This is a genomic window from Pelomonas lactea, from assembly GCF_043555885.1.
In the GTDB taxonomy this organism is placed as follows: domain Bacteria; phylum Pseudomonadota; class Gammaproteobacteria; order Burkholderiales; family Burkholderiaceae_C; genus Pelomonas; species Pelomonas lactea.
On sequence record NZ_JBIGHX010000001.1, the window covers coordinates 342,101 to 563,750 of the forward strand.

General features: G+C 71.5%; 208 protein-coding genes and 1 tRNA gene (2 of these 209 cut by a window edge). 97 read left to right on the plus strand and 112 right to left on the minus strand.

The window, feature by feature from the left end; translation table 11 throughout:
- The 18 genes from atpD to ACG04Q_RS01500 form a co-directional block, all read right to left on the minus strand.
- Positions 1-1,259, minus strand: the 5' portion of a protein-coding gene (gene atpD, locus ACG04Q_RS01415) for a F0F1 ATP synthase subunit beta (protein ID WP_394509021.1). Its footprint begins 154 nt before the window's first position; the window shows 1,259 of its 1,413 coding nt (coding positions 1-1,259); the start codon lies at positions 1,257-1,259; the stop codon falls past the left edge of the window.
- A 40-nt stretch (positions 1,260-1,299) separates the two neighbouring features.
- Positions 1,300-2,172, minus strand: coding sequence for a F0F1 ATP synthase subunit gamma (gene atpG / locus ACG04Q_RS01420; RefSeq protein WP_394509022.1), 873 nt, complete (start codon positions 2,170-2,172; stop codon positions 1,300-1,302).
- 56 nt (positions 2,173-2,228) lie between these two features.
- Positions 2,229-3,782, minus strand: coding sequence for a F0F1 ATP synthase subunit alpha (gene atpA, locus ACG04Q_RS01425; RefSeq protein WP_394509023.1), 1,554 nt, complete (start codon positions 3,780-3,782; stop codon positions 2,229-2,231).
- Positions 3,783-3,878: 96 nt separating this feature from the next.
- Positions 3,879-4,412, minus strand: coding sequence for a F0F1 ATP synthase subunit delta (locus ACG04Q_RS01430; RefSeq protein ID WP_394509024.1), 534 nt, complete (start codon positions 4,410-4,412; stop codon positions 3,879-3,881).
- Positions 4,413-4,883: a F0F1 ATP synthase subunit B gene (locus tag ACG04Q_RS01435; RefSeq protein WP_394509026.1), complete on the minus strand. Its 471-nt coding sequence runs from the start codon at positions 4,881-4,883 to the stop codon at positions 4,413-4,415.
- A 72-nt stretch (positions 4,884-4,955) separates the two neighbouring features.
- The gene (gene atpE / locus ACG04Q_RS01440) at positions 4,956-5,222 is read right to left on the minus strand and encodes a F0F1 ATP synthase subunit C (protein ID WP_056873235.1); all 267 of its coding nucleotides are present in this window, start codon (positions 5,220-5,222) and stop codon (positions 4,956-4,958) included.
- A 68-nt stretch (positions 5,223-5,290) separates the two neighbouring features.
- Positions 5,291-6,145 carry a F0F1 ATP synthase subunit A gene (gene atpB / locus ACG04Q_RS01445; RefSeq protein WP_394509027.1) on the minus strand — a complete coding sequence of 285 codons (855 nt, stop codon included), beginning with the start codon at positions 6,143-6,145 and terminating at the stop codon, positions 5,291-5,293.
- Positions 6,146-6,161: 16 nt separating this feature from the next.
- Complete coding sequence (locus tag ACG04Q_RS01450) at positions 6,162-6,659, minus strand: ATP synthase subunit I (RefSeq protein WP_394509028.1); 498 nt, start codon at positions 6,657-6,659, stop codon at positions 6,162-6,164.
- A 159-nt stretch (positions 6,660-6,818) separates the two neighbouring features.
- Positions 6,819-7,709 carry an SMP-30/gluconolactonase/LRE family protein gene (locus ACG04Q_RS01455; protein ID WP_394509029.1) on the minus strand — a complete coding sequence of 297 codons (891 nt, stop codon included), beginning with the start codon at positions 7,707-7,709 and terminating at the stop codon, positions 6,819-6,821.
- A gap of 17 nt (positions 7,710-7,726) precedes the next feature.
- The gene (locus ACG04Q_RS01460) at positions 7,727-8,242 is read right to left on the minus strand and encodes a GNAT family N-acetyltransferase (protein WP_394509031.1); all 516 of its coding nucleotides are present in this window, start codon (positions 8,240-8,242) and stop codon (positions 7,727-7,729) included.
- Between the two features lie 25 nt (positions 8,243-8,267).
- Entirely contained in the window at positions 8,268-8,972 is a 705-nt protein-coding gene (locus ACG04Q_RS01465; RefSeq protein ID WP_394509032.1) for an alanyl-tRNA editing protein, read from the minus strand.
- Entirely contained in the window at positions 8,972-9,550 is a 579-nt protein-coding gene (locus tag ACG04Q_RS01470) for a VOC family protein (RefSeq protein WP_394509033.1), read from the minus strand. The genes ACG04Q_RS01465 and ACG04Q_RS01470 overlap by 1 nt, the downstream gene beginning before the upstream one ends.
- Before the next feature lie 2 nt (positions 9,551-9,552).
- Entirely contained in the window at positions 9,553-10,392 is an 840-nt protein-coding gene (locus tag ACG04Q_RS01475) for a PhzF family phenazine biosynthesis protein (protein ID WP_394509034.1), read from the minus strand.
- On the minus strand, positions 10,389-10,838 hold the full coding sequence (locus ACG04Q_RS01480; protein ID WP_394509035.1) for a GNAT family N-acetyltransferase: 450 nt from the start codon (positions 10,836-10,838) through the stop codon (positions 10,389-10,391). Before ACG04Q_RS01480 ends, ACG04Q_RS01475 begins: the two co-directional genes overlap by 4 nt.
- Positions 10,838-12,046 (minus strand): aminotransferase-like domain-containing protein, encoded by a 1,209-nt coding sequence (locus tag ACG04Q_RS01485; RefSeq protein ID WP_394509036.1) that lies wholly within the window; start codon positions 12,044-12,046, stop codon positions 10,838-10,840. The genes ACG04Q_RS01480 and ACG04Q_RS01485 overlap by 1 nt, the downstream gene beginning before the upstream one ends.
- A gap of 28 nt (positions 12,047-12,074) precedes the next feature.
- Entirely contained in the window at positions 12,075-12,770 is a 696-nt protein-coding gene (locus tag ACG04Q_RS01490) for an aspartate/glutamate racemase family protein (protein WP_394509037.1), read from the minus strand.
- Positions 12,767-13,060 carry a DUF2917 domain-containing protein gene (locus ACG04Q_RS01495; protein WP_394509038.1) on the minus strand — a complete coding sequence of 98 codons (294 nt, stop codon included), beginning with the start codon at positions 13,058-13,060 and terminating at the stop codon, positions 12,767-12,769. Before ACG04Q_RS01495 ends, ACG04Q_RS01490 begins: the two co-directional genes overlap by 4 nt.
- Before the next feature lie 11 nt (positions 13,061-13,071).
- A complete protein-coding gene (locus tag ACG04Q_RS01500; RefSeq protein WP_394509039.1) occupies positions 13,072-13,977 on the minus strand; it encodes a DMT family transporter in 906 nt (301 codons plus the stop codon).
- Positions 13,978-14,050: 73 nt separating this feature from the next.
- Between ACG04Q_RS01500 and ACG04Q_RS01505 the strand changes: the two genes are divergently transcribed.
- From ACG04Q_RS01505 to ACG04Q_RS01545, 9 genes are all read left to right on the plus strand, one after another.
- Entirely contained in the window at positions 14,051-15,484 is a 1,434-nt protein-coding gene (locus ACG04Q_RS01505) for an aminotransferase-like domain-containing protein (protein ID WP_394509040.1), read from the plus strand.
- A gap of 100 nt (positions 15,485-15,584) precedes the next feature.
- Entirely contained in the window at positions 15,585-16,304 is a 720-nt protein-coding gene (locus tag ACG04Q_RS01510; RefSeq protein WP_394509041.1) for a PEP-CTERM sorting domain-containing protein, read from the plus strand.
- The gene (locus tag ACG04Q_RS01515) at positions 16,297-16,590 is read left to right on the plus strand and encodes a DUF6916 family protein (protein WP_394509042.1); all 294 of its coding nucleotides are present in this window, start codon (positions 16,297-16,299) and stop codon (positions 16,588-16,590) included. The genes ACG04Q_RS01510 and ACG04Q_RS01515 overlap by 8 nt, the downstream gene beginning before the upstream one ends.
- A 9-nt stretch (positions 16,591-16,599) precedes the next feature.
- Positions 16,600-17,106 carry a phage tail protein gene (locus ACG04Q_RS01520; RefSeq protein ID WP_394509043.1) on the plus strand — a complete coding sequence of 169 codons (507 nt, stop codon included), beginning with the start codon at positions 16,600-16,602 and terminating at the stop codon, positions 17,104-17,106.
- 15 nt (positions 17,107-17,121) lie between these two features.
- Positions 17,122-17,640: a phage tail protein gene (locus ACG04Q_RS01525; RefSeq protein ID WP_394509044.1), complete on the plus strand. Its 519-nt coding sequence runs from the start codon at positions 17,122-17,124 to the stop codon at positions 17,638-17,640.
- 10 nt (positions 17,641-17,650) lie between these two features.
- A complete protein-coding gene (locus ACG04Q_RS01530; protein ID WP_394509045.1) occupies positions 17,651-18,172 on the plus strand; it encodes a phage tail protein in 522 nt (173 codons plus the stop codon).
- Positions 18,173-18,190: 18 nt separating this feature from the next.
- Entirely contained in the window at positions 18,191-18,688 is a 498-nt protein-coding gene (locus ACG04Q_RS01535) for a GNAT family N-acetyltransferase (protein WP_394509046.1), read from the plus strand.
- Positions 18,688-19,047: a DUF6916 family protein gene (locus tag ACG04Q_RS01540; protein WP_394509047.1), complete on the plus strand. Its 360-nt coding sequence runs from the start codon at positions 18,688-18,690 to the stop codon at positions 19,045-19,047. The genes ACG04Q_RS01535 and ACG04Q_RS01540 overlap by 1 nt, the downstream gene beginning before the upstream one ends.
- A gap of 104 nt (positions 19,048-19,151) precedes the next feature.
- Positions 19,152-19,772, plus strand: a complete 621-nt coding sequence (locus ACG04Q_RS01545; protein ID WP_394509048.1) for a response regulator — start codon at positions 19,152-19,154, stop codon at positions 19,770-19,772.
- Between the two features lie 90 nt (positions 19,773-19,862).
- On the opposite strand, the gene ACG04Q_RS01550 is transcribed toward ACG04Q_RS01545, so the two are convergent.
- From ACG04Q_RS01550 to ACG04Q_RS01585, 8 genes are all read right to left on the minus strand, one after another.
- The gene (locus ACG04Q_RS01550) at positions 19,863-20,243 is read right to left on the minus strand and encodes a hypothetical protein (protein WP_394509049.1); all 381 of its coding nucleotides are present in this window, start codon (positions 20,241-20,243) and stop codon (positions 19,863-19,865) included.
- A complete protein-coding gene (locus ACG04Q_RS01555; RefSeq protein ID WP_394509050.1) occupies positions 20,240-22,111 on the minus strand; it encodes an ATP-binding cassette domain-containing protein in 1,872 nt (623 codons plus the stop codon). The genes ACG04Q_RS01550 and ACG04Q_RS01555 overlap by 4 nt, the downstream gene beginning before the upstream one ends.
- A gap of 22 nt (positions 22,112-22,133) precedes the next feature.
- The gene (fghA, locus tag ACG04Q_RS01560; protein WP_394509051.1) at positions 22,134-22,958 is read right to left on the minus strand and encodes an S-formylglutathione hydrolase; all 825 of its coding nucleotides are present in this window, start codon (positions 22,956-22,958) and stop codon (positions 22,134-22,136) included.
- A 13-nt stretch (positions 22,959-22,971) separates the two neighbouring features.
- The gene (locus ACG04Q_RS01565) at positions 22,972-24,078 is read right to left on the minus strand and encodes a lactonase family protein (protein ID WP_394509052.1); all 1,107 of its coding nucleotides are present in this window, start codon (positions 24,076-24,078) and stop codon (positions 22,972-22,974) included.
- Between the two features lie 101 nt (positions 24,079-24,179).
- Entirely contained in the window at positions 24,180-25,526 is a 1,347-nt protein-coding gene (locus tag ACG04Q_RS01570; RefSeq protein ID WP_394509053.1) for a dicarboxylate/amino acid:cation symporter, read from the minus strand.
- Positions 25,527-25,673: 147 nt separating this feature from the next.
- Positions 25,674-26,774, minus strand: a complete 1,101-nt coding sequence (locus tag ACG04Q_RS01575; protein WP_394509665.1) for an S-(hydroxymethyl)glutathione dehydrogenase/class III alcohol dehydrogenase — start codon at positions 26,772-26,774, stop codon at positions 25,674-25,676.
- 2 nt (positions 26,775-26,776) lie between these two features.
- On the minus strand, positions 26,777-28,906 hold the full coding sequence (locus ACG04Q_RS01580) for an FUSC family protein (protein WP_394509054.1): 2,130 nt from the start codon (positions 28,904-28,906) through the stop codon (positions 26,777-26,779).
- Positions 28,903-31,308 (minus strand): tetratricopeptide repeat protein, encoded by a 2,406-nt coding sequence (locus ACG04Q_RS01585; protein ID WP_394509055.1) that lies wholly within the window; start codon positions 31,306-31,308, stop codon positions 28,903-28,905. Before ACG04Q_RS01585 ends, ACG04Q_RS01580 begins: the two co-directional genes overlap by 4 nt.
- Positions 31,309-31,387: 79 nt before the next feature.
- Here ACG04Q_RS01585 and ACG04Q_RS01590 point away from each other — a divergent pair, with 79 nt between their 5' ends.
- A complete protein-coding gene (locus tag ACG04Q_RS01590; RefSeq protein WP_394509056.1) occupies positions 31,388-32,200 on the plus strand; it encodes a TIGR02285 family protein in 813 nt (270 codons plus the stop codon).
- Between the two features lie 6 nt (positions 32,201-32,206).
- Here the strand turns inward: ACG04Q_RS01590 and ACG04Q_RS01595 are convergent, their stop codons facing one another.
- Positions 32,207-33,169: a Bug family tripartite tricarboxylate transporter substrate binding protein gene (locus ACG04Q_RS01595; RefSeq protein WP_394509057.1), complete on the minus strand. Its 963-nt coding sequence runs from the start codon at positions 33,167-33,169 to the stop codon at positions 32,207-32,209.
- Entirely contained in the window at positions 33,166-33,702 is a 537-nt protein-coding gene (locus ACG04Q_RS01600; protein WP_394509058.1) for a MarR family winged helix-turn-helix transcriptional regulator, read from the minus strand. The genes ACG04Q_RS01595 and ACG04Q_RS01600 overlap by 4 nt, the downstream gene beginning before the upstream one ends.
- 54 nt (positions 33,703-33,756) lie before the next feature.
- On the opposite strand from ACG04Q_RS01600, the gene ACG04Q_RS01605 reads away from it, so the two are divergent.
- A complete protein-coding gene (locus ACG04Q_RS01605; protein WP_394509059.1) occupies positions 33,757-34,971 on the plus strand; it encodes a flavin-dependent oxidoreductase in 1,215 nt (404 codons plus the stop codon).
- A 9-nt stretch (positions 34,972-34,980) separates the two neighbouring features.
- Here ACG04Q_RS01605 and ACG04Q_RS01610 read toward each other — a convergent pair whose 3' ends face one another.
- On the minus strand, positions 34,981-35,268 hold the full coding sequence (locus ACG04Q_RS01610; RefSeq protein WP_394509060.1) for a hypothetical protein: 288 nt from the start codon (positions 35,266-35,268) through the stop codon (positions 34,981-34,983).
- 94 nt (positions 35,269-35,362) lie between these two features.
- Between ACG04Q_RS01610 and ACG04Q_RS01615 the strand changes: the two genes are divergently transcribed.
- Positions 35,363-37,288 carry a hypothetical protein gene (locus ACG04Q_RS01615; protein WP_394509061.1) on the plus strand — a complete coding sequence of 642 codons (1,926 nt, stop codon included), beginning with the start codon at positions 35,363-35,365 and terminating at the stop codon, positions 37,286-37,288.
- A gap of 2 nt (positions 37,289-37,290) precedes the next feature.
- Positions 37,291-37,992, plus strand: coding sequence for a hypothetical protein (locus ACG04Q_RS01620; protein WP_394509062.1), 702 nt, complete (start codon positions 37,291-37,293; stop codon positions 37,990-37,992).
- Positions 37,993-38,201: 209 nt separating this feature from the next.
- Here the strand turns inward: ACG04Q_RS01620 and ACG04Q_RS01625 are convergent, their stop codons facing one another.
- The 5 genes from ACG04Q_RS01625 to ACG04Q_RS01645 all read right to left on the minus strand — a co-directional run bounded on the left by ACG04Q_RS01625 (position 38,202) and on the right by ACG04Q_RS01645 (position 44,500).
- On the minus strand, positions 38,202-39,887 hold the full coding sequence (locus tag ACG04Q_RS01625; RefSeq protein ID WP_394509063.1) for a DUF885 domain-containing protein: 1,686 nt from the start codon (positions 39,885-39,887) through the stop codon (positions 38,202-38,204).
- A complete protein-coding gene (gene gshB / locus ACG04Q_RS01630) occupies positions 39,884-40,831 on the minus strand; it encodes a glutathione synthase (RefSeq protein ID WP_394509064.1) in 948 nt (315 codons plus the stop codon). Before gshB ends, ACG04Q_RS01625 begins: the two co-directional genes overlap by 4 nt.
- 51 nt (positions 40,832-40,882) lie before the next feature.
- Complete coding sequence (locus tag ACG04Q_RS01635; RefSeq protein WP_394509065.1) at positions 40,883-41,839, minus strand: DUF535 family protein; 957 nt, start codon at positions 41,837-41,839, stop codon at positions 40,883-40,885.
- Between the two features lie 119 nt (positions 41,840-41,958).
- Complete coding sequence (locus ACG04Q_RS01640; RefSeq protein ID WP_394509066.1) at positions 41,959-43,140, minus strand: benzoate/H(+) symporter BenE family transporter; 1,182 nt, start codon at positions 43,138-43,140, stop codon at positions 41,959-41,961.
- Positions 43,141-43,162: 22 nt separating this feature from the next.
- Positions 43,163-44,500, minus strand: coding sequence for an APC family permease (locus ACG04Q_RS01645; RefSeq protein WP_394509067.1), 1,338 nt, complete (start codon positions 44,498-44,500; stop codon positions 43,163-43,165).
- 133 nt (positions 44,501-44,633) lie between these two features.
- Between ACG04Q_RS01645 and ACG04Q_RS01650 the strand changes: the two genes are divergently transcribed.
- A complete protein-coding gene (locus tag ACG04Q_RS01650) occupies positions 44,634-47,015 on the plus strand; it encodes a TonB-dependent receptor plug domain-containing protein (protein WP_394509068.1) in 2,382 nt (793 codons plus the stop codon).
- Here the strand turns inward: ACG04Q_RS01650 and ACG04Q_RS01655 are convergent.
- Together ACG04Q_RS01655 and ACG04Q_RS01660 are read right to left on the minus strand one after the other, a co-directional pair.
- On the minus strand, positions 47,012-48,052 hold the full coding sequence (locus ACG04Q_RS01655; RefSeq protein ID WP_394509069.1) for a LacI family DNA-binding transcriptional regulator: 1,041 nt from the start codon (positions 48,050-48,052) through the stop codon (positions 47,012-47,014). The genes ACG04Q_RS01650 and ACG04Q_RS01655 overlap by 4 nt on opposite strands.
- A gap of 147 nt (positions 48,053-48,199) precedes the next feature.
- Entirely contained in the window at positions 48,200-48,553 is a 354-nt protein-coding gene (locus ACG04Q_RS01660; RefSeq protein ID WP_268168017.1) for an HU family DNA-binding protein, read from the minus strand.
- Positions 48,554-48,657: 104 nt separating this feature from the next.
- Here ACG04Q_RS01660 and ACG04Q_RS01665 point away from each other — a divergent pair, with 104 nt between their 5' ends.
- The gene (locus tag ACG04Q_RS01665) at positions 48,658-50,712 is read left to right on the plus strand and encodes a putative bifunctional diguanylate cyclase/phosphodiesterase (RefSeq protein WP_394509070.1); all 2,055 of its coding nucleotides are present in this window, start codon (positions 48,658-48,660) and stop codon (positions 50,710-50,712) included.
- Between the two features lie 211 nt (positions 50,713-50,923).
- Here ACG04Q_RS01665 and ACG04Q_RS01670 read toward each other — a convergent pair.
- From ACG04Q_RS01670 to ACG04Q_RS01680, 3 genes are all read right to left on the minus strand, one after another.
- Positions 50,924-51,008: transfer RNA gene (locus ACG04Q_RS01670), tRNA-Leu, on the minus strand.
- 52 nt (positions 51,009-51,060) lie between these two features.
- Complete coding sequence (amaB, locus tag ACG04Q_RS01675; protein ID WP_394509071.1) at positions 51,061-52,572, minus strand: L-piperidine-6-carboxylate dehydrogenase; 1,512 nt, start codon at positions 52,570-52,572, stop codon at positions 51,061-51,063.
- Positions 52,573-52,586: 14 nt separating this feature from the next.
- Positions 52,587-53,681, minus strand: a complete 1,095-nt coding sequence (locus tag ACG04Q_RS01680; RefSeq protein WP_394509072.1) for a saccharopine dehydrogenase family protein — start codon at positions 53,679-53,681, stop codon at positions 52,587-52,589.
- Positions 53,682-53,801: 120 nt separating this feature from the next.
- On the opposite strand from ACG04Q_RS01680, the gene ACG04Q_RS01685 reads away from it, so the two are divergent.
- The 5 genes from ACG04Q_RS01685 to ACG04Q_RS01705 all read left to right on the plus strand — a co-directional run bounded on the left by ACG04Q_RS01685 (position 53,802) and on the right by ACG04Q_RS01705 (position 58,063).
- Positions 53,802-54,266: an Lrp/AsnC family transcriptional regulator gene (locus ACG04Q_RS01685; RefSeq protein WP_394509073.1), complete on the plus strand. Its 465-nt coding sequence runs from the start codon at positions 53,802-53,804 to the stop codon at positions 54,264-54,266.
- Between the two features lie 19 nt (positions 54,267-54,285).
- Complete coding sequence (locus ACG04Q_RS01690; protein ID WP_394509074.1) at positions 54,286-54,855, plus strand: NnrU family protein; 570 nt, start codon at positions 54,286-54,288, stop codon at positions 54,853-54,855.
- An 88-nt stretch (positions 54,856-54,943) separates the two neighbouring features.
- Complete coding sequence (locus ACG04Q_RS01695; RefSeq protein WP_394509075.1) at positions 54,944-57,190, plus strand: C1 family peptidase; 2,247 nt, start codon at positions 54,944-54,946, stop codon at positions 57,188-57,190.
- A gap of 59 nt (positions 57,191-57,249) precedes the next feature.
- Positions 57,250-57,612: a DUF6970 domain-containing protein gene (locus tag ACG04Q_RS01700; RefSeq protein ID WP_394509076.1), complete on the plus strand. Its 363-nt coding sequence runs from the start codon at positions 57,250-57,252 to the stop codon at positions 57,610-57,612.
- Between the two features lie 16 nt (positions 57,613-57,628).
- Positions 57,629-58,063: a VOC family protein gene (locus tag ACG04Q_RS01705; protein WP_394509077.1), complete on the plus strand. Its 435-nt coding sequence runs from the start codon at positions 57,629-57,631 to the stop codon at positions 58,061-58,063.
- A 1-nt stretch (position 58,064) separates the two neighbouring features.
- On the opposite strand, the gene ACG04Q_RS01710 is transcribed toward ACG04Q_RS01705, so the two are convergent.
- From ACG04Q_RS01710 to ACG04Q_RS01745, 8 genes are read right to left on the minus strand one after another with little or no spacing between them, the layout of a single operon-like run.
- Positions 58,065-59,315, minus strand: coding sequence for an FCSD flavin-binding domain-containing protein (locus ACG04Q_RS01710; RefSeq protein ID WP_394509078.1), 1,251 nt, complete (start codon positions 59,313-59,315; stop codon positions 58,065-58,067).
- Positions 59,312-59,614, minus strand: a complete 303-nt coding sequence (locus ACG04Q_RS01715; protein ID WP_394509079.1) for a c-type cytochrome — start codon at positions 59,612-59,614, stop codon at positions 59,312-59,314. The genes ACG04Q_RS01710 and ACG04Q_RS01715 overlap by 4 nt, the downstream gene beginning before the upstream one ends.
- Before the next feature lie 12 nt (positions 59,615-59,626).
- Positions 59,627-60,739, minus strand: a complete 1,113-nt coding sequence (locus tag ACG04Q_RS01720) for a class I SAM-dependent methyltransferase (protein ID WP_394509080.1) — start codon at positions 60,737-60,739, stop codon at positions 59,627-59,629.
- Between the two features lie 21 nt (positions 60,740-60,760).
- A complete protein-coding gene (locus tag ACG04Q_RS01725; protein ID WP_394509081.1) occupies positions 60,761-62,836 on the minus strand; it encodes a putative bifunctional diguanylate cyclase/phosphodiesterase in 2,076 nt (691 codons plus the stop codon).
- Positions 62,833-63,639, minus strand: coding sequence for a uracil-DNA glycosylase (locus tag ACG04Q_RS01730; RefSeq protein WP_394509082.1), 807 nt, complete (start codon positions 63,637-63,639; stop codon positions 62,833-62,835). Before ACG04Q_RS01730 ends, ACG04Q_RS01725 begins: the two co-directional genes overlap by 4 nt.
- Positions 63,636-64,199: a ribosomal protein S18-alanine N-acetyltransferase gene (gene rimI / locus ACG04Q_RS01735; RefSeq protein WP_394509083.1), complete on the minus strand. Its 564-nt coding sequence runs from the start codon at positions 64,197-64,199 to the stop codon at positions 63,636-63,638. The genes ACG04Q_RS01730 and rimI overlap by 4 nt, the downstream gene beginning before the upstream one ends.
- Positions 64,196-64,897, minus strand: coding sequence for a tRNA (adenosine(37)-N6)-threonylcarbamoyltransferase complex dimerization subunit type 1 TsaB (gene tsaB / locus ACG04Q_RS01740; RefSeq protein ID WP_394509084.1), 702 nt, complete (start codon positions 64,895-64,897; stop codon positions 64,196-64,198). Before tsaB ends, rimI begins: the two co-directional genes overlap by 4 nt.
- A gap of 55 nt (positions 64,898-64,952) precedes the next feature.
- Positions 64,953-65,447, minus strand: coding sequence for a TspO/MBR family protein (locus ACG04Q_RS01745; protein WP_394509085.1), 495 nt, complete (start codon positions 65,445-65,447; stop codon positions 64,953-64,955).
- A gap of 180 nt (positions 65,448-65,627) precedes the next feature.
- Here ACG04Q_RS01745 and ACG04Q_RS01750 point away from each other — a divergent pair, with 180 nt between their 5' ends.
- Positions 65,628-65,801, plus strand: a complete 174-nt coding sequence (locus ACG04Q_RS01750) for a hypothetical protein (protein ID WP_394509086.1) — start codon at positions 65,628-65,630, stop codon at positions 65,799-65,801.
- A gap of 127 nt (positions 65,802-65,928) precedes the next feature.
- Positions 65,929-66,618, plus strand: a complete 690-nt coding sequence (gene lepB / locus ACG04Q_RS01755) for a signal peptidase I (RefSeq protein WP_394509087.1) — start codon at positions 65,929-65,931, stop codon at positions 66,616-66,618.
- Positions 66,619-66,757: 139 nt separating this feature from the next.
- On the opposite strand, the gene ACG04Q_RS01760 is transcribed toward lepB, so the two are convergent.
- Together ACG04Q_RS01760 and ACG04Q_RS01765 are read right to left on the minus strand one after the other, a co-directional pair.
- Positions 66,758-67,402, minus strand: a complete 645-nt coding sequence (locus ACG04Q_RS01760) for a general secretion pathway protein GspB (protein ID WP_394509088.1) — start codon at positions 67,400-67,402, stop codon at positions 66,758-66,760.
- Positions 67,403-67,417: 15 nt separating this feature from the next.
- Positions 67,418-69,079 carry an ExeA family protein gene (locus ACG04Q_RS01765; RefSeq protein WP_394509089.1) on the minus strand — a complete coding sequence of 554 codons (1,662 nt, stop codon included), beginning with the start codon at positions 69,077-69,079 and terminating at the stop codon, positions 67,418-67,420.
- 44 nt (positions 69,080-69,123) lie between these two features.
- Here ACG04Q_RS01765 and ACG04Q_RS01770 point away from each other — a divergent pair, with 44 nt between their 5' ends.
- The gene (locus ACG04Q_RS01770) at positions 69,124-70,029 is read left to right on the plus strand and encodes a lactate/malate family dehydrogenase (protein WP_394509090.1); all 906 of its coding nucleotides are present in this window, start codon (positions 69,124-69,126) and stop codon (positions 70,027-70,029) included.
- Here the strand turns inward: ACG04Q_RS01770 and ACG04Q_RS01775 are convergent.
- Positions 70,016-71,098, minus strand: a complete 1,083-nt coding sequence (locus ACG04Q_RS01775; RefSeq protein WP_394509091.1) for a methyl-accepting chemotaxis protein — start codon at positions 71,096-71,098, stop codon at positions 70,016-70,018. The genes ACG04Q_RS01770 and ACG04Q_RS01775 overlap by 14 nt on opposite strands.
- A gap of 17 nt (positions 71,099-71,115) precedes the next feature.
- Complete coding sequence (locus ACG04Q_RS01780; RefSeq protein WP_394509092.1) at positions 71,116-72,246, minus strand: acyl-CoA dehydrogenase family protein; 1,131 nt, start codon at positions 72,244-72,246, stop codon at positions 71,116-71,118.
- A 72-nt stretch (positions 72,247-72,318) separates the two neighbouring features.
- On the opposite strand from ACG04Q_RS01780, the gene ACG04Q_RS01785 reads away from it, so the two are divergent.
- Together ACG04Q_RS01785 and ACG04Q_RS01790 are read left to right on the plus strand one after the other, a co-directional pair.
- Positions 72,319-75,354, plus strand: a complete 3,036-nt coding sequence (locus ACG04Q_RS01785) for a VIT domain-containing protein (protein ID WP_394509093.1) — start codon at positions 72,319-72,321, stop codon at positions 75,352-75,354.
- 76 nt (positions 75,355-75,430) lie between these two features.
- Positions 75,431-77,242, plus strand: coding sequence for an ATP-binding protein (locus tag ACG04Q_RS01790; RefSeq protein ID WP_394509094.1), 1,812 nt, complete (start codon positions 75,431-75,433; stop codon positions 77,240-77,242).
- Between the two features lie 9 nt (positions 77,243-77,251).
- Here the strand turns inward: ACG04Q_RS01790 and ACG04Q_RS01795 are convergent, their stop codons facing one another.
- The 5 genes from ACG04Q_RS01795 to ACG04Q_RS01815 all read right to left on the minus strand — a co-directional run bounded on the left by ACG04Q_RS01795 (position 77,252) and on the right by ACG04Q_RS01815 (position 81,389).
- Positions 77,252-77,722, minus strand: a complete 471-nt coding sequence (locus tag ACG04Q_RS01795; protein WP_394509095.1) for a MaoC family dehydratase — start codon at positions 77,720-77,722, stop codon at positions 77,252-77,254.
- A 132-nt stretch (positions 77,723-77,854) separates the two neighbouring features.
- Positions 77,855-78,520: an SDR family oxidoreductase gene (locus tag ACG04Q_RS01800; RefSeq protein ID WP_394509096.1), complete on the minus strand. Its 666-nt coding sequence runs from the start codon at positions 78,518-78,520 to the stop codon at positions 77,855-77,857.
- Complete coding sequence (locus ACG04Q_RS01805) at positions 78,517-79,143, minus strand: LysE family translocator (RefSeq protein WP_394509097.1); 627 nt, start codon at positions 79,141-79,143, stop codon at positions 78,517-78,519. Before ACG04Q_RS01805 ends, ACG04Q_RS01800 begins: the two co-directional genes overlap by 4 nt.
- Before the next feature lie 84 nt (positions 79,144-79,227).
- Complete coding sequence (locus tag ACG04Q_RS01810) at positions 79,228-80,406, minus strand: acetyl-CoA C-acyltransferase (protein WP_394509098.1); 1,179 nt, start codon at positions 80,404-80,406, stop codon at positions 79,228-79,230.
- Positions 80,407-80,537: 131 nt separating this feature from the next.
- Complete coding sequence (locus tag ACG04Q_RS01815) at positions 80,538-81,389, minus strand: AraC family transcriptional regulator (protein ID WP_394509099.1); 852 nt, start codon at positions 81,387-81,389, stop codon at positions 80,538-80,540.
- Between the two features lie 58 nt (positions 81,390-81,447).
- Between ACG04Q_RS01815 and ACG04Q_RS01820 the strand changes: the two genes are divergently transcribed.
- Entirely contained in the window at positions 81,448-82,806 is a 1,359-nt protein-coding gene (locus ACG04Q_RS01820) for a cytochrome P450 (RefSeq protein ID WP_394509100.1), read from the plus strand.
- Positions 82,803-83,189, plus strand: a complete 387-nt coding sequence (locus tag ACG04Q_RS01825; RefSeq protein WP_394509101.1) for a hypothetical protein — start codon at positions 82,803-82,805, stop codon at positions 83,187-83,189. Before ACG04Q_RS01820 ends, ACG04Q_RS01825 begins: the two co-directional genes overlap by 4 nt.
- Here the strand turns inward: ACG04Q_RS01825 and ACG04Q_RS01830 are convergent.
- Entirely contained in the window at positions 83,180-83,425 is a 246-nt protein-coding gene (locus ACG04Q_RS01830) for a DUF3297 family protein (protein ID WP_394509102.1), read from the minus strand. The two genes, ACG04Q_RS01825 and ACG04Q_RS01830, sit on opposite strands and share 10 nt — an antisense overlap.
- Positions 83,426-83,464: 39 nt before the next feature.
- Positions 83,465-85,009: an SH3 domain-containing protein gene (locus tag ACG04Q_RS01835; RefSeq protein WP_394509103.1), complete on the minus strand. Its 1,545-nt coding sequence runs from the start codon at positions 85,007-85,009 to the stop codon at positions 83,465-83,467.
- A 77-nt stretch (positions 85,010-85,086) separates the two neighbouring features.
- Here ACG04Q_RS01835 and ACG04Q_RS01840 point away from each other — a divergent pair, with 77 nt between their 5' ends.
- The 7 genes from ACG04Q_RS01840 to ACG04Q_RS01870 all read left to right on the plus strand — a co-directional run bounded on the left by ACG04Q_RS01840 (position 85,087) and on the right by ACG04Q_RS01870 (position 92,462).
- Entirely contained in the window at positions 85,087-85,623 is a 537-nt protein-coding gene (locus ACG04Q_RS01840; protein WP_394509104.1) for an ECF-type sigma factor, read from the plus strand.
- Positions 85,624-85,777: 154 nt separating this feature from the next.
- Positions 85,778-88,339, plus strand: a complete 2,562-nt coding sequence (locus tag ACG04Q_RS01845) for a protein kinase domain-containing protein (protein ID WP_394509105.1) — start codon at positions 85,778-85,780, stop codon at positions 88,337-88,339.
- 10 nt (positions 88,340-88,349) lie between these two features.
- Positions 88,350-88,637, plus strand: a complete 288-nt coding sequence (locus ACG04Q_RS01850; RefSeq protein ID WP_394509106.1) for a hypothetical protein — start codon at positions 88,350-88,352, stop codon at positions 88,635-88,637.
- 104 nt (positions 88,638-88,741) lie between these two features.
- Complete coding sequence (locus tag ACG04Q_RS01855) at positions 88,742-90,151, plus strand: M16 family metallopeptidase (protein WP_394509107.1); 1,410 nt, start codon at positions 88,742-88,744, stop codon at positions 90,149-90,151.
- 17 nt (positions 90,152-90,168) lie between these two features.
- Positions 90,169-91,575, plus strand: a complete 1,407-nt coding sequence (locus ACG04Q_RS01860) for a M16 family metallopeptidase (protein WP_394509108.1) — start codon at positions 90,169-90,171, stop codon at positions 91,573-91,575.
- A 76-nt stretch (positions 91,576-91,651) separates the two neighbouring features.
- A complete protein-coding gene (locus tag ACG04Q_RS01865; RefSeq protein WP_394509109.1) occupies positions 91,652-92,020 on the plus strand; it encodes a VOC family protein in 369 nt (122 codons plus the stop codon).
- Between the two features lie 64 nt (positions 92,021-92,084).
- Positions 92,085-92,462 (plus strand): hypothetical protein, encoded by a 378-nt coding sequence (locus ACG04Q_RS01870; protein ID WP_394509110.1) that lies wholly within the window; start codon positions 92,085-92,087, stop codon positions 92,460-92,462.
- A 31-nt stretch (positions 92,463-92,493) separates the two neighbouring features.
- Here ACG04Q_RS01870 and ACG04Q_RS01875 read toward each other — a convergent pair whose 3' ends face one another.
- The 6 genes from ACG04Q_RS01875 to ACG04Q_RS01900 all read right to left on the minus strand — a co-directional run bounded on the left by ACG04Q_RS01875 (position 92,494) and on the right by ACG04Q_RS01900 (position 98,218).
- Positions 92,494-93,078, minus strand: a complete 585-nt coding sequence (locus ACG04Q_RS01875) for a hemerythrin domain-containing protein (protein WP_394509111.1) — start codon at positions 93,076-93,078, stop codon at positions 92,494-92,496.
- Between the two features lie 85 nt (positions 93,079-93,163).
- The gene (locus ACG04Q_RS01880; RefSeq protein ID WP_394509112.1) at positions 93,164-93,565 is read right to left on the minus strand and encodes a hypothetical protein; all 402 of its coding nucleotides are present in this window, start codon (positions 93,563-93,565) and stop codon (positions 93,164-93,166) included.
- Between the two features lie 26 nt (positions 93,566-93,591).
- A complete protein-coding gene (aceK, locus tag ACG04Q_RS01885; protein WP_394509113.1) occupies positions 93,592-95,346 on the minus strand; it encodes a bifunctional isocitrate dehydrogenase kinase/phosphatase in 1,755 nt (584 codons plus the stop codon).
- Between the two features lie 14 nt (positions 95,347-95,360).
- Complete coding sequence (can, locus tag ACG04Q_RS01890; protein WP_394509114.1) at positions 95,361-96,029, minus strand: carbonate dehydratase; 669 nt, start codon at positions 96,027-96,029, stop codon at positions 95,361-95,363.
- Between the two features lie 23 nt (positions 96,030-96,052).
- Positions 96,053-97,231, minus strand: coding sequence for an isovaleryl-CoA dehydrogenase (locus ACG04Q_RS01895; RefSeq protein WP_394509115.1), 1,179 nt, complete (start codon positions 97,229-97,231; stop codon positions 96,053-96,055).
- 90 nt (positions 97,232-97,321) lie between these two features.
- Positions 97,322-98,218 carry a LysR family transcriptional regulator gene (locus tag ACG04Q_RS01900; RefSeq protein WP_394509116.1) on the minus strand — a complete coding sequence of 299 codons (897 nt, stop codon included), beginning with the start codon at positions 98,216-98,218 and terminating at the stop codon, positions 97,322-97,324.
- Between the two features lie 110 nt (positions 98,219-98,328).
- On the opposite strand from ACG04Q_RS01900, the gene ACG04Q_RS01905 reads away from it, so the two are divergent.
- The 4 genes from ACG04Q_RS01905 to ACG04Q_RS01920 all read left to right on the plus strand — a co-directional run bounded on the left by ACG04Q_RS01905 (position 98,329) and on the right by ACG04Q_RS01920 (position 103,457).
- Positions 98,329-99,006, plus strand: coding sequence for a Bax inhibitor-1/YccA family protein (locus ACG04Q_RS01905; RefSeq protein ID WP_394509117.1), 678 nt, complete (start codon positions 98,329-98,331; stop codon positions 99,004-99,006).
- Between the two features lie 148 nt (positions 99,007-99,154).
- Complete coding sequence (locus tag ACG04Q_RS01910; protein WP_394509118.1) at positions 99,155-99,757, plus strand: exopolysaccharide biosynthesis protein; 603 nt, start codon at positions 99,155-99,157, stop codon at positions 99,755-99,757.
- 92 nt (positions 99,758-99,849) lie between these two features.
- On the plus strand, positions 99,850-101,568 hold the full coding sequence (locus ACG04Q_RS01915) for an Hsp70 family protein (protein ID WP_394509119.1): 1,719 nt from the start codon (positions 99,850-99,852) through the stop codon (positions 101,566-101,568).
- Positions 101,565-103,457: a hypothetical protein gene (locus tag ACG04Q_RS01920; protein WP_394509120.1), complete on the plus strand. Its 1,893-nt coding sequence runs from the start codon at positions 101,565-101,567 to the stop codon at positions 103,455-103,457. Before ACG04Q_RS01915 ends, ACG04Q_RS01920 begins: the two co-directional genes overlap by 4 nt.
- Here the strand turns inward: ACG04Q_RS01920 and ACG04Q_RS01925 are convergent.
- Entirely contained in the window at positions 103,454-105,421 is a 1,968-nt protein-coding gene (locus ACG04Q_RS01925) for an OPT family oligopeptide transporter (RefSeq protein WP_394509121.1), read from the minus strand. The genes ACG04Q_RS01920 and ACG04Q_RS01925 overlap by 4 nt on opposite strands.
- 123 nt (positions 105,422-105,544) lie before the next feature.
- On the opposite strand from ACG04Q_RS01925, the gene icmF reads away from it, so the two are divergent.
- The gene (gene icmF, locus ACG04Q_RS01930) at positions 105,545-108,835 is read left to right on the plus strand and encodes a fused isobutyryl-CoA mutase/GTPase IcmF (protein WP_394509122.1); all 3,291 of its coding nucleotides are present in this window, start codon (positions 105,545-105,547) and stop codon (positions 108,833-108,835) included.
- A 42-nt stretch (positions 108,836-108,877) separates the two neighbouring features.
- Here icmF and ACG04Q_RS01935 read toward each other — a convergent pair whose 3' ends face one another.
- The 8 genes from ACG04Q_RS01935 to ACG04Q_RS01970 all read right to left on the minus strand — a co-directional run bounded on the left by ACG04Q_RS01935 (position 108,878) and on the right by ACG04Q_RS01970 (position 119,262).
- The gene (locus ACG04Q_RS01935; protein WP_394509123.1) at positions 108,878-110,407 is read right to left on the minus strand and encodes a serine hydrolase domain-containing protein; all 1,530 of its coding nucleotides are present in this window, start codon (positions 110,405-110,407) and stop codon (positions 108,878-108,880) included.
- A gap of 34 nt (positions 110,408-110,441) precedes the next feature.
- Positions 110,442-111,833, minus strand: a complete 1,392-nt coding sequence (locus ACG04Q_RS01940) for a serine hydrolase domain-containing protein (protein WP_394509124.1) — start codon at positions 111,831-111,833, stop codon at positions 110,442-110,444.
- A gap of 40 nt (positions 111,834-111,873) precedes the next feature.
- Complete coding sequence (locus ACG04Q_RS01945) at positions 111,874-112,860, minus strand: lytic transglycosylase domain-containing protein (protein WP_394509125.1); 987 nt, start codon at positions 112,858-112,860, stop codon at positions 111,874-111,876.
- 124 nt (positions 112,861-112,984) lie between these two features.
- A complete protein-coding gene (locus tag ACG04Q_RS01950; RefSeq protein WP_394509126.1) occupies positions 112,985-114,085 on the minus strand; it encodes an ABC transporter ATP-binding protein in 1,101 nt (366 codons plus the stop codon).
- A 2-nt stretch (positions 114,086-114,087) separates the two neighbouring features.
- Positions 114,088-114,897, minus strand: coding sequence for a carbohydrate ABC transporter permease (locus ACG04Q_RS01955; RefSeq protein WP_394509127.1), 810 nt, complete (start codon positions 114,895-114,897; stop codon positions 114,088-114,090).
- Positions 114,894-115,760, minus strand: coding sequence for a carbohydrate ABC transporter permease (locus ACG04Q_RS01960; protein WP_394509128.1), 867 nt, complete (start codon positions 115,758-115,760; stop codon positions 114,894-114,896). Before ACG04Q_RS01960 ends, ACG04Q_RS01955 begins: the two co-directional genes overlap by 4 nt.
- Before the next feature lie 2 nt (positions 115,761-115,762).
- Entirely contained in the window at positions 115,763-117,121 is a 1,359-nt protein-coding gene (locus ACG04Q_RS01965) for an ABC transporter substrate-binding protein (RefSeq protein ID WP_394509129.1), read from the minus strand.
- Positions 117,118-119,262: a family 20 glycosylhydrolase gene (locus ACG04Q_RS01970; RefSeq protein ID WP_394509130.1), complete on the minus strand. Its 2,145-nt coding sequence runs from the start codon at positions 119,260-119,262 to the stop codon at positions 117,118-117,120. The genes ACG04Q_RS01965 and ACG04Q_RS01970 overlap by 4 nt, the downstream gene beginning before the upstream one ends.
- Before the next feature lie 103 nt (positions 119,263-119,365).
- Between ACG04Q_RS01970 and ACG04Q_RS01975 the strand changes: the two genes are divergently transcribed.
- Together ACG04Q_RS01975 and ACG04Q_RS01980 are read left to right on the plus strand one after the other, a co-directional pair.
- The gene (locus tag ACG04Q_RS01975) at positions 119,366-119,734 is read left to right on the plus strand and encodes a DUF1801 domain-containing protein (protein WP_394509131.1); all 369 of its coding nucleotides are present in this window, start codon (positions 119,366-119,368) and stop codon (positions 119,732-119,734) included.
- The gene (locus ACG04Q_RS01980) at positions 119,731-120,315 is read left to right on the plus strand and encodes a hypothetical protein (protein ID WP_394509132.1); all 585 of its coding nucleotides are present in this window, start codon (positions 119,731-119,733) and stop codon (positions 120,313-120,315) included. The genes ACG04Q_RS01975 and ACG04Q_RS01980 overlap by 4 nt, the downstream gene beginning before the upstream one ends.
- A 95-nt stretch (positions 120,316-120,410) precedes the next feature.
- Here ACG04Q_RS01980 and ACG04Q_RS01985 read toward each other — a convergent pair whose 3' ends face one another.
- A complete protein-coding gene (locus ACG04Q_RS01985; RefSeq protein WP_394509133.1) occupies positions 120,411-120,806 on the minus strand; it encodes a RidA family protein in 396 nt (131 codons plus the stop codon).
- Positions 120,807-120,889: 83 nt separating this feature from the next.
- Between ACG04Q_RS01985 and ACG04Q_RS01990 the strand changes: the two genes are divergently transcribed.
- Both ACG04Q_RS01990 and ACG04Q_RS01995 read left to right on the plus strand, forming a co-directional pair.
- A complete protein-coding gene (locus ACG04Q_RS01990) occupies positions 120,890-122,149 on the plus strand; it encodes an alanine racemase (RefSeq protein WP_394509134.1) in 1,260 nt (419 codons plus the stop codon).
- Positions 122,149-123,585: an N-acyl-D-amino-acid deacylase family protein gene (locus ACG04Q_RS01995; protein ID WP_394509135.1), complete on the plus strand. Its 1,437-nt coding sequence runs from the start codon at positions 122,149-122,151 to the stop codon at positions 123,583-123,585. The genes ACG04Q_RS01990 and ACG04Q_RS01995 overlap by 1 nt, the downstream gene beginning before the upstream one ends.
- A gap of 286 nt (positions 123,586-123,871) precedes the next feature.
- On the opposite strand, the gene ACG04Q_RS02000 is transcribed toward ACG04Q_RS01995, so the two are convergent.
- Entirely contained in the window at positions 123,872-124,300 is a 429-nt protein-coding gene (locus ACG04Q_RS02000; protein ID WP_394509136.1) for a hypothetical protein, read from the minus strand.
- A 478-nt stretch (positions 124,301-124,778) separates the two neighbouring features.
- Here ACG04Q_RS02000 and truD point away from each other — a divergent pair, with 478 nt between their 5' ends.
- A complete protein-coding gene (gene truD / locus ACG04Q_RS02005; RefSeq protein ID WP_394509137.1) occupies positions 124,779-125,792 on the plus strand; it encodes a tRNA pseudouridine(13) synthase TruD in 1,014 nt (337 codons plus the stop codon).
- A gap of 8 nt (positions 125,793-125,800) precedes the next feature.
- Here truD and ACG04Q_RS02010 read toward each other — a convergent pair whose 3' ends face one another.
- Together ACG04Q_RS02010 and ACG04Q_RS02015 are read right to left on the minus strand one after the other, a co-directional pair.
- Positions 125,801-127,186, minus strand: a complete 1,386-nt coding sequence (locus tag ACG04Q_RS02010) for a sensor histidine kinase (RefSeq protein WP_394509138.1) — start codon at positions 127,184-127,186, stop codon at positions 125,801-125,803.
- A 139-nt stretch (positions 127,187-127,325) separates the two neighbouring features.
- The gene (locus ACG04Q_RS02015; RefSeq protein WP_394509139.1) at positions 127,326-127,988 is read right to left on the minus strand and encodes a response regulator transcription factor; all 663 of its coding nucleotides are present in this window, start codon (positions 127,986-127,988) and stop codon (positions 127,326-127,328) included.
- Positions 127,989-128,094: 106 nt separating this feature from the next.
- Here ACG04Q_RS02015 and ACG04Q_RS02020 point away from each other — a divergent pair, with 106 nt between their 5' ends.
- The 8 genes from ACG04Q_RS02020 (at position 128,095) to ACG04Q_RS02055 (ending at position 136,513) form a co-directional block, all read left to right on the plus strand.
- Positions 128,095-128,784, plus strand: a complete 690-nt coding sequence (locus ACG04Q_RS02020; RefSeq protein WP_394509140.1) for a chitinase — start codon at positions 128,095-128,097, stop codon at positions 128,782-128,784.
- A 41-nt stretch (positions 128,785-128,825) separates the two neighbouring features.
- Complete coding sequence (locus ACG04Q_RS02025; protein ID WP_394509141.1) at positions 128,826-131,630, plus strand: TonB-dependent receptor; 2,805 nt, start codon at positions 128,826-128,828, stop codon at positions 131,628-131,630.
- Between the two features lie 203 nt (positions 131,631-131,833).
- A complete protein-coding gene (locus ACG04Q_RS02030) occupies positions 131,834-132,967 on the plus strand; it encodes a DUF5009 domain-containing protein (protein WP_394509142.1) in 1,134 nt (377 codons plus the stop codon).
- A gap of 16 nt (positions 132,968-132,983) precedes the next feature.
- Entirely contained in the window at positions 132,984-134,096 is a 1,113-nt protein-coding gene (locus ACG04Q_RS02035; RefSeq protein WP_394509143.1) for a lactonase family protein, read from the plus strand.
- A gap of 76 nt (positions 134,097-134,172) precedes the next feature.
- The gene (locus ACG04Q_RS02040; RefSeq protein ID WP_394509144.1) at positions 134,173-134,445 is read left to right on the plus strand and encodes a hypothetical protein; all 273 of its coding nucleotides are present in this window, start codon (positions 134,173-134,175) and stop codon (positions 134,443-134,445) included.
- Positions 134,446-134,482: 37 nt separating this feature from the next.
- Positions 134,483-134,947 (plus strand): CreA family protein, encoded by a 465-nt coding sequence (locus ACG04Q_RS02045; RefSeq protein WP_394509145.1) that lies wholly within the window; start codon positions 134,483-134,485, stop codon positions 134,945-134,947.
- A complete protein-coding gene (locus ACG04Q_RS02050; RefSeq protein WP_394509146.1) occupies positions 134,948-136,105 on the plus strand; it encodes a GGDEF domain-containing protein in 1,158 nt (385 codons plus the stop codon).
- A 213-nt stretch (positions 136,106-136,318) separates the two neighbouring features.
- Complete coding sequence (locus ACG04Q_RS02055) at positions 136,319-136,513, plus strand: hypothetical protein (RefSeq protein WP_394509147.1); 195 nt, start codon at positions 136,319-136,321, stop codon at positions 136,511-136,513.
- Between the two features lie 59 nt (positions 136,514-136,572).
- Here the strand turns inward: ACG04Q_RS02055 and ACG04Q_RS02060 are convergent, their stop codons facing one another.
- Positions 136,573-137,223: a response regulator gene (locus ACG04Q_RS02060; RefSeq protein WP_394509148.1), complete on the minus strand. Its 651-nt coding sequence runs from the start codon at positions 137,221-137,223 to the stop codon at positions 136,573-136,575.
- A gap of 194 nt (positions 137,224-137,417) precedes the next feature.
- On the opposite strand from ACG04Q_RS02060, the gene ACG04Q_RS02065 reads away from it, so the two are divergent.
- The 4 genes from ACG04Q_RS02065 to ACG04Q_RS02080 all read left to right on the plus strand — a co-directional run bounded on the left by ACG04Q_RS02065 (position 137,418) and on the right by ACG04Q_RS02080 (position 140,223).
- Positions 137,418-137,741, plus strand: a complete 324-nt coding sequence (locus ACG04Q_RS02065; RefSeq protein WP_394509149.1) for a BON domain-containing protein — start codon at positions 137,418-137,420, stop codon at positions 137,739-137,741.
- Positions 137,742-137,912: 171 nt separating this feature from the next.
- A complete protein-coding gene (locus tag ACG04Q_RS02070) occupies positions 137,913-138,326 on the plus strand; it encodes a response regulator transcription factor (protein ID WP_394509150.1) in 414 nt (137 codons plus the stop codon).
- Positions 138,289-139,737 carry a CHASE3 domain-containing protein gene (locus ACG04Q_RS02075; protein ID WP_394509151.1) on the plus strand — a complete coding sequence of 483 codons (1,449 nt, stop codon included), beginning with the start codon at positions 138,289-138,291 and terminating at the stop codon, positions 139,735-139,737. Before ACG04Q_RS02070 ends, ACG04Q_RS02075 begins: the two co-directional genes overlap by 38 nt.
- Before the next feature lie 114 nt (positions 139,738-139,851).
- The gene (locus tag ACG04Q_RS02080) at positions 139,852-140,223 is read left to right on the plus strand and encodes a hypothetical protein (protein ID WP_394509152.1); all 372 of its coding nucleotides are present in this window, start codon (positions 139,852-139,854) and stop codon (positions 140,221-140,223) included.
- Between the two features lie 20 nt (positions 140,224-140,243).
- Here ACG04Q_RS02080 and ACG04Q_RS02085 read toward each other — a convergent pair whose 3' ends face one another.
- Positions 140,244-142,745 (minus strand): EAL domain-containing protein, encoded by a 2,502-nt coding sequence (locus ACG04Q_RS02085; RefSeq protein WP_394509153.1) that lies wholly within the window; start codon positions 142,743-142,745, stop codon positions 140,244-140,246.
- A 160-nt stretch (positions 142,746-142,905) separates the two neighbouring features.
- Here ACG04Q_RS02085 and ACG04Q_RS02090 point away from each other — a divergent pair, with 160 nt between their 5' ends.
- The gene (locus ACG04Q_RS02090; protein ID WP_394509154.1) at positions 142,906-143,328 is read left to right on the plus strand and encodes a hypothetical protein; all 423 of its coding nucleotides are present in this window, start codon (positions 142,906-142,908) and stop codon (positions 143,326-143,328) included.
- 203 nt (positions 143,329-143,531) lie between these two features.
- Positions 143,532-145,718, plus strand: a complete 2,187-nt coding sequence (locus tag ACG04Q_RS02095) for a hypothetical protein (RefSeq protein WP_394509155.1) — start codon at positions 143,532-143,534, stop codon at positions 145,716-145,718.
- Positions 145,719-145,773: 55 nt separating this feature from the next.
- On the opposite strand, the gene ACG04Q_RS02100 is transcribed toward ACG04Q_RS02095, so the two are convergent.
- Positions 145,774-146,949 carry a PQQ-dependent sugar dehydrogenase gene (locus tag ACG04Q_RS02100; protein ID WP_394509156.1) on the minus strand — a complete coding sequence of 392 codons (1,176 nt, stop codon included), beginning with the start codon at positions 146,947-146,949 and terminating at the stop codon, positions 145,774-145,776.
- A 189-nt stretch (positions 146,950-147,138) separates the two neighbouring features.
- Here ACG04Q_RS02100 and ACG04Q_RS02105 point away from each other — a divergent pair, with 189 nt between their 5' ends.
- On the plus strand, positions 147,139-148,920 hold the full coding sequence (locus ACG04Q_RS02105; RefSeq protein ID WP_394509157.1) for a DUF1800 domain-containing protein: 1,782 nt from the start codon (positions 147,139-147,141) through the stop codon (positions 148,918-148,920).
- 180 nt (positions 148,921-149,100) lie between these two features.
- Complete coding sequence (locus ACG04Q_RS02110; protein WP_394509158.1) at positions 149,101-150,516, plus strand: DUF1501 domain-containing protein; 1,416 nt, start codon at positions 149,101-149,103, stop codon at positions 150,514-150,516.
- Here the strand turns inward: ACG04Q_RS02110 and ACG04Q_RS02115 are convergent.
- Positions 150,513-151,391: an SDR family oxidoreductase gene (locus tag ACG04Q_RS02115; protein ID WP_394509159.1), complete on the minus strand. Its 879-nt coding sequence runs from the start codon at positions 151,389-151,391 to the stop codon at positions 150,513-150,515. The genes ACG04Q_RS02110 and ACG04Q_RS02115 overlap by 4 nt on opposite strands.
- A gap of 115 nt (positions 151,392-151,506) precedes the next feature.
- On the opposite strand from ACG04Q_RS02115, the gene ACG04Q_RS02120 reads away from it, so the two are divergent.
- Positions 151,507-152,382: a LysR family transcriptional regulator gene (locus ACG04Q_RS02120; protein ID WP_394509160.1), complete on the plus strand. Its 876-nt coding sequence runs from the start codon at positions 151,507-151,509 to the stop codon at positions 152,380-152,382.
- Here the strand turns inward: ACG04Q_RS02120 and ACG04Q_RS02125 are convergent.
- On the minus strand, positions 152,379-153,785 hold the full coding sequence (locus tag ACG04Q_RS02125; protein WP_394509161.1) for a M28 family metallopeptidase: 1,407 nt from the start codon (positions 153,783-153,785) through the stop codon (positions 152,379-152,381). The two genes, ACG04Q_RS02120 and ACG04Q_RS02125, sit on opposite strands and share 4 nt — an antisense overlap.
- 70 nt (positions 153,786-153,855) lie before the next feature.
- Between ACG04Q_RS02125 and fusA the strand changes: the two genes are divergently transcribed.
- The 5 genes from fusA (at position 153,856) to ACG04Q_RS02150 (ending at position 158,227) form a co-directional block, all read left to right on the plus strand.
- Entirely contained in the window at positions 153,856-155,904 is a 2,049-nt protein-coding gene (gene fusA, locus ACG04Q_RS02130; protein ID WP_394509162.1) for an elongation factor G, read from the plus strand.
- Positions 155,905-155,955: 51 nt separating this feature from the next.
- Positions 155,956-156,543: a hypothetical protein gene (locus ACG04Q_RS02135; protein WP_394509163.1), complete on the plus strand. Its 588-nt coding sequence runs from the start codon at positions 155,956-155,958 to the stop codon at positions 156,541-156,543.
- A gap of 283 nt (positions 156,544-156,826) precedes the next feature.
- Complete coding sequence (locus ACG04Q_RS02140) at positions 156,827-157,018, plus strand: hypothetical protein (protein WP_394509164.1); 192 nt, start codon at positions 156,827-156,829, stop codon at positions 157,016-157,018.
- A 67-nt stretch (positions 157,019-157,085) separates the two neighbouring features.
- Complete coding sequence (locus ACG04Q_RS02145) at positions 157,086-157,325, plus strand: hypothetical protein (protein WP_394509165.1); 240 nt, start codon at positions 157,086-157,088, stop codon at positions 157,323-157,325.
- A gap of 68 nt (positions 157,326-157,393) precedes the next feature.
- Positions 157,394-158,227: an HDOD domain-containing protein gene (locus ACG04Q_RS02150; RefSeq protein ID WP_394509166.1), complete on the plus strand. Its 834-nt coding sequence runs from the start codon at positions 157,394-157,396 to the stop codon at positions 158,225-158,227.
- On the opposite strand, the gene ACG04Q_RS02155 is transcribed toward ACG04Q_RS02150, so the two are convergent.
- The 3 genes from ACG04Q_RS02155 to ACG04Q_RS02165 all read right to left on the minus strand — a co-directional run bounded on the left by ACG04Q_RS02155 (position 158,212) and on the right by ACG04Q_RS02165 (position 159,578).
- A complete protein-coding gene (locus ACG04Q_RS02155; RefSeq protein WP_394509167.1) occupies positions 158,212-158,856 on the minus strand; it encodes a PEP-CTERM sorting domain-containing protein in 645 nt (214 codons plus the stop codon). The genes ACG04Q_RS02150 and ACG04Q_RS02155 overlap by 16 nt on opposite strands.
- 118 nt (positions 158,857-158,974) lie before the next feature.
- Positions 158,975-159,457, minus strand: a complete 483-nt coding sequence (locus ACG04Q_RS02160; RefSeq protein WP_394509168.1) for an Lrp/AsnC family transcriptional regulator — start codon at positions 159,455-159,457, stop codon at positions 158,975-158,977.
- The gene (locus tag ACG04Q_RS02165; protein ID WP_394509169.1) at positions 159,441-159,578 is read right to left on the minus strand and encodes a hypothetical protein; all 138 of its coding nucleotides are present in this window, start codon (positions 159,576-159,578) and stop codon (positions 159,441-159,443) included. The genes ACG04Q_RS02160 and ACG04Q_RS02165 overlap by 17 nt, the downstream gene beginning before the upstream one ends.
- On the opposite strand from ACG04Q_RS02165, the gene hppD reads away from it, so the two are divergent.
- A complete protein-coding gene (gene hppD / locus ACG04Q_RS02170; RefSeq protein WP_394509170.1) occupies positions 159,577-160,713 on the plus strand; it encodes a 4-hydroxyphenylpyruvate dioxygenase in 1,137 nt (378 codons plus the stop codon). The genes ACG04Q_RS02165 and hppD overlap by 2 nt on opposite strands.
- Here the strand turns inward: hppD and ACG04Q_RS02175 are convergent.
- On the minus strand, positions 160,668-161,531 hold the full coding sequence (locus tag ACG04Q_RS02175; protein WP_394509171.1) for an esterase/lipase family protein: 864 nt from the start codon (positions 161,529-161,531) through the stop codon (positions 160,668-160,670). The two genes, hppD and ACG04Q_RS02175, sit on opposite strands and share 46 nt — an antisense overlap.
- 35 nt (positions 161,532-161,566) lie before the next feature.
- Between ACG04Q_RS02175 and ACG04Q_RS02180 the strand changes: the two genes are divergently transcribed.
- Together ACG04Q_RS02180 and ACG04Q_RS02185 are read left to right on the plus strand one after the other, a co-directional pair.
- Positions 161,567-162,268 (plus strand): DUF8198 family protein, encoded by a 702-nt coding sequence (locus tag ACG04Q_RS02180; protein ID WP_394509172.1) that lies wholly within the window; start codon positions 161,567-161,569, stop codon positions 162,266-162,268.
- A gap of 71 nt (positions 162,269-162,339) precedes the next feature.
- On the plus strand, positions 162,340-164,082 hold the full coding sequence (locus tag ACG04Q_RS02185) for a long-chain-fatty-acid--CoA ligase (protein WP_394509173.1): 1,743 nt from the start codon (positions 162,340-162,342) through the stop codon (positions 164,080-164,082).
- Between the two features lie 21 nt (positions 164,083-164,103).
- On the opposite strand, the gene ACG04Q_RS02190 is transcribed toward ACG04Q_RS02185, so the two are convergent.
- From ACG04Q_RS02190 to purE, 4 genes are read right to left on the minus strand one after another with little or no spacing between them, the layout of a single operon-like run.
- Positions 164,104-165,090, minus strand: coding sequence for an SGNH/GDSL hydrolase family protein (locus tag ACG04Q_RS02190; RefSeq protein WP_394509174.1), 987 nt, complete (start codon positions 165,088-165,090; stop codon positions 164,104-164,106).
- On the minus strand, positions 165,087-166,070 hold the full coding sequence (locus ACG04Q_RS02195) for an L-threonylcarbamoyladenylate synthase (RefSeq protein ID WP_394509175.1): 984 nt from the start codon (positions 166,068-166,070) through the stop codon (positions 165,087-165,089). Before ACG04Q_RS02195 ends, ACG04Q_RS02190 begins: the two co-directional genes overlap by 4 nt.
- Positions 166,070-167,233, minus strand: a complete 1,164-nt coding sequence (locus ACG04Q_RS02200) for a 5-(carboxyamino)imidazole ribonucleotide synthase (RefSeq protein WP_394509177.1) — start codon at positions 167,231-167,233, stop codon at positions 166,070-166,072. Before ACG04Q_RS02200 ends, ACG04Q_RS02195 begins: the two co-directional genes overlap by 1 nt.
- Complete coding sequence (gene purE, locus ACG04Q_RS02205; protein WP_394509667.1) at positions 167,233-167,697, minus strand: 5-(carboxyamino)imidazole ribonucleotide mutase; 465 nt, start codon at positions 167,695-167,697, stop codon at positions 167,233-167,235. Before purE ends, ACG04Q_RS02200 begins: the two co-directional genes overlap by 1 nt.
- Before the next feature lie 112 nt (positions 167,698-167,809).
- Between purE and ACG04Q_RS02210 the strand changes: the two genes are divergently transcribed.
- Positions 167,810-168,760, plus strand: coding sequence for a tetratricopeptide repeat protein (locus tag ACG04Q_RS02210; RefSeq protein WP_394509178.1), 951 nt, complete (start codon positions 167,810-167,812; stop codon positions 168,758-168,760).
- 70 nt (positions 168,761-168,830) lie between these two features.
- Here ACG04Q_RS02210 and ACG04Q_RS02215 read toward each other — a convergent pair whose 3' ends face one another.
- The 5 genes from ACG04Q_RS02215 to fba all read right to left on the minus strand — a co-directional run bounded on the left by ACG04Q_RS02215 (position 168,831) and on the right by fba (position 174,185).
- Complete coding sequence (locus ACG04Q_RS02215) at positions 168,831-170,465, minus strand: serine/threonine protein kinase (protein ID WP_394509179.1); 1,635 nt, start codon at positions 170,463-170,465, stop codon at positions 168,831-168,833.
- 73 nt (positions 170,466-170,538) lie between these two features.
- The gene (locus tag ACG04Q_RS02220) at positions 170,539-171,669 is read right to left on the minus strand and encodes a hypothetical protein (protein WP_394509180.1); all 1,131 of its coding nucleotides are present in this window, start codon (positions 171,667-171,669) and stop codon (positions 170,539-170,541) included.
- Between the two features lie 73 nt (positions 171,670-171,742).
- A complete protein-coding gene (locus tag ACG04Q_RS02225; RefSeq protein WP_394509181.1) occupies positions 171,743-172,639 on the minus strand; it encodes a phosphoribosylaminoimidazolesuccinocarboxamide synthase in 897 nt (298 codons plus the stop codon).
- 44 nt (positions 172,640-172,683) lie between these two features.
- Positions 172,684-173,112: a gamma-glutamylcyclotransferase family protein gene (locus tag ACG04Q_RS02230; protein ID WP_394509182.1), complete on the minus strand. Its 429-nt coding sequence runs from the start codon at positions 173,110-173,112 to the stop codon at positions 172,684-172,686.
- 8 nt (positions 173,113-173,120) lie between these two features.
- A complete protein-coding gene (gene fba / locus ACG04Q_RS02235) occupies positions 173,121-174,185 on the minus strand; it encodes a class II fructose-bisphosphate aldolase (RefSeq protein WP_394509183.1) in 1,065 nt (354 codons plus the stop codon).
- A 144-nt stretch (positions 174,186-174,329) separates the two neighbouring features.
- Here fba and ACG04Q_RS02240 point away from each other — a divergent pair, with 144 nt between their 5' ends.
- Together ACG04Q_RS02240 and ACG04Q_RS02245 are read left to right on the plus strand one after the other, a co-directional pair.
- Positions 174,330-175,349, plus strand: a complete 1,020-nt coding sequence (locus tag ACG04Q_RS02240) for an ATP-binding protein (RefSeq protein WP_394509184.1) — start codon at positions 174,330-174,332, stop codon at positions 175,347-175,349.
- Positions 175,346-176,137 carry a PA3715 family protein gene (locus ACG04Q_RS02245; RefSeq protein ID WP_394509185.1) on the plus strand — a complete coding sequence of 264 codons (792 nt, stop codon included), beginning with the start codon at positions 175,346-175,348 and terminating at the stop codon, positions 176,135-176,137. Before ACG04Q_RS02240 ends, ACG04Q_RS02245 begins: the two co-directional genes overlap by 4 nt.
- Positions 176,138-176,143: 6 nt before the next feature.
- Here ACG04Q_RS02245 and ACG04Q_RS02250 read toward each other — a convergent pair whose 3' ends face one another.
- The 3 genes from ACG04Q_RS02250 to ACG04Q_RS02260 all read right to left on the minus strand — a co-directional run bounded on the left by ACG04Q_RS02250 (position 176,144) and on the right by ACG04Q_RS02260 (position 179,777).
- Complete coding sequence (locus ACG04Q_RS02250) at positions 176,144-177,040, minus strand: pirin family protein (RefSeq protein WP_394509186.1); 897 nt, start codon at positions 177,038-177,040, stop codon at positions 176,144-176,146.
- A complete protein-coding gene (locus ACG04Q_RS02255; RefSeq protein WP_394509187.1) occupies positions 177,037-177,591 on the minus strand; it encodes an NADPH-dependent FMN reductase in 555 nt (184 codons plus the stop codon). Before ACG04Q_RS02255 ends, ACG04Q_RS02250 begins: the two co-directional genes overlap by 4 nt.
- A gap of 77 nt (positions 177,592-177,668) precedes the next feature.
- Positions 177,669-179,777, minus strand: coding sequence for a carboxypeptidase regulatory-like domain-containing protein (locus ACG04Q_RS02260; RefSeq protein WP_394509188.1), 2,109 nt, complete (start codon positions 179,775-179,777; stop codon positions 177,669-177,671).
- Positions 179,778-179,994: 217 nt separating this feature from the next.
- On the opposite strand from ACG04Q_RS02260, the gene ACG04Q_RS02265 reads away from it, so the two are divergent.
- Entirely contained in the window at positions 179,995-180,189 is a 195-nt protein-coding gene (locus tag ACG04Q_RS02265; protein WP_394509189.1) for a heavy-metal-associated domain-containing protein, read from the plus strand.
- Positions 180,190-180,447: 258 nt separating this feature from the next.
- Here ACG04Q_RS02265 and ACG04Q_RS02270 read toward each other — a convergent pair whose 3' ends face one another.
- The 4 genes from ACG04Q_RS02270 to ACG04Q_RS02285 form a co-directional block, all read right to left on the minus strand.
- Positions 180,448-182,670: a xanthine dehydrogenase family protein molybdopterin-binding subunit gene (locus ACG04Q_RS02270; RefSeq protein ID WP_394509191.1), complete on the minus strand. Its 2,223-nt coding sequence runs from the start codon at positions 182,668-182,670 to the stop codon at positions 180,448-180,450.
- 10 nt (positions 182,671-182,680) lie between these two features.
- The gene (locus ACG04Q_RS02275) at positions 182,681-183,136 is read right to left on the minus strand and encodes a (2Fe-2S)-binding protein (protein ID WP_394509192.1); all 456 of its coding nucleotides are present in this window, start codon (positions 183,134-183,136) and stop codon (positions 182,681-182,683) included.
- Positions 183,137-183,198: 62 nt separating this feature from the next.
- Positions 183,199-185,568 (minus strand): hybrid sensor histidine kinase/response regulator, encoded by a 2,370-nt coding sequence (locus ACG04Q_RS02280; protein ID WP_394509193.1) that lies wholly within the window; start codon positions 185,566-185,568, stop codon positions 183,199-183,201.
- Positions 185,565-187,190, minus strand: a complete 1,626-nt coding sequence (locus ACG04Q_RS02285) for a FecR domain-containing protein (RefSeq protein WP_394509194.1) — start codon at positions 187,188-187,190, stop codon at positions 185,565-185,567. The genes ACG04Q_RS02280 and ACG04Q_RS02285 overlap by 4 nt, the downstream gene beginning before the upstream one ends.
- A 77-nt stretch (positions 187,191-187,267) precedes the next feature.
- Between ACG04Q_RS02285 and ACG04Q_RS02290 the strand changes: the two genes are divergently transcribed.
- Positions 187,268-187,549, plus strand: a complete 282-nt coding sequence (locus tag ACG04Q_RS02290; RefSeq protein WP_394509195.1) for a hypothetical protein — start codon at positions 187,268-187,270, stop codon at positions 187,547-187,549.
- On the opposite strand, the gene ACG04Q_RS02295 is transcribed toward ACG04Q_RS02290, so the two are convergent.
- Positions 187,535-188,227, minus strand: coding sequence for a TetR/AcrR family transcriptional regulator (locus ACG04Q_RS02295; RefSeq protein ID WP_394509196.1), 693 nt, complete (start codon positions 188,225-188,227; stop codon positions 187,535-187,537). The two genes, ACG04Q_RS02290 and ACG04Q_RS02295, sit on opposite strands and share 15 nt — an antisense overlap.
- Positions 188,228-188,386: 159 nt before the next feature.
- Between ACG04Q_RS02295 and ACG04Q_RS02300 the strand changes: the two genes are divergently transcribed.
- The 14 genes from ACG04Q_RS02300 to ACG04Q_RS02365 all read left to right on the plus strand — a co-directional run bounded on the left by ACG04Q_RS02300 (position 188,387) and on the right by ACG04Q_RS02365 (position 201,581).
- Positions 188,387-189,994, plus strand: a complete 1,608-nt coding sequence (locus tag ACG04Q_RS02300; RefSeq protein WP_394509197.1) for a carboxyl transferase domain-containing protein — start codon at positions 188,387-188,389, stop codon at positions 189,992-189,994.
- Positions 189,995-190,006: 12 nt separating this feature from the next.
- Positions 190,007-190,813, plus strand: coding sequence for a M48 family metalloprotease (locus ACG04Q_RS02305; RefSeq protein ID WP_394509198.1), 807 nt, complete (start codon positions 190,007-190,009; stop codon positions 190,811-190,813).
- On the plus strand, positions 190,810-191,361 hold the full coding sequence (locus ACG04Q_RS02310; RefSeq protein ID WP_394509199.1) for a GNAT family N-acetyltransferase: 552 nt from the start codon (positions 190,810-190,812) through the stop codon (positions 191,359-191,361). Before ACG04Q_RS02305 ends, ACG04Q_RS02310 begins: the two co-directional genes overlap by 4 nt.
- Positions 191,358-192,239, plus strand: a complete 882-nt coding sequence (locus ACG04Q_RS02315) for an alpha/beta hydrolase family protein (protein WP_394509200.1) — start codon at positions 191,358-191,360, stop codon at positions 192,237-192,239. The genes ACG04Q_RS02310 and ACG04Q_RS02315 overlap by 4 nt, the downstream gene beginning before the upstream one ends.
- 3 nt (positions 192,240-192,242) lie before the next feature.
- Entirely contained in the window at positions 192,243-193,028 is a 786-nt protein-coding gene (locus tag ACG04Q_RS02320) for an enoyl-CoA hydratase/isomerase family protein (protein WP_394509201.1), read from the plus strand.
- 3 nt (positions 193,029-193,031) lie between these two features.
- Positions 193,032-193,514, plus strand: a complete 483-nt coding sequence (locus ACG04Q_RS02325; protein WP_394509202.1) for a hypothetical protein — start codon at positions 193,032-193,034, stop codon at positions 193,512-193,514.
- A gap of 10 nt (positions 193,515-193,524) precedes the next feature.
- Entirely contained in the window at positions 193,525-194,811 is a 1,287-nt protein-coding gene (bioA, locus tag ACG04Q_RS02330) for an adenosylmethionine--8-amino-7-oxononanoate transaminase (RefSeq protein WP_394509203.1), read from the plus strand.
- A complete protein-coding gene (locus ACG04Q_RS02335) occupies positions 194,798-196,009 on the plus strand; it encodes an 8-amino-7-oxononanoate synthase (protein ID WP_394509204.1) in 1,212 nt (403 codons plus the stop codon). Before bioA ends, ACG04Q_RS02335 begins: the two co-directional genes overlap by 14 nt.
- Positions 196,006-196,698 (plus strand): dethiobiotin synthase, encoded by a 693-nt coding sequence (bioD, locus tag ACG04Q_RS02340; protein ID WP_394509206.1) that lies wholly within the window; start codon positions 196,006-196,008, stop codon positions 196,696-196,698. Before ACG04Q_RS02335 ends, bioD begins: the two co-directional genes overlap by 4 nt.
- A gap of 8 nt (positions 196,699-196,706) precedes the next feature.
- Positions 196,707-197,747 carry a biotin synthase BioB gene (gene bioB / locus ACG04Q_RS02345; RefSeq protein ID WP_394509207.1) on the plus strand — a complete coding sequence of 347 codons (1,041 nt, stop codon included), beginning with the start codon at positions 196,707-196,709 and terminating at the stop codon, positions 197,745-197,747.
- A gap of 12 nt (positions 197,748-197,759) precedes the next feature.
- The gene (locus tag ACG04Q_RS02350; RefSeq protein ID WP_394509208.1) at positions 197,760-198,047 is read left to right on the plus strand and encodes a hypothetical protein; all 288 of its coding nucleotides are present in this window, start codon (positions 197,760-197,762) and stop codon (positions 198,045-198,047) included.
- Between the two features lie 83 nt (positions 198,048-198,130).
- Positions 198,131-200,194, plus strand: a complete 2,064-nt coding sequence (locus tag ACG04Q_RS02355; RefSeq protein WP_394509209.1) for an acetyl/propionyl/methylcrotonyl-CoA carboxylase subunit alpha — start codon at positions 198,131-198,133, stop codon at positions 200,192-200,194.
- Between the two features lie 8 nt (positions 200,195-200,202).
- Complete coding sequence (locus tag ACG04Q_RS02360; protein ID WP_394509210.1) at positions 200,203-200,676, plus strand: hypothetical protein; 474 nt, start codon at positions 200,203-200,205, stop codon at positions 200,674-200,676.
- Positions 200,673-201,581, plus strand: a complete 909-nt coding sequence (locus ACG04Q_RS02365) for a hydroxymethylglutaryl-CoA lyase (RefSeq protein WP_394509211.1) — start codon at positions 200,673-200,675, stop codon at positions 201,579-201,581. The genes ACG04Q_RS02360 and ACG04Q_RS02365 overlap by 4 nt, the downstream gene beginning before the upstream one ends.
- Before the next feature lie 7 nt (positions 201,582-201,588).
- On the opposite strand, the gene ACG04Q_RS02370 is transcribed toward ACG04Q_RS02365, so the two are convergent.
- Together ACG04Q_RS02370 and ACG04Q_RS02375 are read right to left on the minus strand one after the other, a co-directional pair.
- Complete coding sequence (locus ACG04Q_RS02370; RefSeq protein WP_394509212.1) at positions 201,589-203,838, minus strand: M56 family metallopeptidase; 2,250 nt, start codon at positions 203,836-203,838, stop codon at positions 201,589-201,591.
- Entirely contained in the window at positions 203,831-204,235 is a 405-nt protein-coding gene (locus ACG04Q_RS02375; protein ID WP_394509213.1) for a BlaI/MecI/CopY family transcriptional regulator, read from the minus strand. Before ACG04Q_RS02375 ends, ACG04Q_RS02370 begins: the two co-directional genes overlap by 8 nt.
- Positions 204,236-204,396: 161 nt before the next feature.
- Here ACG04Q_RS02375 and ACG04Q_RS02380 point away from each other — a divergent pair, with 161 nt between their 5' ends.
- Genes ACG04Q_RS02380 through ACG04Q_RS02390 form a run of 3 tightly spaced genes read left to right on the plus strand, consistent with a single transcriptional unit; the run spans position 204,397 to position 208,210 of the window.
- Positions 204,397-204,846, plus strand: a complete 450-nt coding sequence (locus ACG04Q_RS02380) for a YciI family protein (RefSeq protein WP_394509214.1) — start codon at positions 204,397-204,399, stop codon at positions 204,844-204,846.
- 56 nt (positions 204,847-204,902) lie between these two features.
- A complete protein-coding gene (locus ACG04Q_RS02385) occupies positions 204,903-206,615 on the plus strand; it encodes an Hsp70 family protein (protein WP_394509215.1) in 1,713 nt (570 codons plus the stop codon).
- Between the two features lie 5 nt (positions 206,616-206,620).
- Positions 206,621-208,210, plus strand: coding sequence for a J domain-containing protein (locus ACG04Q_RS02390; protein ID WP_394509216.1), 1,590 nt, complete (start codon positions 206,621-206,623; stop codon positions 208,208-208,210).
- On the opposite strand, the gene ACG04Q_RS02395 is transcribed toward ACG04Q_RS02390, so the two are convergent.
- Together ACG04Q_RS02395 and ACG04Q_RS02400 are read right to left on the minus strand one after the other, a co-directional pair.
- On the minus strand, positions 208,202-209,428 hold the full coding sequence (locus ACG04Q_RS02395; RefSeq protein ID WP_394509217.1) for a 6-phosphofructokinase: 1,227 nt from the start codon (positions 209,426-209,428) through the stop codon (positions 208,202-208,204). The genes ACG04Q_RS02390 and ACG04Q_RS02395 overlap by 9 nt on opposite strands.
- A gap of 73 nt (positions 209,429-209,501) precedes the next feature.
- A complete protein-coding gene (locus ACG04Q_RS02400; RefSeq protein WP_394509218.1) occupies positions 209,502-210,065 on the minus strand; it encodes a hypothetical protein in 564 nt (187 codons plus the stop codon).
- Between the two features lie 178 nt (positions 210,066-210,243).
- On the opposite strand from ACG04Q_RS02400, the gene ACG04Q_RS02405 reads away from it, so the two are divergent.
- Both ACG04Q_RS02405 and ACG04Q_RS02410 read left to right on the plus strand, forming a co-directional pair.
- Complete coding sequence (locus tag ACG04Q_RS02405) at positions 210,244-211,851, plus strand: sensor histidine kinase (RefSeq protein ID WP_394509219.1); 1,608 nt, start codon at positions 210,244-210,246, stop codon at positions 211,849-211,851.
- A complete protein-coding gene (locus tag ACG04Q_RS02410; RefSeq protein WP_394509220.1) occupies positions 211,848-212,555 on the plus strand; it encodes a response regulator transcription factor in 708 nt (235 codons plus the stop codon). Before ACG04Q_RS02405 ends, ACG04Q_RS02410 begins: the two co-directional genes overlap by 4 nt.
- Positions 212,556-212,727: 172 nt before the next feature.
- Here the strand turns inward: ACG04Q_RS02410 and ACG04Q_RS02415 are convergent, their stop codons facing one another.
- The 4 genes from ACG04Q_RS02415 to ACG04Q_RS02430 all read right to left on the minus strand — a co-directional run bounded on the left by ACG04Q_RS02415 (position 212,728) and on the right by ACG04Q_RS02430 (position 218,012).
- The gene (locus ACG04Q_RS02415; RefSeq protein ID WP_394509221.1) at positions 212,728-214,944 is read right to left on the minus strand and encodes a putative bifunctional diguanylate cyclase/phosphodiesterase; all 2,217 of its coding nucleotides are present in this window, start codon (positions 214,942-214,944) and stop codon (positions 212,728-212,730) included.
- A gap of 127 nt (positions 214,945-215,071) precedes the next feature.
- Positions 215,072-217,360: a YgiQ family radical SAM protein gene (locus ACG04Q_RS02420; protein WP_394509222.1), complete on the minus strand. Its 2,289-nt coding sequence runs from the start codon at positions 217,358-217,360 to the stop codon at positions 215,072-215,074.
- A gap of 82 nt (positions 217,361-217,442) precedes the next feature.
- Positions 217,443-217,658, minus strand: a complete 216-nt coding sequence (locus tag ACG04Q_RS02425; protein WP_268166916.1) for a cold-shock protein — start codon at positions 217,656-217,658, stop codon at positions 217,443-217,445.
- 129 nt (positions 217,659-217,787) lie between these two features.
- On the minus strand, positions 217,788-218,012 hold the full coding sequence (locus ACG04Q_RS02430; RefSeq protein ID WP_394509223.1) for a (2Fe-2S)-binding protein: 225 nt from the start codon (positions 218,010-218,012) through the stop codon (positions 217,788-217,790).
- Between the two features lie 107 nt (positions 218,013-218,119).
- Between ACG04Q_RS02430 and bfr the strand changes: the two genes are divergently transcribed.
- The 4 genes from bfr (at position 218,120) to ACG04Q_RS02450 (ending at position 221,063) form a co-directional block, all read left to right on the plus strand.
- Positions 218,120-218,596: a bacterioferritin gene (gene bfr / locus ACG04Q_RS02435; RefSeq protein ID WP_394509224.1), complete on the plus strand. Its 477-nt coding sequence runs from the start codon at positions 218,120-218,122 to the stop codon at positions 218,594-218,596.
- Positions 218,597-218,829: 233 nt separating this feature from the next.
- Positions 218,830-219,429 carry an RNA polymerase sigma factor gene (locus ACG04Q_RS02440; protein WP_394509225.1) on the plus strand — a complete coding sequence of 200 codons (600 nt, stop codon included), beginning with the start codon at positions 218,830-218,832 and terminating at the stop codon, positions 219,427-219,429.
- Positions 219,426-219,929, plus strand: coding sequence for a hypothetical protein (locus ACG04Q_RS02445; protein WP_394509226.1), 504 nt, complete (start codon positions 219,426-219,428; stop codon positions 219,927-219,929). The genes ACG04Q_RS02440 and ACG04Q_RS02445 overlap by 4 nt, the downstream gene beginning before the upstream one ends.
- A gap of 18 nt (positions 219,930-219,947) precedes the next feature.
- Positions 219,948-221,063, plus strand: a complete 1,116-nt coding sequence (locus tag ACG04Q_RS02450; RefSeq protein WP_394509227.1) for a hypothetical protein — start codon at positions 219,948-219,950, stop codon at positions 221,061-221,063.
- Positions 221,064-221,093: 30 nt separating this feature from the next.
- On the opposite strand, the gene ACG04Q_RS02455 is transcribed toward ACG04Q_RS02450, so the two are convergent.
- Positions 221,094-221,650, minus strand: partial view of a flotillin family protein gene (locus ACG04Q_RS02455; protein WP_394509228.1) — the 3' portion only. Its footprint extends 1,141 nt past the window's final position; only the last 557 of its 1,698 coding nucleotides appear in the window; its start codon lies off the right edge, out of view; it ends in the stop codon at positions 221,094-221,096.

Genomic DNA, 221,650 nt, shown 5'->3' on the forward strand with positions numbered 1-221,650 from the left:
AACACTTCGGCGACGTGGAAGGGCTGCGACAGGAAACGCTGGATCTTGCGGGCGCGAGCCACGGCCAGCTTGTCTTCCGGAGACAGTTCGTCCATGCCCAGAATCGCGATGATGTCGCGCAGTTCCTTGTAGCGCTGCAGCACGGCCTGGACCGAACGGGTCGTCGAGTAGTGCTCTTCGCCGACCACGTTCGGGTCGATCTGGCGCGACGTGGAGTCCAGCGGATCGACCGCGGGGTAGATACCCAGCGCGGCGATGTCACGCGACAGCACGACGGTGGCGTCCAGGTGGGCGAAGGTGGTGGCAGGCGACGGGTCGGTCAGGTCGTCCGCCGGCACGTACACGGCCTGGATGGACGTGATCGAGCCGACCTTGGTCGACGTGATGCGCTCCTGCAGACGGCCCATTTCTTCGGCCAGCGTCGGCTGGTAGCCCACGGCGGAAGGCATGCGGCCCAGCAGGGCGGACACTTCGGTACCGGCCAGCGTGTAGCGGTAGATGTTGTCCACGAAGAACAGCACGTCACGGCCTTCGTCGCGGAACGACTCGGCGATGGTCAGGCCGGTCAGGGCGACGCGCAGACGGTTGCCCGGGGGCTCGTTCATCTGGCCGTAGACCATGGCGACCTTCGAGTCTTCCAGCTTGTCCTGGACGACCACGTTGGAGTCCGACATCTCGTGATAGAAGTCGTTGCCCTCACGGGTGCGCTCACCCACGCCGGCGAACACGGACAGACCCGAGTGCGCCTTGGCGATGTTGTTGATGAGCTCCATCATGTTCACGGTCTTGCCGACGCCGGCGCCACCGAACAGACCCACCTTGCCGCCCTTGGCGAACGGGCAGATCAGGTCGATCACCTTGATGCCGGTTTCCAGCAGGTCCTGCGACGGGCTCAGCTCGTCGTAGGCCGGCGCAGCGCGGTGGATGGAGGCGGTCAGCTCGGAAGAGACCGGGCCGCGCTCGTCGATGGGGTTGCCCAGCACGTCCATGATGCGGCCCAGCGTGGCCTTGCCCACCGGCACCTTGATGGTGTCGCCGGTGTTGTAGACCTGGGTGCCACGGCGCAGGCCGTCGGACGAACCCAGCGCAATGGTGCGGACCACGCCGTCGCCCAGCTGCTGCTGGACTTCCAGCGTCAGCGCCGAGCCTTCCATCTTCAGGGCGTCGTAGACCTTGGGCATCTGGTCGCGGGGGAATTCCACGTCCACGACGGCGCCGATGCACTGAACGATCTTGCCTTGGGCTTGAGTGTTAGCCATTTGTGCGTTCCTTCAATTCAATTCTTTGCGTTCGGGCCGATCAGCCCACCGCGGCGGCGCCGCTGACGATCTCGGACAACTCTTTGGTGATCGCGGCCTGGCGGGTCTTGTTGTAGACCAGCTTGAGCTCACCGATCAGCGTGCCGGCGTTGTCGGTCGCGGCCTTCATGGCCACCATGCGGGCGGACTGCTCGCTGGCCATGTTCTCGGCGACGGCCTGGAAGACCAGCGCTTCCGAGTAGCGCACCAGCAACTCGTCGATGACGGTGGCGGCGTCGGGCTCGTACAGGTAGTCCCACGAGTGGCCTGCCTTGTCGGTCGCCAGATCCTCGGCCTTCAGCGGCAACAGCTGCTGCACCTGCACCTCTTGCTTCATCGTGTTGATGAACTGCGTGTAGCAGAGGTAGACGGCGGACAGCTCGCCCTTGGCGTACGCGTCGAGCAGCACCTTGACGGGGCCGATCAGCGCCTCAATGTGCGGCTGGTCGCCCAGCTGCGTGGCGTGAGCCACGACCTTGGCGCCGATGCGGTTCATGAAGCCCAGACCCTTGCCGCCGATGGCGACGACCTCGGCCGACTGCCCCGCGGCTTCCAGCTCCTTGAGCTTGCCGGTGGCCGCGCGCAGCAGGTTGGTGTTGAGGCCACCGCACAGGCCCTTGTCGGTCGTGACGACAACCATGCCAACCTTCTTCGCGCCGTCGTTCTTCACGAGGAAGGGATGGCGATATTCGGGGTTGGCCTTCGCCAGCGAGCCGGCGATGTTGCCGATCTTCTCGGCATAGGGACGGGCCGCGCGCATCCGGTCCTGCGCCTTGCGCATCTTGGACGCGGCGACCATCTCCATCGCCTTGGTGATCTTCTTGGTGTTCTCGACCGACTTGATCTTGCCGCGGATTTCTTTGCTTGAAGCCATTCGAACTCCTGGTCAGTGCGGGGCAGGTTTTGAGGCGAGCCCCGCGGTCCTTGGCTTTAGGCGAACGACTTCTTGAAGGAAGTGATCGCGGCGTTCAGTTCGGCTTCGGCATCCTTGTCCATCGCCTTGTCGCTCTCCAGCTTGGCGAGCAGCGCGGCATGGCTGGTCTTCAGGAACTGGTGCAGGCCGTGTTCGAAGGACAGGACCTTCTTCACGTCGATGCTGTCCATGAAGCCCTTGTTGGCGGCGTACAGCGAGGCGGCCATCAGCGAGATGGGCAGCGGCGAGTACTGGGCCTGCTTCAGCAGTTCCGTCACGCGGGCACCGCGGTCCAGCTGCTTGCGGGTGGCTTCGTCCAGGTCGGAGGCGAACTGCGCGAACGCGGCCAGCTCACGGTACTGGGCCAGGTCGGTACGGATACCGCCGGACAGCGACTTGATCAGCTTGGTCTGGGCAGCACCACCGACGCGCGACACCGAGATACCGGCGTTGATGGCGGGGCGGATACCGGCGTTGAACAGGTTGGTTTCCAGGAAGATCTGGCCGTCGGTGATCGAGATCACGTTGGTCGGCACGAACGCAGACACGTCACCGGCTTGCGTTTCGATGATCGGCAGGGCCGTCAGCGAACCGGTCTTGCCCTTGACTTCACCCTTGGTGAAGGCTTCGACGTAGTCGGCGTTCACGCGGGCGGCACGCTCCAGCAGGCGGCTGTGGAGATAGAACACGTCGCCAGGGAAGGCTTCGCGGCCCGGCGGGCGGCGCAGCAGCAGCGAGACCTGGCGGTAGGCCACGGCCTGCTTGGACAGGTCGTCGTAGACGATCAGGGCGTCCTGGCCGCGGTCGCGGAAGTACTCGCCCATCGTGCAGCCGGAGTAGGCCGACACGTACTGCATGGCAGCCGATTCCGAAGCGGACGCGGCGACGACGATCGTGTACTCCATCGCGCCGGCCTGCTCGAGAGCGCGCACGACGTTCTTGATGGACGACGCCTTCTGGCCGATGGCGACGTACACGCAGGTCATGTTCTGACCCTTCTGGTTGATGATCGCGTCGATGGCGACAGCGGTCTTACCAGTCTGGCGGTCACCAATGATCAGCTCGCGCTGACCACGGCCGACGGGCACCATGGAGTCGATGGACTTCAGGCCGGTCTGGACGGGTTGGTCCACCGACTTACGGGCGATCACGCCCGGAGCCACCTTCTCGATGACGTCCGTCATCTTGGCGTTGATCGGGCCCTTGCCGTCGATCGGCTGACCCAGCGCGTTCACGACGCGGCCGATCAGTTCGGGGCCGACCGGCACTTCCAGGATGCGGCCCGTGCACTTGACGGTGTCGCCTTCCGAGACGTGCTCGTAGGCACCCAGAATCACGGCGCCGACGGAGTCGCGCTCGAGGTTCAGGGCCAGACCGAAGGTCTGCGTGCCGTCGGCGGCCGGCGGGAATTCGAGCATTTCGCCCTGCATCACATCGGACAGGCCGTGGACGCGGACGATGCCGTCGGAAACGGACACGACGGTGCCCTGGTTGCGGATGTCCGTGCTGCCACCAAGACCCTCGATGCGGCTCTTGATCAGTTCGGAAATTTCAGCGGGATTCAGTTGCATGCTTGGTCTCCCAGTTGGCCGTTCCGTCGCCGGATCAAGGGCGGGGTCAGACGCGGGGTAAATCGGAATGTCTTGTGGCGTGGCTCAGGCTGCGGATCAGGCAGTCAGCGCGACCTTCATGCGCTCCAGCCGGGCCTTGACGGAGGTGTCCAGCACCTCATCGCCGACGACGACGCGAACGCCGCCGATCAGGCCGGGCTCCAACTGCACATGGGCGTCGAGCTTGCGGCCGAAGCGTTGCTCCAGCGTGGCCTTGAGCTCGGCGAGCTGCGCGTCGCTGATCTCGTAGGCGCTGTAGATCTGCGCATCGGACACGCCGGAAGCGGCGTTGGCCAGCACGTGGTACTGGGCGACGATCTCGGGCAGCGCGGCCAGGCGGCCGTTGTCGACGACGGTCTGCAGGAAGTTCTGCACGCCCGCGGCCAGCGTCTGCTTGGCGGCCGCGGTCATGACCGCGACGACCTGCTCGGCTTGTGCCTTGGGGTGATCGGCGAACTGGCGCAGATCGGCGTCCTGCGCCACCTGGGCCAGCGCGTCGAGCTGCTGGCCCCAAGCGGTCAGGTCTTGCGACTTGGCGACCTGGAACAGCGCTTCAGCGTAGGGGCGGGCGATGGTGGCGATCTCGGCCATTTACAGCTCCGTCTTCAGGCGAGCCAGCAACTCGGCGTGGACGCCGGCGTTGACTTCCTTCTGCAGGATCTGCTCGGCGCCCTTGACGGCCAGCGCAGCAACCTGCTCGCGCAGGGCTTCGCGAGCGCGGGAAACCTGCTGCTCGGCATCGGCCTTGGCGGCGGCCAGGATCTTGGCGCCTTCTTCTTCGGCGCGGCCCTTGGCGGCGTCGACGATGGCGGCGGCACGCTTTTCGGCGTCCGAGATCAGCTTGCCGGACTCAGCCTTGGTGGCGGCCAGTTCCTTGGCGATCTGCGCTTCGGCGCCGGCCAGTTCGGCCTTGGCCTTGTCGGCAGCGGACAGGCCAGCAGCGATCTTCGCGGCACGCTCGTCGAGCGCCTTGATGATCGGCGGCCACACATACTTCATCGTGAACCCGACCAGGATCAGGAACACGATCATCTGAACGATGAGCGACGCGTTAATAAACACGGTGGTGCCTCACAAAGTTTCGAGTGCTTGAAGCCGCCCCCAGGAGTCCGAGGGCGGGGCGGCAACGTCGAATTACTTGGCGGCGATTTGCGCCAGCTGGCCCAGGAACGGGTTGGCGGTGGCGAACCACAGGGCGATACCGGTGCCGATGATGAACGCGGCGTCGATCAGGCCGGCCAGCAGGAACATCTTGGTTTGCAGTTCGTTCATCAGCTCGGGCTGACGAGCGGCGGACTCGAGGTACTTGCTGCCCATGATGCCGATACCGATACAAGCACCGAAGGCGCCCAGACCAATGATCAGACCAGCGGCGAGAGCAACAAAGCTAATGACTTCCACGATGACTCCTTAGAGGGATAGAGAGAGAAACGGTTGAGAAAAGGAACTGCTTGGGTTGTTTGCGCCGCTCAGTGCGCGTCGTGGGCCTGACCGATGTAGACCAGCGTCAGCATCATGAAGACGAAGGCCTGCAACGTGATGATCAGGATGTGGAAGATGGCCCACACCGAACCCGCGATGATGTGGCCGATCGCCAGGCCGATGCCGGTCGCCGAGAGGCTCCAGGCACCGCCCATCAGGGCAATCAGCATGAAGATCAGTTCGCCCGCGTACATGTTGCCGAACAGCCGCATGCCGTGGGAGACGGTCTTGGCGACGAACTCGATGAGCTGCATCGCGAGGTTGACCGGGTACAGATAGACCTTGTCGCCGAACGGCGCCGCGACGAGTTCGTGAGCCCAGCCGCCCGCACCCTTGATCTTGACGTTGTAGATCAGGCAGGTGATCAGCACGCCGACGGACAGGCCCATGGTCATGGACAGGTCGGCGGTGGGCACGACGCGCAGGTAGGCGTGGTGGTCACCGGTGATGTGTTGCCAGGCCCAGGGCAGCAGGTCCACCGGCAGCAGGTCCATCGCGTTCATCAGGAAGATCCAGACGAACACCGTCAGCGCCAGCGGCGCGACCAGCTTGCGGCTGTTGGCGTTGTGGACGATGCCCTTGGCCTGGTCGGCAACGATCTCGACGAGGATTTCGACGGCGGCTTGAAAACGACCCGGGACGCCCGATGTAGCGGACTTGGCCGCGCGCCACAGGAAGAAGCAACCCAGCACCCCCAGCAGCACGCTGAAGAAGATGGAGTCGAGATTGACGACGGAGAAGTCGACGATGCCCGACATCTTGCCGTTCTGCGCATGCTGCAGGTGGTGAATGATGTATTCACCAGCGCTCGGGGCGGCTGTTTCGTGGCCTTCTGCTGCCATGTTTCGTTCTGCCTCGTCAGTTCAATCTGCGGCCACGCCACGCAAGCGCGAGCCAGTTCACCTTGATGCACACCGCGAGGGTGACCAGCAGGGCTGGCCAGCTCAGGCCCGGCACCACCTTTGGCGCCAGCACCAGCATCGCGATGGATGCACCGATTTTCAAAAATTCCCAACCCATGAAGACAGCAGCCGCACCGACTGCCGAATCCAATCGCTTCGTCATGCCCCGCGCCAGCAGCATGTTCGGCAGCACCACCGCCGCAACGCCGTAGAGCGCCGAGACCATGGCCACGCCGGATGCCGTCCACAGCCGGATCACGGCCACGCACAGCAAGCCTGCCACCAGCTGCATCCCCAGCACACGCCAGGGCGACAGCATCGGCAACGCGGACTTCAGCGCCGCCGCCTGCTCCGGGCTCAGCGCCTTGACGGGCGGCTCCTCGTTGTCGTCGTCCCAGCCACCGGCCGCAGATGCGACGGGGGGCCAGGTCTTTCGGGGGCCGTTCTCGGTCATGGCGCCAGATCCTGGGGTGGGCGGCTCGACCTCTGCTTCAAATGAAGACTGCCAGGGGCCGATTGCACCGGGATGACGCACGGGGCGTCACCAACAAAGCCCCTCATTATATGTGACGAGTTACACCGGGGTAAACGTGCCCCCAGGTTCGCGCGGGATTCAGGCCCGCGTCAGTGTTGCAGGCAGGCCCGGCACGTCCACGCGCAGCTGCAGCACGGCACCGGCCAGCGGCTCGCGCGCCAGCTCGTCGGCGGGGCGCTTCTCGCGGGCTGTCGTGATGAAGAGCGTGCGCAGGTCGGCGCCGCCGAAGGTGGGCATGGTAGGACAGGTCACCGGCAGTGCCAGCCGCTGCACGATCTCGCCGGTCGGCGCAATGCGCACGAGGGCAGCGCCCTCGAACATCGCGGCCCAGTAGCAGCCCTCGGCATCCATCGCGGCACCATCGGGGCGGCCGCCATAGACCTCCGCCGCCCTGCGCGGCGGGAACTCGGCGAACACGCGCGGGTTGGCGAGCGCACCGGTCGCCGCGTCGAAGTCGGCCATGTAGACGCGGTGCGCCTTGGTGTCCGACCAGTGCACGCGTCGGCCGTCGGGACTCCAGGCCAGGCCGTTGGATGTTGTCAGACCGGGCACCTGCGCGGCGAACGCGCCGCTGTCGAAGCGGTACAGCGCCGCCTCGGGCTCGCGCGCATCGGAGATGCTGCCCACCCACAGCCGGCCAGCCGGGTCGACCTTGCCGTCGTTGAAGCGCAGCCGCACGGCGTCGTAGGGAGGGCCGGCCAGCAGCGCCTGCGCGCCGGTCGTCGTGTCCAGCGTCCACAGGCCGTCGCGCCGCGCCACCAGCAGGCCGCCGCTCGCGCGGGCGGCGATGCAACCGGGCTCGGCGTCCTGCGGCCACACGTCCGGCGCATCGGCACCGGCGCGCCAGCGCAGCACTTGGCGGCCGGGAATGTCGACCGCGTAGAGGACTTGTTCGGTGGGGTGCCAGAGCGGCGATTCGCCGAGCAGGCAGCGGTGGGCGCCAAGGGCTTGGATGTCTTGTAAGGCCATCCCGCCACTCTAGGCGGTTATCCGAAGTAACTCGGCCGGAAGCCGCCCAGTTCGGCCTTCAGGTAGTGCGCGCCGGGGATGGGGTTGAAGTAGAACGGCGGCACTTCGACGAAGCCCAGGCTTTCGTAGAGGCCGCGCGCGGCTTCCATGTCATCCAGCGTGTCCAGCAGCATGGACGAGTAGCCGGCCTCGGTGGCGCGATCCATCAGGTTCTGGGCCAGCAGCCGGCCCAGGCCGAAGCGGCGGAAGGCGGGGCGGACGAACAGCCGCTTCATCTCGCAGGCGTTGGGGTAGTCGGCGTCGGGCAGCGGGCGGAAGGCACCGCTGCCGGCGACGGCACCGTCCACCAGCGCCAGCAGCATCAGCCCGCCGGGCGGCGCGTAGGCGCCGGGCAGGCCGGCCAGTTCCTCGTCGAAGCCCTGGAAGTCCAGATCCACGGCCAGGCTGGCGGCGTAGTCGCGCAGGATCAGGCGGGTCTCCTGCCAGTCTTCTGGCGACGCGGGTGTGATGAGCTGGATGTCGGGGCCGGACATAGGCCGCGCAGTTTAGCCAGCGGTCTCAGCCGGCAAATCCCAAGACCACGCGTCGGGTCTTGGCTGACTTCTTCTCGATCTTGGTCACGATCACCGCACCGATCTCTGCGGTATTGCTCACATGCGTCCCCCCACAAGGCTGCAGATCGACGCCTTGCACTTCAAGCACGCGCACCCGCCCCAGCCCTCGCGGAGGCTGCACGCTCATCGAGCGCACCAGGCCGGGATTGGCGTCGAGTTCATCTTCCGTGATCCAGCGGTGGCCCACCGGATGGGCCTCCGCCACCAGGCGCGTCAGGCCGGCCTGGATGGCCTCCTTGTCGAAGGGTTCGTCGGTGTGGAAGTCCAGCCGCGCATAGGTCTCGGTGATGGAGCAGCCGTCGACCGGATAGGGAAGCAGCGCGCACAGCAGATGCGTGGCCGTATGAAAGCGCCGATGGGCCATGCGCCGCGCCGCGTCGACCTCGACACGCACCGCCGCCCCGACCGCCGGCAACTCGCCCTCGACCAGATGGACGATGGCCAGCGGGTGCTCCTTGCTCTTGCGCGTGTCCGTGACGCGCCAGCGCTGCTCGCCGGCAACCAGCCAGCCGGTGTCGCCGGCCTGGCCGCCGCCGACGGGATAGCAGACGCTGCGGTCCAGTAGCACGCCGCCCTCGCCATGCGCGGTGACGATCGCTTCGCAGGTCAGGAGCGTCGCGTCCTCGCGAAAAAGGTCTTCGGTCTTCATCAGCCCACCACCTCCAGCGCGACCTCGCCGCGCGGCGTGGACAGCCGAGCCCTCAAGCCGTCACGCGCCTCGTAACCCAGCAATTGCACGCCGGAGGCGGCCATGCCGTCGGTCGGATGCACCTCACCCCATTCGATCAGCACCGGCAACGCCTCGCGGCGCAGACGGCGGCCGTCCTCGCGCAGCGCGATGCGCCAGCAAAGATTGCCGCGCGACGCCTCAGTAGCTTCGCCGGCGTAGACGCCCTCGCCTCGCCAGTTCGCCAGGGCCGCGTCCAGGTTGGGCACGCGGGACACCCAGTGGATCAGCCCCGGCCCTTGCGCCAAGCGATCGCGCAGGGCTGGCTGATCGAGGTCGAACCAGCGCGCACGACCGGGCGGCGGGGCTTGCGGGTCGATGGCGATGATTTCCAGGTAAGCGCGCGGGTGCTGCGGCCCGCTGATGTTGAGCAGGCGGTTGTGCGTGCCCATCAGCGCATGCCGGCCGCCCGGGCCCGGCGTCACGCCGAGCACGCGCTCGCACCAGGCCACGCCCTCTTCCAGCGTGGCCGCGCCGACGACGAGGTGGTCGAGTTCCATGCTCACAACCGTACCTGCCCATGGATCAACGGCGTCACGTCCCCGCCAATCCAGGTCCCTTCGGCATCGCGCTTCACATGCACACGGCCGGCACGCCCCAGCGCGGCGCCCTGCGCGGCGACATAGCAGTCGCCGGCCAGGCCCGCCTGCTGCAGCCACAGCGCCAGGCCGGCGTTCAGACTGCCGGTGACGGGGTCTTCCGGAATGCCGACGTCGGGCACGAAGGCGCGCACCTCGAACTGGCACTCGCTGCCTTCGGGGTAGGCACCGACGACGCCCACCTTCAGCGGCAGCATCGCCGTGAAGTCGGGCTGCAGCGCGAGCACGCTGGCGGCATCGGGCAGGCGGGCGGCCAGCCAGCCGGGGCCGTTGTCGCACCAGACGAGATCCAGCAGCGCCTCGGGCGCGACGCGCAGCGACGCCAGCACCTGCGCGCGCGTCGCGTCGTCCACCGGGCCGCTGCGCTTCAGTGGCGGCGCCGCAAACGCCAGGCGCGCACCGTCGCGCTTGACGCGCACCAAGCCGATGGCGCATTGCTGCACCACCTCGCCGGCTTTCTTCGCGTCGCCGCCGCTGGCCAAGAACGCATGCGCGCTGCCCAGCGTCGGGTGGCCGGCGAACGGCAGTTCGCCGCCGGGCGTGAAGATGCGCACGCGGTAGTCGGCCGTCGGGTCGGTCGGCGGCAGCAGGAAGGTGGTCTCGGACAGGTTGGTCCAGCGCGCGAACGCGGCCATCTCGTCGTCGGACAGGCCGGCGCCGTCGATGACGACGGCCAGCGCATTGCCCTTCAGCGGCGTGGCGGTGAAGACGTCGACCTGGGCAAAGCGGCGCAATTCAGTCATGGCGAGAGCGTGGGTTGAAGGTAGAGGCCGAGCCGCACGATCTCCATGCCGCGCTGCGGCGTGGCCAGCGGCGCGAAGCCGTGGCCGGCGTAGACCGCGTGGGCATCGCGGGTGAACAGCAGGAAGCGGCGCAGGCCCTGTAGGTCGGGGTGCGCCAGCAGCGTGTCGATCATCCACGTCGCGAGGCCGCGCCCGCGGTGCGCGTCCAGCACGTAGACATCGCACAGGTAGGCGAAGGTGGCGCGGTCGGTCACGACGCGCGCGAAGCCCACCTGCCCCTCGCCGTCAGCGTGCAGCGCGATGCACAACGAGTTCGCGATGGACCGCTCGACGACGGCCAGCGGAATGCCCTCGCACCAGTAGGCGCCGCACAGGAAGGCGTGGGCCGCCCGCGCGTCGATGTCCTGCGGCGCGAAGCCGAGCCGGTAGCCATCGCGCGTGCTCATCAGGGCGCGTGCTCCGCCACGGGCTCCAGCGCCTCATGCAGCACGCGGCCCAGCTTTTCCACGCCCTCGTGGATGAGCTCGGGCGTCAGCGTGACGAAGGACAGCCGCAGCGTGCGCGGGTCGGGCTGTTGCGCGTAGAACGCCGCGCCGGGCACGAAGGCGACGCCGGCATCCACCGCCTGCGGCAGCAGCGCCATCGCGTCCAGCCCCGCGGGCAGGCGGATCCAGAAGAACATGCCGCCCTGCGGGCTCTGCCACTCGCAGCCGGCCGGCAGGTGGGCGCGCAGCGCGGCGGCCATCGCGTCGCGGTTGGCCTTGTAGCGGGCGCGGATCACCGGGATATGCTGGTCCAGGAAACCGTCCTTGACGACCTCGTAGACGACCCGCTGGTTGAAGCCCGGTGTGTGCAGGTCGGCCGCCTGCTTGGCCTGCAGCAGCTTGGGGTAGAGCTCGGTCGGCGCGATGACGTAGCCGAGGCGGAAGCCTGGCGTCAGCACCTTGGAGAACGAGCCCATGTACAGCGAGCCCTCGGGCCACAGGCTGGACAGCGCGGCCGGCGGCGGCGCGTCGAACCACAGGTCGCCGTAGGGGTTGTCCTCGACGATGGGCACGCCGGCGCGCCGCGACGCCTCGACGACGTCCTGCCGGCGCTGGGCGCCCATCACGCGGCCGGTCGGGTTCTGGTAGTTGGGCAACAGATAGCTGAAGCGCGTGCCGGGAGCATCGTGCGGTAGCGCGGCAATGGCTTCCGGGCGCGGGCCTTCCTCGTCGCTGGCGAGGCTGGCGAACAGCGGCTCGAACGGCGTGAAGGCCTGCAGCGCGCCGAGGTAGGTGGGCGTCTCGACCGCCACCGGCGCGCCGGCGTCGCAGAGGATCTTGGCCGCAAGGTCCAGCCCCTGCTGCGAGCCGCTGGTGATCAGCACCTGATCGGGCTTGACGTTCATGCCCAGCGCGGCGACCCGCGCGGCCACCCACTCGCGCAGCGGCGCAAAGCCCTCGCTGGCCGCGTACTGCAGCGCCTCGCGCGGCGCCTGCGTCAGCACGCGGTCGCAGGCGGACTTCAGCGCGTCGACCGGAAAGGTGTCCGCGCTCGGCAGGCCGCCGGCCATGGACAGGATGCCCGGCTTCTCGGTGACCTTGAGGATCTCGCGAATGATGGACGGGTTCATGCGCGCGGCTCGGCGCGCCTGGGTCCAGACGTGGCTCATGATGGAGTTACGTTGAATTTCAAGACGATCAGCCTAGCATCCAGTCGACCGCGGCGCGGGCCTGCAGGTCGGTGGAGTCGAACAGCGGCAACGCGGCGGGTGCACCGGCCGGCAGTAGCAGGCCCAGTTCCGTGCAGCCCAGGATGGCGGCCTGCGCGCCGCGCTCGGCCAGCGCTGCGACCTGGCTGCGCAAGGCCTCGCGCGAGTCGGGCTCGAAGCGGCCGCGGCACAGTTCCTCGTAGATGATGCGGTGCACCTCGGCGCGGCCGGGCTCGTCGGGCGTGACGACCTCGATGCCGAAGCGCTGCCACATCCGCTCGCGGTAGAAGCCCTGCTCCATCGTGAAGCGCGTGGCCAGCAGGCCGGCGCGGCGCACGCCGGCGGCGCGCAGCGCCTCGGCCGTCGCATCGACGATGTGCAGCACCGGCAGGCCGGCCGCGCGCTCGACGTCATTGGCGACGAGGTGCATGGTGTTGCTGGCGATCAGCAGGGCCTCGGCGCCGGCACGGCACAGGCCGGTGCCAGCGGCGCCCAGCACGGCCGCCGCCCCGGCCCAGTCGCCGGCCGTCTGCAGCGCAGCGATCGGCGCGAAGTCGACGCTGTGCAGCAGCAGGTCGGCGCTGTGCAGCCCGCCCAGCCGCGCAGCCACGCCGCGGTTGATGAGGGCGTACAGATGCTGGGTGGATTCCCAGCTCATGCCGCCGAGCATGCCCAGCGTCTTCATGCAGGGGCCAGCAGGTTCATGCGCCAGCCCCGAGCCGGCTTCGCCACGGCCTGCTGCTGCGCAGCGGGCTGCAGCAGCTGGAAGCTCGCCTCGGGCCACGCCTCGACGACGACCTCCTGCCTGGCCGCCAGCGTCAGCCCCTCGCCGGCGCACAGCCAGTGGTCAGCGCTGGCGCCCGAGACCGTCAGCCACAGCCGGCCGGCCGTGACGACGAGGCGGCGCGGCGCGCGCGCGGCGGCCAGCGTCAGCGCCTGGCCGGGGGCGAGTCGGGTCGTGAATCGGTCATTCATCGGCATCTCCTTCAGTGAACCGGCTGGCGCTTGCCCACCCACACCACGGCCAACACGGCAGCGGCGAAGACCAGCGTCATCGCATCCAGCCGCTCGCCCAACAAGGGCACCGCGAGCAGCATGGACAAAAAGGGTTGCAGCACCTGCACCTGGCTCACGCGCAGCGTGCCGCCCAGCGCCAGGCCGCGATACCAGGCAAAAAATCCGATCCACATCGAGAACAGCGACACATAGGCAAAGCCCACCCAGGCCGACGGCACCACCGGCGCGGCGGGCCGCGTCATGACCGCCAGCGGCACCGTGATGGGCAGGCTGAGCACCAGCACCCAGCAGATCACCTGTTCGGCCGTCATGACCGAGGACAGCCGGGCGCCACTGACATAACCCGCCGACGCGCAGACCACCGCGCCCAGCAGCAGCCCGTCGGCCATCTCCAGCCCGCCCGCGCCGCGCCAGGCCGCGAAGCCGACGACCAGCGCCAGCCCCGCCAGCGCGCAGGCCCAGAACGCCGGGCTTGGCCGCTGGCGCAGCACCAGCGCCGCAATAACCGCCGTGGCCAGCGGCAGCACGCCGGAGATGACTGCCGCATGCACGGCGTCCACGTACCGCACGGCCAGGCCGGACAGCAGCGGCCAGCCGAACACCACGCCGCCCGCCGTGAACGCCAGCAGCCACCACTCGCCGCCGCGCGGCCGGCGCGCACCGGTGAGCGCGAGGTAGGCCAGCGACAACACGCCCGCCACCGCGGCGCGGCCGAAGGCGACGAAGGCCGGGTCCAGCTGCGGCGCGGCAACGCTGCCACCGGCCAGCCGCGTCATCGGCAGGCTCAGCGCGAACATGACGACACCCGCCAACCCCAGCAGCAGGCCGCGCGTCGCGTCGGACGATGTGGTGGTGGACGTGGAAAACCCTGGCATGGGCTCAGTCTAGGCACAGCGACCGGTACAGAGCCAGTACAGTCATTCAATCAATCATTGAATCTGTATTGCCATGCCCACCGGTACACATCCGCCGCTGCAGCGCGATGCCAGCCAGCCGCTGGCCGGCCAACTGGCCGAGCGCTACGCCCAGCGCATCCGCGAGCGGCTGCTGCTGCCCGGTGCGCGCCTGCCCTCGGTGCGCGACTGCGCGCGCCAGCACGGCGTCAGCCCACACACGGTCGTCGCCGCCTACGACCAGCTGCAGGCGGCCGGCCTGCTGGAGGCGCGCCGCCAGCGCGGCTTCTTCGTGCGCGAGACACGCCCTACCCAGGCCTCGGCGCGCAGCGCCCAGCCCGCCACCCAGCCGCGCCAGGCGCCGGTGGACGCCACGGCGCTGATCCGCGGCATGTTCGAGGCCGACGCCGCGCGCGCGCCGGGCCTGGGCACGCTGCCGGCCGACTGGCTGGACCCGACGCTACTGCAGTCGGCGCTGCGCCGGCTCAGCAGCGACGAGACGGTGCAGGTCAGCTACGGCGACCCCAGCGGCGACGAGCGGCTGCGCATCGCGCTGGCGCAGCGGCTGGCGGACCTGGGCATCCATGCCGGGCCCGCGCAGGTGCTGACGACGAATGGCGCCACGCATGCGCTTGATCTGCTGATCCGCACCCAGCTGCAGCCGGGCGACGCCGTGCTGGTGGACGACCCCGGCTGGTCCGTGCTGTTCGCGCGGCTGACGCAGGCCGGCATCCGGCTGCTGCCCGTGCCGCGCGGCGCGCAGGGGCCCGACCTCGGCGTGCTGGCCGCGCTGGCCGCGCAGCACGCGCCGCGCGCCTACCTGACCGTCTCGGTGCTGCACAACCCCACCGGCCACAGCCTGGACCTGGCCACCGCGCACCGGCTGCTGCGGCTGGCCGACGAGCACGACCTGCTCATCGTCGAGGACGACAGCTACGGCTTCCTCGCCCCCGAGCACCTGCCGCGGCTGGCCGCGCTGGACGGGCTGCGCCGCGTCGTCTATGTCGGCGGCTTCTCCAAGGTGCTGACACCGGCCTGGCGCGTGGGCTACCTCGCCGCAGCACCGGAGAAGCTGGCCGTGCTGACCGACACCAAGCTGCTGGACGGCCTGACCAGCTCGCCCGTGCTGGAGCGCGCCGTCGCGCTGTGCCTGGAGCAGGGCCGGCTTCGCCGCCACGCCCAGCGGCTGCGCGAACGGCTGACCCACGCCCGCCAGCGCGTGGCGGCGCTGGCGGCCCGGCAGGGCTTCCAGTGGGCGGCCCCGCCCGATGGCCTGTTCGGCTGGCTAGACGTCGGCGTGGACACCGAGCGCCTGGCGCAACCGCTGCTGGATGCCGGCTGGCTCACCGCGCCGGGCTCCCTGTTCAGCGCCACGCGCTGCCCGGGCCCGCTGATGCGCGTCAACATGGCCACGTCGCAGGACCCGGCGTTCTGGCGTCAGCTGCGCGCCTGCGTGGACGACATTCGGGGGCGCTCAGCGACTCCCTAGCTTCTGCGCATCGGCGCCCCCCTCAGTCGAGGGGAAAGCCACTGGCGAAGGCCCTGTAAGGCGAGTCAACTTCCTGACGCCTGATTCACAGGGAGGCTCCATGCGACTCGTTTCGTCCCCAGCCCGCCGCTTGCTCGGCGCCCTCGTCGGCTCCGTGATCGCGCTGTGCGCCTCCCCGGCGCTCGCGGGCTTCCAGAGCAACATCACCGTCAAGTTGATCGCCCCTGGCGGCATCACGGGCGACCCGACGCCCATCAACCTGTCCCAGCTGGTCACCACGGCCAACTTCGCGACGGGTGTCCACACCGGCGGCGGTGGGCCGATTGATAGCTGGATGCTGGCCGGCGAGGAGGTCACCTTCGTCGGCGAGACCATCCACGTGCGTGCCTATGCAGGCGCCGAAACGCCCGCGGGCAGCATCACCGGTTACCTGGGTGCGGGGGGCAACCACGCCCGCTACGAATTCGACGGGCTCAGCATCGCCGGCAAGACCATCGTCGGGGTCGGCGTCACCAGCTTCGATGGCTACGCCGCCAGCGGTGCCAGCGGACTGGCCCCTTCGGTCCTGGCCGCCAACCTCGTCCATCTCATCGACGCCGACACCATCAGCCTGTATCTCGATGACATCCTGTTCGCGGACCGGGGCCCCACCGTCGGCAGCAGCGAGGATCACGCCGATTTCCTCATCACGCTGATCACCCGGGACAACGGCACCGGGCCAGGCCCCACGGACCCGGGCAACGGCGTGCCGGAGCCCGCCACGCTAGCCTTGTTCATGGTCGCGGCGCTGGGGGCATCTGCCGCGCGCCGCCGTGCCTGACGGCGCGCTCACGCTGGCGCAGTTCGAGCCCCTTGTCGGCAGCGCCTTCACGCTGCGACTGGGCGAAGCAGGCAGCCTGACCGCCCAGCTCGTCGATGCCCGGCACGGGGACTGGGTGCCGCCAGAAGGCCGCGCGCCCTTCAGCCTCACGTTCGAAGCCCCCGAGCCCGCGCTGCCGCAGCGCATCTACCGGCTGGAGCACGAGCACATGGGCTGCCTGGACATCTTCCTGGTGCCCGTCGCCCGAACCGCGACGGGCCTGCAATACGAAGCCGTCTTCGGCTAGGAGACCCTCATGTCCGATCCCTTCCTCGGCGAACTCCGGTTGATGAGCTTCGCCAAACCGCCCAAGGGCTGGGCGCTGTGCGACGGGCAGACCCTGCCCATCCAGCAGAACCAGGCCCTCTTCGCGCTGCTCGGCACCACCTATGGCGGCAATGGCCAGACCACCTTCATGCTGCCCGACCTCCGGGGTCGCGCACCGCTTCACGGCGCAACGCTGCCGCTGGGCAGCTCGGGCGGGCAGGAAGCCGTCACGCTGAGCACCAGCCAGATTCCCCCCCACACCCACACACTGGTCGCCACCAGCGAACTGGCCAACGCCAGCGTCCCGGGCGATGCCGTCCCGGCCGCCAAGGGGCGCGGTGGCATCGACCACTATGCGCCCGCGGGGAGCGCGGCCACCATGGACCCGGGCACCATCGCCGCCAACGCCGGCGGCCAGCCGCATCCCAACATGCAGCCCTTCCAGGTGCTCAGCTGGGCCATCGCGCTGGTGGGCATCTTCCCCAGCCGCGACTGAACCAAGGAGCTTGCCATGTCGGACCCATACGTCGGAGAGATCCGCCTTTTTGCGGGCAACTTCGCTCCCAATGGCTGGGCCCTGTGCCAGGGGCAGCTGGTGGCGATTGCCGAGAACGACACGCTGTTCAGTTTGATCGGCACCACCTACGGCGGCGACGGCCAGAGCACGTTCGCGCTGCCGGACCTGCGCGGTCGCGTGCCGGTGCACCAGGGTCAGGGGCTCGGCCTGTCACCGCGCACGCTGGGCCAGACCGGCGGTACCGAGACCGTGACGCTGCAATCCGCCCAGACGCCTTCGCACAGCCATGCGGCGCTCGGCAGCACCGCGGCAGCCAGCCTCGGGGCCCCCGGGGGCAACGTGTTGGCCGTCACGACGGCCGCCAGCTACGGCGCCGGGCCCGCCGCGACGGCGATGGCCAGCAGCGCCATCTCCAGCGCCTGGGGCAACCCGCAGCCACACGAGAACATGGCACCGACGCTGACAGTCAACTACATCATCTCGCTGTACGGCATCTACCCGTCACCCACCTGAGGAGCGTGGCATGTCCAACCCCTTCGTCGCCGAAATCCGCGTCATGCCGTACAACTTCGCGCCCAGGGGCTGGGCGCGTTGCGACGGCCAGTTGCTGCCCATCAGCCAGAACACCGCCCTCTTCTCTCTGATAGGCACCTACTACGGGGGCAATGGCCAATCCAACTTTGCGCTGCCCAACCTGCGCGACAGCTTCGCCATGGGCCAGGGCCAGGGCCCGGGCCTCAGCGATCGTGTCCTCGGTGAAACCGTCGGCGTCCCCACGGTGACCTTGCTGCCGCAGGAAATGCCGAGCCACAGCCACGCGCTGATGGCAGGCCTCACGCCCACCTCGACCTCGCCGGCCGGCACGCTGATGACGCCCACCGCCACGGGCGGCGGCAACGCGTATCGCACACCGGGCGCCACCGCGCCGATGGCGCCCGCGGCCATCAATGCGGCTGGCAGTGGCCAGGCGCACGAGAACCGGCAGCCCTACCAGGCGCTGAGCTTCTGCATTGCGCTGCAGGGCGTCTTCCCGCCACGCAGCTGAGCCACGAGCCGCGGAGCCATGGACTACCGACTGCGCCCCGCATCGCCTGGCGATGATCACTGGCAGCTCGCGATCTACGCCAGCACACGTGCCGACGAACTGGCGCTGACCAACTGGCCCAGCGCGCAGCGGGAGGCCTTCGTGATGCAGCAGCACCAGGCCCAGCAACAGCACTACCGACGGCATTTCCCGGCCTCGATCTGCCATCTCATCCTCATGGCGGACGAGGTGGCCGGGCGGCTGTGGGTCGACACGCGTCCGGACAGGCTGCACGTTCTGGACATCACGCTGCTGCCCGGCTGGCGAGGCCAGGGGCTGGGAACGCGCTGCCTGTGCGCGCTGATGGATGAGGCGGCCGTCACGGGCCGGCACGTGAGCATCCAGGTCGAGATCCACAACCCGGCCCGGCGGCTCTATGAGCGGCTTGGCTTTCTCCCCGAATGCGAACCGCAGGGCCTGTACCAGCCCATGCTCAGACCGGCCCCTACCGTGCAGCCTGAGGAGTGCCTGCCATGATGAACAAACGCCTTTTCCTCAAGAGCACCGCAAGCGCCCTGGCCGCGGCAGCGGGAGCCCCCGCAGCACTCGCGGCCGCCCGCCCGGGCCTTGGCGGCATGGCGGGTCTGGCCGACTGGCAGTCGCACCTGGGCGAGGTCTTCGACGTGGATGGGCATGCCGTCAGGCTGACGTCGGTCGACACACACGCCTGCGGCCGGCCAGGCGAACAGTTCAGCGTGAGCTTCCAGGGCCGATTGCCCGACGACCTCGGCGACGGCCTGCGCCGCCTGACCGGCGGCTCGGGTGAACCCGTGGTGCTTTACGTCGCGCGCACAGCGGGCGGCTTGCGCGCCGACTTCTGCCGCCTGCGAGGCTGACAAAAGTTCTCGCACGGCGAGGGGTTTGTCACGTGGCCGGGTCGCGCCGGCCGGCACAATGGCCCATGTCTGGCGCCGCCGTCGGCCGCGGCGCCCGAAGTGACATGAGCGACCCCTTGAAATTCCTCGTTGTAGATCCGTTGGCCGGCGTCCAGACCTTCGCCCGCCAGTTGCTGCAGAGCCGCGGCTTCGTGGCCGATCAGATCCTCTGCTGCGCCGACACCGATACGGCACTGGCTCAGGGGCTGGCCTTCAAGCCCCACTTCCTCATCACCGACTGGTTCGCCAAGGCGCCGATGACGGGCCTCCAGCTGTTCCAGCGCCTGCGCGAGGCGCAGCCGGCACTGCACCTGTCGCTGATGAGCTTCGACGTGACACCCGAGCACCAGGCCGAGGCCCAGGCGCATGGCGCCTATTTCCTGCTGAAGAAGCCGTTCACGGCCGAGCAGCTCAAGGCCGAGGTGACGCGATCGCTGGAGGCGTTGGCCAAGACGTCACCGGGCCTGCACGACCAACTGCGCGACACGATGCGCGCAGCGCGCCCGGCCCCGCGCCCGCCGCTGCCGGTGATACCGCCGCAGCCCGTCATCAAGCCCGGCGACAAGGTGCGCTACCAGGGGGCCGTGCATGTGGCCCAACACGTGGTGCACCGCCACAGCGAGACGGTGGTGCAGCTCAAGGGGCAGGCGGGATTCGTGTCGGTGGAGAAATTGCAGCCGGTGTGACCGGGTGCCCCTCGTCCGCACCCCCGGGGGGCAGCCCGGCGCTCGGCCCCATCGAGGCACGACGGCCGGGAGCACCGGAGGCAGGCGCGGTCAGATCATGGCGACCAACGCCATCAACAGCGGATAGGGCAAGGCCACCGTGGGGCGCAGTGCGCTCTTCAGGTATTCGGCGGCCAGGCCGGCGCCACGCGGGCGGCTGGCCAGCCAGTCGCTGTGCAGTTGCATCGCTGCCACCTCGGTGCCGGACTTCACCCCCCGCTCCACGGCCAGCAGGCGCTCGCCCAGCCGGGACTGGAAGGTCTTGAGCACCGCCTCCTGCAGCCACAGCAGCGCCAGCAACGCGAGGGCCAGCGTGTTGTCGGCAACCACGACGATGGCCGCAAACGCCGTCAGCTTCACGCCCAGCGCCAGCGCCTCGTAGCGCTCATGCTGAGCCTGCAGCGCCAGCCATTCGTGGTGCAGTGCGTTCATTTGCTCTCCAGCACTTCCCAGCGCTCCATCAACGCCAGCAGCTCGGTGTCGATGTCGGCGGCGCGCTCGGTCACCTCGGCGATGCGCTTGGCGCCCTGGGTGTAGAGCTCGGTGCCGGCCAGCAGCGCGTTCAGCTGCGTCTGCTCGGCCTCCAGCGCGGCGATCTGCTTGGGGATCTCGTCCAGCTCGCGCTGCTCCTTGTAGCTGAGCTTGCGCCTGGTCGCGACGACCGGGGCCGGCTCCGGAGCAGGCGGCGGCGTGGGCGCAGCCTTGGGTTGCTGCGCCTGCTGCAAGGCCGCAGCCCGCCTGGACTGCGTCAGCCAGTCCTGCACGCTGCCCTCGTACTCGCGCCAGCGCGCATCGCCCTCGTAGACCAGCGTGGACGTGACGACGTTGTCCAGGAAGCGCCGGTCGTGGCTGACGAGGAAGACCGTGCCGTCGTACTCGGCCAGCAGCTCTTCCAGCAGTTCCAGGGTCTCGATGTCGAGGTCGTTGGTGGGTTCGTCCAGCACCAGCACGTTGGCCGGCCGGGCGAACAGGCGCGCCAGCAGCAGGCGGTTGCGCTCACCGCCGCTGAGCGTGCGCACCGGCGAGTTGGCGCGCGCCGGCGAGAACAGGAAGTCGCCGAGGTAGCTCTTGACGTGTTTTTTTTGCGTGCCGATCTCGATCCACTCCGAGCCGGGGCTGATGGTGTCGGCCAGCGTGGCGTCCAGGTTCAGCGTGTCGCGCATCTGGTCGAAGTAGGCCACCGTCAGTCGAGAGCCCAGGCGCACCGTGCCGCTGTCGGGCGGCAGCTCGCCGAGGATCATCTTCAAGAGCGTCGTCTTGCCGGCGCCGTTGGGGCCGATGAGACCCACCTTGTCGCCGCGCAGGATCGTCGACGTGAAGCCGCGCACTACTGCGCGGTCGCCCCAGCTCTTGGACACGTCCTCCAGCTCCGCGACGATCTTGCCGCTGCTCGCCCCGGTGTCGATGTCCAGCCTCACCTTGCCCTGCACGTCGCGGCGCGCGGCATGCTGCAGCCGCATCTCCTGCAGCCGCTGCACGCGGGCCACGGAGCGCGTGCGCCGCGCCTCCACGCCCTTGCGAATCCACACCTCCTCCTGCGCCAGCAGCTTGTCGAAGCGGGCATTGGCCAGCGCCTCGTTCTCCAGCTCGTAGGCCTTGGCGGCCTGGAAGGCAGCGTAGTTGCCGGGGTAGCCGCGCAGCTGGCCGCGGTCCAGCTCGACGATGCGGTTGGCCACGTTGTCCAGGAACTGCCGATCGTGGGTGATCAGCAGCAGCGAGCCCTTGAAGTCGTTCAGCAGGCCTTCCAGCCAGGCGATGGCGTCCAGGTCCAGGTGGTTGGTGGGTTCGTCCAGCAGCAGCACGTCGGGCTGGGCCACCAGCGCGCGGCCCAGCGCCACGCGCTTCTTCAGGCCGCCGGAGAGGCTGCCCACCAGCCGCGAGCCGTCCAGGCCCAGGCGGTGCAGCGTCTCGTCGACGCGCTGCTCCCAGTTCCAGGCGCCGATGTGCTCGATGCGCTCCTGCACCCAGGCCAGGTCGTCGTTCTCGTCATGGCGCTCGTAGCGCTCGCGCAGCGCCTTGGCCTCGGCCACGCCCTCGCTGACGACGTCGAAGATGGTCGCGTCGCCGCGCAGCTCGGGCTCCTGCGGCACGTAGACGTTGGTCAGCCCCTGCTGCTGCTGCAGCAGGCCGTCGTCGAGCTTCTCGATGCCGGCGAGGATCTTCAGCAGCGAGGACTTGCCGGTGCCGTTGCGGCCGATGAGGCCGACGCGCTCGCCGACTTCGAGGGAAAAGCCGGCGCCGTCGAGGAGCGCGACGTGCCCGAAGGCGAGATGAGCATTGGTGAGGGAGAGAACAGCCATCCGGCGATTGTCCCCCGGCAAGTCAGATCAGCCGTTCCGCGTGGTGGCGCAGGTGGTCGTCGATGAAGCTGGCGATGAAGTAGTAGCCGTGGTCGTAGCCGGCATGGCGGCGCAGCGTCAACGGCTGGGCGACGGCGGCGCAGGCGGCCTCGAAGGCCTCGGGGTGCAGCTGTTCGGCGAGGAATTTGTCGGCCAGCCCCTGGTCGATGAGGATGCCGCCGGGGTACGGCGCGCTGCGCTGCAGCCGCATCAGCTCGCTGGCGTCGTGCGCGGCCCAGGCGGCGCGGTCCTCGCCCAGGTAGCCGGCGAAGGCCTTGCGGCCCCAGGGGCAGTGCATGGGCGCCGCGATGGGCGCGAAGGCCGACAGCGACTGGAACCGCCCGGGGTGGCGCAGCGCCAGTGTCAGCGCGCCGTGGCCGCCCATGGAGTGGCCGAACAGGCCGGTGCGGGTGAGGCCGGTCTCGCGCTGCACGAGCGGGATCAGTTCGTCGAGCAGGTAGCTCTGCATGCGCCAGTGCTTCGCCCATGGCGCCTGCGTCGCGTCGAGGTAGAAACCGGCGCCGACGCCGAAGTCCCAGCTGTCGGCCTCCCCCGGCACGTTGGCGCCACGCGGGCTGGTGTCGGGCATCAGCAGCGCCAGGCCCAGCTCGGCGGCCTGGCGCTGGGCGCCGGCCTTGATCGTGAAGGTCTCCTCGGTGCAGGTCAGGCCGGCGAGAAAGACCAGCAGCGCCTTCGGTGCCGGCGGCACGTAGAGCGCAAAGCGCATGGGCAGGCCGATCTCGGCGGAGTCGTGCTGCAGAAAGCGCTGCGTGCCGCCGAAGGCGCGGTGTTCGCTGAGAAGGTTCATGGTGAGGTCTGGTTCAACGCCGCAGGAAGCGGACGTGTTTGGGGCGGTCGATGCGCAATTCCTGGCCGGTGGGCGACAGCGTGCCGCGCTCGGCGTCGATGCGGAAGACAGTGAGGTTGCCACCATTCTGATTGGCCGCCACCAGGAAACGCCCGCCGGGCACGAGGCCGAAGCTGCGTGGCGTGCGACCGCCGCTGGGCGTCGCGTCGACGAAGCGCAGCGCGCCGGTCTGCGGGGCTATGGCGAACACGGCAATGCTGTCATGCCCGCGGTTGGAGACGTAGAGGAAGTGGCCGTCGGGGTGGACAAGGATCTCGGCGGCCGTGTTGCCGTCTGCGCTGGCCCCGGCCGGCAGGCTGGACTGGGTGTCGACGTGCTGCAGCGCGCCGGTCGTAGCGTCCACGCGGTAGGACGCGACGCGGGACGTGAGCTCCAGCGCGACATAGGCATGGCGCCCGTCGGGATGGAAGGCCAGGTGGCGCGGGCCGCCGCCGGGCTCGGTGGCGGCGTAGGCGGGTTCGTTCGGCGAGAGCCGGCCGCTGGCCGCGTCGAGCCGGTAGATCATCACCTTGTCGATGCCCAGGTCGGGCGCATAGGCGCGGGTGCGCGTCGGGTCGGGGTAGATCGCGTGCGGATGCGGCTGCTGCTGGCGCTGCGGGTGCACGCCGGCGCCCTCGTGCCGGACGGTGGAGGCCGCCGGCCCCAGGCTGCCGTCGTCGCGGATGGGGTAGGACACGACGTTGCCGCCGCCGTAGTTGGCCAGCAGCAGCACGCGCCCGCTGGCATCGATGGCGACATGACAGGGGCCGCTGCCCTCGGACGGCCGGGTGTTGAGCAGCGTCAGGCGGCCATCCGCCTGCACCGAGAAGGCGGCCACCTCCTCCCGCCACGATCCGTCTGCCGCGCGGCTGCCGGCGACCGAGTAGATCAACGGCCTGGATGCATGGACGGCGAGAAAGCCCGGGTTGCCGATGGCCGCGGCCAGCCGTGGCGGCGACAGCGCGCCGGTCGTCTCGTCCAGGGATGCGACGTAGATGCCGCGGCTGTCACCGCCGGTGTCGGTGCCGACGTAGACCAACGTCTCGGCGGCAAGGGCAAAGGGGAGCAGCGTGGCGGTCAAGGCAAGGGCGAGTCGGCGCATCGGACGGTGGGTTCGCGAGCCGAACCCTGGGGCGCGTCCGGCCGACGGAATTTAACCGCGGCCCTGGGGCGGCGAGCGCCTCAACGCGGGCTGGGGGCCATGCGCTGATCCACCGTGTCGAGCACGGCCTCGGGCTCCTCGGCCTGCTCCTCCGTCTCGTTGTTCAGCACGGACTGCATGCGGGCGGTGTCCAGGTCCCCGGTCCACTTGCCGACAACGACCGTGGCCACGCCGTTGCCGACGAGATTGGTCAGCGCGCGTGCCTCGGACATGAAGCGGTCGATGCCCAGGATCAGTGCGAGGCCCGCCACCGGCACGCCGCCCACGGCCGACAGCGTGGCCGCCAGCACGATGAAGCCGCTGCCCGTCACGCCGGCGGCGCCCTTGCTCGTCAGCAGCAGCACGGCCAGCAGCGTGAGCTGCTGCATCAGCGTCATCGGCGTGTCGGTGGCCTGCGCGATGAACACGGCGGCCATCGTCAGGTAGATGGACGTGCCGTCCAGGTTGAACGAGTAGCCGGTCGGGATGACCAGGCCCACGGTGGACTTGCGCACGCCCAGGTTCTCCAGCTTGGCCATCATGCGCGGCAGCACCGACTCGCTGGACGACGTGCCCAGCACGATGAACAGCTCTTCCTTGATGTACTTGATGAACTTCCAGACCGAGAAGCCGTGCAGCCGCGCAACGGTGCCCAGCACGACGAAGATGAAGATCAGGCAGGTCGCGTAGAACGAGCCCATCAGCTTGGCCAGCTGCAGCAGCGAGCCGACGCCGTACTTGCCGATGGTGAAGGCCATCGCGCCGAACGCGCCGATGGGGGCCACCTTCATGATCATGCCGACGATGGCGAACAGCACGTGCGAGGTCTTCTCGATGCCGTCGAACACCAGCGTGCCGCGGCCGCCGAAGCGGTGCAGCGCGAAGCCGAACAGCAGCGAGAACAGCAGCACCTGCAGCATCTCGCCCTTGGCGAAGGCGTCCACGACGGTGGTCGGGATGATGGCCAGCAGGAAGTCCACCGTGCCCTGCATCTTGCCGGGCGCGGTGTACGCGGCGATGCTCTTGGTGTCCAGCGTCTTGGGGTCCACGTGCATGCCGACGCCGGGCTCCAGCACGTTGACGACGACGAGGCCGACGATGAGCGCGATGGTGGAGACGATCTCGAAGTACAGCAGCGCATAGCCACCGGTCTTGCCGACGCGCTTCATGTCCTCCATGCCCGCGATGCCCACCACCACCGTGCAGAAGATGATGGGCGCGATGATCATCTTGATCAGCTTGATGAAGCCGTCACCCAGCGGCTTGAGCGCCTCGCCCGTCTGCGGGAAGAAGTGGCCCACCAGCACACCGATGATGATGGCGGTGAGGACCTGGACGTACAGCGACTTGTAGAAGGGCTGTCGGGCGGCGGTGGGGATGGTCTGCATGCGCGTCTCCGAACAGTTCTGCGGATGGAACTGGCTTCGGCGTCAGCTTAGGACTTGCGACCTCGGCGTGCGCTGTGGGTTCCCACATGAATTGCAAAGCTGCGCGGCTGCTGGCGCCCCGCCCAACGCCAGCGCGCAGCCGCGCGATCAGAACTCCACGACCGAGCGGATGCTCTCGCCGCGCCGCATCAGCTCGAAGCCCTCGTTGATCTGCTCCAGCTTCAGCTTGTGCGTGATCAGCTCGTCGATGTTGAGCTTGCCGTCCATGTACCAGTCCACGATCTTGGGCACGTCGGTGCGGCCGCGGGCGCCGCCGAAGGCCGAGCCTTCCCAGTGACGGCCGGTGACGAGCTGGAAGGGCCGCGTCGAGATCTCGGCCCCGGCCGGCGCCACGCCGATGATGATGCTGCGGCCCCAGCCCTTGTGCGTGCACTCCAGCGCCTGGCGCATCAGCTGCACGTTGCCCACGCACTCGAACGAGTAGTCCGCACCGCCATCGGTCAGCTGCACGATGTGGTCGACGAGGTTGGGCACATCCTTCGGATTCACGAAGTCCGTCATGCCGAAGCGGCGCGCCATCGCCTCGCGGCCGGGGTTGATGTCCACGCCGATGATCTTGTTGGCGCCTACCATCTTGGCGCCCTGGATCACGTTCAGGCCGATGCCGCCGAGGCCGAACACGACGACATTGGCGCCCGCCTCCACCTTGGCCGTGAACAGCACGGCCCCCACGCCGGTCGTCACGCCGCAGCCGATGTAGCAGACCTTGTCGAACGGCGCGTCCGGGCGGATCTTGGCCAGCGCGATGCCGGGCACGACGATGTGGTTGGAGAACGTGCTGGTGCCCATGTAGTGAAAGATGGGCTCGCCGTTCAGGCTGAAGCGCGACGTGCCGTTGGGCATCAGGCCCTTGCCTTGTGTCGCGCGGATGGACTGGCACAGGTTGGTCTTGCGGCTCAGGCAGAACTTGCACTCGCGGCACTCGGGCGTGTAGAGCGGGATCACGTGGTCGCCGGGCTTGAGCCACGGCACCTTGCTCTCCAGCACGACGCCCGCGCCCTCGTGGCCCAGCACGGCCGGGAACAGCCCTTCCGGGTCGGCGCCCGACAGCGTGAAGTCGTCGGTGTGGCAGATGCCGGTGGCCTTGACCTCGACGAGGACTTCGCCGTCCTGCGGGCCTTGCAGGTCCAGCGTTTCGATGGTCAGCGGGGCGCCGGCCTTCCAGGCCACGGCGGCTCGGGTTTGGATGCTCATGTCTTGGGTACTCCTGTCGGTTGAAGTCGGTTCAGCGCGTCGACGAGCTCGCGCGCCTCGTGGCGACACAGCCGCAATCGTCGCAGCAGCCACGGTGTCAGGTCGTGCTGGCCCAGATGCTCGGGCCAGGCGCCAGCGTCGGCGTCGGGGATCTCGGCGGGGTCGGTGCCGGTCATGGGCGCGCCGTTCAGCACGTCCACGCAGGCCGTGCGGGCCAGCGGCAGCGCGGTCCGCGCGCGGGCGTCGTCGAGACGGTCGGTGCGGCGCTGCGTCAGCTGCTGCACGGCGCCCAGCAGCGCCATCAGCCGGTAGCCGTGGCTCAGTGCGGCCTCGATCTCGGCGTCGGGCAGGCGCACGCTCTCGGGTTCCACGCGGGTGCGTTGCGCCGCGGCGGCCAGTGCGGCCAGTGCGGTGTAGGCCTGCTGGCGCGACACGCGCTGCGCCAGCTGCGCCTCCGCGCTGGGCCGCCACTGCAGCATGTTGCCGGCATGCCGCGCCAGGGCGCCGCGCAGCTGCGCGCCCAGCCGCGGCACGGCGGCGCGCTCCCAGCTGGGCAGCACGAAGCTGAACAGCCACGCCAGGCCCGCGCCGATGAAGGTGTCGGCGATGCGCTCGACGATGGCGGGGTTGCTGGTCGGGTCCAGCATCAACGGCTGCAGCAGCGCCATCAGCGTGGCGGCCGTGGCCGCCGTGCGGTAGCGCCGGTTCACGTACGCATGCGCCGTGCCCACGGCGGCGACGAAGCACACGCTCAGCGCCGCCACCGAATGCACATGCGCCAGCCCCATCACCAGCAGGCAGCCCAGCACCGTGCCGGCGATGCGGTCGTTGCGGCGCGACAGCGTCTGCTCCAGGTTGCCGCGCAGCACCACGGCCACGCTGATGACCAGCCAGAACGGGTGCGCCGCCCACGGCAGCGCAGCGCCCAGCGCGTAGGCCAGCGTCAGCGCCAGCGCCGAGCGCAGCGCGTGCCGCATGACGCTGGACTGCAGCGTCAGGTGCGGCCGCAACGCTGCCAGCGGCCAGCCCTCGGGCGACACGAACGGCGCCAGCCGCTCGGGCGTCCAGGGGCTGTCGACGTCGTCGGTGCGGCGCTGGCGCGCGACCATCGCGCAGACGTCGTCGATCATGTGCCCCAGCCGCGACTGCAGCGCCGACACCAGGTGGCCGCGCGAATCGCCGGCCGGCGCGCTGACGTCGGCCAGCCGCTCGGCGAGCCGCGCACGCCAGGCGTCGGCCGACACCTCGGGCAGCGGCGCGCCATAGGCCAGCGTGTCGGCCAGCGCGGCCAGCGCGTCGGCCAGCTGGCGCAGCGTGTCGGCCAGCGCGGCGCGCCACTGGCGGCCCGGGAAGTCCTGGCCCAGCAGCTCGGTGTCCAGCCGGCTGGCCAGCAGCAGGTCGCGCACCTCGATGAGGCCCAGCAGCAGGTCGGTCTGCTGGCGGCTGCGCCTGGATCGGCGCGCGGCGAACACCTGGTCGCGCGCGGCCTGCAGCGCGTCGGCCAGCGCGACGTCGTCGGCGATGGACGCGCGGATGCGCGCCTCCTCGCCGCCCACGGCCTGCACGATGCGCTGCGCGCGCGAGCGCATGCGCCGCTCCGTGGCGCGCAGCGCCTGCACCAGCGCCAGCTCGCGCAGCCGGTGGCGCAACACCACGGCGGCCGCGCGCGCCCAACCGGCGTACAGGAAGCCGCCCACGGCCACCCACAGCGCGTGCTCCCACGGCGACGTGGCACCGGCCGTGCGGTCCCAGGCCATCGCGAACACCAGCGCCAGCACCGGCGAGAACGACAGCGGCCCGGCGCGCAGCCCCCAGGCCAGCGTCATCAGCGACAGGAAGCTGACCGCCGCGACGACCGCCAGCGTCAGCGGCAGCGAGCCATGCGCCAGCCCCACCAGCAGCGTGACGAGGCCCGCGGCGAACGCGGCCGGCAGCACGCGCGGCAGCACGCGCTGCGGCGGGTTGGGCACGTCGGTCAGGCTGGCGCACACGGCGCCGCCCACGGCCGCCAGGCCCGCCGTATCGCCGAACAGGCCGTCGACACCGAGGTGCACCGCCGCCACGCCCAGCGCGACGCCCAGGCCGTTCAGGTGCGCGGCTTCGAGCCGCTGGAAGAACGCTCTCACTTGACCAGCAGCTCCATCACGCGGCGCTCGCTGGCCGGCAGCTCGTGCACCGACACCCAGGCGGACTTGTCGGCGCGGTAGACGTAGCGCGGCGGCGCGTTCGTGGCGATGCGCTCGCGCAGCGGCGCGAGCGCCGCATGGGCGGCGCCGCCCTGGCCCTGCGCCTGCAGCGCGCCGGCCTGCACGATGACGGCCAGATCGCTCCAGCCGCCCAGCGCCAGCGCCTGCTCGGCCCCGCGCTGCGCGGCAGCGGCGTCGCCGTCCAGCAGCGTCAGCCAGGCCTGCAGCGCCAGCGTGTCGGGGTCACGCGGGTCCAGCAGCAGCGCCTCCTTGAGCTGGGCGCGTGCGGCGTCCAGGCGGCCGGCGCGCAGCAGGTCCAGCGCGTAGTCGCGGCGCAGCGGCAGCAGGCCGGTGCGCAGGCGCAGCACGGCGTCGTACTGCGCAAAGGCCTCGTCCCAGCGGCCATCCAGCGCCAGCGTGGCGGCGCGGCCCCACAGCGCCTCGGGCTGGTCGCCCTGGTAGGCAAGCACGGCGCCATAGGCCGCCAGCGCCTGCGGCACGTTGCCCAGGCGGCGGTGGTGGTCGGCCAGCGCGAGGTTCACGCGGAAGGCGTCCTCGTCCGTCAACCCGCCCGCGGCCTTTGCCAGCGCGGGCACCACGTCGGCGGCCAGCGGCGCGCCGCCATGCCACAGCGCATCGGCCGCGGCCACGTGCAGCGCACCGCTCTTCGGGTGGCGGGCCAGCGCGCGGCCGGCCAGCCCGCGGGCGGCGTCGCCCTGCCCTTGCAGCGCCAGCGCATAGAGCCGCGCGGCCAGCGCGTCCTCGTCGGCCGGGGCCAGTGCCAGCGCGCGCTCGAACAGCGGCGTCGCGTCGGCCAGCTTGCCGTCCTCCAGCTTCTGCTGGCCGGCCTTGACGAGGGCCACCGGCAGGCTGGCCCGCGTGTCGCGCTGCGCGAAGAAGCGCCGCACCAGCGCGCGCAGCGCCGGGTCGGTCGCGATCAGGCGCTCGCGCACGATCTCGCGACCGTCGAACGCGTCGCGCCGGGGCGACGCCTCGGCATTCGCGCCCTCGGCGAAGTACTCCCACACCGAGCCGCCCGCGTAGCGCGACAGGAAGCCGTTCTTCGTCTTCGCATCGCGCGCCTTGGCCTGTTGGTACAGCGCCTGGATCTGGCGCGACTGGTCGGCCGTCAGCACGCCGTGCACCTGGTGCGTCAGCTCGTGCAGCACGGTGTTGTACTTGTCGAAGATGCTGCGCTCCACGTCCTCGATGCCCGTCACGGTGAAGTGGCCGCCCATGCCGCGCACGTCATCCCACAGCCGCGAGTCGTAGTCGATGCGCGCGTCCTTCAGCGCATGCGCCTCGGGCGTCTCGGACAGCCGCATCCACATCGGCTTGATGAAGTGCGTGGCGCCGCCTTCCACCAGCACCGGGATGAAGTCCTTCCACGGCGCGACGGACAGCGCGACGCGCTTCTGGTGGCGCGGCGACAGGTCGTTCCAGTTCAGCACATAGCGCGCTATGCCCGGCACGACCGGCATGGGCGTGGCGGCAAAGCGGCGTTCGTAGTCGGCGCGGTGCACGTCGATGGACAGCCGCTGCGACTCCAGCGCCTTGGCCGCGATGGCATGCGCACGGCCCAGCTGCGGGCAGCGCTGCAGCACGGCCAGGCTGATGGCCAGCGCCTCGTCGAAGCGGCCCTGCTCGAACGCGTCGGACGCGCGCCGCACGTCGGCCAGCAGCGGCGCGAAGGCATCGCCCAGTCGCGCGGCCAGCTGCGTGTAGTTCTCGCGCGAGTAGCCATTGCCCAGCAGGTAGTGCGCCGCCTCGTGGTGCGGGTTCAGCGCGACGGCGGCCTCGGCCGCGGCGATGGCGTCCTCGGTGCGGGACAGCCGGATCAGCGTGTCGGCCAGCGCGCTCAGGCCGTCGGCGGTGCGCTCGGCGGCCAGGCTGCGCTCCAGCTGCGCCAGCGACGCATCGAACTCACGCAGCTGGTAGTGGCGCTGGCCCAGGCCGCGCAGCGCGTCGGCCTGCTCGCGCGGGCGCGTGGCCTGGCGCAGCGCGCGCTCGAAGCATTGCCGGGCGCGCTCGAAGTCGCGCAGGTCCAGCGCCAGCCGGCCGGCCGCCAGCAGGTCCACGGCCTCGGCCTTGGCATCGGTCAGCACGTGGCGCGTGCGGCGGGCGATGGCCGCACCGTCGTCACGGGCGAACAGCCAGCGGTAGATGACGGCACGCTGGGCCGCGTCGGGCCGGGGCAGGCGCAGCAGCGCGTCGAGGTCGGCACGCGCGGCGGCGTACTGCTGCTCGGTCAGCAGCGTCTGCAGCCGCGCGATGTCGCCGGCGTGCGCGGTGGTCAGGGTGAGACAGACAGCGAGGCCAACGGCCCATCGGCGCCAGGGCATGGCGGCTCCATGAAGTGCGGAGTCGGCATGCTAAACGTGCCACTCTCCCCCAGCCCGCATGCGACGATCACGCATGGCCTTGCCCACCCTGCTCCGCCCCCACGCCGGCGTCGCCACCGCCCTCGCGCTGCTGGCGCAGGCGGCGGCCGCGGCCGAGCCGGAGGTGCAGTGGCTGCGCTACGAGCTGCCACCGCTGTACATCACCCAGGGCCCCCTGCAGGACCGCGGCGTGCTGGACCAGGCGCTGGCCCGGCTGCTGCCGCGGCTGGCGGGCTACCAGCACCGCATCGTCACCGTGCCGCCCAAGCGGATGGAGGCCAGCCTGCGCAGCCTGCCCAATGCCTGCGCCTTCGGCATGCTGAAGAACGCGGAGCGCGAGTCCTTCCTGACCTTCTCGACGCCCTTCCCCATCCACGTGGCGCCGGGGCTGATGGTCCGCCGGGCCGACCTGGCAGCGCTGGCCCCGCTGCGCGACGCCAGGGGGCGGCTGTCGCTGCAGGGCTGGCTGAACAACCCCGAGCTCAAGCTGGGCCTGGCCGAGGGCCGGGCGTACGGAGCAGCGGTGGACGACGTCATCGCCGCGCTGCCGGCCGGCCGCGTGGAGCGCCTCAGCAGCCAGAACCCGGCGCTCAACCTGCTGCGCATGCTGGAGCTGGGCCGCGTGGACGGTGTGCTGATGCTGCCCTTCGAGCCCGCCGCGCTGGCCGCCGCACACGGACTGAAGCTGGACGAGCTGCGCCTGCTGGCGCTGGTGGAGCAGACCACCGCGCGCCACGGCCACGTGGCCTGCGCACGCGGCGAGCTGGGCGCGGCCATCGTGCGGCGCGCCAACACCGTGCTGGCGGAACCGGCCTGGCAGCAGGGGCTCAGCAGCGGCTCGGCGTCGCCGTGACGGCGCTCAGTCGTCCGACGAGAAGCCCGACGCCTTGACCACCGGCCCCCAGTAGTCGCGCTCGGCGGCCAGCCGCTTTGCGTAGTCGGCCGGCGGCAGGCTCAGCGGCTCGAAGCCCAGCTTGGCCAGCGCCTCGACGACGGCGGGCTCGCGCACCGCGGCGCGGGCCACGTCGGACAGCTTGTCGACAACGGCCTGCGGCGTCTTCGCCGGCACGAACAGGCCGTAGCTCTCCACGCCGACGATGCCCTTGAAGCCCTGCTCCTCGAACGTCGCCACGTCGGGCGCGAAGCGCGAGCGGGCCTTGTCCGTCACGCCCAGCAGCCGCACGCGGCCGCTGGCGAGGTGGGGCAGGAAGTCGCCGATGGAGAAGCAGCCCGACGCGATCTGGCCGCCCATCAGGTCCTGCATGCCCGGCGTCGCGCCGCGGTAGGGCACGTGCGTGAGCTTGAGGCCGGCCGCGCGCTCGAACTGGTTGCCCAGGAAGTGCGGCATCGCGCCGGCGGCCGGCGACGCGTAGGCGGCCTTGTCGGCATTGGCCTTGGCCCAGTCGGCGAACTGCGCCAGCGTCTTCACGCTGGCCGGCACCATGGGGCCGACACCGAAGCCGCAGGTCGACAGCGCCAGTGGCGCGACGGCGACGACGTCCACCGCCGGGTTGTAGGCCAGCTTGCGGTAGGCGTGCGGGTAGATCGTGAACATCGACGACGGGCTGATCAGCAGCGTCTGCCCGTCGGGCGCGGCGTCCTTCAGCCCGGCGATGGCGATGCGGCCGCCGGCGCCCACCTTCTGCTCGACGAGCACGGTGTCGGCGATCTTGCCGCGCGCGAAATCGGCGAAGCGGCGCGCGGTGGCGTCCACCGAGCCGCCGGCCGGGAAGCCGACGAGGATGCGCGGCGGCTGGCCCTGCGCGCGGGCGGCCAGCGGCAGCGCCGCGAGAGAGGCCAGCAGGTGGCGGCGGTCGATCATGGCTTGTGTCTCCTTGTCGTTGGTTTCTCGGGGGTGGTGCTCTGTGCGGTGGCCACCCAGGCGAGGCGGTCGAGTGCCGCCTTCAATGCCGGGCCCTGTTCGCCGAGCCCGGCCAGCAGCGCGCGGTCATGCGCGGCCACGGCGGCCTCCAGCTTCGCCAGGCGGCGCTTGCCGGCCGCGGTGAGGTGCAGGCCCCAGGCGCGCGCGTCGCCGGGCGCGTCGCGGCGCTCGGCCCAGCCCTGCGCGGTGAGCCAGTCGGTCAGGCGCAGCGCGCCGCTGCGGTGCAGACCCATGGCCTGGCCCAGCAGGCCTTGGCGCATGCCGGGGTTGCGGGCGATGAGCACCAGCGCCGCGAAGCGCTGCGGGCTGACGTCCCACTCGGCCGCGGCGCGGTAGAAGTCCAGGTACAGCGCGTTCTGCGCGCGGCGCAGGGCGTAGCCCAGCAGGCCGTCCAGCAGCCCGTAGTCCACGCCGGGCACGGGCAGCATCAGCCCCTCGGGCGTGATGTCTGCGGGGCTGTCGGTCTTGCTCACCCGGTCAGGCTAGTTTTAGTTGCCTACTGCAACAATCTCGCTTACCCTGACTTGATGAAGATCATCATTGCGGGCGGTGGCATTGGCGGTTTGACGGCGGCGCTGGCGCTGCAGGCGCGGGGGCATGACGTCACCGTGCTGGAGGCCGTGCGCGAGCCCCGGCCGCTGGGCGTGGGCATCAACCTGCTGCCGCACGCGGTGGCCGTGCTGGCCGACCTGGGGCTGCTGCCGGCGCTGCGCGGCATGGCCGTCGAGACGGCGGCGCTCGTCTTCGCCAACAAGCATGGCCAGGCCATCTACCGCGACCCGCGAGGCCTGGCAGGCGGCTACAGCCACCCGCAGTTCAGCATCCACCGCGGCGAGCTGCAGATGACGCTGTGGCGCGAGGCGTCGGAAAAGCTGACGGTGCTCAGCGGCCAGCGCGTCACCGGCGTGCGCGACGGCAACGTGGCCCTCATCGACACGGCTGAGGGCCCGCGCGAGCAGGCGGCCGACCTCATCGTCGGCGCCGACGGCATCCACTCCGCACTGCGCAGGCGCCTCGCGCCCGACGAGGGCGCGCCGTGCTGGCGCGGCGTCATGATGTGGCGCGGCACGACCTGGGCGCCGCCCTTCCTGGACGGCCGCACGATGGTGCAGGCCGGCCACAGCCAGGCCAAGTTCGTCGTCTACCCCATCGGCGCGCCGCGCGAGGCCGACGGCCTGCAGCTCATCAACTGGATTGCCGACCGCCGCGTGCAGCCGCCCACGCCGGGCCTCACGGCGCCCGACCGTGCCGACTGGAGCCGTGCGGGCCGGCTGGACGACCTGCTGCCCACCTTCGGCCGCTGGCACTTCGACTGGCTGGACGTGCCGGGCCTCATCACCCGCGCCGAGCAGATGCTGGAATGGCCCATGGTGGACCGCAACCCGCTGCCGCGCTGGCGGCTGGGGCCGACGACGCTGCTGGGCGACGCGGCGCACCCGATGTACCCCATCGGCTCCAACGGCGCCACGCAGGCCATCATGGACGCGCAGGCGCTGGCCGACGCGCTGACCCACCACGCCGACCTGGACACGGCGCTGGCCGCCTACGAGGATGAGCGCCGGCCGTTCTGCGCCCGCATCGTCGAGATGAACCGCCGGGAAGGCCTGGACGCCATCCTGGACCGCGTCGAGGCGCTGGCGCCCGACGGCTTCGCGCGGCTGGAAGACGTCATCGCGCCCGCCGAGGTGGCTGCCGAGATCAACGCCTACAAGGCCGCCGCCGGGCACCAGGTCCGGCGCTAGCGCCGACCGCTACTCCGGCGTGCTGGGGTCGCCATCGGCCCCCGGGTGTTCCAGCGCCTGCCGGGCCAGCTCCTCGTCCGACAGCGGCGCGGCGGATTCGAGCGCATTGATCTCCTCCAGCAACGCCGGCGTCGGCTCCTCACCATTGATGAGCACGTCATCGAGGGTCTGCTGCGCGGCGTGCGGTTCCGGCGGCGCGGGCGGCACGGCGGCGGCGCCGGCCACCAGCACGTCGGCAACCTTGCGTTCAAGGAACGCGGCGAAGTCGCCGTCTTTCGGCGTGTCGGGGTGGGTCATGCGTGGCTCCGGGTGGTGCAGGGCACCGCAAGGGTAGCGCGCCTGGCGCCGGTGGGTGTTGACGCCGCCGCGCGGGCGGCGATCATCGCGCTCCATGTCCCGCCAAAAGCTCGGCCGCACCCAGCCGCCCCACGAACGCCACCCCGTCGCCTGGTACCAGCCCGACGTGCTGTGGACCGCGGCGCAGCAGGTGCTGTCGTCGCTGGACCAGCTGCGCAACCGCGACGGGCGCGAGAGCCAGCCGACGCCCATGAAGGTCATCGACCGCAGCCGGCCCGAGGCCGACGGGCCGCACGCGGGCGAGTGCTGGTTCGACTTCATCGCCGACACGGGCGACGGCGGCAACGCCTGCTACGCCGTCGCCAGCGCCGCGCTGGCCGATGAGCTGACGCTGGGCGGCGAGCGGCTGCCGCGCGCCTCGCTGCTGCTGTTGGGCGGCGACCTGGCCTACCCGGCCGCCAGCACGCAGGACTACCGCTACCGCTTCGTCGAGATGTTCGAGGCGGTGCGCAACAGCCACGAACCCACGCTGGTGCGCGGGCGGCGGCTGACGCTGGCCGCCATTCCGCAGAACCACGACTGGATGGACTCGGCGTCCACCTTCAGCCGCTACTTCACGCGCCGCAACGACTCGGCGCCGCTGCTGGGCGCCAAGATCCCGCAGCGGCAGACCTACTTCTGCGTGAAGCTGCCCGGCGGCTGGTGGGCGCTGGGGCTGGATTTCGCGCTGGACCACGACATCGACCGCGACCAGTACGAGCAGTTCGAGGCGCTGCTCAGCGAGCGTGGCCTCGTCACCGACGACGGCCACGAGTACCGCATCGCCGACGACGACCGCGTGCTGCTGATTTACCCCGAGCCCTACTGGACCCGCCCCATCGGCGACGGCGCCGACGACAGCCACCCCAAGCGCTACCAGCGGCTGGAAGGCCTGCTGCGCGGGCGCATCAAGCTGCGGCTGGCCGGCGACCTGCACCACTACCTGCGCTGGGACTCGGTGTCGCGGGGGCGCCTCGTGATCTGCGGCACCGGTGGCGCGTTCACGCACCCCACGCACACCAAGCCGACGACGCGGCCGGTGCGGCTGCAGGAATTCGACACGCAGGACTGCATCCCGCCGGAGCCGTTCACGTCACGCCCGGCGCTGGCCATCGGCCTGACCGAGCAGGACCACCCCGGCTGCGAGTTCGAGCGCCAGGAGGCCACGGCCTTCCCGAGCGCCGACGCCTCGCGCGACGGCTGCAAGGGCAACCTGCTGGCGCTGTTCCGCCGCGACGCCAGCGGCGGTGGCGGCAATGCCTGGTTCGCCGTGCTGCTGGGCGCGCTGTACTGGTTCAACGCCTACCTGAACTCCACGCCCTTCGTCGACTCGTTCGAGCCCGACGGCTTCCGCGCGATGTGGCGCTTCGGCATGGACGAGTACGGCCACGTCTTCCTGCTGTGGCTCAAGGCGATGGTGTTCAGCCCGCTGGGCTTCCTGATCAACCTGCTGATGGCCTTCGGCTGCATGGTCATGGGCCGCGAGACGGTGCACGAGCTGCCACCCACGGTGAACGCGGTGTGCCGCTGGATCATCATGTGGGGCGTGGGCGCGCTGCACGCGGCGGTGCACGTGCTGGCCGTCTACAGCCTGGAGTTCTGGGGCCACCAGCTCGTCGGCGAGCTGGGCTGGATTGCCGACCGCACGACGCCCGCCGGCCTCATCGTGCACTCCTGCCTCGTGGGGCTGTGGGTGTTCAGCCTCGGCGGGCTGGCGGGCGCGTTCATCTTCGGCGCCTACCTGGCCGGCATGTCGTGGCTGGGCTACCTGACCAACAACGGCTACTCGGCGCTGGACGGGCAGGACCACAAGGGGTTCCTGCGCTTTCGCATCGATGCGAAGGGCGAGCTGACGGCGTGGTTCATCGCGCTGGACCGCGTGCCACGGCAGTGGCGGCGCAATGACCAAGCGGGGCCGGTGTGGGTGGCGGATGATGAGGAGGCGTCGGCACCGAGGGTGCATGACAGGTTTGGCCTTTGATCATGAACATTGAGTCCGCCATCAGCAGCCTGAAGAACTCACTTTGCCAACAAGTAGATGTTGGCGGCCTTTTCGCGCGCAGCAAGCTTGCGCACAAGTGGAAGGCGCCGTGGCGCTCCTTGCTGCTGCGTGAAGCTGTCGCATGGCGAATCCAAGAGCTTCTTGAGCAGTCTTTGCTGCTTTCAAAGAACCAAGGCCTGCTTGGCGCGCGGATTCTCCTTCGATCCGCTTTCGAGACATTGGCGGTCCTTGTCTACCTCAACAAAGCTATGCGCTCGGTGGTTGCAGGCAACCTGAGCTTCCATGACTTTTCCCAGAAGACTTCTCGCTTGCTTATCGGGTCTCGGGACAATTCGACCTCTCATGAGGCAATTGGAGTCCTCGTCGTTCTGGACTCCGCAAATAAGCGCTACCCCGGGCTGCGCTCTTGGTACGACGGGCTCTGCGAGAGCGCACATCCCAATTGCGAAGGCGTGCTTGGCGGCTATTCAAGCTCAGACGAGCGGAACCACATCACCACCTTTGCCAGTCGTTGGGCTGATGTTCATGGGGGAAGTCATGAAGAAGCGCTCCGTGCTTGCTTGGTTGTGTTCGAGGTTGAGTACAACCACGAGTGGGCAGATGCATGGACCGCGCTAGAACATTGGATTGAAAAGAATGATGAGGAGCTAGAAGCGACAAGGCCTCACAACACGGATGAATAGCAGCACGGCATAAAACGACGAGCATGCGATTCCAGGCACCTCAGCTCCGCATCTCAAGCGTCACCATGCCCGGCACGCAGGCCGAGCGCCGGGCCGCCCCAAGCCGGCCTGCGGGCGATGTGCTTGCGGCTCAATGCCGCAAGCATCGCCGTCCCCTCGGGGGACCGATCAGGCTTGCCGCGTTCAGCAGGCAAGACTGAGCGAGGGGCTCACATCTCTGCCGCAATCAGCCGCACCGGCGCGCTGCCATAGCTCAGGAACTTCTCATGGAAGGCCTTGAGCTGGAAGCCCGGCCGGGCCTTCAGCTGCTCGCGCAGCGCGTGGATCTCGCTGAAGCCGCTGAAGTAGCTGGTCAGCTGCACCGACGTCAGCTGCACGCGGCGCCACTTCTCGGCGGCTTCGCGCTCGGTCTGGAAGGCCTGGCGGGTCAGCAGGTCCAGCGCGGCCTGGCGCTCCATGCCCAGCACGTGCACGCTGTAGTCGAGGATGGTGTTGGTGACCGAGCGCAGGTGCCACTTGCCCCACATCAGCGTCATCTCGGGTGATGCGCCGTAGCCGCTCTCCAGCATCATCAGCTCGCCGTAGACGGCCCAGCCCTCCACCATGGCGCCATTGCCGAACAGCGCCTTGACCTTGCTGGGCACCTGGTTGGCGTAGACCAGCTGCGTGTAGTGCCCCGGAACGGCCTCGTGGATGTTGAGGATCTGCAGGATCCAGTGGTTGTACTCGCGCAGCGTGCTCTCGGCCTGTTCGGGCGTCAGCTCGTCCAGCGGCGTGACGTTGTAGTAGGTGCTGTCCTGCGGCCGGTAGGGGCCGGGCGCCTCGATGCTGGCGCCGGCGATGCCGCGCTGGTAGACCGGCGTCTCGCGCACCTTCAGCGGCTTGGCCGGGTCCAGCGTCAGCAGGTCGTGCTGGCGTATCCAGGCTTCCAGCTGCGGGATCTGTGCGCGGATCTCGTCGACGAAGCGCTCGCGCGCCACATGCTTCTCGCTGAGCTTGGCGATGACGCGGCCGATCAGCGCGAAGCGGTCGGCCGGCGGCGCCTCGGGGCCGATGACGGCGGGCCACAGCGCGCGGGCCTGCGTCAGCATGCCGTCCAGCACCGCCTCGCGGCGCGCCAGCGCGAGCTCGTAGGTCTCGCGGGCGCTGCGGGCGGACTGCACGTCGTGCCGGAACTTGGGCTCGTACAGCGCCGCGCCGAGGCGGAAGCTGCGCTTCGCCCCCGGCAGCAGCGTCTTCAGGTGCGCCTGGTAGCCGGCCACGGCGCGGCGGGCCTTCTCCAGGTCGGGCTGCATCAGCGCGCCCAGGCCCTGCTGCTGCGCGTGGGACTCCAGGTCTTCCAGCACCGACAGCACGCCGGGCGCCTGCTGCAGCGCCAGCTCGGTGTGCTCGCGCGTGACGCCCGACAGGCTCTTGCGCGCCTCGGCGTAGAAGGCCGGCAGCTGCCGCACGCGCGGCTGCAGCGCCTTCACGCGCTCCTGCACCGGCGCCCAGTCGGTGTTGAGCACCAGGTCGATGGGTGAGGCGGGGTTGTGCTCGGCCGGGTTCCAGGCCCATTCGCGCAACGTGTCCAGCCGCCACAGGTCGCTCTCGATCTTGGCGAGCAGCATCGCGCGGTCCATGCGCTGGGCGGTGCCGAGGCTGGCCTCGGGCACGGCCTGGAAGCGCTTCAGCCAGCCCGCCAGGAAGCCGCGCATCGCGGCCCGCTGCGCGGCGCCGGGCAGGCGCAGGCGGCCGGCGAACTCGAAGCGCCCGGCGGCCACGGCGGCGTCGGGGTCCTGCTGCCACAGCGCTTCGAGGAAGGACTCGGCCAGCGTGTCGAACGCGCGGTCTTCCGCCAGCGCGGGCAGGGCGGGCACGGCCAGGCCCAGGGCCACGAAATCACGGCGCTTCATGCCAGGGCCTCTTCCAGCGCGTCGATGAACATCTTCGCGACGTCGAAGCCGCTCTGGTCGGTGATCTCCTGGAAGCAGGTCGGGCTGGTCACGTTGATCTCGGTGACGTTCTCGCCGATGACGTCCAGGCCCACCAGCAGCAGGCCGCGCGCGGCGAGGATAGGGCCCAGGTGCTCGGCGATCTCACGGTCCCGCGCGGTCAGCGGCCGGGCCACGCCCTTGCCGCCGGCCGCCAGGTTGCCGCGCACCTCGCCGCCCTGCGGGATGCGCGCCAGGCAGTGCGGCACCGGCTTGCCGCCGATGATGAGGATGCGCTTGTCGCCCTCGGCGATGGCGGGGATGAAGCGCTGCACCATCACCGTCTGCGCGCCGTCCTTGTTCAGCGTCTCGATGATGCCGCCCAGGTTCAGGCCGTCGTCCTTGACGCGGAAGATGCCCATGCCGCCCATGCCGTCCAGCGGCTTCAGGATGATGTCGCGGTGCTCGGCGTGGAAGGCGCGGATCTCGGCCGCGGAGCGCGTGACCAGCGTCGGCGAGATGAACTCGGGGAACTCGAGGATGGCCAGCTTCTCGGGGTGCTCGCGCAGCGCGCTGGCACGGTTGAACACGCGGGCGCCTTCGCGCTCGGCCTGGCTCAGCAGGTGGGTCGTGTAGAAGAACTCGCTGTCGAACGGCGGGTCCTTGCGCATCAGCACGGCGTCGACGTCGGCGAGCGCCACGTCGGCGGTGGCCGCGACGGTGTACCAGTCGTCAGCATCACCGGTCAGCGTGATCTGCACGGCGCCGCGCGCCGTCACGCGGCCGCCGCGCAGCCAGACGAGTTGCTGCGGCTCGCAGGCCAGCAGCGTGTGGCCGCGTTTGGCGGCCTCGCGCATCATCGCGAAGGTGGAATCCTTGTAGGTCTTGAAGGTGGCCAGCGGGTCGGCAACGAACAGCAGCTTCATGGTCGGGCGCTCGGGGGTTTCAGCGCCGGCCAGTGTTGCACAGGGGCGTCGTCAGCCGCGCAGGTAGGGCTTCAGCGCGGCCTCCGCGGCCGCGGCGATGCCGCACCAGTGCTCGCGCCGCTGGCGCGCCCGCGCGCGGTGCCTGGCGGGCAGGTCCTGCAGCGACGTCAGGGCCACCGGCACCGGCATCTGCAGGCCGTGGGCGCCGAAGGCCCGGCCGCCGAAGCCTGCCCAGAAATCGTCGTAGGAGCGCTGGAAGCCGGCCCGGTAGCCCGGCTCGAAGGCGATCTGGCAGGAGCCCCGCACGCCGACGATGCGCGGCAACCCCAGCGCCTGCGCCACGCCGTTCAGCGCGGCCAGCGCGAAGTAGGCAGGCGAGTTCTGCGGGAACGCGGCGCGAAAGCGCGCCAGCGCGGGCGCATCGGGGCGGCTGGACTGGCTGCGCGTCGCGAACAGCACCGGCCCGCGCCCGGCCCCGGCGCACAGCCGCTGTGCATCGACGCAGCCAAACGACAGCTCATGCACCATCTGGCCGCCCTCGCACAGCACCAGGCTGAGCGGGCCTTCGTGGCGGGTGGCGGCGTTGGAGCGCAGGCGCATCTCCCAGCCTTCGGCGCCGCGCCACAGCCGCAGGCCCTCGGCATGCAGCAGGGGCAGCAGCGCCGGCACGAAGCGCGCCTGCTCGAAGTGGAAGTGGTCCAGCGCGCAGCCCAGCCGCTGGGCGGTGCCGAAGCCGCGCGACAGGAAGTGCCGGTGGCTGATGAAGAACAGCACGTCCGCCCGGGGCTGGGCGGCCATCAGCTGCGCGTAGGCGGGGATGGCGAACAGCTCGCCCAGCCGCTCGCGCTCGCCGAGCAGGCGGCCGGCGCCCAGCAGCACGCGCAGCCCGTCGGCCAGGCCCTCGGCGCGGGCCTGCTGCCAGGCATGGCCCGCCATGCGCTGCAGCCACTGCAGGCCGCGGGGCGGCGGCAGCTCGTCGTCGGCGTCGGAGGCGGCGGCGTGGTTCAAGGCCATCCCGTGCGGCTGCGCTGGCCGCGTCATTGCGGCAGCTCCGGGCACCAAGCAATCCACGGGCCAATCGCGCACGGCGGCCCTAGATCCGAGGGGCATGCCCTCCAGCAAAAGCGCTAGCCGCGGGGCGCGCGCCGCCAGTTCGCCACCACCGTCGCCACGCCGCCGGCCACGACGCCCCAGAACGCGGCGCCTATGCCCAGCAGGCTCAGGCCCGACAGGCAGACGAGGAAGGTCAGCAGCGCCGCATCGCGGTGCGCCTCGTCCTTCAGCGCCGCGGCCAGCGCACCGGCGATGGTGCCCAGCAGCGCCAGGCCGGCAATGGCCTTCACGAGTTCGGGCGGGAAGGCCGCCAGCAGCAGCGCCACGGCGCCGCCGGCCAGGCCCAGCAGCACGTAGAACAGGCCGGCCGCGATGGCCGCCGTGTAGCGCCGCGCCGGGTCCTCATGCGCCTCGCGGCCCATGCAGATGGCCGCCGTGATGGCGGCGAGGTTGAGCGCATAGCCGCCGAAAGGCGCCAGCAGCGTGGTGGCCGCGCCGGTGACGGCAATCGATGCGGACACCGGCGTCTGGTAGCCGCTCGCGCGCTGGGCCGCCACGCCGGACAGGTTCTGCGAGGCCATCGTGACGATGAACAGCGGCAGCGCGACGCCGATGGCGGCATGCCAAGTGAACGTGGGCGAGGTCCACACCGGCAGCGCCCACAGCTGCGACGTGTCCAGCCCCGCGAAGCTGAGCCGTCCCTCGCCCAGCGCATAGGCCACGCCCACCAGCAGCACACCGGGCACCGCGTAGCGTGGCCACCAGCGCCGGCCCAGCAGGTAGGCGGCGGCCATCACGAGCACGAGGCCGGGGTCGGTCTTCACGCTGCCCACGGCATCCAGCCCGAAGCGCGCCAGCACGCCGGCCAGCAGCGCGGACGCAATCGCCACCGGGATGCGGTCCATCAGCTTCTCGAACCAGCCGCTGGCGCCGGCCCAGACCATCAGCAGCCCGCAGACGATGAAGGCGCCGATGGCCTCGGGCATCTCCACGCCGGACGTGGACGCCAGCAGCGCCGCGCCGGGGGTGGACCAGGCCGTCAGCACCGGCTGGCGCGTCCACAGGCTCAAGGCCAGGCTGGTCAGCCCCATGCCCAGGCCCAGCGCCCACAGCCACGAGGCCGTCTGCGCCGGCGTGGCGCCCAAGGCGACGGTGGCCTGGAAGATGATGGCGACGGAACTGGTGTAGCCCACCAGCACGGCAACGAAGCCGGCGACGACGGTGGAGGGGGAGAAGTCTTGCAGCAGGCGGCGCATGCCGGCCAGCATAGCGGCGGGGTCAGCGCGAGCGCCGGCCGTGCCCCCACAGCAGCAGCGCGCCCACGGCCAGCACCACCACGCCGACGACCGCGCCGGCCTTCACGTAGACGACGCTGGACCACAGCACGTAGGCACTCGTGCCGGCGAACAGCAGCGGCAGCCACGGGTACAGCGGCACGCGCACGGGGCGCGGCTGGTCGGGCTCGCGCCGGCGCAGCACGATGACGGCCAGCGCGCTCAGCGTCATGAAGAACCAGTACACCGGCGACAGGTAGTCCACCATCGTCGAGAAGCCGCCGCGCGTGAACGCGCCGAAGGCCACCAGCGTCAGCGCCACGCCGGCCGTGGCCAGCACGGCGCCGGTGGGCGTGCCGCGAGCATGGTTCCAGCGGGCGAGGTGCCATTCGGTGGCCAGGTCGCGCGCGGCGGCGTAGGTGGTGCGCGGGCCGGCGATCAGCAGCGCGTTCATCACCGACAGCGCGGTCAGCGTGACGACGCCCACCATCAGCAGCTCCGCGCCGCGGCCGAAGGCGATGCGCATCAGGTCGGCCGCGGGCGCGTCGCTGGCGGCCAGGCCGGCCACGCCCAGCACGCGCAGGTAGGCCCAGTTGGCCAGCAGGTACAGGCCCATCACCAGCGCCAGGCCCAGCAGCAGCGCGCGCTGGATGCCGCGCTGCGGGTCGCGCATCTCGGCGGACAGCGTGGCTGCGTCGCTCCAGCCGCCGTAGGCCAGGAACACGAACACCAGCGCCAGCCCCCAGTCCGTGCCCGGCACGGCCGGCGGCGGCGTGGCGGGCGCGTGGCCGGCCAGCACCTGCGCGCCGGCGCCCAGCCCCAGCAGCACCAGGCCCAGCAGCACGGCGGCGCTCAGGCCCAGCTGCGTGCCCAGGCCCACGCGCACGCCCAGCAGGTTCAGCGCGGTGAGGCCCACGATGAGCCCGGCCGCCATCAGCGCACTGGCATGCGGGCCCAGCCACGGTGTCAGGTCCACCACCTGCGCGAGGTAGTCGCCGAACACGAAGCCCAGCAGCGCCATGGAGCCCGTGTGGATGACGGCGAAGCGCGACCACGCGAACAGGAAGCCCAGCCGGTGGCCGTAGGCGCGGCGCAGGAAGTGGTAGTCGCCGCCGGTGTCGGGGAAGGCCGCGGCCAGCTCGGCGAAGCACAGGCCGCCGATGAGCGACAGCACGCCGCCCAGCGCCCAGGCCAGCAGCAGCTGCGTCGGGTCGCCCAGCGCCTGGGCGGCCATGGGTGAGGTCTTGAAGATGCCGGCGCCGATGACCATGCCCACGCACAGCGCACCGGCATGCCGCACATCGAGGCGGCGTTCGGGCTGGGCGTGGGCGGTGGCGGTCATGGGCGGCGGCGCGTGGCGAAGCCGGCGATGCTAGCGGCGCGCCGCCCGGCATGTGCATATGCGCAACTTGTCTGAAGCGCCGGGGCCGACTGGCCCTAGGCTCTCTGCCCCGTTCCGCTGTACCGCTGCCCGCATGCCCACCCTCCGCCTCATCGCCCTCGCCGCCTCGCAGGCCCTGCTCGCCAGCGCCGCCTTCGCCCAGGCCACGCCCACCGCGCTGGACGCCGTCGTCGTGACCGGCACCCGCGCCAAGGACCGCACGCTGGCCGACACCGCCGTGCCGGTGGACGTGCTGAGCCGCGACGACGTGCTGCGCGCCGCCGGTGCCGACGGCAACCTCGCCGCGGCGCTGCAGGCGCTGCTGCCGTCGTTCAACTTCCCGCGCCAGTCCAACTCCGGCGGCGGCGACCATGTGCGCGCCGCGCAGCTGCGCGGCCTGTCGCCCGACCAGGTGCTGGTGCTCGTCAACGGCAAGCGCCGCCACACGTCGGCCGTCGTGAACCTGGAGTCCAAGACCGGCAAGGGCACCAACCCGGTGGACTTCAACACCATCCCGCTGTCGGCCGTGGCGCGCATCGAGGTGCTGCGCGACGGCGCCGGCGCGCAGTACGGCTCGGACGCGATCGCCGGCGTCGTCAACATCATCCTGGACGAGCGCAAGGCGGGCGGCGAGCTGACCACCGAGCTGGGCGCCTTCCACACAAAGTTCGAGCCCATCGGCCGCACGCTGACCGACGGGCAGACGCAGTCCGCCCGCGTCGCGCAGGGCTGGGCGCTGGGCGGCAACGGCTTCCTGCGCGCCGGCCTCGAAGGCCTGCACCGCAACGCCACCAACCGCGCCGGCCTGGACGAGCTGCCGCCGTGGGACGACCAGAGCGCCGCCAACCTCGCCACCGTCGGCCAGCGCAACTACGCGCCCGGCGAGCCGCAAACCCACCAGTGGCAGGCCTGGTTCAACGGCGCGGCGGATGTGGCGCCCGGCACGCGCGCCTATGCCTTCGGCACCTGGCAGCAGCGCCGCTCGCTGGGCGCGGCCTATTTCCGCTACCCGGACAGCGGGGCCAACGTGAAGACGGTCTACCCCGACGGCTACCGCCCGCAGACCACTGGCGACAACCGCGACCTGCAGCTGGTGGCCGGCCTGAAGACGAGCTGGGCCGACTGGGACGTGGACGTGGCGCTGAACCACGGCCGCAACGATTTCGACTACGGCGTGCGCCGCACGATCAACGCGTCGCTGGGCGCCGCCAGCCCGCGCGAGTTCCACCTGGCCGACTTCGGCAGCCGGCTCACCGGCATCACGCTGGACCTGAGCCGCGAGATCAACGTCGCCGGCCTCGCCCGGCCGCTGACGCTGGCCGCGGGGCTGGACCTGCGCCGCGATGGCTTCGTGACCGGCGCGGGCGACGCGGCGTCGTACGCGGTCGGCACGTTCGACGCGCCGGCCGGCGCGCAGGCCGGCCCGGGCCTGCAGGCCGGCGACGCGACGACACGCCACCGCAACGTGGCCGGCGCGTACCTGGACCTCAGCGCCGACCTGACGCGCGACTGGCAGGCCAACCTCGCGCTGCGGCACGACCACTACAGCGACTTCGGCGGCGCAACGACCGCCAAGCTCTCCACGCGGCTCGCGCTGGACCGCACGCTGGCACTGCGCGGCGCGGTGTCGAGCAACTTCCGCGCGCCGTCGCTGGCGCAGCAGGGCTTCGCGTTCACGGTGACCGACCGCGGCGACGGCGGCACGCTGAGCCAGGTGCGCACGCTGCCGGTGGACCACGCAGTAGCCCGCTACCTCGGCGCGCAGGACCTGAAGGCCGAGACCTCGCGCAACGCCAGCGTCGGCCTGAGCTGGCAACCGAGCAAGGCGTGGTCCACCACGCTGGACGCCTACGCCATCCGCGTGAAGAACCGCATCACACTGTCGCAGCGCATCAGCCGCGACGGCCTGGCCGCCGAGCTGGCCACCAAGTTCGGCACCACGGGCATCGACGGCGTCAACTTCTTCACCAACGCGCTGGACACGCGCACCCGCGGCGCCGACCTTGTCACCCAGTGGCGCGGCGCCGCGCTGGGCGGCGAGCTGAGCCTGGGCTGGACGGCTTCCGTCAACCGCACCACGGTGCGCGGCGGCGGCAGCGTGGGGCTGGAGGAGATCAACACGCTGACCGACGCGTCGCCGCGCCAGCGCCACATCCTCACGGCGAACTGGCAGGGCGGCCTCTGGGCCGTGCAGGCCCGCGCCACGCGCCACGGCAGCACCACGCGGGTGTTCGACTTCGGCGACGGCTTCGTGCCCACGCAGACCTACGCGGCCGTCTGGCAGCTGGACCTGGAAGGCCAGGTGCAGGTCACGAAGGCGCTGGCGCTGAGCCTGGGCGCCATCAACGCGACGGACAAGTACCCGACGCGCTCCATCGCCGACATCAGCTACTTCGGCAACTTCCCGTACGACGTGCTGTCGCCGGTGGGCTTCAACGGTGCGTACTACTACGCCCGCGCGCGGTTGAGCTTCTAACGCGCGCGCGTCGACGAGTCCCGCACGACCAGCTCGTGCGGCAGCACCTTGTGCAGCTCGGTCTCGTCGACCGGTGCGTTCGGGTCGGCCTTGTGGCCGAACACCAGCATCTCGACGGCCGTGCGCGCCATCTCGGCGACCGGCTGGCGCACGGTGGTCAGCGGCGGCCACACCAGCGCGGCGGTGGGCGAATCGTCGAAGCCGACGACCGACAGCTCGCCCGGCACCGACAGGCCCAGCCGCTGCGCGGCGGCCAGCACGCCCAGCGCCATGTCGTCGTTGGACGCGAACACGGCCGTGGGCCGCTGGCGGCGGCTGAGCAGCTGGTGGGCGGCGTCGCGGCCGCTCTGGAACGTGAACGCGCCGGGCTGCACCAGCTCGGGATCCAGCTCGACGTCATGGCTGCGCAGCGCGTGCGTGAAGCCCTCGAAGCGCGCGGCGCTGGCGGACTGGTCCGGCGGCCCCTTGATGAAGGCGATGCGCCGGTGCCCTAGGCTGAGCAGCAGGTTGGTGATCTCCTCGGCCGCGTGGACGTCGTCCATGCGCACGGAGGGCACGCCGCGGATGTCGCGCTCCGGGGACATCAGCACGCAGGGCGTGCCGCTCTCGCGCAGCGCGGCAAGCACCTCGGGGTTGTCGCACAGCGGCGGCGTCAGGATCATGCCGTCGGGCCGCAGCGCCATCACCATGCGGTCGATCTGCTGGCGCAGGTCGGGCGCATCGTTGTGCAGCGACTCGACGACGAGGTGATACCCCAGCTCGCGGCAGCGCAGCGTGGCGCCCTGCTGCACGCTGCCGACGAACAGCGCGCTGGGGTCGTAATAGAGCAGGCCGATCAGGAACGACCGCCCTCCCGCGAGGCTGCGCGCCGACTGCTTGGGCCGGTAGCGCAGTGCCTCCACCACCTTGAGCACCTGATCGCGGGTGCTTTCATGCACACCGGGCTCATGGTTGAGCACGCGCGACACGGTCTTGATCGACACGCCCGCCTCGCGGGCGACGTCGACGATGGTGGGGCTGCCGCCGCGCGTGGTCATGGTGCCCCTCGTCCAACGACTACGTTGGCCGGTCCCCCGAGGGGACGGCGATGCTCGCGGGGTGTGCCCCGCTCGCACATCGCCAGACGGGCCGGCTTGGGAGCGGCCCGGCGCTCGGCCCAACGGTCGCTCCACATGCGCGTCACCTTACTTCTTCTTGGCCTTGGCGGCCGGCTTGGCTGCGGGCTTGGCGGCCGGCTTGGCAGCGGCCTTCTTGGCAGCGGCCTTGGGGTCCACGGCGGCCTTGAAGCCGGCGCCCGGGGTGAACTTGGGCAGCTTGGCGGCGGCGATCTTGATCTTGGCGCCGGTGCTGGGGTTCACGCCGTTGCGGGCAGCGCGGGCATGCTGCTTGAAGGAGCCGAAGCCGGGGATCGACACCGCGCCGCCCTTCTTGACGGTGGTGACGACGGCGTCCAGCAGCGTCTCGAGGATGCGGCCGGCTTCGGCCTTGCTCAGCTCGTGCTTGGCGGCCAGGTGTTCGATCAGATCGGTCTTGTTCATGCGGGGGGTCTCGTTCAAAAGCGCGCCCGAACGACTCGGGCGGGCGCGATTGTGGCGCATACAGTCGGGGCAGAGCCCAGTGTTCATCGCCAATGCCTCCGCCCGTGCACTTTGCCTCGCTGCTGGACGCCCTGCCGCAACAGGTCTGGAAAGCCGATGCGCAGGGACGCCTGCTGTGGATGAACGCGCGCCTGGCCGAGGCACTGAACCGCCCCGCGCTGCCGCTGCCGCTCGCGGGCTGCCTGCACGAGGACGACCGCGCTGCGTTCACCGCCGCCTGGGCCGCGGCGCAGCAGACGGGCCGCTTCGAGATGGAGTACCGGCTGGGCCACACCTGGGTGCGCGCGCAGGCGCAGCGCCTGCCGGACTCGCCGCTGTGGCTGGGCACGCACATCGATGTGGCGGCGCAGCGCGCGGCCGAGCTGCGGCTGAACGAGGCCGACGCCGTCTGGAAGCTGGCGCTGGAGAGCAGCGGCGACGGCGTGTGGGACTGGCATGTGCAGGCCGGCGTCGAATATTTTTCCGATCGTTACCTGCGGCTGTACGGTTTCGAGCCCGGCGACGTGGAGGCCACGCCCGAGGCCTTCGATGCGCGCACCCACCCCGACGACCTGGCGCAGATGGCGCGCGACCGCGAAGACCATTTCGCCGGCCGCACGCCCGTCTACCGCAACGAGCACCGCGTGCAGGCCAAGGACGGCACGTGGAAATGGGTGCTGAGCCGCGGCATGGTCATCACTCGCGACACGGACGGCCGGCCGCTGCGCATGGTGGGCACGCACACCGACATCACCGACCGCAAGCGCCAGGAGGCGCTGGTGTGGCAGCAGGCCCGCGTCGACACGCTGACCGGCCTGCCCAACCGCCGCTCGCTGCGCGAGCGCATCGAGCGCGCGCTGGCGCAGCGCTCGCTGCGCGGCGGGGAGCTGGCCGTCATGTTCGTGGACCTGGACCACTTCAAGGAGGTCAACGACTCGCTGGGCCACGACGCGGGCGACGCACTGTTGATACAGGTCGCCCAGCGGTTGCAGGGCTGCGTGCCGGGGGGCGGCGTCGTGGCGCGCATGGGCGGCGACGAATTCACCGTGCTGCTGACCGCGGCCGATGCCGGCATCGAGGCGCAGCGCGTGGGCCATGAGCTGCTGCAGACGCTGTCGGAAGCCTTCGAGGTGGCGGGCGAGCGGGTGTACGTGTCGGCCAGCGTGGGCGTGAGCCTGTCACCGCGCGACGGGCTGGAGATCGAGGCGCTGTTCAAGCACGCCGACCTGGCGCTGTACGAGGCCAAGGGCGCGGGCCGCAACCGCATGAGCCTGTTCACGCCGGCACTGCACGAGGCGGCGCAGCGGCGCGCGCGACTGGCAACCGAGTTGCGCGAGGCGCTGCGGCTGGCGCAGTTCAGCCTGGTCTACCAGCCCATGCTGTCTCTGCGCGACCCGGCCGCGCCGCCGCGCAAGGCCGAGGCGCTGCTGCGCTGGCGGCATCCGCAGCTGGGCGATGTGAGCCCCGTGCAGTTCATCCCCATTGCCGAGGCCACCGGCCTCATCGTCGACATCGGCGACTGGGTGTTCCGCGAGGCCGCGGCCCGGGCGCAGGCCTGGCGCGCGGCGGGGCAGACGGGCTTCCAGATCAGCATCAACAAGTCGCCGGTGCAGTTCCTCGGCGAACGCAGCCACCGCGTGCAGCCGGACTGGGCCCGCCACCTGCGCGACATGGGCCTGAACGGCGACGCGCTGGCGGTGGAGATCACCGAAGGCCTGCTGCTGGAACGCGACGAAGCCGTCGCCAGCCGGCTGCGCGCGCTGCGCGCCGCCGGGCTGTCGATCTCGCTGGACGACTTCGGCACGGGCTACTCGTCACTGAGCTATCTGCAGCACCACGAGATCGACACGGTGAAGATCGACCGCAGCTTCGTCGCCGGGCTGGCGGATGGCGGCAAGGCGCTGGCACTGTGCCGGGCCATCGTGACGATGGCGCATGAGCTGGGCATGGAGGTGGTCGCCGAAGGGGTGGAGACCGAGGCGCAGATGCTTGCTTTGAGAGCGATGGGGTGTGATTGGGGGCAGGGGTGGTGGTTTGGGAAGGGAGTCAGTGCTGCAGAGTTTGAGGAGCGCTGGTTCGGCGCTCCCGCCGCGGATTCGGTTGCCGCCGCCACACGCTGAACGGCCCATCGAGGGCCATTCAGCGGGGACTCGGTCACCTCCGGCGACCCCGGCGGCCGGCACCGCGCCAAGGGCGCGTCGCCTTCGTCGAGGCGTCGGACAAGCCACCGGCTTGTCCTCGGTCCTCGTCGACACGCCTTTCGAGTCCTCTCCTGGGCACCAAAAAGCAAAAAGGCCAGCACTTTCGTGCTGGCCTTTTGTCTTTTTGTTTTGGTGCCCAGGAGAGGACTCGAACCTCCACGGAGTTACCCGCTAGTACCTGAAACTAGTGCGTCTACCAATTCCGCCACCTGGGCTTTCAGGAGCCTCGCAGTATAGCCTGGTTTTTCAGGCTTGCGAAGAACTTCTTCAAATATCGAACTTCACACCCTGCGCCAGCGGCAGTTCGCTGGAGTAGTTCACCGTGTTGGTGGTGCGGCGCATGTAGGCCTTCCAGGCGTCAGAGCCACTCTCGCGGCCACCGCCGGTTTCCTTCTCGCCGCCGAAGGCACCGCCGATCTCGGCACCGGACGTGCCGATGTTGACGTTGGCAATGCCGCAGTCGCTGCCCGACGCGCTCATGAAGGCCTCGGCCTCGCGGATGTCGGTCGTGAAGATGGCGCTCGACAGGCCTTGCGGCACGCCGTTCTGCAGCGCGATGGCCTCGTCCAGCGTCTTGTACTTCAGCGTGTACAGGATGGGCGCGAAGGTCTCGTGGCACACCACCTCGGTTTGCGACGGCATGCGCACCAGCGCGGGCACGGCGTAGTAGGCCTCGGGGAAGCGGTCGGCCAGCGCACGCTCGCCACCGGACACCGTGCCGCCTTGCTCGCGCGCGGCGCTGAGGGCGAACTGCATCGCGTCAAAAGCCTGCGCGTCGATCAGCGGGCCAATCAGCGTGCCGGCTTCCACCGGCGAGCCGATGGGCAGCTGGGCGCGGGCGCGGTCCAGGCGCTCGACCAGCGCATCGTGGATGCTTTCGTGCGCGATGACGCGGCGGGTCGTCGTGCAACGCTGGCCGGCCGTACCGTAGGCGCCGAACAGGATGCCGCGCACGGCCAGTTCGAGGTCAGCGCTGGGCGTGACGATGATGGCGTTGTTGCCACCCAGTTCCAGCAGGCAGCGGCCGAAGCGCGCGGCGACGCGCGGGCCGACGGCGCGGCCCATGCGGGTGGAGCCGGTGGCGGAGACCAGCGCCACGCGGGCGTCGTCCACCATGGCCTCGCCCACGTCGGCGCGGCCGATGACGAGTTCGGACAGGCCGTCCGGCGCGGCATGGCCGGCGGCGCGGTAGGCCTTCACGGCGCGCTCGAACAAGGCCTGGGTGGCCAGCGCGGTCAGCGGCGTCTTCTCGGACGGCTTCCACACGCAGGCGTCACCGGCCACCAGGGCCAGGGCCGAGTTCCAGGCCCACACGGCCACGGGGAAGTTGAAGGCCGAGATGATGCCCACCACACCCAGGGGCAGCCACTGCTCCATCATGCGGTGGCCCGGGCGCTCGCTGGCGATGGTCAGGCCATGCAGCTGGCGCGACAGACCGACGGCGAACTCGCAGATGTCGATCATTTCCTGGACTTCGCCCAGGCCTTCGCTCGTCACCTTGCCGGCTTCGAGGGACACCAGCTGCGCGAGTTGCGCCTTGTGGGCGCGCAGCTCTTCACCGAACAGGCGCACGAGCTCGCCGCGCTTCGGGGCGGGCACGACGCGCCAGGCTTTGAAGGCCTCGTGCGCGCGGCCGACGGCGGCTTGCATTTCGGCGGTGCTGGCCGTGGGCAGTTGGGCGAGCACGCTGCCATCGATGGGCGAGCGCACGGTCAGGTCACCCGCGGGCGGGAGGTGGACGCCCAGGGCGTCGAGAACGGAATGGGCTTGTTGCTTCATGGTCCGCATTCTGCTCAGGAGATGGACTCGACCTGACGGCTTTGCTGGTAGGCCGAGCCGAAACGGTTGGCCAGGAAGTCGGGCAGTGCCACCTGTTCCTGGCGCACGAAGCCCTTCTGCGGCAGCTTGCCTTCGCGGAACAGGTCCACCGCGGCGCAGATGCCGGCGGCGGTGGTGATCTGGATGGCCGACAGCGGCTGGACGCCGTCACGCGTGGCGAAGATCTTGCGGGCGAACACTTCCTGCAGCAGCACGCCGTTCTTCATGCCCGACACGGTTACGAAAACCAGCACCACGTCCTGCATGGTGGCCGGCATGCTCTTGCGCATGATGGCCTTCAGGTTCTCCTGGTCACCCTTCAGGCCCAGGTCGCCCAGCAGGAACTGCATCAGGTCGCGGTGGCCGGGGTAGCGCACGGTCTTGTAGTCGAGGTTGCGCACCTTGCCCGCCCAGGTTTCGCACAGCGTGCCCAGGCCGCCGGAGGTGTTGAAAGCCTCGTACTCGGTGCCGTCCAGGCTGAAGTGCTCCAGGCCCTCCAGCGGCAGCGCGGCGATGGTGTCGCCCTCGTGGATGGCTTCGCAGGGGTGGCAGTACTCGTTGATCAGGCCGTCGACCGACCAGGTCAGGTTGTACTTCAGCGCGTTGGTCGGGAAGGCGGGCAGCGCGCCGACGCGCATCTGCACGTCGCGCACGGTGTCGAAGCCGCTGGCCAGGTGGTGGGCGACGATGCCGATGAAGCCGGGGGCCAGGCCGCACTGGGGCATGAACGCGGTGCGGGCGCCTTCGGCCATCTGCTTGATGGCCTTGGTGGCGGCCACGTCTTCGGTCAGGTCGAAGTAGTGGCAGCCGCATTCCAGCGCCAGCTCGGCCGCAGTGATGGCCAGGTGGTAGGGCAGCGCGTTGACGACGGCGTCCTTGCCGCGCAGTTGGGCGGCCAGCGCGCCGCGGTTGTCGCTGTCGACCTCGGCCGTGGCGATGCCCTCGTCGGCCAGCACCTTCAGGTAGCCGGCGTTCTTGTCGAGCACGGTGACCTGGTAGTCGCCGGTGGCGTGCAGCAGGCGGGCGATGGTCTGGCCGATGTGGCCGGCGCCGAGCAGGGCGATCTTCATGAGGGGCTCCAGGCTGTGTTTGCGTTGGGCCGCACTCTAGGCAGAGGCGATGACGAAAGAAAGCGATGTTTCGACGAAAGCAATTGCGGATTCGTCGAATCGACGGGATGATTCGCCGTTATGGATGAAACACGGGTAAATCCGCCCTCCTCGACCGACGACCTGGACCGCCGGCTGATCCTGCTGCTGCAGGCCAATGCACGCGACAGCACGGCCACGCTGGCGCGCAAGCTGGGCGTGGCGCGCACCACCGTCGTCGCGCGGCTGGCGCGGCTGGAGGCCAGCGGGCGCGTCGTGGGCTACACGGCGCGGCTGGGGGGCGACGAAGCCGGGCGCAGCGTGCAGGCCTTCGTCGGCATCACTGTCAGCCCCAAGGCCGGGCGCGAGGTCGTGAAGCGCTTATCAGAACTGCCGGAGCTGCGCCAGCTCGCCAGCGTGAGCGGTGAGTTCGACTACATGGCGCTGCTGCGCGCCGACACTACGGCCCGGCTCGACGCGCTGCTCGACGAGATCGGCGACATCGACGGCGTGCTGCGCACCAACAGTTCGGTGGTCCTCGCGCTGCGCGTGGACCGACAGACCTAGCCTCACGGAGATTCCCGACATGACCTGGTTGGCCCTCGGCCTCGCCCTCTTCCTCGGCATCCACCTGACCCGCGCCGTTGCGCCGCGCTGGCGCGAGGCCCGCATCGCCCGGCTGGGCGCGATGGGCTGGAAGGGCTTCTACACGGTGGTTTCGCTGACCGGCTTCGTGCTGATCCTGTGGGGCTACTCGCTGGCGCGCCAGCAGCCCGTCGTGCTGTGGCCGGCCATCCGCGGCATGAACCACGGCGCCGCGGCGCTAATGCTGGTGGCCATGGTGCTGATGGCCGCGGCCTACGTGCCGCGCAACCACTTCAAGGCCAAGCTGCAGCACCCGATGACGCTGTCGGTGAAGGTCTGGGCCTTCGCCCACCTGATCGCCAACAACACGCTGGCCGACGTGATGCTGTTCGGCAGCTTCCTGGTCTGGTCCATCCTCGTGTTCCGCGCCGCGCGCCGCCGGCCGGCGCCGGCCACCGCGACACCGACCGTGGCGGGCAGCGCGGCCACTGTCGTCGCGGGTGCGGCGCTGTGGGCCTTCTTCGCGTTCTGGGCACACGCGGCCTGGCTGGGCATCGCGCCGCTGGGCTGACGTCCTTCAACATGGGGATCGCCGGGGCAGGCGAGCTTGTTCGCGCCTGCGCCGGCGGGTCATCATCCGCCGATCACAGGAGATGACCATGGCCACCAAGACCCGCAAGCCTGCAGCCCCCGCGAAGACCGCCGCCAAGAAGCCGGCCGCGAACACCGCCCCCACCCCCAAGCTCGACGCCCGCCCCGACCGGCTGGACCTGCGCGACCTCATGTACCGCGCGCCGCTGCGCTCGCTGCCCGCGCGCTGGCCGCTGGACGCCGACCTGAAGAAGCTGCTGCCGGCCTACGTCAAGTCGGGCCGCATCCTCAACCAGGGCAACGAGGGCGCCTGCACCGGCTTCGGCCTGGCCTGCGTGACCAACTACCTGTACTGGCTGCGTCATCTCGGCGCGCCGCGCAGCCAGATGCCCGACCCGGTCAGCCCGCGCATGTTCTACGAGCTGGCCAAGCTCTACGACGAGTGGCCCGGCCAGGACTACGAAGGCTCCTCCTGCCGTGGCGCGCTCAAGGGCTGGCACAAGCACGGCGTGTGCTCGTCCACGCTGTGGCCCTACCCGCTGGACGACAACGGCGCCGGCGTCTTCCAGCGGCCCCTCGCCGGCTGGGATGAGGACGCCACGCGCCGCCCGCTGGGCGTGTACTACCGCGTCGAGAAGAAGAGCGTCGTCGACATGCAATCGGCCATCTACGAGATCGGTGCCGTCTACGTGTCGGCCGATGTGCACGACGGCTGGGCGCTGGACCCGGCTCCCCTGCCCGCCAGCCACGACAAGCTGCCCCGCATCGCCGGCATGACGCAGAAGACCGGCGGCCACGCGTTCGCGCTGGTCGGATTCAACGAGCGCGGCTTCGTCGTGCAGAACAGCTGGGGCACCGGCTGGGGTGCCAGCGGCTTCGCCGTGCTGCCGTATGAAGACTGGGTGACCAACGGCACCGACGCCTGGGCCGTGGCCCTGGGCGTGCCGCAGGACCTGTCGGACCTGACCTCGCGCCCGGCCCCGCCCGCCAAGGGCACGCGCGGCGCCAAGGCCGCCGCCCGTGCCGCGGCCAGCGGCTTCCGCGTGATGGCCGGCCGCGGCCTGGCCGATGTAGCCGGCACGCTGTGCCAGGGCGACAACCCGCGCGACGACCCCTGGCCCGTCAACCACACGTTCACGCACAAGCCCTACCAGCCGCTGCGCACCGACGAGGCCTACACGCACACGCTGGTGTCGGGCAACGACGGGCAGTTGATGTCCACCGACTTCACGCGCGCCCGCAACGACCGCACAGGCCTGGCCCGCGAGATCGTCGTCGAGCGCCCGACCGCCTGGTTCAAGGGCAGCAAGGACAAGACCGTCAAGCTGGCCCTCTACGCCCACGGCGGGCTGAATTCCGAGCTGGCCTCCATCCAGCGCATCCGCGTGCTGGCACCCTACTTCCTCGCCAACGGCATCTACCCGCTGTTCTTCACGTGGAAGACCGGCCCGGTGGAGACGCTGAAGGACATGCTGGAGGACCTGAAGCACCGCGTCATCGCCGGCGACCGCAGCGAGGGCTGGCTGGACCGCCTGCGCGAGGCCGCCGCCGAGGCCAAGGACCGCGCCATCGAGGCCGTGGGCCGCCAGTTCGCGCGCGGTATCTGGAGCGAGATGCGCGAGAACGCCGCCGGCGGCGCCACCGACGACCACGTGCTGGACCTGGCCGCCGACATGCTGCGCGAGCTTCGCGACACGCTGGCCAAGAGCGGCAAGACGCTGGAGATCCACCTCATCGGCCACTCCGCCGGCTCCATCCTGCTGGGCCACCTGCTGGGCCGCCTGGCCGGGCCGGCGCCGGTGCAGGCGGCCAGCTGCGAGCTGTACGCCGCGGCCTGCTCCAGCGGCTTTGCCGTGCAGCACTATGGCGCCGCGCACCAGGCCGGCGTGCTGTCGCTGCAATCCCTGCGGCTGCATGTGCTGACCGACGCCAACGAGCGCGCCGACGGCCTGCCCGACGCCGAGCGCGACATCTACGGCAAGTCGCTGCTGTACCTCGTGTCGCGCGCGCTGGACGACATCCGCAAGCAGCCGCTGCTGGGCATGGAGCGGGCGCTGGTGCCGGCAGACCCGATATGGTCCGGCGACCAGTGGGCCACGCAGGCACAGCAGGACGTCCGGGCCTGGCTCAAGCTGTGGCCGGCCGGCGCGCTGCTGAACCGCGTGACGACGCCCAAGGTGCGCACGACCAAGACCGGCGACCAGATCGCCGCCAGCCACGGCAGCTTCGACAACAACATCGATGTGCTGACCGGCACGCTGGAGCGCATCCGCGGCGGCGCGCTGGTGGCGCCGATGGAGTGGCTGGACTATTGAAGTTATCGGCATACTGCGCGGCCATGCATTACCGCCCGTTTAGCGCCAATTTGCTGCGGATGGCCGCCCTCGCGGCCGCACTGCTCGTCAGCGGCTGCAGCAGCGTCGACAAGCCCGCCGCGCCCGAGCCCGAGTTCGTCGTGCACGAGAACCTGCTCGCGGCCGGCCGGGTCGACGCGCAGGCGCTGGCCCGCATGACGGCGCACGTGGGGCCGGACGGCCAGATCGTCTACCTGCACATGGCCCTGTGCTGCGACCAGTTCAACAAGGCCTACGACGCCGACGGCCGCTACCTGTGCGCGCCGTCCGGCGGTTTCACGGGCCAGGGCGACGGCCGCTGCCCGGCGTGGATCCGCCAGTTGCGGCTGCGCCCGCCGGACACGGCCGCCAGCAACCCCTGGCGCGTGCGGGACACGCTGTAGCGGGACAATCCGGGCCATGAAATACCTGCACACCATGGTCCGCGTCCATGACCTGGACGCCTCGATGAAGTTCTACCGCGACGCCCTCGGGCTGGTGGAGGTCAAGCGCTCCGAACACGAGGCCGGCCGCTTCACGCTGGTCTACCTGGCCGCCCCGGGCGACGAGGACGCCCAGGTCGAGCTGACCTACAACTGGCCCGACGCCGACGGCAACGCGGAGGTCTACACCGGCGGCCGCAACTTCGGCCACCTGGCCTACGCGGTGGACGACATCTACGCCGCCTGCCAGAAGTTCGTCGACCACGGCGTGCTCATCAACCGCCCGCCGCGCGACGGCCGCATGGCCTTCGTGCGCTCGCCCGACGGCATCTCCATCGAGCTGCTGCAGCGCGGCCCCGCGCTGGCACCGGCCGAGCCGTGGGCGTCGATGCCCAACACGGGCAGCTGGTAAGTCACAACGCGAGGGTGTCGGCCCAGATGTTCTCGGCCCAGTCCAGCGCGAACGCGGCCTCCTGAACACTGGCCGCCGCCGACACGCCGCCCGCGCCGGGCACCGGCTTCATCGTCTTCTCGGCGGCGTCGTACTGGTGCACCGACGCCACGTGCATGGCCTCGGTCGGCGTCGTGAAGCTGTAGCAGGTGTTCATCACCACGGGCGCCGGGTTCACCGCCTCGCCCCTCAGCAGCGCCAGCACGGCCGCCGCGGCCACCTTGGCCTGCTGGTTGGCGAGGTGGCCCGACTTGGGCATGCCGGGCGCGGACATCAGCGCGTCGCCCACCACGTGCACGCCCGGTGCCACCTGCGCCTGCATCGTCAGCCAGTCCACGCCCACCCAGCGGCGGTTCACGTTGGCAAAGTCCCGGGCCAGGTCGCCCGCGCGCTGCGGCGGGATCAGGTTCAGCACGTCGGCCTTCACATCCTCGAACTCGAAGCGCGCGACGTCGCCGGCCACTTCCTTCAACTCGGCATTGGGCCGGTACTCCAGCACGCCGGCATGGGCTTGGGCGAATGCGCGCTCGAACAGCGCCTTCTTGCTCTGCACCTCGGGGTTGGCGTCCAGCACCAGCAGCTTGGCCCGCGGCTTGGCCCGGCGCAGGAAGGACGCGATCAAGCAGGCGCGCTCGTACGGCCCGGGCGGGCAGCGGTACGGCGCCTTGGGGATGCTCATCAGCACGACGCCGCCGTCCGGCAGGTCGGCCAGCTGGCGGCGCAGCGCCAGCGTCTGCGCGCCGGCCTGCCACGCATGCACGGCGCGGCCGCTGTCGTAGGCGGCGGCGAGGCCGGGGATGCCATCCAGCGTGAAGCCGATGCCGGGGGCGAGGATGAGGCGGTCCCAGCCCAGCGTGTCGCCGCCGGCCAGCCGCACGGTCTTGCCCACGGGGTCGATGGCGACGACGTCGCCGCGCACGCGCTGCACGCCCTGCGCCTCCAGGCCCGCGTAGCCGTAGGCGATGCTGAGCGGCTCGCGCACGCCGGCGATGACGAGGTTGGACATCGGGCAGGAGATGAAGCCCTCACGACGCTCCACCAGCATCACGTCGACATCGGCGCCGCCCCACAGCTTCAGGTAGCGCGCGGCCGTCGCACCGCCGAAGCCGCCGCCCACGACGACGACGCGGCCCAGCCGCGCGGTTCTGCGGGTCGTTGCGCAACCGGCCAGCGCGAGGCCGCCGGCGGCAACCAGCTGACGGCGCCCGATCATGGCCTGGCCTGCGCGGCGGGCAGTGACGAGAAATAGGCCGCCACGAGGCGCAGCTGCTCCTCGGTGTAGCCCTTGGCGATCTGCGGCATCACGGTGCCCGGCTGGCGGCCGCTGCGGTAGTCGGCCAGCAGCTCCAGCATCACGTCGGCCTTCATGCCGGCCAGCGGCGGCATGGCCGTGCCGCGCGGCCGGCCGTGCGTGCCGTGGCAGCTGGCGCAGGTGGCGGCCAGCTGCCGGCCGGCGTTCAGGTCCTGCGCCAGCGCTGGCGCACACAGCAGCAGCAACCACCAGGCCTTCATGCCCGCACTCCTTCAGAGTTTGTGGGACCGGTCTCCGCGCTCGAATCCCACGGCGTCGAACGGCGCATTCAGCGGCGCGAAGCCCACCACCTTGAACAGCTCGCCCATCTCGTGCTCGGCCAGCAGCCGGTGCGCCATCGCGCGCTCGCCGAGGCTGGCGCCCTGCAGCAGCTCGGCGATGCCGCAGTTGAGCAGGAAGTTGGCCTGGCTGGTGTAGCCCAGCACGACGAGGCCGGCGTCCTGCCCGGCCAGCGCGATGCCGGTGAAGTTGACGTGCGCCGTGATGTCCTTGTCGCCCACGGCCACCAGCGGGTCGGCGTCGGCCAGGTGGCCCTGGTGGCACATCAGCGTGCCGCCGCGGCGCTGCGGGTGGTAGTACTCGGCCTCGGGGAAACCGTAGTCGATGAAGAAGGCTGCGCCGCGCCGCAGCTTGCGCGCCAGCGTGCGCATGAAGGCCTCGGCCTGCGGGTGGATCTCGGTGACGGTGTCGGGCACGAAGCCGCCGTGCCCCGATTCCTGCAGCGGCGGGCGCAGCATGCTGTCGCGGTCCGCGAACGCGAAGCCCTCGCCGGCCACGACGACGCCGCGCTCGCGCCAGGTCTGGCCGTCGAACGCGATCAGCTGCACGGGCATGGCGTCCAGCACCTCGTTGCCGACGACGACCGCGTCGATGTGCTCGGGCAGCGCGTCCAGCCACTCGACGCGGTCGCCCCAAGCGGCCAGCCGCTCGCGCTGGCGCTCGCGCAGCTCGGCCGACAGCTCGACGATGCGGTAGCGCAGCAGGCCGGCGCCCAGCGCGTCCAGCTCGGCGATCAGGTGCGCGGCCAGCGCCCCGGAGCCGGCGCCGAACTCCATCACGTCGGTGCAGCCGCTGGCGCGCAGCGCCTGCGCGACCTGGCGGGCCAGCGCGCGGCCGAACAGCGGCGACATCTCGGGCGCGGTGACGAAGTCCGAACCCTGCGACGGCAGCATGCCGAACTTGCGCCGGCCGCCGGTGTAGTAGCCCAGGCCCGGCTCGTACAGGGCCATGGCCATGAAGCGGTCGAACGGCAGCCAGCCGCCGGCGCCAGCGATGGACTGGCGGATCAGCGCGGTCAGGGGCGAGGAGAGGTCAGGCGCGGACATGGGCCATTCTCGCCGGCCGCCTCAGCGCGCCCTGACCCAGGCCTCGAAATCACCGGCCGACATCGGCGCGCCGACCAGCTCGCCCTGGAACTGCTGGCAGCCCCAGGCGGCCAGCAGCTGCCACTGCGCGGCACTGCGCACGCCTTCGGCGGTGACGGTCAGGCCCAGGCCCACGGCCATCTGGACGATGGCGCGCGTGATGGCCTGCGCGCCGACGTCGTCGGGCAGGCGGGCGGTGAAGCTCTGGTCGATCTTCAGCTTGTCCAGCGGGAGCTCGGTCAGGTGGGCCAGCGACGTGTAGCCGGTGCCGAAATCGTCCACCGACACGGTCAGGCCCATGGCGCGCAGCTGCGCCAGCGTGGCGGGCGCGTGCTCGATGTCCTCGATGAGCATGCGCTCGGTCAGCTCCAGCTCCAGCCACTGGCCCTTGGCGCCGGACTCCTCCAGCACTCGCTTCACGGTGTCGGCAAAGCCGTCCAGGTTGAACTGCATGCGCGACAGGTTGATGGCGATGCGCATGGGCCCGTGGCCCTGCGTGATGCCCTGCTCGCGCCAGCGCCGCGCCGTGGCGGCCGCCTCGCGCATGACCCACTCGCCCAGCGCCAGCATCAGGCGGTGGCGCTCGGCGACGAAGATGAACGCGTCGGGGCTGAGCAGCCCGCGCTGCGGGTGGCGCCAGCGCAGCAGCGCCTCGGCGCCGGAGAGCTGGCCCGTCGTCGCCTCCACCTGCGGCTGGAAGAACAGCTCGAACTCGTTGCGCGTCAGGCCCTGAGCCAGCTCGTCCTCCAGCACGAGGTCGGCATAGGCCGTCTCAGCCAGCGCCGGCTCGAAGAACTGGTAGGTCGCGCGGCCACGCGCCTTGGCCCGGTACATCGCCGTGTCGGCATGCTGGATGAGCTCGTCCGCATGGCGGCCGTCGTCGGGGAACACGGCTACGCCGATGGACGGCGTGACGGACAGCGCCCGGCCATCGGCCTTCACCGGCACCTCGACGACGGACAGCAGCGCCTCCAGCACGACGATGATGTCGGCGCGGCTGGCCAGGTCGGTCAGCAGCACAACGAACTCATCGCCGCCGAAACGACCCACGAGGTCGCTGCCGCGCAGCGCGCCGACGAGGCGTTCGGACACCGTCGTCAGCACCTGATCACCTTCGAGGTGACCCAGCGAGTCGTTGACGCGCTTGAAGTTGTCCAGGTCGACAAACAGCAGCGCCAGCAACTCGCCGCGGCGTTCGGCGCGCTTCAGGAAGCCGCCCATGCGCTCCATGAAGGCCGCGCGGTTGAGCAGGCCTGTCAGCGCGTCGTGGTGGGCCAGGTACTGGATGCGCGCCTCGCTGTCCAGCCGGTCGCTGATGTCGCGCACGACCGCCATGCGCAGCTTCTCGCCGTCATGCTCGATGGTGCGCATGATGAGCTCCACCGGGATGCGCGCGCCGTCGCGGTGCTTGATGGCCGTCTCGTAGCGCAGCTCCTGCGCCTGCAGCATCACCTCGCGCACCTTGGACAGCTCATCGTCGACCACGTACGACAGCACATGCTGGCCGATCAGCGCCTCCGCCGGCCAGCCCGTCATCGCGCACAGGCGCTGGTTCACATCGGTCATGAGGCCGTCACGGTGAAAGAGGATGCCCTCCACCGTCGCCTGCATGAACTTGTGCAGCCGCGCCTCCGACTCGCGCAGGCGCCGCTCGGCCAGGCGATGGCGCGTGATGTCATAGACCAGCACCCAGCTGCCCATCAGCACGCCGGCCTCGTCGAACTGCGGGATCAGGTGGATCTCCAGGCAGGCCCACTCGCCACCCGGCTGCACCAGCTCGCGCTCATAGACCACCGGCCGCAGCTCGCGCACCAGCTCATCCACCCAATGCCGTACCTGCTCGTACGCGGCCGCGCCGACGATCTCGCGGAAATGCAGGCCAATGATGGATGCCTGCGTCAGCCCGAAGGCCTCGGCATAGCCGCGGTTCGCGAACAGGCAGCGGTGATCCGCCGCGCCGTACAGCGCGATCCAGGCCGGCACGTGGTCGGCCAGCATGCGAAAACGCGCCGCGTCCAGCGCCTGGCGTTCGAGTTCGGCGTCGTTGCGCACGTTCACGCCGTCGTCCGCAGGGCCAGGCGCAGGTCGTCCCAGGCGCCGGCCTTGTCGGCCGGCGAGCGCAGCAGGTAGGCCGGCGGGTAGGTCACCACCACCGGCAGCCCTTGCCACCGGTGCACGCGGCCGCGCAGCCTGCCCAGCGGCTCGGCCAGGCCCGTGAGCCGGCGTGCGGCCTGCAGGCCCATGGCCAGCACGAGGCGGGGCCGCAGCAGTTCGACCTGGCGGGTCAGCACGGCCTCGCAGGCGTCCAGCTCGGCCGGCTGCGGCGCGCGGCCGCGCGGCGGGCGGCACTTGACGATGGGCGTCACGAAGGCCGTGGCGGCATCGCCCAGGCGCGAGTGGCCGGCGGCCAGCAGCATGCGGTCCAGCAGGCGGCCGGCGTCGCCGCCCAGCGCGTCGCCGGCCGCGTCGTCGGCCTCGTCCGGCGGGTCCATGACGACCAGCCACTGTGCCTGCTGCACGGCGCCGCTGCCATAGACGGCGTGGCGGCGCTGCTCGCACAGGCCGCAGGCGCGGCAGGTGGCGACGGCCTCGCGCAGCGCGGCACCGTCCAGGCCTGCGAAGCTCGCCGGCACGGGCGCGGCGACGCGGGGCGCGGCGGCAGCCACGGGCGCGGCCACCGGCGTCGGGGCACGCGCCACGGCCGGGACGGGTGCCGACGCAGGCGCAGGCGCCGCGGGGCGCTCCATGACGGCGACGTCGGCCACCGGCGCGGCGTCATCAGCGGTGGCCTCGGCGATGCGCGGCGGCAGCCGGAAGCCCATCTCGGCCAGCATGGCCCGTTGGCGCTCGTCCCACGTCATGCCGCCACCATCAGGCTCATCAGCACGGCGTCCTCGCGCGGCCCCTCGGTCACCGGGTAGTAGGCGCGGCGCTTGCCAACCTCGGCGAAACCGTAGCGGCGATAGACCTCGCGCGCCCGCGCGTTGCTGACGCGCACCTCCAGCCACAGCTGCGTGAGCCCGCGCTGACGGCAGGCGGCCACGAGGCGGTCCAGCATGACGACGGCCAGGCCGCGCCCCTGCCAGGCCGGCGCGACGGTGATGTTGAGCAGATGCAGCTCGTCCACGCCGGGCATCGCCACCCAGTAGCCCAACAGTTCCGAATGCCCCCAAGGCCGGGCTACGCCCGGCCCGCCCCCCAAGGGGGTCAAGCCCACTTGGGGCGGCCCGGCGTGGGCTTGAGCCCGCGGGCCGCGCAGCACCTCGGCCGGGTAGCCGGCGGCCAGCGAGTCGACGAAGTTGCCATGCGTCCACGGTACCGGGTAGGCCTGGCGCTCGATGGCCATGACCTCGGTCAGGTCGGGCACGCGCATACCGCCGGCCTCCCAGGGCGGCTGGGCCCGGTCCAGCTGGGCACTCATGACGCCAGGGCCTTCTGCTCGCGCTCGGCCGTCGTCAGCGCCACCTTGTCGCGCACATAGACGGGCAGCGCGTCCGCGGCGTCCAGCGTCTCGCCGCGCTGCCAGGCGGCCAGTGCCAGCGCACCCAGGGCGGCCGCCCGGGAGCGGGCCTGCGGCCACGCCCTCACCCCATCGGGCAGCGCGCCCAACGCGGCGGCGTACTCGGTCAGCGCCGTGCCGGCCACGGCGGCCGGCCGGCCCCAGTGGGCGGCCAGCGCGTCGGGCGCGTACAGCGCCGGCGCCTCGACCACCTGCCAGGCGCCGCGCTCCCAGTGATAGCGCGCCGCGTAGATCTCGCCGATGCGGGCGTCCATCGCCACCCAGACGTCGTCGCCGGCGCCCTGGGCGCGGGCGTCCTCGGCCACCAGCATCAGGCTGTCGACGGCCAGCACGGGCTTGCCCAGCCCGAAGGCCAGGCCCTGGGCGACGGCGCAGGCCGTGCGCAGGCCGGTGAAGGCGCCAGGGCCCTGGCCGAACGCGACCGCGTCCAGCTGTGCCATCGTCAGCCCGGCGCCGGCCAGCAGCGCCTGGATCTCGGGCAGCATGCGCGCCGAGGCCTGGGCACCGCCCGCCGCCTCGAACACCTCCGTCCGCCCCGGCGTCACAAGGGCCAGGGCCATCGTGTCGGTGGAGCTGTCGAGGGCGAGCAGATGGGGCATCGGGGCAGTTTACCGTCGGGGGTCCCGGCGGCGACTCGGCCGCAGCCCCGCCCTCTTACAACAGGCCGGGGTTGCGCTGCCAGACGGCCCAGGTCAGCACCGATGCGAATCCCACCCAGGCGAGGTAGGGCAGCAGCAGCCCGCCGGCCAGCGGCCGGATGCGCCAGAACGCGGCGGCCGTGATGGCCACCAGCGCCAGCAGCAGCACCACGTCCACCATCGCCAGTGCGCCCTGGCGCCAGCCAAAGAACAGCCAGGACCACAGCGCGTTGAGCCCCAGTTGCAGCAGGTACAGGCCCAGCGCGCCGTCCGCACGCTGCGAGGGCCGCTCCCGCCACACCAGCCAGGCAGCCACCCCCATCAGCAGGTACAGCACCGTCCACACGGGCCCGAACAGCCACGCCGGTGGCGCCCAGCCCGGCTTGTCCAGCTGCGCATAGAACGCCGGCGCATCCATGGACGCAATGGCGCCCGCCGCCGCGGCCACGAAGGTCACCGCCAGCCACAACACCAGGCCGATGAGCGGTGACCGCGTCGAATTCCTGAACATGCCGGCGTCCCCGAAGTCGCTGAGATGGCCGCACGATAGCCAGCGCGTGCGCCCTGCCCTGCCGGTGCAGGCCAGCAATCCCGGTAGGAAGCTGCCTACGCCCACCCGCACGCCCGTCCGACCGGCGCCCGCCCCACCGCGGCCTAGAGTCGGCCGACACACGACAGACACGGAGGCACCATGTCGTTCGCGCTCTACATCCTGGGACTGGCGGTGCTGCTGGGCGGCATCGCCTGGGCGCTGCTCACCGCGGGCCTGGCGGTCACCTACGTGGCCATCGCCTGCCTCATCGTCGCTGGCATCGGCATCATGACCGCCGTGTCGCGCACGCGGGCCAAGGACCCGCCGGCCTGAACCGCAGCCGCGCCAGCCAGCGGCGCCGAGGGCCGCCGGCACACGCCGGCTGCCGTCCATGCGCTCCGGCCGGCCATTCGCCCGCCGGGCTCCGCGCCGGCGCCGCGGCGCGCGCAGCATGCGCGGCATGAAGAACCTCCTGCGCACCCTCAAGGCCAATCGCGGCTTCCTCGTGTTCCTGCTGGGCCTGGCGGTGTTCCGCACCGCCGTGGCGGACTGGAACCCCATCCCGACCGCCTCCATGCGGCCCACGCTGCTGGAGGGCGACGTGGTACTCGTCAACCGGCTGGCCTACGACCTCAAGCTGCCGCTGACCGACGTCGTGCTGCTGCACCTCGATGAGCCGCGCCGCGGCGACGTCGTCACGTTCAGCTCGCCCAAGGATGGCACGCGGCTCATCAAGCGCGTCGTGGGCCTGCCGGGCGACCGCGTCGCGATGCACGGCAACGTCGTGCTGCTGAACCGCCAGCCGCTGGCCTATGACGGCGCCCGCACGCAGGGCGAGACGGTGGCGCCCGGCTGGGTGGTGGACGCCGTACGCCAGACCGAGAACCTGGCCGGCCACCCGCACGCCGTGCAATGGCTGCCGGCGCTGGCGGCGCGGCGCGACGTGGACGAGTTCACCGTGCCGCCCGGCCACTACTTCATGCTGGGCGACAACCGCGACAACAGCGAGGACTCGCGCTTCATCGGCACCGTGCCGCGCGAACGGCTCATCGGCCGCGCCCACCATGTGCTGGTGGCGGCCGACTGGCTGGGCGAGGACGGCTGGCGCCTGGCGCCGCGCTTCGGGCGCTGGGCGTCCGCCATCCAGTGATGGCGGGCGGCCATGCTGGGCTTGCACCATCCCCGCCCGGTCGTCGACGGCCGGCCCGTGGCCGAGTTGACGGTGCGCTGCCCGCAGCCGGCGCCGGCCGCCACGCTGACGCTGCGCGAACGCCCGCCGGCTCTGCCGCTCAGACCGGCTGCCGGTAGCGCTGCCCCCTGAAGCGCAGCACCAGCTCGCGCGGGGCGATCTTCTCCAGCACCAGGTCGGCGCCGGGCTTGCCGCCCTCGCGCATGACCTCGCCGTTGATGATGACGAAGCGGCTGGCCGGGTCGTCCGAGTAGACCGAGCCGCTGATGACCAGCTTGGGCAGCTCGCGGCGCACGTTCTCGGGCAGCTCGGCCAGCCGCGGCACGGGTGCTTCGGCGGCCGACGCGGGCGCGGCCATCTGCGGGGTGGGCGCCGGCGTGGCGGTCACGGGCATGGGCACCGGCGCGGGTGGCAGATAGGGCGAGGCCGGCGGGGCCGACGGCACCGGGGCGGGTACGGGTGCAGGCTGCGCGACCGGCGCAGGCGCAGGCGCCGGGGCTGCGGGCAGCGGCGCGGCGGGGGGCGGCGGCAGGGCCGCGTCGCGCGGCACACCGGCCCACCAGCTGCCGGCGCCGATGCCGGCCAGCAACAGCAGGCCCGCGCCGGCCCACGGCAGCCAGCGGCGCGGGCGGGCGGCCGTCGCGGCACCGGTCGCCGGGGCCGCGCTGTGCAGGCCCGGCACCTGGCCGCGCTCGCGTTCACGGTCGGCTTCGGCACGGCGCAAGGCGTCGAGGATGTAGGACATGGTGGTCTCTCGCGTTCAGCGCGCCGCGTCGAGATGCGGCTCGGGCACGCCGGCGGCGCGGTTGATCTGCATCAGCGTGACGGGGCCCACGCGGCCGTCCGGCTGCAGGCCCTGGCTGGCCTGGAAGGCCTGCACCTGGCGCGTCAGCTCGGCCAGGCTGGGCCGCTGGGCCGGCGCGGACGCGCCCGCAACGCCTGCCAGCTGCGCCGCCATCCAGTCGCGCAGCGGGCCCATGCTCTCGCTGCGGCTGGCGTAGCCCGGCGGCACGCGCCAGAAGGTCGTGAACTCGCCACGCCAGGCCGGCGCCAGCTCGGCCAGCGCGACGCGGCGCGGCCGGCCCTCCACCAGCAGCGTGGCGTGCGGGCCGTCCAGCCCCACCAGCGCGGCCAGCGCGGCGGGCTGGCCCGGGCGCTGCAGCGTCAGCAGCACGGGGCGGTCCATCAGGCGGATCAGCGACAGGCTGCCGTTGCCGCTGCGGTAGCACTGCAGGCCGCGCTGCGCCGCGGTGGCGCAGGGGTCGGCCTGGGGCGGCAGCGGCAGGCCCCAGCGCTGGGCCAGCGCGGCCCAGGCGTCGCCGTCGCGCGGCGCCCAGTCGGCCAGCAGCAGCGGCTCGGGCGCGCTGGCGGCGGGCGCGGGCTGGGAGGCGGCACTGGCAGCAGGCGCGGCGGCCGAGGCTGCGCTGGCCGGCGCTGGAGCGGCGGGGGCGGCGGAGGCCGCTGCCGCCACGGCGGCCGCCTTCTGCGCGCGACCGGCCTGCCAATGCTGCTGCAGCGCCCAGGTCAGCCCCGCACCGGCAATGGCCGCGGACGCCACGGCCACGCCGATGGCCACCGGCCGCAGCCCGCGCCGGCGCGACCGGGCCGGGCGGGTGTCGAACACCTCGGCCGCCGCCTGGCGCACGATGGCGCTGCCCACCTGCGCCTGCCCGCCGGCATAGCCGCCCAGCAGCGCGCGGTCGCACAGCAGGTTGATGCGGCGCGGCACACCGCGCGTGAGCTGGTGGATGAGGCGCAGCGCCCGGCCGTCGAACGGCAGCGCGCCGGTCAGGCCGGCCACGCCCAGGCGGTGGCGGATGTACTGCGCCGTCTCGGCCTCGGACAGCGCACCGAGATGGAAGCGCGCGATGACGCGCTGCGCCAGCTGCTCCAGCTCGGGCCGCGCCAGCATGCCGCGCAGCTCCGGCTGGCCGATCAGCACCACCTGCAGCAGCTTGCGCTCGCTGGTTTCCAGGTTGGTCAGCAGGCGCAGCTGCTCCAGCACGTCGGCCGACAGGTTCTGCGCCTCGTCGATGATGAGCACGTTGTTGCGCCCGGCCGCGTGCTGGGCCAGCAGGAAGGCGTTCAGCGGGTCGACGTAGTCCTTCACCGTCAGCGCGCCGGCCGGCACGGCCACGTGGAACTCGTCGCAGATGGCCTGCAGCAGCTCGTGGACGGTCAGCTTGGGGTTGAAGATGTAGGCGACGTTGCAGTTCGCCGGGATCTGCTCCAGGAAGCAGCGGCACACGGTGGTCTTGCCGGCGCCGATCTCGCCGGTCAGCAGCACGAAGCCGCCACCGCCGTCCAGGCCGTACAGCAGGTGGGCCAGCGCCTCGCGGTGGCGCTCGCTCATGAACAGGTAATGCGGGTCCGGCGCGATCGAGAACGGCGCTTGCCGCAGGCCGAAGAAGGTCGCGTACATGGGGCGGCAGGATAACCAGGGCCGCGAGCATCCATACTGGGCGCATGAAAGCACGCATCGGCATCATCGGCACGGGCTGGGTTGGCACCAGCGTCGCGTTCTCCACCCTGCTGGCCGGCCACGCCGGCGAACTCTGGCTGAACGACCAGCGCGGCGACGTCGCCGAGGGCGAGGCCATGGACCTGGCCGACGGCGCGGCCTTCTACCCGGCCTGCGACGTGCGCGCCGTGCCGCTGGCGAAGATGCGCGAGGCCGACATCGTCGTGCTGGCCGCGGGCCGCAACGGCCGGCCGGACGAAAGCCGGCTGGACCTGCTGCGCGACAACGCCCGCATCGCCGCCGGCATCGGCCGTGCGCTGGCGGGCTTCCCCGGCATCGTGCTGGTCGTCACCAACCCGGTGGACGTGCTGACCCGCGTCGTGCAGGCGGCCAGCGGGCTGCCGCCGGAGCGCGTCATCGGCACCGGCACGCTGCTGGACACGGCGCGGCTGCGCGAGCGGCTGGCGGTGAAGCTGGGCGTGTCGCCGCAGTCGGTGCATGCGCTGGTGGTGGGCGAGCATGGCGACTCGTCGGTGCCGCTGTGGTCGGCCGCGCGGGTGGGCGGCGTGGCGCTGCGCGACTGGCCGGGCTGGCGCGTGGACGAGGAGCCGGCGCTGGCCCAGGCGGTGCGCCGCGCGGCCTACGAGGTCATCCGCCGCAAGGGCGCCACCAACCACGCCATCGGCCTGGTGACGGCGGAGCTGATCGGCTGCATCGTCAACGACGAGCAGCGGCTGCTGCCGGTCAGCCGCGTGCAGGACGACGGCATCGCGCTGTCGCTACCGGCACTGGTGGGCGCGGGCGGCGCCCGGCCCGCCGCGCTGCCGGTGATGGACCGCGCCGAGCGCGAGGCGCTGGTGGCGTCCAGCGAGGTGCTGGACCGCGCGTTCGGCTCGCTCAGCGGGTCCTGAAGCGGCCCACCAGCTCGTTGAGCCGGCCGGCCTGGGACTTCAGGCTCTCGGCCGCGGCGGCGCCCTCCTCCACCAACGCGGCGTTCTGCTGCATGGACTGGTCCAGCCGGTCCACCGAGTCGGCGATCTCGCGCAGCCCGGCGCTCTGCGTGCGGGCCAGCTCGGTGGCGTCCTTGATGAGGTGGGCCACCCGCTCCACGTTGGCGACGACGTCCTGCATCTGCGTGCCGGCGTCGTTGACGAGGCGTGAGCCGGCATCCACCTGCTCGACGCTGGCACTGATCAGCGACTTGATCTCCTTCGCGGCCTCGGCGCTGCGCCCGGCCAGCAAACGCACCTCGCTCGCGACGACCGCGAAGCCGCGGCCCTGCTCGCCGGCCCGCGCGGCCTCCACGGCGGCGTTCAGCGCCAGGATGTTGGTCTGGAACGCGATGCCGTCGATGACGCCGATGATGTCGGCGATCTTGCGGCTGCTCTGGCTGACGCCGTTCATTGCGTCCACCGCGTTGAGCACCACGGCGCCGCTCTGGCGCGCCTGCGCCGACGTCTCCTGCGCCAGCGTGCTGGCCTCGTCCATCGCCTCGCTGCTGTGGCGGGCGGCCTCGGTCATCTGGCGCATGGAGCTGGCGGCCTGCTGCAGGTCGGCGCTGCCCTGCTCGGTACGCTGGGACAGGTCGAGGTTGCCGGCGGCGATCTCGGTGGCCGCCGTGTTGACCTGCTCGGCACCGTCGCGCAGCGTGCCCATCATGCTGCGCAGCGTGTCCTGCAGCTTCACGAGCACCGACATGCCCGCCCGGGCGCTGGCGTTGCCGCGCAGCACGATGTCCTCGCGCAGGTCGCCCTCGCTCATGCGCTGGGCGCCGCCCATCAGGTCGCGCAGGAAGTCGCCGGTGCTCTTGGCGCCGTCGATGTAGATGAACGCGATCAGCCCGCCCAGCACCAGGCTGCCGCCGATGAGCCAGCCGGTGGGCATGCCCATCAGCACGCCTGCGATCACGTGCACCTGCAGTGCAATCGTCAGGCCCAGGTAGAGCGCCACACGCTGGGCGATGGACAGGTTGGCAAACATCGACGGGACCTCCGGGTTCAGGACAAAGCTCTTCCGATGAGGATCTTCTGCACCTCGCTCGTGCCCTCGTAGATCTGGCACACGCGCACGTCGCGGTAGATGCGTTCGACCGGGAAGTCCGAAAGATAGCCGTATCCGCCGTGGATCTGGATTGCGTCAGAGCAAACCTTTTCCGCCATCTCGCTGGCAAACAGCTTGGCCATGGCCGCTTCCTTCAGGCAGGGCTTGCCGGCGTCCTTCAGGCTGGCGGCATGCCAGATCAGCTGGCGCGCGGCCTCGATCCGCGTCGCCATGTCGGCCAGCTTGAACTGCACCGCCTGGTGCTGAAAGATGGGCTGGCCGAAGGTGACGCGGTCCTGGCTGTAGCGCAGCGCCGCCTCGAAGGCCGCGCGGGCCATGCCCACCGCCTGCGACGCGATGCCGATGCGCCCGCCCTCCAGGCCCGACAGCGCGATCTTCAGGCCCTGGCCCTCGTCGCCCAGCCGGTTGGCGGCGGGCACGCGGCAGTTCTCGAACAGGATCTGCGCCGTGTCGCTGCTGTGCTGGCCCATCTTCTCCTCGATGCGCGCCACCGTGTAGCCCGGCGTGGCCGTGGGCACGAGGAAGGCGCTGATGCCCTTCTTGCCGGCGGCCTTGTCGGTGACGGCCATGACGATGGCCACGTCGCCGTGCTTGCCGCTGGTGATGAACTGCTTGACGCCGTTGAGCACGTAGTCGTCGCCGTCACGAACAGCGGTGGTCTTCAGGCCGCCGGCCTCGGAGCCGACGTGCGGCTCGGTCAGGCAGAACGCGCCCAGCATGTCGCCGCGCGCCAGGGGCTTGAGGAAGCGGGCCTTCTGGTCGGCGTTGCCGAAGCTCATCAGGATGGAGCAGACCGGGCAGTTGTTGACGCTGACGACCGTGCTGGTGCCGCCGTCGCCGGCGGCGATCTCCTCCAGGATGACGGCCAGCGCCAGGTAGTCCAGCCCGGCGCCGTCCCATTCGGTGGGCACGGCCACGCCGTAGCAGCCCAGCGCGGCCAGGCCCTTGAGCTGCTCGGCGGGGAAATGGTGTTGCTTGTCCCAGGCCGCGGCATGGGGGGCGATCTCGGCCTGCACGTAGGCGCGGATGGCGTCCTGCACGGCGAGGTGGTCTTCGGAGAGAAGCATGGGTGTTGCTTTCCGTGTTGCGGGGGTGCGGTATTGTCCGGCGCCGCCCCGGCTGGTTTGAACGGAAGGTCCATGACGCATTCCCTGATGCTTCGCTCGCTGACACTGCTGCTCGCGCTCGCCGGCCCCGCGGCGCACGCCCTGAGCCCGGCGCTGCCGCCGGCCAGGCTGCTGGAGCCGCGCTTCTTCGTGCCCGATGCCAGCCAGCCGCTGACGCTGCAGCGCGTGGACGTGCACGCGCTGCTGGCCGGCTCGCAGGCGCAGACGCGCATCGAGCTGGTCGTGCGCAACCCCAACCCGCGGCAGCTGGAGGCCACGCTGGAGTTCCCGCTGGCCGACGGCCAGAGCGTCACCGGCTTCGCATTGGACGTGCGCGGCGAGATGGTGGGCGCCGTGCCGGTGCCCAAGGACAAGGGCCGCCAGGTGTTCGACGACATCTCGCGCCGCCGCGTCGACCCGGCGCTGCTGGAGCGCACCGCCGGCAACAACTTCAAGCTGCGCATCTACCCCGTGCCGGCCGGCGGTGAGCGCCGCGTGCAGCTGCAGATTGCCGAGACGCTGCAGCCCGGCGCGCAGGGCCGCGTGCAGTACCGGCTGCCGCTGGACTTCGGCCAGCCGGTGGCGCAGTTCGACGCCCGGCTGGACCTGCGCGGCGCCACCCGCCCGCAGCCCGCCGGCGCGCTGGCCGGTGCCGAGACCTTCACGCGCGGCGACGAGGCCTCGCTGCGCGTGCAGCGCCGCGACTGGCGGCCCCGCGAGCCGCTGGCGCTGAGCTGGGCGGCGGCGGACGGCGAGCCGGTCGTCGTGCAGACGCATGACGACCGCGCCTACGCCTATGCCGAGATCGCCGCGGCCGACACCCGCGCCGCGCCGCGGCTGCCGCGCGAGGTGCAGATCGCGTGGGACGCCTCCGGCTCCGGCGCCGGCCGCGACCACGCGCGCGAGTTCGCGCTGCTGGACGCCCTCTTCGCCGCGGCGCGCGACGTGCGCGTGCGGCTGGTCGTCGCCCGCGACGCGGCCGAGCCCGCGCAGGCCTTCGACGTGCGCGGTGGCGACTGGGCCGCGCTGCGCCGCACGCTGGAAAAGCTGGCCTACGACGGCGCCAGCAGCCCGGCCGCCTGGGCCGCCGGCCTGGCGGACGCGCGCAGCGGCGGCCAGAGCTTGAGCCTGCTTTTCAGCGACGGCCTGGCCAACTGGCCGGGCGACGGCGCCACGCCTCCGGCCGGCCCGGTGTTCGCCATCAACGCCGCACAGCGCGCCGACCTGGCGCGGCTGCGCCGGCTGGCCGAGGCCGGCGGCGGCCGGCTGGTGGACCTGAACACGCTGGACACCACCGCGGCGCTGGCCGCGCTGACGCAGCCCGGGCTGCGCCTCGCGGACCTCAGCGCCGTGGGCGCCGACGAACTGGTGGCCCAGTCCATCCACCCCGAACACGGCCGCCTCGTCATCGCCGCGCGGCTGACGGCACCCGAGGCCCGCGTCACGCTGACGCTCGTGGACGCCCAGGGCCGGCGCAGCCAGCGCCAGCTGCTGCTGAAAGCCCCCGCGCCGGCTGCAGCCACGGCCGACGACGCCACGCTGCCGCTGGCCGCCCGCCGCTGGGCCGAGCTGCGCGTGGCCGAGCTGGAGGCCGACCGCCAGCGCCACCGCGCGCAGATCCGCCGGCTGGGCGAGCAGTTCCGGCTGCTCAGCGCCGAGACCTCGCTGATCGTGCTGGACGAACTGGCCGACTACGTGCGCTACGAGATCGTGCCGCCCACCGCCGCGATGCGTGCGGCCTACCAGCAGCAGCTGGCCCAGCTCGGCACGCGCCGCCAGGCCGGCCGCGACCAGCAGCTGGAATCGCTGGCGCGCCGCTTCGCCGAGCGCGAGGCCTGGTGGGCGCGCGACTTCACCAAGACGCCGCCACCTCCGCCGCCCCAGTCCCAGCCCCGGCCATCGCCGGCACCCGTGGCCGCCGTGGCTGAACGCCGCGTATCGCCCGCCGCGATGCCGCCGACACCGAGGGACGCCGCCCCCGTAGCGGCACCCGTCCCGCCGCCGCCCCTGATGCGCGCCCCGGCTCCAGCCCCGGCCCCGGCCCCGGCCCCGGCTCCGGCTCCGGCTCCGGCCGCGCCACTGCTGGCGTCCATGGTGGCCCCGCCGGCAGCGCCCAAGCCGGCCGGCGAGGCCGATGCGGCGCCCGCCGCCAGCATCGCGCTGCGCGCTTGGGAGCCCGACGCGCCTTACGTGCGCCGGCTGCGCGAGGCCGGTGACGCCGACCGCTACGCCGTCTACCTGGACGAGCGCCCCGGCTACGTCGCCAGCACCGCCTTCTTCATCGACGCGGCCGAGATCTTCTTCGCCCGGGGCCAGCGCGAGCTGGCCGTGCGCGTGCTGTCCAACCTGGCCGAGATGGAGCTGGAGAACCGCCACATCCTGCGCATCCTGGCCTACCGGCTGCAGCAGGCCGACATGGCGACGCTGGCCGTGCCGCTGCTGGAGCGGGTGCGCGAGCTGGCGCCCGACGAGCCGCAGTCGCACCGCGACCTCGCGCTGGCGCTCGCGCCCACGCAGCCGCAGCGCGCCGTGGACCTGCTGTGGGACGTGGCCAGCGGCCGCTGGGACTGGCGCTTCGCCGACATCGACCTGATCGCGCTGGCCGAGCTGAACGCGCTGACCGCCCGCACGCCGGGGCTGGACCTGTCGCGCGTGGATCCGCGGCTGCGCCGCAACCTGCCGCTGGACCTGCGCGCCGTGCTGAGCTGGGACGCCGACAACACCGACATCGACCTGTGGGTGACCGACCCCGACGGCGAGAAGGCCTACTACGCCCACCGGCTGACGCGCCAGGGCGGCGCCATGACGCGCGACTTCACCGGCGGCTACGGCCCCGAGGAGTTCGCGCTGCGCCAGGCCAAGCCGGGCCGCTACGAGGTGCGCGCGCAGTTCTTCGGCCACCGCCAGCAACTGGTGTCGCCCTACACCACGCTGATGCTGTGGCTGGCCACCGGCTTCGGCACCGACGCGCAGAAGGACCAGCGCGTCGTGCTGCGCCTGTCGGGCCGCGGCGAGCAGGTGCTGGTGGGCACGTTCGACGTGGCGCCGCCGGCGGCTGCCTCCCGGTAGCAAACGCCACCACTGCACGGCGGCGGGGGGCTGCCCCGCTTCCCGCGGCGACGGGCGCTGGGCATACTCGGCCGCGGTGAGCCACGTTCTCGCGCCCCCCTCCACCCCCTCCACCCCCGCGCTCCCCCGCGGCGCGCGGCGTGTGGCGTGGCTGCTGATGGGCATGGCCATGCTGCTGGGGGTGCTGGCGCTGCTGGCGGTGGCGGCGCTGTCGGCCGCGCGGGCCTACGTGGCCGGCGAGGGGCAGTGGTCGCGCGCCCAGAAGACGGCCACGCTGGCGCTGGTGCAGTACCTGCAGACAGGCGACGAGGCGCAGTACCGGGCCTTCGAGCGCGAACTGGCGGTGCCGCTGGCCGACCGGCGCGCCCGCGAGGCGCTGGACCGCGGCGCGGCCGACGACGCGCGGCAGGCCTTCCTGGACGGCCGCAACCATCCCGACGACGTGGCCGGCATGGTGGGGCTGTACCGCTGCTGCCACAGCCTGCCGCTGATGGCGGAGTCGGTGGCCATCTGGCGCGAAGCCGACGGGCTGGTGGCCGAGCTGCAGGCGCTGGCGGCTGACGCGCGCGCACGGCCACCCGACACGCGCGCGGCGCTGTTGCCTCACGTGCTGGCGCTCGACGCCCGCCTCACGCCGCTGGAGCAGCGCTTCTCGGCCAGCCTGGGCCTGGCGTCGCGGCTGACGGCGACGGCGCTGGTGGCGGCGCTGGTGGTCAGCGCGCTGCTGTTCGGGCTGGCTGCCGCGCGGCTGGTGATGCGCCGCGCCCGCGAGGACCTCGCCGCCCACCAGGCCGTGCAGCGCAGCGAGGCGTTGTTCCGATCCGTCTGGGAGACCAGCATCGACGGCGCCGTCATCATCGACGCCGGCAGCACCATCCGCTTCGCCAACCCGGCGCTGCACGCGCTGCTGGGCCATGCACCGGGCAGCCTGGCCGGCCAGCCGGTGGCAGTCATGCAGCCCGAGGCGCTGCAGGGACCGCACGCCGCGGGCCTGGCCCGCCACGTGGCGACCGGGGAGAAGCGCCAGGACTGGCGCGGCGTGCAGACGCTGGCCCGCCACGCCGATGGCCGCGAGCTGTCGGTGGAGATCCGGTTCTCCCGCTTCGAGCTGGACGGCGAGACGCTGTTTGTCGGTTTCGTGCACGACCTCACCGAGCGCCGCGCCGCCGAACGCGTGGCCGCCGAGCATCGCCGGCTGCAGGAGGTGGACCGCGCTCGGTCCGAGTTCCTGGCGCGCATGAGCCACGAGCTGCGCACGCCGCTGAACGCGGTGCTGGGCTTCACGGACCTGGTGCGCAGCGGCCACAGCGGCCCGGTCAACCCGGAGCAGGTGCGCCAGCTGGGCTTCGTGTCCGGCGCCGGCCGCCACCTGCTGGCGCTCATCGACGACCTGCTGACGCTGTCGCGCCTCGATGCCGGCCGCCTGACGCTCAGCGTGCAGCCGCTGGATCTGGCGGAACTGACGACCGAGGTGGCAGCCCAGCTGCGCCCGCAGGCCGCCGCGCGCGGGCTGGGGTTGACGGTATCGGCCCCGGCGACGCTGCCCTGGCACGGCGACCGTCAGAAGCTCGCGCAGGTGCTGCACAACCTCGTGGCCCACGCGCTGCGGGGCGCCACCCACGGCGACGTGGAGATCGGCGCCCACCTCGCCGGCCGCAGCCTCGTGCTGGCCGTGCGCGACCACGGCCCGGGCGTGCCCGAGGCGCAGCGCGCGCTGCTGTTCCAGCCCTTCCAGCCGCTGGACAGTGGCGCCGCCCACGCGCAGGAGGGCACGGGCCTGGGCCTGTACCTCAGCAGCCAGCTGGTGGCACTGATGAACGGCAGCCTGCATCACGAGGCGCCGGAGGACGGCGGCTCGCGCTTCGTCGTCGAGCTGGAGCCGCTGTGACGGCGAGGTTCAGGCCTGCCCGGCCTTGACCAGCAGCGTGCCGCGCCCGATGACGCAGGGATGGGCGTGACGCACCGTCGCGCGGCCATCGGCGTGGAACAACCAGCCGCCCAGCGAGGTGTTCCATTCCACGCTGGACACGCGCCAGTGCAGCACCAGCTCCTGCTCGGCGAACACCGGCGCCTTGAACGCGAAGTTGAAGTTCAGGCACAGCAGTTCGCGGGCCTTGCCGTCGTCGCTGCGCGAAAAGTGGCTGGCGACGAGGCCGATCAGCTGCGCCGTCGTCTGCTGGCCGCTGGCGATGATCTCGCCGTGGCGGGCACGCTGCGCGGCCTGCACGTCGTGGTGCAGCGGGTTGGTGTCGCCGGTGAGGCGGGCGAAGGTGGCGATGTCTTCCCGCGAGAAGCGCACGATGCGCTCGCAGGTCTCACCCACGCTGACCAGCGGGGTGGATTCGACGTCGGCGGCGAGGGTATCCATTGAAATCTCCGAGGAACGCCCCGCCATGGGGCGGGGCAGCGGCGTGGCGGGCCGGCCCGCACCGGGCCAAGCAATCGCAGTGCCAAGACCGTGACGTTAGCGCATGCCGCGTGACGACCGCGCCGCCGCCCTTCACCAGGGCAGGCGTTGGCCGTCGTGGTTGAAGAAGCCGCCGGAGTCGGCCGGCGTCAGGCCGGCGAGCAGCCGGCGCATGTCGGCCACGCTGGTGTCGACCGCCAGGTCGGCGCCCTCGCCCCCCATGTCGGTGCGCACCCAGCCCGGGTGCAGGCTGACGACGGTGGCCTGGCCGGCCAACACCTGGGCGGCGTCCTTCATGACCGAGTTGACCGCCGCCTTGGATGCCCGGTACAGCCAGGCCGACGCGTTGCTGCGCTGTGCGATGGAGCCCATCAGCGACGACAGCACCGCCACGCGGGCGCCCGGCGCCAGCGCCTCGGCCACCTGCGGCAGCAGCCGCATGGGGCCCAGCACGTTGGTGCGCATGACGAGGTCGAAGTCCGCCTCGGTGGGGGGCTGCAGGCCCTGGGTACGCGCGCTGAACACGCCGGCGTTGATGACGATGACATCGAAGCGCTCGCCGTCGATGAGCCAGGCCAGCCCCGACACGCTGGCGGCCTGCACCACATCCAGCTTCAGCGCACGGGCGCCCAGTTGCTGCAGCCGGGCCAGGCCAGCGTCGTCGCGCGCGGTGGCCGTCACGCGGGCACCGTCGGCGCGGTACTGCCGCACGAACTCCAGGCCCAGGCCGCGCGAGGCGCCGATGATGAGGACGTTCATGGCTTCGTCACCGCCAGCTTGGCGGCCAGCAGCGTGAAGAGGCCGGCGCCGCCCAGATTCAGCGTGCGCCCCACCCAGGGCCGCGGCGCCGTGCGGCGCAGCGGCGCGACGGCCGCCACCAGCACCAGCATGAACAGCAGCCCCTGCACGATGAACCAGGCGCCGAGGAAGAGGAAGGCCAGCGTCTTGTCCGGCGCATCGGCGTCGATGAACTGCGGCAGCAGCGCGAGGAAGAACAGCGCCACCTTGGGATTCAGCGCGTTCGTGAAGAAGCCCTGCCGCACGGTGCGCCACAGCGACTGCGGCGCGGCGACGTCCGCCGCGGCCGCGGGCCGCAGCCCGGCCTTCGCCATGCCCCAGGCGACGTAGAGCAGGTAGGCCGCCCCCACGTACTTGACGACGGCGAACGCCTCGGCCGACGTGGCCAGCAGCGCGGCGAGGCCGAACGCGGCCGCCAGCGTGTGCACCACGCAGCCGGCCATGATGCCCACCGCCGCCGCGACGCCCTGGCGCCAGCCGCCGCGCAGCGTGCTGGCGATGGCCAGCGCCATGTCGACGCCGGGCGTTGCGTTCAGCACCAGCACGGTGGCGGCGAACAGGGGAAGGTCGTGGGTGCCCAGCATGGCGATCTCTACTTTCCGACGTTGAGGAGCGGCGGCACGGGGCCGCCGCGCGGAGCGGGCCCGTGCCCGTCCCGTTTCAAGGCATCACAGCATCTCGACGGCCAGCGCCGTCGCTTCGCCGCCGCCGATGCACAGCGCCGCCAGGCCCTTCTTGAGGCCGCGGGCCTTCAGCGCGCCCAGCAGCGTGACGACGATGCGTGCGCCGCTGGCGCCGATGGGGTGGCCCAGCGCCACCGCGCCACCGTTCACGTTGACGATGTCGTGCGGCAGCTTGAACTCGGCCATCGCGGCCATCGTGACGGCGGCGAAGGCCTCGTTGACTTCCCACAGGTCCACGTCGCCGGCCTGCCAGCCGGCCTTGGCCAGCGCCTTCTGGATGGCGCCCACCGGGGCGGTCGTGAACCAGTCCGGCGCCTGCGCGTGCACCGCGTGGCTGACGATGCGGGCGATGGGCTTGAGGCCGCGCGCCTGCGCGGTGCTCTCGCGCATCAGCACCAGCGCGGCGGCGCCGTCGGAGATGCTGGACGACGTGGCGGCCGTGATCGCGCCGTCCTTCTTGAACGCGGGCTTGAGCGTGGGGATCTTGTCGAGCTTGGCCTTGAAGGGCTGCTCGTCGAACTTGACGACGGTGTCACCCTTGGGCGAGCTGAGCGTGACGGGCGCCATCTCCCAGTCGAACGCGCCGCTCTCGTTGGCGGCCTTGGCGCGCTGCGTGGACGCGATGGCGTACTGGTCCATCGCCTCGCGGCTGAAGCTGTACTTGGCGACGCACTGTTCGGCGAACACGCCCATGGCCTTGCCGCGCTCGTAGGCGTCTTCCAGGCCGTCCAGCGCCATGTGGTCGTACACGGCGGAGGCGCCGTACTTGATGCCCTTGCGCGCGAACATCAGGTGCGGCGCGTTGGTCATGCTCTCCATGCCGCCGGCCACCATGACCTCGGCGGAGCCGGCCTTGAGCATGTCGTGGGCCAGCATCATCGTGCGCATGCCGGAGCCGCACATCTTGCTCAGCGTGACGGCGCCGGCAGAGTCGGGCAGGCCCGCCTTGCGCACGGCCTGGCGGGCGGGCGCCTGGCCCTGGCCGGCCATCAGGCAGCAGCCCATCAGCACCTCGTCGACGGCGTCGCCCGGCACGCCGGCGCGCTCCACCGCGGCCTGGATGGCCACGGCACCCAGTTCCCAGCCGGCGAGGCCGGCGAAATCACCCAGCAGGCCGCCGATGGGGGTGCGGGCGGCGGACACGATGACGATGGCATCGGACATTTCTAGTCTCCGTTGATGAACGAAACCGCCATTGTGGCGCGCGGTTTCAGCGGATTACGGCAGGCGGCCCGATGCCGCACCAAGCCGGGCGGACATCGGGCCGCTGCCCGCGCGAGCGGCCAGGCGCGTGCTCACGCCACCCACAGCCGGTAGGCCCAGAAGGCTTCTTCCGTCTGCAGGCGGCGGCGCAGGTCCTCGGGGCTGAAGCCGGTGAGCCGGCGCGTCTCCCGGCACAGGTGGGACTGGTCGGCATAGTCGGTCTCGGCGGCGATGTCGGCCCAGTTGAAGCCGGGCTGGCCGTCGGCCGCGGCCACCGCGTAGAAGGCCCGCTCGGCGCGCGACACGGCGCGCAGCTCGCGCAGCGGCAGGCCGGCCCAGGCCTTGATGCGCCGCTCCAGCTGGCGCAGGCTGCGGCCGGCGGCGCTGGTGGCGGCGCGCACGGCCAGCGCCTCGCTCCACGCGGCGTAGCGGTGGCCCGGCTGCTGCGCGCCCAGCGTCTGCCAGCGCGGCACCAGGAAGGCCTCCAGCAGCCGCAGCCGCGCCGCGTCGTCCGGCGCGGCGGACATCGCGTCCAGCCATTCGCGCCAGTCCGCCGGCAGCAGCCCGCGCGGGTCGACGATGCGGTTCACGTGGCGGTCCAGCGCAATGCCGGTCAGCGCCGTGAACGCGTCGGGCAGCATCAGCAGCTTGAAGGCCCACATCTCGCCGGGGTTGCGCGTGTGCGAGGGCAGCGTGAACGGGCCGCCGAACAGCACCGGCGCGTCGGCGTAGTCCGGCGTCGGCGCCGAGAAACCCGGCGTGGCCAGCCAGTCGCTGCGCCCCTCGGCCCACCAGAACAGGCTGACCAGCGGCGTGGCAGGGAAGTAGTTCTCGCGCTGCGCACCGTCCAGCGCGCGGCCACGCGTGTCGCGCAGCATCACGGCGCGCACACAGCCGGCGAGTGACAGCGGGGGGAGCCAGAGCCGGGTGCCGACGTCGTCCATGCGGCCAGTGTCGCATTCGTTCAAGACCCCGCCGGGGCGGCCGGCGCACGATGCGCCCATGACTTCACTGACCTGGAACGACCTGCCCCGCCACCCCAGCCGCTGGTGGGGCTTCCCCGTGCTGATGGCCATGCGGCGCGACTACCTGGCCGTCATCGCGCGGCAGCAGTCGCTGGGCGACCTGGCCGCGCAGGCCATCCTCGGCGAGCGCGGCGTGGACGTGTTCGACCCCGAGCTGCTGCGCGCCATCATGGTGGAGCACGCCGATGCGCTGGTGCGCTGGGAGCGCGGCCCCGAGGTGTTCTCGGACCTGATGGGCCAGTCCGTGCTCGTCACCGAGGGCGCCACCTGGCAGCGCCAGCGCCGCATGCTGATGCCGGCGTTCACGCCCAAGCGCGTGGCCGGCTACGCGGCGCTGATGACCGAGGCCGCCACCGCGGGGCTGGACGCGGTCCGGCCCGGCGACGTCGGCATGGACGCGTTGTTCAGCCACCTGACGATGGACGTCATCTCGCGCACGCTGTTCAGCACGCCGATCGGCAGCGACACGGCCGCCGCGGCCCACGCGGTGCAGGTACTCAGCGAGACGGCGCTTGAAGAAATGTTCTGGCCGTTCACCTTGCCCGACTGGCTGCCACTGCCTGGCAAGGCCGCCAAGCGCCGCGCCAGCCGGCTGCTGCACGGGCTGCTGAGCGGCCACATCGACGCGCGACGGGCCAGCGGCGAGCACAAGCCCGACCTGCTGGGCATGCTGATGGCGCTGCGCGACGACGAGACCGGCCAGGCGCTGTCACCGCGCGAGGTGTATGACCAGTGCATGGTGAGTTTCCAGGCCGGCCACGAGACCAGCGCGACGGCGCTGGTGTGGTGGAGCTGGCTGATGGCGGCCCACCCCGACGCGCAGGCCCGCGCCCGCGACGAGGTGGACGCGCTGCTGGCCGGCCGCGCGCCCACGGCGGACGATGCCGGCGCGCTGCCCTTCCTGTCGGCCACGCTGAAGGAGGCGATGCGGCTGTACCCACCGGTGGCCGCGATGATGACGCGCCGGCTCACGCGCGCCATCACCGTGGGCGGCGTGACGCTGCCAGCCCGCGCGCTGGTGCGCGTGACGCCGTGGCTGCTGCACCGCGACGCTCGCTGGTGGCCCGACGCGCCGCTGGCGTTCAAGCCGGAGCGCTTCCTGCCCGGAGCCCCGCACGAGATCCCGCGCGGTGCCTACATCCCCTTCGGCCTGGGGCCGCGCGTGTGCCTGGGCCAGCATTTCGCCGTGCTGGAAATGACACTGATCGCGGCCTTGGTGCTGCAGCGCTTCACGCTGACGCCGCTGGGCACCGAGGCCCCGAAGCCGCGCATGGGTGTCACGCTGCGCCCCGAAGGCGGGTTGACGCTGCGGCTGGCCGCGCGGAGGCCGACATGAACGCGTGGCTGGTCGCCGCGGCCGCCGTCGTCGCGCTGACGGGGCTGGCGCATTCGGTCATCGGCGAATGGATGATCTTTCGGGCACTGCGCCGCGGCGGCGTGGTACCCAGCGGCGGGCAGCCGGTGCTGCGCGGATTCCAGACGCGCATCCTGTGGGCCAACTGGCACCTCGTGACGGTGCTGGGCTGGGCGCTGGCTGCGTTGCTGCTGTGGCTCGCGCAGCCGGAGTCGCGCGCCGCATCGGGCGGCATCATCGAGCGCGGCGCCGTGCTCGCTCTGGCGGCCGGCGGCGCGCTGGTACTGTGGAGCAATCGCGGGCGGCACCCGGGCTGGGCGGCGCTGTGGACCGCCGCCGCGCTGGTGCTGAAGTCTTACTTGTAGAAGGCCTCAACCACGCCCTTGAGCTTGATGCACAGCGGCCGGCCCTTGCGGTCCAGCGTCTTGCCGGCGGGCACCTTGACCCAGCCTTCGCTGATGCAGTACTCCTCGACGTCGAAGCGCTCCTTGCCGTTGAAGCGGATGCCGATGTCGTGCTCGAACACGGCGGCGACGTGGTGGGGGCTGCGCGGGTCGACGCTCAGGTGGTCGGGCAGTTCGGGGCGGGTGGCTTCGGACATGGCGGAAACAGATCGGGTCAAAGAGCGTGATTGTCGGCCTCAGCAGCCGCAGCCGTACGAGAACGTGTCCACCGCCAGCAGCCGCCAGCGGCCGGCCACGTTGGCCACCAGCAGGCGGTACCAGGCGTCGTCGTGCTGGGGCTCGTCGCCCAGGTGGCCCGGGCCGCGGCCGGTGGCCTGCAGCCAAGCGAGGTCGGCGATGCCGTCGCCATCCATGTCCACCGTGCGCCATTCGCCCGCGACGAAGCCGGTGGCATCGCGGTCCAGCTTGAAGACCTGGCGCGTCCAGCGCGCCGGGCCGGCCGGCAGCGGGCGCGAACTCCAGAACGTGAACAGCGTCATCGGTCCGGGCGTGGCCGGCCGCGTCAGTCCGTTGCGGCGATAGGTCGCCGCGTCGGTCTCGCCGCTGCCGAAGCCGCCCACCCAGCCTTCGCACATGACGTCGTTCGTCGGGTCCCACGACAGGCTGACGAACTGCGGGCGCACGGTCTCGTCGCGCAGCGCCTGGCTGGACAGCAGGCTGACGCGATGCAGCGGCTGCGTCAGCCGCTCGATGCGCCCGCCGGGCAGCACACTGCCGCGGTTGGGCGACCCCGGCTGCAGCGACTCGTGCAGCCACTGCACCTGGCCACCGAAGCGGGCCGCCAGCGAAGGCACGGATTCCTGCGGACCGGCCAGGTCGGCGTCGCTGCGCCACCACGACGGCGCCGCCGCCGGCAGCGCCGGCAGCGCGCCCAGCAGGCCCGCCACGCGCCGCTGGCCGCCGCCGTCGAATTGCGAGCCGTACAGCTGCAGCGTGCCGGACATGCCGCTCCCCTCCCGCTGCACCGTCGCCCACTCGGGCCAGACGGTCGCCGGCTCCGCGGTGGGGACGACCTGCCCGGACAGCGTCGCCTTCATGCGCTCCAGCTGCTCGTCCGCGCCCTTGGGTGCGGCCTCGCCCTGCGCCTCACGCTGCTGCGCAAGCCGGCGCGCGTAGTGCGCCATCAGCTCCCAGCTCGGCGCGATCCAGAACGCCCGCGCGGGGTCGAAGTCGGGGTTGTCGGCGCCGCCCTGCGTCGGCTCGCTGATGCGCTGCCAGGCCAGCGGCGACGTCTGCAGATAGCGGCAGGCGGTGTAGCCCGGCGTCGTGTCGCCGTCGACCCGCTGCACCGCGCAGTAGCCGTTGCCGGCGTTGTCGCCCGTCAGGCGCAGCGCCGTGTTCAGTGCCAGCCGGCCCAGCACCGCCGCGTCGGGCCGCGGCTCGGCGCGCAGCAGCAGGTTGCTGCCGCCCACCCAGCGCCGGTCGGCCGGCACGCCGCCCTCGCCGGCGCGCGGCGGCGCCACCGGTTGCTCGCTCAGGTAGCGGCAGGCCGCGAACACCAGGCCGCTGCTGACCTCCACCATGCACCAGTCGCCACCGCCGACGTTGGGCGTCACCAGCCGCACGCGGCTGCCCTGCTGCAGACTGCCGACGATGGCGGCCGTGGGCGACGCCTCGGCGCGCAGCATGAGGCGGGTGGCCTGCACCCAGCGGTCGGCGGCGGCCGCCTGGGCCAGTGGCGCGAGCAGGGCCAGGCCCAGCGAGATAAGCACTCGATTCATCGCGCCATCATCCGGCATCTTCCGGGCACATCCTGGGGAGGGACAGCGCCGCGCCCCGATGCCAGCATGCCTGTGACATGACCTCCGACATCACGTTGCTGCTGCACCAGCTCTCGGCCGGCGACGCCGCCGCCCGCGACCGCCTCTACACGGCGCTGTACCCCGAACTCAAGCGCCTGGCGCGCAGCCACCTGGCCGGCCATGCACCGATGACGCTGGAACCCGCCGCGCTGATCCACGAGGTGTGGCTGAAGAGCGCGGGCCAGGAGGCGGCGCTGCACCGCGGCCAGTTCTTCGCGCATGCCAGCAAGGTCATGCGCAGCGTCATCGTGGATCACCTGCGCGAGCGCCACGCCGACAAGCGCGGCGGCGGCGCGCAGGTGACGCTGTCCACCACCGCGCTGGAGCAGCTGGTACCGCCCGACGTGCTGAAGCTGGACGACGTGCTGCAGACGCTGGCGCGCGCCGACGAGCGCGCGCACCGCGTCGTCGAGATGCGCTTCTTCGGCGGGCTGGAGATGGAGGAGATCGCGCAGGCACTGGACGTCTCGCTGCCCACGGTCAAGCGCGACTGGCGCAAGGCGCGGGCCTTCCTCTTCGACGCGTTGACATGAGGCCCCTCGCCCGGTCTTGCCCTGCTGAACGCAGGTGCGCCCAGCCGGTCCCCCGAGGGGATGACGACGCTTGCGGCGCCGAGCCGCAAGCACGTCGCCCGACGGGCCGGCTCGGGAGCGGCCCAGCGCCCGGCCCGCATCGAATACTTGCCCCATGAACACGACCGACCACGCCGGCGCGCTGGCCGCCTTCGACGCGTGGCACGACGCGACGGCGCCCGAGCGCGAGGCGCTGCTGACGCGGCTGACGCCCGCGCAGCGCGAACGGCTGCAGGCCCTGATCAACGCCGACCAGGCCGCCGACGCGCAGGACTTTCTCGCCGAGCCCGCGCGGCTGCCCGCGCCCCCCGAACTGGCCGGCCAGGTGCTGGGCGCGTGGACGCTGGTGGCGCCGCTGGGCAGCGGCGGCATGGGCGAGGTGTGGCGCGCGCGGCGCAGCGACGGCGCGCATGGCGGCGAGGCCGCCATCAAGCTGCTGCACAGCCCGTGGCGTGGCGAGGCGGCGCGGGCGCGCTTTCGCCGCGAGGGCGAGTTGCTGGCGCGGCTGGCGCACCCGCACATCGCGCGGCTGCTGGACATCGGCGAGGCGCCGCTGGGCGGCCTGCCGGCGCGCTACCTGGTGCTGGAGCTGGTGGACGGCGAGCGCATCGACGCCTGGTGCGACGCGCGCGGGCAGGGCGAGGCGGCGCGGCTGCGGCTGTTCCTGCAGGTGTGCGACGCCGTGGCCCACGCGCACACGCGGCTGGTGGTGCACCGCGACCTCAAGCCCGGCAACGTGCTCGTGACGGCCGAGGGCGACGTGAAGCTGCTGGACTTCGGCGTCGCCAAGCTGCTGGCCGAGGACGACACCGGCGCGGCGCTGACGCAGCAGGCTGCGGCCGGCCTGACGCCCGAGTACGCGGCGCCCGAGCAGCTGCGCGGCGAACCGGTCGGCACCGCCACCGACGTCTTCGCGCTGGGTCGGCTGCTGTGCCTGCTGCTGACCGGGCGGCGCCAGCCCTCGGCCGCGCTGCGCGGCGACCTGGCGCTCGTCGTCGCGCGGGCGCTGAAGGAGCGCCCCGAGGACCGCTACGCCGGCGCCGGCGCGCTGGCCGACGACGTGCGTGCCTACCTGTCGCACCGGCCCGTCGCCGCCCGCCCGGACTCGCTGGCCTACCGCAGCGCCAGGTTCGCGCGCCGCTACCGGCTGCAACTGGCCGCGCTGGCGCTGGTGCTGGCCAGCCTCGTCGCCGGCGTGGCTGCCACCACCTGGCAGTGGCAGCAGGCGCGGCTGGAGGCCCAGCGCACACGCCGCGTGCAGAGCGTGTTGACCGAGCTCCTGGCGGGGCTCAGCCCCGACGCGTCCGGCAGCGCCACCGTGCCGATGATCGAGCTGCTCCGCCGCAGCTGGGCCGAAGCGAAGCACCGCCTGGCGGGCGACCCCGCGCTGCTGGCCGACGTGGCCCGGCCGCTGGGCCTGCTGCTGGTGCAGAACGGCGACCCGGCGCAGGCGCGCGAGGCGCTGCAGCTCAGCCGCTCGCAGGCGCTGCGCGATGGCCGCGAGGCCACCATCGAGCAGCGCGAGGTGGCTTTCGAGCTGGCCACCGTGCTGCAGCGGCTGGGCGAGCCGCTGCAGGCGCAGGCGCTGCTGCGCGGGCTGGCCGCATCGGGCAGTGACGACTTCGAGCTGTTCGCGCGCGTCGCCCTCGGCGAGCTGGCGCTGGAGGCCGGCCAGCTTGCCGAAGCCCGCACGCAGCTGACGCAGAGCGCCGAGAAGGCACTGTCGCGGCACTCCGCCCGGCACCGCAGTTATGTGAAGGCGGCCGATCTGCTGGCCACCGTCGCCCGCGCCGAGGGCAAGTGGGACGAGGCCCGGCAGTGGTTCGCCGCCGTCGCTGCGGCGACGGCGTCCGAGCGGCCCGTGGATGCCGCCCTCGCGCGGCTGTCGGCCGCCACGCTGGAGGTGGAGCTGGGCCGCTACGCGACGGCCACGCCGCTGCTGGCCGACGCCGTCACGTCGCTGGAGCGGCTGCTGGGCGCCACGCACACGCAGACGCTGTATGCCCGGGCCTGGTGGGCATCGGCGCTGTTCCATCACGGCGAGACGGACGCCGCGCTGGCCCAGGCGCGTCGCGCGCTGGCCGACGCGCACGCCGACCCCGACCCCGACACCCAGCCGCTGCTGGCACTGACGCTGGCGCGGCTGACGCTGCGCGGCGGCCAGCCCAGCGCCGCCGAGGCGGCATTGCGCACCGCCTGGGCCTACTTCTCGGCACACCCTGGGGACACGTCGGCCTGGCGAGCGCAGTTGCTGCAGGGCGAAGCCGAGCTGCGCCGCGGCCGTGCGCAGCCCGCGCTGGACAGGCTGGCCGCCGCCGAGGCCGGCGGCGGCGCGGACCCGGCCGACCGCTGGCAGGGCCCGGCATTGCAGGGCCTGGCGCTGTTGGAACTGGGCCGGCTGGAAGACGCACGGCGCCAGTTGGCCGAGGCCGAGACGGCCGCCGACCTGGGCCTGCCCCCCGCACACCCCGACCGGCTGCGTGCCCAGGCGCTGGCCGCCGCGGCCGCGTGGGCCGCCGAGCCCGCAGCCCAGCGCCGCGCCCAGGCCGCGCTGGCACGCTACGGCCAGGCGCTGGACACCCGCGCCGATGCGGCCCGCGTGCGGGCCGAGCTGCAGGCCCTGTCCGCTTCCGCGCGCCCATCCCGGGCCGCCCTCCTCGCGCTGATGCGCTATTGAAAGGACTCCCATGCGCTGCATCAACTCCCTTGCCCTCGCCGCGCTGCTGGCCGCCAGCCTGGCGGCGCACGCCGGCGACGCCACACCCGCCAGCACCACCGCGGCCAAGGCCACCCCGGCCGCCAGCGCCACGGCCGCGGGCGGCGCCGGCAACACCGGCGGCGCACCTAAGACCGCTGGGTCCAACAGCGGCGTGGGCGACAGCAAGAGCACCAGCGGCCAGCAGATCAGCCCCAAGAAGCCCAAGTGCCCCGACCCGACCGTGGCCTGCCCGGCCGAGAAGGTCATCGGCAAGTAGGCTGGCCCACCGGCGGCGGCGGGCATGCCGGGGTAACCCGGTGTGCCATGCGGCACCCTGCGAGAAACGGCGGACACTGCGCGCCGTTCCTCACAGGAGATCCCATGTTGACCACCACCCGCCGCGCGGTGCTGGGCGCCATCAGCGCCGCCACGCTCGCGCTTGCCCTCAGCCCCGCCGTGGCCGCGCCGGCCGCCGACCGCTGGCAGATCCCCGTCCACACCAAGAGGCTGGCCAACGGACTGACCGTCGTCATCTCGCCCGACGCGAGCAGCCCCACCGTGGGCGTCAGCGTCGTCTACAAGGTGGGCATGCGACTGGAGCCGAAGAACCGCACCGGCTTCGCGCACCTGTTCGAGCACCTGATGTTCCAGGGCACGCCCAAGGCGCCCAAGGGCGTGTTCGACCAGGTCATCACGTCCGGCGGCGGCAACAACAACGGCTCCACGCGGCCCGACTTCACCAACTACATCGAGACGGCGCCGTCCTCGGCGCTGGCGACCATGCTGTGGCTGGAAGCCGACCGCATGACGACGCTGGACTTCAACCCGACGACGCTGAAGAACCAGCAGGACGTCGTGAAGGAGGAGATCCGCGTCAACGTGCAGAACCAGCCCTACGGCGGTTTCATGTGGCTGGACATCGGCTACCTGGCCTTCGACAAGTGGGAGAACAACCACGACGGCTACGGCAGCTTCGTGGACCTGGAGAACGCCACGCTGGACGACGTGCGCGCCTTCCACCGCGACTTCTACGGCCCCAACAACGCGGTGCTGTCCATCGCCGGCGACGTGACGCCGGCCCAGGGCTTCGCGCTGGCCGAGAAGTACTTCGGCAAGATCCCGGCCCGCCCGACGCCCAAGCCCACCGACTTCCGCGAAGGCCTGAACACGCAGGAGCGCCGCCTCACGCAGCCCGACAAGCTGGCCCAGGTGCCCGCCATCGCCGCGGCCTGGAAGCTGCCGGACCGCGGCAGCCGTGACCAGGCGCCGTTCGCCGTGCTGGGCCAGCTGCTGGCCGGCGGCGACGCGTCGCGGCTGTACCAGGGCCTCGTCAAGGGCCGCGAGCTGGCGCTGAACGTCAGCTCGCTGTACGGCCTCACCGGCGTGTGGGAGTACGACGGCCCCAGCCTCTTCACCGTGTTCGCGCTCTACAAGCCGACCACCGACGCCGACGCGCTGCTGGCCGGCATCGACGAGGAGGTGGCCCGCATCGTCAAGGACGGCGTGGACGACACGACGCTGAAGAACCTCAAGACCGCGCTGCTGGCCGACTGGTACAACGACCTGGAGATGTTCCTGCGCCGTGCCGACCGGCTGGCCAAGCTGCAGGCGCTGTGGGGCGACGCGAACGTCGTCAACAAGGTGCCCGGCTGGATCGAGGCCGTGACCTCGGCCGACGTGCAGCGCGTCGCCGCCACCTACCTGACCCGCGCCAACCGCTCGGTCATCGACCGCAAGCCCGCCGCCATGCTGGCCGCGCCCGCCGCCGCCAAGCCGGCCTCGCAACCCTGATGCCCGGAGCCGCCGACATGAACAAGCTCTCCCTCATCGCCGCCGCCTGCGTGCTCGCCAGCGCCGCCCAGGCCGCCACCGTCACCCTGCCCGCCGAGCTGCCGCCGTTCGGCAAGGACAAGCCGCTGGCCGTGCCCAACATCACGCAGAAGACGCTGCCCAACGGGTTGCAGGTGTGGGTGGTGCCGCGCATGGGCATCCCGCGCGTGGACTACGTGCTGGCCGTGCGCGGTGCCGGCTTCGGCGCCGACGCGGCAGACGCGCCCGGCCGCGCCAAGCTGCTGGCGGGCCTGCTGTCCGAAGGCACGAAGAAGCGGTCGTCCAAGGAGATCGCCGAGGCCGCGCAGGCCATGGGCGGCTCGCTGGGCGCCGGCGCGGCCAACGACGGCATCAGCGTCTACGGCAACGCACTGGCCTCCCATGCCGGCGCCATGCTGCAGCTGCTGGCCGACGTGGCCCGCCAGCCGGCCTTCCCCGACGCCGAGGTGCAGCTCGCCAAGACCAACGCGCTGCAGGGCCTGAAGGCCGCCAGCACGCAGCCGGGCTTCCGCGCCGCCAAGGCGCTGGACGGCGCCATCTACGGCGACCACGCCTACGGCCGCACGCAGGAAACCGCGGACGCGATCAACGCCGTGACGGCCGACGGCCTGCGTGCCGAGCATGCGCGGCGCTTCCGCCCGGACCGGGCGCTGCTGGTCATAACCGGCCGCATCGACGCCGCCACGGCGCTGAAGCTCGCGCAGGCCAGCTTCGGCGACTGGCAGGCCAGCGGCGACGCGCTGCCCGAGCTGCCGCAGCCGCGCGCCACCGCGCCGGCGCAGCGCCTGCTGCTGGAGCGCCCGGGCAGCGTGCAGGCCACGCTGCGCCTGGGCCGACCCGGCATTGCCGCCAGCGGCGACGAGCAGGTGGCGCTGCGGCTGGCCAGCACCGTCATCGGCACCGGCTTCTCCAGCCGCCTGAACCAGAACCTGCGCGAGGAGAAGGGCTACACCTACGGCGCCCGCGCGGGCGGCGTGTCCTGGCGCGCCGGCGGCGCCATCACCGGCGGCGCCGATGTGCGCAACGAGGTGACGGCCGCCGCGATGACGGAGTACGTCAAGGAGTACGAGCGCTTGGGCGCCGAGCCGGTGCCCGAGGCCGAGCTGGCGATGAACAAGCGCTACATGGCCGGCAGCTACCTCGTCAGCACGCAGCTGCAGGGCTCGGTGGGCCGCCAGCTCGCGGGCAACTGGCTGGTGGGCCTGCCGGCCGAGTTCCTCGGCAACTTCGTGCCGGCGCTGCAGAAGGTGACGGCGGCGCAGGTGCAGGCCGTCGGCAGGAAGTACTTCAACCCGGCCGAGCAGAGCTGGGTGGTGGTGGGCGACTCGGCCAAGATCGCCGAGCAGCTGAAGGGCTTCGGCGAGTTCACCGTCGTCAAACCCTGAGGCCGCGCGCGGGCTGCTGACACGCCATGTCAGCGCCCGCGCCGAGCATGGCGGTCCACCACTCAGGGAGACCGCCATGCAACCCGACTGCCTCATCCTCTACGTGCACAGCCCCGCCGAGAGCGTGCTGTTCTATCGATCGCTGCTGGGCCGCGAGCCCGTCGAGCAGAGCCCCAACTTCGCGATGTTCATGCTGAACGACCGCACCATGCTGGGCCTGTGGGCGGCGCACGACGTGCAACCCGCCGGCGGCCAGCGCGGCGGCGGCGCAGAGATCGGCATCACCGTGGCCACCGACACCGAGGTGCAGGCCGCCTGCGCCGCCTGGAAGACGGCCGGCTGGCCCGTGCTGCAGGCGCCCACGGCGCTGGACTTCGGCTACACGGCCGTGACGGCCGACCCGGACGGGCACCGCGTGCGGGTATTCCGGCCGACGCAGGGCTGATGGCGCCGTGCAGGCGCGTCGTTATATTCCGGCACCTTTTCCACGGAACTTCTCGATGACGACGATGCGCCTCGCGCTCCTGCCCCTGGGTCTGCTGCTGGCCGCCGCGCCGGTGCTGGCCCAGCAGGCCCCGACCGCCTTTCCGCCGGCCACCGCGCCCAGCACGGTGTGCAGCGGGCCAGCCCCGCAGATCCCCGTCATCGACTGGCGCGGCAAGGCCAGCTATGCCGCGAAGGCAAAGACCAAGGACGGCCGCGTCGTGGCCATCGAGGTCCGCGCGCTGACCGCCGGCATCGACCGGCGCTCGCAGCGCGCGCTCGTGCAGGCCGTGTCCGAGTCGCTGCGCAGCGCCCGCTGCGAGCCGGGCGAGCATGTGTTCGAGCAGACCTTCTCGTTCGAACTGCCCGCGGCCGCCGAACCGGCATCGGCCGCGAGCCGCTGAGGCCACGCGCCCGGACGCAAGTTCAGCGCCTTCAGCGCGTGCGCCGCGGTTTGCTCTTGCCGCGCAGCTGGGCGCCGGCATCGGCGTTGCCCCGCGTGGCGGGCTTGTCGGCCGCCGGCCTGGCCGGCTTCACCAGGCCGGTCGCCGCGGACACGGCCACGGTCTGGAACTCCGCCGCGTAGTGCTTGCGCATGCGCACGATCTCGCGCTTGTACTTGCCGGCAAGCTGCGCCTTCTTCGCGTCGGACAGCAGCCGGCCGGCGACGTGGAAGAACTTGGACTCCTCTTCCTTCAGGTGGTGGCGCACCTTGAAGCTCAGCAGCTTGGCCGTCGCGATCCAGCCGTCCTGCTGCTTGTCGGGCACCGACAGGTCCTCCAGCAGTTCGTCCACCTGGTGATGTTCGTGCAAGGCGTGGCGCGATGAGTCGAGCCCGCCGTCCTCCATCAGCAGCGGCACGTAGAGATGGCGCTCCTCGGCGGCCGCGTGCGCCATCAGCTCGACCTTGAGCTGCAGGAACAGCAGCTGGCGTGCCGCCATGTCGCCGCGCGACGCGGTGAGCTTGCGGCACAGGTCGCGCTGGATGTCGTGGCTTTCGCGGATGGCGTCGAAGATCATGCGGCGCCTCTAGGGCTGAGATGCGATGGGGGCCATGGTGAACGGCTTGGGAGCTCGCGTCTGTCAGACTGGGCCGCTTGAGCGCCTACGGCTCATCACGACGTCTGAAGTGCCAGAAGACAGCCACAGAAGCGCCGATGGATGCCCCCAGAAACAGCATCGGAAACATCAGTCCGATGGTGTTGCCCTCCTCGGCATCAGGCCCCAGGCCCGGACTGGTGGCGGCGACAAGAACAGCCAGCACGCCGCCTACGACCAGCAATGGGAACAACCACCGTACCCATCGCCGGCCGTCCACCAGCCAGTACCCCATCAAGCCAGGCGCCAGCAGAAAGCTGGTCACGAACAGCAGACCTCCCGAGCCACTGTCTTCAGCAGCACTTCCATGCCCCGCCGAGGTGAGCCACAGGAGCGTGATGGTGAGGAAGCTGAAACCCCAGCAGGCGATGGCGATGAGCCAGATATGAAGCGGTGTCTTGCGTGTCATGCGGGGCGGGGCGCGTCAATGCACGGTCAGTTTCCGCCGCGGGGAAACCGCCTGGTGGGGTCGTACGGGAACACATCGTGCACATGGCCCGCGAGGATGCGGTCCTTGTGCGCCTGCCAGAAGTCGGCGTCCAGCAGGTCGGCGTGATGCCGCATGAGCGCCTCGCGCACCTGCGGGTTGCCAAGCAGGAAGGGCGCGAACGTCTCGGGGAACACGTCGCGCGGCGCGACCGGCCACCAGACCTCGCCGGACATGGCTTCCTCCTCGTTGCGCGGGGCGGGCACGCGGCGGAAGTTGCAGTCGGTGAGGTACTCGATCTCGTCGTAGTCGTAGAACACGACCTTGCCGTGGCGGGTCACGCCGAAGTTCTTCCACAGCATGTCGCCGGGAAAGATGTTGGCGGCCACCAGGTCCTTGATCGCGTTGCCGTACTCGATGACGGCGCGCTCGAGCTGCTCGGGCGTGGCGTCCTGCAGGTAGAGGTTGAGCGGCACCATGCGGCGCTCGATGTAGACGTGGCGGATGACGAGGTCGTCGCCGCTCTCCTCGATCAGGCTGGGGCAGAAGTGGCGCAGCTCGGCCAGCAGCTCGTCGCCAAAGCGCTGGCGCGGGAAAGCGACGCGCGTGTACTCCAGCGTGTCGGCCATGCGGCCCACGCGGTCGTGCGCCTTCACGAGGCGGTACTTGGCCTGCACCTGCTCGCGCGTGGTGTCCTTGGGCGGCGGGAAGAAGTCCTTGATGACCTTGAACACGAAGGGATAGCTGGGCAGGTCGAACACCAGCATGACCATGCCCTTGATGCCCGGCGCGATGCGGAACTTGTCCGACGAATGCCGCAGGTGGGCGAGGAAGTCGCGGTAGAACAGCGCCTTGCCCTGCTTCTGCAGGCCCAGCGCCGCGTAGATCTCGGAGCGCGGCTTGCGCGGCATCAGCGCGCGCAGGAAGGCGACATAGGCGCTGGGCACCTCCATGTCGACGAGGAAGTAGGCGCGTGCGAAGCTGAACAGGCCCAGCAGGTCGTCCTCGCCGAACAGCGCCGTGTCGATGAAGAAGCGGCCGTCGTCGCGGCGCAGGATGGGCAGCGCGAAAGGCGTTTCGGTGAAGCCGTTGATGAGCCGGCCGACGACGTAGGCGCCCTTGTTGCGATAGAACAGGCTGGACAGCACCTGCAGCTGGAAGTTGGCCCGCCAGCGGAACTCGCCCAGCCGCGCCAGCACGGCCGCCAGCACGCGCTCGGCGTCGCGCGGCAGATCGACGAACTCACCCTGCAGCTGGAAGTTGGTGATGACGCGCTGCAGCGTGTCGCTCAGCGTGTCGGGCGTCGGGTAGTAGGCGCGGTAGGTGGGCCGCGCGCCGGGCTCGTCGTTCTCGATGTACTCGGTGGAGATGGCCGGCCGCACGAAGATGAAGTCGTTGCGGAAGTAGGCGTGGTGCAGCAGCCGCGTGCACACCGAGTTGAAGAAGGTCTCGGCCAGCTCGGGCTGGTGGTGGTCAGTCAGCAGCCCGATGTAGTGCAGCTTGACCTGCTGCCAGACGTCCGGCGCCAGCGTGGCGGCCATGAAGCGCTGCGCCAGCAGCGCCACCGTCTCGGCGACCCGGGTGTCGTAGAACTCGATGCGCAGCGCCTGCGCGCGCTGCTGGCCGGCCCAGTCGCCGCACTCGAAACGGGCCTTGGCCTCGCGCGAGGCGGCGCGGAACAGGCGGTAGTGGTGGTCGAACCCGTCCAGCAGCGCCTGGGCGATGTCGAAGGCGCGGGTGTCGGTGAGCCGGGTCGGGAACATCCGACCGACTCTACTCAGGCATAGCGCAGCTTGACGTTGGCCAGCGCGCGGCGGTAGGCCGGGTCGACATCGTCGGCCTTGCCCGCCGTCAGCGCCAGGTCTTCCAGCAGGCCGTTGTGCAGGCCGTAGACCCAGCCGTGCACAACCACCTCCTGGCCGCGTGCCCAGGCGTCCTGCACGACGGTGGTGTGGCACGCGTTGCGGGCCTGCTCCAGCACGTTGAGCTCGCAAAGCGCGTCCACGCGCCGGGCCTCAGGCACCGTGTACAGCCACTCGCTGTGCATGTGGCGCACGTCCTGCACGTGGCGGATCCAGTTCTCCACCAGGCCCACGCGCAGGTCATGCAGCGCCGCCTTCACGCCGCCGCAGTTGCTGTGGCCGACGACGATGATGTGCTTGACCTTCAGGTGGTCCACCGCGAACTGCATGACCGACAGCGCGTTCAGGTCGGAATGCACGACGACATTGGCGACGTTGCGGTGCACGAACAGCTCGCCCGGCAGCAGGTCCACCAGCTCGTTGGCCGGCACGCGGCTGTCGGCGCAGCCAATCCACAGGTACTGCGGCGTCTGCTGCTTCAGCAGACGCGAGAAAAAGCCCGGCTCGTGCGACTCGGTCTCCGCGGCCCAACGCTTGTTGTTGTCGAGCAGATCCTGGAGTTCGTGGTTGGGTGCATTCGTCATCCGGGCATTTTCTCAGCCAGGAGTTACATCGTCTCGGCAAACAGCTCGCGGCCGATCAGCATGCGGCGGATCTCGCTCGTGCCCGCGCCGATTTCGTAGAGCTTCGCGTCACGCCAGAGGCGCCCCAGCGGGTACTCGTTGATGTAGCCGTTGCCGCCGAAGATCTGCACGCCCTCGCCGGCCATCCAGGTGGCCTTCTCGGCCGTCCACAGGATGACGCTGGCGCAGTCCTTGCGCACCTGGCGCACATGCTCGGCGCCCAGCATGTCGAGGTTCTTGGCCACCGTGTAGGCAAAGCTGCGCGCGGCCTGCAGCACGGTGTACATGTCGGCCACCTTGCCCTGGATGAGCTGGAACTCGCCGATGCTCTGGCCGAACTGCTTGCGGTCGTGGATGTACGGGATCACGTTGTCCATCACGCTCTGCATGATCCCGAGCGGCCCGCCGGTCAGCACGGCGCGCTCGTAGTCCAGGCCCGACATCAGCACCTTGGCGCCGCCGTTCACCGCGCCCAGCACGTTCTCGGCTGGCACCTCGACGTTGTTGAACACCAGCTCGCCGGTGTGGCTGCCGCGCATGCCCAGCTTGTCGAGCTTCTGCGCGATGCTGAAGCCCTTCATGCCCTTCTCGATGAGGAAGGCCGTCACGCCGCGCGCGCCCAGCTCGGGCTCGGTCTTGGCGTAGACCACCAGCGTGTCGGCGTCGGGGCCGTTGGTGATCCACATCTTGCTGCCGTTCAGCACGTAGACGCCGCCCTTGTCCTCGGCGCGCAGCTTCATGCTCAGCACGTCGGAGCCGGCACCCGGCTCGCTCATCGCCAGCGCGCCGACATGCTCGCCGCTGATGAGCTTGGGCAGGTACTTGGCGCGCTGCGCGTCGTTGCCGTTGCGCTTGATCTGGTTCACGCACAGGTTGCTGTGCGCGCCGTAGGACAGGCCCACCGACGCGCTGGCGCGGCTGATCTCCTCCATCGCCACCATGTGGGCCAGGTAGCCCATGTTTGCGCCGCCGTATTCCTCCGGCACGGTGATGCCCAGCACGCCCAGGTCGCCCAGCTTGCGCCACAGGTCCATCGGGAACTGGTCGCTGCGGTCGATCTCGGCCGCGCGGGGCGCGATCTCCTCGTCGGCGAACGCGCGCACGGCGTCGCGCAGCGCGTCGATGTCTTCACCGAGCTGGAAGTTCAGGCCGGGCAGATTCATGGTCGGGTCTCCTGCTGTCGCCCCATCCGGCGCCCGCTCGTGCCGGGCCCGTCGGGCGGTTTAATTGACGTAAACGTCAACTGTAGCAACTCAGGCCGCGGCGTCGGCCGGCTGCGGCAGCAGGCGGCTGACCAGCGGGTGGACGATCTTCTTGTCCGTGCCCACCGCATAGAACGACTCCTCCACGCCGGCGCAGTCGCCCACGCGCACCAGGCCATCGCGCTGCACCAGCTTGTCGCTCATGACCGCGGCCGCCGGGAACACGCCCATGCCCGCGGCACCGAAGGTGGCCAGCAGCGCGCTGTCCTCGAACTCGCCGGCCACCTTGGCGCGCACGCCGTGGCGCTCCAGCCAGTGGTCCAGCCGCACGCGCACGGCGGCATGGTCCGTGGGCAGCAGCAGCGGCACGTCGGCCAGCGACGCGGGGAAGTTGCGCGCCGCCGCCTCGGCCCAGCGCGGCGCGGCAAACCAGGCCATCGGCGAGCTGCCCAGCGCATGGCTGTAGACGCGCAGGTTGGGGTTGGGCGGCGCCGGGCGGTCGGCCAGCACCACGTCCAGCCGGTGCAGCGCCAGGTCGCCCAGCAGGTCATCGAACTCGTCCTCGTGGCACAGCAGCCGCAGATGCGGCGTGTCGATGATGGGCGCCAGCAGCCGCTGCACCACCAGCTTGGGCAGCCCGTCGGAAATGCCCACCGCCAGCCGCACGGCCGGCGCCGTGGACGCATCGCGCACGCGCTCCGGCAGCGTCTCGCCCAGCGAGAAGATCTGCTCCGACACCTCCAGCGCCGCCTGCCCCGCGTCCGTCAGCATCAGCCCGCGACCGGCCGGCTTCAAGAGCGCCGCGCCCAGCGACTGCTCCAGCTCGCGCACCTGCGTGGACACCGTCTGCACCGACAGCCCCAGCCGCTCGGCCGCCCGCGTCAGCCCGCCCTCCTTGGCGACGGCCCAGAAGTAGTAGAGGTGGCGGTAGTTGAAGCTCATGCTCATTGGCGGCAACCCATCAAGTTATGCAGAAGAAATTCTTCGCCATTCTCTGCTTTTATTTGATGACACGCCTGCCTACCCTGCAGCCGTCTTTCTCTCACTGGAGGTCTGCCATGCAAACCCGCCCCACCGCCCTGGCCGTGCCCTACGGGACGGCCCTTGACCGCGGCACCGCCCACCGCGTGCTGCGCAATACCTACGCGCTGCTGTCCATGACGCTGCTGTTCAGCGCCGCCGTGGCCGGCGCCGCCGTCGCGTTCAGCCTGCCTGCGCCGGGGCTGATCCTGACGCTGGTCGTCTACTTCGGCCTGCTGTTCGGCATCCACAAGCTGAAGAACCGCGGCGCCGCCGTGGGCCTGGTGTTCGCGCTGACCGGCTTCATGGGCTGGACGCTGGGCCCGCTGCTGACGCGCACGCTGGCGCTGCCGTCGGGCGGCCAGGCCGTCATGCTGGCGCTGGGCGCCACCGGCGCCGTGTTCCTGGCGCTGTCGGCCTACGCGACGACCACCAAGCGCGACCTGTCGTGGATGGGCGGCTTCCTGTTCGCCGGCATGATCGTCGCGCTGCTGGCGGGCCTGGCCGCGGTGTTCTTCCAGATCCCCGCGCTGGCGCTGACGGTCTCCGCCGTCGTCGCCCTGCTGTCGGCCGGCCTGATCCTGTACGAGACGCAGCAGATCGTGAACGGCGGCGAGACCAACTACGTGCTGGCCACGGTCAGCCTGTTCGTCTCCATCTTCAACCTTTTCACCAGCCTGCTCAGCCTGTTCGGCTACGGCAGCTCGGACGACTGATGCCCCTCGTCCGGCCTCACCCTGCTGAACGTGGGCGATCCCAGCCGGTCCCCCGCGGGGACGGCGATGCACGCGGCATCGAGCCGCGTGCACATCACCGGACGGGCCGGCTTGGGAGCGGCCCTGCGCTCGGCCCGGAGCGCGTGGCATGAACATCCGTGACCTGGCCTCCCGCCTGCGCGACACCGCCGGCCAGTTACCGCCCGGCCCCGTACCGCTGGCGGCGCTGGCCGAGGCGCACGGCGGCGCCTGGCAGGCCAGCCTGCTGGTGCTGCTGGCGGCGCCCTGCCTGCTGCCCATCCCGGGCGTGGGCAGCGTGCTGAGCATCGGCCTGGCGCTGCTGGGCCTGACGCTGTGGTGGCGGGCGCCCCACGCCGACCTGCCGGCGCGGCTGGGCCGCCTGAGCCTGCCCAGCGAAGGCGCCTCGCGCGGCCTCGCGCTGATGGCGCGCTTCTACGACCTCGTCCACGGCCTCACGCGCCCGCGGCTCACGGCGCTGGCGGGTCCGTCTTCCCGCTGGTGGCTGGGCCCGATGACGCTGGTGATGGCGCTGCTGATCTTCCTGCCCATTCCGTTCGGCAACCTGCTGCCGGCCATGTCGCTGATGCTGGCCGGCGTCGCGCTGGCCGCGCGCGACGGCCTGCTGATGCTGGCCTCGCTGACGATGGGCGCCGGCGCGCTGGCGTCGTCGGCCGCGCTGCTGATGCTGGGCTGGCAGGCCTGCCTGGCGCTGCTGGGCCTGGCGGCCTGACACCGCCCCGCGCACGCGGGATCGGCCCGGCCCGGGACGGGCCTGCGGGGCAGTAGCATCCGCCGCCATAAAAGGGATGGCGGGAGGCCCCGGTGATCATCGGCATTGATCTTGGAACGACCAACAGCCTGGTCGCCGTCTGGCGCGACGGCCGTGCGCAGCTGATTCCGAACGCGCTGGGCGAGGTGCTGACGCCGTCCTGCGTCAGCCTGGATGCCGATGGCTCCGTGCTCGTCGGCCGCCCGGCCGTGGAGCGGCTGCAAAGCCACCCCGAGCGCTCCGCTGCCCTCTTCAAGCGCCACATGGGCAGCAGCCGGCTGACGCGGCTGGGCACGCGCGAGTTCCGGCCCGAGGAGCTGTCCGCACTGATCCTCAAGGCCTTGAAGGCCGACGCGGAGGCCTTCCTCGGCGAGCCCGTCACCGAGGCCATCGTCACGGTGCCGGCCTATTTCTCGGACGCGCAGCGCAAGGCCACCCGCGCCGCCGGGCAGATCGCCGGCCTGAGGGTCGAGCGGCTGCTGAACGAGCCCACGGCGGCGGCGCTGGCCTACGGCCTGCACCAGCGCGAGGCGGAATCGCGCTTCCTCGTCTTCGACCTGGGAGGCGGCACCTTCGACGTGTCCGTGCTGGAGCTGTTCGACGGCGTCATGGAGGTGCGGGCCTCGGCCGGCGACAACTTCCTGGGCGGCGAGGACTTCGTCAACAGCCTCATCGACACCGCCTTCGAGCGCCTGCAACTGCCGGCCGCGCTGCGCCAGGACGAAACCTTCATGGCCCGCCTGCGCGCCGAGACCGAGGCGGCCAAGCGGCTGCTGAGCCTGCAGGCCTCGGCCACCATCCAGGTGCGCCAGGGCGATGTGCTGCACCGGCTGGACATCGACGAGGCGCTGCTGGAGCAGACCTGCGCACCGCTGTTCAAGCGCCTGCGCCTGCCCGTGGAGCGGGCGCTGCGCGACGCCGGCCTGCGCAGCAGCGACCTCGACGCCATCGTGCTGGCCGGCGGTGCCACGCGCATGCCACTGGTGCGGCGGCTGGTGACGATGATGTTCGGCCGCTTCCCGTCCACCGAGCTGGACCCGGACCAGGTGGTGGCCATGGGCGCCGCCGTGCAGGCCGGGCTCAAGGCCCGCGACGCCGCGCTGAACGAGGTCGTCATGACCGACGTGGCGCCCTACTCGCTGGGCGTGGAGGTGGGCATCTGGCTGGACGCCCGCACGGCATCCCAAGGGCATTTCGACCCCATCATCGAACGCAACAGCACGGTGCCCATCAGCCGCGTGAAGCAGTACATCCCGCAGGCGGCGGGCCAGGCCCGGCTGGAACTGCAGATCTACCAGGGCGAGTCGCGCATGGTGCGCGACAACATCCACCTGGGCAGCCTGACCGTGCCGCTGCCACCGCAAGCGACGGTCCAGGAGTGCGCCGTCGACGTGCGCTTCACCTACGACGTCAACGGCCTGCTGCAGGTGGACGCCACGGTGCTGAAGACGCAGCAGACCCACAGCCTGCTCATCGAAGGCAACCCCGGCCTGCTCAGCGAGAGCCAGATCGCCGAACTGCTGCGCGCGATGGCGGAGCTGAAGATCCACCCCCGCGACCAGCTGGAGAACCGCACCGTGATGGCCCGCGCCGAGCGGCTGTACGAGCAGCTGCGCGGCATGGAGCGTGAGCATCTGGGGCTGCAGGTGCTGGGCTTCGAGCGCACGTTGGCGTCACAGAACGACCGCAGCATCGTGCCCGCGCGCCGCGCGCTGAACGAGCTGCTGGATGCGCTGGAGCGCCACAGCACCCTCGACCAGGAGTCGACGTGAGCACGCCGCTCGACGACGCCCTGGCGCAGCTGGGGTTGCGCCCCGACGCGGACGCGCGCAGCGTGCGGCGCGCCTACGCCCAGCAGCTCAAGCGCATCGACCAGGCCACCCAGCCCCGCGAGTTCCAGTCCCTGCGCGAGGCCTACGAACTGGCGCTGCACGCCATCACCCGGCAGGAAGCCGAGCGGGCCGCCCCGGCGCAGGACGCGGAGCCCACCTCGCCCCCGGCCGAGGTGGACCGCCCTGCCGCCCCTGCCGCAGCGCCTGCGCCGACGGTCATCCCGCCGCAGGACAGTGCCGACCTGGCCCGGGCCGTGTTCGGCGCGTTCGCGGAGCGCGCCAGCGCCGCCTTCAGGGACGAGGAGGATGCCGCGACCGCGCTGCGGGACGCGCTCGCCGACGACCGGCTGCTCAACCTCGAGGCTCGCACGCTGTTCGAACTGCAGGTGGCACACCTGCTCATGAGCGGCTGGCAGCCGGGGCACGAGTTCCTGTTCGACGCTGCCTGCGAGGCCTTCCACTGGGAACGCGACCGCCGGCATCTGCGCGTGTTCGGCGATCTGGGCGCCGCGCTCGACGCCGCGATCAACGAGAAGCTGATCTTCTTCCAGCAGACCCCCGACCTGCAGCTCAACGTCATCCGCCGGCTGCGCGAGCGGGAGATGCCCTCGGTCGCACTGCGCCAGGCCGACCTGCCGCTCGTGCAGGTCATGGTGCAGCGCTACCCCAACTGGCTGCGGCTCGTCACGTCGCAGGCCAACATCAACAACTGGTTCCGCGAACTGCCCGAGCGCGTTGCAACCGTCGCCACGCGAGGCGAAGTGCCCGCGCAACCCCTGGCCGCGCACGAGCGCGGCTGGAAACCCGCGCCAACGCTGACGCCGTGGTTCCTCGTGCTGATGGCGGTGTTCATGCTGGGAAAGCTGTTCAGCGCATCCCCACCCAGCTATGCGCCCCGGCCCGACCTCGGACGCCCGCTCGCGACCGCGCCCAGCGGCCCGCCCATCGCCACCTGGCCACCCCCGGGTGTGAGCGTGCTGCCAGGCGAGCCCTCGTTCAGCGGCGACACCTCACGCCCGCACAAGCCGCTGTACGACCCGCCGCCCTCGGCCAACGATTCGCCATCCCGTGCCTACGATCCGGGCGCGCAGCTCGTCTTCCTGGGCAACGTGACCTTCAGCCGGCGTGCCGGCCAGGTGACCGTGGACGACGTGGACGAACGCAGCCGCCGCGGCAGTTCGTCGCTCAAGCGTGGCGATCGGCTGGAGGACTGCCCGGACCTCGACAGCCGCATCCCGTTCGTCTTTTTCATCGAAACGTCGCGCTGCGGCACTGAGAAAAGCATTGACCAGAAAACCGGCGCCGTCAGCTACACGTTCCGTGTGCTGCGCAACGGCAAGAGCCTGATGGCATCGCTAACGATGCCGCCATCACCCGCGGCTGCGCAACAGTCGCCAAGCCTTGAGGTCACAACGCCAACGGCAGCGACTGCGGCAGCGGACAGTCACCCGTCGACAAAAGTACGGCACCTTGAAGTCGATGAAACGGCGCAGATCGGCCATGTAACGTTTATCGGCAGCAGCGGTGGTGTGGTCGAAGTAGCGAAGCTGGGCAAACCCACTCACCTTAGCGACAGCACGCTGAGGCCCTGGGATCGGGTGCTTCGTTGTCTGTCGGGGGCCCACGCCTACAAACCCATCAACCTGCCTGCGGAAACCAAACGCTGCGCCGTCGCCAACGACGGGCATGCGGAACCTGGCATCACGACGTACATGTTCCGAGTGGCGAGGAATAGCCAGGTTGTCACCGCGTCGTTAACTCTGCGCGACGCGCCGAACGATGCCGCGTCCAGCACCGCAACGCCCTTGCGATCCGATACATCCAACTAGCGCCCGAGCAACCAGCGATACAGCCCCACGCCGATGCCCGCGAAGGCCAGCAGCCCCAGCACCTGGCCCGCCGTCGCAAAGCCCTCGCCCACCAGCGCCAGCGGCGCGCCGTTGCCGGAGAACACGACGACGGCTGCCAGCAGCACGCCCAGCAGGCTTTCACCGACGATGAGGCCGGAAGCCATCAGCACCCCCAGCTGCTTCGTCGCCTCGGGGTCGCGGCGGCGCTCGGCGGCGCGCTCGAACAGCCAGCCGGCCACGGCGCCGACGACGATGGTCAGCGTGCTGTTCAGCGGCAGGTAGATGCCCAGGCCCACGGCCAGCGGCGCCAGGTGCGCCCGGCCGCCGCTGCCGCGCTTCAGCAACTCGTCGACGACGATGCAGGCGCCGCCGATGGTCGCACCGATGCCGATCAGCTGCCAGTCCAGGTCGCCCTGGATGACGCCGCGGGCCAGTGCCGAGATCAGCGCGGCCTGCGGGGCGGCCAGCGCCTTCTTCTCGTCGGCGCCCGGCGCGCCGGCGAAGCCGTAGGCCTGGTTCAGCAGGTCCAGCACAGGCGGGATGACCAGGGCGCCGGCGACGACGCCGATGATGAGCGCCAGCTGCTGCCGCCACGGCGTGGCATCGACGAGCTGGCCGGTCTTCAGGTCCTGCAGGTTGTCGTTGGAGATGGTGGCGACGGCGAACACGACCGCGGTGACGAACAACGCGAAGGCCACCAGCGCCTGGCCGGTGGACGCCGGCAGCAGCGGCTTCACGACGAGCGCCAGCAGCAGCGACACGCCGATGACGACGAGGATGCCCACGCCCGACAGCGGGCTGTTGGACGAGCCGATCAGCCCGGCCATGTAGCCGCAGACGGCGGCGACGAAGAAGCTCATCAGCAGGATGTAGACGAGGCCGCCCACGACCAGCAGGCTCAGCTGCTCGCCCAGGCCCGCCGCGCCGGCGAAGCTCGCCAGCATGGCGCCGATGGGCAGCATGCAGGCCAGCGTGACGAGGCCCACGGTGCCCAGGGGGATGTCGCGCTCGTTGCGCGGCAGCGTGTCGGCCCGGCCGGCCTTGCGCACGCGTGCGGCCTGGGCGGCGGAGCGCAGGCCGGTGACGACCGGCCGGGCCAGCTTGACGAGCGTCCAGATCGCCGCGACGGCGATGCAGCCGGCGCCGACGAAGCGCACCTTCTTGCTCCACGCGAACAGCGCCACGGCCTCGGCCGCACCGTCCACGCCCTGCGTCAGCAGCGGCACGCCGCCCAGCCAGGCGATGCAGGCGCCGACGAGGATGGCGATGCCCACCCACAGCCCGACGAGGTGGCCCACGGCCAGCAGCGCGAAGCTGAAGTTCAGGTCGTACCCCGTGGTGCCGCCCTTCTCACCGGGCAGGCGGAAGTACTGCGCCAGGTTGGCCGCGAACAGCTGCGTCGCGACGACGACGCTGAAGCCCGCCGACACGACACCGCCCATGACGATGGCCGCCAGGCCGCGGCGGTTGCTGTCGCCGGCGCCAGTGGCGTGCCCGACCTTGAGCACCTCGGCGCAGGCCACGCCTTCCGGGTAGGGCAGCGGCGAGTTCGTGACCAGCGCGCGGCGCAGCGGGATGGAGTACATGACGCCCAGCACGCCGCCCAACGCGCACAGCGACGCCGACATCCAGTACGGAAAGCCGGTCCACCAGCCGATCATGACCAGGCCCGGCAGCACGAAGATGATGGACGACAGCGTGCCGGCAGACGACGCGATGGTCTGCACGATGTTGGTCTCGCCGATGGAGTTGCCCGCCGCGCGGCGCAGCAGCGCCATTGCGATGACGGCGGCCGGGATGGACGTCGCGAACGTCAGGCCGGCCTTCAGGCCGAAGTAGACGTTGGCGGCCGTGAAGACCAGCGTGATGAGGATGCCCAGCGCGATGCCGCGCCAGGTCAGTTCGGTACCCAGGTCGGGCGGGGTGGGCGATGAGGTGCTCATGGATCAGCGGGTGGAACGCCGGCTGTGGCGCGGTGCGCATCATCCGCGCAGACGTGGAACATCCTCAATTGACGTTAACGTCAATTGGCCGCCTAGAATCCGGCAACGATCAAGGAGACAGCCATGACCGATCTCGCCGCTGACCACAAAGCATTGGCCGAGTACCGCCCGACCCACAAGGTCCGTTTCGTCACCGCCGCCAGCCTGTTCGACGGGCATGACGCCGCCATCAACATCATGCGGCGCATCCTGCAGGGCATGGGCGCCGAGGTCATCCACCTCGGGCACAACCGCTCGGTGGACGAAGTCGTCACCGCGGCGCTGCAGGAGGATGCGCAGGGCATCGCCATCAGCTCCTACCAGGGCGGGCACGTCGAGTACTTCAAGTACATGGTGCAACTGCTGAAGGAGCGCGGCGGCGCGCACATCCAGGTGTTCGGCGGCGGCGGCGGCGTCATCGTGCCGGCCGAGATCCGCGAGCTGGCCGAGCACGGCGTGCGCATCTTCAGCCCCGAGGACGGCCAGCGCATGGGCCTGCAAGGGATGATCGGCGAGATGGTCATGAAGGCCGACCAGGACTTCAGCGTCCACGCGCCGAAGTCGCTGGACGCCATCACCGGCCACTCGGAAGCCGCCTGGCGGTCCCTCGCCCAGCTGCTGACGGCGCTGGAGAACGGCAAGGCCGACGGATCAATAGTCGACGCGCTGCGGGCCCAAGCCAGAGACATCAAGACGCCCGTGCTGGGCATCACCGGCACCGGCGGCGCCGGCAAGTCCAGCCTGACGGACGAACTCATCCGCCGCCTGCGGCTGGACCAGGGCGACCAGCTGCGCGTGGCGTTAATCTCCATCGACCCGTCGCGCCGCAAGAGCGGCGGCGCGCTGCTGGGCGACCGCATCCGCATGAACGCAATCAGCCCGTGGAGCAGCGGTTCGCGCGTGTTCATGCGCTCGCTCGCCACGCGCGATTTCGGCAGCGAGATCTCGCCCGCGCTGCCCGACGTCATCGCCGCGGCCAAGGTGGCGGGCTTCGACCTCGTCATCGTCGAGACCTCCGGCATCGGCCAGGGCGACGCGGCCATCGTGCCGCTGGTGGACGTGCCCATGTACGTGATGACACCCGAGTTCGGCGCCGCCAGCCAGCTCGAGAAGATCGACATGCTGGACTTCGCCGAGTTCGTCGCCATCAACAAGTTCGACCGCAAGGGCTCGCTGGACGCGCTGCGCGACGTCGCCAAGCAGGTGCAGCGCAACCGCGAGGCGTTCGGCCAGTCACCCGAGACGATGCCGGTGTTCGGCACCATGGCCAGCCGCTTCAACGACGACGGCGTCACCGCGCTGTACCAGGCACTCAAGGTGCGCCTGGGCGCGCTGGGGCTGCCGCTCACCGAGGGCCGGCTGCCGCGCGTGGACACGCGCCACAGCACGCACCAGACGCCCATCGTGCCGCCGGCCCGTGTGCGCTACCTGGCGGACATCAGCGACACCGTGCGCAGCTACAAGGCCCGCGCCCGCCGCCAGGCGGCGCTGGCCCGCGAGATCCAGCAGCTGGACGCCAGCCGCGCGATGCTGGAAGCCGCCAACCCCGAGAAGAACGGCGCCCGCAGCGCGCTGGCGGAACTCGCCGAACAGCGCCGCGCCAGGCTGGACGGCGATGCCCGCCAGCTGCTGGCGCAGTGGCCCGACATGGTCAAGGCCTACGCCGGCGACGAGTACGTCGTGAAGATCCGCGACAAGGAGATCCGCACGGCGCTGGTCACGCAGAGCCTGTCGGGCACCAAGATCCGCAAGGTCGTGCTGCCCACCTACGAATGCCACGGCGAGCTGCTGAAGTGGCTGATGCTGGAGAACGTGCCCGGCAGCTTTCCGTACGCCGCCGGCGTGTTCGCGTTCAAGCGCGAGGGCGAGGACCCGACCCGCATGTTCGCCGGCGAGGGCGACGCCTTCCGCACCAACCGCCGCTTCAAGCTGGTCAGCGAAGGCATGCCGGCCAAGCGCCTGTCCACGGCCTTCGACTCGGTCACGCTCTACGGCGCCGACCCGGCCCCGCGGCCGGACATCTACGGCAAGGTCGGCAACAGCGGCGTGTCCATCGCGACGCTGGACGACATGAAGGTGCTGTACGACGGCTTCGACCTGTGCAACCCGAGCACCAGCGTGTCGATGACGATCAACGGCCCGGCGCCGACCATCCTCGCGATGTTCATGAACACCGCGGTGGACCAGAACCTCGCCAAGTTCAAGGCCGACAACGGCCGCGAGCCCGCCGCCGACGAAGCCGCCAAGATCAAGGACTGGGTGCTGGCCAATGTGCGCGGCACGGTGCAGGCCGACATCCTGAAAGAAGACCAGGGCCAGAACACCTGCATTTTCTCGACCGAGTTCTCGCTGAAGGTGATGGGCGACATCGCCGAGTACTTCGTGCACCACAACGTGCGCAACTTCTACTCGGTGAGCATCTCGGGCTATCACATCGCCGAGGCCGGCGCCAACCCGATCTCGCAGTTGGCGCTGACGCTGTCCAACGGCTTCACGTTCGTGGAGGCCTACCTCGCGCGCGGCATGCACATCGACGACTTCGCGCCCAACCTGAGCTTCTTCTTCAGCAACGGCATGGACCCGGAGTACACGGTGCTGGGCCGTGTCGCGCGCCGCATCTGGGCCGTGGCCATGCGCGACCGTTACGGCGCCAACGAACGCAGCCAGAAGCTGAAGTACCACGTCCAGACGTCAGGCCGCAGCCTGCATGCGCAGGAGATCGCGTTCAACGACATCCGCACAACGCTGCAGGCGCTGATCGCGATCTACGACAACTGCAACTCGCTGCACACGAACGCATTCGATGAGGCGATCACGACGCCCACCGAGGACAGCGTGCGCCGCGCGATGGCCATCCAGCTCATCATCAACCGCGAGTGGGGCCTGGCCAAGAACGAGAACCCGAGCCAGGGCGCGTTCATCATCGACGAGCTGACCGAGCTGGTGGAGGAAGCCGTGCTGCAGGAGTTCGAGCGCATCAGCGAACGCGGCGGCGTGCTCGGCGCGATGGAGACCGGCTACCAGCGCGGCCGCATCCAGGAAGAGTCGATGCACTACGAGATGCTGAAGCACACCGGCGAGTACCCCATCATCGGCGTCAACACCTTCCGCAACCCCAAGGGTGACCCGGTGCCGGAGCACATCGAGCTGGCGCGGTCGACGGACGCGGAGAAGCAGTCGCAGCTGACGCGCCTGGCGGACTTCCACGCCCGCCACGCCGCCGAGGCGCCAGCCATGCTGGCCCGCCTTCAGCAGGCCGTCATCGAGAACCGCAACGTGTTCGAGGTGCTGATGGACGCCGTGCGCGTGTGCTCGCTGGGCCAGATCACCGGCGCGCTGTTCGAGGTGGGCGGGCAGTACCGGCGCAGCATGTGACGGACTTACCCGCTCGCCGGGCCGGCAGGTTCGCGCGCCGGCTCAGCGGCCGGCCGTTCCGCGAAACCTCGCGCCCGGGATGACCTGCGAGCGTTCGGACAAGCTCACGTCGACATCGTCGCCGGTGAACCTCAAGCGCATCCGGTAGGCATTGATGCCGCCGACTTCGTCGTACTCCAGCGTGAAGCTGTCGTCGCTCTTCCACGCGCCGCTCACGGCCACCGGAAGGCCACCACGGCCGGCGGGAGACACGCGCGCCACCCCGCCCATGCCAATGGGCCGGGGGCCATCGCGCCGGTCACCGATGCCCAGCTCCAGTTGCGGGTCGGCCGTGCCGGAGAACGTCAGCACCAAGGACTTCAGGTTCAGCGGATTGGCGGCGAGGGCATACCGCCTGCCGGAAATTCGCTTGGCCAGCAACGGCATGTAGGCCGCCGGGCGCGGTGGCGCGGCCGCCGCGCTCACCGCGGCCGCCAGGCGGGCCACGCCGGAGGGGTTGTCCGGCAGTGGCTGGTCCGACTTGAGGGCACGCCAGATGAAGGGGCCGATGTCGCCCGGCTCGAACTCCCCGCCCGTGAACACGACCACCAGGCCCTTCTCCGGCACGACGGCGATGCGCTGGCCACCGCGGCCGACCGCCTCGAACTCCGCCGGCCGCCGGTCCGCATGCAGCCACAGGCCGTAGCCGTACGCCTGGCCCGAGTTCGGCGGCTGCGCCTGCGGCTGGATGGCCGCGGCCATCCAGTCCCCAGGGACGATCTGCCGATCTTCCCAGCGGCCGTTGTTCAGCCACAGGTAGCCCAGCTTGGCCATGTCGCGTGGCTGCAGCCGCAGATCGCCCCAGCCATGGGAGATGCCCTGGCCATCGGCCGGCCAGACGGCGTTGGCGATGCCCAGCGGCGCGAACAGCTCGCGCTGCGCGAACGCCAGTGCGCTGACGCCCGTCGCCTTCGTGATCGCCGCGGACAGCAGATGCATGCCGCCCGAGCAGTACTCGAAACGGCGCCCGGGTTCGTCGCGCATCGGCAGATCCAGCATGAACTGCGTCCAGTCCGGGCTTGACCTCATCTGCCGGAGCGTGGCCTCGGCGGGAGCGGCCTGGCAGTCCAGCCCCGAGGTCATCGACATCAGATGCTGGAGCGTCATCCGCCGCTTGCGGTCGTCCAGGTGTGCCATGGCCTGCCCGTTGAACAGCGAGGGCAGCGTCTGCGATGTCCCTGTGAAAGCCCGTTGACCGACCGCGATGCCGGCCAGCGTCGTGATGACGGATTTGGTCACCGACGCCACGTCGTGCAGTTGCCCGTTCTCGAACGGCCAGAAGTACGCGTCCAGCACGAGATGGCCGTTGCGGACGATGGTGAGGCTGTGGACTCGCGTGCCGTGATCGCGGATGTGGTCCAGCGCCTCCGCCAGCGCGTCGGCGTCCAGCCCCTGGGCTTCCGGCGACGATTGGCGCCACCCGTGGGTTGGCCAGTGCACCGGCTGCGAGCAGGCGTGGGGCACGCCCGCCAACCCCAGCGCCGCGGCCGCCGCCATGACGAGTGCCAGCTTGCGTCGCGCCGCGTTCCGCATGACTTCTCCCATCCTGCGCTGCGTTGGACCGCGCCTACGCCGCGAAGCGCAGCACCAGCCGCCGCCCCGCCACGTCCACGCGCACGCTGCCATCCGCCTGCGCGCGCCAGTCGGCCAGGCCGATGGGCGTCACCAGCGCGGCGCGGGCCAGGTCGTCCTGCAGGCCGATGACCACCAGCTTGTCGGCGGCCGGCTGCGGCCCGGGGTTGACGACCGGGGCCAGCGCGGCCGGCAGGCTCAGCTCGCCGCGGCAGCGGCCGTCGGCGTCACGGCGAAAGCGCGCCGTGCCCTGCACCGGCGCACCGTTCAGCTCGCCGTCGAACCGCGTGGCCTGCAGCGGGCAGGCCCGCGGCGCCAGGCCGGCGACGGCCGGGCGGAACGGCGCACTGATCAGCTCGGCGCTGCGCTCGATGGCGGAGGTCCACATCGCGTTGGACAGCAGGCTGACGCTGGTGGCGGCCTCGGGCCACAGCAGCAGCACGCTGCGCGCGCCCAGCGTGACGCCGGCGTGGTGGACGGTGCGCCGGCCGTCGGCGTCGCTGTCCAGCCTCCAGCCAAAGCCCATGCGGAAGCCGCGCTCGCCCACCGGCTGGCCGGCGTTGTTGAGCACCGGCTGCCACATCCAGTCGCGCGTGGCCGGGTCGACGACGCGGCCCTGCAGCACGCGCCCGCCCCATTCGGCCAGCGCCGGCGCGCTGGCGGCCAGGCCGGCACCGCCCCAGCTGTAGCTGTAGTCGTGCGCCGGCGCGGGCTGCACGCCGGCCTTGGTGTATTCGTAGGCCCGCGACATCGCGGCCGAGCGGTCCGTCTCGTCCGGCCCGATGGCCAGCCCCGGCGCCACGCGCTCACGCAGCAGCGTGAGGTAGGGCTGGCCGGCGGCGCCCTCCGCCGCGGCGGCCAGCAGCGTGTAGCCCCAGGACGAGTAGAGATAGGCCGTGCCCGGCGCCGACTTGGGCTCGCGGCCCTTCAGTTGCACCAGCGACTCGCGCGCCGTTGCGTAATGCGTGCCGCCGCGCATCGCGTCGCGCCATTCGTAGTGCGGCATGCCGCTCAGGTGCGCGGCCAGCAGCCGCGGCGTGGTGGCGGCCCAGGTCTTGTCCAGCTCGGGCAGCAGCGCGCCGACGGGCTGGTCGACCGCCAGCTTGCCCTGGGCCTTCAGCTGGGCGGCGGCCGTGGCGGCGAACAGCTTGGAGACGCTGGCCAGCCGGAAGCGCGTGTCCGCCTGCACGGGCAACTGGGCCTGCACATCGCGCCAGCCGCTGGTGCCCTGCCAGCGCAGCCGGCCGTCCTGCCAGACCGCCGCGGACATGCCTGGCACGCCGCTGGCGTCGCGCAGCGCGTCCAGCAGCGCCTGGGCGTGGCGTTCGGGGCTGGCCTGCGCGTGGGCGGCCAGGACGAGCAGCGTGACGGCGAGCGGCTTGTGCATGGCGGCCGATTCTGGGCGGCGGCCCGCACCGTGCCGAAAGTCAACGCGCCTGGATGACCTGCATCTGCGCCTTCACGCGCTGCAGCATGGGCGATGCCCCGGTGACCTTGGCGTCGAACGGGTGCAGCCGCTGGCCGCCCACGGCCGCCATGATCTTGCGCACATACAGCCGCGTCTCGGCGTAGGGCGGCACGCCGAGGTAGCGGTCCACCGCACGCTCGCCGGCGTTGTAGCCGGCCAGCGCCAGCATCACGTCGCCCTCGAAGTAGGCCAACAGCCAGCGCAGATAGGCCATGCCGCCACGGATGTTCTGCGACGGGTCGCGCAGCCGGATGACGTTGAAGCGCGCCGCCGTGTCGGGCATCAGCTGCATCAGGCCTTGCGCCTTCTTGGGCGACTCGGCCAGCGGGTCGAACCCCGACTCCTGCGCCATGACGGCCAGCACCAGCGCGGGCGACAGCTGGTACTCCGGCGCCACCAGCTTCACGTAGTTGACGATGGCCGGCGGCGCCTGCGCGGGCAGCGGCAGCGTAGCCCACAGCGACACCGGCTTGGCGCCGCGCTGCGCCACGGGCGGCGGCAGCACGGGCGCGGGGTCGGTCTCGGGCGGGCGCAGGCAGGGCGGCGGGTCGCCCAGCGGCGTGCCGCCCATGCGGTCCAGCATGTTCTGCGCCTGCTCCATGCCCTGCTCGGCCGCGGCGGCAAACATGTGGGCCGCCTCGGCATCGTTGCGCTGGATGCCGCGCGCGTTCGTCAGCATCCAGCCCAGGCTGTACTGCGCCTCGGCGTCGCCGTAGCGCGCGGCGCGGCAATAAAGCTTGGCGGCGGCCACCTCGTTGCGCGGCACCCCGTCGCCATACTCCAGCGCCTTGGCCTCCTGGCGCCAGCGCTCCACCTGCGCCGGCACGACGGGGCCACGCTCGCCGGGCGGCATCGTGGGGCGGGGCAGCTGCTCCAGCGTCAGCGCGGGAGGCTGCGCCTGGGCCACGGCAGCAACAAACAGCAGAGGCAACAGCGGGGCGCGCACGGGTCGGTCGTCAGGGATGGGCAGGGGCCGGAAGTCTAGACGGAGCCATGCCCCCGCTCGACCCGCGCATCGAGCCGCTGGCCCGAGCCCACCGCAAGACACGCCGCAGGGAGCGGGACGCCGGCTACAAGCGCTCGCCGGTTTCCGCGTCGAACACCAGCAACGCCGCCTCCGGCAGCCGCAGCGTCACCACCTCGCCCGCCTGCAACGCCGGCCAGCCCGCGCAGCGCCAGTGCAGCCGGTGCTCGCCGAGCTGCAGCTGCACGAGGCTGTCGACGCCGGTGGGCTCCACCAGCAGCACCGGCGCCTGCAGTGCCAGCGCGGCACCGCCCTCTTCCACGCGCACCGACTCGGCACGCCAGCCCAGCAGCAGCGGCCGGCCCAGCAGGCGTTCGCGCGGCAGCGGCAGTGCCGCGGGCCGCCAGCTCATCGCGCCGGCGCCCTGCAGCGTCAGCGTGAACTCGCCCTCGGGCTCCAGCCGTGCGGGCAGCAGGTTCATCGGCGGGCTGGCCAGGAACTGCGCGACGAACAGGTTGGCCGGCCGCTGGTAGACCTGCTGCGGCGTGCCCAGCTGCTGCAGCCGGCCGGCCTTCAGCACGGCGATGCGCTGGCCCAGCGTCATCGCCTCGGTCTGGTCGTGCGTCACGTAGACGGCGCTGCGGCCGACGCGCTGGTGCAGCAGCTTGATCTCGCTGCGCATCTCGGCGCGCAGCTGCGCGTCGAGGTTGGACAGCGGCTCGTCGAACAGGAACAGCCGCGGCTGGCGCGCCAGCGCCCGACCCATGGCCACGCGCTGGCGCTGGCCACCCGACAGCTGCGCGGGCCGGCGCGCCAGCAGCGCCTGCAGCTGCAGCATGCGCGCCACCTCCTGCACGCGGGCCTCGCGCTTCGCGCGCGGCCAGCCCTGCATCTCCAGGCCGAAGCCGATGTTCTCGGCCACGCTCATGTGCGGGTACAGCGCGTAGTTCTGGAACACCATCGCGATGTCGCGCTCACGCGGGCTCAAGGCCTCGATGCGCCGGCCGTCCAGCGCGATCTCGCCGCTGCAGTGCGGCTGCAACCCGGCGATGGCGTTCAGCAGCGACGACTTGCCGCAGCCCGACGGCCCCACGAGGATGAGCATCTCGCCCGCGTCCAGCTGCAGCGTGATGTCGTCCAGGATGGTCTGCTGCCCGACGCGCCGCGTGAGCCCGCTGATGCGCAGGCCGCTCTCTTCTTCTGTCATTGCTAACCCTTCACGGCACCCGCGACCAGGCCCCGTGTGAAATGCCGTCCTGCGAGCAGATAGACGATCAACGTCGGCGCCGCCGCCAGCAGCGCCGCGGCCATCTCCAGCGGGTAGGCGCGCGCGCCGGTCTCGGTCTGCGCACTCAGCTGCGCCAGCGCCGCCGTGATGGGCCGCGCGTCCTCGGGCCCGAAGACGAGGCCGAACAAATACTCGTTCCAGATCGTCGTGAACTGCAGGATCAGCACGACGACGAAGATGGGCCGCGACAGCGGCAGCACGACACGCCACAGCAGCCGCCAGAACCCGGCGCCGTCAAGCCGCGCGGCCTGCAGCAGCTCGTCGGGGAAGGCCAGGAAGTGGTTGCGGAAGAACAGCGCCAGCGGCAGGCTGTAGATGACGTGGATGGCGATCAGCAGCGCGAGCGAGCGCTCCAGCCCGAGCCGCGCCATCGTGATGGCCAGCGGCAGCAGGTAGACCTTGATGGGCAGGAAGAAGGCCAGCACCAGCAGCAGGCCCACCCAGCGCTCGCCACGGAAGCGGAACTTGCACAGCACGAAGCCGTTCAGCGCCGCCAGCAGCGCCGACAGCCCCACCGCCGGCACGGCCAGCATCAGGCTGATGCCGAAGCTGCCCGACAGCTTGTCCCACGCCAGCCGCCAGGCGGCCAGGCCCGGCTCGCGGGGCAGCGACAGAAAGCCCTGCTGCGCCTCGGCCACGCCCTTGAAGCTGTTCATCAGCATCAGCAGCAGCGGCAGCGCGATGACCAGCGCAGCCAGGCCGGCCAGCAGGTACAGGAACAGCCGCTTCATGCCGCCACCTTGCGGCGCGAGCGCACCACCGCGTAAGGCAGCGCAATGCTGAGCACCATCATCACCAGCACCATCGCGCTGGCCGCGCCCAGGCCCAGCCGGCTGCGCTCGAACGCCATCTGGAACATGTAGAACGCCGGCAGCTCGCTGGACTGCCCCGGGCCGCCCTCGGTCAGCACGACGACGAGGTCGAAGGTCTTGATGGCCGCCGGCAGCAGCACCAGCAGCGCCGACGCGAGGCTGGGCCCCAGCTGCGGCAGGATGACGCGCCTGAGCAGCCGCCAGCCCGACGCGCCGTCCAGCCGCGCGGCCTGCAGCATGGACTCGTCGATGCCGCGCAGCCCGGCCAGGAACAGCGCCATGACGAAGCCGGTGATCTGCCACACGGCCGCCACCACCAGCGCATAGACGGCCATGTCCTCCTGCGCCAGCCAGTCCCAGCGGAAGCTCGTCCAGCCCCAGCCGCGCACGGCCTCGGCGAGGCCTTGCTCCGGGTCCATCAGCCAGCGCCAAGCGCTGCCGGTCACGACCATGGACAGCGCCATCGGGTGCAGCCACACCCAGCGCAGCAGGCCCTCGCCGCGCAGCTTCTGGTCCAGCAGCAGCGCGAGTGCCAGGCCCAGCAGCAGCGGCAGCACGACGAAGCCGGCGCCGAAGCGCAGCAGGTTCCACAGCGCCGCCTGCCAGCGCGGGTCCAGCAGCAGGCGCTCGTACTGCTTGAGGCCGACGAACTCGGTGCTGGGCAGCAGGTTGGAGCGCGTCAGCGACAGCCAGCCCGTCCACAGCAGGAAGCCGTAGAAGAACACGGCGCCGACGAGCAGCAGGGGAACGAGGCACGCCAGCGCGGTGCGTCTTTCGCTCACGGTCAGTCTCGCTGTCTCAGGGCCTGGGCCAGGCGCGTCTGCGCCTGCTGGGCCGTCATGCGCTCGCTGGCCCAGTAGGCCGACAGCACGTCGCGCAGGCTGCCGTAGGCGCTCTCGCCCTGGCGCGCGCTTAGCGCCAGTACCAGCTCGCCGCGCGCCTCGCCGGCGCGGAAGTCCGCCGCCGAGCGCTGCGCGCAGGTGTTGAAGTCCGACAGGTCGGCGTCGCGCCGCACCGGGATGCCACCTTTCAGGCGCGCCAGCCGCGTCGACGTCTCGGGCTGCAGCAGCAACCCGGCCAGGCGCTGCTGCGCGCCCAGCCGCGCCGGCTGCGCGAAGAACACCAGCCGGTCGAACTCGAAGTAATGCAGGCCGCCGTTGCCGGGCGCGGCCGTGCAGTCGTAGTCCACGCCGGGCGTCCAGCCGGCCTTCTGGAACTCGCCGTTGGCCCAGTCGCCGGTGAACTGGAACACGGCGCGGCCCTGCAGCAGCAGCGCGGTGGCGCCGGCCCAGTCGCGGCTGACCTGGCCGGCGTCGGTGTAGGCCTTCAGCGACCGGAACTCGGCGAGCAGCGCTCGCATGCGCTCGCCCGCCAGCAGCGCCGGGTCGGCCTGCACGAGGGCGCGCTCGAAGAAGTCACGCCCGGCGCGGCCCAGCACCACGGCCACGAACAGGCTGAGCTTCTGCCCCGCCGAGCTGCCGATGGCCAGCGGCAGCAGGCCGTGCGCGCGCAGCTGCGCGGCGGCGCGGTGGAAGGCGTCCCAGTCCTGCGGCACGGCCAGGCCGTGGGCGCGCAGCAGGCGCTGGTTGCTCCACAGCGTGTTGAGGCGGTGCACGTTCAGCGGCACGGCGGCGGGCTTCTGGCGCGCGTCGCGCAGCTCGCTGGCCACCGCGTGCGGCAGCGCGGCGAATTGCGCGTTGACGTCGGCGCCCAGGTCGGCCAGCGGCACGGCTTCGGCCCACACGCGCAGCGGCTTGTCGGTCTGCGCGAGGGTCGGCGGGTGGCCCGACAGGAAGCGCGCCTTCAGCAGCGTGTTGGCGTTGGACGCACCGGCCACGGCAGTCGTCTTCAGGTCCACGCCGCCACGTTGCGCGGCGGCTTTCAGCTCGCCCACCATGGCGGCCTCGCTGCCGGCCGTCCAGCCGTGCAGCAGCTCCAGGTCGGCGGCATGCGCGCTGCCGGCCAGCAGCAGCGCGACGGCATGCCAGCGCAGCACTCGGGCCGAGCGCCGGGCCGCTCCCAAGCCGGCCCGGCTGGCGATGTGCGAGCCGGTCGATCCGGCACGCATCGCCATCCCCTCGGGGGATCGGCCGGGCGCGCCCGCGTTCAGCGGGGCGCGGCAGGACGAGGGGCGGTCGTTCATGACAGCGCGTCCAGCCGGCGCTGCAGCGGCTGCACGAGTGCGGGCAGCATCTCGTCGACCAGCGCGGCGCCTTCGTGCAGGCGCTGCTGCGCGTCGGGCGGCACGCGCCCGGCCCACAGCGCCTGGCCCAGGTCGAACAGGTCGGTAAGCGTGTCCAGCAGCGGCAGCGCGGGCGCGAGGCGGGGCGCTGCCAACAACGCGCGCCAGGCGGGCAGCTGTTCCTGCGCCACGGCCAGCGCGATCAGCCATGCGGCTGCGTCGTCCTGCAACGCCGCCATCAGCGGGCTCTCGGCCGGCAGCGCGTCGGCCAGGCGGTCCAGCGCCTCGCCCTGGTGGTAGGCCTGCGCGAGCTTCTTGGCGTGCTGGCGCGCGTAGCCGGCGCCGGGCTCCAGCCACTGCGCCAGCGCGCGCAGGCTGGCGCGGGCGACGGGGTCGGGGCACAGCGCGTCGAACAGCGGCGCGGTGGGGTCGGTCGGGATGCGGCCGGTGGCCACCAGCCAGTGCTGCGCCGCCTGCAGCCGCACGGTCAGCGCCCGCTCGTCGTCGGGGTCGCTCCACAGCCGCTCGGCCACGGCCAGTGCGCGCGGCCACAACCGCAGCGGCAGCTGCGGCGCCTCCACCAGCTCGCCCCACAGCGCGGCCTCGCCGCCCAGCAGCGGCGTGGCCCTGCCGCCGGCGTCGGCGGGCCAGTCGGGCGCGTCATCGCGCAGCGGCTGCCAGTGGCAGCGCTGGCGCCCCGCGTTCACGCGCAGCCAGCCGCGGCCGGTCTCGTCGGGGCCCCACAGCTCCAGCTCGCCGAGGTCGCTGTCGACCTGCAGCCGCCACGGGCCCGCGCCGGGCACCACGCGTGGCGCCAGCCATTCGTCCAGCGTGCCGGTGCTGCGCAGGTGCAGCCGTGCATCGGCGCCGTCCAGCCACAGTCGGCCGTCGACCTGCCAGGCGCCGAGCGTCGCCCGCAGCGACCAGCCCTCGGCTTGCGAAGACGGCGCGGCAGGCCGGGCCGGCACGCGCATCGGGCGGCGCCAGTGGTAGGCGGCGGGGTGGATCTGGTCCAGGTAGAAGCCGGCGCTGCGCAGCCGCCCGGCCAGCCCCGGCGGCGCCAGGCGCAAGGCCTCGTCGCCACGCCAGCACTGCAGCAGGCTGCCGACCGGCAGCGCGGTGGACTGGCCCATCTCGTCCCACGCCACCAGCCGCCGGCCGTGGCGCTGCAGCACGTCGCCCACGCGGGCCAGGTAGGCCGACTGCAGCTCTGCGAGCGTGGTGCCGCACTGCTCGGCCAGGCGGGCCCAGGCGGCGGGGGCGAGTTCGTCGCCGCCGAGGTGGACGAAGGGGTCGGGGAAGACCTCGGCCCACTCGCCCAGCAGGCTGTCGAGGAAGGCATAGAGCGCGTCGCTGTCGGGGTTGACCGCCGCGCCAAACACGCCGAAGCCGGGCTGCGGCGCGGTGGGCGCCGGTGCGCACAGCAGCTCGGGGCAGGCCAGGCCCAGCGCCCAGCAATGGCCGGGCAGGTCCAGCTCGGGCACGACGCGGATGCCGCGCGCGGCGGCCTCGTCGACGAGGCGGCGCGCCTGGTCCAGCGTGTAGAAGAACCCGCCGCTCGCGCGCTCGTGCAGCTGCGGGTGGCGGGCGGACGCCAGCCGCCAGGCCTGGTCGTCCGTCAGGTGCCAGTGCAGCACGTTCAGCCGCGCGGCGGCCATGCCGTCCAGCAGGCCCAGCAGCGCATCGAACGGCAGCGGCCGGCGCGCCACGTCCACCAGCAGGCCGCGCCAGGGGTGGCGGGGCGCGTCGTCGATCTGCAGCGCCGGCAGCGCGGCCAGGCCGGCCGTGCGGGCCTCATGCCACAGCTGCGACAGCGCATGCAGCGCGTGGCTCACGCCGGCGGGCGTGGCGGCCTGCACGCGCACGACATCGGCCGTCACGCGCAGCCGGAACGACTCGTCATCGCCCAGCTGCGGCCTCCGCGGCGCCAGCGCGGGCAGCGCCAGCCGCGCGGCGCCGGGGCCGTCATCGGCCGGCAGCAGCGCGCGCCAGGCGGGCGGCACATCACGCAGGCCGCGCACGGCCGGGCCGGCACCGGGCAGCAGGGTCAGGGCTTGCGGCTGGGGCAGCAAAGCGGCAGTGATCGACGGCGCGGCGGGCATGCAGCGATCATGGGCCGCCTCGGCTAGGCGCGACCTCAAGCCCATCTGAAGGTTGTCTCAAGAGGGGAGCGGCCAGAATGCCGCCACGCACGCAGGAGCCGCCATGACCGAATCCCCCGCCCAGCTCATCGACGCCAAGATCGCCGCCCTCGGCGACTGGCGCGCCGACACGTTGACGCAGCTGCGCCAGCTCATCCTCGCCGCCGATGACGGTGTCATCGAGACGTGGAAGTGGGACGGGCCCGTCTGGGAATGCGGCGGCATCCTGTGCACCGGCGAGACCTACAAGGCCAAGGTGAAGCTGACCTTCCCGCACGGCGCGGCGCTGGCCGATCCGAAGGGGCTGTTCAACGCCAGCCTCGAAGGCAAGGTGCGCCGCGCCATCGACTTCGGGCCGCAAGACAAGGTCGATGCGGCGGCGTTCCAGGCGCTGATCAAGGCGGCGATGAAGTTCAACGGGGACAAGCGTTGAGCACCCGCACGCTGGGCCTCGCCGCTGCGCTCCTGCTGACGGTGCCGCCACTCGCACGGGCCGCCACCGACGACATCGCCGTGCCCGACGGCTTCGTGCTGCAGCCGCTGGTTGAGACCGACGGGCAGATTGCCCGGCCGAAAGACTGGTTCTTCTCGAGCCAGGGCACGCCCAGCGGCTGGTTGTGGACATTCTCCAAGGAGGACCCCGCGAAGGGCCCCTACAAGACCGGGTTGCGCATCCAGCTGTTGGCGGGCGTCGCTCAGGGCACGGGCAAATCGCGGGAGCAGTTCGTGCAGACGTTCATCGCGGGCAAACGCTCGACGTCGCAGGTGGTGCGTACCTGTCCCGCCAGCGAGATCGGCGACTTCCATCGCCAATGCCTCGAAGTGCTGGAGCCCGCACAGCCGCCGTCTGCGAAAGGCCAGTTCCGCGTCCTCTACTCGCTGATGTGGGGCAAGGAGCTGGACATGGTGGTCGTCAGCACGTTCGGCGCACCACCGCAGGACTGGCAAGCCGTGGCGCCCATCGCCGACGCGATGGCCGCGTTCAGGATCATCGGCCCCAGGTTCGGCCAGTGATGCCGGCATCGGCTTGTTGACGCGGCCGATTTGAGGACGGCTCGGCCTTGCTCGATCCCGGCCGTCTCCCCGACAGGTTCAAGCAGCGCAGCGCCCTAACCCGCCGGCCGGCAAGCCACCACATCGATCTCCACCCTGGCTGGGATCATCAGCCGCGACTCCACGGTGGAGCGCGCCGGCTTGCCGCCGGGGAAGTAGCCCATGTAGACCCGGTTGAAGGCGCCGAAGTCGCGGGCGTCTTCCAGCCACACGGTGGCCTTGCAGACATCGGCCAGCGTGGCGCCGGCCAGCGCGAGCGCGGCCTCCAGGTTGGCGAACACCTGGCGCGTCTGCGCCTCGATGCCGCCGTCGACGATGTGGCCCTGCGCATCCACCGGCACCTGGCCGGACACGTAGACGAAATCGCCCGCGCGCACGGCCGGGGACAAGGGGCGGGGCTGGCGGTCGCTGGCGGTGGGCTCGGCGCCGAGGAAGGTCAGTGGAGAGGTCATGGCGCGGCAGTCTGGTGCGCCGCAGCGGCGCGCGCAAGCGGCGCCTTTAGACGACCTTCAGACAGCGGCGCGATGATGCTGCGATGAACCCCGCCGACACACTGGGCCCCTGGCTCAAGGGCTTTCCCGCCACCCAGGCGCCGCTGCCGCTGGCCGACGTGGCGCAGCGCGGCTGGCGGCTAGAAGACCTGCCCACGCCGCTGGCCGTGGTGCGCCAGGCCGCGCTGGCGCACAACATCGACTGGATGCAGCGCTTTGCGACCGAGCGCGGCGTGCAGCTCGCGCCGCACGGCAAGACGACGATGAGCCCGCAGCTGTTCCGCCGCCAGCTGGACGCCGGCGCCTGGGGCCTGACGTTTGCCAACGTGCACCAGCTGCGCCTGGGCCTGGCTGCTGGCGCGCGTCGCGCGCTGATCGCGAACCAGCTCGTCAGCCGCGCCGACCTGGCCGAGCTGCTGGCGCTGCGCCGCGCGCATGCCGGGCTGGAGCTGGCGTTCTTCGTCGACTCGCCGGCGCAGCTGGACCTGATCGCCGCGCACTGGCGCGAGCTGGGCGCGGGCGAGGCGAAGCTGGACGTGCTGATCGAGCTGGGCACCACGCGCTGCGGCGTTCGCGAGCACGCGCCGGCACTGGCGCTGGCGCGCGCGTTGAAGCACCACCCGGCGCTGCGGCTGCGCGGCATCGGCTTCTACGAGGGCCTGCAGGTGCTGGGCGAGACCGGCCCCGACACGGCGCTGATGCAGCAGTGGCAGGCGCGCGTCGAGGCGCTGCTGGCCGACATCGAGGCCGAGGGCCTCATCGCCGTGCAGCCGCTGTGGCTCAGCGGCGGCGGCTCGGCGCTGTTCGACCTCGTCGCCCCGGTGCTGCAGGGGCGGCCCGGCCCCACACCGAGACTGGGCCTGCTGCGCTCGGGCTGCTACGTGTGCCACGACCATGCGCACTACGGCCGCTACGTCGGCGTCATCGACCAGCGCCTGGGCGGCGCCAGCCTTCAGCCCGCGCTGGAAGTGTGGACGCAGGTGCTGTCCACCCCCGAGCCCGGCCTGGCGCTGCTGAACGCCGGGCGGCGCGATGTGTCGTTCGACCAGGGCTGGCCGCTGCCCGTGTGGCGCGTGGAGCACGGCCGGCGCACGGCGGCGCACGCCGGCTGGCAGGTCACCGGGCTGAACGACCAGCATGCCTACCTGCGCTGGGACCCGCTCGAATGCGATGGCCCGGCCGTGGGCGAGCGTGTGGCGCTGGGCCCGTCGCACCCCTGCACCACCTTCGACAAATGGGCGTGGCTGGCCGTCGTGGACGAGGACGACCGCGTCGTCGACGCGATCACGACGCACTTCGCGTGATGCTGCTGCAGGGCGCGCTGATCGTCGACGGCAGCGGCGCGCCGGGCTGGACGGGCGACCTGCTGATGGCCGGCGAGCGCATCGCCGCGCTGGGCCCGCGCCTGGACGTCGACGCCGCCGTTCCGCGCCGCGACTGCCGCGGCCTGGTGCTGGCGCCCGGCTTCATCGACGCCCACAGCCACGACGACGCCGCGCTGCTGACCACGCCCGCGATGACGCCCAAGCTCACGCAGGGCGTGACGACCGTCGTCACCGGCAACTGCGGCCTGTCGCTGGCGCCGCTGGTGACGGCCGACCCGCCGCCGCCGCTGAACCTGTTGGCGCGCGAACACTTCCGCCACGCATCGTTCGCCGCCTGGCGCGCCGCCGTGGACGCCGCCCGGCCCGCCGTCAACGCCGTGGGCCTGGTGGGCCACACGGCGCTGCGGCTGCGCTGCCTGGCCGACCTGTCGCGCCCCGCCACGCCCGCCGAGCGCGGCGCCATGTGCGCGCTGCTGGACGATGCGATGCGCGAAGGCGCGGCCGGGCTGTCCTCCGGCACGTTCTACGCCCCCGCCGCCGCAGCGGACAGCGAAGAACTGCTGGCCCTGGCCCGCGTCGCCGCGCGCCACGGCGGCGTCTACGCCGTGCACCTGCGCGACGAGATGGCCGGCGTGCTCGGCGCCATCGCCGAGGCCGCCGACTGCGCCCACGCGGCCGGCCTGCCGCTGGTGATCTCGCACCACAAATGCGCCGGCCGCGCGCAGTGGGGCCGCAGCCTGCAGACGCTGGCGCTGATCGAGCGGCTCAGCCAGCGCCAGGCGCTGGGGCTGGACGTCTACCCGTATCTCGCTGGTTCCACCGTGCTGCGCGAGGACCTGGCCGACGGCGCGACGCCCATCCGCCTGACCTGGAGCGAGGCCCACCCCGAACTGGCCGGCCGCTGGCTGGCCGACATCGCCCGCGACTGGGGTTGCAGCGAACCCGCGGCCGTGGCGCGGCTGCAGCCCGGCGGCGCCTGCTACTTCCAGATGTGCGATGCCGACGTGGACCGCATCCTCACGCACCCGCTGGCCATGATCGGCTCCGACGGCCTGCCGCACGACCGCTTCCCGCACCCGCGGCTGTGGGGCGCCTTCCCGCGCGTGTGGGCCCACTACGGCCGCGAGCGCGGGCTGCTGACGCTGGAGACGGCCGTGCACAAGATGACCGGGCTGACCGCACAGCGCTTCGGCCTGCGCGACCGCGGCCTGCTGCGCGCGGGCGCCGCGGCCGACCTCGTGCTGTTCGACGCCGACACACTGGCCGACCGCGCCGACTACGGCCAGCCCAGCGAGCCTGCGACGGGCATCGCGGCCGTGTGGGTCAACGGGGCACTGGCGCTGGACGGCGGCGCGCCGGGCGCGCGGGCGGGGCGGGTGCTGGGGAGAGTTCAGGGGCTGCGCGGCGGCGAGTAGGCCGCCGGTCCGGCCCGCCGCGCGGTGCCGGGTCCATCGGCGAGCGCCGATTGCTGCAGTCCGGACCGGAGACGACGACAGACGGCTGAGCCCTGGGTGGAAGTTCACTCATCCGATGCGGGCCCGTGGCTCGACGCCGGTCATGGCGACTCACGATGTGCCTTGGCAGCGGGCGCTACCGACTCGGAGCGGTCCTCCGATCGATCGAATTCGCAGCCTGAAAGCCGTCGTTCAGCGGCTCGATGCAAAGGAATCTGCAAAGCGGGTCGCGCCCCACCTTACATGACTACGCGTTGCTCTCGCGCTTGACGCTGACCTTCTTGAACGGAGTTTCCCTTCCACGAGCAGCCGCGCCCCCGGCAGAGAAAGAAAGGTTCTGCTCTTTGTAGAAGTGCAGCGACACGCCTCGGACGTAGGGGAACTCAACCAGTGCTTGACGCGCGAGCGTCTCGATAGTGCCAATGTCTTCGGGGGTCGTGATTTCGTACAGGACGATGGTCGGATGCCGGTCCGAACCGGGTGAGGAGTAGTAGATCTTGCCCTTGCCCGTACGCCCGACCACCCGCCGGTCGTCGAACCGTCCATACCCGTCTGCGATGTAGCGGCCAACTGCGTTTGCGGCATCGACGTCTGGCCCACCTGGAATATGGGTAGTACACCAGCCCAGATATGCCAACGGCAGCAATGCGATGAGCACGAGCAAACGATTCAGCATTTCGGGAGATCTAGCGCGTTGTAGACCGAAGGGTCGCACCTGTGGTGCCTATGTTGTGCAGTGCCAATTTCATGCTCCAAAGGCTACTCGCTCAAATCGCAGATGCGTATCGCAACACGCCGGAGGCGCACGACGATCTACGGCCGGTATCGCTTCTTGCGCCCCAGCCGCGAGCCCAGGAGCAGCCATTCGCAGTTGACCGCTTCTGGCCGAAAGCAGTCCGCCGCCACTAGCTCGCGAGACCCTCACCCGCCATGACGCGCGTCGGTCCCCCCTGCGCAGCCGATGGCTGCAGGGCTCGGCTGCGATGGACGGTCAGACCTGCCCCCAAGGCCCGGCAGCGGCACTCGGCGGCGCGGACCGTCGCCTCCGTGGACGCCCTCTCCGGCCCGCACCCGGGGGAGAATCCCAGGCTGCCCCGCTACCCCGCCGACCGGCCGGAGATCCTCTCCCTCGGCACGGCTGGTACCGCCCCCTCATGACCGACACCCACTACACAACCCTGCCACTCTGGCCCAACGCTTATCCGGCCAGCGGCGCCACCGCCACGCTGAAAAGCCTCAACGAGGATTTCATCGTGACCGAGCTGCCGCTGCAGCTGCCCTCGGGGGCGGGCGAACACGTCTGGCTGGATGTCGAGAAGAACGGTGCCAACACCGCCTTCGTCGCGCAGCAGCTGGCCGCGGCCGCCGGCGTGCAGGACTTCGACGTCGGCTATGCCGGCCTGAAGGACCGCTACGCCGTCACGCGGCAGTGGTTCAGCATCTATCTACCCAAGGGCGAGACGCCCGACCTGACCCAGCTGCAGCACTCGGAATTCAAGGTGCTGAGCCAGAGCCGCCACGTGAAGAAGCTGCGCCCCGGCGATCTGCAGGGCAACGCCTTTCGCGTCGTGCTGCGTGATGTGACGGGCGACCGCGACGCCATCGAGGCCAACCTGCGGGCCGTGGCGTCACAGGGCGTGCCCAACTACTTCGGCGCCCAGCGCTTCGGCTTGGACGGCGGCAACGTCGAGCTGGGCCGCGCCATGCTGGCGCGCGAGATCCGCGTGCGCAACCCGAAGAAGAAGGGCCTCTACCTGTCGGCGGTGCGCTCCTTCGTCTTCAACGAGGTGCTGGCGCTGCGCATCCAGCAGGGGCTGTGGGGCCAGACGCTGCCCGGCGACGTGATGGACGAGGCCGGCCGGCCCACCGGGCCGCTGTGGGGCCGCGGCCGCGTGAGCACCAGTGATGCGGCGCAGGCGCTGGAGATGGGCGTGGCCGAGCGCCACGCCACCTTGTGCGACGGCATGGAGCACGCCGGGCTGGACCAGGAGCGCCGCGCGCTGGTGGCGAGCCCGGCGGACCTGTCCTGGGCCTGGCCGCAGGCCGATCAACTGGTGCTCACGTTCTCGCTGCCCGCCGGCAATTACGCGACGTCGGTGCTGAACGAGATCCTGCGCACGACGGAGCCTGAGCGGCACACGGAGAGCGAGCCCGCAGCCGCCGACTGACGGCAGCCTCAGCCCCGCGCCGCTGGAAAGCTGACGCTCACCGTCAGCCCCCGCCCGCCCGGGCCGTCCAGCAGCTCGACGCCGGCGCCATGCTGCGCGGCGGCGCGCTCGACGATGGTCAGCCCCAGGCCGCTGCCGTGGCATTGCTGGTCTGCGGCCAGGCGCACGAAGCGTTCGAACACGCGCTCGCGCAGCTCGGGCGGGATGCCGGGGCCTTCGTCGCTGCAGGTCAGCTGGACCCGCTCGCCGTCCTCCGCGAGCGTGACGGTGACATGGCCGCCGGCCGGGGAGTACTTGATGGCGTTGTCGACGAGGTTGTCGATGAGGCTGCACAGTGACTCGCGGTTCAGCCACATCGTGATCTCCTCGGGCGCCTCCAGCGCCAGCTCCACGCCGCGCCGCACGGCCAGGCCGCCGGCCAGCGCGATGCGTTCGCGCACCAGGTCCACGAGGTCGTGCCGGGCCTTGCTGAGGTCCAGCGCGTCGGCGCCCGAGCGCGCCAGCGCCAGCAGCTGGTGCACCGTGTGCGTGGCGCGCTGCACGCCCAGGCGCAGCCGCTCCCGGGCTTCGTCGCGGGCGCGCGGGTCGGCCTGGTCCAGCCCCTCGGCGCTGAGCTGGATGACGGCCAGCGGCGTCTTCAGCTCGTGGGCCGCGTCGGCCAGGAACTCATGCTCGCGGTCCAGCCGCTGCTGCAGCCGCGCCATCAGCGAGTTGACGGCGTTGACCAGCGGCGCCAGCTCCACGTAGCGCGTGGCGGGCAGCGGCGTGAGGTCTTGCGCCGAGCGCGCCGAGATCTGCGCGCCGATGCGCTGCAGCGGCGCGAAGCCCAGGCGGAACAGCAGCCACAGCGGCAACGCCAGCAGCGGCAGGCCGTACAGCAGCGGCCGCGCGTAGTAGCTCAGGCCGGCGAGGCTGAAGTGCCAGTCGCCGGGGCGCTCCTGCCAGCGCCGCACGACCAGCTCGCGCGGCGCGTCGCTGACCTCGGTGTAGAGCCAGCGCTCGTCCTGCCCCGGCACGCTCTCCTGCGGCAGCACGCGGTCGCGGCCGCTGAGGTCGGGCCTGAGCTCGGCCAGCACGACGTCGCGCCGCAGCACCTGCAGCAGCCGGAACGGCGTGCGGTGGCCCTTGAGCCGCCACTCGCGCTCGCGCATGCCCTCCAGCGCCTGCAGCGCCTGGGCCAGCGCGGCGGCGTCGGCATGCGTGTCGCGTGCGCGCTCCAGCGCCAGCTCGGCCCACAGCATGTTCTCGGCCTGGCCGTTCTTCACCTGCAGCACGCGGATGTCGATGAGCTCGCGCGCGACGAGGAACAGCCAGCACAGGAACAGCACCGCGAACACGGCGCCCAGGCTGCGGCGGAACAGCGAGCGCGGCGCGGCGTTGGCGTTTACCGTCATTGCGGAAACGCTGGTGCATTACGGGCCGAGCGCCGGGCCGCCCCAAGCCGGCCCGCGAGGGCGATGTGCTTGCGACTCGATGTCGCAAGCATCGCCGTCCCCTCGGGGGACCGGCCAAGGTACGCCTTGGACGAGGGGCTCATCCGCCCCGCTCGACGAGGTAGCCCACGCCGCGCACGGTGCGGATGTAGCCCTCGCCGATCTTGCGGCGCAGGTTGGAGATGTGCACGTCCAGGCTGCGGCCGTCCATCTGGCTGGGCGAGCGGCTTTCCAGCTGGCGCCGTGTGACGACGCGGTCGGGCAGCTTGATCAGCGTCAGCAGCAGACAGAACTCGGTGCGCGACAGCGGCACGCGCTCGGTGCCGCGGCGCACCTCCATGCGGGGCTCGTCGAGGATGAGGTCGCGAAGCTGCCACTCGGCCTGCTGCGGTTCGCCGTCGACCTGGCTGCGGCGGGCCACGGCGCGCAGCCGCGCCAGCAGCTCGGAGCCGGCGAAGGGCTTGACGAGGTAGTCGTCGGCGCCGCCGTCCAGGCCGTCCAGCCGGTCCTCGATGGCGTCGCGCGCGGTGATGACCAGCAGCGGCAGCTTGCGGTGGTTGCGGCGCAGCGTGCGCAGCAGCTCCATGCCGTCGCCGTCGGGCAGGCCCAGGTCCATGACGACGGCGTCGAACCCGCCCTCGGCGATCCACAGCCGTGCATCGGCGATGCGGCGCAGCCACATGACCTCGTGGTCGGCGTTCTGCAGCAGGGCCTGCAACGAGCGGCCCAGTTCCAGATCGTCTTCGAGGAGGCAGATGCGCATGGCCGGAACTCTAGCCGCGGGCGCGTTAAGACGGTCTTAACAAGCCGTTGAAGCAGCGCATAGGCACCCCGGCAGACAGTCGCGGCCACCGCTGAAGTCCCGTCACATGATTGCTGTACTCGCCCGACTGTCGCTCCTGCTGCTGCCGCTGACCGCCACGGCCGCGTCCCCCTTCGTGCCCAGCCGCGCGCAGTTCGACGCGCTGTTCCCGGAGCGCATCGCGTTCTACAGCTACGAGGGTTTCGTCGAGGCCGTGCGCCAGACGCCGGGCTTCGCCGACTGGGGCGACGACGTGCAGCGGCGCCAGGAGATGGCGGCCTTCCTGGGGCAGATCTCGCACGAGTCCGACCAGCTGCGCGCGCAGCGCGAGTACAAGCGCGAGAACTGGGACAAGTACTGCCGCGACGACGCGCGCCTGGGCTGCGCGCCGGGCCAGCAGTACTACGGCCGCGGCCCCATCCAGCTGAGCTGGAACTACCAGTACAAGGCCGCCGGGGACTTCATGGGCATCGACCTGTGGCGCGACCCCGACCGCGTCGCGCGCGACTCCACGGTGGCCTGGCGCACGGCGCTCTGGTACTGGATGACGCAGCCCGGCGAGTCATCCCAGCCCCCGCACGCGGCCATCCGCAGTGGCGCCGGCTTCGGCGCGACGACGCGCGCCATCAACGGCCCGCTGGAGTGCGACAAGCCCGGCAGCCCCGATGCCCGGCGCAAGAACGCGCGCCGCGCCGATTTCTACAGGCACGCCAGCGATCTGCTGGGCGTGCCCCTGCTGCACCCGCTCGGGTGCTGACCCTGCCCCTGCTCGCCCTGTAACCCCGGAGAAAGAGAACCATGAGGAAGCATTCAAGCCCCCGCCCGACGGCCATCGCAGCCGCCGCCATGCTGCTGACCGCACTCCCCGCGCTGGCGCAGGAGGCCCCCAAGAAGAAGACGGAGTCCCTGGAGGCCGTCGTCGTCACCGGCATCCGCGCCAGCATGGAGAAGTCCCTGCAGACCAAGCGCAATGCGGACGCCATCGTCGACGTCATCACCGCCGAAGACGTGGGCAAGCTGCCGGCCACCAACGTTGCCGAGGCGCTGACCACCATCCCCGGCGTCACCATCGACAAGGCCTTCGGCCAGGGCGAGAAGGTGTCCATCCTGGGCACCGACCCGGCGCTCAACCGCACGCTGATCAACGGCCAGACGATCGCGTCGGCCGACTGGTTCATCGCCGACCAGCCCGGCCGCACCTTCAACTACTCGCTGCTGGCGCCGCAGCTGATCAACAAGGTGGAGGTCTACAAGTCGCCCGAGGCCTGGCTGGACGAAGGCTCCATCGGCGGCACGGTGAACATCTCCACCCGCAAGCCGCTGGACCAGAAGGCGCTCACGCTGGCGGGCTCGGTGGGCTACCTCTACAACGACCGCATCGGCAAGGGCAAGCCCACGGTGGCCGGCCTGGTCGGCTGGCGCAACGCCGCCAAGACCTTCGGCGTCATCTTCTCGGCGCAGCGTTCGGAGGAAGGCATCCGCCGCGACGGCGTGGAGTCGTACGGCACCGTCAAGGGCAGCGACTACATCAACGGCAGCGGCGGCGGCGGCTCCATCAACAACCTGCCGACCGACTGGTCCGTCCCCGCCAACCCGGACGGCAGCCAGCCGAAGAAGCCGGCCTCGTGCGTGGGCAGCTGCGCCACCACGCTGCTGGCCAACCCGACCGCCGTGGGCCCCAACTCCATCAGCGCGCACTACTTCGAGCAGACCCGCAAGCGCGACACGCTGTCGCTGTCGCTGCAGGCACGCGCCAACGACAAGCTGGACTTCGAGTTCAATGCGCTGGACGTGAAGGCCGGCTACGACAACCGCAGCCACTCGATGTTCGCCTTCCAGGGCAATGCCTGGAACGGCCTCATGAAGATGACCGACCTGGCGGTGGACGGCGGCGTCATCACCAAGGGCACGTTCAAGAACGCGCTGATGGTGTACGACCTGATCGACCGCAAGGCGACGGTGGACACGACGGCCTACGACCTCAAGGGCAACTACAAGGACGACCGCTGGTTCGCGTCCTTCCACGCCGGCGCCTCCAAGGCGACCGGCGGCACCAAGCTGCAGGTCTACGGCGAGTTCCTGAACTGGTCCGACTACAGCTACGACATCAGCAGCGGCACGCCCCGGTTGAGCATCACCGGCGTGAACCCGCTGAAGGACCCGAACGCCTTCCAGATCGACGGCGGCTGGGGCTCGGATCCCACCAAGAAGGCAACCTGGAACCCCGGCTGGGGCGGCAACATCGTCTTCAAGCCGACGGTGGACAAGGAAGAGTTCATGCAGGTGGACGGCGGCCTGAAGTTCGACGGCCCCATCTACCAGCTGCGCTTCGGCATCAAGCACCGCGAGCACAACACCACGCAGACGATGGGCGGCGTGTCGCTGGCCTCCGTGACCGGCTATGGCGATGCCAAGGCCAGCAAGTTCTCGCCGCAGCCGCTGCCGGGCAACTACCTCAGCGGCTTCGGCAACGTCGGCGACCTGAGCAACCGCTACACCATCGACGGTGAGGCGCTGGCCGGCTACATCACCAGCGGCAAGTGGCTGGCCCCGTGGCAGACCATGCCGCAGCCCGCCACGTTCAACGACCCGTCCTTCGTGGCCAACACCTGGTCGGTGAAGGAAGTGGTGGACGCCGCCTACGTGCAGGCCGACTACGCCCTCGACGCGCTGCGCGGCAACTTCGGCGTGCGCGTGGTGGACACCACGTCCAACAGCGGCGGCTGGGCCTGCACGGTCTCCACGGGGCAGGCCTGCCCGGCCGACAAGTACGTCGCGACCAACGTCACGAAGAACTACAAGAACATCCTGCCCAACCTGAACGTCGCCTATGAGCTGAACGGCAACCTGATCCTGCGCGCCTCGGCCGCCAAGGTCATGTCACGCCCGAACTATGGCGACATGTCCAGCTACCTGTGGATCGGCGACCAGACCAAGACCGGCGGCGGCGGCAACCCCGACCTCAAGCCCTACAAGTCCACCAACCTCGACTTCTCGGCCGAGTGGTACTTCGCCAGGAACGCCATCCTGGCCGGCACCATCTTCAACAAGAAGGTCACCGACTACGTGCTCGTCACGACCAAGCCGGAAACGCACTTCAACCAGTTCGAACGCCAGAACACCACCTACGCCGTCTCGCGCCCGAACAACGCCGGCAGCGCCACCATCAAGGGGGCGAGCCTGGCCCTGCAGGCCAACGTCGGCTGGGGCTTCGGCGCGCTGACGACCTACACGTTCTCGGACGCCTCCACCAGCCAGGCCGGCTCGCACCTGCCGTTCAACTCCAAGCACCAGGTCAGCCTGAGCCCGTTCTACGAGAGCGACCGCTTCAGCGCCCGCGTGACGTACACCTACCGCTCCAAGTACTACACGCAGGCCGACCGCGGCAACTTCCTGGTCACCGACGGCAGCAAGGACCTGGCCGCCAGCGCCAACGTGAAGCTGACCGACCAGCTCAGCCTCGGCCTGGACGCGATGAACCTGCTGGACAGCGAGTACCGCAACTACGCGGACGTGGCGGGCATTGCCAAGACCGAGTTGCTGACCCGCGGCATCTACCGCACCGGCAAGCGCTACCAGGCCGTGCTGCGGTACAGCTACTGACCCGTCGCTCCGTCTCGCCGTGCCGGGCGCTGGCGAGCCTGACCGGTCTGGCACACCGCGTTGCGGCCAGCACCGCCCGCCTCGGGCACGGCGCGCGGCCCGCGACACGGGATCGACAACGTTCCTCGCTGTGGCGGCTGCTTCCGCCGCACGTTGGGCGGCCCTCCCCGGGGTCGCCCTTTTTTGCCTTGTAATCGCGCCCCATGACTGCAAGCGCCCCTGCATCGCCCCGCCTCGGTGGCATCGACCTGCTGCGCGGCCTCACCGTGGCCGTGATGATCCTCGTCAACGAATGGGCTGGCGTGGCCGGCCTGCCCGCGTGGATGAAGCACATGCCGGCCGACGCCGACGCGATGAGCTTCGTGGACATGGTGTTCCCGGCCTTCCTGTTCATCGTCGGCCTGTCGCTGCCCATGGCGCTGCAGGCCCGGCTGGACGCCGCCGGCCGCCGCGGCGCGCTGCAGCACGTGGCCGAGCGCACGGCCGCCCTCGTCGTGGCGGGGCTGTTCATGGTGAATGCCGAGATGGCGCCGGCCGGCTTCAACGCGGCCGGCTGGCTGCTGGCTGCCTTTGCCGCCATCTTTCTGATGTGGGGCAGCGTGCGCGGCGGGCCGCCGCTGCCCTGGCCGTGGCGGCTGGCGGGCCTCGCGCTGCTGGGCGCGTGCAACGGCTACTACCCCGGCGGCATGGCCGTGCACTGGTGGGGCATCCTGGGCCTGATCGGCTGGGCCTACGGGCTGGCGGCGCTGCTGTTCGTGCTGGCCGGGCGCGACGCGCGGCTGCCGCTGGCGCTGGCGGGCCTGGCCGGCTGCGTGGCCTGGCACGCCTGGGCGGCGCCGCTGCTCGGCGGCGGCGCGCACGCCACGCACACGGCGCTGGTGCTGGCCGGCCTGGCCACCGCCGTGCTGCTGCACGACCCGCAGCACATACTCGCGCCCGACCGCGCCACCCGCGCCGCGCTGCTGCTGGCGTTCGTGCTGCTGGCCGTGGGCTTCAGCCTGCGGCCCCACTTCCCGCTGTCCAAGATCCTCGCCACCCCCAGCTGGGGCCTGGTGTGTGCCGGCGCCACGCTGCTGCTCTACCTGCTGCTGCGCCCGCTGGCCGAGGCCGCCCCCGGCCGCGCCGCGATGGCGCTGCTCGGCGACGCCGCCCGCCACCCGCTGCTGGCCTACCTGCTGCCCTACGTCATCGGTGCGCTGCTGGCGCTGGCCGGCTGGCAATGGCCCGACTCGCTGGGTGTCGGCACGGCGGGACTGACTCGCGGCGTGTTGTTCCTGGCCGTCGTGCTCGTGCTGCTGCGGCTGTTGCTGCGCCTGGGCGTGCGGCTCAAACTCTGAAGCACCAGGACCTGCGATGCTGCGCCGCCACCTGCTCACCCTGCCTGCCCTGCCCCTGATGCCCGCCCTCGCCACCACGCCCTCCCCGCGCTTCCTGCACGTCGGCACCTACGCGCCGGCGGGCTTGGGGATCTACAGCTTCGCCATCGCCGCCGACGGCGGCCTGAAGCCGCTGGGCGTCACGCCCAACGCCGGCAGCCCCAGCTGGCTGGTGGCACACGCCGGCCGCGTCTATGCCGCCGAGGAAGGCGCCCACCATGTGGCCGTCTACACACAGGACGATGCCGGCGCGCTCGCGCTGCTGCAGCGCCAGCCCAGCGGCGGACAGGGGCCCTGCCAGCTGTCGCTGGCCGCCGGCCGCGTGTGGGTGGCGCATTACGGCGACGCCCGCTTCGCGGCGCTGCCGCTGCAGGCCGACGGCCGGCTGGGGCCCGCCGACAGCTGGCCCAGCTGCGCCGGCCCCGACTGCCGCCCCGGCCCCACGCGCGCCGCCAAGGCGCCGCCCGGCAGCCAGTCCCACAGCGGCCATGACGCGCCGCACGCGCACATGATCCAGGCCAGCCCCGACGGCCGCTGGCTGCTCGGCACCGACCTGGGCCGCGACCGCCTGCTCGTCTGGCCGCTGACCGACACCACGCCCGGCGCGCCGGCGCACGAGCTGGCGCTGAGCCCCGGCTCCGGGCCGCGCCACTTCGCCTTCCACCCGCAGGACGCCGCCCTCGTCTACGTGCTGCAGGAGGAGTCATCCACGCTGTCCACCGTCGAGCTGCGCGCCGACGGCCCGCGGCTGCTGGACGAGATCTCCGTGCTGCCCGAGGGCTTCGCCGGTACCAGCTTCGCGTCCGACCTGCTGCTGGCGCCCGGCGGCCGCCACCTGTACGCGCTGAACCGCCTGCACGACAGCCTGGCCGTGCTGTCGCTGGCCCAGCCGCGCCGCCCGCGGCTGCTGGACCACCACTGGGTGCACGGCAGCTTCCCGCGCAGCGCGGGCATCGCGGGCCAGCACCTGTACGTGTGCAACCAGCGCAGCGACCAGCTCAGCCACTTCAACCTCGGCCACCCCGAGTCGCCCCGCTTCACGGGCCGGCAGACGGGCGTGCCCAGCCCGGCGGGAGCTTGCGCGCTCTAGTTCCGCAGCCCCATGGACGCTGCTTGTTGGCATAGTCCTGCAGGCCATCAACATCGCCCACGTCTGCCGCCCCGCCATGGAATCCGTCCTGCTGATCGTGCTCGCCGCTGTCTTCGGCTATCTGGCCCACGACGCGTGGCAGCTGTCGGTCGATGCGGGCGACGTGCCCTACGAGGTGCTGTCAGGAGAATCGCCGGACCACACCGCCGGCATCCCCAGGGCCGAACTGAACGAGCGCAAGCGTCAGCTGCTGCAGAGCGGCGAGCGCAACTTCCGCGGCGCACATTGGTTTTGGCTGCTCGCCATGGCGGTGTGCCTGGGGAGCGCCGTCTGGCGCTGGCTGGCGTGAACCCGAACGGGCATCAACGCGCCGTAGACTGCCCGGCATGAAGCACGCCGCCCTCCTGCTGCTCGCCATCACGGCGCTGGCCCGCGCCGAGCCCATCGGCTCGGTCGACACCGCGTTCAAGCTCATCGGCCCCGATCACAAGATCGTCGTCGACGCCTACGACGACCCCAAGGTCGGCGGCGTCACCTGCTATGTGTCGCGCGCCAAGACCGGCGGCATCAGCGGCGCCATCGGGCTGGCCGAGGACAAGGCCGAAGCGTCCATCGCCTGCCGGCAGGTGGGCCCCATCGCCATCGGCCAGCCGCTGCCGCGCCAGGAAGAGGTGTTCAACGAGCGCATCTCGCTGGTGTTCAAGAAGCTGCGCATCGTCCGCATGGTGGACGCGCAGCGCAACACGCTGATCTACCTGACCTACTCCGACCGCCTCATCGACGGCTCGCCCAAGAACAGCGTGACCGCAGTGCCCGTCGCGCGCGACACCCCGATTCCCGTCAAGAAGTAAATGAGCTTCACCGACGCCCTGTTCGCGCTGATGCCCATGCAGGCGCTGGCCGCGGCGCTGGTGCTCATCACGCTCATTGGCTGGCGCGACGCCAACCCCGGCGGGCGCTGGGCGCAGGTGGGCATGGCGGCGCTGGCGCTGGGTCTGGCGCTGGCCAGCCCCGCGCTGCAGGCTGGAGCCACGCCGCCGCATGCGCTCGTCAGCGCCGGCGCGGCCCTGGTCAGTCTGGGCCTGTCGGCGCTGTGGTGGGCCTGCTGCCTGTGGCTGACGCCGCGACCCGGCCGCTGGTTGATGGCCGCGGCGCCCGCCGTGCTGGCGGGGGGCCACGCGCTGCTCTGGGCGCAGCACGACCGTGCCCAGACGCTGGCCGACATCGTTCTCGCCGCCCAGCTCATCTGGCTGGGCGTGGCGCTGACGCTGCCCGAGCGCGGCAACGTGCTGCAGGGCCTGAACAGCCGCCGCTGGCGACTGCTGGGCCTGACGGCCGTGCTGCCGCTGCTGACCGCCATGCTGGCCCGCGCCACGGCCACGCTGCTGGGCGACACCGCCCCCTGGCCCGACCTGCTGCTGGCCGTCGCCGGGCAACTCGCGCTGCTGCTGGCGCTGCCCATGCTGCTGCTGGCCTGGCGCGGCCAGACCGAGGCCGAGCTGGCCCGGCTGACGCAGACCGACGGCCTCACCGGCCTGGCCGACCGCACGGCGTTCGCCAAGCGCTCCGTCGAGCTGATCTCCATGGCCCGCCGCTTCGACGAACCGCTGGCCCTGGTGCTGCTGGACCTGGACGACGTCGCCACGCTGCGCGACGAGCGCGGCGCCGACTTCGCCGACCGCGCGCTGGCGCTGTTCGCCAGCTGCGTGCAGGCGCAGATGCGGCTGGGCGACCTGGCCGGCCGACTGGGCGGCGAGCAGTTCGGCGTGCTGATGGCCCGCTGCCTGCCCGAGGGCCCGCAGGCGCTGGACCAGCGGCTGCGCGCCGCGCTGGCCGAACGTGCGCCGGCCGAGCTGGGGCTGCCGCTGTCCTTCAGCGCCGGCTGGGGCAAGCTGCGCCCCGGCGACCGCGGCGTGGCCGACCTGCAGCGCCGCGCCGAGACGGCACTCTACGAAGCCCAGCGCGCCGGCCGCGGCCGGCTGATGGCCGAGCCCGGCGTGCTGGACTGAGGCCCGCCGACCCGGCCGCGCAGCAGGCTCAGGCCCGCCGCGCCGCGCAAGGCCAGGTGCCATGCGGGCATGCGACGCGGATGCGGGCCGACAAGCAGGCGCACCAGCGTGCAGCCTTTGTCGGTCTTCTCCGACACCCCAGGGCGCCAGCGGACTATCCACCGACGGCAACCGGGCGGCGATGCTCGCAACAACATCACCCCGGAGGCGAACATGGCCGATCTCACCACCCCCACCGACCTGCCGATGCACGCCCAGGTGCCCCGCGGCCCGCTGCTGTCAACGCTGACACGCTGGTGGCAGCCGGCCGACGCCGGCGCGTCGGACGCGGTGCTCGGCTACGAGTCCGCCCAGCCGTGGATGCTGGGCGACACGCGCGGCGACGCTGCAGCCCTCCTGCACGACTGAACGACAACGGGCCCCGCGGGGCCCGTTGCTGCGACACACGCCCCCGCGCGGGGCTTTTCTCACTGGATCAGGCCGTTCTTCAGCGCGTAGTAGGTCAGGTCGCTGTTGGTGGCGAGCTTGAGCTTCTCCAGCACACGGGTGCGGTAGGTGCTGACGGTCTTGACGCTCAGGAACAGCGCCTCGGCGATGTGGCCCACGGTCTCGCCCTGCGCCAGCCGCAGGAAGACCTGGAACTCGCGCTCCGACAGCATCTCGTGCAGCGGCTTGTCCGGCGCGCCGTTGGCCGCGTTGCCGCCCACCACGCTGTCGGCCAGCTGCTCGGCCACGGCCGGGCTGATGTAGCGCCGGCCGCGCGACACGAGGCGGATCGCGTTGGCGATCTCGTCGGGGTCGCACTCCTTGTTCAGGTAGCCACTGGCGCCCTGGCGCAGCAGCGTCGTTGCGTAGTGCGCCTCGGGGAAGCCGCTGAGGATGAGCACCGGCAGCTCCGGGAAGCGCGCCTTGATGGCCGCGAGCGCGTCCACGCCGCTCTGGTCCGGCATGGAGATGTCGAGCAGCAGCACGTCCACATCCCCCTTGCGCGCCATGTCCAGTGCCTCGTGGCCGCTGCTGCCTTCGCCGGTGACGCGCAGGTCCACGTGGTCGGACAGGAACTGGCGCAGCCCGGTGCGCACGATGGCGTGGTCGTCAACGATTCCGATGCGGATCATGGTGTGCCTGTCTGTTGGAGGTGATGAGTTCAGCGTAGCAGCCACAACGGCACGGCGGCAGCGGCCGGTGTCCTACAAACATGCCGGAGATGTCTGACAGAGCACCCCGCCGCGGGACTATCCGGCCAGGCGGGCGCTTCTCAGATAGTGAGGCCACGGCCCCAGGGTGGGCCGCCAACCAAAAGGAGCATCCCATGCTGACCAAACCCGTCCTGACCCTGTCCCTCGCCGCTGCCCTCATCGCCACCGTCGGCGCCACCAGCGGCTGCGCCGTTGCCCGCGACCAGCAGACCGCCGGCAGCTACATCGACGACGCCGCACTGACCACCCGCGTCAAGGCCAAGTTCGCCGCCGACCCGACGGTCAGCGCGATGGCCATCAGCGTCGAGACGCTGAAGGGCACCGTGCAGCTGGCGGGCTTCGCGAAGACCTCGCAGGAAAAGGCCATGGCCGAGAAGCTCGCGCGCGAGACGTCCGGCGTCGTGGCGGTGCGCAACGACATCGCCGTCAAGCCTTGAACCCCCGAGGGCGCCGGCGCCTCGGCGCCGGACGAGCCGTCCGCATGCGGCCCGAGTCTGCGGCGCATAGGACAGCTCCTACAACGCGACGCGTTGCCCACGCCGCCCGGACCGGGGCCGAAGCGGTTCATACTTGACCCCATCACGCAAAGAACAGCGCAGCGCCGGGCCATGCCAGCACTCAAAGCCTTCATCGTCGAGGACAGCCCGGTCATCCTCGAAAACCTGGTCGCCACGCTGGAAGAGCTGGCCCAGGTCGAGGTGGTGGGGTCGGTGGCCGACGAGGCCGGCGCGGTGCGCTGGATGAGCCGCGACCCCGACGCCAGCGCCGACCTCTTCATCGTCGACGTCTTCCTGCGCTCCGGCACCGGTCTGGGCGTGCTGCAGGCGGCCCAGAAGCTGGGCGTGCGGGCGCGTCGCGTCGTGCTGACGAACTACGCCACCGAGGAAATGCGCCGCCGCTGCGCCAGCCTGGGGGCGGAGCGGGTGTTCGACAAGAGCCACGAGCTGGACGACCTGATCACCTACTGCGCCGAGCTGGCCGAGCATGTCCCTCCTTCAAGCCCCGCTGCCGCAGCGCGCTGAGCGTCCCGCCGTGCTGCGTCATCTGGACCCCTGGCTTGAAGGAGCCTCGCGCAACCGGGGCTTCGCGGTGCTGTGCGCCGCGCTGGCCGCGGCCGCCGTCATGGGCGTCAGCGAGGCCGCGTTCTGGGGCGCCGACCAGGCACTCGCCCAGTCCCAGGCCCGCCACATCGCGCGCGACGACAGCCTGCGCCTGCGCGAACTGCTCACCAACGCCGAAACCGCCCAGCGCGGCTTCCTGCTGACCGGGCGCGAGGACTACCTGGCCCCCGTGCAGCTGGCCGAGCGCGAGCTGCCCGCCGTGTTGCAGCGCTTGCGCGGCCAGTACGAAAGCTCCGAATGGGCCGCGTTGGTGGCCGACGCCAGCCGCCGCGCCAACGAGAAGCTGTCGGAGCTGCAGCTGGTCGTCAAGCTCTACCGCGAGGGCAACACGCCGGCCTGGCAGGGGCTGGTGGAGTCGGACATCGGCCGCGAGAAGATGCAGGCGGTGCGCGACGCCGTCAGCCAGCTGGACCGCCACGAGCTGGGCCAGATCGCGCTGGAGCGCGAGGCCGTCTACCGCTCGCTGACCTACGGCCGCCTGGGCACGCACGGGCTGACCGTGTTGAGCCTGTTCGGCCTGGCCATCTTCCTGCGCCGCAACGAGGCACTGCACAAGGCGCGGCGCGAGCACGCCACCGAGCTGGCCAGCGAGCGCGACCGGCTGGACCGCGAGGTGGCCCGCCGCACCGCCGAGCTGACCGAGCTGGCCCGCCACCTGCAGACCGTGCGCGAGGACGAGCGTGCGCGGCTGGCCCGCGAGCTGCACGACGAGCTCGGCGCGCTGCTGACCGCTGCCAAGCTGGACGTGGCCCGCGTGCGCCGCATGACCAAGTCCACGCCCGACATCGACGAGCGCCTCAAGCACATGAGCGAGCTGCTGGATCAGGGCATCGCACTGAAGCGCCGCATCATCGAGGACCTGCGGCCGTCGGCGCTGTCCAACCTGGGCCTGATCCCGGCGCTGGAGATCCTGACGCAGGAGTTCTCGCAGCGCTCCGGCCTGCAGCTGACGCTGGAGCTGGCCGACAGCCCCACCGAGGATGCCGACCGGCTGGCGCTGTACCGGCTGGTGCAGGAGGCGCTCACCAACGTGCTGCGCCACGCCAAGGCCAAGCAGGTGCGCGTGTCGCTGGGCGAGGCCGACGGCTGGCTGCAGCTGCAGATCCGCGACGACGGCCAGGGCTTCAACCCCGACGCCGTGGGCGCCGGTCACCACGGGCTGCTGGGCATGCGCTACCGCATCGAAAGCCTGGGCGGCACGCTGCAGCTGCTGTCCGCCCCGGGGCGCGGCACGCTGGTGCTGGCGCGGCTGCCGCGCCGGCCGGAGATGCCGCCACCGGCCACCGCCACCGAGGCCGAGCCGGCGGCCTGACGTCCTACGCCAGCAGCCCGCGGCTGCTGACAATTGCGGACAGCAGCCACCCCCACACTGCCGCCAGGGCCCGCCAATCGCGCGGCGCCATTCAGGCCAGACAAGGAGGGCCGCATGCGATTCCCCATCACCCCGCATTCCGACGGCTGGCACACCCATCTGCACCGCTTCCGCGTGTCGGCCCACGGCGCCGAGCTGCCCACGCCGCCCGAGCGCCGCGGCCTGCACGTGCTGATCGCCATCGCGCTGGTCGGCGGGCTGCTGACCAGCGGCCTGCTGGACGCCGCCGCCGACCCGCGCCCGCTGGACGTGCAGGCCAGCAACGCCATGCGGCGCGCCAGCGACACGCTGCAGCAATGGCAGGCCCAGCTGTCGCGCGGGCTGCAGGTGTCGCTGCGCGCCGTCGCCGATGGCCGCGACCAGCCGGCCGCCAAGCCCGTCAGCAGCCAGGGCGCTGCCAGCGCCACCGTCACCGCCGGCGTCTAGGACGCGGGCGCAGCGGCCGTTCAGACCGCCGCGGCCTCCGGCGCGGCGGCCAGCAACCCGGCCACCGGCTCCGGCCGGTGCAGCAGGAAGCCCTGCACCTCGCCCACGCCCAGGCGCACCAGCTCCAGCAGCACCTCGGGCGTCTCCACGCACTCCGCCACCGTCGTCAGCCCGAGCGTGCGGGCCACGTCGACGAAGCTGCGCACGGCCACCTGGTCCAGCGGGTCGGTCATCAGCGCGCGCACGAACTGGCCGTCGATCTTCAGCAGGTCCACCGGCAGCGCCTTCAGGTAGCTGTACGAGGACGCGCCGGCGCCGAAGTCGTCCAGCGCGATGCGCGCCCCCAGCGCCCGCATCTGCGTGATGAAGCGGGCCGCGTCGGCCATGCGGGTGATGACGGCCGTCTCGGTGATCTCCAGGCACAGCGCCGCGGCGCGCGGGCGCCCCAGCTGCTGCAGCAGCGCGCGTGCCTCCTCGTGGAAGTCCGCATCCTGCAGCGTCAGCGCCGACACGTTGACGGACAGCGACGCGATGTCGGGCCCGCCGTCCTGCTGCAGCAGCGCAACAGCCTGGCGCAGCACCCAGCGGTCGATGCGCGGCGCGATGTGGAAGCGCTCGGCCGCCGGCATGAACGCCCCCGGCAGCACGCGGCTGCCGTCGCGCTCGCGCAGCCGCAGCAGCAGCTCGCCACGCAGCCGACCGTCGTCCTCGGTGCCCTGCGCCGGCAGCACGCGCTGCAGGTCCAGCTCGAAGCGGTCCTCGTCCAGCGCCTGCTGCAGCCGCGTGGCCCAGCGGTGCTCGCTCTGGTGGGCGCGCAGCGTCACGTCGTCGGGCGCCCAGGCCTGCACGCGGCTGCGGCCCTGTTCCTTGGCCAGCATGCAGCAGGCATCGGCCTCGCGCAGCGCGGCTTCGGCGTCGGGCCAGCGGCCGTCCAGCGGCGCCACGCCGATGCTGGCGCCGATGCGAAAACTCTGCCCGCCGGCCTGGAAGCGGTACTGGTCCAGCCCGTCGCACAGCTTCTGCGCGACGAGCAGGCCTTCCTCCAGCGAGCAGTTCTCCAGGATGGCAGCGAACTCGTCGCCACCCAGCCGCGCCACGGTGTCGCGGCCGCGCACGCCGGCCTCCAGCCGCTGCGCCACCTCGCGCAACACGGTGTCGCCGGCCGCATGGCCGCCATGGTCGTTGACGAGCTTGAAGCGGTCCAGGTCGAAGGCCAGCAGCACATGGTGGCTGCCGTCCCGCCTGGCGCGCTCGAAGGTGCGCGCCAGGCGCTGGCCGAACTCGGCGCGGTTGACCAGGCCCGTCAGCACGTCGTGGCTGGCGCGCCAGCGGATCTCGTCGAACTGGCGGCGCTGCTGCGTCACATCGCGGAACACCAGCACGGCGCCCAGCACGCGGCCCGCCTTGCCGCGAATGGGGGCGACGCAATCGTCCACCGCCCGCCGCTCGCCGTCGCGCCCGAGCAGCACGGTGCCGGGTGGCAGCTGCGACGACTGACCGGTGGCCAGGCAGTGCTGCACCGGGTCGAGCGGCGGCTCGTTGCCGTCATCCTCACGGCAGGTCTCGAACACGCGCGCGGCCGGCTGGCCGAGCGCCTCGTCGGCCGGCCAGCCGGTCAGGCGCTGCGCCACCGGGTTCAACCAGGTCACACGGCCCTGCGCATCGGTCGTCAGCACCGCGTCGGCGATGGACTGCAGCGTCACCTCCAGCAGCTCGTGCTGCTCGTCCAGCTGCGCCTGCAGGCGGCGCTCCTCGCTGACGTCCCAGCACACGCCCGACAGTCGCAGCGGCTGGCCGGCAGCATCACGCAGCACGCGACCGGAGCCGCGCAGCACATGGACGCTGCCATCCGGCCAGTCCACGTGCCACTCGCCGTCCAGCGGCGTGCGGCTGCGCAGCGCGTCGCGGTAGGCCGCCAGCGCGGCGCGGCGGTCCTGCCGCTGCAGGCGCCGGCGCCAGCCGGCCGGCGTGATGCGCTGGCCATGCGGCGCCTCGCCGTGCAGCCGCCACATCGCGTCGTCCCAGCTCACCGAGCGGGTGCGCAGGTCCAGGTCCCACACGCCGATGCCACCCCCGTGGGTGGCCAGGTCCAGCCGCTCCAGCGTGCGCTCCAGCTCGGCGCGCACACCGGCAGGCTCAGTCACGTCCTGCATGACGACACCCACACGGCCACCCTCGCCGTCCGGCCCGCCCACCACGCGCAGCACGCGCGGGCCCGCGGCGCCGGCCACGCAGGTCAGCTCCACGTCCCAGGCCAGGCCCTCAGAGGCAGCGCGCGCCAGCGCGGCGTCCAGCATCGCGGCGCCGTCCGGGCCGAAGCGTTCCAGCAGCGCGGCCAGTGTCGGCACGCGGCCGGCCGGCAGGCCCAGCAGATCGCAGGCCGAGTCCGACAGCACCAGCGCCCCCGTGTCGGCCTGCCATTCCCACGCGCCGACGCCGGCGAGCCGGCTGCAGCGCTCCAGGAAACGGGCGTTCTGTGCCAGGGCCTGCTGCACGACGGCGGCGGGCGAGGTGTCGGTCATCGGGCATGCTCCAGGGCGGGGACGGCAAGCTTGATGCCGACCTCCCGCCGCCCCTGTAGGACAAGGCCTTGTCTGCCCTTTGTTACAGCGTTGGCGCCAACCGTGGGGGGTGCCATCGCGTTCAATGCGCACCCGCGGCTGCCGCCGCCAAGGAGCCCGAATGATCCGCATCCCCCCTTCCCTGACCCGCTGGCTGGCCCCGGCCCTGCTGAGCCTGCCCGCACTGTCCGCGCAAGCGGGCGACGTCGGCGTGTCCATCGGCTTCAGCCAGCCCGGCGTCTACGGCCGCGTGGACATCGGCCGCTACCCGCAGCCCGTGCTGGTGGCGCCGCAGCCGGTGTACGTCGGCCGGCCCGTCTACCGCGAGCCCGTCTACCTGTGGGTACCGCCGGCCCACCGCCACGACTGGCGACGCCATTGCGGCCACTACGGCGCCTGCGGCGCGCCGGTCTACTTCGTGCAGGACGGCTGGTACCGCCAGCACGTCGTCGTGCGGCGCGACGACGGCTGGCACCGCGAGGAGCGGCACCGGCACCACCATCATCACCACCACCACGACCGCGGCCACGGTCATCGCGACTGAGCGGCGATCGGGCGCAAAACCCCGCGTCGGCCACGCAGTTCCGCCCATCACGCCGGCGCCCGGCGGCCTACAGTCAGGCTGACCCTGACCGTTGTGCCGCCTGAGCGCGGCTGGCCCGGATGCCTGACGCCGTTTCCTTCCCTCCGCCCCCGCTGGCCCCTCCACCGGCGCCGTCCTGGCGCTCGGCCTGTGCCTGGCCCCTGATGATGGCGTTGGCCGCCTGCGGCGGCGGCGGCAGTGGCTCGCATGCCACCGACACCCCCACCACGCCCCCGCCGCCGGTGGCCACGCCCAGCCCGCTGCCCATGCCGACACCGGCACCGACGCCCACGCCGTCGCCGGCCCCCGCACCAGCACCCTCGCCCACGCCAGCACCGTCACCCGCGCCGTCTCCGGCACCGTCACCTGCTCCCTCACCTTCGCCCGCGCCGTCGCCAGCGCCCTCACCGTCACCCGCACCGTCCCCGACCCCCACGCCCGCGCCATCACCCACGCCCACCCCCGCCCCCAGCCCGACACCCACGCCGCCCCCGCCGCCGCCGCCACCATCGCCGCTGTCGGGCACCGTCGCCGCCGGCCTGGCGCTGACCGGCGGCAAGGTGACCGTGCTGGACGAGACCGGCAAGGTCATCGCCAGCGGCAAGGACGTGACGGCGGCCACGGGCGCGTACGGCCCCATCACGCTGACCGGCGCCGGCCCGTTCCGCGTGCAGGCCTGCGGCACGGCCGGCGACCGCGCGATGTGCCTGTGGGGTGCCACGCCCAGCGGCGGCACTTTGAACCTGACCCCGCTGACCAGCGCCGTCACCGTGCTGGCCAGCGGCCAGCCGCCCGAGGCGCTGATGACCGGCGCCGTGCAGGGGCTCACCGCCGCGGCGCTCGCCACGGCGCAGACGCAGGTACGCACCGTCATCGCATCGGCACTGGCCGACGCCGGCCTGGCCACCGACTTCGACCTGCTGGCCGGCACGCTGACGCCCGGCACCCACACCGGCTACGACCGCGTGCTGGACGCCGTCGACGTGGGCTGGGGCATGGACGCCAAGGCCTACGTGACGCTGAGTTCCGCGCTCGGCAGCGGCTGGGCCTATCTGGAGCCCGGCACCACCAGCGGCAGCCTGGCCACCGACGCGTCGGCCGCCAAGGTGGACCATGCCGGCATCGACACGCTGTTCCGCGCGCTGGGTGCGGCCATGCCGTTTGCTGCCAAATGCCCCAGCACCACCGACGGCATCAAGCCGCTGCTGGACCCGGCCGCCCGCGCCAGCGCGGACCTCGTGACGAGCTTCAGCGGCGACAAGGCCGTGCAGGTGCTGTGCGGCCACATGCTGGGTTCGCTGGTGGGTGACACCGAGTCGCTGGAAGGCGCCACGCTGCTGCCGGCCGTGCCGACACGCTGCGACTTCACCGGCACCGACCCGGTCTGCCGCGTGAAACTCATCTTCAAGACCGCCGCGCCCAAGGCCAACGCACCGGCCGGCACGACGCCCAAGGACGTGCTGCGCCAGGTCGGCGTCGACCAGACCATCGTGAAGCGCTCGTCCGGCTGGCTGCTGCTGGGCAACCGGCTGGAGGTGCAGGCCAGCGCGACGGCGCGGCTGGTGATGAAGCGCCGCGTCGACCAGACCGCCGCCGACAGCTACAGCCGTTTCCTGGACATCCGCGTCCCGGCCTACCCCGGCCTGCGCTGCGCCCGCGCGACGCAGCAGGACACGGGGGGCAGCGACGTGACGCTGGCGCTGTTCAAGCCGGTGGCGAACGCGACCTACCTGAGCCTGTGGAGTGTCAGCGCCAGCGACGCCACGCCCAGCCTGGACCCGGCCAGCGGCGCGACGCGTGGCGTGGACGTCGTCGCGCTGCCAGTGCCCGCCGGCGCGGCCGGCGACACGACGGCGCGCAACTTCGTGCGCGCCGGCCGCGTGATGAAGATCGCGCTGTTCAGCGACACCGCCTGCAGCACGCCGCTGGCGGGCGCCGACGGCGGTGCGGTCAGCATCGACGTGGCGGGGCAGCTGCCCATCACCGTGTCCCACATGAGCGGCCAGCCCTGGCCGGCGCTGGCCGCCGCGACCGGCACCGCGCTGACCTCGCTGAAGGGCGCGGCGAACGCCAAGCTCAGCTTCACGGCGGACTGGACCCAGCCGCGCGGCGACGCGGCCGTCAACCGCGTGCAGCTGTGCTCGCTGGACGCCAACTGCGGCAACGTGCTGGCCACGCTGGACCTGGCGCCCACCACGGCCAAGGCGGTACTGAGCCCGACGCTGGGCGCGCTGGCGCTGTCGGCCGCCGACTACAAGCTGCTGCGCCTGACGGCGCGCACGGCCGGTGGGCTGGTGCTGCAGCTGGATGCGGCGTCGTGCACGGCGCAGGTGGCCGGGCAGCCCTGTTAGCCCCTCGTCCGGCCTTGCCCCGCTGAGCGTGGGCAGGACCGGCCTGGGACCGCGGTCAGCGCGCGATTCGGATCAGCTTGCCGCTGTCGGTCAGCAGCAGCAACGCGCCGTCGGGTGCGGGCCTCACGGCGCGGATACGCTCACCCAGGTCCTCGAACAGCTTCTCGCGGCTGGCGACGGTGTCGCCCGACAGCGTCAGCCGCCACAGCGCCTGGCCGGCCAGCGCGCCGACGAACAGGTTGCCCTGCCACTCCGGGAACATCGCGCCGCCATAGAACGCGATGCCGGACGGCGCGATGGAGGTCGGCACCCACCAGGTCAGCGGCTCGACGAAGCGCGGTGCGTGCACGCCGCCGCCGATGGCGCAGGCGGTGCCCACCGGGTCGCCGTAGTTGCAGCCGTAGCTGACCGTGGGCCAGCCATGGTTGCCACCGGCGCGGGCGATGTTGATCTCGTCGCCGCCCTGCGCGCCATGCTCGCTGACCCACAGCTCGCCCGTCGTCGGGTGCAGCGCCGCACCCTGCGGGTTGCGGTGGCCCATGCTCCACAGCCCGGGCCGGGCGCCGGCGCCGAAGGACGGGTTGTCGGCCGGCATGCTGCCGTCGCGGTTCACGCGCACCACCTTGCCCAGCGTCTGGGCGACGTCCTGCGCCGGGCTGCCCAGCTGGCGCTCACCCAGCGTGATGAACAGCGTCTTGTCGCGCGCGAACACCAGCCGCGAGCCGTAGTGCGCGCCGCCGGCCACCTTGGGCGCCTGGCGGAAGATGACCGTCAGCCCCTGCAGCGCATTGCCCACCAGCTGCGCCCGCGCGACCGCGGTGCCGGCCTTGCCCGCCTCGGCGCCGCTGCCGGGCTCGGCATAGCTGAGGAAGACGTGACCGGTGGTGGCGAAGTCGGGGTCCAGCGCCACGTCCAGCAGCCCGCCCTGACCGGCGCTGTCCACGGCCGGGGCGCCGGTGACGGGCTGGCTGGTCGCCAGGTCCGCCGCCACGCGCACGAGGCCGGCGGTGCGCTGCGTGACCAGCCAGCTGCCATCAGGCAACTGGGCCAGCCCCCACGGGTTGGTGAGCCGCACCGGCTGCGCGGTGGCCCGGGCGGGGCCGGTGGGCGCGGACGCGGGCGACGACGCCGGGGCCGCCACCGGCGGAGCGCTGCCGCCGCCACCGCCGCAGGCCGACAGCAACGCCAGGCAGCACAGCGCGGCGCGGCGCAGAAGAGGCGTGGGGTTCATGCGGGGCTCCTGTGGCGAAGGATGCGGGCCAGTGTGGCGCGCAACGGCCGTGCGGGATATCACGCAGCCCCGCTCCGCCAGCGCCGGCTTGTTGCCGTTGGTAAGCGGCGGCTCGCGCCGGCAACCTGGCGTTACGGCCGTTGCGCCGGGGCGGCCATCATGCGCGGCCGCCGTACTTGCCGCCATTCCATGCGCCTGCCCCTCACTGCCATCGCCCGCCCCCGCCGGGCCGCTCCCGCCAGCGCGTGGGTCATTTCGATCGCCGCGCTGCTGGCTGGCTGCGGCGGTGGCGGGGGTGGCAGCAGCCCCACCAGTGCGCCCAGCGGCGGCATCGCGACGCCACCCGCCGCGGCCACCCCGGCCGCGCCACCGATGACGCAGCGCGACGCCGTGCGGCTGGCCTCGCAGGCCAGCTTCGGCGCCACCGAGGCCATGGTGACGCAGATGCGCACGCAGAGCGCCGCCGCCTGGGTGAAGGCCCAGCAACAGCTGCCGGCCACGTCGCGCTACACGCTGGGCGGCACGAGCGCGGTGCACATCGACACCACCGGCGTGGGCTTTTGCGATCAACCGGCCAACCAGGGCGACAACTGCTGGCGCGACGCCTTCTCCAGCATGCCGCTGCTGTGGGACTTCTACCGCAACGCCGTCGCCCAGCCCGATCAGCTGCGCCAACGCGTGGCCTTTGCGCTGCAGCAGATCGTCGTCGTCAGCAACCTGGAGGTGGACGGCACCTACGGCCTGCGCCGCTACCAGAACGCACTGCTGGACAACGCCTTCGGCAACTACCGCGACGTGCTGCGCCACGTGGCGCTGAGCCCGGTGATGGGCGACTACCTGAACGGCGTCAACAACGACAAGGCCGCACCCAACGAGAACTTCGCGCGCGAGCTGCTGCAGCTGTTCTCGCTGGGCACCTGCCTGCTGGAGGCCGACGGCAGCCTCAAGGGCGGCAAGTGCCAGCCCACGTACGACAACGCGATGGTGCGCAACTACGCCTATGCGCTGACCGGCTGGACCTACCCCGCCGGCGGCAAGTCCAAGTGGACCTGCCAGCCCAAGGGCGCCAACTGCCAGTTCTACGACGGCGAGATGGCACCCCTGCCAACCCTGCACGACACCGCCGAGCGCCCGCTGCTGGCCGGCGGCAAGAAGGCCGCCGGCAGCACGCCCGCGCAGGCGCTGGACGCCGTGCTCGACAGCCTGCTGGCCCATCCCAACGCGGCGCCCTTCATCGGCCGCCAGCTCATCCAGGCCCTGGTGCGCTCCAACCCGTCGGCCGGCTACGTGACACGCGTGGGCGCGGCGTTCCAGAGCGGCAAGTTCAGCCAGGACGGCGTGAGCTTCGGCGCCGGCAAGCCCGGTGACCTGGCGGCCACGGTGGCCGCCGTGCTGCTGGACGCCGAGGCCCGCGGCGACGCGGCGCCCGGCAGCGCCGGCGGCCGGCTGCGCGAGCCCGTGCTGATGATGACCGGCGTGCTGCGCGCGCTGAATGGCAAGACCGACGGCGACGCGCTGGGCTGGTGGTGGGGCGAGACGCTGCGCCAGCATGTGTTCCGCTCGCCGTCGGTCTTCAACTTCTACCCGCCGGACTACCCGGTGCCCGGCACGCAGCTGACCGGCGGCGCCTTCGGCATCCACAACGCCAACACGTCGCTGGAGCGGCTGAACTACCTGACCTATCTGCTGAACTGGGGCGGCTCGCAGCCCGTGGCCAACGTGCCCGGTGCCACCGGCACGCAAGTCACGCTGGACGCGTTCGACGCCGACGCGGCCGACGCCGCCAAGCTGGTCGACCGCCTGGCGCTGCTGGCCCACGGCGAGCCGCTGCCCGGCGCCGCGCGCGCCAAGGTGGTGGAAGCCGTGTCCTGGTGGACCGACAAGACCGACGCCAAGACCTGGCAACGCAATCGCGTCAGGACCGCCGCCTACCTCGTGTTCGCGGCACCGCAGTACCAGATCGTCCGCTAATGACTGTGCGCCCCTCGCCCAACCTTGCCCTGCTGAACGCAGGCAAGCCTGGTCGGTCCCCCGAGGGGACGGCGATGCCTGCCGGATCGACCGGCAAGCACATCGCCCGCCGGCCCGGCTTGGGGCGGCCCGGCGCTCGGCCCGCAAATTCACGACGCGCAACCGCGTGAGAGATTTTCGATGACGCACCACCATCACTCGCACTCCCCCAGCCGCCGCCGCCTGCTTGCCGGCGCGCTGGGCCTGGGCACGCTGGGCGCGCTCGCGCCGCTGCGCCCGGCCCGCGCGGCCGACTTCAAGGCGCTGGTCTGCATCTTCCTGTACGGCGGCAACGACGGCATGAACACCGTCGTGCCGATGGACACGACGCGCTACGCCGACTACGCCCGCGTGCGTGCCGGCCTGGCGCTGCCGCAGGGCAGCCTGGGGCGGCTGGGCACCAGCGACTACGGCCTGCACCCCAGCCTGGCCGCGCTGAACCCGCTGTTCGCCGCCGGCCGCATGGCCGTGCAGTTCAACGTCGGCCCGCTGATGGCGCCGCTGACCAAGGCCCAGTACCGCGCCGACGCCGGCAAGTCGCTGGTGACGCCGCCCAGCCTGTTCTCGCACAGCGACCAGCAGGTGCTGTGGGAGTCCGGCAGCACCGATGCGCAGAGCCGCACCGGCTGGGGCGGCCGCAGCGCGGCCACGCTGGGGCTGGCGCAGCCGGTCATCAGCGTCGGCGGCAACGGCCGCTTCGGCCTGTCGGAGCTGGCCGCGCCGCTGGTGCTGCCCGGCCCGGGCGACGGCTTCGGCGCCGCCGGCCTGGCCGCGTCGGACCTGACCTGGAAGCCCAACGCGCTGAAGCTGGACGCGCTGAAGGCCGTGTCCGCCGAGACCGACACCGACCTGGCAGGCGCGTTCGAGAAACAGCAGCGCGACGCGATGGCGCTGTCGGAGCAGCTGGGCCCGCTGGTCAAGCGCAAGCCGGGCGAGGCCGGCAGCAACGCCGCCATCGACGCCGCGTTCGCGCCGCTGATCGCCAACGGCAACGTGACGACGGGCCTGGCCAAGCAGCTCTACCAGGCCGCCAAGCTGCTGGACGTGCGCGCCACGCTGGGCGGCAGCCGGCAGATCTACTTCGCGCAGCTGGGCGGCTTCGACACGCACGGCGGCCAGATCGGCAGCGACGCCGTCTCCGGCCACCACGCCGGGCTGCTCAAGCAGCTGGGCGACGCACTGGCCTGCTTCCAGGCCGCGCTGACGGCGCTGGGGCTGGCCGATTCGGTCACCACGTTCACGCAGAGCGACTTCGGCCGCACCTTCAAGCCCAACAACAGCAGCGGCACCGACCACGCCTGGGGCAACCACCACCTCGTGATGGGCGGCGCGGTCAAGGGCGGCTTCTACGGCAGCTACCCGACGCTGGCGCTGGGCGGGCCGGACGACGTCGGCGTGGACAGCTGGGAGCAGCACGGCCGCTGGATCCCCACCTCCTCGGTGGACCAGTACGCCGCCACGCTGCTGGGCTGGATGGGCGCCAGCGCCACGCAGCTGGACACCATCCTGCCCAACCTGCCCAACTTCGGCAGCCGGCGCAGCCTGGGCTTTCTTTAAGCCGCCGGCGTGGCCGCCACGCGCTCGGCGACGAAGGCCGCGTAGGTGCGCAGCGGCCGGCCCAGCCGCTGTTCCAGCGTCTGCACGGCGCCGTCGGCGGCGAGCTGGCCGATCTGCTGGATGCGGCTCATCATCAGCCGCAGGTCGTAGGCCATCCAGCCCGGCGCGTTCTGCGCCAGTTGCGCCTCGAAGGCCTGCACGTCGTCGCCGGCGTAGTGGATGTCGCGGCCCAGCGCCTGACTCCACACCGCCGCCGCCCGCGGGCCGTTGATGACTTCCGGGCCGACGACTTCCAGCGTCAGCCGCGGCAGCGGCGCCGGCGCGCGGTCGCGGCGCAGCAGCTCGGCCACGGCGACATCGGCGATGTCGCGCGCATCCACCATCGCGCAGCCCACCGCGCCGATGGGCATGGGGAACACGCCGTAGCCCTCGACGACAGGCTGGATCTGCACGTCGTTCTGCATGAAGTAGGCCGGCCGCAGGATGGTGGCCGGCAGGTCCAGCGACTCGATCATGCGTTCCACCGTGTACTTGCCGGCGAAGTGCGGCACGTCGGTGTAGAGGTCCGCGTTGATGACCGACAGGTAGACGATGCGCTGGATGCCCAGCTCGCGGGCGACGTTCAAGGCCTGCAGCGACTGGGTCACCTCGTCGGCGGCCAGCGCATTCAGCAGGAACAGCGTGCGCACGCCGGCCATGGCGCGGCGCATGGAGGCCACGTCCGTGAGGTCGGCGACGGCGCCCTTGACGCCTGCGGGCAGCGACAGCGTGCCGGTCTTGCGGACCAGCGCGGTGACGTCCGCGCCCTGGTGGGCCAGGCCCTGTACGACGAGGGAACCGATGGTGCCGGTGGCGCCGATGACGAGGATGCTCATGGGAAAACTCCGTGATTCAGAAGTGTTGGGGGGAAGCACGGAACGAAAGATAGGCCGTTGCATCCGATAAACACAGACACCAAAATCAAGACAAACTGTCTTGAATTCAAAACACATGGACCTGAACGCGCTGGCCGACTTCAACCTCGTCGCCACCCACGGCGGCTTCGGGCGGGCCAGCCGCGCCAGCCGGCGCTCCAAGGCAACGCTGTCCCGGCGCGTGGCCGAGCTGGAGGAGCAGCTGGGCGTGCGCCTCATCGAGCGCAGCGCCAAGGGGCTGGAGCTGACCGAGGCCGGCCAGCTGCTGCTGAGCCGCACCGAAGGCCCGCTGCACGAGGTGGCCGACGCCCTCACCGCCGCCCGCGAGGGCACGGGCCGGGTCAGCGGGCGGCTGCGCATCGCCACGCCGGTGCTGTTCGCGCAGCTGGCGATGGGGCGGCTGACGGCCGAGTTCCGGCGCCTCTACCCCGAGGTCACGGTCGACGTGGTGGCCGAAGACCGCGTCGTGAACCTCGTCGACGAGCAGTTCGACGTGGCGATCCGCCCCAACCCGCGGCCGGACACGGCCCTCGTCGGCCGGCGCTTCGCGACCGACCGCCTCGTCGTCGTGGCGGCGCCGTCCATCGCCGTGCCGCCGCCCGGAGCCGAGCCGGTGCGCGTGGAGGCCGTCGTCAACGCCTTCCGCGACGGTGACACCTGGGCACTGGAGGGCAGCGGGCTCGTGCTGGCGCCGGTGCCGGTGCTGCGGCTGTCATCGATGCTGATGCTGCGCGACGCCGCGCTGGCCGGCGCGGGCGTCACGCTGCTGCCGCGGTCCATCGTCGGGCCGCAACTGGCCAGCGGCGCGCTCGCGGCCTGGGGCGCCGTGGGCCCGGACGTGGCGCTGTGGGTGCTGCACACCTCGCGCCGCCTGGCCAGCCCCAAGGTCAAGGCCTTCGTGGACTTCATGGCCTCGCGCTACCCCGACGGCGAGCTGGTGCTGGCCGGCTAGCGCTTGGGCAGCGGGTAGCTCGCCAGGCTGGCGTAGCCCTTCTTCGACAGCGCCTGCACGCCGAAGACGACGTTGTCCTTGGACACCGGCAGCGTCACGCGCGTGGCCTTGCCGACGTCGCGGGCCTGCTGCCACGTGGCCGAATCGGTGTCGCGCCAGACGACACGGTAGCCGGCCACCTCGGGGTCGTCGCTGGCCTGCCATTCCAGCGTCGAGTCGTTGGTCAGCCCGCTGGCGTCCAGCCGCACGCCTTTCGGCGGCGCCGGCGCCCAGGCCAGCGTCGCGAAACCGGCCAGGTTCGCACGCGTCACGTTGGCCACGTAGGCGAAGTCGACGAACTCGGGCAGGTCGCCGTAGACGACGCCGTTCTCCGTCCTGGGGTTCTGGTGCTGGTGGGCGAAGTTCTCGAACGGCTCGCTGAAGCGCACCGCCGCATAGCCGCGCTCCAGGAAGGGCAGGTGGTCACCGCCGCGCAGGTAGCGGTCGCGGCGCTGGATCAGCTGCACCGTGAAGCCGGGCATCGCGCCTTCCGCGGCCGCCTTCAGGTGGCGGCCCAGCTGGTGGGTCGGCAGGTCCTCGTGGGCGCCGGCCTGCAGCAGCGGCAGCAGCTCGGCCTGCATCGCCGTGAAGGCCTTCTGGTCCGCGGCGGACGCGGGCCGGTTAGCCTGCGCCTGCATCAGCAGCCGCACCAGCGGGTCCAGCCCGTCGGCGAACAGCCGCATGCGCTTGGGGTCGCGCTGGCCGGCGTCGCCGCGCGAGCTGCCGACGATGTCGTTGGTGGCCATGGCCTCCACGTTCAGCCCCTCGGCGCGCGCATCGCGGGCCCACTGCGCGGCGCCCAGCAGGCCCTGCTCCTCGCCCGGAACGGCCATGAAGACCAGCGTCGCGTCGAACTGGCGTGTCGCCATCACGCAGGCCAGCTCCATGATGACCGCGGTGCCCGACGCGTCGTCGTTGGCGCCGGGCGCCTCGCCCAGCGCGTCCATCACGTCGCTGTTGCGCGAGTCGTAGTGGCCGCTGACGACCAGCAGCCGCCCCTTGCTGGCGCCGCGGCCGGGCAGCGTGGCGACCACGTTGACCAGCTCCGTCGCCTGCGGCACACGGTTGCCGGCGGGCTCGATGAAGCTCTGCTCCTCCACCTTCAGCCGGCTGCCCGGCGCCTTCGCGCAGGCCTGCAGCTCGGCGGTGATCCAGCGCCGCGCGGCGCCGATGCCGCGGGTGTCGGACGCGATGTCCGACAGCGTGTGCCGCGTGCCGAAGCCCACCAGCTTGCGGATGCGCGCCTCGATGCGCGCGGGGCTGACCTCGGCCAGCATGGCGGTCAGGTCGTCGGCCGGGGCGGGCTGGGCCTGGGCCGAAGCGGCCAGCAGGGCGAACAGGAGGGCGCTGAGTCGGGCTTGCATCGGCGCGATTCTGCGCTTGCCGCGCGATGCGGCATCCCCTACGCTGGCCGCTCCACACGAGGAGAGTCCGATGGCGCTGGATTCACGAGTGAGCGCGATCCGCACGGTCGCGCTGGTGGGCCCCGCGGCCGCCGGCAAGACGTTGCTGCTGGACGCGCTGCTGGCGCATGCCGGCGCCATCCCGCAGGCCGGCAGCATCGAGCGCGGCAGCACGGTGAGCGACCACGACCCGCTGGAAAAGCGCCTGGGCCATTCGCTGCAGTCCAGCCTCGCGCACTTCACGCACGGCGGCATCCGCGTGCACGCCATCGACACGCCCGGCGCGCCGGACTTCGTCGGCCAGGCGCTGCCCGCGCTGGAGGCGGCGGACACGGCGCTGGTCGTCATCAACGCACAGAACGGCATCGAGCTGATGGCCCAGCGCCTGCTGACCGCGGCCGGCGAGCGCGGCCTGGCGCGGCTCATCGTCGTCAACAAGATCGACGCCTCCGACGTCGACCTGCCCGCGCTGCTGGCGCAGATCCGCGAGGTGTTCGGCAAGGAGTGCCTGCCGCTGAACCTGCCGGCCGATGGCGGCCGGCGCGTGGCGGACTGCTTCTTTGCGGCGTCCGGGGACGCCGATTTTTCGTCGGTGGCCGACGCGCACCGCGCGCTGGTGGAGCAGGTCGTCGAGGTCGATGCCGACTTCGTCGACCGCTACCTGACCGATGGCGACGTCGACCCGAAGGAGCTGCACGCGCCGCTGGAGCAGGCACTGCGCGAGGGCCACCTGATCCCGGTCTGCTTCTGCTCCGCGAAGAGCGGCGCTGGCGTCGGCGAGCTGCTGGCGGCGATTCGTACGCTGATGCCCAACCCGGCCGAGGGCAACCCGCCACCGTTCCTGGAGGGCAAAGGCCCCGAGCCCGTGCCGTACCCCGCCACGCCCGACCCGGCCGCCCACGTGCTGGCCCATGTCTTCAAGATCGTGGCCGACCCCTACCTCGGCAAGATGGGCGTGCTGCGCGTGCACCAGGGCCGCGTCGCCAAGGGCGGCCAGCTGTACGTGGGCCATGCCCGCAAGCCCATCCGCGTGGCCCACCTGTTCATGCTGCAGGGCGCGAAGCACGTCGACATCGACGAGGCGCTGCCGGGCGACCTGTGCGCCATCGCCAAGGTGGACGACCTCGCCTTCGACGCCGTGCTGCACGACGCGCAGGAGGACGAGCACATCTTCCTGAAAGCGCTGGACTTCCCGACGCCCGTGCACGGCCTGGCCATCGCGCCCGCGCGCCGCGGCGACGAGCAGAAGCTGTGGGAGGTGCTGGCCCGGCTGGTGGACGAGGACCCCTGTCTGCGCATCGAGCAGGCGGGCGAAACCCACCAGACACTGGTCTACGGCCTCGGCGAGCTGCACCTGCGCCTGCTGCTGGAGCGCGTGCGCGAGCTCTACAAGGGCGAGGTCGTCACCGAGCCGCCGCGAATCGCCTACCGCGAAACCATCTCGGCGCCCGCCGAGGGCCACTACCGCCACAAGAAGCAGAGCGGCGGCGCGGGGCAGTTCGGCGAGGTCTACCTGCGCATAGAGCCGCTGGCGCGCGGCGCGGGCTTCGAGTTCGTCGACGCGGTCAAGGGCGGCACCATCCCGGGCCAGTTCATGCCGGCCGTCGAGAAGGGCGTGCGCTCGGGCCTGGCCAGCGGCGTCATCGCCGGCTATCCGCTCGTCGACCTGCGCGTCGTCGTCTACGACGGCAAGCACCACTCGGTGGACAGCAAGGAGATCGCCTTCGTCACCGCCGGCCGCCGCGCACTGATCGAGGCCGTGCGGGCCGCGCAGCCCCTGGTGCTGGAGCCCATCGTGCAGGTCGAGATCACGGCGCCGGAGCACGGCATCGGCGACATCACCGGCGACCTCGCCTCGCGCCGCGGCCAGGTCAACGGCACCCGCGCCGCCGTGCCCGGCAGCCTCATCGTGCAGGGCCTGGCGCCGCTGGCCGAACTGGCCAGCTACCAGACGCGGCTGAACGCGATGACGGCCGGCCAGGGGCGCTACACGCTGCTGCTGTCGCACTACGAGCCCGTGCCGCCCCATACCCAGACGGCACTGACGGCCGCGTACAAGGGCACGGACGAGCCGGACTGATGCCCTGCCGGCCCCGGGGGCTTGGTGAACGGTCATTTATCATCGCGCCCCATGCCCAGCGCCCCCCGCGACGTCGCGCAGATCCGATTGGACAACGCGATGCGGCTGTTCGAAGAGTTCGTCAGCGCCACCGTCAAACACCCCGATGCCGCCACCCTGCGTGGCCTGGAGCGGCGCTTTGCCGAAAAGCTGCAGATCCAGCCCAGCTACTGGAGCCAGATCAAGGGCCGCTCGCGCCAGATCGGCGAGCGGCTGGCGCGGCAGTTCGAGCAGCTGTGCCACAAGACGCCGGGCTGGATGGACATCGAGCATGGCGCCGCACCCGCCCCGGCGCCGCTCACGTCGATGGCCGCGGCCATGGGCCACGTCGCCCCGCCGCCGCCCGAACCGTCGCCCAGCCTGCCCCAGGACGATGACGAGCGCTTCATCGTCGGCCTGGTGCTGACCTACTACCGCCGGCACCCGCAGCGCGCCCGCACACGCCTGCTGGACCTGCTGGGCGAGGTGCTGACGCCCGAGCCCGCCGCCCCACCGCCGCCCCGCCCTGCGGCCAAGGCAGCCCCCAGCCCGCAGGCCGAACTGGACGAGTGGCGCAGGCTGCAGTCCGGCATCGCACCGCTCAAGCCCAAGAAACGCTGATCGTCAGACGCATCCGTCATTGGACGGACGCGCTCCCGCACGTTAGGGGTGCAGGATAAAAACCGCTTGCGCAAGAGCAACGTTTGTTTATCATTTGCGCAAGTTGTGACGCGGTCGCCCCCAAACGTCACGGCGAGCACCCCTCCCCCACACTGACCGTCCGGCCCGCTTGCCTCGAGCAGCAAGCCCCGGGCACCCGCCTCTTCAGCGCAAACGCAGGCCCTGCCGGGTCGAGCCGCTGCATTGCCCGCCGCGCCCCGCGCGGCCTCAACCGGAGCACCCCATGCCCCAATTCACCTCCCCGCGCCCCATGAAGCTGACCTTGCGCAAACCGCGCAATCCGCTCGTCGCGCCGGCCCTCAAACGCCAGGCCGGCCGCCACCAGAGCGCCACCGACGCCCATGCGCTGCGCCAGCAGGCCCGCCTCGAACTGCGACGACTGCTGCGCGACCGCTTCCCCGACGACAGCCCCTGACTCAACCGCACCGCCCGCCCCTCGATCCATGTGATGAGGGCCGCCGGCAGGTGCCAAGGAGACCCTCATGAGATTGATCGAACTGCGCGGCCCCGACGCCGCCGACACCCACGACGCCTGGGCCCGCCGCTGGGTCCGCATCAAGCGCGCAGCGCGCGCGATCCGGCTGGTGTTCTCGCCCGCCTACCGCAAGCGCCGCCGCGCCCGCAGCCAACTGGAGTTCTATGCCGAGGCCGGCGCGCCCGAGGGGGCGCTGTACGTCGACGGCCAGCTGACTGCGCAGCTGGACGGCGTGCGCAGGCTGTGAACTGAGGCCGAAAACCGGGTCGCATGAGACGAGCATGCGACCCGTCCTCGTCCTAGCATCCGCACACCATGCCCGCCCCGCTGCGCCTGACCCGCCCGCTGCCCAGCCTCGATGCCTGGGTGGAGGCCTTTGCGAATGCCGAGATCCCTGTGCTGGCCGAGACGGCCGAAGCGCTGGAGCTGATGCGCGCCACCGAGGATGACGTGGACGCTCACGGCCTGGCCGAGATGATCTCGACCGACCCGTTGATGTCGCTGAAGGTCATCGCTCACGCCAGCGAGTTGAAGCGCGGCCGGCTGATGGCCGACACCGAGACCGTGACCGCGGCGCTGGTGCTGATGGGCATCACGCCGTTCTTCCGCGCCTTCGGGCCGCAGCCGACGATGGAGGCCGCGCTGGCCGACCATGAGGACGCGCTGATGGGCCTGTCGCGCGTGATGCAGCGCGCCGAGCGGGCGTCACGCTTCGCGCTGGGCTTCGCGGCGCACCGCGCCGACCCGGACGCCGCTGTCATCCACAGCGCAGCGCTGCTGCACGACTTCGCGGAGATGCTGCTGTGGCTGCACGCGCCCGCCCTGGCGCTGCAGATCGCCGCGCTGCAGGACGCGGACCATTCGCTGCGCAGCGCGGCCGCGCAGCGCCAGGTGCTGGGCATCGAGCTGGCCGACCTGGAGCAGGCCTTGATGCAGCGCTGGCACCTGCCGGACCTGCTGATGCGCATCACCAACGACAAGCATGCGCGCGACCCACAGGTGCGCTGCGTGCATCTGGCCGTGCGCCTGGCGCGGCACACGGCCCGGGGCTGGGACGATGCGGGCGTGCCGGACGACCTGCACGACATCGCCGAGTTGCTGAACCTCAGCGAAACCCACGCCCTGAAGCTACTTCACGAGTTCGACTGACGGCGGCGGTACAGCGCCACGAGGCCCAGGCCGCCGAGCAGCAGCGCGGCGCTGGCAGGCTCCGGCACCGGCGCGGCCGTGAAGTTGGCGTTGTTGGGCGCGAAGTCGGAAATGGCGGACACGCCGGCGAAGGTCGTGTTGCGGGGCCACAGGTTGAAGGTGTAGTCCAGCTTGTTCGCGAAGCCGGTGCTGGGCAGCAGCGCGCCGCTGACGGTGGCGGTGATGTTCTTGCCGCTGATGATGACCGAGCCCGCCGGCAGCGCGCCGGCACCGGCCACGATGCCCGTGCCGTTGGGGTTGAGCAGGATGACGCGGTCGAAGCGAACGCCATTCAGGCCCAGGTTGTTGGCAAAGCCGGCGACGCCGGCGCCGCGGTTCACGCCCCAGACATACAGGCCCGTGGCGGTGCTGCCGACGTTGCCGTCCATCGTGGCCTTCAGCGTGAAGGTGTCGGCGACGGCGTCGTAGAGCACGGTGGCGGCAACAACGTCCAGGTCGGCGCTGGCGGCGGCGCTGCCAGCGAAGGTGGCGAGGAAATCGCCCTTGGGATCGGTGACGCCGTCCAGCGCGTGGCTGGCCAGCGGCAGGCCCAGCAGGGCCAGGGCGGCGGTATGAGCGAGAAGACGCATGCGGAACTCCTGAGGTGGATGGGCTGACATGGCCGGTGAGCCGCAGGCTGCGGCGCCGACCATGGGCCATGAGTTCCCGCGGCCCCAGCGCCGGTTCAAGCGCCGGCGCCTCACCCCCCTAGACTGGTACCGCCGTGGTGTTCTTCAACCGCTCCAGCACGAAGCTGGTCTTGCAGTCCTGCACGCTGGGGTGCATGAGCAGCGTGTCGCTGATGAAGCGGGCGTAGTGCTGCATGTCCTGCACCAGCACGCGCAGCAGGTAGTCCATCTCGCCGGTCAGCGCGGCGCACTCCACCACTTCGGGCCAGGTCTGCACCGCGGCGCGGAACAGGTCGCGCGGGTTGCGCAGCGGGTTGTCGGTCTGCTTTTCCAGCCGCACATTGATGTAGGCCGTCAGGCCCAGGCCGACCGTCTCCGGCGGCACCAACGCCACGTAGCGGGCGATGACGCCGGCCTCCTCCAGCCGCCGCACGCGGCGCAGCACGGCGGAGGACGACAGCCCGGCCTCGGCGGCCAGCGCGTCGTAGGTGACGCGGCCGTCCTGCTGCAGCGCACGCAGCAGGCGGCGGTCGATGGCATCAAGCTCAATAGCGGCTTCCATGCTTGATATTTTGCAGTTTTCCTGCGCCACAAGCAGATTCTGCGCCGCAGATTGCATGAAACCTGCGCGAACCGCGCCGCAGAATTTCGGGTTTCATCGCCTCGCTGCTGGAGACCTTCATGGCCAAGTTCACCCCCTGGGACAACCCGATGGGCACCGACGGGTTCGAGTTCATCGAGTTCGCCGCCCCCGATCCGGCCGCCCTCGGCCAGCTCTTCCAGACGATGGGCTTCACAGCCGTGGCCCGGCACCGCCACAAGAACGTGACGCTGTACCGCCAGGGCGGCGTCAACTTCATCATCAACGCCGAGACCGACTCGTTCGCCCAGCGCTTCGCGCGCCTGCACGGTCCGTCGATCTGCGCGATCGCCTTCCGCGTCGACAACGCGGCCCACGCCTACCAGCGCGCGCTGGAACTGGGCGCCTGGGGCTTTGACAACAAGGCCGGCCCGATGGAGCTGAACATCCCGGCCATCAAGGGCATCGGCGACTCGCTGATCTACTTCGTGGACCGCTGGCAGGGCAAGGGCGGCGCCAAGCCGGGCGCCATCGGCAACATCAGCATCTACGACGTCGACTTCGTGCCGCTGCTGGACGCCGCCGGTCAGCCGGTGGACCCGAACCCGGTCGGCCACGGCCTGACCGAGATCGACCACCTGACGCACAACGTCTTCCGCGGCCGCATGAAGGAGTGGTCGGAGTTCTACGAGCGCTTCTTCAACTTCCGCGAGGTGCGCTACTTCGACATCGAGGGCAAGCTCACGGGTCTGAAGAGCAAGGCCATGACCAGCCCCTGCGGCAAGATCCGCATCCCCATCAACGAGAGCTCCGACGACAAGAGCCAGATCGCCGAGTACCTGGACCTGTACCACGGCGAAGGCATCCAGCACGTGGCGCTGGGCACCACCGACATCTACAAGTCGGTCGAGGGCATGAAGGGCACGGGCGTCGCGTTCCAGGACACCATCGACACCTACTTCGACCTGATCGACAAGCGCCTGCCGCAGCACGGCGAGAACGTGGCCGAGCTGAAGCGCCTGCGCATCCTCATCGACGGCGCCACGCACCTGGGCGCCGACAACGAGCTGCTGCTGCAGATCTTCACGAAGGAAGTGATCGGCCCGATCTTCTTCGAGCTCATCCAGCGCAAGGGCAACGAGGGCTTCGGCGAGGGCAACTTCAAGGCGCTGTTCGAGAGCATCGAGCTGGATCAGATCCGCCGCGGCGTGCTCAAGGAAGAAGTCAGCGCGTCCTGAACAAGCTGCCAGGCCTCGTCCGAATGGACGAGGCCCATGTGGCCCACGCCGTCCAGCCGGCGCGCCCGCGCGCCGGGCAGCATGGCGCGCTCGGCGGGGTTGACGATCTGGTCGCACGGCGTCCATAAGCAGTCGACATCCGGCATCCCGGGCAGCTGCGCCAGCCAGGCGCTGCCCTGGCGCATCTGCGCCGCGTTGACGCCCAGCCCCAGCGCCGCCATGCGCGTGCCCTGGTGCGGCGAGCCCAGCGTGATGACGCGCGGCGCCTCCGCGTGCCCCGCGCCGTGCCGGCGCCACCAGGCCCGCAGCGCCAGGCCGCCCATGCTGTGCGCGCACAGCAGCGGCATGCGGCCCGTCAAGGCCTTGAGCCTCTGCACGCCAGCCTCGATGTCGTCCGCATAGGCGTCGATGCTGCCGAACGCCGGCTCCAGCGTCGGCGCGACGAAGGCCACGCCCTGCGCGCGCAGCCGCCGCATCCACCCGTTCCAGCGCGCACGGTTGCACGAGAAGCCATGCACCAGCAGCACGCCCTGCGTGGCGCCGGCGGGCAGGTGGTCGGGCTCGGCCCACTCCCGCCACGGCTGGCGCCAGGAGAACGCCAGCTCGCTGGCGACGACCTCGCCGACCCAGGCACGCAAGAGTTGACCCCACGCCGGCGCCGGCCGGTTGACCCAGCGCAGCTGCACGAACGCGAACGCCAGCACCGCGGCATGCAGGCCCAGCGTCGCCGCGCCCCACGCCCACCCGAATCGCCACCCCACCCCCAGCGCCGCGGCCAGCCGCAGCAACACCCAGATCCTCTGCAAGCGCCCATTCATCGAGCCAGTCTAAGCGGGCAAAATGAGGCGGCCTCATGGATGACCTCAGTGCCGAATCACTGCTGAAGGAGCTGCGCGCCGTTGACGCCGAGCGCGCACGGCGTGCCGCCGACCCCGGGCTCGACGCACGCGTGCAGGCCGTCAAGACCTACCAGCAGCGCCGCTTCGCGCATACCTATGCCGACCTGCTCGGCACGCCACGCTACGAGGCCGCCACGCGCTTCTTCCTGCAAGAGCTGTACGGCCCGGACGATTACCGCCAGCGCGACGCGCAGTTCGCCCGCGTCATCCCGACGCTGACGCGGCTGTTCCCCGACGAGGTGGTGGACACCGTGGCCCGGCTCGCGCGGCTGCATGCGTTGTCGGAACGGCTGGACACGCGCATGGCCGAGCACCTGATGTCGCCCCACGTCACGGCCGAGGAATACGCCATCGCCTGGCGCGCCTGCGGCGACCCCGGCGCGCGCCAGCAACAGATCGAGCTGACGATGGCCGTCGGCCAGTCGCTGGACAGGCTGACCCGCAAGCCGCTGCTGCGCCAGTCGCTGCGGCTGATGCGCGGCCCCGCGCAGATGGCGGGCCTGGGCGCACTGCAGAACTTCCTCGAAAGCGGCTTCGACACCTTCCGCGCGATGCGGGGCGCGGGCGAATTCCTGTCCACTGTGCGACAGCGCGAAGACACATTGGCACGCGGCCTCTTTCAAGCCGATACGTCCGTCCTAGGGCAACTCCCCTAGCTTGATGTAACTGGCAGTCCCACCATCAGCGGCTTCACGCAAAGCACGCAGAGCATGCGAAGGGGCCTCGAATGACCGCCGTTCTTGCCGACGTCACCCAGGTGACATCCCGCGACAAGCCCTGGCTGGCGAGCTACCCGCCGGGCGTGCCGTCGCAGGTCGACACGGGCGCCTACCGCTCGCTGGTGGAGCTGCTCAACGAGGCCTTCCGCCAGCACGCGCGCCGCGACGCGGCCGTCTGCATGGGCCAGCGCATGAGCTTCGCCGAGATGGACCGGCTGTCGGTGCAGCTGGGCGCGTGGCTGCAGGCGCAGGGCCTCAAGCAGGGTGACCGCGTCGCCATCATGATGCCCAACGTGCTGCAGTACGGCGTGGCCATTGCGGGCATCCTGCGCGCGGGCTTCGTCGTCGTGAACGTGAACCCGCTGTACACGCCGCGCGAGCTGGAGCACCAGCTCAAGGACTCCGGCGCGCGCGCCATCATCGTGCTGGAGAACTTCGCGCACACGCTGGCCGAGGTCATCAATGCCACCGACGTGCACCACGTCGTGCTGGCGTCGATGGGCGACCTGCTGAGCTGGTGGAAGGGCCCGCTGATCAACTTCGCCGTGCGTCATCTGAAGAAGATGGTGCCGGAGTTCCGCCTGCCCGTCGGTGATGGCCGCACCGTCGTGCGCTTCAACGAGGCGCTCAACCACGGCGACCGCCTGCACCTGAAGAAGCCCGAGCTGGGGCCTGATGACGTCGCCTTCCTGCAGTACACCGGCGGCACCACCGGGGTGTCCAAGGGCGCCACGCTGCTGCACCGGAACATCGTCGCCAACATCCTGCAGGTGGAGGCCTGGTTCCAGCCCATGCTGTCCACGGTGCCCGGCTACGACAACGGCGACGTGCAGTTCACCAACGTCTGCGCACTGCCGCTGTATCACATCTACGCGCTGACGGCCTGCTTCATGCTCGGCGCGCGCATGGGCCACCTGAACATCCTGGTGCCCAACCCGCGCGACATCCCCGGCTTCATCGAGACGCTGCGCGGCCACAAGGTTCACATCTTCCCGGCCGTCAACACGCTTTTCAACGCGCTGGCCAACGAGCCTGCGTTCGCGCGGCTGGACTTCTCCGAGCTGACCATCTCCAACGGCGGCGGCATGGCCGTGCAGCAGGCCACGGCCGAGAAGTGGCTCAAGGTCACCGGCTGCCCGGTCGTCGAGGGCTACGGCCTGTCCGAAACGTCCCCGGCCGCCACGATCAACCCGCTGGACCAGCGCGCCTTCAACGGCAGCATCGGCCTGCCCATCTCGGGCACCGAGATCACCATCCGCGACGACGACGGGCAAGACCTGCCCCTGGGCGAGCGCGGCGAGATCTGCATCCGCGGCCCGCAGGTCATGGCTGGCTACTGGCGCCGCCCGGACGAGACCGCCAACGTCATGTACGACGACGGCTTCTTCAAGAGCGGCGACATCGGCATCATGGACGAGCGCGGCTATGTGCGCATCGTCGACCGCAAGAAGGACATGATCCTCGTCAGCGGCTTCAACGTGTACCCGACCGAGATCGAGCAGGTCGTCAACATGCACCCCGGCGTGCTGGAGTGCGCCGCCGTCGGCGTGCCGGACGCCAAGTCCGGCGAGGCGGTCAAGCTGTTCGTCGTCAAGAGCGACCCGGCGCTGGCCGAGGAAGACCTGGCCAGCTACTGCGCCCAGCAGATGACGGCCTACAAGCGGCCCAGGTTCATCGAGTTCCGCGACGAGCTGCCCAAGAGCAACGTCGGCAAGATCCTGCGCCGCGAGCTGCGCACGCCGGGCGCCTGACGCCGCCCGGGCCGCGCACCGTCAGAACGGGTTGTTCTTGGCGCGCGACAGCGCCAGGTTGCCGATCTGCTGCTGTGCAGCCGGCCCCAGCAGCGTGTCGCCGGCCCACAGCCAGCTGCGGTCCGAGGCGTCGGGCTTCAGCGTCTCGATCGTGCAGTCCTGCGGCGCCACGTCGGTGCGGCAGGCGGCCTCCGTCACGTTCGTGAAGCCGCCCAGAGACGGGAACCGCACGAAGCGCTGGATGGTCTCGTCCACCAGCACCAGGCCCACCAGCCGGCCATCGTTCAGCAGGTTCAGCCGCATGGCCGTGTTGAACGCAGTGCTCAGCTCGTCCAGGAACAGGGCGCGGTCGATGTCGGTCTGCTGCTCGCGCTCCTTCAGGCCGAAGGGCGTCTGACCCACTTCGAAGATGGTGGCCACCAGCACGCGGCCGTTGGCGTTGGCGATGCGGTTGGCCTGCTCGGCCAGCAGCTTGCCGCGGGCCTTGGCTTCGCCCAGCAGCGACTCGCGGCTGACCGCCGGGAACTGCTTGTACAGCTCCACGATGTCGTTCACGCCCACCATGATGGCCACCAGGTCCTTGGGGCCGAAGCGGTCGTTGGAGAGATGCTGGTCGATCTTGTCGCGCACGTCCGCCACCTTGTTGCCGGCGGCGGCGTACATGACGCCCTGCGGCAGCGCGACGAAGCTGGTGTTGCACTGCTGGTAGACGAAGCCGAACCCGGCGGCCAGTTGCTGCGTCCAGACCGCGTTAAGCGAGCACTCGACCTGCTTGGTGTCCGTGTTCAGCGCGTTGATGCCGTACTTCTTGCCGCTCTGCAGGATGGTGCCGCTCTCGTCGCCGAAGGCAATGATGCGTGTCGGCACGAAAGGGTCGATCTGCGAGGTGCCCCCGCCGCCGCAGCCGGCGATCAGCGCCGCAGCCGCCACCGCGGCCAGGGTCAGGCCGCGCTTCAATTTCTGGGAGACAACTCGGTGCATGACGATGAACTCAGGGACAAAACTCAATCGGTGAAGGCGGCGGCGGCCCGGCTGAGCCGGTCACGGACGCCATCCCAGGCCGGCTCGCGCGGGGGCGCTTCGACCCAGATCTCCCGGGCGCCGGCCGCGTCCAGCGCCCGCAGCACCGCAAACAACTCGTGCGCCGCGGCCGCCGGGTCGGACGGCTGGGCTCGCCAGAGCCAGGCCGGCAACTGGGCGCGTGAATATACCGCCACCCCTTCCAGGCTCCCGCTGGCGGTCGCGGCCGCCAGACGTAAAGAAAGACTCGCGGCGTCCAGCAGCCGCACGCGGGCGGCAGGCGCGTAGTGGGCGGCCAGCGTGCCCGAGGCCTTGGGCGCGGCGGCATCGGGCTCGGCCAGCAGCTGGCCCAGCGCGGCCTCGATGCGGGCGCGGCTCAGCAGGCCGGGGCGCAGCAGCGCCGGCCGCTCACGGCTGCAGTCGACGATGCTGGACTCGATGCCCACCTCGCAGGCGCCGCCGTCCAGCACCATCAGCGCGGGGCCGAATTCCTCGACGACATGGGCCGCCAGCGTCGGGCTGACGCGGCCGAAGCGGTTGGCGCTGGGCGCCGCCACGCCCAGCACGCCCAGCTCGCGGGCCGCAGCCAGCACGGCACGGGCCACCGGGTGGGCCGGCGAGCGCAGCGCCACCGTGGCCTGCCGGCCGGCTGCAGCCTCGGCCATGCCGGGCGCGCGCGGCACGATGACCGTCAGCGGCCCGGGCCAAAACGCATCCATCAGCCGGCGGGCGGTGTCGGGCAGGCGGCCGGCAAACGGCTCGGCGCCGGCGGCGTCCAGCACGTGGACGATGAGCGGGTGATCGCTGGGCCGCCCCTTGGCGGCGAAGATCTTGGCCACGGCCTCGTCGCGGTCGGCCCGCGCGGCCAGGCCGTAGACCGTCTCGGTCGGCAGGCCCAGCAGCTCGCCATCGGCCAGGCGGCGCGCGGCGGCCTCGACGGCGGCGGGGTCGGTGCCGGGCTGCAGCATCAGAAGTCGGTCGGCAGGCCGAGGATGAGGGCGGCCTCCAGCGCAATCAGGTGCGCCGCCTCGGCCGTCGCGGCCGTGATGTTCAGGTGGCCCATCTTGCGGCCATGGCGCGCCTCGGCCTTGCCGTACAGGTGCAGGTGGGTGCCCGGCAAGGCCAGCACGCGGTCCCAGGCGGGCGGCGTCGGGCCGCCCTCGTCGCTGAACCACAGGTCTCCCAGCAGGTTCAGCATGACGGACGCCGAGTGCTGGCGCGGCTCGGGCAGCGGCAGGCCGGCCAGCGCGCGCACCTGCAGCTCGAACTGCGACACGCTGGCGCCGTTCATCGTCCAGTGGCCGGAGTTGTGCGGGCGCGGCGCCATCTCGTTGACGACCAGGCGGCCGTCTTCCAGCCAGAAGAACTCGATGCACAGCACGCCGACATAGCCCAGCGCCTCGGCCACCTGGCGGGCGGCGGCCACGGCCTGCCGCTGCACGTCGGCCGGCACGGCGGGCGCCGGCACCTCGGTGACGGCCAGGATGCCGCCGCGGTGCAGGTTCTGCTGCACCGGGTAGTTCACCAGTTGGCCATCGGCGCCGCGCGCCACCAGCACGCTGAGCTCGGCCTTCAGGGGCAGCAACTGCTCCAGCACGCAGGGCACGCGCTTCAGATCACTCCAGGCGGCGGCCAGCTCGGCGGCCGTGCTCACGCGCACCTGGCCCTTGCCGTCGTAGCCCATGCGGCTGGTCTTGAGGATGCCGGGCAGCAGCGCGGGGTCTACAGCCGCAAGCTCGATGTCGTTGGTGATGACGGCATGCGGCGCGCACGGCACCCCCGCCGCCTCGAAGTGCGCCTTCTCGACCGCGCGGTCCTGGCACACGGCCACGCAGGCTGCGGCCGGCGCCACCGTGCGCATGCCGGCCAGCGTCTCCAGCGCCAGCGCGGGCACGTTCTCGAACTCGGTGGTGATGGCGTCGCAGTCGCGCGCCAGCTGGGCCAGGCCGAGGTGATCGAGGTAGTCGGCCTGGATGTGCTTCTCCGCCACCGCGCCGGCGGGGCTGATGGCATCCGGGTCCAGCACGATGCAGCGGTAGCCCAGCGCCTGGGCGGCGTGCACGAACATGCGGCCCAACTGGCCGCCACCCAGGACGCCCAGCGTCGCGGTGCCGGGGAGCAGCGGGGTCATCAGCGGAGTTCCTCGGTCATGGCCTGCGCCGCCGCGGTCTGCTTCGCGCGGAAGGCATTGAGCTTGGCCAGCAGCGCTGCGTCGCCCGTCGCCAGCATGGCCACGGCGAACAGCGCCGCATTGGCCGCGCCGGCCGTGCCGATGGCGAAGGTGGCGACCGGGATGCCCTTGGGCATCTGCACGATGGAGTGCAGCGAGTCCACGCCCTGCAGGTGGCGGCTGGCCACCGGCACGCCCAGCACCGGCACCGTCGTCTTGGCGGCCAGCATGCCCGGCAGGTGGGCCGCGCCGCCGGCGCCGGCGATGATGGCGCGCAAGCCCCGGCCGCCGGCGGCCTCGGCGTAGGCAAACATCTCGTCGGGCATGCGGTGGGCCGACACGACCCGCGCCTCGAAGCCGACACCGAACTCGGTCAGAATCTCGGCCGCCAGCTTCATCGTTTCCCAGTCGCTGCTGGAGCCCATGACGATGCCGATGACGGCGTCAGGGTTCGTGGGGGCTGAGATGGACAAGACGCACTCCGAGGGCCAGAAAAGCCTTGAATTGTAGAAGCCGGGGCCTCAACTCCCTCCGACCATGATCGACATCACCCTCCAGAACTTCGAAGCCGAACTCATCGTCGCCTCACAGCAGCGCCCGGTGCTGCTGGACATCTGGGCGCCGTGGTGCGGCCCGTGCCGCACGCTGGGCCCCATCCTGGAGAAGCTGGAGACGGCCTACGCCGGCCGCTTCACGCTGGCCAAGCTGAACAGCGACGAGGTGCCCGAGATCGCCACGCAGCTGAGCCAGATGTTCGGCGTGCGCTCCATCCCGTTCTGCGTGATGTTCGCCGGCGGCCAGCCGGTGGACGGCTTCGTCGGCGCCATCCCCGAGGCACAGATCCGCGAGTTCCTCGACAAGCACGTGCCCGCCGGCGAGGAGCTGGAGGCCGAAGCCGACGTGGCCGAGGCGCAAGCCCTGCTGGCCGACGGCGACCTGGAAAGCGCGCTGACCAAGCTGGCCCACGCGGTGCAGACCGATCCGGCCAACGACGCCGCCCGCTTCGACTACGTGAAGGCGCTGCTGGAGCTGGGCCTGCTGGAAGACGCCCGCGCCGCATTCGCGCCGGTGGCGGCCAAGGCGGCCGACACGCTGGTGCCGTCGCCCCGGCTGGCTGCGCTGGCCACGTGGCTGACGGCCTTCGAGGCCAGCGCCGGCGCCGCCCCGGCCGCACTGCAAGCCGCCATCACGGCCAACAAGCGCGACTTCGACGCCCGCTTCACGCTGGCGCAGACCCACCTGGCCGGCCAGCGCTTCACCGAGGCCATGGACGAGCTGCTGGAAATCATCATGCGCGACAAGGCCTGGAATGGCGAGGCGGCGCGCAAGGCCTACGTGGCCATCCTGGAGCTGCTGACGAAGCCGGCCCCGAAGGCTGCGGCCGAAGCCAAGAGCGGCACGCTGGAGCTGGCTGGCAAGGCCGCCGTCGTGCAGAGCGACCCGCTGATCGACAGCTACCGCCGCAAGCTGTCGATGGCGTTGTTCTAAACCCGCGCGGACCGCGCCGGGCCGCCCCAAGCCGGCCCGCGCTCAGCGCGGCAGCACGGGGCGAGGGGCTTCAAGGAACGCCACCGTTGTTGGCACGCAGCTCACGCAGCTTCACGCACTCGGCATCGTTGCGGAACTGCGGTTTCTCGCACTGCCGGTCGATGCACCAGGCGCGCGCCAGCAGCACGCGGCCACCACAGGCTTCGGCGGCCGTGCGTGGCTCCGGCGCGGCGGCGGTGGACGCCGGCACGGCCTGCACCGGCGTGGCCACCGCGGACGCTGCCGGCTCCGGCGCCGCAAAGACCGGGCTGCGCGGCACGGGGCGGAAATCGCCCGCCTTCTCGGTGATGATGGGTTTGAGCGCAGCCGGCAAAGGGGCCGACGCCGCCGCAGCGCCGCCGAGGGATACGGTGGCCACGCGCGTCACCGGCAGTGGCGCGGCGGCGGACGCCGCGTCCGCCACACCGGCCACGCTGTCCGGCATGGACGCGGCGAGCCCGGGTTGCACGGTGCTGGCCGGCGCGGACGCGGCCGAAGCGGCGGCATCCACCACCGGCGGCGCCTGCCGGGCCATGTTGCCGCGCAACTGCACGACGAACAGCCCCAGCAGCAACAGGGCCGCCACGCCGGCACCCGCCAGCAGCAGGGGCCGACGGCCGCGGGCCGGGGCCGCTGGCGGCACCACGGTGGCCTGCAACAGGTCTTCGGGCAGCGCCTGCACGGTGTCGGCGAATTCAATATCGAGCTTGCCGGCCGGCTGGGCGGGTGCGGGCCGCGGCGGAGCCGGGCGCGGCGCAGCGGCCTGCGGTGGCGGCACTGGCGCGCGGCCGTCCAGCACCTCGCGCCAGGCGGCGGCGCTCTGCGGCCGCTGGTGCGGCGGCACGCGCAGCGCCCAGTCCAGCGCGGCGAGGAAGCCGCTCGAATACCCCTCGATGGCCAGCGGCGCCAGCTCGTCGCCCATCGCGCGGGCGGTGCACGGCGGCGGCGGGTGGCCGGTCAGCAACTCGTGCATGACGGCGGCCAGCGCGTAGAAATCGGTCCACGGCCCCTGCTTCAGGCTGGTGGCCTCCGCGTACTGCTCGATGGGCGCGAAGCTGGGCTTGAGGATGGCGGTGAAGACCTGCGTGCGGTCGCCGATGGCCTGCCGCGCGGCGCCGAAGTCCAGCAGGATGGGCGGGCCACCGTCGGCCGGCAGGAAGATGTTGTCGGGCGCCACGTCGCGATGCCAGACCTGCTGGGCATGCAGCGTCTCCAGGCCGCTGAGCACCGCGTCGAACACGCGCCGCACCCAGGCCTCGGGCGGCGGCGTGGGCAGTGCCTTGCGCTGCTCGCGCAGGTTCTGGCCCACCAGCCGCGGCATGGCCATGTAGGCAGTGCCGTTGGCTTCCCAGAAGCGGTAGACCTTGAGCAGCGACGGGTGGTCGAAGCGGGCCAGCAGCCGCGCTTCGTTGACGAAGCTGCGCCGGCCCAGCTCGAAGGTCTCGCGCATGGAGATGGAACGCACGGAGACCTGCGAGCGGCCGTCACGCTGCGCGAACTGGCTGGGCATGTACTCCTTGATCGCGATCTCGCGCTCCAGCGCATGGTCGCGCGCCAGATAGACGATGCCGAAGCCGCCCACGCCGAGGGTGCCCAGCACCTCCAGCTCGCCGAAGCGGGTGCCGGGCGGCAGGGCGTTGATGGCGTCGTCGGCGGAAACGGTCATGGCGCGCGAGGGTAACGCAGCCGCTGGGGCGCAACAGCCCGAAAACCCGGGCAAGCGCGGCACTTCGCCGCGTTCAGCGCGGCGGCGTCCCCAGCCCGGCGGATGCGAGGCGGTCGGCCCACAGGCGGCGCTGGGCGGCATCGTCGGCCCAGGCAGCCTGGGCGGCGTCGCCGTGGCGGGCCGCCAGCGCGTCGTCGCGCAGCCGCGCGTACACCTGCGCCAGCCGGGCGTGCAGCGCGGCGCGTTCGTCGAGGTCGCAATGGCGCGGGTCTTCGGCCTGCACTTCCAGCGCGGCCTGGTCGGCCAGCGCGCGGGCGCGCAGTGCCTCGCCGGTGTTGGCCCAGCACCAGGCCAGGTCGGCCAGCAGGCTGCCGCCCACGCGCGCCAGGCCGGTGGCAACGGCCTCGGGCAGGTGAGCCTCCAGCAGCACGGCGGCGGCGGCGAAGTCGCCCTGCACGGTGAGCAGCTGCGCGCGCAGCAGCGGCGTGAGGTCGGCGCGGGCGGAGCCGCCCACGGCGTCGTCGAAGTGGCCGATGGAGTCCACGCCCAGCAGCACGGCCGGCGCCTCGCCGGGCTCGCCGGCCAGTGCGGCATGGCGGATGCGCACGGCGCGCATTTGCATCTGGTTGTAAAACAGCGCCGCGAGGCCGGCATCGTCGCCGTCGGCGCTGGCCGCGCGGCGGCCGAAGGCGTACCAGGCAGATGCGGTGGCCTCATCGCTGGCCAGGTCCCAGGCCATGCCCAGCGCCGACGCGACGCGGCAGGCGGCGGCATGGTCGGGCGCCGCCAGCGCGGCGGTCGCGTGAGTGACGAGGCGATCGATGTCGCGGTCGACAAACGCCATCTGGGCCAGCCAGGCGTCGGCCAGCACCTGCAGGCTCTTCAGCCCGGCAGCCGAAGCCATGACCTGGGCGCGGCGCACGCGCTCGCGGGCCCCGCCGCCAAAGGCCGTGAAGTACGCCGCCAGCCCCTCCGCGAGGTGCAGCCATGCGGCCAGCTCGATGCGCGGCTGTGCCAGCGCGCGGGCCTGCAGCCGGTTCAGCTCCTCGCGGGCCTCGGCCTCGCGGCCATGGCGCAGCCACAGGATGGCGCGCTGGGCCTGCAGCACCGCGCAGCGCGCCGGCATCGCGGCGACGGCGGCGATCTCGCCGTCCAGCCGCTGGGCCAGCCGGCTGCGCAGCTTGACCGGCCCCGCTGCGCTCATTGACGCACCCTTCGGCCTGCGGCCTGTCCCGCCGAGCGGGAGCGAGCTTGCTTGGGGCGGCCCGGCGCTGCGCTCATGCCGTCAGCCGCTGCAGCGCTTCTTCGTACTTCTCGACGGTCTTGGCGATGACGCTGGCCGGCAGCGCCGGCGCGGGCGCCACCTTGCCCCAGGGCTGGCCGTCCACCGTGGCCTGCTCCAGCCAGTCGCGCACGAACTGCTTGTCGTAGCTGGGCGGGTTGCTGCCGGGCGCGTAGCTCTCGACGGGCCAGTAGCGCGAAGAATCGGGCGTCAGCACCTCGTCCATCAGCGTGAGCGTGCCGTCGGCGTCCAGGCCGAACTCGAACTTGGTGTCGGCAATGATGATGCCCTTGGTCAGCGCGAAGTCGGCGGCGCGCTGGTAGAGCTGGATGGAGATGTCGCGCACGCGTGTGGCCAGCTCGGTGCCGATGATGGTCGCGGCCTGCTCGAACGAGATGTTCTCGTCGTGGTCGCCCATCTCGGCCTTGGTGGCGGGCGTGAAGATGGGCGCGGGGAGCTTGTCGGCGTTGCGCAGGCCGGCGGGCAGCGCGACGCCGCAGACACTCTGCGTCTTCTGGTATTCGGCCCAGCCGCTGCCGGCGAGGTAGCCACGCACGACGGCCTCGATGGGCAGCGGCTTCAGCCGCTTGACCAGCATCGCGCGGTCGCGGATCTGCTCGCGCTCGGCGCCGGTGACGACGGACAGCGGGTCCTCGCCGGTCAGGTGGTGGGGGACGATGCCGTCGAGCTTGTCGAACCAGAACAGCGCCATCTTCGTCAGCAGCGCGCCCTTGCCGGGAATGGGTTCGCCCATGATGACGTCGAAGGCCGACAGGCGGTCGCTGGCGACCATCAGGATGCGGTCCTCGCCGACGGCGTAGTTCTCCCGCACCTTGCCGCGGCCGAGCAGGGGGAGGGACGTGAGGCTGGATTCGTAGAGGGCTTGAGGCATGGCGGCGATTTTAGGTGCCGCCCCGCCGACCGCGGTTGCGGCCCTCAGCGCGGCGCGACGGCGTCGAAGCCGGCGTAGCGGGCGATGAAGCGTGCCCGCCCTTCGCGGGCGAAGGCGTCGGCGTCCCAGTCGCCCGGCAGCAGCCGCGGCGAGAACGCGTCGCGGAAGCGGTAGACCTGGGCCGGCAGCGTGCGGCCATCGGCCAGCGCGACGACGACGTCGACACGCTCGTACTCCTCGCCCTCGAACACATCCAGCCGCGCCCAGGCGGCCTCCGTGACGTCGCGGTACAGCACGCCGGGCACTGTGGCGCCGGCGGCCGGGCGCAGGCCGGGGTAGTCCTGGCCGCGCACCGGGTGGCGGCGGTGACCGGCCAGCGAGGCGGGCTCGCCGGCGACCTCATGGCCGCAGACGCGGCCCATGATGTCGGCCCACATCAGCGAGCCGTAGGTGAAGCAGTGACGGGCAGTCACTGCGCCCCTCACTGGACTTTTTGCGCCAGCTCGCCGCGCGCGTAGGCGGCGGCGATGTCGACCAACGTGCGGCCCTTGATCTTGGCGGCCTGGCCTTCGCAGCCGAATTCCATGTAGCGCTGCTTGGCGATGGCCTTGGCCGCCTCGCGGGCGGGCTTGAGCCATTCGCGGGCGTCGAACTTGTCGGGGTTCTCGGCCATGAACTTGCGCACCGCGCCGGTCATCGCGAGGCGGATGTCGGTGTCGATGTTGATCTTGCGCACGCCGTGCTTGATGGCTTCCTGGATCTCCTCGACCGGCACGCCGAAGGTCTCCTTCATCTTGCCGCCGTACTGGTTGATGATGGCCAGCAGCTCCTGCGGCACGCTGGACGAGCCGTGCATGACGAGGTGGGTGTTGGGGATGCGCGCGTGGATTTCCTTCACGCGGCCGATGGCCAGGATGTCGCCCGTGGGCTTGCGGCTGAACTTGTAGGCGCCGTGGCTGGTGCCGATGGCGATGGCCAGCGCGTCCAGCTGCGTGGCCTTCACGAAGGTGGCGGCCTCCTCGGGGTCGGTCAGCATCTGGGAGTGGTCGAGCTTGCCGACGGCGCCGATGCCGTCTTCCTCGCCGGCATCGCCGGTCTCGAGGTTGCCCAGGCAGCCCAGCTCACCCTCGACGGTCACGCCGACCGCGTGCGCCATCTCGACGACCTTGCGGGTCACTTCCATGTTGTATTCGAAGGACGACGGCGTCTTGCCGTCTTCCATCAGCGAGCCGTCCATCATCACGGAGCCGAAGCCCAGATCGATGGCGCCGGCGCAGACCTTGGGGCTGGTGCCGTGGTCCTGGTGCATGACCAGCGGGATGTGCGGGTACATCTCGGCCGCGGCCTGGATGAGGTGCTTGATGAAGGGCTCGCCCGCGTACTTGCGGGCGCCGGCGGAGGCTTGCAGGATGACCGGCGCACCGACTTCGTCGGCCGCCGACATCACGGCCTGCACCTGCTCCAGGTTGTTGACGTTGAAGGCTGGGATGCCGTAGCCGTTTTCAGCGGCGTGGTCCAGCAACTGGCGCATGGAGACGAGAGGCATGGGAATTCCCCGGGGGAGTTGAGAAATCTGGGCCGACTGCGGCACCCACCGTAGTTGGTAACCGCGCCGTAACTGGTTGGGGATTCTATGGAGGCGCGGGCATGCCCCACCCCCACGGATAGGAGTAGTCAGCACAATGCGCGAATGACAAGACTGGTGTTCGACCACCTGACCAACTGGATCACCGCCGCCGCCGGCGAACACGCGCTGGACCTGGCGGCCCACATCGAGGAGCGCACCGGCGCCAGCCACCGCGCCGCGATGGCCGCGCTGAAGCGCCTGGTGGACGCCGGCTGGCTGACGCGCTCGGGCAGCCGCCGCCGCCCGGTGTACGGCCCCGGCGCACTGCGCCAGGTGGCGCGCTCCTACACGCTGCACGGCCTGCAGGAGGACCTGCCCTGGCAGCGCGACTTCGCGCCGCACTTCGCACTGCCGAAACACGTCGAACGCATGGTGCAGCACGGCTTCACGGAGCTGGTCAACAACGCGGCCGATCATTCCGGCGGCAGCAGCGTCACCGTGTCGCTGCGGCAGACGCCCACGCATGTGCAGCTGCTGGTCAGCGACGACGGCGTGGGCGTGTTCGACAAGATCTGCACCGCCTTCCAGCTGGAGGACCCGCAGCACGCGATGCTGGAGCTCAGCAAGGGGCGCCTGACCAGCGCGCCCGACGCGCACACCGGCCGGGGCCTGTTCTTCAGCAGCCAGCTGGCCGACGTGTTCGACATCCACGCCAACAACACGGCTTACCAGCGCCGCGCCTGGGAAAGCGCCGGCTGGAAAAAGGGCCGCGCGCTGCCGCGCCAGGGCAGCAGCATCTACATGGCCATCGCGCTGAACACGACGCGCACGCTGGACGGCGTGATGAACGCGTGGAGCCTCGGCGGCGACGGCATCGAGTTCGACCAGACCCGCGTGCAGCTGCGCCTGCTGACGACCGAGGGCCAGGCGCTGGATTCGCGCGCAGCGGCCCGCCGCGTGGGCTCACGGCTGACGACGTTCAAGCGCGCCGAGATCGACTTTGACGGCGTGACCGACGTGGGGCACGGCTTCACGGACGAGCTGTTCCGCGTGTTCGCCAAGGCGAATCCGCAGGTGGAGCTGGTGGCGGTGAACACGACGCCGCGGATCGAGGCTCTGGTGAAGAGCGCGAGGGCGGGATGAAGCGGGCCGGGCTGCTGGCACTGGCGCTGCTCAGCACACTCGCTCGCGCGCAGGGCACCGGCGGCTGCGACCCGGCGATCGAGGAGGCGCTGCGCTCCTTCGACGCCAAGCCTCCCCTCGAAGGAGCAGTCGTCGCCGCGCATTGCAAACCGTGGCCGCCCTCGGCCGGCAGCGTGGTAGCGGCTGTCATGGCCTTCCGTGTGCAGGAGCCCGACGCGGTCCGGCGCAACTGGGACTTGCCGGGAGTGGTGGCCTTACTGGATGCGCGCACCCACCGGGTGCTGCGGGGCCGCCGGTTCACGGTGGGCGAAGACGCCGCCACCCGGGTAGCCGAGGGCGGCCTGGTGATCGACACCGCCAACTACGTCGTGGCGCCCGGCGTGCGCGCGCTGGGACTGCGCTTTCGCAACGATGCGCGCCCGTCCGGCGCCGCCGACGCTTGGTGGGGTGACGAGCTCATGCTAATGGTGCCCGAAGGCCGCCGGCTGAAGCCGGTTTTCTGCCAGCCGATGCGCGTCAAGCAGGCCCAGGTGGGCGCCATCAGTTACCGGCACTCAGGCGCGATCTGGAGCGACGTCACGATGACCCTGGCCATCGGCCCCCGCGCCGCCGCAGGCTGGAATGATCTGCTCGTCACCGCGACGCTAGCGCTCGATGGCGCGGAGGGCGCCCCCTTCGATCCCACGCCGCAGCGCAGCCAGCTCACGTACCGCCATGACGGCAAGGGCTACCAGTTGCTCGAGCGCCCCACGCCCTCCTGGGCCGAGTACCGCTGCAGCTTCTGGTGAGACCCGTCAGGGCTTCCTGAGCGCTGGCACCGGCGGCACCGCAATGCGCGGCCCGACATAGCCGGTCACGGTGCCGAAGCGCCCACCATCCTCGCGCGCCCAGTCCTCGGCCCAGGTCTGCATCTCCGCCGGCTCGCGGCCGACGAAGTTCCACCACAGCAGGGGCGGCGTGGCCCAGGGCTCGCCGCCCAGCAGCAGCAGTCGCGTGGCCGACGTGCAGCGCAGCTCGACGGACGCGCAGCCCGGTGCGATGTAGAGCAACGTGCCCGGCGCGACGGTCTCGACGGCGTCATGGCCGGCCGGCGCGATCTCGACCTCGCCTTCCAGCAGCATCAGCCCGTGCTCGAAGCCGGGCTGCAGCGCGATGACCGCGTCGGCCGGGCCGTCGGCCGCGAGGTCCACGCCCAGCAGCGGCGTGAAGCTGGGCACCGGCGAGCGCTGGCCGTCCAGTTCGCCGACCAGCAAGGTGCCGTCGAAGCCGCCCACCGCGCAGCGCGGCAGGTCGGGGAAGTGCTGGAAGCTGGGGGCGCGCTCGCGCTCGGCGTCGGGCAGCGCGATCCACAGCTGCGCGAGATGGATGCGGTCGGTCAGCGACTCCTCGCTGTGCGAGATGCCGTGGCCCGCCGTCATCAGGTTCACCTGGCCGGCGCGCAGCACCTGCTCGGAGCCCAGGCTGTCGCGGTGCAGGATCTCGCCCTCGATCATCCAGCTGAACGTGGACAGCCCCGTGTGCGGATGCGGGCCGACGTTCATGCGCCTGACCGTCGTGGCCGGGCCGGCGTGATCGGCAAAGCACCAGGCGCCGATGACGCGGCGGCCCTTGTTGGGCAGCGCACGCTGGATGGGCAGGCCGCCGACGTCGCCGACGTGGCTGGTGATGCGCTCAACGAACACGGCGCTCACGCCGACCTCTTCTGCACGAAGCCGACGAACCCCTCGACGAACTGCTGCAGCTGCGCGCGCACCTTGTCGTCAATGAGCCGGCCGTCGGCATCGAACACCGCGCCGGCCTTGGACACCATCAGCCGCCCGCCCATCCAGAAGTCGTTGCCGAAGGCGCGCAGCACGGACAGCAGCGCGTCCTGCGACTGCACGGTGCCGAAGCCGCCGGGCGTCGCGCCGACGAGTGCGGTGGGCTTGCCGCCGAACAGCTTGCCGCCCTCGCCGCTGGGGCGGGACAGCCAGTCCAGCCCGTTCTTCAGCACGCCGGGGATGGAGTTGTTGTACTCGGGGGTGCCGATCAGCAGCGCGTCGGCGGCGCGGATGGCTTCGCGCAGCTCGGTCACGGCGGGCGGCATGCCCTCGGCCTCGACATCGCCGTCGTACAGCGGGATGCCGTGCAGCATGCGCAGCTCGATGCTGACGCCGGCCGGCGCCATCGACGCGGCGGCGCGCAGCAACGCCGTGTTGTAGGAGGCGCGGCGCAGCGCGCCGCTGAGGGCAATGATCTTCATGGGCAACCGCTCCAGCCGGTGGAGCGGCGATCATGCCAGCGCCCCGCGCACGCCGGGCGCGCGCGGGGCGAGCCGGGTCAGCTGCGCGAGCAGTAGACCGGCGTGGCCGTGGGCACCGTGGGCGTGGTGCCGGTGTAGGCCTCGGTGCGCGTCAGCGTCACGTTGCACTGGGCGTCGACGGTCAGGTCGAACAGCGTCCAGTAGTCGGTCTGCGCGGTCTCGCCGGTAGCCGGCGGCACGAACAGCTCGGTGCGGCCGCCCGGCAGGATGAGTTCCACACGCGCGCCGCTGGCGGCAATGGGGCCGCTGCCGTAGCCGCTGTAGTTGCGCACCGCGTACTTGTAGGTGCCCACCATCAGCTTGGTCAGCGTGACGACCTCGGGGCCGAAGCTGCTGGTGTCGTCCACGTCCAGGTTGGCGAACGGCGCGGCGGCGAGCTGGCCCTTGCTGCTGTAGTAGACGTGGGCACCGCTGGGCGTCCACAGGTGGCTGTCCAGGTCGCGCGGGTTGGCGCCCCAGGTCAGCTTGATGGACACGCCGTTGGCGTTGGCGGCCAGCACCAGGCAGTCGGTCAGCGTCAGCTCGCCGCTGCCGCTGGTCACGCGCACCGTGTTGCTCAGCAGCGGGCTCTTGAACGCGATCAGCGTGGCCAGGCTGTTGGCGCGCACGGCAATGCGGAAGGCGCCGTTGGCGTCGGTCAGCGCACTGCTGGTGCCGCTGTAGTCGATGCCGTCGCTGGTGATGCTGGCGCCGGCCACGCGGGCGCCAGCATCGTTGCTGACGCAGCCGTTGACCCACACCGTCTCGCTGATGCGGTCGGCGTTCCAGGTGCTGAAGTGCGACACCGTGCCCTCGTAGTAGCGGTTGGCGCCCGTGCCCTGCAGCGTGGCGCTGCCCTCCTGCGCCCAGCGGCCGCTGGCCGTGTCGAAGTGGAACAGCGGGATGGTGGCCGGCGGGTTGGCGTCGCGCGTGGCCAGCGGGATGCGGATGGTGGCCGTCTGGCCGGTGCGCAGGTTGGCCGCGGCGCCGGCGGCGTCGGTGATCTGCACGCCCAAGGCACCGTAGCTCTCGATGGACACCGGGTTGCCGCCGCTCATCGCCGTGTAGTCGCCGGGCATGAGGCTGGAGTCCAGCGACGGGTCGATGGCGGTGATGCGGACGGTCGCGTTGCCGGTCAGCACGCTGCCGTCGGCCTTGGCCAGGCTGGCCGCAGCCAGCACGACGCGGGCCGTGCCGGCCGTGTTGGAGACCGTGCCGCCGGTAGCGGCGTCCAGGGTGGCCGACGCGGTGACCGGCACCAGGCGCGCCAGCACGCCGCTGGCGCCGTTGTCACCCACGGCGACGATGCGGGTGCTTTCGCCGTAGCCCGTGCCGGTGAAGTTGACGACCGCGCGCGCCGCCGGCGACACGCCGGCGAGGCTGAACGCGCCCTGCGCGTCGGTGGTGGCCGTGCGGGCGCCCAGCGTGACGGCAATGCCGGGCAGCGCGGCGCCAGTCAGGCCGTCCAGCACGCGGCCGCTGACGGCCACGCGCACGACGACGCTGAGGTTCACGCTGCCGTCGGCGCAGTTGGTGGGCGACGCGGTCTGGCAGATGCGGTAGCCCAGCGTGGACGCGCCGGCCGCGGCGGTCGCGCCGACCTGCAGCTGGCCGTCCGCGCCGAGCGTGACCCCGGCCGGCCAGGTGCCGGTGGTGCTGGCCGTGACGGTGGCGCCGGCGGCGGCGATGCCGTCGAGCTGGTCATTGGCCAGCACGGAGGCGCTCTCGCCGGCCCCCAGCGTGACGGTGTCCGCACCGGCCGTGATCGGCGGCTTGGGCACGGTCAGCGTGACGGCGGCGGCGCTGCAGTTGCTGGGCGAGGCCGCCTCGCAGAGCTGGTAGTTCAGCGTGTAGCTGCCCGGCACCGCGCCGCGGGCCACGGCCACGACGCCGTCGGTGACGCTGACGCCCGCCGGCAGCGTGCCGGTGAAGGCGATGGTCGCGTTGCCACCGGTGCCCACGCGGGCGGCCGCGCCGCCCACGGTGTCGTTGGCCAGCGCCGAGGCGCTCTGGCCGGTGCCCAGCGACATCGTGTCGGCCGTGGCCACCATGGCCGTCGGGCCGCTGCTGTCTCCGCCTCCGCAGGCGCTCAGCAGGGCCAGCACGGCCGCTGCTGCTGCGCCGAGGCAGCGCTTGTTCATCGTCATCGTCGGTACTCCTGTGCAGACACGCGGGGCTTGTGGCCCCGAAAAGCCGCGCATGCTAGGGTTCCCCCGCAGGGGTGCCAGGGGTTGCCGCCCCCCAAAGTCCCTCGTGTCTGGGACGCCTCACCCCGCATCCGGGCCCTGCCATCCCCCAGGTGAACGACATCCATTTGTACAAGGCAGTAACAAACCGTTATTGCGCCGCCGCTAGGATGACTGCATGCATCACTTCACACTGCCCGACATGAGCTGCGGCCACTGCGTTGCGGCCATCACCGAAGCCCTGCAGGCGGTGGACGCCCACGCCCGCATCGCCATCGACCGCGACCGCAAGACCGCAGACGTCGACAGCACCCTGCCGCGCGAGACGCTGGCCGCCGCGCTGACCCAGGCCGGCTACCCGCCGGCGCCCTGAGCGCCACGGCCAGTTGGCGACGGCCGGCCGCAGGCCGACAAGCAGGAGCTCGTCTGCGGCGACGGCATCACGATGCCGCCACCCGGCCTGCGGGCCGCAGCGCTGCTGCGCGAACTCTGCTGCCGCAGGGACGAGAGGGCCACGAAGTGGCCGCCGCGGGCCCGCCCAGTGAGCCCGCAGGATAGGCACTCGTGCCGCTGATGATCGCGCCGCCGCAGGGCAGGCTGCCGGCCGGGGGCTGCGCCCCGGCCCTGGCGTTCACGAGAAGCGGAACGGCAGCTCCCGCTGGCGCTGGCCGGTCAGCCGGGCCACGGCGTTGGCGAGCGCCGGCGCCAGCGGCGGCAGGCCCGGCTCGCCCATGCCCTTGGGCGGGTCCTGGCTGGGCACGATGCTGACGGTCATCACCGCCGGCGCGTCGGTGATGCGCGGCATGGCCATGTCGTAGAAGTTGTTCTGCTCCACGACGCCGTCCTTGAACGTCACGCGGTGCGTCGGCATCGTCGTGCCCAGCGCCATGATGGCGGCGCCCTGCACCTGCGTCTCCACGGCCTTGGGGTTCACGCAGAGGTTGCAGTGCACGCCGGCGTGCACTTCCTGCAGCACCGGCTGGCGGTCCTTGCCCTTCATGCTGGCGACGACGACGTAGGCGACGACCGACTCGAAGCTCTCGTGCACCGCCACGCCCCAGGCATGCCCGGCCTTCAGCTTGCGCTTGCCGTAGCCGCTCTTGTCGACGGCCGCCTGCAGCGCCAGGCGGTGGCGCCCGGCCTTGGCGTTGCCTTCCATCAGCTTGAGCCGGTAGGCCACCGGGTCCTGCTTGGTGGCGAACGCGATCTCGTCGATCAGCGTCTCCATCACGTAGGCTGTGTGCGTGGAGCCGACCGAGCGCCACCACAGCACCGGCACGTTGACGTCCGGGTGGTGCACGCTGAGGTTCATCGGGAACTCGTAGGGTTCGCGCATGCCCTCGGTGGTCGTGCCGTCCACGCCCTTCTGGTAGCCGAAGCCCTCCAGCGGCGAGCCCTTCAGGATGCTCTGGCTGACGATGCGGTGCTGCCAGCCGGCGATGTTGCCCTTGGCGTCGAAGCCGATCTCGGCGCGGTGCACGGTCATGGGCCGGTAGTAGCCGGCCTTGACGTCGTCCTCGCGGCTCCAGATCACCTTCACCGGCATGGGCTTGCCGGCCTGCTGCAGGGCCACCGCGACGGCGGCCGCCTCGCGCGGCCATTCGCTCGCGGGCGTCGCGCGCCGGCCGAAGCCGCCGCCGGCCATCTGCACGTGGATCTGCACCTGCTCGGGCTTGAGGCCCACGGCCTTGGCCAGCGCCATCGCGTCCAGGCCCGGCATCTGCGACGCGAAATAGACGTCGCAGCGGTCGGCCTTCAGGTCCACCGTGCAGGCCAGCGGCTCCATCTGCGCGTGGTTCAGGTAGGGGAAGACGAAGTCGGCCGTGATCTTCTTCGGCGCCTTGCTCCAGGCGCTCACGTCGGCCTGGAACTCGGGCTTGGGCGCCGGCGTGCCAGCGGTCTTGGCCAGCGCCAGGTACTGCTTGGTCAGCGCCGCGGTGTCGGGCTTGCCGACGCGCTCCAAGTCCCAGTCCACCTTCAGCGCGTCGCGGCCCTTCTTGGCGGCCCAGTAGCCGCTGGCGACCACCGCCACGCCCTGGCCGCCGCGGTCCAGCGGCACCGGCAGCACGGCCTTCACGCCCTTGACCTTCAGCGCCTCGGTGGCATCGAGCTTGGCGATCTTGCCGTTGAACACCGGCGGGCGCTGGATGACGGCCACCGCCATGCCGGGCAGCTGCACGTCCATGCCGTAGGCCTGCGTGCCGGTGCTCTTGGCCTGGCTGACGACCAGGCCGGTGGGCTTGCCGATGAGCTTGAACGTCGACGGGTCCTTCAGGGTCACGGTCTCGGGCACCGTGCCCTTCATGGCCGCGTCGAAGAACTCGCCGTAGCCGGCGCTCTTGCCGCCGCCCGAGATGACCCCGTTCTCGGCCTTCAGCGACGACGCCGGCACGCCCCAGCTTTCGGCAGCGGCGGCCACCAGCATGGCCTTGGTGCGTGCGCCCAGCTCGCGGTACTGCTGGTAGCTGTTCTTCACCGAGTTGGAGCCGCCGGTCAGGTGCATGCCGAACAGCGGGTCCACGTAGGCGCCCTTCTGGTCGCCGAAGCCGGTGCGCACCTTGCTCCAGTCGGCCTCCAGCTCCTCGGCGCAGATCATGGCCAGGCCGGTCTCGATGCCCTGGCCCATGTCCATGCGGTTGCACAGGATGGTGGTGGTGCCGTCACGGGCGATGGTGATGAAGGCCAGCGGCTGCTCGGTGGGCTTGGTGCCGGCCTTGGGCGCCTGCGCGGCGGCGATGCCGGGCAGCAGCGCCAGGCCGACGGCGCCACCGACGGTGGTGGTGACGAAGCTGCGGCGCGACAGGCCGCCACGGGCCTGGGTGAGGGTCTGGTCGATGCGACGTGGGTTCAGCATGTCGTTCTCCTCAGGCCAGGGCCGCCGCGGCCGCATGGATGGCGGCGCGGATGCGGGTGTAGGTGCCGCAGCGGCAGATGTTGCCGGCCATGGCTTCGTCGATCTGCGCGTCGGTGGGCTTCTTGTTGGCCTTGAGCAGCGCCGTGGCGCTCATGACCTGGCCGCTCTGGCAGTAGCCGCACTGGGCCACGTCGTGGGCCACCCAGGCGGCCTGCACCGCCTGGCCGACCTTGTCGCCCGCCAGGCCTTCGATGGTGGTGACCGGCGCCTGGACGCTGGAAATGGGGGTCATGCAGGCGCGCACGGGGCTGCCGCCGACGTGCATGGTGCAGGCGCCGCACTGGGCGGCGCCGCAGCCGAACTTGCTGCCGGTGAGCTGCAGCTCCTCGCGCACGGCCCAGAGCAGGGGCATGTCGGGGTCGGCGTCGAGCGAAACGGCGCGGCCGTTCACGTTCAGGTTGATCATGGGGGGGGGCCTTCCGGGTGTGGGAAGCGGGCGACTCTAGCCAGAAGCCGCATCCCAGTACATCACTCGGGCTTTGCGTACTTGGCCAGTGCCTGCAGCAGTGCCGCCAGGCTGAGCGGCTTGGTCAGGTGCGCATCGCAGCCGGCGGCGAGCGACTGCTGCACGTCGGTGTCGAAGGCATTGGCCGTCAGCGCGACGATGGGTGTACGCGGACGGCCCTCGGCGGCCTCGGCAGCGCGCCACTGCCGCGTGGCGGCCAGGCCGTCCAGCACCGGCATCAGCATGTCCATCAGCACGATATCGAAGCGGCTCTCGCGCAGCGCGGCCAGCGCCTGGGCGCCATCGCGCACGCGTGTGATGCGGTGGCCCAGCGGCGCCAGCATGCCCTCGATGACCAGCACGTTGACGTCGTTGTCCTCGGCCAGCAGCAGCGCCAGCGGCCGCGACGGCGCGACGCGCTCGGCGCGCACATCGGCCAGTTCGTCGCGCGGCGGGCGGGCATCGGGCAGGTCCAGCGTCACATCGAAGCAGCTGCCCTCGCCGGGCGTGCTGCGCACCGCGACGTCGCCGCCCATCAGCCGCGCCAGGCTGCGCGTGATGGACAGCCCCAGGCCCGTGCCGCCGAACTCGCGGGCGATGGACGCGTCGGCCTGCTCGAAAGGCTGGAAGATGTGCCCCAGGCGGTCCGGCGCGATGCCGATGCCGGTGTCCTGCACGCGGATGTGCACCCGCCCTGCGTCGTCGCGCGACAGCTCCACGGTGACACCGCCCCGCTTCGTGAACTTGATGGCGTTGCCGACGAGGTTGGTGACGATCTGCGCGACGCGCTGCTGATCGCCCAGCACCCAGCCGGTGGCCTCGGTGCGCGCGAACACGCGCAGCCACAGCCCCTGGCCCTGCGCACGCTCACGCAGCAGCTCCAGCTGCAGCTCGACCAGGTCGACGAGGTTGAACGGGTGCGAGGCCAGCTCCAGCCGACCGCTCTCGATGCGCGCGTTGTCCAGCAGGTCGTTGATGAGGGCGAACACCTGCCTGCCGGCGTGGCCCAGCACCTCGACGTGGTGCGCCTGCTCCGGCCGCAGCGGCGAGCGGGCCAGGATGTCGGAGAAGCCCAGCACCGCGTTCATGGGCGTGCGCATCTCGTGGCTGACCTGGGCCAGCAGCTCGGTCTTGGCACGGCTGCGCGCCTCGGCCAGCTCGCGCTCGCGCGTCAGCTCGCGTTCGCGGGCGCGCGTCTGGCGCTCGTGCTCCACGGCCGTCAGCAGCAGCGCCAGCACCAGCGCGTACAGCGCCGGCGCCGCCAGCGGCAGCACGCCGAACCGCACGCCGCCCCAGGCTGCCAGCGCGATGCCGCCCACCGCCAGCCCGGCCGCCAGCGCCTGGTGGCGCAGCCACAGCGGCAGCGTGGCCAGCGCGAGCAGCAGCGCCGTCAGCGCCCAGGCTGTGGCGCCGCGGTCGCGCAACAGCGGCGCGGGCTCGGCCCCCAGCGCCTCGAACAGCGCGGCGTTCAGCGCCGTGCCGCTGAGCCGCCCCTCGGGCACCATGACCTCGTCGGCAAAGAAGGCGCTGCTGCCGACGAAGACGCTGCGGCCGGCCAGCTGCTGCGCCAGCTCGGCGTCGTCCGACTCGCCCAGGGCAGCGCGCATCAGCCGCTGCCAGCTGACGCGTGGCAGCTCGCCGCCGCCGGGCGGCAGGCGCAGCCGCAGGCCGGCCTGCTCGTCCACGGGCCAGCGTCGCGCGCCGGCGATGAGATCGCCCCCCTCCAATCGCCAACCCGGCGCACCATCGGCCCGCAGCCGCGCGGCCAGCGACAGGCTGGGCAGCGAGCGGCCATGCACCTGGTGCAGCAGCGGCAGGCGGCGCAACAGGCCGTCGTCGTCCAGGCCGGCCGAGATGACGCCCAGGCTGCCGCGCGCGGCCAGCGCGTCCAGCAGCGTGTCGGCCGGCATCGTCAGGCCGGCCCAGCGCTGGCCGGCCGGCGCGCCGCCCACGCGCAGCAGCGCGGCCTCCTCGGCCGGTGACATGGGGGCCAGCTCCAGCGCCGCACGCTGGCTGGCGGCCAGCCCCGCGGCGGCCAGCACCACCGGCGGCGCCCCGGCGAGCGCGGACGCGAAGCGCGCGTCGCCGTCACGCGGGCCGGCAAAGACGATGTCCATGACCACCAGCCGCGCGCCGGCCTGGCGCAGGTAGTCCAGCATCAGCACATAGACCTCGCGCGAGTACGGCCACTCGCCCAGCGGGCCGCGCAGCGCGCGCAGCGAGGCGTCATCGATGTCCACGACGACGCTGCCGGCGGGGCCCGGCGCGGGCGCGGCGACGCGCACCAGCAGGTCACCGAAAGCGCGGTCCACGCGCGGCTGCGCGCCGAGCAGGGTCAGCACCGCCCACAGCAGCAGCGCCGCAGGCAGGGCGAGCCAGGGCCAGCGTTTCAAAGCACGGGCACGAGCAGCAGCGGCAGCAGCCACAGCCAGCGCGGGTAGGGCACCTCGATCATCTGCGTCTGGCCCCAGGGCCCGGCGGCCCCGGCCGCGTTGACACTGCGCGCGCGCAGGAAGTAGGTGCCCCAGGACGGCTTGGGCATCGCAATCTCGGGCTTGTCGGTCGAGAGGCGCTGCACGTCGGCGCCGTCGAACGCCTCGGTCTTGCTCCATTCCAGCTCGTAGCGGGCGACGCCCTTGTCGGCGCGCCAGCGCAGCTTGAGCTGGTCGCCGCTGAGGTCGGGCTCGGCCGGCGGCGGCGCGGGCGGCGGGGGCTGGATCTCGAAAGTCTGCGCATCGCCGAACGGGCCGGCGCGGCCACCGGCCTCCACCGATGCGATGCGCCAGTGATAGGCGCCATCGGGCAACTTCGCCTCGAAGCCTGGCGCGGCGAGGGGCGGTGGCTGCAGCACGAGGTCGGTGAAGCCGGCGTCGCGCGAGATCTGCAGCCGCACGTCAGGCGCGGCGGTGTTGCGCGTCCAGGCCAGCGCCATCGCGCCGTTGTAGCTGACGGCGCCCGGCGCCGGCGACTGGATGAACGGCGGCTCGGGGCGGGCCTGCAGCGCCACGTCGGCATCGGCGGCCGCGCCTTCCTGGCCGCGGGCGTCGATGGCGCGCACACGCAGCGTGTAGTCGCCGTCGGCCAGCTCGCGCGCCTCGCCCCAGGCTGCGGCGGGCTCGCTGACACGGGCGTCCAGCAGCAGGCGGTCGAAGTCGCCCTTCGGAAACAGCTGGGCGCGCCAGCCGACGGCACCGGCCGGCGACGCGGCCCAGGCCAGGCGCAGCGGCAGCCGCTCGGCGGTGCGCGGCAGCGCGCCCAGGTCGGGCGCTGGCAGCAGCGGCGCGACGCTGCGCGCCGTGCCCTCGGCCAGCAGGCCCTGGCCGGCGGCGACGTCAGGGCCCAGGCCGTCGGCATGGACGGCGCCGCTGAGCACCTGCAGACGGCTTTGCGCACCGGCCGCCTGCACGCGGAACTCGGTGCCGCGCACGCCCAGGTTGACGTGCGGCGTGCGCAGTTCGTACAGCGGCACGCGCTGCGCGTTGGGCGCCACGCGGTTGTCGGCGCCGCCTTTGGACAGGCCCAGCCGCACGGCGGGAATGGCGCCGCGGCCCAGCACCATCAACTGCTCCAGCGCGACCTCGCTCTGCGGCGGGATCAGCAACCGTGAGCCGTCGGCAAAGCGCACCGATGCGCTGGACTGTGCGCCGGTGCGGATGACATCGCCGCTCTGCAACGACGCGCCCGCGGCCAGCGCCTCCGCGGCCGCGCCGCGCTGGCGCTGCACGTCGCCGCGCACGAACGTGGCTTCGGCGACGCTGGCCTCGCGCTTCAACCAGGCGATGGGCATGCGCAGCGTGCTGCCGGGCCGCAGGCGCAGCGGGTCGGGCACACGGTTGAGCTTCTGCAGGTCGCGCCAGCTGCGCGGCGCCGTGAGCCAGGCGTCGGTCAGCGTGATCAGCGTGTCTCCGGGCTGGATGACGTAGCGCCAGTCGGCATCGACCGCCTGTGGCTGCGCGCCCGCCGCACCCGCCAACGCCAGCACGCCGGCGGCCATCCAGAGCCTCAAGTTGTTCATGTGAGCCCTCCCACTCCCTGCAGGAAGGCGCATGGTAGCCATGCCCGAGAATGCTGCGGGCATTTTGGGGAGGAGCCATGGTTGCGTTCCCGGACTTCGTCGCCTGGCTGCGCCGGCACCGCTGGGCCTGCTTCGCGCTGATGACGCTGTGCTTCATCGCCTTCGGCCTGCTGACGCTGGACCTTGTGCGCATCGTCGGCGCCAACGCCAGCTTCCTGCTCGACAACGGCTGGCAGGGCCTGGGCGACGGCGGCCTGCGTCAGCTGCTGGAGCTGCTGGCCAGCTGCGTGGGCGCGATGGCGGCGTGGCTGCTGTTCAAGGTCTGCGAGACGGTACTGGTGCAGTCACTGACGCGCTAGCGCCGCCTGCACGTCCTCGCGCAGCCGGCGCAGGCGCTGCAGCTCGCGGTCGGGCGCCTGCAGCGCGGGCCACAGCAGCGCGACGAGGTCGCGCGCGCTTTGTGCCACGTCCATCTGCCGGCCGGTGATGACCACCTCCCACAGCATGTGCTCCATGGGCCCGAACACCAGCGAGCGCAGCAGCCGCAGCGGGATGTCGCTGCGCACCTCACCGGCCTGCTGGCCACGCGCCAGCAGATCCATCAGCGGCGCGGTGTAGCGGCGCTGCAGCTCGACGAAGCCTTCGCCGAGGTCCTGGCCCTTGGTCCTGCCCTCGGACAGCACCAGCGCGCACAGCCCCGTGCCCTGCACGAGGAACAGCCGCAGATGGGTCAGCACGACGAACTCCAGCTGCTCGCGCACCGGCGCCTCGCGCGGCAAGCCGGCCTCGATGGCCGCGATGATCTCGTCGTACCAGTCCTGGATGACGCGCACGCACAGCTCGCGCTTGCTGCGGAAGTAGGTGAACACGGTGGCCTCGGACACACCCAGCCGCTGCGCCACCTCGGTGGTGGTGGCGCGCTCGTAGCCGCGCTCGGCGAACACCTCGCGGCCTGCGCGCAGGATGTCGCGCACCCGCTGTTCGGCCTTGGGGCCGGCGGGCGAGCGGCGCTGCGGTGCGGGGGCGAGCGTGGACATGGCGGGCGCATTCTGCGCAACTTTTGAGGATCACTCAAGTCAGCATTGCATCCCGACATTCGCTGGTCTATTCTGGCGACCTTTGCGCGCCTTACCGGGCCGACCTTCAAATAATTGAGCCCAGCTTAAGCACTGCCGGGCCCCGCTCCAGGAGACTCCATGCCGGTCCTGAACACGCAGCTCAACCCGCGCTCGGCCGACTTCAAGGCCAACGCCGACGCCATGCGCGGCCTGATCGACGACCTGAACGCCAAGCTCGCCCAGATTGCCCAGGGCGGCGGTGAGGCCGCGCGCGCCAAGCACACCGCCCGCGGCAAGCTGCTGCCGCGCGACCGCGTGGAGATGCTGCTGGACCCGGGCACGCCCTTCCTGGAAATCGCCCCGCTGGCCGGCCTGAACCTCTACGACAACGCCGCGCCGGGCGGTGGCGTCATCGCCGGCATCGGCCGCGTGGCGGGCGTGGAGTGCGTCATCGTGTGCAACGACGCCACCGTGAAGGGCGGCACCTACTACCCCATCACCGTCAAGAAGCACCTGCGCGCGCAGGAGATTGCCGACCAGAACCGCCTGCCCTGCATCTACCTGGTGGACAGCGGCGGCGCCAACCTGCCGAATCAAGACGAGGTGTTCCCCGACCGCGACCACTTCGGCCGCATCTTCTTCAACCAGGCCAACCTGAGCGCCCAGGGCATTCCGCAGATCGCGGTCGTCATGGGCTCCTGCACGGCCGGCGGCGCCTACGTGCCCGCCATGAGCGACGAGACCATCATCGTCAAGAACCAGGGCACCATCTTCCTGGGCGGCCCGCCGCTGGTGAAGGCCGCCACCGGCGAGGTGGTGAGCGCCGAAGACCTGGGCGGCGGCGATGTGCACACACGCCTCTCCGGCGTGGCCGACCACCTGGCCAACAACGACACCCATGCGCTCGCCATCGCCCGCCAGTCGGTCGCCCGCCTGAACTGGACCAAGACCCACCCGCTGGCCGTGCAGGCCCCCAAGGCGCCCGCCTACGACCCCGCCGAGCTGCACGGCGTCATCCCCACCGACACGCGCAAGCCCTTTGACGTGCGCGAGGTCATCGCCCGCGTCGTCGATGGCAGCGAGTTCGACGAGTTCAAGTCGCGCTACGGCACCACGCTGGTCTGCGGCTTCGCGCACATCGAGGGCATGCCGGTGGGCATCGTCGCCAACAACGGCATCCTGTTCGCCGAGAGCGCCAACAAGGGCGCGCACTTCATCGAGCTGTGCTGCCAGCGCAAGATCCCGCTGGTGTTCCTGCAGAACATCACCGGCTTCATGGTGGGCCGCAAGTACGAAAACGAAGGCATTGCCCGCGCCGGTGCCAAGATGGTCACAGCCGTGGCCTGCGCCCAGGTGCCCAAGTTCACCGTGATCATTGGCGGCTCGTTCGGCGCCGGCAACTACGGTATGTGCGGCCGCGCCTACTCGCCGCGCTTCCTGTGGATGTGGCCCAACGCGCGCATCTCCGTCATGGGCGGCGAGCAGGCCGCCAGCGTGCTGAGCACCCTGCGCCGCGACGCCATCGAATCCAAGGGCGGCACCTGGAGCGCCGACGAAGAAGAAGCCTTCAAGGCCCCGCTGCGCCAGCAGTACGAAGACCAGGGCCACCCGTACTACGCGTCGGCACGCCTCTGGGACGACGGCGTCATCGACCCCGCCGACACCCGCCGCGTGCTGGCGCTGGGCCTTTCCGCCTCACTGAACGCGCCGATCCCGGAAACGAAGTTCGGCGTGTTCCGGATGTGACCCTGCGCTGACATGTCACGTTCCGCCCGAGTCGTGCCCGCCGCACTGCTGGCGCTTGCCCTGCACGCCGCCGCCCACGCCGAGGAGCCGGCGTCGTTCGAGAGCATCCACGACCGCGTGCTGCTGGCGGGCTCGATCTGGTGTCCGCGCGGCTTCAACGCCTCGGCAGACAACCCCAGCCGGCGCTGCGGCGCATCCGTCGTGAAAGGCGACGCCGTCACCCGCAAGCCCGGCGGCTCGCTGATGGCCGAGCGCGTGGCGGCTGCTCACGCTCGGGGAGACATCAGCGCCGACGAAGCCGCGTTCCTGGTGGCTCACCGCTTGGCGCACCATGTTCTCGGGCACGAAGCGCTGCGCATGCAGCCCGGGGCGAACGCCGCGACGGCGCTCCTGGGCGCCACCGGCACCGCAGCCGATTTGATGCAGCTGGGCCAGCGCCTCATGTTCCCGCAACCCCGCGCCAACACGCCGCGAGAGTTCGAGGCCCAAGAGCGGGACGCGGACCTGCTGGCGTTCGCCCTGCTGCCGCTGGCGGGCTTCCGGCTGACCGCGGCAAGCGCCGCGCTGCAATCCACGGTGCCCGAAGTGGTCCAGGAGCTGCACCTGCCGAGCGAACTGCAGACCCCGAACGATCGCTCAGCCCGGGCCCGTCGAGCCGCGAGCGCCATCTGCCGGCAACTCTTGCGCCAGAAGCCCGCGCTGCCAGCCGCAGAACAACTTCAGCCCGCCTACGGCGCCGCCCCGACGGAGCTCGAAGCGTGGAAGGCCTTGCAAGCGCGCGTGGATGGCGAGCACAGCTGCGCGGACGTTGCACCATGACCCCTGTGATCCGCCCCTTGCAGCCGAGCGACTCGCTCGACGACCTCACTCAGCTGCTGCACGCCGCCTACGCCAGTCTGGCCGCCCAGGGCTGGAATTTCACGGCGGTGGATCAGCCGGTGGAGGTCACGCGCCAGCGGCTGGCCGGGGCGCAGGCCTTCGTGGCCGAGCAGCACGGCCGGCTGGTGGGCACGGTGGCCGTGCGCGGCCCGAAGCCGGTGGGCGAGGCGTACATCGGCGACCCATCACCCGCGCTCTACACCACGCCCGGCACGGCCATCCTGTCGCAGCTGGCGGTGCACCCCGACTGCCGTGGCCACGGCCTGGCCGAGCGCCTGATCGACGCGGCCGAAGCCTGGGCGCGCGCCCAGGGCTTCACGCAGATTGCACTGGACACCGCCGAGCCGGCTGCGGCGCTGCGAGCCCGCTACGCCCGCCGCGGCTATGTCGAGGTTGGCACCGTGCAGTGGGCCGGCAAGACCTACCGCTCCGTGCTGATGTGCAAGCCCCTCGGCGGCCCCACCAATCACACCAACGCCCGCTCATGACCGCCTTCACCTCCTTCCGCGCCCGGGCCATGCTGGCCCTCGGCCTGCTGCTGGCCGCGGGCGCCCAGGCCAAGCTCGTGGAAGAGCAGTTCGACCTGCCCGTGAAGACACGCAACGCGTGGGGCAAAGCCGTCGAGCAGCCCATCCGCATCACCGTCTTCACCGACGACAGCCGCCCCGGCCCGCACCCCATCCTGCTGCTCAACCACGGCCGTGCGACGGAGGGCGATGCCCGGGCCGCCATGGGCCGCGCCCGCTTCTCGGAGGCCTCGCGCTGGTTCGCCGAACGCGGCTTCCTGGTCGCGCTGCCCACGCGCATCGGCTACGGCGTGAGCGGCGGGGAAGACGTGGAGGACTCCGGCAGCTGCCACAACCGCCAGTACCCACCGGTGTACCAAGCCGCGGCCGACCAGAGCCTGCAGCTGCTCACCGCACTGCTGGCCCGGCCCGACACCCTGAAGGACCGCACGGTGTTGATGGGCCAGTCCTTCGGCGGCGCCACCGCGGTCACGCTGGCTTCGCTCAACCCACCGGGCGTCGTGGCGGCCATCAACGTGGCCGGCGGCGGCGGGGGCGACCCCAAGACCCACCCCGGCGAGCCCTGCAGCAGCGCCCAGCTGGCCCGCATGTTCGCCAGCTACGGCAAGACGGCCCGCGTGCCCATGCTGTGGCTGTACACCGAGAACGACCTCTTCTTCGGCCCCCGACACCCGCGCGACTGGGTGGCGCGCTTCTGCGACGCCGGCGGCAGCGCCGAGTTCGTGCAATTCCCGCCGCACGGTGAAGACGGCCACGCGCTGTTCAGCCGCTTCCCCAAGGTGTGGCAACCCGTGGTGGCCGACTACCTGCGCCGCCAGGGCTTCGATCTCCAGGACTGACCCATGACCTCTGCCCTCACCCTCACCGAACACGCCGGCATCGCCCGCGTCACGCTGAACCGCCCGGACGTGCGCAACGCCTTCAACGAAGGCCTGATCGCTGAGCTGACCGCGGCCTTCACCACGCTCGGCGCCCGCAGCGACCTGCGCGCCATCGTGCTGGCCGCCGAGGGCAAGGCCTTCTGCGCGGGCGCCGACCTGAACTGGATGCAGGCCATGGCCGGCTACAGCTGGGACGAGAACCACGCCGACGCCACCCGCCTGGCCGACATGCTGTGGGCGATCTACAGCTGCCCGGTGCCCGTCATCGCGCGCGTGCAGGGCGACGTGTACGCCGGTGGCGTGGGCCTGGTGGCCTGTGCCGACATCGTCGTGGCGGTGGACACCGCCGGCTTCTGCCTCAGCGAAGCCAAGCTCGGCCTGCTGCCCGCCACCATCGGGCCCTATGTCGCGCGCGCGCTCGGCGAGCAGGCGTCGCGCCGCTACTTCGTGACGGCCGAGCGCTTCGGCGCCGCCGAGGCGCAGCGGCTGGGCCTGGTGCACGAAGTCGTCGCCGCCGACGCGCTGGATGCCAAGGTCGACGAGCTCACCACCGCGATCACCGCCAACGGCCCCGCCGCCGTGCGGGCCTGCAAGCAGCTGGTGAAGGACGTGGCCGGCCGCGAGATCACGCCCGCGCTGCGCGACGACACCGCGCGCCGCATCGCCGACATCCGCGCCAGCGCCGAAGGCCGCGAGGGCGTGCAGAGCTTCCTGGCCAAGCGCAAGCCGGGCTGGCTGGCGAGCTGAGCGATGGTCTATCGCTACACCGTCTCGCTGACGCCAGCGACCACGCGCGACTCGGTCTACTCCGAGTTCGTGCTGGACCTGCCGCCGGCCTGGCAAGCGCAGGCGCCGGAAGAAGACAACATCGTCGCCTTCCACCAGCCGGCGGCGGACGCGGCGCTGGTGGTGTCGGTGGACTTCATCGCCAGCGGCGCCGACGACCTGCAGGCGCTGGGCGAGCAGGTCATCGCGCAGCGCCTCGCCGCGCTGGCCCAGGCCACGCCGGGTGACTGGCAGACGCTGCAGCAACAGGTGCGCCCGCACCGCAGCGAGGCCGGGCTGGAGCTGTCCTTCGCCGCCGAGCTGCCCGGCCAGCAGGTGGCGCTGTACCTGGGCTACGCCACGCCACGCAAACTGCTGCACTTCCTGATGTTGTGCGGCCCGGACCGCGCGGCCGCCCTCACCCTGTTCAACACCACGGTGCCGCACTTCAAGCCGCGCCTGCCCTGAGTTCCCTGTGATGACCGCCCCCGACCTCGCCCAACGCAGCCGCGCCGCCGTCTGGCACCCCTGCACGCAGATGGCCCGGCTGGCCGACGTGCCGCCGCTGCCCATCGCCCGCGGTGAGGGCCCCTGGCTGATCGACACCGACGGCCGCCGCTACTTCGACGCCAACTCGTCCTGGTGGGTCAACCTCTTCGGCCACAGCGACAAGCCGCTGCACGACGCCATCAAGCAGCAGCTCGACACCCTGCCCCACGTGATGCTGGCCGGCTGCACGCACGAGCCCGCCGTGCGCCTGGCCGAGCGGCTCTCGGCGCGTACCGGCGGTGCGCTGGGCCATGTGTTCTTCGGCAGCGACGGCGCCAGCGCCGTGGAGATCGCGCTGAAGCAAAGCTTTCACAGCTGGAAGAACCGCGGCCAGGCCGAGAAGCGCGAGTTCGTGTGCCTGCAAAACAGCTACCACGGCGAGACGCTGGGCGCTTTGAGCGTCACCGACGTGCAGGTGTTCCGCGATGCCTACGACCCGCTGCTGATGCGCGCCCACATCGTGGCCTCGCCCGACGCGCGCCGGGGGAATGAGGCCGAGGCGCTGGCCGCCATGCGCACGCTGCTGACCGAGCGGCACGCGCAGATCGCCTGCGTCATCGTCGAGCCGTTGATCCAGGGTGCGGCCGGCATGGTGATGTATTCGCCCGACTACCTGCGCGGCCTGCGTGCGTTGACACGCGAGTTCGGCGTGCACCTGATCGCCGACGAAATTGCGGTGGGCTGCGGCCGCACCGGCACCTTCTTCGCCTGGGAACAGTCGGGCGCGGACTGGCCGGACTTCGTGCTGCTGTCCAAAGGCATCACCGGCGGCACCATGGCCTTGTCGCTGGTGCTCACCACCGATGACGTGTTCAACGCCTTCTGGAGCGAGGACGTCACCCGCGGCTTCCTGCATTCGCACAGCTACACCGGCAACCCGCTGGCCTGCGCCGCGGCCAACGCGGTGCTGGACCGCTTCGATGCCGGCCTGCTGGACGACACCCGCGCCCAGGCCGACCGCCTCACCCGCGCCTTCGCGCCACTCGCCGACCGCGTGACCCACCTGCGCCAGCGCGGCATGATCCTGGCCTTCGATGTGCCGAACGCCCCCGCGCGCTTCGCCGAGACCTTCCACCTGAAGGCCCGCGCACACGAACTGCTGATCCGACCGATCGGCTCGACCGTCTACCTGATGCCCCCTTACCTGATCGACGACGCGGCGGCGGCCTTCCTGGCCGGGGCCGTGACGGCGACCTTGAACGATGTCCTTGCTTGAACACCTGAGCGCCAAGCTCACCGCCATCGAGGCGAAGAGCCTGAAGCGCGCTCTGCGCCGTGCCGACACCGGCACCGCGCCGCGCCAGACCATCAACGGCCGCCCGCTGCTGATGTTCTGCGCCAACGACTACCTGGGCCTCGCCGCCGAACCGGCGATTGCCGACGCGCTGGCCGAAGGCGCCCGCCGCTGGGGCGGCGGCTCGGGCGCGTCGCCCCTGGTCAGCGGCCACAGCGCCGCGCACGAGGCGGTGACGGACACGCTCGCCCGCTGGTTCGCGCCGCACATCCCACAGGCCCGCGCCATCAGCTTCTGCACCGGCTACATGGCCAACCTCGCGGTTGTCACCGCGCTGGGCGACGAGCACACCGAGATCTTCTCGGAGCAGCTCAACCATGCGTCGCTCATCGACGCCGCACGGCTGGCCAAGGCCTCCGTCACCCGCTACGGCCATGCCGATGTGGCCGGCCTGCGCACCCTGCTGGCCGCCAGCACCGCGAAGGTGAAGCTCATCGTGACCGACGCCGTGTTCAGCATGGACGGCGACCTCGCCCCCGTGCCCGAGCTGCTGGCGCTGGCGAACGAGTTCGACGCCTGGCTGGTGGTGGACGACGCCCACGGCTTCGGCGTGCTGGGCGCGCAGGGCCGTGGCACGCTGGAGCACTTCGGTCTGAACAGCGAGCGGTTGATCCTGGTGGGCACGTTGGGCAAGGCCGCGGGCCTGGCCGGCGCCTTCGTGGTGGCCCACGCCACCATCACCGAGTACCTGCTGCAGGCCGCGCGCAATTTCATCTTCTCCACCGCCTCGCCGCCGGCCGTTGAGCACGCGCTGCTGACGAGCTTTGCGCTCATCGAAGGCCCCGTGGGCCAGGCCCGCCGCGCGAACCTCGTGGCCCTGCAGGCGCGGCTGCGCGCCGGGCTGGAGGCGCTGATCCAGGCCCACCCCACGCTGGGCTGGGCCCTCACGCCCGCCACCACCCCCATCCAGCCCCTCATCGTGGGCGGCAACGCCGACGTGATGCTGGCCGCCGCCCGGCTGGAGGCCGGCGGCATCCGCGTGCCGGGCATCCGCCCGCCCACCGTCGCGGCCGGCACGGCGCGCCTGCGCATCACGCTGTGTGGCACGCACACCGAGGCCGATGTGGACCAGCTGCTGGCCACGCTGCAGGCCACGGCGCAGGAGTTGGAGGCGGCATGACGCAGGGCTTCTTCATCACCGGCACCGACACCGAGATCGGCAAGACCTTCACCACCGCCGCGCTCACCCGCGCGTTCACGGCACTGGGGCGGCGGGTCACGCCGATCAAGTCGCTCGCAGCCGGGCAGGAACTTGTGGACGGCCACTGGGTCAACGAAGACGTGGCCACGCTGCGCGCTGCGCAGACGCTGGGGCTGACCGACGCCCAGGTGGGCCCGCTGCAGTTCCGCGAGCCGTGCGCGCCGCACATCGCCGCCCGGCTGGAGGGCCGCACCATCGACCGCGCGGCGCTGCTGGCCAACATCCGCGCCACCGCCGCCCTGGGCGACCTGGCGCTGGTGGAAGGCGTGGGCGGCTTTCGCGTGCCGCTGACCGACGGCTGGGACACGGCCGACCTGGCGGTGGACCTGGGCCTGCCGGTGATCCTCGTCGTCGGCCTGCGCCTGGGTTGCATCAACCACGCGCTGCTGACGGCTGAGGCCGTGCGCGCCCGAGGCCTGCCGCTGGTGGGCTGGGTGGCCAACACCGTGGACGCCCGTCAGCCCCACGTCACCGACAATCTGCAAGCTCTGCAATCCGGCCTCCAGGCGCCTTGCCTGGGGCACCTGCCCCGCGTTCCGGCCCCGGCCGACCCCACGGCTGCCGTGGCCCATTTGAATTCCGCCGCGCTCGCCGGCCTCCTTGCGTGACCTCCCGAATGAACCAGATCCAAACCCTCACCCCTACCACCGACGCCGACCGCCGCCAGGCCAAGCCCTGGACGGTGGACGAGGTGGCCGCGCTGTTCGAGCTGCCCTTCAACGACCTGCTGTTCCGCGCGCAGACCGTGCACCGCGAGCACTTCGACGCCAACGCGGTGCAGCTGTCCACGCTGCTGTCCATCAAGACCGGCGGCTGCGAGGAAGACTGCAAGTACTGCCCGCAGTCGGCCCACTTCGACACCGGCCTGAAGGCCGAGAAGCTGATCCCGCTGGAAGAAGTGATGGAAGCCGCCCGCGCCGCCAAGGCCAACGGCGCCACGCGCTTCTGCATGGGTGCTGCCTGGCGCGCGCCCAAGGCCCGCCACCTGGACGCCATCGGCGAGATGATTTCCGAGGTCAAGGCCCTGGGTCTGGAAACCTGCCTGACCGCCGGCATGCTGGAAGACGGCCAGGCCGAGCAGCTCAAGAGTGCCGGGCTGGACTACTACAACCACAACCTCGACACCTCGCCCGAGTTCTACGGCCAGATCATCACCACCCGCACCTACCAAGACCGCCTGGACACGCTGGACCGCGTGCGCCAGCAAGGCATGAAGGTGTGCTCGGGCGGCATCGTCGGCATGGGCGAAACCCGCCGCCAGCGCGCCGGCCTGCTGGTGCAACTCGCCAACCTCGACCCCTACCCCGAGAGCGTGCCCATCAACAACCTTGTGCAGGTGGAAGGCACGCCGCTGGCCGGCACCGCGCCGCTGGACCCGCTGGAGTTCATCCGCACCATCGCCGTCGCCCGAATCACCATGCCGCGCGCCATGGTGCGCCTGTCGGCCGGCCGCGAAGAGATGCCCGAGACCATGCAGGCCCTGTGCTTCCTGGCCGGCGCCAACTCCATGTTCTACGGCGACAAGCTGCTCACCACCAGCAACCCGCAGGCCGAGAAGGACCGCGCGCTGCTGGAGCGCCTGGGCATGCGCTGCTCGACCGAGGCGGAGCTGACGCCTTCGGACGCGGCAGCAAAGCTGCAGGTCTGCACGCACTGAGCTCACCTGGCCGTGGATGCCCGACAGCAGTTGGCCGCTGCCCTGGAAGAAGTCCTCGCTGGAAAGCGGGACCTGGCCAAACTGTTGGACGGGCTGCCCTTCAGCGACGTCTTGGACAACTGCATGCACCTGTGGCACTTCGCATCGGATGGCGACATCCGCGAGAAAGACGTGACCTATCGGAACATGCAGGAAGACGAGATGCGCAAGTTGATCAAGCTCCTGCGTTCGGACGTTCCTATCAACACACTTCGCCAGGTTCACTTCCTGGGCCCCAGCGAAATCCAAATGCCACCCTAACCAATCGGCATTGACTCTCTCACGGATTGCCAACACCCGAGGCACAACCCGTAGCAGGTCCACAAGACTCGGAGACAACGAAGATGTTCAAGAAGATCCTGATCGCCAACCGGGGCGAGATCGCCTGCCGAGTGGCAGCCACCGCCCGCCGCCTGGGCATCCAGACCGTTGCGGTCTATTCGGAAGCCGACGCCAACGCCCAGCACGTGAAGGCCTGCGACGAGGCCGTGCTGATCGGCGGCCCCGCGCCGCGCGACTCCTACCTGCAGTGGGAGCGCATCCTGGCCGCGGCCAAGGCCACCGGTGCGCAGGCCGTGCACCCGGGCTACGGCTTCCTGAGCGAGAACGAGGCGTTTGCGCAGGCCTGCGCCGACGCGGGCGTCGTCTTCATCGGCCCGCCGCCCAGCGCCATCCAGGCCATGGGCCTGAAGGCGGAGTCCAAGCGGCTGATGGAAGCCGCCAAGGTGCCGCTGGTGCCGGGCTACCACGGTGCCAACCAAGACCCCGCCCTGCTCAAGCGCGAGGCCGATCGCATCGGCTACCCCGTGCTGATCAAGGCCAGCGCCGGCGGCGGTGGCAAGGGCATGCGCGCGGTGTTCAGCGCCGACGAGTTTGACGCCGCGCTCGCCTCCTGCAAGCGCGAAGCCATCAACAGCTTCGGCGACGACGCGGTGCTGATCGAGCGCTACGTGCAACGCCCGCGCCACATCGAGATCCAGGTGTTCGGCGACACGCACGGCGACTGCGTCTACCTCTTCGAGCGCGACTGCTCCGTGCAGCGCCGCCACCAGAAGGTGCTGGAAGAAGCCCCCGCCCCCGGCATGACGCCGGAGCGCCGCGCGCAGATGGGCGAGGCCGCCGTGGCCGCTGCCAAGGCCGTGGGCTACGTGGGCGCCGGCACGGTGGAGTTCATCGTCGAGCAGGACGGCCCTAGCGCCGCGCCGGGCCGCCCCAAGCAAGCGAGCACCCCCTCGGGGGGCAGCGAGGCGCAGCCGAGCGCGGGGGTCGGCAACTTCTACTTCATGGAGATGAACACCCGCCTGCAGGTGGAGCACCCGGTGACGGAAGCCATCACCGGCCAAGACCTGGTGGAGTGGCAACTGCGCGTGGCCGCCGGCCAGCCGCTGCCGCTCAAGCAATCGGAACTTCGCATGCACGGCCACGCCATCGAGGCCCGCATCTGCGCCGAGAACCCCGACGGCGGCTTCCTGCCCGCCACCGGCTCGCTGGATGTGGCCCGCTGGCCGGCCCACGTGGCCTTCCAGCGCGGCGACGTTCGCATCGACGCCGGCGTGCGCGAGGGCGACGCCATCAGCCCCTACTACGACTCGATGATCGCCAAGCTCATCGTCTGGGGCGAAGACCGCGCGCAGGCGCTGGCCCGCCTGGACGCCGCGCTGCGCGACACGCACATCGTCGGCCTGCACACCAACGTGGCCTTCCTGCGCCGCTGTGCGGCCACGGCGTCGTTTGCGGGCGCGGACCTGGACACCAGCCTGATCGAACGCGAGCGTGCCGTGCTGTTCGACCAGCCCGGCCTGCCGCTGCGCGTGAGCGCGGCCGCCGTCGTCGCCCACACGCTGGCGGTGGAAGCGGCCACGCAAGGCACCGACCCGTGGACCGCGCGCGACGGCTTCCGCATGTTCGGCGCGGCCACCCGCCGCTTCGACCTGGCCGCGGGCGACGCGCACCACGAGGTGCTGCTGGCCCGCAACCACCGTGGCGGCATGACGCTGACGGTCGCCGGCGAGGCCATAGCATTCGCCGTGCAGTCGCTGGATGCCGAAACGCACGAGCTGTTCCTGGGCACCGAGCGCATTCGCGTGAAGACCTACGCCCAAGGCGAGCGCGTCGCCGTGTTCGCCGCAAACGGCTCGGCCGTGCTCACCGAGGTGGACGTCATCGCCCACGCCGGCGATGGCGCCACCGAAGGCGGCCGGCTCACCGCGCCCATGCCCGGCAAGCTGATCGCCTTCCTCGCCAAGGCCGGCGACACGGTTACCAAAGGCCAGCCCCTGGCCGTGATGGAGGCGATGAAGATGGAACACACCATCTCGTCGCCGCGCGACGGCAAAGTCGCCGAGCTGCTGTTCGCCGTGGGCGATCAGGTGAGCGACGGCGCCGAGCTGTTGCGCCTCGACGCCTGACCCCCGCCATGTCGAACCGCTCCCTCACCGCCGCGTGGTTCCGTCATGCCCCGCGCGTGGGTCTGGCGCTCAGCGTGCTGCTGTTCGTGGCTTGTCTGTTCAACGACGCGTACGGGTTCAAGTCGAGCGGCACGGTGAAGGGCACGCCCGCGTTCTTTGTGTTGCTGGTGGGCTGGTACGGCGTGCTGGTGGGCGGAAACATCGGCTGGCTGGCCAACCCGGCGCTGCTTGGCGGCTGGCTGGGCTTCATCCGAGGCAAGCGCATGCTGGGCTTGATCTCCACGTTGCTCGCCCTGGCCTTGATGCTTCGCTACCTGGTCGACCCCACCGTCATGCTCGACGAGAACGCCAGTCAATGGCAGTTCGACGTCTACGGCCTCGGCTACTGGCTGTGGCTCGCCAGCGCCGGCACGATGTTGCTGACCTACGCCGTGGCCGCGCTGCCGACCGATTTCCTGACTCCCAAGGAGGGTTCGCCATGAACCTGCCCACCCACGTCAAGCTGCTGGACGTTGGCCCCCGCGACGGCTTGCAGAACGAGAAAGAGAACGTCGCCACCGAGCACAAGGCGCAGCTTGTGGCGATGCTGCAGGACGCCGGCCTGAAGGAAATCGAGGTCACCAGCTTCGTCAGCCCGAAGTGGGTGCCGCAGATGGGCGACAACACCGCGGTGATGGCCGCCATCACGCGCAAGCCCGGCGTGCGCTACTCGGTGCTGGTGCCCAACCTCAAAGGTCTGGAGCCGGCGCTGGCGAGCAAGCCCGACGAGATCCTGGTGTTCACCGCGGCCAGCGAGGCCTTCACGCAGAAGAACATCAACTGCTCCATCGCCGAGAGCCTGGAGCGCTTCGCGCCGGTGATCGAAGGTGCGCACGCGGCGGGTGTGAAGGTGCGTGCGGCGCTGTCCTGCGCGCTGGGCTGCCCGTACGAGGGCGACATCAGCGCCGACCAAGTGGAGGCCGTAGTGAAGCCGCTGCGCGCGCTGGGCGTGGACGCCATCGACATTGCAGACACCATCGGCGTGGGCACGCCGCGCCGGGTGCAGGCGGCCATGGAGCGGGCGCTGAAGCACTTCCCCACCGCCGAGGTGTCGGGCCATTTCCACGACACCTACGGCCAGGCGCTGACCAACCTCTACGCCAGCCTGGAGCTGGGCGTGCACCGCTTCCACGCCAGCGTGGCGGGCCTGGGCGGCTGCCCGTACGCCAAGGGCGCCACCGGCAACGTGGCCACCGAGGACGTCGTGTTCCTGCTCAACGGCCTGGGCATCGAGACCGGCACCGACCTGGACAAGCTGGTCGACGCCGGCGCCTTCATCTCCGGCGTGCTGGGCCGCCCGCCGGTGTCACGCGTGGCGCGGGCGCTGCTGGCCAAACGCGCCGGCTGAACAACGCTCAGCCGAGGCGGTCCAGCGCGTTCTCGATCTGGCCGCGTTCGTGGTCGCCCAGGCCGCGGCCGGCGCGGCGCAGGCGCTCGACGAGGCCGGAATCCACCGGCTTGACCTCCCCCAGCCGCTCGGCTACGCGCAGCAACACCTGCAGGCGCTCGAAGCCGCCTTCCATCGCCTCGGCGCTGGCCAGCACGCGCTCCAGGCCCGCGGCGCCCAGCCGCGGCCGGTCCAGCAGCCGGTTCAGCGCCTCGCGCCGCTCGAACCCGCCCTGGATGCCGCCGGCCGTGCGGGCATAGGCCTCCACCAGCCCGGCCTCGTCGCCCTGCAGCCGGCGCGCCACGGCGCCCAGCGCCTCGCGCTTCTCGAAGTCGCCCTGGATGCGTGACGCGGCCTGCAGCGCGGCGTCCAGCACGGCGGGCTGCGGCGTGGCGGCCACCTGCGCCTCGATGGCAGAGCGCAGCTCGAAGTCGCCATCGATGTGGCCCAGCGCGTCGGCCCAGGCCTGCAGCACCGCGGGGCTGGCCTGCAGCCGGGGCGCCAGCGCACCCAGGGCCTCGCGGCGCTCGAAGTCACCGTCGACACCGCCCGCGGCCTTCAGCCAGGCCAGTTGCTGCGGCTCGGCGAGCGGCAGGCCGGCGATGGCCTGCAGCGTCTGGCGCCGCTCGAAGCCGCCGTCGATGCCGGCCGCCACGGCGATGAGCCGGTCCTGCGCGGCCACCGGCAGCGGCTGGCCCAGGCGCAGCAGCGCCTCCACGCGCTGGCGGCGCGGGTAGTCGTCGCGGGCACGTTCCAGGTCGGCCAGCACGGCGTCCATGCCGCCGCGCTCGAACAGCCGGCGGGCGCGCACGAGCGGGTCGGTCAGGTGCTCGGCCATGCGCTGCACGGCCTGGGCCCACCACTGGCGGCCGGCGTCGTCCAGCGGCTGCACGGCGCCGCCGACGCGGTACTCGCGCTGCAGGCCGCGGTCGCCCAGGGACGTGAGCGCCATCTCGCGCGTCAGGCCCCCCGCGCGTTCGCGCACCAGCAGGCGGCCGCTCAGCGTCTGCACGTCGGTCTCGGCGTCGTTGAAGCCGACCTGGCCGTTCAGCTTCACGGAGAAGCTGCCGCCCGCATGGCGGCTCACGATGCGCGTGCCGCTGAAGGTGGCGAAGGACAGGCTGTCCAGGCCGAAGCGATCCATCAGTTCGCCGGCGTCGGTGTGGCTGACGACCACCGCCGGCATGGCGACCAGCGCCGCCAGCACCACCGCCACCAGCCCCCAGCGCACGCCGCGGCGCTCGCGTGGCGCATCGGCATCGCTGCCCAGCAGCCGGCGCACGCGGGCCAGCAGCGGCGAGCCGGCGCTCGCGGCGCCGCAGGCCAGCGCCGGGCCGTGGCGGCCGGTCTTCAGCGCCTCGGCGCAGCGCAGCAGGCTTTGCGCCAGCGCCAGGCGCTGGCCTGCCGGTGCGGCAGCGGCGGCGTCGCAGGCCAGCTCGGCCAGCAGGTCCAGCCGCCGCAGCGCGACGCGGTTGAGCAGCTGCGGCCACAGCAGCGCCTGCAGCACGGCCGCGAGCAGCCGCCAGGCGGGGTCGCGCCGGCGCAGGTGGGCCAGCTCGTGGCCCAGCACGGCGCGGGCCTCGTCGTCGGGCAGGTCCAGGCACCAGGCGGGCAGGCACAGCTGGCGGCCCGGCGCCAGCAGCGGGCTGGCCCAGCCGGGACGGGCGAGGCGCAGGGCCGGCGGCGGCACGCGCAGGTCGGCCGCCAGGCGCGCGGCCAGCGCCTGCCAGCGCGGGTCGGCCAGTGCGGGCAGGCGGCGCACCGCGCGGCCCAGCCACAGCCATTGCAGCGTCAGGCCGGCCAGCAGCAGCACGGCACCCAGCAGCCACACGGCGGCCAGGCCCATGGCGGCGTTTTGCGCCGTCGGCGCGAGACGCGCGGCCACCGGCAGCGCGCCGAGCTGCGCACGCGGGCGCGACGCGGCCGGTACGTCCGCGACGAGCGGCGCCAGGCGGGCGTCCGGCGGAGAGGGCGGGGTCTGGGCCGGGGCTGGCGCCGCCACGGCGGGCGCAGCCTGCGGCAGTGATGGCAGCGCCGGCAGCAACGGCAGGCTGGCGCTGACGAGGCCGCCCAGCAGCGCCAGCCGCCACAGCGTCTCCTGCGTGGCGGTGCCCAGCCGCGCCAGCCACCCGGCGCGCTCGGCCACCCACAGGCCGCCGATCAACAGGCTGCTGTGCAGCAGGTAGCTGCACGCCCAGGTCAGCAGTGCATCAGTCATGGCGCCCCTCCCCCTTGCGCTGCTGCAGCAGCGCCTGCAGCGCGGCCAGCTCCTGGGCGTCGACGCTGCGTGCGTCCAGCAGGTGGCTGACGAGCGCGCTGGCCCGGCCGGCGAACAGGCGGTCGACGAGGCTGCCCACCATGGAGCGCTGCACCTCGGCCTCGCTGACGAGCGGCGTGTACAGCAGCGCCCGCCCGTCGCGCCGGCTGCTCAGCAAACCGCGCTTCTCCAGCCGCGTGAGCAGCGTGGCCACGGTGGTGTGCGCCAAGTCACGCTCGCCGCGCAGCGCCTCGGCCACGTCGGCCGTGCTGGCCTCGCCGCGCGCCCACAGCACGCGCATCAGGCTGAGCTGCAGCTCACTCAGCGACACATCCCCACTGCCGTTGTCCTCGTCCATGGCGCATCTTCTACAGTTGTCGTACTACAAATGTAGTTGAGCGCAAGCACGCCACACAAGTGGCTTTTGGCAGGGGTCAGGCGCGGGGCAGGCGGCGGCGCACTCGGCACCCCGGCCGGGATGCGGTTCAATGCCTGCACCCCGACTCGCACGCCGACACCATGAAACTCGCCGCCGGCCTGTTCGCGCTGCTCAGCGCCCTTCCCCTGCACGCGCAGGAAGCCGTTGCCTACGACGCCGCCAAGGCCCAGGCCTGGGGCGCCAACGAGCAGGGCATGCGGGCCTACACCTTTGTGCTGCTGAAGACCGGCCCCAAGCGCATGCCCGACGGGCCCGAGCGTGACGCCATGTTCAAGGGCCACTTCGCCAACATCCAGCGCCTGGCCAAGGAGGGCCTGCTGGTGTACGCCGGCCCGCTGGACGGCGTGGACGGCTGGCGTGGCCTCTTCATCTTCGCCACCGCCGACCAGGACGTCGCGCGCAAGGCCGTCGAGACCGATCCCGTCGTCATCAACGGCGAGATGGTGGCCGAGCTGCACCGGCACTACGGCTCGGCCGCGCTGGTCGGCGTCAACGACCAGCACAACCGCCTCATCAAGCCCAAGCCTTGACGTGAGCACCGCCGGAAGCGGCTAAGCTGCCGCCCGTTCCAACGGGAGGCTCACCAATGATCCTGGGCATCGACCTGGGCACCACGCACAGCGCGGCGGCCGTGTTCCGCGACGGCGCACCGGTGCTGATCCCCAATGCCCACGGGGACTACCTGACGCCGTCGGCCGTCAGCCTGGACGAGCAGGGTCACACGCTGGTGGGCCTGGCCGCGCGCGAGCGTGCCGGCCTGCACGCTGAATCCACGGCGCTGGCCTTCAAGCGCTGGATGGGCAGCGACAAGCAGATCACGCTGCGCAGCGGCGCCCATGTCAAGACGCTGCGCGCCGAGGAGCTGTCGGCGCTGGTGCTGCAGACGCTGAAGGCCGACGCCGAGGCCTTCCTGGGCGAGCCGGTCACCGAAGCCGTCATCACCGTGCCGGCCTATTTCAACGAGGCCCAGCGCCGCGCCACGCGCACGGCCGGCGAGATCGCCGGGCTCAAGGTCGAGCGGCTGCTCAACGAGCCCACCGCCGCCGGCCTGGCCTACGGCCTGCAGCAGCGGCCCGAGCACAGCAGCTTCCTCATCTTCGACCTCGGCGGCGGCACCTTCGACGTGTCGGTGCTGGAGTATTTCGAGGGCGTCGTCGAGGTGCGCGCCAGCGCCGGCGACACGCGCCTGGGCGGCGAGGACTTCAGCCGTGCCATCGCGCAGCTGTTCGCCAAGCAGGTGGAGGGCCTGAGTGCCGACGAACGCGAAGCCTGGCTGGCCAGCGAGACCTGGTGGCGCCTGGCCGAGCAGGCCAAGCGCGACCTCGGCGAGCGCGACGGCACCGAGCTGCGCACCACCTGGCGCGACCGCCCGCTGAGCGCCTTCGTGACCCGTGCCGACTTCGAGGCCGCATCGGCTGAGCTGCTGCAGCGCCTGCGCCGCCCCATCGAACGCGCGCTGGCCGATGCGCAGCTCGACACCGCCGGCCTGGCCGAGGTGGTGCTCGTCGGCGGCGCCACGCGCATGCCCATGGTGCGCCAGCTCGTCGCGCGGCTGTTCCAGCGCCTGCCGCTGCGCACGCTGGACCCCGACCTCGCCATCGCGATGGGTGCGGCCGTGCAGGCCGGCCTGAAGGCGCGCGACGCGGCGCTGGACGACGTGGTGCTGACCGACGTGATGCCGTACTCGCTGGGCATCATCGCGGCCACCTCCATCGGCGACCGCATGGTCAGCGACCGCTTCTCACCCATCATCGAGCGCAACACGCCGGTGCCGGTGTCGCGCGTGGAGCAGTACCGCACGCTGAGCGACCAGCAGAAGGTCATCCTGGTGGACGTGCGCCAGGGCGAGTCGCCGGTGGGCTCGGAGAACCTGTCGCTGGGCAAGCTGGAGATCCCGATCGCGCCCGCACCGGCCGGCCAGGCCGGCGTGGACGTGCGCTTCACCTACGACGCCAACGGGCTGCTGGAGGTGGAGGCGCGCGACTTCCCCGGCGGCCAGCGGCATGAGCTGGTCATCGAGAGCCAGGGCGCGCGGCTGAGCGCCGCCGAGATTGCCGCCACGCGCGAGCGGCTGCAGGCGCTCAAGCGCCACCCGCGCGACGAGCAGGACAACCGCTACCTCATCGAGCGCGCCAAGCGCCTGTTCGAGGACCGCCTGGGCAACGACCGCGTGATGCTGCAGGACTGGCTGGCGCAGTTCGAGGCCGTGCTGCAGACGCAGGACGCCCGCGCCATCCGCCAGGCCCGCCAGCAGTTCAAGGACGCGCTGGACAGCATCGACACGTCGTTCAGGTTCTGAGCGCCATGTGGGAAGAAGACTGGGCCCGGCTGGGCATTGAACCGACGAACGATCTCGCCGCCATCAAGAAGGCCTACGCGTTGAAGTTGAAGACGACGCGGCCGGATGACGATGCCGAGGCTTACCAGGCGCTGCGGGGCGTGTATGAGCGGGCGCAGCAGTGGGCCAGGGCCCAGGAGTCCACGCACACGGAAAACGCGCCGCCTGCCTCCGCTGCGGTGGCGCCGATGGCTGACGACGTACTGCACACCACCGCCGCCCCGCCACCGGCATCCGCTTCGGAGACAGTCCGACAGCTGCACGCATGCTGGGAGCAGCAGGGAGCCCAAGCGCTGATGGCTCAATGGCCTGCACTGCGCTCGCTGCTGGACGCTCAGCCGCTGGCCGCAGGTGCCGAATGGTCCGCCCACTTCGCGCACTGGGTGGCGCAGCAACCGCATCTGCCGGACGCCTTCGTCGCGGCACTGAACGACCACTTCGGCTGGCAGGAGGACTTCCGCGTCGAACGGCAGATCGGCCCGCAGCTTGCAGAAGCCGTGCAGCAGGCCCTGCGCGAGCGCCAGGCCCAGCCAGCGCCAGTCAGCGAGGAACTGCAGCAACAGGTCAAGCCCCTGCGACAGCTGGACCGGCTGCGCAGCCGCGGCTCTGCGGGCTGGTGGCTAGCTCTGCTGCTGCAGCCCATGCTGGCACGGCTGCTGTCCGGCCTCGGGCCGCGCATCCTCGGGCAATGCGGCATCGACCTGGACATGCGCCGCTCCCTGGACAACCAGCTGCAGACCGCCTGGCTGATGCGCGCAGGCGTGCTGGCGGTGCTGGTGTTCGGGCTGTTCCTGCTGACGTCTGACGAGGGCGATCTGGCGACGCTGCGCATGACGATGTGGTGCCTGTGGGGCACCGGCTGGCTCGGCGCCAGCCATGTGCTGGGCATGTTCATGCATCACGGCGTGATGCTGCAGCGCACCGGAGGTCCTGCACTCTCGCTTCCCCTGCAGCGCTGGCGCCGACACGCACGCCAGCCGGCCGTGGGCCTGGGGCTGATCGTCGTGGCCGGCGTGCTGGCCGCATTCAGCTCCGAATGGAATCTCACGGCCTGGACGCTGCCCCTCAACGCACACACCGTCGGGCTGTTGCAGACCTTGCTGGACGCCACGCCCTGGGTGGTGCTGTGGCTGGGCGCGATGCTGGCCTGGCCGCTGCAGCCGATCTTCAGCCCGATCTGCCTGGGCATGCTCGTTCCGGTGGCGTCCTTGTTATTCCATTGGGCTTCGCCGAGCGACCCATGGGCCGCCGTGATGGCGATCGCCGTGCTGTACGTGCTGGTCGGCGCCGCCCGCTTTGAGGACAGGCTGGGCGGCAACGTCATGCTGGATGCCGTCTGTCGGCCCATCACCAACACGCTGGCGCTTGCCTGGCGCTGGGGCTGGCCGTTCGCGCTGCTGCCCAGCCTGCTCACGCTGGCCTACCTGTTCTCCGCGCGGCCGCACCCCGCGGTGTCCAGCCTCACGATGGTGTGGGTGCTGTCGACCCTGGCACTGCACCAGCTGCAGCACCGTGCCGAGGGCTGGGCACTGGCCCGCCTGGATCGCTCAGCCTGATCGGCCGCGGTTCAGCACCTTCGGCACCGGATTCGGCCGCAGCCGGAAAGCATCCGGCATGCCCGAGCCCAGCAGCGGCCGCAGGTAGAGGCGGAAGGCGTCGGTCACGTCGGTGCCGGCATCGTTGATGAAGACATCTTCCATCGTGCGCGTCTTGCCGGCCACGGCCGCCAGCGGCAGCAGCTCGTAATCCACCGAGTAGTAGCCAACGCGCTTGATCGCGACGGAGCCATCGCGGTCGCCGTGGAAGGCGTACTGCACGGCCTTCTCGCCCACCTCGCGGGCTTCGCGGGCGTCCACGTCGCTCACGCAGCCGAGGAAGCTGCGCTGCAGGTAGCCGAAGGTGTCGCCACGCACGCGTTTGATGCCCAGCTTCGCCTTGATCTCCTCGCACAGCAGATCGGCCAGTGCGCCGGTGCCGCTGAGCTGCACGTTGCCGTGCGCGTCGCGCTCCAGCTCGCCGGCGAGCTTCGCCAGCATCGGCGCGCCGGACGAATCGTGGATGCCTTCGCTGACGGCGATGACGCAGCGGCCGTGGCGCTCGTGCGTGGCTTTCACATCGCGCAGGAACTGCTCGGTGTCGAAGGCGCGCTCGGGCAGGTAGATGAGGTGCGGACCGTCGTCGTCGAACTTCTTGCCCAGGGCCGCGGCGGCCGTCAGGAAGCCGGCGTGGCGGCCCATGACGACGCCCACGTAGACGCCCGGCAGCGCGGCGTTGTCGAGGTTGGCGCCGGCAAAGGCCTGGGCCACGAAGCGCGCGGCAGAGGCGTAACCCGGCGTGTGGTCGTTGCCGACGAGGTCGTTGTCGATGGTCTTGGGGATGTGGATGCAGCGCAGCGGGTAGCCCGCCGCCTGCGCTTCCTCGGACACGATGCGCACGGTGTCGGACGAGTCGTTGCCGCCGATGTAGAAGAAGTGCGTGATCTCGTGCGCCTTGAGCACCGTGAAGATCTCGTGGCAGTAGGCGGCATCGGGCTTGTCACGCGTGGAGCCCAGCGCCGACGCGGGCGTGCCGGCCACCAGCTCGAGGTTGTGGCTGGTCTCCTGCGTGAGGTCGACGAAGTCCTCGTTGACGATGCCGCGCACGCCGTGGCGAGCGCCATAGACCTTGCCCACACCGGCCTGCCGTCGCGCTTCGAGCACGACGCCGACCAGGCTCTGGTTGATGACGGCGGTGGGACCGCCGCCCTGGGCGACGAGGATCTTCGCGAGAGGCATGGGCGCACTCCGGGCAATGAGGTCGCCGCAGTCTAAGCGTGCGACCTCCGCACGGCGAGCCCCGCCCTCACCCTCAGCGCGGCGCGTAGGGCAGCGACGAGTGGTGCACCACGATGCGCAGGCGGCCGGCGTCGTCCTTCACGTAGGTCCAGGTCTTGTCCACGGTCGTGACCTTGCCGTCCTTGCCGGTGAAGCTCACATTGCCCTGCGTGCTGGCCGAGTCGCCCGCGATGAAGATGGCGCTGTTGCTGACCTCGCAGCGCGTCCAGCCCTTCAGCGCGAAGCCCTCGTCCTTGGGGAAAGCCGGGTCGCCGCCGACGAAATAGGCCAGCGCACCGGCCTTGGTCGTGCGGAAGGTCTGCGGCGCGACGGTCAGCGTCGGCTTGAACAGCACCGGGCTCATCTGGTAGCCGTAGGCGGTGTCGATGACCTTCTCGGCCAGCGCCTTGGCCGCGGCCTGGCCGCCGCTGGCATGCGCAGCGCCGATGTCCAGCAGCGCCTTGCACCAGCCGGTCTGGGCGGCCAGCACCTCGGCCTGCGTGATGGCCCGGTTGGCCAGCGGCACCTCGGCCTGGGCAGGCAGCGCGGCAGCGGCAAGCACCGCGGGCAGGGCGAACAGGGACAGCGACTTCTTCATGACATGGCTCCTTGGGAAAACTCGGCACGGGTTGCGCCGTCCCGCCATTCGGCCCGCGGGCCATGAACTCGCCCTGGGGCGCTCGATGAGGCTGGGCTGACGCGGGCATGAACCGCGGCGCATGCGCTGTTCATCTGGCGTTCATGCAGGCGGCCTCACCGGCCGCGAGAATCCAGCCATGTTCGGACGTCGCCTGACCTGGGCCCTCATCTTCCTGGCTGCCGCAGCGGTCGCGCAATGCGCGTTGGCGCTGTGGTCGGTGCGCGTGGCCGAGCATCAGGTGCTCCGCGGGCGCGTGGCGGCCGACATCCAGCTCGGCTTCGCACAGCTGTCGGCCGACAAGCAGCGGCTGCGCGCCTGGGCTGCGCAGCGGGAGTTCGACGCGGGCGCCGAGCTGCCCGAACTGCAGCAGCTCGCCACCACCATGCGCGCCACGCTGGACCGGCTTGACCAGCTTGCCGAGCGCGCGGAGGCCCTGGACGACCGCCCGCGCGCCCGGGAACGCCAGCTGCAGCGGCGCGATGCGCTGAAGGTGCTGCGCCAGAAGCTAGACACCCTGGTGCCCCAACTGAGCGAACACCCGGTGCCGGGCAGCGGCAGCCCGGCCACGCTCTGGGCGGCGGCCAGCGAGCACTTCGACATGGCCCAGGGCCGCGATCTGCGCCGCCTGCTGGCGGAGAGCACGGCCCGCGAAGCGGAGACCGTGCGCGAGAAGCGGGACGACACCGACCGCGCCATGACGCGCATGCGCACGTTGTGGATCACGACGGCCGTCACCATCGGCGCCCTGGCGCTGGCGCTGGCCGTGTATTTCGCCCGCGCGCTGCGCCGCCCGCTGAGCGCGCTGCGGCAGGCGGCCGTGGCGCTGCAGCAGGGCGAGCTGGAGCACCGCATTCCGCTGCAGGGGCGCGACGAGTTCGCGCTGCTGGCAGGCAGCGTGAACGCCATGGCGGCCGAACTGTCGGCCCACCGCGAGCGCGACACCCAGCTGCGCCTGGACCTGGAACAGCAGGTGGCGGAACGCACCCGGGCGCTCAGCGACGCCCTGCAGGCCCTGCAGACCGCCGAGGAGCGGCGCCGGCGCCTGTTTGCCGACATCAGCCATGAGCTGCGCACCCCCACCACCGTGATCCGCGGCGAGGCCGAGGTCACGCTGCGCGGGCGCGACAAGCCGGTGGACGAATACCAGGGCGCCTTGCGCCGCATCGCCGACACGGCAGGTCAGCTCGGCCGTGTCATCGACGATCTGCTGACGGTGGCACGCACCGACATCGAGGCGGTCGACATCCGCCGCGTGCCGCTGGACCTGGGCCAGCCGATCCGGCAGGCGGTCGAGCAGGCGCAAGCCCTGGCCGCCGCGCAGGGCGTGGACCTGCCGGATGTCGACCTGCCCCTGCATGCCCTGCCGGTGAAGGGTGATGCGCAGCGCTTGCGCCAGCTGCTGATGGCCCTGCTGGACAACGCGGTGCGCTACTCCCACCCGCGTGGCACCGTGCGAGTAAGCGTGCAGGTGGTGGGCGACGCGCCCGGCTGCGCGGAGGTGCGCATCGAGGACGACGGCATCGGCCTCGCACCCGAGGACCTGCGGCGCGTCTTCGAGCACCGCTGGCGCAGCGAACGGGCCCGCCGCCACCGCGCCGACGGCAGCGGCCTGGGCCTGGCCATCGCCCAGGCCCTGGCCCGCGGGCATGACGGCGACGTGCGCCTGGCGCCGCGCCCGACGGGGGGCACCGTGGCCACCCTGACCCTGCCGCTGTGCGCGGCCGGCATGAGGGCCGCCGCATGAAGCTCATCGTGGCCGAGGACGATGCCCGCATCGCCGCCTTCCTGGAGCGCGGGCTGCGGGCCGAGGGCTACCACGTGCAGTTGGCCAGCACCGGACCGGAAGCCCTGGCCGCCGCGCAGGAAGCTGCCGGCAGCGATGCGCAGGCCGAGGACGCCCTGCTGCTGCTGGACCTGATGCTGCCGGGCATGAACGGATTGGAGGTCTGCCAGACGCTTCGCGCCGCCGGCGTCGGCATGCCCATCCTGATGCTCACCGCCCTGGGCTCGCTCGAGGACCGGGTCACCGGCCTGCGCACCGGGGCGGACGACTACCTCGTCAAGCCCTTCGAGTTCGAGGAGCTGCTGGCCCGCATCGAGGCCCTGGCCCGGCGTGGCCGCGGTCTGCGCCCGGCCCGCGCGGCGCAGCTGGTGGTCGACGACCTGGTGTTCGACCGGCAGCAGATGCGCGCCAGCCGGGCCGGCCGCGCCCTCACGCTCACGGCCCGCGAGCTGGCCCTGCTGGAGCTGTTGATGAGCGCGCCGGGTCGGCTCTTCAGCCGCGAGCGCATCCTGGCCACGGTCTGGGGCGCCAGCGAGGACCCGCTCACCAACGTGGTGGACGTGTTCATCCGGCGCCTGCGCGCCAAGATCGACGAGGGCCACCCGCGGCCACTCATCCACACCGTGCGCGGCATGGGCTACCGGCTGGAGGCGCCGGCCGCCTGAGAGGTTGAGAGTCTTTCACCCAGGGCCGCCTCGCACGCCAAAACGCCCTCGCCCGTCGTTGCAAATGCTCGCCATAGCCCGAGCTATGGCTGCGCTTTGCGCCTAGTTCGAGGGCGCTTTGACGCGCCTTTCTGGCACGGCCGAAAAACTCTCAACCTCTGAGGCCGTGGGCTCAGCGCTTCATCCAGGCTTCGAGCTCCTCGGCCGGCATGGGCTTGGCGAACAGCCAGCCCTGGCCTTCGTGGCAGCCCAGGCCGATGAGGTACTGGCGCTGCTGCTCGGTCTCGATGCCTTCGGCGATGACGGTCAGGCCCAGGCCGCGGCCCAGGTTGATGACCATCTGCGCGATGGTGGAGCCGGCGGTGGACGACTGCGCCTCCTGCACGAAGGCCCGGTCGATCTTGAGCCGGTCCACCTGCAGCTGGCGCAGCTGGCTCAGGGACGAGAAGCCGGTACCGAAGTCATCGATGGCCACCGAGAAGCCCAGCTGCTTGACGTCGGCCAGCACGCGCAGCACGAGCTCGGCGTCTTCCATGGCCATGGACTCGGTGATCTCCAGCTCCAGGCTCTGGCCGGCGGCGCCGGTGTCCTCCAGCGCGCGCGACAGCATGTCCAGAAAGCCCGGGTGGCGGAACTGCGCCATGGACACGTTGACGGCCATGCGGAACTCACCATGCCCCTGGGCCTGCATGCGCTTGAGCTGTGTGCAGGCCGTGCGCATGACGAACTCACCGATCGGGATGATGAGGCCGCTCTGCTCGGCCAGCGGGATGAACTGGTCGGGCGGGATGAAGCGGCCGTCCGTCGCACGCCAGCGCAGCAGCGCCTCGGCGCCGATGACGCGTCCGCTGACGATGTCCACCTGCGGCTGGTAGACGACGAACAGCTGGCTTTCCTCGAAGCCGGTACGCAGGCCCTTGAGCAGCTTGAAGCGCTCGCGCGCGTCGCTGCCCATGGCGGCCGAGAAATATTGGGATGAGCCGCGCTGCTGCTGCTTGGCGCGCTTGAGAGCGATCTGCGCATCCAGCAGCAGCTCGGAGCCGACGGCCGTCGATTCGCCCAGCCGCACCAGGCCGGTCGTGGCCGACAGCTGCAGCCGCTCGCCGGCGACGATGAAAGGGTCGGCGAAGACGCCGCTGACGGTCTCGGGGCAGACCTTGGCATGCTCGCCCAGCACACCGAAGGTGTCGGCGCCGACGCGGGCCATGGCCGTGTTCAGGCCCAGCATCTCGCTCAACCGATGCACGACGGCTTGCAGCACCTGATCGCCGAAGTGATGGCCGAAGGCGTCGTTGATGTCCGAGAAGTCGTCGATGTCGATCAGCGCCAGGGTGACGCCGGTCGGATCCTTCAGGTTCTTGTCGAGCAGCTCGACGAAGCGGTTGCGGTTGGGCAGGCGCAGCAACGGGTCGTTGTAGGCCTGGTCCAGCAACTGGCTGTACAGCACGACGTTCTCGAAGCCCACCGCGATGTTGGAGCAGAAGGCGCGCAGCAGCTGCTGGTCCAGCTCGTCGAGCTCGCGGCCGACGTCCACCAGCGCGGCCATCGCCCGGCCCTGACCCATGCCGAAGTACAGCACCGTGCCGTCGTCGTAGAGGTTCTTCTGCTCGCGCAGGCAGCGCTCCAGGCGGTCACGCACGGCGGGGATCTTGACCTGCGCCAGCGGCCGGTCGATGAGGCCGCTGTACTGGCCGGCAGCGGCGACGATGCGCACCTCATCGGCCGCCTCGCCATGCACCTGCGCACACACGAGGCCCTCGGGCAGGATGCCCAGCAACGCGCACAGCTGCGTGACGACACCTTCGGCGAAGCGCGACAGGCCGCGCATGCGCGACAGCGACGTGCTGCTGTCGACGATCATCTCCAGCCCGCGGCGGTTGGCCTCCAGCGCGCAGATCTGGCGGTACGAACGCACGGCCGCCGTGAGCACGGTGTACAGCCGCGTGCGCGTCAGCTCGGACTTGGTCTTGTAGTCGTTGATGTCATAGGCCTGCACCGTCTCGATCTCCGGTGCATAGCCGGGCTGGCCGGTGCGCAGCACGATGCGCACGGCATTCAGGCGCAGCTCCTCGCGGATGTGGCGCACCAGCTGCAGGCCGGCGTCCTCACTCTCCATGACGACGTCCAACAGCACGACGGCCAGGTCGTCCTCGCTGGCGAGCAGCTGGCGCGCCTGGGCGGCGGAGGATGCATGCAGAAAGACCAGGGGCTGGCCTTCGACCGTGAGGCCCTGCATGGCGAGTTCGGTGGCCTTGTGGACGTCGCCGTCGTCGTCGACGATGAGGATGCGCCAGGGGCGGTCGTGCGGGCGGTGGTCCAGCTCGTGGTGCTCGGGCTCGTCGAGCAGCTCGAGCAGATCGTCGTCAACGGCAGACGTGGTTTCTTGCATGGGGGCGAGGACTCCGGGCACGCGGGTTGCCGCGGCCGCGGCAGCCTCGTCGATCAGGACACGCAAGCGTAGTGCATCCACAGGCGCGCTGCCACGAAAAGCGCGGGCAAAAGCCCGCCCCCGCGGGTCAGCGCTTACCGGGTTTGCCCGGACGTCCGCCGATCGCGCGAGCCGCCGGTTTGGCGCCCGTCACCCGCGGCGGCAGCCCGGTGTGCTGTGTCAGCACCTGACCCTTGCGCGGCGCCGACGGCCGCGCCGCCACGGGCGACGGCGTCGAATTCTTGCGCCGCGCGCTCTCGTAGCTGCCGTCGGTGACGGGCTGGTAGGTCGGGATCAGGTGGTGCTTGCCGTTGCCGATGAGGTCGGCCCGGCCCATGGCCTTGAGCGCTTCGCGCAGCAGCGGCCAGTTGTTGGCGTCGTGATAGCGCAGGAAGGCCTTGTGCAGCCGGCGGCGGCGCTCGCCGCGCACGATGTCCACCTTCTCGCCGCGGCTCTCGTCGCGGCTGATGCCCTTGAGCGGGTTGCGGCCCGAGTGGTACATGGCCGTGGCCGTGGCCATGGGGCTGGGGTAGAAGGTCTGCACCTGGTCGGCGCGGAAGCCGTTCTTCTTCAGCCACACGGCGAGGTTCATCATGTCCTCGTCGCTGGTGCCAGGGTGGGCGGCGATGAAGTACGGGATCAGGTACTGCTTCTTGCCGGCCGCGGCGCTGGCGGCCTCGAACATCTGCTTGAAGCGGTCGTAGGTGCCGATGCCCGGCTTCATCATCTTGGACAGCGGCCCGCTCTCGGTGTGCTCAGGCGCGATCTTGAGATAACCGCCCACATGATGGGTGACCAGCTCCTTCACGTACTCGGGCGACTGCACGGCGAGGTCGTAGCGCAGGCCGGAGCCGATCAGGATCTTCTTGACGCCCGGCAGCGCCCGCGCGCGGCGGTACATCTTGATGAGCGGGTCGTGGCTGGTGTTCAGGTTCGGGCAGATGCCCGGGTAGACGCAGCTGGGCTTGCGGCAGGCGGCCTCGATCTCGGGGCTCTTGCAGCCGATGCGGTACATGTTGGCCGTGGGGCCGCCCAGATCGGAGACGATGCCGGTGAAGCCCTTCACCTTGTCGCGCATCTCCTCGATCTCGCGGATGACCGAGTCTTCCGAGCGGCTCTGGATGATGCGGCCCTCGTGCTCGGTGATGGAGCAGAAGGTGCAGCCGCCGAAGCAGCCGCGCATGATGTTCACGCTGAAGCGGATCATTTCCCACGCCGGGATCTTGGTCGCGCCGTCGTGGCTGCCGTTCTCGTCGGCGTAGCTGGGGTGCGGCGCGCGGGCGTAGGGCAGGTCGAAGACATGGTCCATCTCCGGCGTCGACAGCGGGATGGGCGGCGGGTTGATCCACAGGTCGCGCTCGATACCGTTGAAGTCGTAGCGCTGCACCAGCGCGCGCGCATTGCCGGGGTTGGTCTCCAGGTGCAGCACGCGGTTGGCGTGGGCGTAGAGCACCGGGTCGCTCTTCACCACCTCGTAGGCCGGCAGGCGCACGACGGTGCGCTCCCGCGGCGGCATGCTGATGCGGCCGGTCTTGTGGATGGTGATGGGCTTGGGCGCGTCCGGCTCGTCGCTGGTCGCGCAGGTCGTCTCCTGCTTGATCTCCTGGTAGGGGCTGATCAGCTCGTCGATGCGGCCGGGACGGTCCACCTCGGTGGAGTCCAGCTCGAACCAGCCGTCGGCCGACGAGTCGCCGTCGCGGCGCATGAAGGCGGTGCCGCGGATGTCGGTCAGGCTCTCCACGGGCTCGCGCCGCGCCAGCCGGTGGGCGATCTCGACGATGGCGCGCTCGGCGTTGCCGTAGACCAGCAGGTCAGCCTTGCTGTCCACCAGCACGGAGCGGCGCACCTTGTCCTGCCAGTAGTCGTAGTGCGCGATGCGGCGCAGCGACGCCTCGATGCCGCCGATGACGATGGGCACGTCCTTGAACGCCTCCTGGCAGCGCTGGGTGTAGACCAGCGTGGCGCGGTCGGGGCGCTTGCCACCTTCGCCGCCGGGCGTGTAGGCGTCGTCGCTGCGGATTTTTCGATCAGCCGTGTAGCGGTTGATCATCGAGTCCATGTTGCCGGCCGCGACGCCGAAGAACAGGTTGGGCTTGCCCAGCGCCTTGAACGCATCGGCGCTGTTCCAGTCCGGCTGCGCAATGATGCCGACGCGAAAGCCCTGGGCTTCCAGCGTGCGGCCGATGACGGCCATGCCGAAGCTGGGGTGGTCGACGTAAGCGTCGCCCGTGACGATGATGACGTCGCAGGAATCCCAGCCGAGCTGCTCCATCTCCTGCCGGCTCATGGGCAGGAAGGGCGCGGGACCGAAGCGCTTGGCCCAGAACGGGCGGTAGGCGGTCAGCGCCTTGGGCGCGGCAACAGGCAGAGCGGACATAGCCTTGGATTGTCGTTGGACGGGCCCTGAAAAGCACAAAGCCCGCTCAGCGAGCGGGCTTGGGGCGCGGGGCCGACGTGAATTACAGCGCGCGGATGTTCGCGGCCTGCAGGCCCTTGGGGCCCTGCTTCACTTCGAACTCGACCTGAGCGCCTTCGGCCAGCGTGCGGAAGCCGCCGTTGTTCTTGATCTCGCTGTGGTGGGCGAACAGGTCCTTGCTGCCGTCGGCGGGGGTGATGAAGCCGTAGCCCTTGCCGTCGTCAAACCACTTGACGATGCCGGTCTGCTGGGTGCTCATGAAGTTTCCTTGCGGTTGTCGTGCAGTGCAGTCCCGCCTAGAGCGGCTGCGACAACACAACGACTTCGGGCAAGGACCAACAAAAAAATGGCGCCATTCCTGGCGCCTGGGGCCGGATTCTAGCGGTGCTCAGGCGGCCAGCGCCTGGATGGCGATCGTCCGGCCGGCGCGGCCCGCCGCGGAGCAGCCGGCAACGCGACTGTCCTCGAAGACTTCCCGCGCGCAGTCGTGGCAAGCGCCGCAGGCCGTGGCCACGCGCAGGTCGTCCTGCAGGGCCTCGAAGCTCGGGCAGCCGCTGGAGGCGGCAATCGCGATGTCGCGGTCGGAGACGCGGTGGCAGACACAGACAATCATGGACACGAAGTCTAATGCGAATCGCTCTCATTTGCAAAAAGAGCGGTTTTGCGCAAGGGCTTTCGGTCGCGATACTGCCAACCAATTTCACGAATCTGGAGCCCGCCATGAAAGGCGACCCGCAAGTCATCGCGCACCTGAACGCCCAGCTCAAGCTGGAGCTGACCGCCATCAACCAGTACTTCCTGCACGCCCGCATGCTGAAGAACTGGGGCCTGATGAAGATGGCCAAGCACGAGTACGAGGAGTCCATCGAGGAGATGAAGCACGCCGACAAGCTCATCGAGCGCGTGCTGACGCTGGACGGCCTGCCCAACCTGCAGGATCTCGGCAAGCTCTACATCGGCGAGAACGCCGTCGAGACGATGGAGTGCGACCTGAAGATCGAGAAGACCGGTCACGCCCACCTGAAGGAAGCTGTCGCCTACTGCGAGAGCGTGCGCGACTACGTGTCCCGCGAGCTGTTCGTCGCGATCCTGGACGACACCGAGGAGCACATCGACTACCTGGAGACGCAGCTGGAGCTGGTCAACACCGTCGGCGTGCAGAACTACCTGCAGTCGCAAATGGGCAGCGACAGCTGACCCCTCGTCCAGTCTCGCCTCGCTGAACGCGGGCGAGTCTGGTCGGTCCCCCGAGGGGACGGCGATACACGCGGCATCGAGCCGCGTGCTCATCGCCAAATGGGCCGGCTTGGGGCGGCCCGGCGCTCGGCCCGAAGGCTGAGGTGCCAAAAGTGACAGCGGGATAGTCCGGAGTAACGTCTCCGCCCTCCTGCGCTCAATCGGGGCATGCAAGTTCTGCAGGCCCCTTTTTCATGCAGCCGCCGCTCATGAGCTGGCTGACGCGGCTCGGCTTCCTGGCCCCGGCCGCGGCGGGCTCGGACGAGTGCGCGCTGCTGGCGCGGCTGGCGGCCGGTGATGCCGACGCGCTGGCGCAGCTGTACCGGCGCGAGAGCGGCTCGGTCTACCGCTACGCGCTGGCGCTGGCCGGCGACGAGGCCGCGGCGCTGGACGCCGTGCAGGAAGCCTTTGCCCAGCTGCTGCGCGGCCCGCAGGGCTACCAGGCCGGCCGCGGCTCGCTGGGCGCCTACCTCGCCGGCATGGCCCGGCACCAGTTGCTCAGCCAATGGCGCGACCAGCGCCGCCACGTGCCACTGGACGACACCCTCGACAGCGAACCCGCGCCGGCCAGCGACGAACGGCTGGCGCAGGCGCAACGCGAGGACGGCCTGTGGGCCGCCATCCGCCGCCTGAGCTGGCCGCAGCGCGAGGCCATCACGCTCGTCGACCTGCAGGAGCGCAGCTACGAGGAGGCTGCCGCCATCGCCGGCACCAGCGTGGATGTGCTGCGCACGCGGTTGCACCGCGCGCGCCAGCGCCTGGCCGACCTGCTGGATGCCGGAGAACGACCATGACCCTGCCCGACGACACCCCGGCCTGGCTGCGCCCCGCGCGGGCCGACTTCGCGCGGCTGCAACCCGGCGCCGCGCAGGATGCCGCCGTGCTGGCGGCGCTGACCCGCCAGCTGCTGGCCCGCCCTGCCCCGCCCCCGGCGCCGCCGCTGCACGAGCCGCGCTGGTTGCGCCGGCTGGCCTGGGGCAGCGGCGCGCTGGGGACCGCGGCGGCCGCGCTGCTGAGCGCCGCGCTGCTGCTGGACCCGCCCGGCACCGGCCACGCCGCGCCGCTGGCCGGCGCCGGCAGCGGCTTCATCCCGCTGGTGCCGGACGGCGAGTTCCGCGCCGCGCTGGCCGCCGGCCGCAGCGCCGCCGTGTGGCTGCAGCCCACCGAGCTGCCGCGCGAACGCCTGGCGCTGCTGGGCCTGCCCTTCGACGCCGCGCGGGCCGACGAACTCGTGCGCGCCGAACTGATGTTGAACCCGAGCGGCCAGGTGCTGGCCGTGCGGCTGCTGAACTGACCCCGCTGGAGACCCCCAATGAAGAAACCCCTGACCTGCCTGTCGCTGTTCACGCTGGCCGCCTGCGCCGGCGCGCAGGATGCCGAGGCGCTGCGGCTCAAGGTCGAGCGCGACGTGGCCATCGCGCTGGCCGACGTGCCGGTGCAGTTGGCGCTGGGCGAGCGGGCGCTGGCCTTCGCTGGCCGTGAGCTGGAGGGCGAACGCGTCGTGAAGGGCGCGCCCTACTGCGCCACGGCCGTGCATGAGAACGTGCAGACGCTGGCCGACGGCAACCGCATCGTGCGCAAGCAGCAGAGCGAGCTGTGCCGCGACGGCGAAGGCCGCACGCGGCGCGAGGTGCAGCGCGAAGGCGGCCCCAAGGTCGTCTACCTGAACGACCCCGTGGCCGGGGAGAGCTGGGTCATCCACCCCGAGCAGAAGCGCGTGCAGCGGCTGCGCGGCCACGCCGTCGGCGGCCGCGGCAGCGACGACGAGGCCGCACAGGCCGCGTGGCAGGCGTCGATGCAGGACTGGGGCGAGCGCATGAAGGAGCAGGCCGCGCGCTGGCGGGAATGGGGCGCCCGCGTGGCCGAGCAGGCGCGCAGTGCCGATGCCGAGCGGGCGCGCGCCCACGCGCTGACGGGCGAGCCCGGCATCGTCATCGAGCGGGACGTCGTCGTGCCCGCACCGGCCGGCGCCAGCACGCCCGAGCGCCGCCGCGAGCTGCGCGTGCTGCGCGCCAGCGAGATGCCACTGCCGCCTGCCCCGCCCGCACCGCCCGCGCCCATGGCCGCTCCCGTACCGCCGGTACCGCCCGTGCCCCCGCTGCTGCTGCAGGGCCCACTGCTGCCACGCACCGGCGGCACGACGACGGCGCTGCCCGCAAAGGAGATCGACGGCCTGAAGGTCAACGGCGAGCGCACGACGTGGACCATCGCGGCCGGCAGGATAGGCAACGAGAAGCCCATCGTCATCAGCCGCGAGGTGTGGCGCTCGCCGGAGCTGATGCTGACCATTTCCAGCCGCGACGCCGACCCGCGCTCGGGCGAGCAGAACTACCGGCTGGAGAAGATCCGGCGCGGCGAGCCTGACCCCGCGCTGATGAAGCTCCCCGCGGACTACGCTGGCGCCCCCCGCCCAGTCGCGCGCCGCTGAACGCGGGCGCGCCGGCGCGCGCGTCCTGACTCAGTCCGCCGACGTCGGCGCCGCCGGCGATGCGGGCTTCAGCAGCCCGGCCAGGTTCTGCGCGATGCCGGTGATGCCCTGGTTGGACAGGCCGGCGTCCTGCATGACGGCGTCGACGATGGGCTTGGCGATCTGGTACTGCAGCGCCGAGTTCATGACCTGCTCGGGAAAGGTGCCGGCCACCGCCGCGCCGCCTTCGCCGCTCGCCGCGCCGCCCTGGCCCGGCATGCCGTTGACCGACACGATGCGGATGGAGTCGATGTTCTCCATCGGCTTGACGGCCTGGGCCAGGATCTCCGGCAGCTGCTGCAGCAGCTGCGTGCGCACCTGCAGGTCGATCTGCGCGGCGGACAGCATGTTCAGCGCCTCGTTGATCGCGCGGCGGCCTTCGGCCTCGGCAATCGCGGCCGCCTGCTTGGCCTTGGCCTCGATGGTCAGCGCCTCGGCACGGTCGATGGCGGCCTCCTTCTCGGCGGAGGCCGACACCTTCACGGCGATCGCGTTCTGCTCGGCGTCCTTGCTGGCCTCGATGAGCTGGATGGCCTTGTCCCGCTCGG

Excerpts from the sequence above, each read along its gene's own strand:
- atpG (WP_394509022.1), bottom strand. The coding sequence starts at position 2,172 with ATGGCTTCAAGCAAAGAAATCCGCGGCAAGATCAAGTCGGTCGAGAAC.
- atpA (WP_394509023.1), bottom strand. The coding sequence starts at position 3,782 with ATGCAACTGAATCCCGCTGAAATTTCCGAACTGATCAAGAGCCGCATC.
- ACG04Q_RS01430 (WP_394509024.1), bottom strand. The coding sequence starts at position 4,412 with ATGGCCGAGATCGCCACCATCGCCCGCCCCTACGCTGAAGCGCTGTTC.
- atpB (WP_394509027.1), bottom strand. The coding sequence starts at position 6,145 with ATGGCAGCAGAAGGCCACGAAACAGCCGCCCCGAGCGCTGGTGAATAC.
- ACG04Q_RS01450 (WP_394509028.1), bottom strand. The coding sequence starts at position 6,659 with ATGACCGAGAACGGCCCCCGAAAGACCTGGCCCCCCGTCGCATCTGCG.
- ACG04Q_RS01455 (WP_394509029.1), bottom strand. The coding sequence starts at position 7,709 with ATGGCCTTACAAGACATCCAAGCCCTTGGCGCCCACCGCTGCCTGCTC.
- ACG04Q_RS01460 (WP_394509031.1), bottom strand. The coding sequence starts at position 8,242 with ATGTCCGGCCCCGACATCCAGCTCATCACACCCGCGTCGCCAGAAGAC.
- ACG04Q_RS01465 (WP_394509032.1), bottom strand. The coding sequence starts at position 8,972 with ATGAAGACCGAAGACCTTTTTCGCGAGGACGCGACGCTCCTGACCTGC.
- ACG04Q_RS01470 (WP_394509033.1), bottom strand. The coding sequence starts at position 9,550 with ATGGAACTCGACCACCTCGTCGTCGGCGCGGCCACGCTGGAAGAGGGC.
- ACG04Q_RS01475 (WP_394509034.1), bottom strand. The coding sequence starts at position 10,392 with ATGACTGAATTGCGCCGCTTTGCCCAGGTCGACGTCTTCACCGCCACG.
- ACG04Q_RS01480 (WP_394509035.1), bottom strand. The coding sequence starts at position 10,838 with ATGAGCACGCGCGATGGCTACCGGCTCGGCTTCGCGCCGCAGGACATC.
- ACG04Q_RS01485 (WP_394509036.1), bottom strand. The coding sequence starts at position 12,046 with ATGAGCCACGTCTGGACCCAGGCGCGCCGAGCCGCGCGCATGAACCCG.
- ACG04Q_RS01490 (WP_394509037.1), bottom strand. The coding sequence starts at position 12,770 with ATGAAGACGCTGGGCATGCTCGGCGGCATGAGCTGGGAATCCACCCAG.
- ACG04Q_RS01495 (WP_394509038.1), bottom strand. The coding sequence starts at position 13,060 with ATGAATGACCGATTCACGACCCGACTCGCCCCCGGCCAGGCGCTGACG.
- ACG04Q_RS01500 (WP_394509039.1), bottom strand. The coding sequence starts at position 13,977 with ATGCCAGGGTTTTCCACGTCCACCACCACATCGTCCGACGCGACGCGC.
- ACG04Q_RS01505 (WP_394509040.1), top strand. The coding sequence starts at position 14,051 with ATGCCCACCGGTACACATCCGCCGCTGCAGCGCGATGCCAGCCAGCCG.
- ACG04Q_RS01510 (WP_394509041.1), top strand. The coding sequence starts at position 15,585 with ATGCGACTCGTTTCGTCCCCAGCCCGCCGCTTGCTCGGCGCCCTCGTC.
- ACG04Q_RS01520 (WP_394509043.1), top strand. The coding sequence starts at position 16,600 with ATGTCCGATCCCTTCCTCGGCGAACTCCGGTTGATGAGCTTCGCCAAA.
- ACG04Q_RS01525 (WP_394509044.1), top strand. The coding sequence starts at position 17,122 with ATGTCGGACCCATACGTCGGAGAGATCCGCCTTTTTGCGGGCAACTTC.
- ACG04Q_RS01530 (WP_394509045.1), top strand. The coding sequence starts at position 17,651 with ATGTCCAACCCCTTCGTCGCCGAAATCCGCGTCATGCCGTACAACTTC.
- ACG04Q_RS01535 (WP_394509046.1), top strand. The coding sequence starts at position 18,191 with ATGGACTACCGACTGCGCCCCGCATCGCCTGGCGATGATCACTGGCAG.
- ACG04Q_RS01540 (WP_394509047.1), top strand. The coding sequence starts at position 18,688 with ATGAACAAACGCCTTTTCCTCAAGAGCACCGCAAGCGCCCTGGCCGCG.
- ACG04Q_RS01545 (WP_394509048.1), top strand. The coding sequence starts at position 19,152 with ATGAGCGACCCCTTGAAATTCCTCGTTGTAGATCCGTTGGCCGGCGTC.
- ACG04Q_RS01550 (WP_394509049.1), bottom strand. The coding sequence starts at position 20,243 with ATGAACGCACTGCACCACGAATGGCTGGCGCTGCAGGCTCAGCATGAG.
- ACG04Q_RS01555 (WP_394509050.1), bottom strand. The coding sequence starts at position 22,111 with ATGGCTGTTCTCTCCCTCACCAATGCTCATCTCGCCTTCGGGCACGTC.
- fghA (WP_394509051.1), bottom strand. The coding sequence starts at position 22,958 with ATGAACCTTCTCAGCGAACACCGCGCCTTCGGCGGCACGCAGCGCTTT.
- ACG04Q_RS01570 (WP_394509053.1), bottom strand. The coding sequence starts at position 25,526 with ATGCAGACCATCCCCACCGCCGCCCGACAGCCCTTCTACAAGTCGCTG.
- ACG04Q_RS01585 (WP_394509055.1), bottom strand. The coding sequence starts at position 31,308 with ATGCCCTGGCGCCGATGGGCCGTTGGCCTCGCTGTCTGTCTCACCCTG.
- ACG04Q_RS01595 (WP_394509057.1), bottom strand. The coding sequence starts at position 33,169 with ATGATCGACCGCCGCCACCTGCTGGCCTCTCTCGCGGCGCTGCCGCTG.
- ACG04Q_RS01605 (WP_394509059.1), top strand. The coding sequence starts at position 33,757 with ATGAAGATCATCATTGCGGGCGGTGGCATTGGCGGTTTGACGGCGGCG.
- ACG04Q_RS01610 (WP_394509060.1), bottom strand. The coding sequence starts at position 35,268 with ATGACCCACCCCGACACGCCGAAAGACGGCGACTTCGCCGCGTTCCTT.
- ACG04Q_RS01615 (WP_394509061.1), top strand. The coding sequence starts at position 35,363 with ATGTCCCGCCAAAAGCTCGGCCGCACCCAGCCGCCCCACGAACGCCAC.
- ACG04Q_RS01620 (WP_394509062.1), top strand. The coding sequence starts at position 37,291 with ATGAACATTGAGTCCGCCATCAGCAGCCTGAAGAACTCACTTTGCCAA.
- ACG04Q_RS01625 (WP_394509063.1), bottom strand. The coding sequence starts at position 39,887 with ATGAAGCGCCGTGATTTCGTGGCCCTGGGCCTGGCCGTGCCCGCCCTG.
- gshB (WP_394509064.1), bottom strand. The coding sequence starts at position 40,831 with ATGAAGCTGCTGTTCGTTGCCGACCCGCTGGCCACCTTCAAGACCTAC.
- ACG04Q_RS01640 (WP_394509066.1), bottom strand. The coding sequence starts at position 43,140 with ATGCGCCGCCTGCTGCAAGACTTCTCCCCCTCCACCGTCGTCGCCGGC.
- ACG04Q_RS01645 (WP_394509067.1), bottom strand. The coding sequence starts at position 44,500 with ATGACCGCCACCGCCCACGCCCAGCCCGAACGCCGCCTCGATGTGCGG.
- ACG04Q_RS01650 (WP_394509068.1), top strand. The coding sequence starts at position 44,634 with ATGCCCACCCTCCGCCTCATCGCCCTCGCCGCCTCGCAGGCCCTGCTC.
- ACG04Q_RS01655 (WP_394509069.1), bottom strand. The coding sequence starts at position 48,052 with ATGACCACGCGCGGCGGCAGCCCCACCATCGTCGACGTCGCCCGCGAG.
- ACG04Q_RS01660 (WP_268168017.1), bottom strand. The coding sequence starts at position 48,553 with ATGAACAAGACCGATCTGATCGAACACCTGGCCGCCAAGCACGAGCTG.
- amaB (WP_394509071.1), bottom strand. The coding sequence starts at position 52,572 with ATGAAGCAACAAGCCCATTCCGTTCTCGACGCCCTGGGCGTCCACCTC.
- ACG04Q_RS01680 (WP_394509072.1), bottom strand. The coding sequence starts at position 53,681 with ATGAAGATCGCCCTGCTCGGCGCCGGCCACATCGGCCAGACCATCGCC.
- ACG04Q_RS01685 (WP_394509073.1), top strand. The coding sequence starts at position 53,802 with ATGGATGAAACACGGGTAAATCCGCCCTCCTCGACCGACGACCTGGAC.
- ACG04Q_RS01690 (WP_394509074.1), top strand. The coding sequence starts at position 54,286 with ATGACCTGGTTGGCCCTCGGCCTCGCCCTCTTCCTCGGCATCCACCTG.
- ACG04Q_RS01695 (WP_394509075.1), top strand. The coding sequence starts at position 54,944 with ATGGCCACCAAGACCCGCAAGCCTGCAGCCCCCGCGAAGACCGCCGCC.
- ACG04Q_RS01700 (WP_394509076.1), top strand. The coding sequence starts at position 57,250 with ATGGCCGCCCTCGCGGCCGCACTGCTCGTCAGCGGCTGCAGCAGCGTC.
- ACG04Q_RS01705 (WP_394509077.1), top strand. The coding sequence starts at position 57,629 with ATGAAATACCTGCACACCATGGTCCGCGTCCATGACCTGGACGCCTCG.
- ACG04Q_RS01710 (WP_394509078.1), bottom strand. The coding sequence starts at position 59,315 with ATGATCGGGCGCCGTCAGCTGGTTGCCGCCGGCGGCCTCGCGCTGGCC.
- ACG04Q_RS01715 (WP_394509079.1), bottom strand. The coding sequence starts at position 59,614 with ATGAAGGCCTGGTGGTTGCTGCTGCTGTGTGCGCCAGCGCTGGCGCAG.
- ACG04Q_RS01720 (WP_394509080.1), bottom strand. The coding sequence starts at position 60,739 with ATGTCCGCGCCTGACCTCTCCTCGCCCCTGACCGCGCTGATCCGCCAG.
- ACG04Q_RS01730 (WP_394509082.1), bottom strand. The coding sequence starts at position 63,639 with ATGACGTGGGACGAGCGCCAACGGGCCATGCTGGCCGAGATGGGCTTC.
- rimI (WP_394509083.1), bottom strand. The coding sequence starts at position 64,199 with ATGAGTGCCCAGCTGGACCGGGCCCAGCCGCCCTGGGAGGCCGGCGGT.
- tsaB (WP_394509084.1), bottom strand. The coding sequence starts at position 64,897 with ATGCCCCATCTGCTCGCCCTCGACAGCTCCACCGACACGATGGCCCTG.
- ACG04Q_RS01745 (WP_394509085.1), bottom strand. The coding sequence starts at position 65,447 with ATGTTCAGGAATTCGACGCGGTCACCGCTCATCGGCCTGGTGTTGTGG.
- ACG04Q_RS01750 (WP_394509086.1), top strand. The coding sequence starts at position 65,628 with ATGTCGTTCGCGCTCTACATCCTGGGACTGGCGGTGCTGCTGGGCGGC.
- lepB (WP_394509087.1), top strand. The coding sequence starts at position 65,929 with ATGAAGAACCTCCTGCGCACCCTCAAGGCCAATCGCGGCTTCCTCGTG.
- ACG04Q_RS01760 (WP_394509088.1), bottom strand. The coding sequence starts at position 67,402 with ATGTCCTACATCCTCGACGCCTTGCGCCGTGCCGAAGCCGACCGTGAA.
- ACG04Q_RS01765 (WP_394509089.1), bottom strand. The coding sequence starts at position 69,079 with ATGTACGCGACCTTCTTCGGCCTGCGGCAAGCGCCGTTCTCGATCGCG.
- ACG04Q_RS01770 (WP_394509090.1), top strand. The coding sequence starts at position 69,124 with ATGAAAGCACGCATCGGCATCATCGGCACGGGCTGGGTTGGCACCAGC.
- ACG04Q_RS01775 (WP_394509091.1), bottom strand. The coding sequence starts at position 71,098 with ATGTTTGCCAACCTGTCCATCGCCCAGCGTGTGGCGCTCTACCTGGGC.
- ACG04Q_RS01780 (WP_394509092.1), bottom strand. The coding sequence starts at position 72,246 with ATGCTTCTCTCCGAAGACCACCTCGCCGTGCAGGACGCCATCCGCGCC.
- ACG04Q_RS01785 (WP_394509093.1), top strand. The coding sequence starts at position 72,319 with ATGACGCATTCCCTGATGCTTCGCTCGCTGACACTGCTGCTCGCGCTC.
- ACG04Q_RS01795 (WP_394509095.1), bottom strand. The coding sequence starts at position 77,722 with ATGGATACCCTCGCCGCCGACGTCGAATCCACCCCGCTGGTCAGCGTG.
- ACG04Q_RS01800 (WP_394509096.1), bottom strand. The coding sequence starts at position 78,520 with ATGAACGTCCTCATCATCGGCGCCTCGCGCGGCCTGGGCCTGGAGTTC.
- ACG04Q_RS01805 (WP_394509097.1), bottom strand. The coding sequence starts at position 79,143 with ATGCTGGGCACCCACGACCTTCCCCTGTTCGCCGCCACCGTGCTGGTG.
- ACG04Q_RS01810 (WP_394509098.1), bottom strand. The coding sequence starts at position 80,406 with ATGTCCGATGCCATCGTCATCGTGTCCGCCGCCCGCACCCCCATCGGC.
- ACG04Q_RS01815 (WP_394509099.1), bottom strand. The coding sequence starts at position 81,389 with ATGGACGACGTCGGCACCCGGCTCTGGCTCCCCCCGCTGTCACTCGCC.
- ACG04Q_RS01820 (WP_394509100.1), top strand. The coding sequence starts at position 81,448 with ATGACTTCACTGACCTGGAACGACCTGCCCCGCCACCCCAGCCGCTGG.
- ACG04Q_RS01825 (WP_394509101.1), top strand. The coding sequence starts at position 82,803 with ATGAACGCGTGGCTGGTCGCCGCGGCCGCCGTCGTCGCGCTGACGGGG.
- ACG04Q_RS01830 (WP_394509102.1), bottom strand. The coding sequence starts at position 83,425 with ATGTCCGAAGCCACCCGCCCCGAACTGCCCGACCACCTGAGCGTCGAC.
- ACG04Q_RS01835 (WP_394509103.1), bottom strand. The coding sequence starts at position 85,009 with ATGAATCGAGTGCTTATCTCGCTGGGCCTGGCCCTGCTCGCGCCACTG.
- ACG04Q_RS01840 (WP_394509104.1), top strand. The coding sequence starts at position 85,087 with ATGACCTCCGACATCACGTTGCTGCTGCACCAGCTCTCGGCCGGCGAC.
- ACG04Q_RS01845 (WP_394509105.1), top strand. The coding sequence starts at position 85,778 with ATGAACACGACCGACCACGCCGGCGCGCTGGCCGCCTTCGACGCGTGG.
- ACG04Q_RS01850 (WP_394509106.1), top strand. The coding sequence starts at position 88,350 with ATGCGCTGCATCAACTCCCTTGCCCTCGCCGCGCTGCTGGCCGCCAGC.
- ACG04Q_RS01855 (WP_394509107.1), top strand. The coding sequence starts at position 88,742 with ATGTTGACCACCACCCGCCGCGCGGTGCTGGGCGCCATCAGCGCCGCC.
- ACG04Q_RS01860 (WP_394509108.1), top strand. The coding sequence starts at position 90,169 with ATGAACAAGCTCTCCCTCATCGCCGCCGCCTGCGTGCTCGCCAGCGCC.
- ACG04Q_RS01865 (WP_394509109.1), top strand. The coding sequence starts at position 91,652 with ATGCAACCCGACTGCCTCATCCTCTACGTGCACAGCCCCGCCGAGAGC.
- ACG04Q_RS01870 (WP_394509110.1), top strand. The coding sequence starts at position 92,085 with ATGCGCCTCGCGCTCCTGCCCCTGGGTCTGCTGCTGGCCGCCGCGCCG.
- ACG04Q_RS01875 (WP_394509111.1), bottom strand. The coding sequence starts at position 93,078 with ATGATCTTCGACGCCATCCGCGAAAGCCACGACATCCAGCGCGACCTG.
- ACG04Q_RS01880 (WP_394509112.1), bottom strand. The coding sequence starts at position 93,565 with ATGACACGCAAGACACCGCTTCATATCTGGCTCATCGCCATCGCCTGC.
- aceK (WP_394509113.1), bottom strand. The coding sequence starts at position 95,346 with ATGTTCCCGACCCGGCTCACCGACACCCGCGCCTTCGACATCGCCCAG.
- can (WP_394509114.1), bottom strand. The coding sequence starts at position 96,029 with ATGACGAATGCACCCAACCACGAACTCCAGGATCTGCTCGACAACAAC.
- ACG04Q_RS01895 (WP_394509115.1), bottom strand. The coding sequence starts at position 97,231 with ATGAATCTGCCCGGCCTGAACTTCCAGCTCGGTGAAGACATCGACGCG.
- ACG04Q_RS01900 (WP_394509116.1), bottom strand. The coding sequence starts at position 98,218 with ATGAGCATGAGCTTCAACTACCGCCACCTCTACTACTTCTGGGCCGTC.
- ACG04Q_RS01905 (WP_394509117.1), top strand. The coding sequence starts at position 98,329 with ATGCAAACCCGCCCCACCGCCCTGGCCGTGCCCTACGGGACGGCCCTT.
- ACG04Q_RS01910 (WP_394509118.1), top strand. The coding sequence starts at position 99,155 with ATGAACATCCGTGACCTGGCCTCCCGCCTGCGCGACACCGCCGGCCAG.
- ACG04Q_RS01925 (WP_394509121.1), bottom strand. The coding sequence starts at position 105,421 with ATGAGCACCTCATCGCCCACCCCGCCCGACCTGGGTACCGAACTGACC.
- icmF (WP_394509122.1), top strand. The coding sequence starts at position 105,545 with ATGACCGATCTCGCCGCTGACCACAAAGCATTGGCCGAGTACCGCCCG.
- ACG04Q_RS01935 (WP_394509123.1), bottom strand. The coding sequence starts at position 110,407 with ATGCGGAACGCGGCGCGACGCAAGCTGGCACTCGTCATGGCGGCGGCC.
- ACG04Q_RS01940 (WP_394509124.1), bottom strand. The coding sequence starts at position 111,833 with ATGCACAAGCCGCTCGCCGTCACGCTGCTCGTCCTGGCCGCCCACGCG.
- ACG04Q_RS01950 (WP_394509126.1), bottom strand. The coding sequence starts at position 114,085 with ATGACAGAAGAAGAGAGCGGCCTGCGCATCAGCGGGCTCACGCGGCGC.
- ACG04Q_RS01955 (WP_394509127.1), bottom strand. The coding sequence starts at position 114,897 with ATGAAGCGGCTGTTCCTGTACCTGCTGGCCGGCCTGGCTGCGCTGGTC.
- ACG04Q_RS01965 (WP_394509129.1), bottom strand. The coding sequence starts at position 117,121 with ATGAACGACCGCCCCTCGTCCTGCCGCGCCCCGCTGAACGCGGGCGCG.
- ACG04Q_RS01970 (WP_394509130.1), bottom strand. The coding sequence starts at position 119,262 with ATGCCCGCCGCGCCGTCGATCACTGCCGCTTTGCTGCCCCAGCCGCAA.
- ACG04Q_RS01975 (WP_394509131.1), top strand. The coding sequence starts at position 119,366 with ATGACCGAATCCCCCGCCCAGCTCATCGACGCCAAGATCGCCGCCCTC.
- ACG04Q_RS01985 (WP_394509133.1), bottom strand. The coding sequence starts at position 120,806 with ATGACCTCTCCACTGACCTTCCTCGGCGCCGAGCCCACCGCCAGCGAC.
- ACG04Q_RS01990 (WP_394509134.1), top strand. The coding sequence starts at position 120,890 with ATGAACCCCGCCGACACACTGGGCCCCTGGCTCAAGGGCTTTCCCGCC.
- ACG04Q_RS01995 (WP_394509135.1), top strand. The coding sequence starts at position 122,149 with ATGCTGCTGCAGGGCGCGCTGATCGTCGACGGCAGCGGCGCGCCGGGC.
- ACG04Q_RS02000 (WP_394509136.1), bottom strand. The coding sequence starts at position 124,300 with ATGCTGAATCGTTTGCTCGTGCTCATCGCATTGCTGCCGTTGGCATAT.
- truD (WP_394509137.1), top strand. The coding sequence starts at position 124,779 with ATGACCGACACCCACTACACAACCCTGCCACTCTGGCCCAACGCTTAT.
- ACG04Q_RS02010 (WP_394509138.1), bottom strand. The coding sequence starts at position 127,186 with ATGACGGTAAACGCCAACGCCGCGCCGCGCTCGCTGTTCCGCCGCAGC.
- ACG04Q_RS02015 (WP_394509139.1), bottom strand. The coding sequence starts at position 127,988 with ATGCGCATCTGCCTCCTCGAAGACGATCTGGAACTGGGCCGCTCGTTG.
- ACG04Q_RS02020 (WP_394509140.1), top strand. The coding sequence starts at position 128,095 with ATGATTGCTGTACTCGCCCGACTGTCGCTCCTGCTGCTGCCGCTGACC.
- ACG04Q_RS02025 (WP_394509141.1), top strand. The coding sequence starts at position 128,826 with ATGAGGAAGCATTCAAGCCCCCGCCCGACGGCCATCGCAGCCGCCGCC.
- ACG04Q_RS02030 (WP_394509142.1), top strand. The coding sequence starts at position 131,834 with ATGACTGCAAGCGCCCCTGCATCGCCCCGCCTCGGTGGCATCGACCTG.
- ACG04Q_RS02035 (WP_394509143.1), top strand. The coding sequence starts at position 132,984 with ATGCTGCGCCGCCACCTGCTCACCCTGCCTGCCCTGCCCCTGATGCCC.
- ACG04Q_RS02040 (WP_394509144.1), top strand. The coding sequence starts at position 134,173 with ATGGAATCCGTCCTGCTGATCGTGCTCGCCGCTGTCTTCGGCTATCTG.
- ACG04Q_RS02045 (WP_394509145.1), top strand. The coding sequence starts at position 134,483 with ATGAAGCACGCCGCCCTCCTGCTGCTCGCCATCACGGCGCTGGCCCGC.
- ACG04Q_RS02050 (WP_394509146.1), top strand. The coding sequence starts at position 134,948 with ATGAGCTTCACCGACGCCCTGTTCGCGCTGATGCCCATGCAGGCGCTG.
- ACG04Q_RS02055 (WP_394509147.1), top strand. The coding sequence starts at position 136,319 with ATGGCCGATCTCACCACCCCCACCGACCTGCCGATGCACGCCCAGGTG.
- ACG04Q_RS02060 (WP_394509148.1), bottom strand. The coding sequence starts at position 137,223 with ATGATCCGCATCGGAATCGTTGACGACCACGCCATCGTGCGCACCGGG.
- ACG04Q_RS02065 (WP_394509149.1), top strand. The coding sequence starts at position 137,418 with ATGCTGACCAAACCCGTCCTGACCCTGTCCCTCGCCGCTGCCCTCATC.
- ACG04Q_RS02070 (WP_394509150.1), top strand. The coding sequence starts at position 137,913 with ATGCCAGCACTCAAAGCCTTCATCGTCGAGGACAGCCCGGTCATCCTC.
- ACG04Q_RS02075 (WP_394509151.1), top strand. The coding sequence starts at position 138,289 with ATGTCCCTCCTTCAAGCCCCGCTGCCGCAGCGCGCTGAGCGTCCCGCC.
- ACG04Q_RS02080 (WP_394509152.1), top strand. The coding sequence starts at position 139,852 with ATGCGATTCCCCATCACCCCGCATTCCGACGGCTGGCACACCCATCTG.
- ACG04Q_RS02085 (WP_394509153.1), bottom strand. The coding sequence starts at position 142,745 with ATGACCGACACCTCGCCCGCCGCCGTCGTGCAGCAGGCCCTGGCACAG.
- ACG04Q_RS02090 (WP_394509154.1), top strand. The coding sequence starts at position 142,906 with ATGATCCGCATCCCCCCTTCCCTGACCCGCTGGCTGGCCCCGGCCCTG.
- ACG04Q_RS02095 (WP_394509155.1), top strand. The coding sequence starts at position 143,532 with ATGATGGCGTTGGCCGCCTGCGGCGGCGGCGGCAGTGGCTCGCATGCC.
- ACG04Q_RS02100 (WP_394509156.1), bottom strand. The coding sequence starts at position 146,949 with ATGAACCCCACGCCTCTTCTGCGCCGCGCCGCGCTGTGCTGCCTGGCG.
- ACG04Q_RS02105 (WP_394509157.1), top strand. The coding sequence starts at position 147,139 with ATGCGCCTGCCCCTCACTGCCATCGCCCGCCCCCGCCGGGCCGCTCCC.
- ACG04Q_RS02110 (WP_394509158.1), top strand. The coding sequence starts at position 149,101 with ATGACGCACCACCATCACTCGCACTCCCCCAGCCGCCGCCGCCTGCTT.
- ACG04Q_RS02115 (WP_394509159.1), bottom strand. The coding sequence starts at position 151,391 with ATGAGCATCCTCGTCATCGGCGCCACCGGCACCATCGGTTCCCTCGTC.
- ACG04Q_RS02120 (WP_394509160.1), top strand. The coding sequence starts at position 151,507 with ATGGACCTGAACGCGCTGGCCGACTTCAACCTCGTCGCCACCCACGGC.
- ACG04Q_RS02125 (WP_394509161.1), bottom strand. The coding sequence starts at position 153,785 with ATGCAAGCCCGACTCAGCGCCCTCCTGTTCGCCCTGCTGGCCGCTTCG.
- fusA (WP_394509162.1), top strand. The coding sequence starts at position 153,856 with ATGGCGCTGGATTCACGAGTGAGCGCGATCCGCACGGTCGCGCTGGTG.
- ACG04Q_RS02135 (WP_394509163.1), top strand. The coding sequence starts at position 155,956 with ATGCCCAGCGCCCCCCGCGACGTCGCGCAGATCCGATTGGACAACGCG.
- ACG04Q_RS02140 (WP_394509164.1), top strand. The coding sequence starts at position 156,827 with ATGCCCCAATTCACCTCCCCGCGCCCCATGAAGCTGACCTTGCGCAAA.
- ACG04Q_RS02145 (WP_394509165.1), top strand. The coding sequence starts at position 157,086 with ATGAGATTGATCGAACTGCGCGGCCCCGACGCCGCCGACACCCACGAC.
- ACG04Q_RS02150 (WP_394509166.1), top strand. The coding sequence starts at position 157,394 with ATGCCCGCCCCGCTGCGCCTGACCCGCCCGCTGCCCAGCCTCGATGCC.
- ACG04Q_RS02155 (WP_394509167.1), bottom strand. The coding sequence starts at position 158,856 with ATGCGTCTTCTCGCTCATACCGCCGCCCTGGCCCTGCTGGGCCTGCCG.
- ACG04Q_RS02160 (WP_394509168.1), bottom strand. The coding sequence starts at position 159,457 with ATGGAAGCCGCTATTGAGCTTGATGCCATCGACCGCCGCCTGCTGCGT.
- hppD (WP_394509170.1), top strand. The coding sequence starts at position 159,577 with ATGGCCAAGTTCACCCCCTGGGACAACCCGATGGGCACCGACGGGTTC.
- ACG04Q_RS02165 (WP_394509169.1), bottom strand. The coding sequence starts at position 159,578 with ATGAAGGTCTCCAGCAGCGAGGCGATGAAACCCGAAATTCTGCGGCGC.
- ACG04Q_RS02175 (WP_394509171.1), bottom strand. The coding sequence starts at position 161,531 with ATGAATGGGCGCTTGCAGAGGATCTGGGTGTTGCTGCGGCTGGCCGCG.
- ACG04Q_RS02180 (WP_394509172.1), top strand. The coding sequence starts at position 161,567 with ATGGATGACCTCAGTGCCGAATCACTGCTGAAGGAGCTGCGCGCCGTT.
- ACG04Q_RS02185 (WP_394509173.1), top strand. The coding sequence starts at position 162,340 with ATGACCGCCGTTCTTGCCGACGTCACCCAGGTGACATCCCGCGACAAG.
- ACG04Q_RS02195 (WP_394509175.1), bottom strand. The coding sequence starts at position 166,070 with ATGCTGCAGCCCGGCACCGACCCCGCCGCCGTCGAGGCCGCCGCGCGC.
- ACG04Q_RS02200 (WP_394509177.1), bottom strand. The coding sequence starts at position 167,233 with ATGACCCCGCTGCTCCCCGGCACCGCGACGCTGGGCGTCCTGGGTGGC.
- purE (WP_394509667.1), bottom strand. The coding sequence starts at position 167,697 with ATGGGCTCCAGCAGCGACTGGGAAACGATGAAGCTGGCGGCCGAGATT.
- ACG04Q_RS02210 (WP_394509178.1), top strand. The coding sequence starts at position 167,810 with ATGATCGACATCACCCTCCAGAACTTCGAAGCCGAACTCATCGTCGCC.
- ACG04Q_RS02215 (WP_394509179.1), bottom strand. The coding sequence starts at position 170,465 with ATGACCGTTTCCGCCGACGACGCCATCAACGCCCTGCCGCCCGGCACC.
- ACG04Q_RS02220 (WP_394509180.1), bottom strand. The coding sequence starts at position 171,669 with ATGAGCGCAGCGGGGCCGGTCAAGCTGCGCAGCCGGCTGGCCCAGCGG.
- ACG04Q_RS02225 (WP_394509181.1), bottom strand. The coding sequence starts at position 172,639 with ATGCCTCAAGCCCTCTACGAATCCAGCCTCACGTCCCTCCCCCTGCTC.
- fba (WP_394509183.1), bottom strand. The coding sequence starts at position 174,185 with ATGCCTCTCGTCTCCATGCGCCAGTTGCTGGACCACGCCGCTGAAAAC.
- ACG04Q_RS02240 (WP_394509184.1), top strand. The coding sequence starts at position 174,330 with ATGACAAGACTGGTGTTCGACCACCTGACCAACTGGATCACCGCCGCC.
- ACG04Q_RS02245 (WP_394509185.1), top strand. The coding sequence starts at position 175,346 with ATGAAGCGGGCCGGGCTGCTGGCACTGGCGCTGCTCAGCACACTCGCT.
- ACG04Q_RS02255 (WP_394509187.1), bottom strand. The coding sequence starts at position 177,591 with ATGAAGATCATTGCCCTCAGCGGCGCGCTGCGCCGCGCCTCCTACAAC.
- ACG04Q_RS02260 (WP_394509188.1), bottom strand. The coding sequence starts at position 179,777 with ATGACGATGAACAAGCGCTGCCTCGGCGCAGCAGCAGCGGCCGTGCTG.
- ACG04Q_RS02265 (WP_394509189.1), top strand. The coding sequence starts at position 179,995 with ATGCATCACTTCACACTGCCCGACATGAGCTGCGGCCACTGCGTTGCG.
- ACG04Q_RS02270 (WP_394509191.1), bottom strand. The coding sequence starts at position 182,670 with ATGCTGAACCCACGTCGCATCGACCAGACCCTCACCCAGGCCCGTGGC.
- ACG04Q_RS02275 (WP_394509192.1), bottom strand. The coding sequence starts at position 183,136 with ATGATCAACCTGAACGTGAACGGCCGCGCCGTTTCGCTCGACGCCGAC.
- ACG04Q_RS02285 (WP_394509194.1), bottom strand. The coding sequence starts at position 187,190 with ATGAACAACTTGAGGCTCTGGATGGCCGCCGGCGTGCTGGCGTTGGCG.
- ACG04Q_RS02290 (WP_394509195.1), top strand. The coding sequence starts at position 187,268 with ATGGTTGCGTTCCCGGACTTCGTCGCCTGGCTGCGCCGGCACCGCTGG.
- ACG04Q_RS02295 (WP_394509196.1), bottom strand. The coding sequence starts at position 188,227 with ATGTCCACGCTCGCCCCCGCACCGCAGCGCCGCTCGCCCGCCGGCCCC.
- ACG04Q_RS02300 (WP_394509197.1), top strand. The coding sequence starts at position 188,387 with ATGCCGGTCCTGAACACGCAGCTCAACCCGCGCTCGGCCGACTTCAAG.
- ACG04Q_RS02305 (WP_394509198.1), top strand. The coding sequence starts at position 190,007 with ATGTCACGTTCCGCCCGAGTCGTGCCCGCCGCACTGCTGGCGCTTGCC.
- ACG04Q_RS02310 (WP_394509199.1), top strand. The coding sequence starts at position 190,810 with ATGACCCCTGTGATCCGCCCCTTGCAGCCGAGCGACTCGCTCGACGAC.
- ACG04Q_RS02315 (WP_394509200.1), top strand. The coding sequence starts at position 191,358 with ATGACCGCCTTCACCTCCTTCCGCGCCCGGGCCATGCTGGCCCTCGGC.
- ACG04Q_RS02320 (WP_394509201.1), top strand. The coding sequence starts at position 192,243 with ATGACCTCTGCCCTCACCCTCACCGAACACGCCGGCATCGCCCGCGTC.
- ACG04Q_RS02325 (WP_394509202.1), top strand. The coding sequence starts at position 193,032 with ATGGTCTATCGCTACACCGTCTCGCTGACGCCAGCGACCACGCGCGAC.
- bioA (WP_394509203.1), top strand. The coding sequence starts at position 193,525 with ATGACCGCCCCCGACCTCGCCCAACGCAGCCGCGCCGCCGTCTGGCAC.
- ACG04Q_RS02335 (WP_394509204.1), top strand. The coding sequence starts at position 194,798 with ATGTCCTTGCTTGAACACCTGAGCGCCAAGCTCACCGCCATCGAGGCG.
- bioD (WP_394509206.1), top strand. The coding sequence starts at position 196,006 with ATGACGCAGGGCTTCTTCATCACCGGCACCGACACCGAGATCGGCAAG.
- bioB (WP_394509207.1), top strand. The coding sequence starts at position 196,707 with ATGAACCAGATCCAAACCCTCACCCCTACCACCGACGCCGACCGCCGC.
- ACG04Q_RS02355 (WP_394509209.1), top strand. The coding sequence starts at position 198,131 with ATGTTCAAGAAGATCCTGATCGCCAACCGGGGCGAGATCGCCTGCCGA.
- ACG04Q_RS02360 (WP_394509210.1), top strand. The coding sequence starts at position 200,203 with ATGTCGAACCGCTCCCTCACCGCCGCGTGGTTCCGTCATGCCCCGCGC.
- ACG04Q_RS02365 (WP_394509211.1), top strand. The coding sequence starts at position 200,673 with ATGAACCTGCCCACCCACGTCAAGCTGCTGGACGTTGGCCCCCGCGAC.
- ACG04Q_RS02370 (WP_394509212.1), bottom strand. The coding sequence starts at position 203,838 with ATGACTGATGCACTGCTGACCTGGGCGTGCAGCTACCTGCTGCACAGC.
- ACG04Q_RS02375 (WP_394509213.1), bottom strand. The coding sequence starts at position 204,235 with ATGGACGAGGACAACGGCAGTGGGGATGTGTCGCTGAGTGAGCTGCAG.
- ACG04Q_RS02380 (WP_394509214.1), top strand. The coding sequence starts at position 204,397 with ATGAAACTCGCCGCCGGCCTGTTCGCGCTGCTCAGCGCCCTTCCCCTG.
- ACG04Q_RS02385 (WP_394509215.1), top strand. The coding sequence starts at position 204,903 with ATGATCCTGGGCATCGACCTGGGCACCACGCACAGCGCGGCGGCCGTG.
- ACG04Q_RS02390 (WP_394509216.1), top strand. The coding sequence starts at position 206,621 with ATGTGGGAAGAAGACTGGGCCCGGCTGGGCATTGAACCGACGAACGAT.
- ACG04Q_RS02395 (WP_394509217.1), bottom strand. The coding sequence starts at position 209,428 with ATGCCTCTCGCGAAGATCCTCGTCGCCCAGGGCGGCGGTCCCACCGCC.
- ACG04Q_RS02400 (WP_394509218.1), bottom strand. The coding sequence starts at position 210,065 with ATGAAGAAGTCGCTGTCCCTGTTCGCCCTGCCCGCGGTGCTTGCCGCT.
- ACG04Q_RS02405 (WP_394509219.1), top strand. The coding sequence starts at position 210,244 with ATGTTCGGACGTCGCCTGACCTGGGCCCTCATCTTCCTGGCTGCCGCA.
- ACG04Q_RS02410 (WP_394509220.1), top strand. The coding sequence starts at position 211,848 with ATGAAGCTCATCGTGGCCGAGGACGATGCCCGCATCGCCGCCTTCCTG.
- ACG04Q_RS02415 (WP_394509221.1), bottom strand. The coding sequence starts at position 214,944 with ATGCAAGAAACCACGTCTGCCGTTGACGACGATCTGCTCGAGCTGCTC.
- ACG04Q_RS02420 (WP_394509222.1), bottom strand. The coding sequence starts at position 217,360 with ATGTCCGCTCTGCCTGTTGCCGCGCCCAAGGCGCTGACCGCCTACCGC.
- ACG04Q_RS02425 (WP_268166916.1), bottom strand. The coding sequence starts at position 217,658 with ATGAGCACCCAGCAGACCGGCATCGTCAAGTGGTTTGACGACGGCAAG.
- ACG04Q_RS02430 (WP_394509223.1), bottom strand. The coding sequence starts at position 218,012 with ATGATTGTCTGTGTCTGCCACCGCGTCTCCGACCGCGACATCGCGATT.
- bfr (WP_394509224.1), top strand. The coding sequence starts at position 218,120 with ATGAAAGGCGACCCGCAAGTCATCGCGCACCTGAACGCCCAGCTCAAG.
- ACG04Q_RS02440 (WP_394509225.1), top strand. The coding sequence starts at position 218,830 with ATGCAGCCGCCGCTCATGAGCTGGCTGACGCGGCTCGGCTTCCTGGCC.
- ACG04Q_RS02445 (WP_394509226.1), top strand. The coding sequence starts at position 219,426 with ATGACCCTGCCCGACGACACCCCGGCCTGGCTGCGCCCCGCGCGGGCC.
- ACG04Q_RS02450 (WP_394509227.1), top strand. The coding sequence starts at position 219,948 with ATGAAGAAACCCCTGACCTGCCTGTCGCTGTTCACGCTGGCCGCCTGC.